Consider the following 190746-nt stretch of genomic DNA (forward strand, 5'->3'; position numbering starts at 1 on the left):
ACTCCTCGGCCGCCGTGGTCGCCTGCGGGAAGCGCGCGAAGACCTCGGTGTTGAAGCGGCGCAGGAAGTTGATCGCCTCGATGTTTTCGCGGCCGCCATACTGGTTCGGGATCCAGGCGCCGGGCGGCCGGCTGTAGTCGAGATAGAGCATGGACGCGACGGCATCGACGCGTAAGCCGTCGATCGCATAGCGCTCCATCCAGAACAGTGCGTTCGACACCAGGAAGTTCGTCACTTCGGTGCGGCCGTAATTGTAGATCAAGGTGCCCCAGTCGAGGTGGCGGCCCTGGAGCGGGTTGGCGTGCTCGTAGAGCGCGGTGCCGTCGAAACTGCCGAGCCCGTGCGGATCGTCGGGGAAGTGACCGGGCACCCAATCGAGCAGCACGCCGACACCCTCGCGGTGGCAGGCATCGACGAGGGCGGCAAAATCCTCCGGCGTGCCGAAGCGGCTGGTCGGCGCATAGAGGCCGGTCGGCTGATAGCCCCAGGAGCCATCGAAGGGATGCTCGCTCACGGGCAGGAATTCGAGATGGGTGAAGCCCATGTCGCGGGCATAGGCCGGCAACTGTTCGGCCAGCTCGCGATAGGTCAGCCATTCATCGCCGTTCTTGCGACGCCACGAGCCGAGATGCACCTCATAGATCGACATCGGCGCCGACAGCGCGTTGATGCCGTCGGGCGCCGGGCGTGGCCGTGGCAAATGCGTTTCGTCGAACACGATGGAGGCCGTCTTCGGACGGACTTCGCTGGCAAAGGCCATCGGGTCTGATTTCAGCGGAAGCAGATGGCCGTGCGGCCCGATGATCTCGAACTTGTAGTGATCGCCGGCTTTGGCATGCGGAATGAACAATTCCCAATACCCGGCGCCGCGCACCCGCATCGGATGGCGCCGTCCGTCCCAGAAATTGAAATCGCCGACCACGGAAACGCGGCGTGCGTTCGGGGCCAGTACCACGAAGCCGATGCCGTCGATGCCCTCGAGCCGCATCGGATGCGCCCCGAGCTTGTCGTAGAGGCGCTGATCGGTGCCTTCGCCGAGCAAATAGAGGTCGAAATCGGTCAGGATCGGCGGAAAGCGGTAGGCGTCCTCGAACTCGACGACGCTGCCGCCGAATTTTGCGCGCAGCTGATAGTGCTTCGAGCCATTGGGCAGGGCGCCGATGAACAGGCCGGAATCATGCACGCGGTCGAGCGGAGCGACTTCGCCATGCTCGCCAACTGCCTCGACATTTGAGGCCTCGGGGAGAAAAGCGCGCACCACGCTTTTATCGCCTTCGGGGTGCAGCCCGAGATAGTGGAAGGGGTCGGAGTGGCGGCCCTCGATGATCGCATAGGCCTCGGCTGGCAGTTTAGGCATGGGCTTCGCTCCCGGCACTGGACAGAATGCGAAGCAGTCCGGTCAGCGGCGCATGGAGCCCCTCAGGCCGGTTGGACAGCTCGTACTCTACTTCATCGAAGGCTTGATCAAGCAGGAAAAACCTTAACAGGCCTTCCGCGGATTGCCGATCCTCCGGCCACAGCCGTCGATCGGTCATGGCTTCGCGATAGGCGGACAGGAAGGTTGCGGCGGCTCGCTCGCGCCATTCGTCGAGCGCGGCGGTGATCCGGCCCTGCTCGTCGGAAGCACCCGTGAGCGCACGGCTCAGCGCCGCGTTAACCGAGAGATCGATCGAGCGGATCAGGCCGGCGACGTCGCGCGCGGCCGGCGCCTTGCGCCGCTTGTCGGCCAGCGGCAGACGCGGATCGCCGTCGAAGTCGATGATGAAGATATCGTCCTTCACGATCAGAGTTTGCCCGAGGCGGAAGTCGCCATGATGACGGATGCTCAGCCCGCCGATCCCGGAAGGCAATAGCGCATTCAGGTGGTCGGGCAGGGACGTGCGCACGGCGGCGAGCCGGTCGATCAACGGTCGGTCCGCCTCCCGCAGGCCGTCGCGGCTGTCGGCCAGCCGCTCGAAAACCCGCTCGGCCCGTGCCTTGAGGTCGGACACAAATCGTTTGGCGTGCGTAGAGCCGATCGGCTCTGGAGCAAGATCGTGCGGCTCTGCCGCCGCCAAGGCGACATGCAACTCGCCGAGCCGCCGGCCGATCTGCGCGATGAAGTGCAGATAAGGCGCTTGCTCCTGGGTCTCGCGCGGCGCTTCGCCTGCCGATAGCACGCGCTGCTCGTCGATATAGCGATCGAGATAGCCCGTGGTCACGGTCCAGCCGTCACCCTGGTTCTCGACATAAGCATGGAGCACGCCGAGCGTGCTGCGCTGATCGCCTTCGACCAGCTCGACGCTGCCGAGCAGCGCCGGCGTATTGGCAAAGCGCGCGACCTCGGTGAGGTAATGGCCGATCTCGATCTCGGGGTTGATGCCGCCTTCGAGCTGGCGATAGAGCTTGGCGACGTACTGGTTGTCGACCAGCGCGGTGCTGTTCGATTGCTCGATCGCGCGGATGCGTTCGGGCTCCTTGATGGTGTAATCGGCGAAGCGGCTGGTCGCCTTGAACTCCAGCCGCAGATTGTTTTCTTCCACCACCAAATTCTGCGACAAGTTGCGCAGGAACAGGCCGATGAAGATCTGATCGGTCGCCACGTCGAGCAGCGTGCCTTCGCGCGCGCCCTGGCGCACGGCGGCGAGCGCCTTCGGGTTGAAGCGCTCACGGTCGAAGCGCACCCACTCGATCTGCATCGGCAGCACGTAGCGCGACGCGGCGTCCTGGTCGGCCTTCTGGAAAAAAGCGATCCAGGGCCTGTTGTCGCCGATGTCGCAGAACGGCACCGCCGAGGTCAGCGTAGTCTTGATCTGCTTGGGATTGTGCTCGGGATACCACCGCGTCCGCGACAAGAATCCCGGTAGCACGTCGCGCTCGAACACGCCGCGCTCGCGGGCGAGCGACACCCAGTTCGAGTTCACCGGCACCACCAGCGTCTCGAACTCCGGCACCGCGCGCGGCGTCACCGGCTCGGACTTGTCGCGTTCCTGAAGCTGGAACCAGTAGAAGCCGTAAGGCCCCAGCGTGATCATGTAGGGCAGTTCGCCGATCGCAGGAAAGCGGGTGCGGCCGAGCATCTCCTGCGGGATGCGATCCTTCCAGGGCGACAGGTCGAGCTCGGTCGCTTGCGCTGCGCGCGACAAATTGGCGACGCAGAGGATCACCTCGTCGCGATATTGGCGGACATAGGCCAGCACGGCGCGGTTGGCCGGGCGGATGAAGGTCATGGTGCCGCGGCCGAAAGCGAGCGTCGACTTGCGCACCGAGATCAGCCGCTTGGTGGCGCTGAGCAGCGACGACAGGCTGCGCGACTGGGCTTCGACGTTCACAGATTCGTAGCCGTAGACGGGGTCCATGATCAGCGGCGCGTAGAGGCGGGCGGGGTCACAGCGCGAGAAGCCGCCGTTGCGGTCCGGGCTCCACTGCATCGGCGTGCGCACGCCGTTGCGGTCGCCGAGATAGATGTTGTCGCCCATCCCGATCTCGTCGCCGTAATAGATGATCGGCGTGCCCGGGAAGGACAGCAGCAGCGAGTTCATCAGCTCGATCTTGCGCCGGTCGTTGTCCATCAGCGGCGCAAGGCGCCTGCGGATGCCGACATTGATGCGGGCGCGCGGATCGTTGGCGTAGGTGGTCCAGAGATAGTCGCGCTCGACGTCGGTGACCATCTCCAGCGTGAGTTCGTCATGGTTGCGCAGGAACAGCGCCCATTGGCAGCTTGCCGGAATGTCCGGCGTCTGGCGCAGAATGTCGGTGATCGGGAAGCGATCCTCCTGCGCGATCGCCATGTAGATGCGCGGCATCAGCGGGAAGTGGTAGGCCATGTGGCACTCGTCGCCACGGCCGAAATATTCCTGCACGTCCTCCGGCCATTGATTGGCCTCGGCCAGCAGCAGCTTGCCCTTGGAGTAGGAATCCAGCTCGTGGCGCAGGCGCTTGATGATCGCATGCGTCTCGGGAAGGTTCTCGTTCGAGGTGCCCTCGCGCTCGCACAGATAGGGAATGGCATCGAGCCGGAAGCCGTCGACGCCGGCGTCCAGCCAGCGCTTCATCACCTGGATCAGCGCGCTGACCACGCGCGGATTGTCGAAATTGAGATCCGGCTGGTGCGAGAAGAAGCGGTGCCAGTAGAACGCACCGGCCTCGTGATCCCAGGTCCAGTTCGACTTCTCGGTGTCGGTGAAGATGATCCGCGTGCCCTGGTATTTCTGGTCGGTGTCGCTCCAGACATACCAGTTGCGGGCGCTGGAGCCGGGATGGCTGCGGCGCGCGCGCTTGAACCATTTGTGCTGGTCCGAGGTGTGGTTGACGACCAGCTCGGTGATGACGCGCAGGCCGCGCTTCTGCGCTTCCTGGATGAAGCGCTTGAAGTCCTTCATGGTCCCGAAATCGGGATTGACCGAGCCGTAGTCGGCGATGTCGTAGCCGTCGTCGCGCCCCGGCGAGGGATAGAACGGCAAAAGCCACAGCGCGGTGACGCCGAGCTCCTGCAGATAGGGCAACTTCTCGGTCAGACCGGCGAAATCGCCGATGCCGTCATTGTTGCTGTCGGCGAAGGCCTTGACGTGGAGCTGATAGATAATGGCGTCCTTGTACCAGAGCTCATCCACGATCTCGGCAGCCTCAAGCTTCTTGGTGTCGACGGAAGACAGAACATTCATGGCGTGACCCCTTACGCCAAGCAGCGGAACAAGAGCGCCGGATCGCGGTCGGGATCGATACGCAACCTGATCCCGCCCCATTCGATGCGGGACTGTTCGCCGGTGAGAAGGTTTTCGAGTGTCGTCACATGGTGCCGCTGACCGCCGGCGTCAACGGTGACGTCGCCGAGCGGCAGCCAGCACTCGCGCAAATGGCCCGAAAGCGCGATCACGCTGAGGACGGTATTGGCAGGCTCGGCCGCTTCCTTGACGAAGGCGATCGTCTCGCCGTCTTCAACGCCGAGAAACCGCAAGTTCGCCGTTTGCTGGAGCGCGGCATTATCATTGCGGATTCGGTTTAGACCCGCAATGTAGGACTTGATGTTGCCGGGCCGATCCCAGTCGCGTTGCCGGATCTGGTATTTCTCGGAATCCAGATATTCCTCGCGGCCGGGCATCGCCTCGTGTTCGAGCAGCTCGAACCCGCTGTAGACGCCGTAACTGCCCGACAATGTTGCCGCCAGCGCAACGCGCGACTTGAACACCCAGGCTTCGCCGCTCTGGAGATGATAGGGCAGCAGGTCGGGCGTGTTGACGAACAGGTTCGGGCGATAGAAGTCGCGCTCGGGATAGCGAGTCAGCTCGCCGAGATATTGCTCCAGCTCCCACCTTGTCGTGCGCCAGGGGAAATAGGTGAAGGACTGCGCAAAGCCGAGCTTGGCGAGGCCCTTCATCAGCTTCGGCCGGGCAAACGTCTTGGAGAACAGGATCACCTCGGGATGCCGGCGGCGGATGTCGCGGACCAGCCAGTCCCAGAACGCAAGCGGCGCGGTGTCGTGGTTGTCGATGGCGAAGATGGTGACGCCTTGGTCGATCCAGAACAGCATGGCGTCGCGAAACCCATTCCATAGCCCGGCCCGGTCGACGGAATTGAAATCGGGGATCACGATGTCCGAATAGGGTCCATCGGCCGTCCGCACCGAGCGGTCCGGCCGCCATTTGAACCATTCCGGATGCTGCGTCAGCCAGGGATGGTCGGGCGAGCATTGCACGGCGAAATCAAGCGCGAGCTCGAGACCATATTCCAGGCAGGTCGCGACCAGTGCGCGGAAATCCTCGATGGTGCCGAGCTCGGGATGCAGCGCATCGTGGCCGCCCTCGGCGGCTCCGATCGCGTAGGGCGAGCCGGGCTCGCCTTCGGTTGCCACCGGCGCATTGTTGCGGCCCTTGCGGCGGCGACGGCCGATCGGGTGGATCGGCGTGAAATAGAGCACGTCAAAACCCATCGCGGCGATATCAGGCACGCGGGCGATGCAGTCTCGCAGCGTGCCGTGCTGGCCGGTGACCTGGCTCTGGCTGCGCGGCATCATCTGATACCAGGCGCCGAAGCGCGCCTTGTCGCGGTCGACGGTCAGCGGGAAGGGCTGCGAGCGGGTCAGGTCCGGCCGGGACTGGCTTTCCGCCATGGCATTGCCGAGCTCGGCGGCAAGCAGCGAGGCGACATCGCCGGTCTGAAGATAATCCTCGCACTGTCTGACGATGACGGCCGCCGCGTCCCGTCGCGCGCCATGCGCCTTGGTCAGGAGCCCGGCCCCCTCGATCGCATCGAGGCTGACATCAACACCCATTCGCTGCTTGCGCGCGACCCCGTGCGACCAGGTGGCGAACTCGTCGGTCCAGGCCTCGATCGCATAGACATATTGGCCGGGCTCAACGGGTGTGAATCCGCCGGACCAGCGGTCATTGCCCCGATGGTCCATCGGCTCGTGCTTCCAGTCGCGGTCCTGCTCGCGGCGCCAGATCAGCGCGGCCCCGACCACGGCATCGCCATCGCGGTAGACATCGGCCCACACCTCCATGCGCTCACCCGCGATCCGCTTCACGGCGAAGCGGCCGGCATCGATTGCGGGATAGACGTCCTCGATCAGGAAAGCGCTGCCGGCTGCGGCACTTTCGACAGTTTGAATTGTCTTGTTCACGGTGATGCCATTGACAAGAAAGCAGGAGCCCGTTTCCCTTGTCGGGAACCTACGCTTGATACCTATATAGAAAGCCGGTTGTGTGTCATTAGTTCCCTCGGGAACGGGTAGCGCGGTCTGCGAGTTAGGGCTGACTAACGTCTTCCACCGTCTCGTTAAAATTGATGCCCCCGGCAAAAGGGTGGCCTGCAAGCTGCGTGCCGAATGGATCTTTTAGCTCAAGCCCGCATCAAGGCCGTTCAATCCGAATTCATCGACGCCCTCGGAAAGCTGCGGGTCACCGATCCCGTGGCCCTCAAATCCATCCTCGATGCCCTGCCGGAGAAGCGGGTTTACCGGTTCGTCAGCGGGCCGGTCGTGGTCCGGGCCTTAGGGCATCCGCGCACCGAATTGGCGACGATCGGCGCGCCGCCACTGAAGTGGAAATTGACCGCAAAGGCGGAGGTGATCGCCGAGGGCGAGGCCCGCGAGCCCGTGATCGCCTGGCCTGCCCGCCTGCCGCTCGGCTATCACCGGTTGACACTGACTGATGCGGAAGGTGTGACGGAAGAGGTGCCGATGATCGTGGCGCCCGAGCGCGCCTTCGGCGGCGATTTCGACCGCGGCTGGCTGCTTGCCGTGCAGCTCTACAGCGTCCGTTCGGACCGCAATTGGGGCATTGGCGATTTCACCGATCTCGCCGATCTGGTCCGGCTCGCAAAGCAGCTCGGGGCCGACGGCGTCGGGCTCAATCCGCTGCATGTCCTGTTCGACGACCACCCGGCCGATTGCAGCCCTTATTCGCCGAACAGCCGGCTGTTCCTCAATCCGCTCTATATCGACGTCGAGGCCATTCCCGAATTCTCCCCAGACCTCGTCCCCGACGCAGCCGCGACCGCGGCGCGTCTGCGCCAAGGCAACCGCGTCCCCTATGCCGATATGGCGGCTTTGAAATGGCTGGGGCTGCGCGCCGCCTTTGACAGCTTCGTGACGACGGCAAGCGCGGCGCGCCGCAAGGCGTTCGACGCCTTCCGCGCCGCCCGCGCGCCCCTATTGTCCCGCTTCGCCTGCTTCGAGGTGCTGCGCCATCGTTTCACCGCGCCATGGTGGGAATGGCCGGTTGAATGGCAGCAACCGGATGAGGCAAAATGCGCCAGCTTGCGCAATGGGCCTGACAAGCGCGAGGTCGAGTTCGTCGAATTCGTGCAATGGACCGCAGATAGCCAGCTGCATGCTGCCAAGGAGCTTGCCAGCCAGCTCGGCATGCGCGTCGGGCTCTATCTCGATGTCGCCGTCGGCGTGCAGTCCAACGGCTTCGATGCCTGGAACGAGCAGATGGCGATCTCCCGTCATCTCGCCGTCGGCGCGCCGCCCGACGTGCTCAACACCATCGGCCAGGACTGGGGCCTTGCCGGCTTCAACGCCGGCGGCCTGGAAGCGCAATCCTTCGTGCCGTTCGCCGACATGCTCGCCGCTTCAATGCGCCATGCCGGCGCGATCAGGCTCGATCACGTGCTCGGGCTGAAGCGGCTTTATCTGGTGCCGCGCGGCTTCAAGCCGGACAACGGTGCCTATGTGCAGATGCCGTTCGAGGCGCTGCTTGGCGCGGTGGCGCGCGAGAGTGCGGCCCACAAATGCATCGTGATCGGCGAGGATCTCGGCACCGTGCCGGAAGGTTTTCGCGAGATGATGCAGGATTTCGGTATCTGGTCCTATCTCGTCATGATGTTCGAGCGCGACGATGCCGGCCATTTCCGCAACGTCGACCATTACCGTCCCAACGCGCTGGTCACGCTGAACACGCATGATTTGTCGACCTATGCCGGCTGGCGCTCCTTCAGCGACCTCAAGATGAAGCGCTCGCTCGGGCTCGATCCCGGCGAGAACGACCAGGCGCGCTGGGATGCGCTCGGCAGGCTCGACGAGATCCTGCGCCAGAACGGCATTCGTGCCAACGACCTCTATTCCGTGCTGGCCTTCCTGTCGCGCACGCCGTCGCGGCTGCTCGCGGTCTCAATGGAGGATCTGCTCGGCGTGATCGACCAGCCCAACATTCCCGGCACGATCGACGAACATCCGAACTGGCGTCAGCGCTTGCCGGTCGCGCTCGACAAGATCGCCGCGAAGGTCGACCTCACGGCCTTGCGAGCCGCGACGCGGGAACGTTCGCTGAATGGCGGGAGTTGACGCGCGAGGGTTACAAGGGCTCTTTCAAGGCTCGCACGACATTGTCTCAGAGGATCGAGGACTATGCGCTGATCGGTGATTGCGAGACCGCGGCGCTGGTCGGGCGCAACGGCTCGATCGACTGGCTGTGCTGGCCCGCCTTCGATTCCGATGCCTGCTTTGCCGCCATCCTCGGCACCCACAAGAATGGCCGCTGGCTGATCGCACCGGGCGAGGACGTCACGAAGATTTCGCGCCGCTATCTCGGCAACACTCTCATCCTCGAAACGCGTTTCGAGACGAAGAGCGGCACCGTCGCGCTGATCGATTTCATGCCGCCGCGCGGCAAGGCGTCCGACATCGTGCGGCTGGTCCGCGGCGTCAGCGGCGCGGTGAAGATGCGGATGGAGCTCGTCATCCGCTTCGGCTTCGGTACCGATATCCCCTGGGTGCGGCGGATCGACCATTCGCTGATGGCAATCGCCGGCCAGGACATGACGGTGCTGCGCACGCCGGTCGAGACCCGCGGCGAGGATCTGACCACGGTGTCCGATTTCGAGGTGAAGGCCGGCGAGACGGTACCCTTCGTGCTGACCTACGGCCCCTCGCATCTGGAGCCGCCCGCGCCGATCGATCCGGAGATCGCGCTTCAGGATACCGAAAAGTTTTGGCAGGATTGGTGCGGCCATTGCACCCGCGACGGAGACTATCAAGACCTCGTCATGCGCTCGCTGATCACGCTGAAGGCGCTGACCTTCGCTCCGACCGGCGGCATCGTCGCGGCACCCACCACCTCGCTGCCGGAAAAGCTCGGGGGCAGCAGGAACTGGGATTATCGTTTCTGCTGGCTGCGCGACGCCACCTTCACGCTGCTGGCGCTGATGAACTCGGGCTATACCGAGGAAGCCCTGGCCTGGCACAATTGGCTGCTGCGCGCGGCGGCTGGCTCGCCGGCGAACATGCAGATCATGTACGGCATCTGGGGCCAGCGGCGGCTCTTGGAATGGGAGGCGGGCTGGCTCGACGGCTATGAGGGCGCGAGGCCGGTGCGCGTCGGCAACGCCGCGCATGCGCAGCTCCAGCTCGACGTCTACGGCGAGCTGATCGACGCCTTCCACCAGTCGCGCATGGCCAAGCTCAAGCTCGATGATGAAACGACATGGGCGCTGGAATGTGCCGTGCTCAATCATCTGGCCGAAGTCTGGGACCGGCCCGATCACGGCATCTGGGAGCGGCGCGGCCAGCCCAGGCACTACGTCTTCTCCAAGGTGATGACCTGGGTCGCCTTCGACCGCGGCATCAAGAGCGCCGAGACCTTCGGCTTCAAGGCGCCGCTGCTGCACTGGCGTACCTTGCGCGAGGCCATTCATCGCGACGTCTGCAACCGGGGGTTCGACGTGGAGGAAAATGCCTTCGTCGAATCCTACGGCTCGAAGCTGCTCGACGCCAGCGTGCTGCTCCTGCCGGCCGTGGGCTTCCTGCCGCCGTCGGACCCGCGCATCCGTGGCACCATCGCCGCGGTCGAGACATGCCTGATGCGCGACGGCTTCGTGCTGCGGCACGATCCGCGCGAGCTGCCTGCGGGGCAGCCGCCGCTCGAAGGCGCGTTTCTGGCCTGCAGCCTGTGGCTCGCCGATGCCCACGTGCTCGCCGGCGATCTCGACAAGGCGCAGATCTTGCTCGATCGCGTCGTGGGCATCGCGAACGATGTCGGCTTGCTGGCGGAGGAATACGATTCAGTCGCCCGGCGCCAGACCGGGAATTTCCCGCAGGCGCTGACGCACATCGCGCTGATCAACACCGCGCATAATCTGTCGGCGGCAAGACAGGAGAGCGAGAAGCCGGCGGTGCAGCGGTCGAAGTAAGGGAGAGTTGCGTCCGCGAGGGAGGTGCGCTCCCTCTCCCGCTTGCGGGGGAGGGCTGGGGTGGGGGTGCCTCCGCTGGGCGAGAGCCCCCGAGAGGAGAGAGCCCTCACCCGCCGCTACGCGGCGACCTCTCCCGCAAGCGGGAGAGGTAAGAGAGCTCGCGGCTCGATCCATCAAGTCACAGCAAACTCGGCCTCAGCCCACCCCATTCCTCTTCAAGATCATCTCCATCGCTTCGGCAAAACCATCCTGCTCATTGGTCGCGGTGACGTGCGTCGCCTGGTCCTTGACGTTGTCGGTGGCGTTGCCCATGGCGATCGAGATGCCGCTGACGGCGAACATCGCAAGGTCGTTCTGCATGTCGCCGATGGTGGCGACGGCGCCGGTCGCAATGCCCAGGCGCCTGGCCATCGCCTCGACGAAGGTGCCCTTGTTGAAGCCGGGCGGGGTGATGTCGAGATAATAGGTCTGCGAGCGCACTGCCGTTGCCTCGTTGCCTAGCGCCTCCTGCATCGCCTTCTCGCAAGCCTCGAGCCTGGCGGCGTCGGCGCTGGCGCCGACGATCTTGCAGGCGCTCGAAAGGTAAGGCGAAAAGTCCGTCACGATGGTGGGATCGGAGCGGATCGTATGCTGCTCGTGCGCGACGTATTTACCGCTGGGGTTGTCGATCAGCCACTTGTCGGTGGTGAACAGCCAGATGTCGGCGCCGAACTTGCGGAGGATCTGCAAGGACCGCTCGGCCGCGCTGGCCGGGATTAGGTGCTGCTCGACCGGCCGCATCTCCGGATCGACGATCGAGGAGCCGTTGAACGGGCCGACCGGCAGCCAGAGTGCCAGCGGCTCGATCAGGAAGCGCATGCCGATGGCGGGACGGCTGGAGGTGATGGTGAAGCCGATGCCGGCCTTGTGCAGCCGCTGCACCGCACTCCTCGCGCGTTCCGTCAGAGTCTTGTCCTTGGTCAGCAGCGTGCCGTCGACGTCGGACACTACGAGTGAGATTTGCGTCATGACAGGACCTAACGGTTTTGCCTCAGCGTTTCGCAGTACCCAGTTTCAGCTGCCGCACCACGCCGTCCACGATCGCTTCGACGGTTTCGTCGATTGAGACGGTGATGACGTGCTCGCCCGCCTCCGGCGGCTCCAGCGTGTCGAACTGGCTCGTCAGTAGCCCAGGCGGCATGAAATGCCCCTTGCGCTGCGCCAGCCGTTCGGCGATCAGCTCCTTGGTTCCCTTCAGGAACACGAAGCGGACGTCGTCGCGTCCACGCAGCAGCACGTCACGATAGGTGTGCTTCAGCGCCGAGCAGGCGATGATGATATGCCCGCCCTTGTCGCAAACCTGTGCGATTTCGTCGGCGATGGCGTTGAGCCAGGGCCAGCGGTCCTCGTCGGTGAGGGGATGGCCGGCCCGCATCTTCTCGACATTGCTGGCGGGATGAAAGCTGTCGCCGTCTTCGAAGCGCCAGCCGAGCCGCTCGCCGAGTGCTTCCGCAACCGTGCTCTTGCCCGAACCCGACACGCCCATCACGATCAATGCACAAGGTGCTTCAACGCCCGCCACGAATTCCCTCCGGAAGCGCGGCCCTGTCGACCAGCCAGACGGTCTCACCATTCGAGCGCGCGCGTAAGGCCGGCAGAGTCTCGCCATTGACGAGGCGCGTCAAGATCGGCTGCTTGTCATGCCCGGCAATCTCGAACAGCATTTCGTGGCAGGACGCCAAAGCGGGCAAAGTGAGCGAGACCCGCGGCACGAACGGCGCGACATTGGCTTTGGGCACCCCGACGACCCAGCGTTCGGTCTCCTCGATTTCGGGGAAGCCCGGGAAGAGCGAGGCGGTGTGGCCGTCAGGGCCGGCGCCCATCAGGACCAGGTCGAACAACGGCCGCGCCGGATCGAGACTTTCAGAACCGTAGAAGGCCTGCAGCTCGCGCGCATAGGCCTCAGCGCTTCGGTCCGGATTGTCAGCCGTGGTCGGGATCGGGTGGATATGGCCAGAGGGCGCATTGCGGTCGAGAAAGGCCGCGCGCGCGACCGCCATGTTGTTGAGCGGATCGCTCTCAGGCACGAAACGTTCGTCCCCGATGAACCAGTGTACGCGGTCCCACGGGATCTTGCCGCGGCAGGGGTCGCTGCCGAGCAATTGATAGAGCTTTTTCGGGCTGGAGCCGCCGGTGAGGCAGATCGCGATGCGCGAGGGGTTGGCCGTGATCCGCGCCATCACCCGTTCGGCCGCGGCTTGCGCCAGCGCCCCGGCGTCGGCCGCGACGATCAGCTCCGGCAGTCCGGCCGCCGCCATCACGAAAATTTCCGCCAGCTTCGTCCGTCGCGCCGGAGCAGCTCGTCGGCGCAGGCCGGGCCGTCGCTGCCGGCTTCATAGGTCTCGATGCCGTTGGTGCCCGCGCTTTTCCAGGCGTCCAGGAACGGCTGCACTGCCTGCCATCCGGCCTCGATGCCGTCGGCGCGCTGGAACAGGATGTTGTCGCCGATCATGCAGTCGTAGATCAGCGTCTCGTAGCCGGTCGAGGGATCGGCGCGGAAATAGTCGCCGTAGCGGAATTTCATCTCGACGCCGTCGATGGTGACGCTCGGCCCCGGGATCTTGGCGTTGAACTGCAGCTCGATGGTCTCGGTCGGCGCGATGCCGATGGTGAGAAAGTTCTGCGACAGGCGATCGACGGTCGTGCCTGAGAACATCGACAGCGGCGCCTGCTTGAACTTGATCGCGACTTCGGTGCGCTTGTGGCCCAGCGCCTTGCCGGTGCGCAAATAGAACGGCACGCCGGCCCAGCGCCAATTGTCGATCATCAGTTTCAGCGCAACAAAGGTCTCGGTGCTGCTGCCGGGCTTGACGTCCTGGGTCTTGTGGTAGTCCGGGATATCGTCGTCGCCGACGCGGCCCGCGAGATATTGCGCGCGGACCGAGTTTTTCAGCGCATCCTCCCGGCTCGGCTGCTGGATCGAAGTGAGCACCTCGGCCTTCTCGGAGCGCACGGAATGGGCGTCGAAGCGCGCCGGCGGCTCCATCGCCACCAGCGACATCAGCTGGAACAGATGGTTCGGCACCATGTCGCGCAGCGCGCCGGTGGCATCGTAGAAGCCGCCGCGATGGCCGACGCCGAGCTTCTCTTCCACGGTGATCTGGATGTGATCGATGTGGTTGCGATTCCAGATCGGCTCGAACATGCCGTTGGCAAAGCGCAGCACCAGGATGTTCTGCACGGTCTCCTTGCCGAGATAATGATCGATCCGGTAGATCTGGTGCTCGTCCATGATCTTCAGCAACTCGGCGTTCAGCGCCTTGGCCGAGGCGAGGTCGGTCCCGAACGGCTTTTCGATCACCAGCCGCCGCCAGGCGCCGTTCTCCTTCATCATGCCGGTGCGGCCGAGCTCGCGCGCCGTCGGTGCGAACGCAGTGGGCGGCGTTGCCAGATAGAACAGCCGGTTGCCGCCGGTGTCCTGCGCGCATTCCAGCGAATCCAGGTGCTCGCGCAGGCGATCGAACGACGGCGGGTCCTTCGGATCGGCCTCGACGAAGGTCACGCATTCCAGCAGCTTCTTTGCGATGTCGTCGTCCACGGGACGGGTCGCGAACTGGCGCAGTCCCTTCAACAGGCTGTTGCGCAGTTCGTCATCCGACTGCCCCCTGCGGGCCACGCCGACGACGCAGAACTTTTCCGGCAACAGATGCTCGGCCGCCAGATTGTAGAGCGACGGCATCACCAGCCGATGAGTGAGGTCGCCGGTCACGCCAAAGATGACGAAGGCGCAATTTTCCGGCTTGCGCTTTACTTGCGGGTCTTTTGTCACGAATTGTCGGCCTTCGCTTAGTTACGCTTACTGAGCTCTTATTTGGGCTTCGCGGCGCCCGGCTGCTTCGGCTCCTTGTGACCGCCAAAACCTGCGCGCATCGCGGAGAGTATTTTTTCGGCGAAGGTGTGTTCCTGGCGGGAACGGAAACGTGTGTAGAGCGCCGCGGTCAAAACTTCGGCCGGCACGGCCTCGTCGATCGCCGCATTCACGGTCCAGCGTCCTTCGCCGGAATCTTCGACGAAGCCGGAATATTCCGTCAGCTGCGGACTGTCGGCGAGCGCCGTCGAGGTGAGATCGAGCAGCCAGGACGGGATCACGCTGCCGCGCCGCCACACTTCGGCGATGTCGGCGAGATCGAAATCGTAGCGGTGATCTGCCGGGAGAGCCGCGATGTTGGCGTTCTTGAGGATGTCGAAACCTTCGGCATAGGCCTGCATCAGGCCGTATTCGATGCCGTTGTGGATCATCTTGACGAAGTGGCCGGCGCCGACCGGGCCGGCATGGATGTAACCCTGCTCGATGCGGGGATCGCGGCCCTCGCGTCCTTCCGTGCGTGGAATGTCGCCGGTGCCGGGCGCCAGCGCGGCGAAGATCGGATCGAGCCGGTCGACCACCTGCTTCTCGCCGCCGATCATCATGCAATAGCCGCGGTCGAGGCCCCAGACACCGCCCGATGTGCCGACGTCGACATAGTGGATGCCGCGTTCCTTCAGCGCCTTGCCGCGGCGGACATCGTCCTGCCAGAAGGTGTTGCCGCCATCGATGATGACGTCGCCTGGCTGCATCACGCCCGCGATCGTGTCGATCGTGGTCTGGGTGATGTGCCCCGCAGGCAGCATCACCCAGGCCGTGCGCGGCCGCTCGAGCTTCGAGATGAAGTCTTCGAGCGTCGCCGAGCCGACCGCGCCGTCCGCGGCAAGGCCCGCTACGGCCTTGGCGTCCTTGTCATAGACCACGGTCGAATGTCCCTGGCGCATCAGGCGGCGAACGATGTTGCCGCCCATTCGGCCGAGGCCGATCATGCCGAGTTGCATCTGCGATATTCCCTTAGTTCAGCGCGTCGTTGAGTGCCGCATTGAGTGCCGCGAGACCCTTCTTGAGTCCGCCCTTGAGGTGCACGCGTAGCGCGCGCCGGCCGCGTTCGGTGAGCACGTCGAAATCGCCGCGTGCCTGCGCCGCCTTGATCACGCCGAAGCTGGCCTTCTGGCCCGGCACCGCCAGGTCCTTGGCATCATCGGCGGTAATCTGGAGGAACACGCCAGTGTCGGGCCCGCCCTTGTAGGCTTGCCCCGTGGAGTGCAGGAAGCGCGGTCCGAATTCGGCACAGGTTGCAACTTGCCGCTTCTCGCGGACCTCTAGCCGCATGGCCTGAAGCGCGTCGATGGTCACCTTGTCCCGGGCGATGTAGCCGAGCAGGGCGACATAGTCGCCGTGGTTGGAGCGCTCGAGATGCGCCTTGAGCCACGAGGTGAGGTCGCCGTTGGCGCCGGCGGCGCGCAGCGCGGTGGCGTTGGCCTCGTCGGTGTAGAGATCGGCCTCATCGGTGCTGACCACCGGCTGCTCTTCCGGCAAGGCGCCGGTCTTCTCGAACGACGCCGTGAGCTCGCGGGTCTTGATCTTGGCGGCTTCCACGTCCGGCTGGTCGAACGGGTTGATGCCGAGGATCGAGCCCGCCACAGCGGTCGCCATCTCGAAGCGGAAGAACTCCTGGCCGAGATGGTCGATCGACTTCATCACGATGCGCACGACGGGGTGGCCGGCCGCTTCGATCGCGGCAAGCTTGGAGTCATGGGCGGCGTCCGCTTCGCCCTCGACGCGGATGTCGATGAAGAACCGGTCGTTGCCGTAGACGGAAGGATCGCCCAGCGGCTCGCCCTCGATCGGGATCAGGCCCTTGCCTTCCTTGCCGGTCGATTCCGCGATGAGCTGCTCGGCCCAGGCGCCGAAATCGGCGATCTTCTTCGACGACAGGATCGTCACCTTGTCGCGGCCTTCGAGGCCGGCGAGGCCGATGGCAAGGCCAAGCTGCACGCCCGGGTTTTCGCTCGGCGGCACGTCCGGTCCGCAGGAGCGCGCCATGGCCAGCGCATGCTTGACGAAGGTCTTGACGTCGATGCCGGCGGTCGCCGCCGGCACGAGGCCGAACGGCGACAGCACGGAATAGCGTCCGCCGATCGAGGGCTCGCCATGGAAGATGCGGGCGTAGTTCAGCTTCTTGGCGGCCTTCTCCAGCGATGAGCCGGGATCGGTCACCGCGATGAAGCGGAAGCCGGTCTTCGCCTTCGGGCCGAGTGCTTGCGCAACGCGCTCATGGAAATAGTCCTTCATCGCGTTCGGCTCGGTGGTGCCGCCGGACTTGCTGGAGACGATGAACACGGTGTTGGAGATGTCGATCCGGGCCTCCATCGCCCGCACCTGCGCCGGATCGGTGGAATCCAGCACATGCAGCTTCGGGAAGCCGGGCTTTTTCCCAAAAGTCTCGGCCAGCACCTCCGGCCCGAGGCTCGATCCGCCCATGCCGAGCACGACGGCGTCGGAGAACTTCTGCCCCTTCACGCGGCCGGCATAGTCTTCGTAATCGGCGACGTCGGCCTTGGCGGCGCTGTCGAGCCAGCCGAGCCATTTGTCCTCGTCCGTGCCGGTCCAGACCGACTTGTCGCGCTGCCACAGCCTGCGGATTTTTGCGGACGCCCGCCATTCCTCCGTGCTCTTGGTTACGGCCTTGTCGAGCCCGTCGCCGAGCGAGAGAGACTGGCGGTCCAGCGCGGGCCCAAGCACCGTGGCGCGCTTGTGGGCGACGGCGCCGTAGAGCTTGTCGGCGGCGTCCGCGAACAGCTTGACGCCGTCCTTGACGAGCTCCTCGGTGATGGCGTCCAGCGAGACGCCGGAGCGCTCCAGCTCTTCCAGCACGCGGTAGGCGTCCTCGACGTTCTCTTCCAGGCTGTCGCGCGGCTTGCCGTGGTCGCGGAACGCATCCAGCGTTGCCGGCGGCACGGTGTTGATGGTGTCTGGACCGATCAGCTCCTCAACATAGAGGACGTCGCTGTAATCCTTGTTCTTGGTGCCGGTCGAGGCCCACAGCATCCGCTGCGGCTTGGCGCCCTTGGCGGCGAGCTTGTCCCAGCGGGGACCCGAGAACAGGCGCTTGTAGTCCTGGTAGGCGACCTTGGCGTTGGCGATCGCGACCTTGCCCTTGAGCGCGGCGAGCCGCTCCTTCTCGGACGGATCGTTGGCGCGGGCGATCTTGTCGTCGAGCTGCTTGTCGACCACGCTGTCGATACGGCTGACGAAGAAGCTGGCCACGCTCGCGACATGCGAGGGGTCGCCGCCGCCTGCGACGTATTTTTCGAGGCCGGCGATGTAGGCTTCGGCCACCTGGAGGTAGACCGCCTTGGAGAACAGCAGCGTGATGTTGATGCTGATGCCGTCTCCGATCAGCTGCTCGATCGCCGGCAGGCCTTCCGGCGTCGCCGGCACCTTCACCATCAGGTTCTTGCGACCAACATCCTTCCAGAGCCGGCGAGCCTCAGCGACCGTGCCTGATGTGTCCATGGCGAGATAGGGCGAGACCTCCAGGCTGACATAGCCGTCGCCGCCCTCGAGGCGGTCATAGACCGGGCGCAGCACGTCGGCTGCATTCTGGATGTCCTCGATCGCGACGGCCTCGAACAGGTCGGCCACGGTCCGGTCGCCGCGCTTCAGCGCCTTGCCGATCGGGGCGTCATACTCGTCCGAGCTGCCGATCGCCTTCTCGAAGATCGAGGGGTTGGAGGTGACGCCCTTGACGCCGTCGGTCTCGATCAGCCGCTTCAGGTCGCCCTTGGCGATGAAGCCGCGGGCCAGGAAGTCCAGCCAGACGGCTTGTCCGTGCTTTTCCAGTTCTTTGACGGGATTCATGATGCTTATTTATCTCCAAGCCTGCGGGCGAGGGGTTTCCGCGCCGGTCCTGACGCGCTATCCTCTAGCTTACATGCACCCGGGAGGGAACCAATCAAGGGTACAGGCGTCATACCTCCAGTGTAACTCCGTCGCGATCATGGCGATCCGGGCGGGAGTAGCGGTTGTTGCGTAAAAAGTCGTTGGCCGAAGGTTCGGCCGGGTCTCGTTGCGTAACGCCGGCCGCTTCGTCGTCAGCCAGTGGCTGCGTGGAGTGCCATCAGCGGATTCCGGTCCGTCTGGTGCATCGTGGTTCGGCCGCGAATGGCCATGCTGGGGAAGAGCATGCACGCCCATCCTGAAGGTCTGGCGTTTGGTGTCGCCGACAGCCAGCAATCTGCCATGACCATCGACGCATCCCGCGATCTCGAAATCAGGCGATGCGCGACGCGGTTGCGGCTGCTGGTCGCGGCGGGCTTTGCGATGACCCTGCTCAGCGCCAGCCTCGCCTTCGACTTGTGGGACGGTTTGGGCGACTACGACACGACGCTCGGCTATGCCGGCGTCGCGCTGTTCGGCCTGGTGACCTGTTGGCTGATCTGGATGCTGCCCGCAGAACGGGGGGCGGTGGTGGTCGTCACCCCCTACGGCATCCGCGATCTCCGCATCGGCAATGAATTTCTGCCGTGGGATTCGATTGCAGAGATTTCGGCTGAGGAAAGCCGCGGCCACAAGATGATCGTGCTGACGCCGACGCCGGCCTTGCAGCAGCAGCTCTGCGGCATCCGCGATTTGGCCCGTTGCGTGCGAAACGATCGTATCGTCATCCTGTCGGACGGCCTGGCGACCGATTTTGATACATTGCTGCACGCTTGCCGCGACTGTCACGCTGCCAGCACTCCGCGCGCCGCATTGCAGCAGGAAGATGAACGCGGCACCCAAGGTGGAAACCAAGGCGGCGCTCAAGGCTTCGCCGTACAAGCGTCATAAGATCGCCGCTCGCAGATCGCTATGCTGCAACGCCGGATGGACTCATCCCCGGTAACGCCCGGATGTTGCGACTGAGTGACATTTTCTGGAAATGAGCCAATATAGACAGAGATTCGCACAAAATACGGGCAGGTGCCTGTTCGTAACTCAACGAGTGCCTACGTTGTGCGTTGCGTGGTGTCGGCACCCGGGTGTCCAATGATCGTCATGTGCTCACGCTGATTCGAAACGGCCTGAGGAACGGTCCGGTAACTGCTTTCGTTTCAGCTTGTAGCGGAACTCACGCGGAGAGGGATCATGTACAACGATTCTCTATTCAACGCTTTCGCTCGGTCGTTCGAGGCGAGAAGCCAGCACGACATGTCGATGGCGGAATATCTGGAATCGTGTCGAAGCGATCCCATGAAATACGCGAACGCGGCCGAACGACTACTAGCGGCGATCGGCGAGCCCCAGACGATTGACACGGCCAAGGACCCACGCCTTGGCCGTATTTTTTTGAATCGCACGATCCGCACTTATCCGGCCTTCGCCGGCTTCTACGGCATGGAAGAAACCATCGAGCGCATCGTTGGTTTCTTCCGCCATGCGGCGCAGGGCCTGGAGGAGCGCAAGCAGATCCTCTATCTGCTCGGGCCGGTCGGCGGCGGCAAATCCTCGCTCGCCGAGCGGTTGAAGTCGCTGATGGAAGTGCATCCGATCTACGTGCTCAAGGCCGGCGACGAGCTCTCGCCGGTGTTCGAGAGCCCGCTCAGCCTGTTCGATCCCGATCATCTCGGGCCGATGCTGGAAGAGAAATACGGCATTCCGCGCCGTCGTCTCACCGGCCTGATGAGCCCGTGGTGCTACAAGCGGCTGGAAGCCTTCGGCGGCGATATCTCCCAGTTTCGTGTCGCAAAAATCCAGCCGTCGCGGCTGCGCCAGATTGCGATCTCCAAGACCGAGCCCGGTGACGAGAACAACCAGGACATCTCCTCGCTGGTCGGCAAGGTCGATATCCGCAAGCTCGAGACCTACGCACAGAACGATCCCGACGCCTACAGCTATTCCGGCGGCCTCAACCGCGCCAACCAGGGCGTGCTCGAGTTCGTCGAGATGTTCAAGGCGCCGATCAAGATGCTGCACCCGCTGCTGACCGCGACGCAGGAGGGCAACTATATCGGCACCGAGAACATCGGCGCGATCCCGTTCACCGGCGTCATCCTCGCGCACTCCAACGAGGCCGAGTGGGCGAGCTTCAAGGCCAACAAGAACAACGAAGCCTTCATCGACCGCATCTGCGTGATCAAGGTGCCTTACTGCCTGCGCGTCACTGAAGAGCAGAAGATCTACGAGAAGCTGATCCAGGGCTCCGAGCTCGCGTCGGCGCCTTGCGCGCCTTCGACGCTGGAGACGCTGGCGCGGTTCTCGGTGATGTCGCGCCTGCGCAAGCACGAGAACTCCACCCTGTTCGGCAAGATGCGGGTCTACGACGGCGAGAGCCTGAAGGAATCCGATCCGAAGGCGCGCAGCGTCCAGGAATATCGCGACGCCGCCGGCGTCGACGAGGGCATGGACGGCGTCTCCACCCGCTTCGCCTTCAAGATCCTGGCTGCGACCTTCAACCACGATCCGCAGGAAGTCGCCGCCGACGCCGTGCATCTGATGTACGCACTGGAGCAGTCGATCCGCCGGGAGCAGCTGCCGGAGGAAGTCGAGAAACGCTATCTCGAATTCATCAAGGCGGATCTGGCGCCGCGCTACGCCGAGTTCATAGGCAACGAAATCCAGAAGGCCTACCTGGAATCCTACTCGGATTACGGCCAGAATCTGTTCGACCGCTACGTCGACTATGCCGACGCCTGGATCGAGGATCAGGACTTCAAGGATCCCGACACCGGCCAGCTGCTCGATCGCGAGCTTTTGAACCAGGAGCTGACCAAAATCGAGAAGCCGGCGGGCATCGCCAACCCCAAGGACTTCCGCAACGAGGTCGTCAAATTCTCGTTACGCTCGCGGGCCCAGAACGGTGGCAAAAATCCGACCTGGACCTCCTACGAGAAGATTCGCGACGTGATCGAAAAGAGGATATTCTCGCAAGTCGAGGACCTGCTTCCGGTCATCTCTTTCGGATCGAAGAAGGACGGCGAGACGGAGAAGAAGCACGGCGAGTTCGTCGCACGCATGGTGGAGCGTGGCTACACCGAGCGTCAGGTTCGCCGGCTCGTCGAATGGTACATGCGTGTGAAGCAGGCCGGTTGAGGCGGATGGTAAAGTGCCCATTCACATTATTGACAGGCGCCTGAATCCAGGCGGCAAGAGTCTTGAGAACCGCCAGCGGTTCTTGCGTCGGGCCAAATCCCTGGTGCAGGGCGCCGTCAAGAAGACCTCGCAGGAACGCGACATCAAGGACGTCCTGGAGGGTGGTGAGGTCACGATCCCGCTGGACGGCATGCACGAGCCGCGCTTCCGCCGCGAAGGCGGAACGCGCGACATGGTGCTGCCCGGGAACAAGAAGTTCATCGAGGGGGACTATCTGCAGCGCTCCGGCCAGGGCAGCGCCAAGAATTCCGGCCCGGGCGAAGGCGACAGCGAGGATGCCTTCCGCTTCGTGCTCTCCCGCGACGAGTTCGTCGACCTCTTCCTCGACGATCTCGAGCTGCCGGACCTGGCCAAGCGCAAGATCGCGCAGACCGAGAGCGAGGGCATTCAGCGCGCCGGCTACACCACGTCGGGCTCGCCCGCCAACATCTCGGTGAGCCGGACGGTGAAGCTGGCGCTCGCCCGCCGCATCGCGCTCAAGCGTCCCCGCAAGGAAGAGATCGAGGAACTGGAAGCCGCGATCGCCGCCTGCACCGACGAGGACGAGCTTGGGGTGCTTCTCGCCCAGCTCGAGAAGCTGAAGGCGAAGACGAAGCGGATTCCCTTCATCGATCCGCTCGACATCCGCTACCGCCGCTTCGAGACGGTGCCGAAGCCGGTGGCGCAGGCGGTGATGTTCTGCCTGATGGACGTGTCGGGCTCGATGTCCGAGCACATGAAGGATCTCGCCAAGCGCTTCTACATGCTGCTCTACGTGTTCCTGAAGCGCCGCTACAAGCATGTCGAGATCGTCTTCATCCGCCACACCGACCGCGCCGAGGAGGTCGACGAGCAGACCTTCTTCTATGGCCCGGCCTCGGGCGGCACGCTGGTCTCGAGCGCGCTGCAGGCGATGCACGAGATCGTGCGCGAGCGCTTCAATCCGTCGGACTGGAACATCTACGCCGCGCAGGCCTCCGACGGCGACAATTCCTATTCCGACGGCGAGCTCACGGGGCTGCTGCTGACCGACAAGATCCTGCCGGTCTGTCAGTTCTTTGCCTATCTCGAGGTCGGGGAATCCGGCGGCAGCGCCTTCGATCTCTCCGACTCCTCGCTTTGGACTCTCTACGACCGCCTGCGCAACAGCGGCGCACCGCTCTCGATGCGCAAGGTCAGCGAGCGCAGCGAGATCTTTCCGGTGTTCCACGATCTGTTCCAGCGCCGCGAAACTGCCCAGGAGAAAGCCGCTCCATGACGGAACGATTGTTCGAAGGCGCGGATTGGGATTTCCACACCTTGCAGCGCATCACCGATGCCTGCGAGGCGGTGGCGACGAAGGATCTCGGGCTCGACGTCTATCCGAACCAGATCGAGGTCATCACCGCCGAGCAGATGCTGGATGCCTACTCCTCCGTCGGCATGCCGCTGTTCTACAAGCACTGGTCGTTCGGCAAGCAATTCGCTTACCATGAGGCGTCCTATCGCAAGGGCCTGATGGGGCTCGCCTATGAGATCGTGATCAACTCCTCGCCCTGCATCTCCTATCTGATGGAGGAGAACACGGCGACGATGCAGACCCTGGTGATCGCGCACGCCGCTTTCGGTCACAACCACTTCTTCAAGAACAATTACCTGTTCAAGCAGTGGACTGACGCCGACGGCATCCTGGATTATCTCGACTTCGCCAAGACGTATGTCATGCAATGCGAGGAGCGCTACGGCCGCGTCGAGGTCGAGCGGACGCTCGATGCCGCGCATGCGCTGATGTCGCACGGCATCGACCGCTATCCCGGGAAGAAAAAGCTGGATCTGCGCGCCGAGGAGAAGCGGGCAGGGCGCCGTCGCCAGCACGAGGAGGAGGTCTTCAACGACCTCTGGCGCACCGTCCCCAAGGGCGCGGCCAAGAGCCGGTCCGCGCTCAGCATCGAGCGCCGCCGCAAGCTGCTCGGCCTGCCGCAGGAAAACCTGCTCTATTTCCTGGAGAAGAGTGCGCCGCGACTGGCGCCGTGGCAACGCGAGCTGCTGCGCATCGTCCGCCACATCGCGCAATATTTCTATCCGCAGAGCCAGACCAAGGTGATGAACGAGGGGACGGCGACTTACGTCCACTATCGCATCATGACCAAGCTGCACGAGCAGGGCCGCATCACCGACGGCAATTTCCTCGAATTCCTGGGATCGCACACCAATGTGGTGTTCCAGCCTGAATTCGACGACCCGCGCTTCTCCGGATTCAACCCCTATGCACTCGGCTTTGCCGTAATGCAGGACATCGAGCGCATCGTCACCAAACCGGAGGACGAGGACCGCGAATGGTTCCCCGACATCGCCGGCAAGGGCGACGTGATGGGCGTGCTGCGCGACGTCTGGGCCAACTACCGCGATGAAAGCTTCATCGCCCAGTTCCTGAGCCCGAAGCTGATGCGGCACTTCCGCATGTTCCATCTGCACGACGATCCCGAGGAGCGCGCCGGCATCCGGGTCGATGCCATCCACGACGAGCGCGGCTTCCGCCGCGTCCGCCGCGAGCTGGCGCGGCAGCATGATGTCGGCTTCATCGACGCCAATATCGAGGTGGTCGACGTCGATCTCTCCGGCGACCGCCGGCTGATCCTGCACCACCACGTCATCAAGGGCTCGCAACTCAACGAGACCGATGCCAAGCGGGTGTTGCAGCACCTGGCCGATCTCTGGACCTACGACGTCGCGCTGATCGAGGTCGATGCCAACGACAAGGTCATGCGCGAATACGTCGTGAGCCCGCGCCCGATACCGGCGGCGGTGGCGTGAGGCTGCCGTCTGCGCGGCAATAAGGCGAGATGCGCGTTGATGTGCCCTCGCCCCTTGTGGGAGAGGGCAGGGAGGACGGCAGACACAAGCTCACTTCGGTGAGGGGTATCTCTCCGCACCTTTACGTGTCGAAGGAGACCCCTCATCCGGCGCTTCGTGCCACCTTCTCCCACAAGGGAAGAAGGAAGAGATTCGCGGTTGGATAACGGCTGTTCTACGCCGGCCGCTTCTTCGCCGCCTTCTTCTTCGACCCATTCAGCTCAACCGCCGCGCGGATCAGCGCCTTCAATGCTTTCTCGTTGATCTTCTCGCCCTCGCGAATGTCGATGGCGCGCCGCACGTTGCCGTCGAGGCTGGAATTGAACAGGCCGGCCGGGTCGTCCAGCGCGGCGCCCTTGGCAAAGGTCATCTTCACCACTTCCTTGTAGGTCTCGCCGGTGCAGATGATGCCGTCGTGCTCCCAGACGGGAACGCCGCGCCATTTCCATTCCTCGACGACCTCAGGATCGGCCTGCTTGATCAGGCCGCGGACCCGCGCCAGCATTTCGCCGCGCCAGTCGCCGAGCTCCTTGATCCTGCCGTCGATCAGCTTGGAGGGCGACGGCCCAGTCGCGTCTTTCGTGCTGCTCTTCTTCGCCGCTACTGCCTTCTTCATCGTCTCGCCTCGCATCACGCGTTGCCGCGGCGGCCGAGATAGGGCAGCGCGAACAGATAGAGCCCGGTCGCCAGCAGCGGGATCAGCGGGACGAGCGCCAGGAAGCCGATCCAGACCGCCTGGAGCTGCATGGTCATGGCGACGATGTTGGCGATGACGGCGAGCGTGAAAGCCATCGACAACCAGCGATGGATCTGACGAATCCACATGTCTGTGCTCACTGGGGTCTCCCTCTAGAAATGATTGGAATGGATACGGCCGGCCGGAGCTATTCAACCCGCGCCAGCACCTCGTCCAGCTTGGCAAGGAACTGCTTCCAGCCGGCATGCGCGCCGCCGTAAGCCTGCTTTTGCGTCGGGCTGAAGCCCGCCTGCTCGACGCGTAAGTGAGTGCCCGCGCCGGTCGGCGTCAGCGTGAAGGTCACGACGCTCCTGAGGTCGAACGCGGCGTCCTCATGCGAGAAATTCCAGGTGTAGGCGAGCGTCTTCTGCGGCTCGATGGTGAGCACCTCGCAGTCCAGCACGCCACCCCATTCACCGCGAAGATTGAAGCGATGACCGACTGACGGCTTGAAGTCGTTCTTCATCAGCCATTCCTCGATCAGATGCGGCTGCGTCAGCGCGCGCCAGAGCCGCTCGGCCGGGAAGGCGAATTCGCGCTCGACGACGACGGAGCGTGTTTCGCTTGAGGCTTCGGTCATTGGTCCATCCTCTTCAGGAGATCGTCGAGTGCGTCGAGCCGCCTCTGCCAGAAGCCGGTCATCTGGCTGGTCCAGTCGCGCAGCGGATCGAGTGCGCCGGGCTGCGCGCTGTAGTGGGTCTGCCGCCCCTCATGGCGGTCCCGCACGAGGCCGGCCAGCTTCAACGCGCCGAGATGTTTCGAGACGGCCGGCTGGGAAACGCCGGATCTCACGGTCAGGGCCCCGACCGTCTGCTCCCCCTCGCGGCACAGCCGCTCGAAGATCGCCCGCCTTGTGGGGTCGGCGAGCGTCCGGAACAGGAGGTCGGGGGCGAGAGACATGGGAATCCATAACCAGGAAGTTATGGGTTAACTCATAACCGCGAGGTTATGGGTGAGTCAAGCGGGATGAGGATGAGTTTGGAGGGCGCTACGAGCTCCGCCTTACCTCCGGGCGATGCAAAGCATCGACCCGCGCGCCGGGTGAGGGCTTTTTCCTCTAGGGGATTGTCCCTCTGCGGAGCCACCCTCTTCCCAACCCTCGCAGGCGGGGGAGGGAGTGCACTTGTCGTGTGGGTAAGAAGCAGCCCCTACGGCCGCAGATAAAGATACCCCTGCGACTGCAGCTCAGCCAAACGAACCACGCCGCCCTTTTCCGCGCTGACGAAGCCCGGCAGCAGCTCGGTCAACGTCACGTTCTGCGCCTTCATCGTGTTGCCGCAGGCGGCGAGCTCGACGCCGTCCTTGGAGAATTCGCCGACGCGCTTGCTGATGTCGGGGTTCGCCTGCGCCGAGTGGAATGCCTTCAGCGCCGGCCCGTGGATCACCAGCGCGATCCTGACGTGATCAGGACCGCCGACACCGTCGATGTGGTTCTGGATGTTGCCGAGCACGAAGTTGACCTTCTCGGCATCGCTGAGATGGTAGACCACTTTCAGCTTGTTGCCCGCGCCCGCTCCCGTCGCGGCTTTCGCGCCGGAGGCACCGAATGCCGCGCCGAGGGCCGAGATTGCGCTCCACAAGATGTTCCGCCGGTTCATGGCGATCTCCCTCGACTGACTTTGCCGGAGACATATCATCATTTGTGGCGGAGCGCGGCGAGTTCCTTGCGGTCGGTCACCAGCGAAGCGCACTCGCTGTTGTCGGTGCGATCAAGCCGAAAGATCCTGTCGTCGGCACCGCCGACCAGCGACCGCTCGGCCTCGTCATCCGGCTTGTTGTTCTGCCAGACCCGGACCCGTTCGAGCCGCACGATCGTCGACTTGTCGTCTTTGGACAGCGCAACGCCGATGCCACCGCCTTCGCAATCGACACCGCAACCGAGGCGAACCTCGTTGCCGTCCTTGGTGAATACGGCGTGGTTGCAAGAACCGCTGGAGTCGAAATCGCCGGAGCGATGGCGGTACCTGAAACCGAGGCGGAAGGAATTGTGCAGCTCCTTGTCTTCCTTGTCCAACTCGGCCGAGATCAGCAGCTTCATCGAAGCGACCTTCTGCTTCGGATGCCGCGCCAGGTGCTCCGCATCGTAGCGGCGGACGAAGCAGGCATAGGCCTTGTTGCCGGGGGCGCCCGCATACATGCGCGTGTTGAAGGTCCCGGCTTCGGCCTTGCTGGCTTCGCGGATGTCATCAGCTTCTTCCGCGTGGGCCGTACTGATGAGTGCGGCAACGGCGAGGGCAGTCAGGAGAGAAAGCTTCATGATGGCCTCTAGCGCAGGAGCCGAGCTGTAGGCTTTAGACGCGGCCCAGGTGCGACGCGTTCAACCCGCGCAAGTCGTACATGATCATCACAGCGCGGAGCGGGATGGACAGTTCCAGGCACGGCGTTAGTCACCGGGAGGGCGAGGAAGGTTCAACCGATGCGAAGCCTTCGTCTTCCGGAACTCGATCCCTGCCAGTCCTTCGACATTGCTCCATTTCATCAATGTGATAGCCTTCACAGACGATCGCCTTTAGCGGTCGTAAGCTGGGGCTGCCTTTGTAGGTTTGTGGAGTCCCCCGCAATGGGCGAAATTCGCAACTTCAGATCCGGAAATCAGGACGGGCCACCTCCACACGGCCCCATGCCTCGTCGCCTCGCGGCGATCATTGTCGGCGATATCGCTTCCTACAGTCGTATCATGCAGGCCGACGAGGAGGGCACGCATGTCCGCGTCAAGCGGATCGAGCGGGATATCATCCAGCCCAGCATCGTCGAGCACCATGGCACGCTGGTGAAGACGACGGGCGACGGCTTCATCGCCATCTTCGACAGTCCTGTCGAGGCCGTTCGATGCAGCATCGTCATCCAGCAGAATCTCATCGGCCGCAACGCCCCGCTTCCCAAGCATTCACGGCTCGAATACCGGATTGGCGTCAATCTCGGCGACGTCATCGTGGAGCCGGACGATGTCTACGGCGACGGGGTCAACATCGCCACACGTATCGAGGGTATCGCCGAGCCCGGTCACGTCTATATCTCAGGCGCGATCTACGAGCAGATCAAGCACAAGGTGGTGTGCGGCTATGAGTCGCTCGGGGACCGCAAGGTCAAGAACATCACGGATCCGGTGCGCGTCTATCGCGTGCTACCGGACGCAGACGCGGTCGGCAGGACGCGCGGCCGGCGCGAGAGCATGCTGCTCTTTCTTCTGATCATGGCATTGCTGGTGATTGCCGGCTACGTGCTTTGGTACGTGCTGGTGCAGCACCGCAGCCAGGTGGGGCAACAGGCTGCCGCTCCTCCGATCGCGGCGCCGTCGGCTTCGCCGATGCCGCAATCCGTTCCGTCGTTACCGAGCCCGCCGGTACCGGCGCCTCAAGCTGCACCCGCGTCTTCTCCCTTGCCCACAACGACGCCGTCGCCCGCAGCATCGCCTTCACCATCTCCGGCATCCGCTCCATCGGTGACGGCGGTCCGAGAACCCGAGATGATCCCCATTCGCGGCGGCAGCTTTGCGATGGGAAGCAATGACGATCCGACCGAACGTCCTGTCCACCAGGTCACGGTCAAGCCGTTCTCGATCGGCAAATATCCGGTGACGGTGCAGGAATGGAACGAATGCGCGGCCGCAAAGGCGTGCGGCTTCACCGCCACCGGCAAAGAGGATGCGCCGATCGGCAATGTGAGCTGGACCGACGCGCAGCAATATGCCGCCTGGCTCGCGCAGGCGACGAAGAAGCCTTACCGGCTTCCGAGCGAGGCCGAATGGGAATATGCCGCGCGCGGCGGCACGCAGAGCAAATATTGGTGGGGCGACAAGCTTCAGCCAGGCATGGCCGGCTGCAAGGATTGCGGTGACCTCGCGGCCGAGCAGCCGGCGAAGGTCGGCAGCTTCAAGCCGAATCCGTTCGGCCTCCACGACATGGGTGGCGGTATCGATCAGTGGGTCGAGGACTGCTGGCACAGGACCTATCAGGGCGCACCCACTGACGGCTCGGCATGGGGTGGCGGCGACTGCAGCTCGCACGTTCTGCGCTCGGGCTCGTGGAAGAATGATGCGAGATATGTGAGGCCATCCAACCGCGATGGTTACGACACCAATGTCCGTTACCCCACGCATGGATTCCGCGTCGCGCTCAGTCCGTAAGTGCTGGAGTGGATTTGATGAAGATCATTCATTGTGTCGCACTGGCGACTGCGATCGCAGTGCACCCGGGCGCAGCCTGCTCGCAGGGAAAGACGGCGCCAAAGGACGCAAAACTCTATTTCATCACGCCGCACGATGGGCAGAAGGTTCGCGGTGGATTCTGGGTCCGGTTCGGCCTGCGCAACATGGGCGTGACGCATGCCGGCGACGATTACCAGAATGCCGGTCATCATCATCTGCTGGTCGACGTCAACGATCCCATCGATCCCAAGGAGCCGATCCCGCAGGACAAGTCGCACCTGCATTTCGGCGCAGGGCAGACCGAGACCATGCTGGACCTTGCGCCGGGGACTCACACCCTGCAACTGGTGCTCGGCGACGCCAAGCACTATCCGTTCGAACCGCCGGTCGTGTCGGAGAAGATCACGATACGCGTCAGGTCGCCGGCTTCGGCGCGGAGCAAATGATCAGCGCAGGCTGGCGTTGATCTTGTCCAGCACCGCCGAGCCCGGGCACAGGGTGTCCGCTTCCAGCGTGTTGAGCGGCGTCTCGACCGTGTTGAGATGCTCGTGCAGATCTTCCGCGTCGGGGTCGACGTAAAGGAGACCGGTGACGATCTGCCCCTTGGCGGCGTGCCGCGCAAGGAAGGTCTGGGCGCCCAGCCGGTCATGCGGATCGTAGTCGGCGTCGATCTTGCGCAGCGCGATCTTGCTGCCGTCATGCTGCTCGACCATCTGCACGGTACCCGGCGCATAGTCCACCGCGATGGGATCGCGGCCGACCAGAACGTCGAGGCGGTTCACGGCGTCGTTGTGCTCGCGGACATAGTCGAAGCTCTTGGTCGAGCCGGCGTGGTTGTTGAAAGCGATGCAGGGGCTGATGACGTCGATGAAGGACGCGCCCTTGTGGCGGATCGCAGCCGCGATCAGCGGCACCAGCTGGGTCTTGTCGCCGGAGAAGCTGCGCGCCACGAAGGTGGCGCCCAGCTGCAATGCGATCGCAACGAGGTCGATGGCGTTGTCGGTGTTGGTGACGCCCTTCTTGGACTTCGAGCCGCGGTCGGCGGTGGCCGAGAACTGGCCCTTGGTCAGGCCGTAGACGCCGTTGTTCTCGACGATATAGGTCATGTTGACGCCGCGCCGGATCGAGTGCGCGAACTGGCCGAAGCCGATCGAGGCGGAATCGCCGTCGCCGGACACGCCGAGATAGATCAGATCGCGGTTGGCGAGGTTGGCGCCGGTCAAGACCGATGGCATGCGGCCGTGCACGGAGTTGAAGCCGTGCGAATTGCCGAGGAAATAATCCGGCGTCTTCGAGGAGCAGCCGATCCCGGAGATCTTCGCCACCCGGTGCGGCTCGATCGAGAGCTCGTAGCAGGCCTCGATGATCGAAGCCGTGATCGAATCGTGACCGCAGCCGGCACACAGCGTCGAGATCTTGCCCTCGTAGTCGCGATGGGTGTAGCCGAGCTCGTTCTTCTTCAGCCCCGGATGATGGAATTTTGGCTTTGCGATGTAGGTCATGACACGGCCTTGCGGAGCGGGGTCACCTTGAGGTGATCCTGGTGGTCGCCAATGGCTTTTGCGATGAAGCGGGCGGTGATCGGCGAGCCGTCGTAATGCACGATCGGCACGAGGCGCACCGGGTCGATGCCGTTCTCGTTGACGATGAGCTGGCGCAGCTGGCTGTCGCGATTCTGCTCGACGACGTAGACGAAGTCGTGCTCGGCGAGGAAGCTCGCCACGCTCGAATGGAACGGGAAGGCGCGGATGCGCAGGCGGTCGAGCTGATGCCCGCGCGCTTCCAGAAGGCCGATCGCCTCGTCCATCGCCGGCGACGTCGAGCCGAAATAGATCACGCCGTATTTGGTCGGCCGTTCCGCATTGGCCTGCAGCGGTCGCGGCACCAGGTCCTGCGCGGTCTCGAACTTGCGCATCAGGCGCTGCATGTTGTCGGCATAGACCGAGCCTTCCTCGGAATAGCGCGCATAGCGATCACGCGAGGTGCCGCGGGTAAAATAGGAGCCCTTGGTCGGGTGCGTGCCGGGATAGGTGCGGTAGGGGATGCCGTCGCCGTCGACATCGAGATAGCGGCCGAAGTCGCGGCCTTCCTCCAGCATCTCCGCGGTCATCACCTTGCCGCGGTCGTATTGCTTGGCATCGTCCCATTTCAGCGGACGGCAGAGCCGGTGATTCATGCCGATGTCGAGGTCGAGCATCAGGAAGATCGTGGTCTGGATCCGCTCGGCGAGATCGAACGCGGCGGCCGCGAATTCGAAGGCCTCGGCGGGATCCTCGGGGAACAGCAACACATGCTTGGTGTCGCCGTGCGAAGCATAGGCGCAGGCGATGATGTCGCATTGCTGGGTGCGGGTCGGCATGCCCGTGGAGGGGCCGGCGCGCTGGATGTTCATGATCACGGCCGGAATCTCGGCGAAGTATGAGAGGCCGATGAATTCGGTCATCAGGGAGATGCCGGGGCCCGATGTCGCGGTGAAGGCGCGGGCGCCGTTCCAGGAGGCGCCGATGACGATGCCGATTGAAGCGAGCTCGTCCTCGCCCTGCACGATGGCGTATTTCGCCTTTCCGGTTTCAGGGTCGTGCCGGTACTTCTTGCAATGGGCGGTGAAGGCCTCCGCCACCGACGAGGACGGCGTGATCGGATACCAGGCGCATACCGTGGCGCCGCCATAGACGGCGCCGAGCGCGGCGGCGCTGTTGCCTTCGATGAAGATGCGGTCGCCGACCTTGTCCGACTTTTTCACCCTGAGGCCGAGCGGGCATTTCAGGTTCTGCAGCGCCCAGTCGCGCCCAAGATGCAGCGCGTGGACGTTGGAGGAGAGCAGCTTTTCCTTGCCCTTGTACTGCTCGCCGATCAGCTGCTCGATCAGCTTCGGGTCCATGTCGAGCAGCGCCGAGAGTGCGCCGAGATAGATGATGTTCTTGAACAACTGGCGCTGGCGCGGATCGGTATAGGTCGAGTTGGTGATGGCGGTGAGCGGCACGCCGATCACGGTGATGTCGTCGCGGAATTTCGTCGACGGCATCGGCTTGGTGGAATCGTAGAACAGATAGCCGCCCGGCTCGATGCCGGCGACGTCCTTGTCCCAGGTCTGCGGATTCATCGCCACCATCATGTCGACGCCGCCGCGGGCGCCGAGATGGCCGTCCTCGGTCACCCGCACCTCGTACCAGGTCGGCAGGCCCTGGATGTTGGAGGGGAAGATGTTGCGTGGGGAGACCGGAACACCGTGGCGCAGGATCGCGCGCGCGAACATCTCGTTGGCGCTGGCCGAGCCCGAGCCGTTGACGTTGGCGAAGCGGACGACGAAGTCGTTTACGCTGCTGATCGGCTTTTTGTCGGGCATGTCGAACCTGCGTGAGTCATGTCGATGAAATACTTCTGCATGTCCCAGGCGCCGGTGGGACACCGCTCGGCGCACAGCCCGCAATGCAGGCAGACGTCCTCGTCCTTCACCATCACGCGGCCGGTCTTGAGATCCGAGGAGACGTAGAGGTCCTGGTCCGGATGCGGCGAGGGCGCCTTCAGGCGCTGGCGCAGATCGCTTTCTTCTCCGTTGCCCGTGAAGGTGATGCAATCCATCGGGCAGATGTCCGCGCAGGCATCGCACTCGATGCAGAGCGAGGTCGAGAATACGGTCTGCACGTCGCAGTTCAGGCAGCGCTCGGCTTCGCCCAGCGCCAGCTTGACGTCGTAGCCGAGCTCGACCTCGGCGCGGATGTCCTTCAGCGCGATCACCTTGTCGCGATGCGGCACCTTGTAGCGCTTGTCGATCGAGATGTCGTTGTCATAGCTCCATTCGTGGATGCCCATCTTCTGCGATGAGACATGCACCTCAGGCAGTGGCCGCTCGGTGATGTCCTCGCCCGAGAGCATCTTGTGGATCGACAATGCGGCGTCATGGCCGTGCGCGACCGCCCAGATGATGTTTTTGGGGCCGAACGCGGCATCGCCGCCGAAGAACACTTTTGGATTGGTCGAGACGAAGGTCTTGGGATCGACCTTCGGCATGTGCCATTTGTCGAACTCGATGCCGCAGTCCTGCTCGATCCAGGGGAAGGCGTTTTCCTGGCCGACCGCGACCAGCACGTCGTCGCAGGGAATGGTCTGATCGGGATCGCCCGAAGGCACGAGGTTGCGGCGGCCTTTGGCGTCATATTCGGCTTTGACGTGCTGGAAGGTGACGCCGATCAGCTTGCCGGCGACGTGCTTGAATGCCACCGGCACCATGTAGTTGAGGATCGGAATATCCTCGTGGAGCGCGTCCTCCTTCTCCCACGGCGAGGCCTTCATCTCCTCGAAGCCGGAACGCACGATCACCGTGACTTTCTCGCCGCCGAGCCGGCGCGCGGTGCGGCAGCAGTCCATTGCGGTGTTGCCGCCGCCGAGCACGATCACGCGCTTGCCGATCTTGTCGATATGGCCGAACGAGACCGAGGCCAGCCATTCGATGCCGATATGGATATTGCCAGCCGCTTCCTTGCGGCCGGGAATGTCGAGCTCTCGGCCGCGCGGCGCGCCGGAGCCGACGAAGATCGCGTCATATTTCTCCGCGAGCAGCGACTTCATGCTCTCGATGCGGTGGCCACCTTTGAACTCGACGCCGAGACTCAGGATGTAGCCGGTCTCCTCGTCGATCACCGAATTGGGCAGGCGGAATTTCGGGATCTGCGTGCGCATCATGCCGCCGGCTTCCGGATCGGCATCGAATACGGTGCAGTGATAGCCGAGCGGCGCGAGATCGCGCGCCACCGTCAGCGAGGCCGGACCGCCGCCGACGAAGGCAACGCGCTTGCCGTTCTTCGGTGCAGGGCGCGGCAGGCGCTGCTTGATGTCGTCCTTGAAATCGGCGGCGACACGCTTGAGCCGGCAGATTGCGACCGGCGTCTCCTCGACGCGTCCGCGGCGGCACGCCGGCTCGCAGGGACGATCGCAGGTGCGTCCCAGAATTCCGGGAAACACGTTCGACTTCCAATTGATCATGTAGGCGTCGCTGTAGCGGCCTTGTGCGATCAGTCGGATATATTCGGGAACCGGGGTGTGCGCAGGACAGGCCCATTGGCAATCGACCACTTTGTGAAAGTAGTCGGGGGCCGCGATATCGGTCGGTTTCATTCCTACCCTGTCCGCGCAGGCTCAAAGACCCGGCGGCCTCTTCTGAGCTTGGCGAACGCTTAACGCGCTGCGATCTGGTTTCTGAATGACGTCATTGGGTTAGCTTATTAGAACCTTTCCGAAGTACAACGGCAAAGTTCGGTGCGTCCCCGCTTTCATGGGAGCTACGCGCGCACAGCATTAACGGCCGCGCGCGATGCGCGTGCGGTGCAATATGTTGCGATGCAGATGGTTGTTCAGCCGCGCGCGATGTCGCTCTTTGCGAGGTCCCACATCAGGCTGTAAGTCCCGACCGAGACGGGCAGCGGGAAGGGCGATGCCGCAGGGCCGGTGAAGCGCTCGGCGATCACGGCCGAGACCGCCCCGACATGCGTGCCGTCGATCAGCACGAACCAGTCGCGTGCGCCTTCGTTGCGCACCGCCGGAATGTCCGCGGTCGCGCCAGACAATTCCGGCTCGCTTTCGAGCAGGTGCATCGAGATGATGCCGTCGCGCCGCTCCGGCGCCAGCTTTTCTTGCAGCGCATCACGCCATGCGCCAGCATTGTCGGCTGTGGGCCGCAGCCGCACGAGGCCGAGCGCAGCGCCGCGGCCGGTGCCGTTGCTGATGGTAATGCGCGCGACGACACGGAGCATGTCCTTGAAATGCGCCATGCTTTGCCGCGACCATTCGGTCTGGTTGGCCAGGCGCGCCCGATAGGCGGGACTGTCGAGCACGTCGAGCGTCGCGGTCGAGTACAGCGAGAGATATTTGGGATTGGCGGCATGCGCGACATAGCGCCGCGCTTCCAGGAAACCGTCGATCGCGACGCGCTCTTCCAGATGCTCTCGATCGTACCAGCGATTGAAATCGGCCTCATTGGCTGCGTCGATATTCATCGACGTCAGCAGCATGCCCTTTCCGGCGAGCGGCATTTTCTTGTTGTCCTTTTTCGCGCATTAGCGCGCGGCCTTCGACGCAAGGTCGGCAATCGACTTCATGACCGCATCCCTCACGCCGGCATCATAGAGCGAATGTCCGGCTTCTTCCACGAGGCGAATCTCGGAACCCGGCCAAACTTTCGCGAGCGCGTGTGATGTCTCAGGAGGGCACAACAGGTCGTAGCGGCCCTGCACGACAATGCCGGGAATCCCGGCGAGCCGGTCCGCGTTCCGCAGCAGCTGGGCTTCGTTCATGAAGGAGTTGTTGATGAAGTAATGCGCCTCCATGAACGGCGTCGCCGGCAGCGTGCGCCAGACGTTCAGCGACGCCAGGTCCAGCCGCATCTTGGCGGCCTTGTGCTCCGACAGGGCTCGCTCGGTGTCGTGCCAGGCGCGGGCCGCAGGTCCGTGAACGGCCGGATCGGCATCGAGGATGCGGCGATAATAGGCTTCCACCGGGCGCGCACGTTCCTCAGGCGGCAGCACGCTCAGAAAATCCTCGTAGAGCGCGGGATAGAATTGCGGCAGGCGCCCCGTGAAGGCCGTCTCGACCTCGGCCCGCGTGCCCAGAAAGGTCGCGCGGAGCGCGATGCCGGAGACGCGCTCGGGATGGGCCTGCGCGTAAGCCAGCGCCAGCGTCGCGCCCCAGGAGCCGCCGACCACCATCCAGCGTTCGAAGCCGAACTTGTCGCGGATTTTCTCCATGTCCGCGATCAGATGTGCCGTGGTGTTGTGCTCGCGTGATCCCTTCGGCCGGCTGCGGCCGCAGCCGCGCTGGTCGAACAGCACGGCGCAGAAGCGGTCGGGATCGAACAGCCGGCGATGATCGGCCTGGCAGCCGCTGCCGGGCCCGCCGTGCAGGTAGACCGCGGGAATGCCGTCGCTGCGACCGACGCTCTCGACATAGAGCTCATGGCCGTCGCCGACGTCGAGCATGTCGGAGGTCAGCGGCGCAAAGGGATCGGCACGCCTCGCCGCTGTACCTGCGTCGGCGTCAGGCCCCATTCTCGGATTCCAGGGTGCCGCCGGCGAAGTTGCGATAGAGGAAGCGGCTGGTCTCGCCCTCGGCCTCACGCTCGGCCTGCTTGAAGATGGTCTCGTGCAGCGGCGACAGCGCGCAGGCCGGGTCGGTGTTGGCGGCGTCCCCTGTCAGCGCGAAGGCCTGGCAGCGGCAGCCGCCAAAATCGATCTCGCGGAATTCGCAAGACTTGCACGGCTCCTTCATCCAGCCGGTGCCGCGATAGCGGTTGAAGGCCTCGGAGTTCTGCCAGATCCAGGCGATCGAATGGTTGGAGCGGACCGATTCGAAGTCGAGCCCGGTGATGCTCTCGGCGGCGTGGCAGGGCAGCACCTTGCCGGCGGGCGAGATGTTGAAGAACTGCCGGCCCCAGCCGCCCATACACTTCTTCGGCCGCAAGGCGTAGTAGTCCGGCACGACGTAGTCGATCGCGAGCGTGCCCTTCAGCCGCTCGCGCGCTTCCTCGACGAGACGCGTACACTCATCCAGCTGCGCCACCGTCGGCATCAGCGCGGCGCGGTTCTTCAACGCCCAGCCGTAATACTGCACATTGGCGACCTCGAGCCGGTCGGCGTCGAGATCGACGGACATCTGGATGATGTCAGGCAACTGGTGCAGGTTCTGGCGGTGCATCACCGCGTTCACGGTGAGCGGCAGATCGAGCTCGCGCGTCCACTTTGCGACCTCGAGCTTCTTGCGGTGCCCGTTCTTGTAGCCGGCGACGCGATCGGCGAGGCCTTCTTCAACGCCCTGGAAACTGATCTGCACGTGGCAGAGCCCGGCATCGGCGAGATCGCTGAGCTTCTCGCGCGTCAGCAGCACGGCCGAGGTGATCAGGTTGGTGTAGAGGCCGACGTCACTGGCATGCTTGACGAGGTCGACGAGGTCCTTGCGCGCCGTCGGCTCGCCGCCGGAGAAATGCACCTGCAGCACGCCGATCTCGGCAAGCTCGCTCAAGACCTTCTTCCATTCCTCGGTGGTCAGCTCCTTGCCCGAGCGATCGAGCTCGACCGGGTTGGAGCAGTAGGGGCATTGCAGCGGGCAGCGATGGGTGATCTCGAGCAGCACCGCGAGCGGAATGCCAAAGGTCTCCGCCGTCGAGCGCTGCTTCTCCAGCACCGCGAGGCTGTCGCTGGCATCAGGGGGGATCAAGGGGTTGCCGAGCACATCGCTCATGACGCCTTCTCCCGGGCCTCCGTGAGAAAGCCCTTGTCGGCGAGATCCTGCAGCATGACGATGACGTCGGCGAGGATCGCCTCGCGTGGCGCGGCGTATTTTGCCGCCAACGCGTCCGCAATATCGCCGACATTGCGCTCGCCATTGCAGAGCTGCAAGACCTCAACGGCGATCTCGTCCGGCGCCAGCACGCGTTCCGGCGCCAGGATCACCCAGACCTTCCGCGTCTCGTCATATTTCAGCTTGGCATGCCGCGGCAGCACCGGGCGGTTTGCCTCGCTGACACTGATGTTCCGCGGCCCGGCCATTGCTCTTGTCCCTCAACTCGCCTTGGGCACGAACGCGCCCGGCGGAATGTGGCCCTCGACATAGGCGTGCTGAAGCGCGTCAAGCTGCACCCACAGCACGTTGGTCTTGAAGATCAGCGCGTTGCACACTTGCGCGCGCTGCTCCGGCGTCGTGGCATGCGCCTTGACATAGTCGAGCGCAAAGCCGGCATCGCGCGGCGCCTGCGCCAGGCGGCGCTTGAAGTAGCTCATGATGTCGGGGTTGACGAAATCATAGTGCTCCAGCATGCCGGAGATGCGTTCTTCATGCAGGTTCGGCGCGAACAGCTCGGTGAGCGAGGAGGCGATCGCCTCCAGCGGGCTTTTTTCGCGGCAGTAGTGAACGTAAGCCTCCACCGCGAAGCGCGTCGCCGGCAGGATGCCTTCGGTCGATTCCACATAGGCCGTGTCGAGGCCGAGGCCTTCGGTCAGCTTCAGCCAACGCTCGATGCCGCCTTCGCTGCCGACATCGCCGTCATGGTCCTCGATGCGGTGGCGCCATTCCAGGCGCGTGGCGCGGTCGCGGAAACGCGAGATCACCACCGCGTCCTTGATCGGGATCGTGCTCTGGTAATAGTAGCGGTTCAGCGCCCAGGCCTGCACCTGGCCCTTGTTCAGCTTGCCGCCGTGCAGCAGCTTGTGGAACGGATGCAGGCTGTGATAGCGCGTCGCCCCGATATGGCGCAGCGTCGCCTCGAGCTCCTCGGCCGAGTTGAGCCTCAGATCCTTGCCGATCGAGAGCGCAGTCATTCCAGTCATTGACGCCGCATTCACAGCACGATCTCCGTTCCATCCGCCGGTATCTGCCAGCCCGCCGCCTCGACGGCCTTGCGCTCGGATGAGGTAGGTAGCAGCGCCGGGTTCGAGTTATTGATATGCAGAAATATCTTCCTGTCGATAGCGAGGTCGGCCAGCCGTGCGATGGCGCCGTCCTCGCCGGACATGGCGACATGTCCCATGCTCTTGCCGGTCTTCTGGCCGAGCCCGCATTTGATCATCTCGTCGTCCTGCCAGACCGTGCCGTCGAAGAACACGAGCGAAGCGCCGTCGATCTCGGCCTTGAGCGCGTCGGTCACCTCGGCGCAGGCCGCGATGAAGTAGAAGCACTTGCCGGTCGCCTTGTCGGTGACCTTCAGGCCCAGCGTGTCGCCGTCGCCGCTGTCCCCGCCGGGATGCGCCTTGCCTTCCAGATACCAGGCCGATTTGCCAGAGACTGCGAAGGACAGCACCTCCAGTCCGGAGCGGGTGCCGTCGGGCAGGCGCGGCTCGAATGGCTCGCGGATTGCCATCGGCTGGCGCCGCACGTGCTTCTCGTTCAGCACGTTGAAGATGCTGTTGCTGGCAAGGATCGCCAGCACCTTCTCATGCGCATAGATCGTGAACGGCGAGCTCTCGCGCATCGAGAGCAGGCCGGCCACCGCATCCACTTCGCTGTTGGTCAGGATCACGCCCGCAATCGGCGTATGGCGCAGCGCCCCGGCCTTGGGGTGCAGCTGCGGCGTGGCATTCAATTGCTGGCGGAGGTCCGGTGAGGCGTTGATCAGGAACCAGTGCTCGCCATCGCCGCTGAAGGCGACCGAGGCCTGGGTTCTCAAGAGCTCATGGCCGTTCTCACGGGCCGCCCGGCAGCCCTCGCAGCCGCAATTCCATTGCGGCACTCCGCCGCCGGCTGCGGCGCCCAGGACGACGACGCGAAGCATGATCCGTCTCCTGGAAGCAACGTCGCGAGGTGGATCTCAGGCCGACACGATTTCCCTCATTCGGAAACCGGTCGTGACCGAAAGACCCACCTGCGCTGAACGCAGATCACCAACCGCTTACTTGCGGGTGGCGCTCACATACATGTTGATTTCCATGCCGCAGGGCACTTCGACGATCTTCGGGGCTTTCCAAGCCATTTTGGCACTCCATTTTCGCGAATTCGGACGTATCGCCCACCCGTTAAATTAATGCGCGCCGGGAAGTTCGCCAGTGAAATTTTCCCGAGAATCTCATGTTGCGCCGCGAAAAAAAAGCCTTCGGGAACGCTCACTTCTGGGGCGCTGCCTTGCGTTCGGCGCATTCGGTCGCGAACCCTGTCCTGATAAAGCAGTTGTGAGTGCAGTGCAGCTTTCAATCCGGTACAGGCGACCCAACTGGATCTCGATGATGCCCAGATACTACTTCAATACCCGTATCGGCGACGAACTGATCGTGGATCCCGAAGGCGAGGATCTGCGCAACCCCGACCGCGCCTGGGAGGTCGCCCGCCAGATGATCCTTGAAGTGGTGAAATCCGAGGGCACCCAGCGCGCCCTGCTGGACGCCGTGATCGAGGTCACCGACGCCGAAGGCGAGATCGTGCTGGAGTTTCCCTTCACCGAGGCGCTGCTGGACATCCCGGACGCGTCCGCGACGCGGCATTAGCCCCCGCTCTCTCCCCGTCATTGCGACCGCAGCGACTTGTCCGACGAAGCCTTGGCGAAGGCGGAAGCAATCCAGAAACTCTCCGCGGAGGAAGTCTGGATTGCTTCGTCGCAAGGGCTCCTCGCAAAGACGACGGAGAATGAGGCACCACCCGGCGCCCCAGCGCCTTCGCCCCTGCGAAATCCGCATGGCTTTGCCGCGTTCCCGGCGCTAAAAGACGCCGGTTACACGGAGCAAGCCATGCAAGATCTCTGGCGCCTGTCGGCTGCCGACCTCGCCTCCCTCGTCAAGTCCAAAAAGGTGTCCGCCCGGGAGGCGGCCAAGGCCGGGCTCGCCCGCTTGGACGCCGTCAATCCCCAGCTCAACGCGGTGATCGACCACCGGCCAGACGACGTGCTCAAGCAGGCCGACGCCGTCGACGCCGCCATCGCGCGCGGCGAGGACTCCGGCGTGCTCGCCGGCGTTCCCGTCACCATCAAGGCCAATGTCGATCAGGAGGGCTTTGCCACCACCAACGGCCTCAAGCTCCAGCGCGATTTGATCGCGCGCGAGGACAATCCGGTGGTCGCCAATTTCCGGAAATCGGGCGCCATTCTCCTTGGCCGCACCAATTGCCCGGCCTTCTCGTATCGCTGGTTCACCACCAACCTCGTTCATGGCGACACCAAGAACCCGCGCGATGCCTCGCTGACCCCGGGCGGCTCGTCCGGTGGCGCCGGTTCGGCGGTCGCGGCCGGCATCGGCCACATCGCCCACGGCACCGACATTGCCGGCTCGATCCGCTATCCCGCCTATGCCTGCGGTGTGCACGGCCTGCGCCCGACGCTCGGCCGCATCCCCGCCTTCAACCCGGCGCTGCCGGAGCGTCCGATCGGGCCGCAGATCATGGCGGTCTCGGGTCCCCTGGCGCGCACCGTCAACGACCTCAGGATTTCACTGGCTGCGATGTCGGCCCGCGACATCCGTGATCCCTGGTTCGTGCCGGTGCCGCTGGAAGGCCCCGCACGGGACAAGCGCGCCGCGCTCTGCCTCAATCCTGGCGGCCTTGCGACGACGCCGGAGGTGAAGGCGGCGGTGAGCGATGCCGGCAAGCGGCTGGAGCGCGCGGGCTGGACCGTCGACATCATCGAGGACACGCCGCCGATGCGCGAGGCGGTCGAGTGGCAGATCAAGCTCTGGCTCGGCGACGGCTACGAGGCCCAGCTCGAGATGGCCGAGCGCGAGGGCGATCCCGGCGCGCTGGCGTGCCTGCGCGGCAACCGCGCCAGGGTCACGCCGATGGACCAGGCCAATTACGCCAAGGCGCTGACCCGAAGAGCCACGCTGACCCGCGACTGGATGCAATTCTTCGAAAAGTACGCGGTGCTGCTGACGCCGGTGTCCGGCGAGCTGCCGTTCCCCGATCATCTTGATCGCAAGGACGACGAGTCGTTCAAGCGGGTCTGGGAAGCGCAGCTGCCGCAGATCGCCATTCCCTTCATGGGTCTGCCGGGCCTTGTGGTCTCCACCGGTCTCGTCGGCAAGGCGCCCGTCGGCGTGCACATCGTCTCCGGCCGCTATCGCGAGGATTTGTGCCTGCTCGCAGGCGAGGCGATCGAGGCGGGCGGCGTGCCGCCGTCGCCGATCGATCCCGTGGGTTAGCGATGTCCGTGATCTACGATTTCAAGGCCAACTCGCTTGCCGGCGAGGAGGTCGCCCTGAAACGTTTCGAGGGGCAGGTGCTGCTGATCGTCAACACCGCGAGCAAATGCGGCTTCACGCCGCAATATCGCGGCCTGGAAGATCTGCATCGCGATCTCTCGCCGCGCGGCTTCTCGGTGCTCGGCTTTCCCTGCAACCAGTTCGGCGCGCAGGAGCCGGGGCGGGCGGACGAGATCCAGGCGTTCTGCTCGACCCATTACGACGTCACCTTCCCGCTGTTCGAGAAGATCGACGTCAACGGCGCCAATGCGCACCCTCTGTATGAGTACCTGAAACGTCAGCAATCCGGGCTTCTCGGCGCCGCCATCAAATGGAATTTCACCAAATTCCTGGTGGACCGTGCCGGCAAGGTGGTCGCGCGCTACGCGCCGACCGCGCGGCCCGAAGGATTGCGGAATCAAATCGAAACACTGTTGTGAGCGAGACAATCATGAGCGACGAATTCCCGGACCGCCTGTCGGTCGATCCGAACAGCCCCTATTACAACGCGGACATCCTCGCGCGCGACGTCGGCATCCGCTTCAAGGGCGTCGAGAAGACCAATGTCGAGGAATACTGCATCAGCGAAGGCTGGGTCCGCGTCACCGCCGGCAACGCCAAGGATCGCCACGGCAACCCGCTGACCATCAAGGTGCACGGCCCGGTGGAGCCGTATTTCAGGGATAAGAAATAGACCGCCGTCATTCCGGGGCGATGCGAATCCGCCGCGCGTCCAAATGCAAGACCGTCACCCTGAGGTGGCCGCTCCTTCAGCGGCCCTCGAAGGGCGACAGCCCGGCTGCACCTCGGCCGTTCATCCTTCGAGGCTCCCGATGGGGCGCTGAGCGCCCCATCACTCGCACCTCAGGATGACGGGGAGACAGTCCGGCGAATTCCTCTCAACACCCAAGGCCACCCTATGTCCGTCCGCATCGTCGACGTCCGCGAAATTACAAAACCGATCTCCTCGCCGATCCGCAACGCCTATATCGACTTCACCAAGATGACGACGAGCCTCGTCGCCGTCGTCACCGATGTGGTGCGCGACGGCAAGCGCGTGATCGGCTACGGCTTCAACTCCAACGGCCGTTACGGGCAGGGCGGCCTGATCCGCGAACGTTTTGCCTCGCGCATCACCGAGGCCGATCCGAAGTCGCTGCTGAATGCGGCTGGCGACAATCTCGACCCCGACAAGGTCTGGGGCGCGATGATGACCAACGAGAAGCCGGGCGGCCATGGCGAGCGTTCGGTCGCGGTCGGCACCATCGACATGGCGGTTTGGGACGCGGTGGCGAAGATCGCGGGCAAGCCGCTGTTCCGCCTGCTCGCCGAGCGTCACGGCGTCAAAGCCAATCCGCGCGTGTTCGTCTACGCCGCCGGCGGCTATTACTATCCCGGCAAGGATCTTTCGATGCTGCGTGGTGAGATGCGCGGCTATCTCGACCGCGGCTACAACGTCGTGAAGATGAAGATCGGTGGCGCGCCCATTGACGAGGATCGCGCTCGCATCGAGGCGGTACTGAAGGAGATCGGCAAGGACGCGCAGCTCGCCGTCGACGCCAACGGCCGCTTCAACCTCGAGACCGGCATCGCCTACGCCAAGATGCTGCGCGACTATCCCTTGTTCTGGTACGAGGAAGTCGGCGATCCCCTCGACTACGCGCTGCAGGCCGCGCTCGCCGAATTCTATCCGGGCCCGATGGCCACAGGCGAGAATCTCTTCAGCCACCAGGACGCCCGCAACCTAATCCGCTACGGCGGCATGCGCCCCGACCGCGACTGGCTGCAATTCGACTGCGCGCTGTCCTATGGCCTCTGCGAATACCAGCGCACGCTGGAAGTCCTGAAGACCCACGGCTGGTCCCCCAGTCGCTGCATCCCGCACGGCGGCCACCAGATGTCGCTCAACATCGCAGCCGGCTTAGGCCTCGGCGGCAATGAGAGCTATCCCGACCTGTTCCAGCCCTACGGCGGCTTCCCGGATGGCGTGCGCGTCGAGAACGGCCACATCACCATGCCGGACCTTCCGGGCATCGGCTTCGAGGGCAAGTCGGATCTCTACAAGGAAATGAAGGCGCTGGCGGAGTAGGGGTTGCTAAGCGCGAGTGGCGCGCGACAATCGCGCCACTTACTCGGTGTCGTCCCTGCGAAAGCAGGGACCCATAACCCCAGGGAGAGGTTAGGGAGCGAGCTGACACCGAGTCTTCGCCAAACCCAATCCTGTGGTTTTGGGTCCCGGATCTGCGCTCCGCTTCGCTGCGCTTGTCCGGGACGACGACTGACTGTGTGGCCTACGACAGCCGCATATCCAGCAGCCGCCTTCCTTCGCCCTTCAGCAGCTTCTTCACCGCACTGGACGCCACCACCTCGCCGTCATTGGCGTAGGCTTCGTGGTTCTTCTCGATGTCGTCGAGACGATAGAGGTAGTTGACCATCACGCCGGCCGATTCCCGCACGCCCTTCGGCGAGAGATCGCCCAGCCAGTTGATGCGCTCCAGCCTGGCGCCGTTGCCGAGATGGAAGCGGGCGACGGAATCGATCAGCTTGCCCTTCGGCGTGCGCGCCTTGAGGAAGTAGTGTGCCGCGAGCGGCTCGATCACGGCGCGGAGCTGTGCCGTCGTCTCGGGGCTCTCGAACCATTTGGGATCGTCGAGGCGCTTCAGCACCTCGCGGTCCTCGTCCGACAGCGGCAGGTCCTTGTCCTGCTTCAGCCATGGCATGAAGCCCGGCACCGGTGACAGCGTCACGAAAGTGTCGAGCTTGGGCGTTTCACGGCGCAGCTCCTCGACCACCTGCTTGATCAGAAAGCTGCCGAAGGAGATGCCGCCGAGACCGCGCTGGGTGTTGGAGATCGAATAGAACACGGCGGTGCGCGCGCGCTCGATCGGCAGATGCTGGCGGTCGACTGCAAGCAGCGGAGCAATCGCGCCCGGGATGGTCTCGGTCAGCGCCACCTCGACGAAGATCAAGGGCTCGTCGACCATCGCGGGATGGAAGAAGGCGTAGCAGCGGCGGTCGACCGGATCGATGCGGCGGCGCAGATCGTCCCAGTCGGAGATCTCGTGCACGGCCTCGTAGCGGATGATCTTTTCGAGGATGTTGGCCGGGGACGACCAGTCAATCCTGCGCAGCACGAGAAATCCCCTGTTGAACCACGAAGAGAGAAGATGCGAGACGTCGCGATCGAGCGCGGCGAGGTCGGTGTGGCCGTTCATCATGCCGAGCAGATCGGCGCGCATGTTGACGAGATCGCCGGTGCCGCCGGGCGCACGGTTGAGGCGGCGGATCAGCTCCTGCCGCCGCGGCTCCGAGGCGAAATGCAGCGAGCTCGCGTCCTCGTCGCTCGGCGCGGCGCGCCATTTCTCGATCGCCTTGGCCAGGCGCTCCCGGTCCGGACCGAAATCGCGCACCAGCCCGTGGAAGAAGGCGCGGCGTCCCGCCGCATCCAGCTCACGGTAGATGTCGAGCACCTCACGCGCGATGGCGATGCCCGATGCCTCGCCCCGGCCCGACAGCAGCGCATCGCAGAGATCGATCAGCCCGTCGGCATCCCGTCTGGTGTCGGCGGACTCGCCGCGACGAAGCAGCGTGCGGCCGCGCTCGGAGATCGTGGCGAGCAGGTCGGAGAAGAAGGCGTTGGCCATCGGGGCTTTCGTATCAGGTTTGTGCGTTGCCGAAGCTTACACGGGATTTGGGCGGAAACCGATCACAATCAAGCGGAGGAATGCGGCAACTTTAGTTGGGCCGTGCGTTTGGGGAATGACGGCATAGCGTGGGCGTTGAGGGAGCGGGTGTGCTCACCCCAAACGAGCTGCCGTAGGATGGGCAAAGGCGCCCTTGCGCCGTGCCCACGATCCTTTGACTGCAGCGAAGAAACCGTGGGCACGCTTCCGCCTTCGCTCCTCGAGCTACGGCGGCGCTTTGCCCACCCTACGAGTTCTGTGCTCGCAAGCCGAGGCTGCCTCAAGCTTTGCCGGCAAACTCCGTCGGCGTCCGCCCCGTCACCTGACGGAACGCCGCGGAAAAGGCGGGCACGCTGGCATAGCCGAGCTGGGTTGCGAGCTGCTTCACCGACACATTCGCATCCGTCGACAGGCGCTGGATCGCCGCAGCAATCCGCGCGCGCTGGCACCAGCTCTTGAAGCTCAGCTGCGTTTCCGTTGAGAACAGCCGCGACAGCGTCCGCGCGGAAGTTCCGACCTCGCGCGCGAGCGTGTCGATGTCGTGCAGGCCGGTCGGATCGTCGAGCACGATCAGGGCGGCGCGGCGGCAGCGCGACTCGCGCGGCAGCGGCACGAAGGTCGCGGAATCCTCAGCCTGGTGCAATTCCAGCATGACGAGGCGAACCAGCAGTTCGGTGCGCTCCTCCGTGTTGCGCGCGTCGAACAGCGCCAGGATCGCCTGATTGAGCAGCGGTGACACCCGCACCACGAATTCCCGGGTCAGGCCGTCATAGCGCTGCTCGCGCTTGAGCCAGGACAGGTCGAAATACAGCGTGCGCATCTCGATGTCGGCGAGCAGATCGATGGCATGCTGGAGCCCGGCCGGGACCCAGACCGCGCGGTCCGGCGGCACCAGCCAGCGTCCCCCCGGCGTCGTCACCTGCATGGTGCCCTTGGCCGCATAGATCAGCTGCGCCTCGCGGTGCAAATGCGGATCGATCCGCAAACCCTTGGGGTAGTCGCGCGCCACCAGGTGCACGCCCGCGGGCGAGCGGTGGTTGCTCCGGACCTCCCGCAGGATTGGCGTTTCCAAGATTGGCGTTTCCAAGACAGTCATTGGCAGCATCCCGTCATGGGGAGGACATATAACTCATTTCGGAGCAGGAGAGGATTCGTATGAACAGCCCCAGCCGGGTCATCAGTTTCGTCAACGCAGGCCATTTCATCGACCATTATTCGATGCTGATCTTCGCCGCCGCCGTCATCATCATGGGGCCGGCGCTCGGCATGGCCTATTCGGAACTTCTGCCCTACGCGACACCTGGCTTTGTGGCTTTCGGCGCCGGCTCGCTGCTCACCGGCTGGCTCGGCGACCGCTGGAGCCGCCGCCACATGATGCTGATCTTCTTCGTCGGCATCGGCCTCTCCATGATCGCGGTCGGCTTCGTGCAGACCCCGGCGCAGCTCGGCGCGGCGCTGCTGGCGATCGGCATCTTTGCCTCGATCTACCATCCCGTCGGCACCGCCATGATCGTGTCCTATGCCGACCGGCTCGGCCGCGAGATGGGCATCAACGGCGTCTGGGGCAATCTCGGCGTGGCCTCATCGGCGCTGGTGACAGGCGTGATCGGCCAATATCTCGGCTGGCGTTTCGCCTTCATCGTTCCCGGCGTGGTCACGATCCTGATCGGCGTCGCCTTTGCGATGATGGTCGTGCACGAGGACCGCAAGGGCACCAAGCAGGCCGCGGCGCAGGCGCGGGTGGCCAAGCAGGACATGTGGCGCGTGGTGCTGTCGCTGCTGATCGTGGTGATCGCGATCTCCACGACTTTCAACGCGGTGACCGTGGCGCTGCCAAAGCTGTTCGCGGAGCGTCTCGCGGATTTGACGAAGAGCCCGGCGCTGCTCGGAATCATCGCGGCCTGCGTCTACGTGTTCGGCGCGATGACGCAGTACACGATCGGCCGGCTGCTCGACCGTTACTCGCTGAAGACGGTGGCATTGCCGCTGTCCTTCATGCTGGCGCCGTTCCTCTATCTCGCCGCCAGCCTGAACAATCTGCCGCTGATCCTGGTCTCGATCGGCATCGTCATGGGCGCATTCGGGCAGGTCACGGTCAACGATGCCATGGTCGGCAAGTACACCAGCGAGGAATGGCGCTCGCGCGCCTACGCCGTGCGCTACTTCATCGGCTTCACCGCGGCCGGCGCCTCGGTCGGCCTGGTCGCCTGGCTCTACGAGCAGGGCGGGTTCGTCACCATGCTGCACGCCTTCGCCGCGCTCTGCCTGCTGGCAATCGCAGCCGCCATCATCCTGCCGCGCGAGATCCGGACGCCACAGCCGGTGTGAGGCGCCTCGTGTCCCGGACAAGCCGCAACGCGTGATTGCAGCGCAGAGCCGGGACCCAGAGTTGCGAGTCCCCTTCGCCAAGGCCTCGGCGAACAGGTCGCTGCGCTCGCAATGACGGTGAATATCCCGCCCCGTGAACCGGGAACCCGCTCCACGTCCCGCGGGTTCTATCCTCGTGGCCCCAACCTCGGGGCAGGCAAAGGGGGAAAGACACCTGCATGCCATGGCGCCTGCTCCGTCCGGTCGGCCTCGTCCCCGCGGCGCTTGTCCTCACCACCATTGCGGCCGGTGCCGAGGGCGGCAAATCGGCCGGCCCGTCCGAATTCCTGCTGGTGGCGCAGATCGTGCTGTTGATCGCTGTGGGGCGCGGTCTTGGCGAGATCATGCAGCGGATCGGCCAGCCCTCGGTGATCGGCGAGTTGCTCGCGGGCATCATCCTCGGACCGTCGCTGTTCGGCTGGATCTGGCCCGAAGCGCAGCACGCGATCTTCCCCAAGACCCCCGAGCAGAAGGCGATGATCGACGGCATTGCCCAGTTCGGCATCCTGCTCCTGCTGCTGCTCACCGGCATGGAGACCGACCTCAAGCTGGTCCGGAAAGTCGGCAGGGCCGCGATCGCGATCTCGATCGCCGGCATCCTCGTGCCCTTTGCCTGCGGCTTCGCGCTCGGAGAGTTTCTGCCCGATGCGCTACTGCCCGATCCGCAACAGCGCCTGGTCGCTTCGCTGTTCATGGGCACGGCGCTCTCGATCTCCTCGGTCAAGATCGTCGCGGTGGTGGTGCGCGAGATGAATTTCATGCGCCGCAATGTCGGGCAGATCATCGTGGCGACCGCCGTCATCGACGACACCATCGGCTGGATCATCATCGCCGTCATCTTCAGCCTGGCCTCGCACGGTACGCTGGATATCGCCTCGGTGGCGAAAGCCGTGCTGGGCACGCTCGCCTTCCTCGCCGTCAGCTTCACCATCGGCCGCCGTCTGGTGTTCCAGCTGATCCGCTGGGCCAACGACAATCTCGTCAGCGCGGCGGCGGTGATCACTGTGATCCTGCTGTTGATGAGCGTGATGGCGCTGATCACGCATCTTATCGGCGTGCACACCGTGCTCGGGGCCTTCGTCGCCGGCATCCTGGTCGGGGAATCTCCGATCCTGACGCGGCAGATCGACGAGCGCCTGCGCGGGCTGATCTCCGCCTTCTTCATGCCGGTGTTCTTCGGCCTTGCCGGCCTCAGCGCTGATCTGTCGGTGCTGCGTGATCCCAATCTCTTGATGCTCACCGGCCTGCTGGTCGTGATCGCCAGCGTCGGCAAGTTCGGCGGCGCCTTCGTCGGCGGCACATTGGGCGGCCTGAACCATCGGGAATCGCTGGCGCTGGCGAGCGGCATGAATGCCCGCGGCTCGACCGAGGTGATCATCGCGACCATTGGCCTGTCCATCGGCGTGCTGAGCCAGAACCTGTTCACGATGATCGTGACCATGGCGATCGTGACCACGATGGCGATGCCGCCGATGCTGCGCGCGGCGCTGGCAAGGCTGCCGATGAACAAGGACGAGAAGGAGCGGCTGGAGCGGGAGGAATTCGAGAAGCGCGGCTTCCTCGCCAATCTCGAGCGCCCTCTGCTGGCGGTGGACGAAAGCGCCAACGCCATCTTTGCCGCGCACATCGCCGGCCTGATCGCCGGCATGCGCGGCCTGCCGATCACCGTCCTGCATATCGGCAAAAGCGCGAAGGAGCGGGAGAAGGGCCGCGACCAGGAGGAGAGCCACGAAGCGGTGGTGAAGAAAGCCGCCGAAGTCGTGTCCGCCCATGGCGACGGCGAGGCCGGCAACGTCGATGTCGTCACCCGCGCGCGGCAGGCGGAGCTCGGCGAGACCATCGCCGATGAAGCGCGCAAGGGTTTTGATCTTCTGGTGGTTGGCATCGACAAGGTCATCGCGACCAAGGACCGTTTCGACCGGAGGATCGACGACATCGCCGCAAAGTTCGAAGGGCCGCTCGCGATCGTCGCGGCCAAGGGCAAGCACCTGAAGCAGCCGGCGCCCGAGGCGCTCAACATCCTCGTTCCGGTCTCCGGCAGTGGCATCTCCAAGCGCGGCGCCGAGGTCGCGGTCGCGTTGGCGCAAGGAGGATCAGGCTCGCTGCGAGTGATCTATGTCGCGACCACGCGCGACAAGGGCGCGCAGCGTGGCGCCTCCCGTGGCCTCGGCCAGGAGGCGGGCATTCTCAAGGACGCCAGCGATCTCGCCGCCCGCTATGACGTTGACATCACCACCACGCTGCGGGTGAACCGGGCGCCCGAAGCCGCGATCCTGCGCGAGATCGACACCACCGACGTCGATCTCGTCGTCATGGGCGTCGACCGCATCCAGGCCGACCACCTGTCCTTCGGCGGCGTCGCCGACGCCGTGCTCCGGCAGTCGAAAGTCTCGGTGCTGCTGGTGTCGAGCGGCGAGGCAAGGCAGGCTCCGGCGGAGAAGGCTTAAGGTCGGCTGCATCCGCGCAGCTGGTGCGCTCCCTCTCCCGCTTGCGGGAGAGGGTTGGGGAGAGGGCTGTCTCCGCATTGGGACATTCACCCAGAGGTGAGAGCCCTCACCCGGCGCTACGCGCCGACCTCTCCCGCAAGCGGGAGAGGTTACTCCGAACTCACGGCGCCGCTGATCCAAACCAACCCTTACTACTTCACCTCCGCCACAGCCTCCACCTTCACCGCTTTCTTGCTCGCCCGCCAGTTCTCGAAACGCTGCACCACCACGAAGAAGGCAGGCACGAACAGCACGGCGAGGCAGGTCGAGGCCAGCATGCCGGAGAAGACGGTGATGCCGATCGACTTGCGCGCGCTGGCGCCGGCGCCGGTGGCGAGCACCAGCGGCACCACACCGAGGATGAAGGCGAAGGAGGTCATCAGGATCGGGCGGAAGCGCGCACGCGCCGCCTCGATCGCGGCCTCCACCACCGGCTTGCCGTCGCGGCCGTGCAGCTCCAGCCCGACCTCGACGATCAGGATCGCGTTCTTGGCCGACAGCGCGATCAGGAGGATCAGCCCGATCTGGCAATACAGGTTGTTGTCGATCTTGAGCCCGGAGAGGATCAGCATCGGCCCCAGCAGCGACAGCGGCACCGCGAGGATCACCGAGATCGGCGCGTACCAGCTCTCATACTGCCCGGCGAGCACGAGATAGACCAGCAGCATGGCAAGGCCGAACACCCAGTAGATCTGGTTGCTGACCGCCTTCTCCTGATAGGACATCGCCGTCCACTCATAGCCGGTGCCCGGCGGCAGCGTCTTGTCGGCGATCTCCTCCATCAGCTTCAGCGACTGGCCGGAGGAGTATCCCTGCGCCGGCAGGCCGATCACGGTCGAGGACGGATAGAGATTGTAGAGGCTGATCAGTGACGGTCCGGTGGCCGGCGTGATCTTGGCGACGGTGCCGATCGGGATCATGTCGCCGTTCGAGTTGCGCACCTGCATGTTGGCGATGTCGCGCTCGGTGACGCGGAAGGCGGGATCGGCCTGGGTGTAGACCTGGAACACACGGCCGAACTTGTTGAACTGGTTGACATAGGACGAGCCGAGATAGGTCGACAGCGCCGAGAACACCTGGTCCGTCGTGACGTGCAGCGTCTGGGTTTTGACCCGGTCGATCTCGACGTTGAACTGCGGCACCGAGGAGCGGAACGAGGACTGCACGCGCTGCAGCGCGCTCTGGCTCTGGCCGTTGCTGACCATCGCGCCGGTGATCGCCTGCAGCTTGGCGAAATCGCTGTTGCCGTCGCGCAGCTCGACCTGCATCGAGAAGCCGGCGGCGTTGCCGATGCCCTGGATCGGCGGCGGCGGCAGCACCAGCGTGCGCGCCTCCATGATGGTGGCGAGCTTGTCGTTGAGCCCGTACACCAGCGAGCGCAGATCCTCGCCGGGGCCTTTGCGCGCATCCCAATCCTTCAGGATGATGTAGGCGACGCCGGCATTGGCAAGGCTGGCGCTGTTGTCGAGTGCGGAGATGCCGGCGATGGTGATGACCTGCGCCACGCCGGGCGTCTCCTTGATCAGACCGCTCGCTCTGTCGAGCACGGCTTGCGTCCGCTCCAGCGCGGCGCCGTCGGGCAGCTGCACGGCGGCGATCAGATAGCCCTGGTCCTCGATCGGCAGGAAGCCGGTCGGCACCCGCGACAGGCCGTAGCCGCTGGCGCCGATCACCAGCAGCGCGAACGCGACCGAGATGGTGGCGTGCTTCACGAGGAAGGTGATCAGTCGTGTGTAGCCGCGCTCGACGCGGTTATAGACCGCGTTGAAACCTCTGTAGAAGAAATTGCGCTGCTCGGGCGGCACAGTCGGCCGCAGCCACAGCGCGCATTGCGTCGGCTTCAGTGTCGCCGCGTTGATGGCGGAGAGCAGCGCAGTCGCCGCGATCACCAGCGCGAATTGCGAATAGATGCGCCCGGTGAGCCCCGCGAGGAACGAGGCCGGCAGAAACACCGAGATCAGCACCAGCGTGATGCCGACGATCGGCGCGAACAGCTGGTCCATCGCCTTGATCGCGGCGTCGTGGCCGTTCATGCCCTGCTCGATGTTGTGGGCGGCGCCTTCCACCACGACGATGGCGTCATCGACCACGATGCCGATCGCGAGCACGATCGCGAACAGCGTCGACATGTTGATGGTGAAGCCGAGCGCCGCCATCGCGGCGAAGGCGCCGATGATGGTGACAGGCACGGTCGTCGCCGGCACCAGCATCGCGCGCCAGTCCTGCAGGAACACCAGGATCACGACCAGCACCAAGAGGCCGGCCTCGATCAGCGTCATGTAGACCTCGTGCACCGAGGCCTCGACGAATTTGGTGGTGTCGAACGGCGTGTCGTATTTGATGCCTTCCGGGAACCGCTTGGCGAGGTCCGCCATCTTCTTCTCGACGGCCTGCTCGACCTGGAGCGCGTTGGCGCCGGGCGACTGGAATACGCCGATGCCGACGGCCGGTTGCTTGTTGAGCGAAAAGATCTGGCTGTAGGTCTGCGCCCCCAGCTCGACCCAGCCGACGTCGCGGACGCGCGTGACGTCGCCGCTGCTGCCCGACTTGACGATGATGTCCTCGAACTGGCTGGTGTCGTCGAGCCGTCCGTTGACGTTGAGCGTGTACTGGAACGCCTGTCCCGGCGGTGTCGGCGGCGCGCCGACCTGGCCGGCGGAGACCTGCTGGCTCTGCTGCTGGATTGCGTTGATGACGTCCTGCGGCACGAGGCCACGGACCTGCAGCTTGTTCGGATCGAGCCAGACCCGCATCGAATACTGGCCGGCGCCGAACACGGTGACGTTGCCGACACCGGGCAGGCGGGAGAGCTCGTCGCGGATGTTGATGGTGGCGTAATTGCTCAGGTAAAGGCTGTCGTATCTCGAATCCGGCGAGGTCAGCGTCACGAACAGCAGGATCGAGGTCGACCGCTTCTGCACGGTGACGCCCTGGTTCTGCACGGCCTGCGGCAACTGCGACAATGCGCTGGAGACGCGGTTCTGCACCAGCACCTGCGCGAAGTTGAGGTCGGTGCCGATCTTGAAGGTCACGGTCAGCGTATAGGTACCGTCGGAGCCGCTGTAGGACTGCATGTAGAGCATGTCCTCGACGCCGTTGACCTGCTGCTCGATCGGCAGCGCCACGGTGTCGATCACGGTCTTGGCGCTGGCGCCGGGATAGCGCGTGGTGACCTGCACGGTCGGCGGCACCACGTCGGGGTATTGCGCGATAGCGAGATTGAACAGCGCGACGCCACCGATCAGGATCATCAACAGCGCGATGACGTTCGACAGGACCGGCCGCTCGATGAAGAATTTTGAGATCATGGCTGGCGCTCCTACTTGGCAGACGCCTGCGGCTGCTCGATCTTCGTTGTTTGCGGATCGATCTTCTGGCCAGGGATCACCCGCAGCAGTCCCGCGATGACGACGCGGTCGTCCGGCTTCAAGCCGCTTTCGATGACGCGCAGGCCGTTGTCGACGGGGCCGATCTGCACCTTGCGCTGCTCGACGACGTTGTCGCCGTTGACCACCAGCAGATAGCGGCCGCCCTGGTCGCTGCCGAGCGCGGTGTCGGGGACGAGCAGGGCGCTCTTCTCCTGGTCGAACGGCACGCGCACCCGGACGAAATAACCGGGCAGCAGCACCCGCTTGTCGTTGGGCACGACGCCGCGCACCGCGAGCGTGCCGGTTGATGTATTGAGGGTCGGCGAGACGTAGTCGAGCTTGCCCTCATGCGGATAGCCGGTCTCGGTCTGCAGTCCCACCTGAATCGGGAATTGCTTCATGTCGGCGGGGGTCAGTCCGCGGCGGGCCGCTTCGGCGCGGATGCGTAGCACGTCCTGCTCGTTGACCGTGAAGTTCACCCAGATCGGGTCCATGGCGACGATGGTCGCGAGCTGGGTTGGCGAGGAGACGCCGACGAGCTCGCCGACCGAGACCAGGTGGGCGCTGACGATGCCGTCGAACGGCGCTGTCACCCTGGTGTAGCCGTAATTGACCTCGGCCAGCCTCGTATTGACCTGGGCCTGCTGGAGGTTGGCCTGAGCGTTGTCGCGGGTCGATGTCGAGGTGTCCAGGGTGGATTGCGAGACCGCCTGGCGCTGCACGAGCTCGACCTGCCGCTTGAAATCGGCTTCGGCCTGCTTGACCGTGGCCTGCGCGCCGACCTCGGCCGCCTTCGCCTGCTCGACCTTGAGCTTGTAGGTCTCGGGCTCGATCGTGAACAGCTGGGTGCCCTGCTTGACGAAGGCGCCGTCCTGATAGTCGATTGATTGCAGGAAGCCCTGCACCCGCGCCACGAGATCGACGCTCTTGATCGGCGCGGTGTTGCCGGTGGCTTCGATGTAGTGCGTCACCGGACGCTGCACGGGCGTTGCCACGTCCACCTTGGGCGGCGGCGGTGCCACGAACGTGTTCTTGTCCTCGCAACCGGCCAGCGCGACCACGGCCGCAGCGGCGGCCAGTGTCCGCCCGGCCTGTCTCCACGCTTCATTGCGCCGTGCAGGAGATGCGGGATTCGATGAGGTCATTCGCTAGCCCCCGAGTATCGTCTGTCGGTGCGGCAGGCTATCAACAAATGTCCGGCCGTGGAACACCATAGCCATGGCAGTCGCCGGCCTTGCGCTGCACAGGGCGGTGTGGCCTTTGACAGATTTGTCATGACAGACCGCTTTTCACCGAGCGCACGATCGACCAGAATTGTGTCAAAGACCGTGCGAGCCAGCCGGGAAGAAGCCAAGAAGAAGAGGTGAGGAGAACATGACATGCCCACGTCCCTCCACTCGGGCCTTGCCGGCCTCGTTCTCGCAGCGATGGTCGCCATGCCGGCGCTAGCAGACGGTCTGAAGGACGAGATCGCACCGACCGGCAAGCTGCGGGTCGCGATCGCCATCAGCCCCGCAGGCGGCGCATTCTGGTCGACCAAGACCGAAGCCGGCTATGCCGGCGTTCCCGTCGACCTCGGCAAGGCGATGGCCGCCCAGCTCGGCGTGCCCGTCGAATATGTCGTCCACCAGAACTCCGGACAGATCACCGACGCGGCTGGCAAAGGCACTTGGGATGTCACCTGGCTTCCTAAAGATCCCGAGCGCGAGACCAAGATGATGTTCGGCCCAATCTACGAGGTCGCGGACGCCACCTACATCGTCAAGCCCGGCTCGAACGTCAGCAATTTTGCGACGCTCGACCAGCCCGGATTCAAGGTCGCGGCCGTCAACGCCACCACCACCATGCGCGGTGCGATCGCGCATCTGAAGCATGCAAAGGTCACGGGCTATCAGGCCTATGACGAGATCTTCGGCCTGCTCAGGAGCGGCGAGATCGACGCCTTCGCGCTGTCGCGCGACCAGCTCAACAAGATGGCCCAGAAGATTCCGGGGACAAAGGTGCTGGACGAGACGTTCAAGAAGACAGTGACCGCCGTCGCCGTGCCGCTCGGCCATGAGCAGCCGTTGGCCTTCGTCACCAAATTCATGACCGAGGCCACAACGAACGGCACGCTGCGGAAGGCCTATGACAATAATGGTTTGAAGGATTCGCCGATCCGGACGGAGTAATGCGCGCGGCTCCATGACAAGAGAGATTCAGATTCGCGCCTTCTCACCGCCCGATGCAGTTCCTGTGCGGGAGCTGTTCATCCGGGTAAATCGTCTGTTGGCGCCAGCGCGCTTGGAGGAGGCGTTTGAAAGATACATTAGTCGCTCGCTCGCAGAGGAGATAGATCGGCTCTCCGATTATTATTCGAGCCGGAACGGCGGTTTTTGGGTCGCTGTCGATGGCGACGAAATCGTTGGTATGTTTGGACTAGAGGCCCTTGGCGAGCATGCGATGGAGTTACGGCGCATGTACGTCGCTCCCGCGGCGCGGCGCCGCGGCATTGCGCGAAAGATGCTGGCGTTTGCCGAGCAGGAGTGCCGCCATCGCGATCGTCTGCAGTTGCAGCTGAGTACGTCCGAGCTTCAGGAGGATGCGCTGGCGCTGTATCGTAACGCGGGATATGAGAACGTGCGCGAAGAGATCGCCGATGCCTCCAGCAACAAGACGCTGGGCGGCGGCATTCGCCGCTACCATTTCACCAAGCGACTTTGAGGCGGATTTCGTCGCCTTCCTCAAGACGCTGACAGACAGCTACAGGCCGGAGACTTGGGTCACTCTCTCCGCGTGCCACGCGGCGAGCACGTCCTTCTCTTCATCGCCAGTGAGCCCGACGACTGGGCCGCCGCTGATGTGAAGCCAATGCAGCGTATCGCGCGCGGTGTCTCCCGGCGGTCGCGAGATCAATCCGGCCGCGCGCGCGGGCGAGGTGTCGCGAGTCAGGAAACCGGCGAAGTCGGGCAGCGGCAGCCACAGCGGTAATGACCGCGGACCCGCCCAGCGCCGCACGTCGTGTGCCTCGAGAAACGCCCGATCGACCCAGGTGAATGTGCAGGATGCGTTCAGCGCCGATGCGCATTCGGCCATGAACTCGCCGCGTGAGCGCACTGGTCCAATCCCGTCATAGATGCCGGTGAGCCGAACTTCCGCCGCATGCACGATCCATTGCGCAAGATCCCGGACATCGATGAACTGGACGGCGTCGTCAGGCGATCCCGGCGCAAGCACCTCGCCGCCGCGCGCGAGCCGCGTCGGCCAATAAGCGAAGCGCCCGGTCGGGTCCTCCGGCCCTGCGATCAGGCCGGCACGGCAGATGAAGGCATCGCCGCCGACCGCCTGTTCGCAGGCGACCTTGGCCGCGCCGTAAATGGCATCGGTGCTGTGCTCCAGATCCTCGGCCGCAGGCTCGCGCAATGGCGCCGTGTCGGCGCGCTGTCCCGGTATCCGGTTGTCCGCATACACGCTGATCGTGGAGACGAAGGTCCAGTGCACGCCCGGCCGCTTCAGCGCCGCGACCGCGCGGCGGACCTGGCCGGGATGACGCGAGACGTCGACGACAGCGTCGAACGTTTCGCCGGGCAGTGGCGCAAGACCGTCAGCTACGTCGCGATCGATCCGCACAAAGCGTGCGCCCGGGGCGATCGGCCCCGCGAGCCCGCGGGCTGCGCAAGTCACGTCGTGGCCTGTGGCGCAAGCGTGAGTGGCGATCGCACGCCCGAGAAACTGGCTGCCGCCGAGAATGAGCATGCGCATGACATTGTCCGTGCCGTCGATAAGATCGCGAGGCTACAATTTATGGTCGCATTTGCAACCGATCGTCAGCGCGGCTTGATCTCCGCATATTTCGCCATCGCCTTCTCGAACTTCCGGTTGAACAGCCACATCGCGGCGAGGATCTCGCGGAAGCTTGCCGAGCTGCGCGCCCGGTCGGCCTGTCCGAAAGCAAAGATGCTGTTGTTGCGCAGATGCTTCATGATCGTCGGGCTCGACACCCTGTAGTTCAGGAGGTCGCCCGACTTCAGCGCCGATCTCGTCGGGGTGGGCACGATCTGGATCAATTCGAACAGCTTCATCTGGTCGATCGGGTCGGGTAGCGTCTTCACGATTCCAGGGATCTCACGGAATACATCCGCATGTGCGTTCATCAGCCCGTCGCGCACATTGGTCCAGTGATTGAAGCGGCGATCGGTGCCGCGCGCCCGCGCCTCCTCCTTGTCGTCGCGCGCGCTTAAGGCCGAATCGATCGCGGCGATCTCGCCCTTGATGGCCTCCCATTTCCTGCGGCCGTTGCGGTCTTCGGAGGGGCCGGTCTGGAAGCTGCCCATATAGGTGTTCGAGCGTCCGTTGCGGACGTTCTGCTTGCCGTTGGTCTCGGCAAAGAACAGCCCGAGACTGATGCGCCCCGCAGCAGCTGCGTGTTCAGGCGCAAGCCCCTTGGCGCGCGCGATCACTGTCGCGAGATCGACGACGTCCTTGAACGGCGTCGGCGAGTTCTGGGCATTCGCCGGCGGCGCCTCCATGACGTCGAACAGTTTTGAATATTCGTCGATCAGCGGCTCGATGTCGGCGTCGAAATAGGCCGGAGGAATCTCGAACTTGTTGGGCCTGCCGATCCGTGACGGCATGGCGTCGGTGAGATCCTTGTAAGAACTGATCACGGCGACGCGGGCGAGATAGAGCGCCTGTCCAGGGAGATTCGGCAGCGGCTGCTTCGCCTCGATCTGGCGCCGACGCTCGGCGAGGATCGACTTGAAATCGCCGAGCGCCCGCTCATAGGTGGCGAGCGCCTCGGATTGCTTCGGCGTGAGCGCTCGCTGTTGTGCGACGGCCGGCGCCGCGACGAAGAAGGCAACAGCCGCAAAGACCGTGGCGGCAAGACGTCTGGATCCCATGGCCGTTTCCTGTCGATTCGATGCCAGGGAGATCGTAAGCATTGGAGGCGAGGGCTGGCGAGATGCAAATCCCGCTCGGCCGCAATTCTTCTGCTCAGGCCGCGCGATAGTCCGGCGCCGTCGCCAGGAATTTCGCATAGGCATCCGCATCCGGCGGCTGGAAGCGCCCTTTGAGCCCGCCGGTCTTCTGGTTCTTGGTGCCGATGTCGGCCATCAGTTCGTCGAAATGGCGGTAGTGATAGGGCGCGACGCAGAGGCCGCCATAGACGCCCGCGGCCGGCCGCTCGACACGCTTGAAGTGCAGCATCATCTCGATGTTGTCGTGCATCTGCCGCGCCGTCGGCTGGTTCGCGAGCTGGCCGTCGGCATAGCGCACCAGCCAGTTGGCGGCGAGGTCGGCGCAGAGCACGGTGCAGAATGACGAGTTGAAGCCGACGAAGCCGAGCTCGGGCAGGTCAGGGTTGGCGATCAGGCGGTAGAGCCGGTACTGCCCGTCGGCATCGACCAGCTTCTGCTTGTAGGCCGCGGGCAGGAACGGCACGCCGAGCTTGTAGCCGATCGCGAGCACCGCGACGTCGGCGCTCACGCGCTCGCCGCCGCTCATCACGATACTGTCGCCTTCGTAATGATCGAAGGTGCCGAACACCGCCTTGATGCGGCCGTCGGCGACCATCGGGTAGAAGCCCGGCGTTGCGATCGGCACCGAGCAGTTGACGCCATCCTCGATCCGCTCCTTCGGCACCATGTTGCAGCGGCCGAGCTTGAGCTGCGCCTTGAGCAGGCTTTCCAGCCCGCGCCAATTGGCCCAGATCAGCGGCGCGGCGAGGCGGTGCGCCAGCCGCGCCATGGCGCTGGCGCCCCAGCCCGGAAACATCTCCTCCTGCGCGCGGATGTAGAGGATGCGCTTGAAGTTCACGACCCCGCCGATGAAATAGGGGATGCGCCAGACCGGCTCGCGCATCACGATGGTGACCTCGCGTGCGCCCGATTTCACCGCGTTGACGGCGATGTCGGTCGCGGACTTCGAGCCGCCGAGTACGACCACGCGGCGTCCCTTCGCCAGCGTGGGATCGCCGTATTTCGACGAATGCAGGATCTGCCCGCCCTGGGCCAGAAAGGCGTCCTCGCCGGGGCAATGCAGCTCGCGCGGCTCGTTGAACTGCCCGGTGCAGACCGCGACGAAATCGAAATCCTCGTTCGTGGTCGCGCCGTCCCTGTTTTTCAATGCGAGGGTCCAGCCCGGCTTGCCGTCGGCGCGGCGCGCCATGCCGGCGACCTCGGTGCCAAGGCGCAGCATGCGGTCGAGACCGAAGCTCCTGGCATAGTCGGCGAGATAGGCGTGAACCTGGGGCCCGGTCGGCCATTCCGGATAGGCCTCCGGCATGGCGCGGTCGGTGTAGCGGTAGAGCTCCTTCGGGCTCTGGGTCTGCACGTCAGGGTAGGAGCGCGCCGGCTCCCAGACGCCGCCGAGATCGGCGCTGCGCTCGACGATGGTGACGCGGTGGCCGCGGCTGGAGAATGCCTTGGCGGCAGCAAGGCCGGAGACGCCGGCGCCGATCACGCAGACATGCTTGGGGCTGACCATGGGATTGGCTCGCAATCAATGTGTTTTCCGCGGGCAAGCGGCCACGTTCGGCCGCAAGGCGCGGCCGGCCGAGCTGCAAGCAGATGAAAGTGGACGAGGAGGCGGGCTGCCTAGTCGTTGGCCTCGGGCGGCAGGAAGTCGACCTCATGCAGCGCCGAGATGCGCACGACTTCGGCAGGGTCGGTCAGATTGTGCAGCCGGTTGAACAGCGCCTCCAGCTTCTGCATCGGCGAGACCCAGAACAGCGCGCGGCACGGCTTGTCGGACTTGTTGAAATAGCCGTGCGGGATGCCGCGCGGCATGCGCACGAGGTCGCCGGCATGGGCCTGGACCCATTTGCCATCGAGCTTGAGGTCGAGCGTGCCCTCGTGCACCAGGATGAACTCGTCCTGGGTCGGATGGATGTGCACCGGGACGAACTGGCCGGGATCGCTGTTGGTTTCGAATGCAAAGGTGGAGTCGGTGACGGCCTTGGGGAAGTAGACCTGGCCCAGGATGTTCCAGCTCTTGCCGCCGTAGCCTGTGCCAGCGGCGGTAATGCCCTTTTCGAGTGCAGTCTTTTCAGGTGCAGACTTTTCAGGTGCAGTCATGGCGCTCTCCCATGGATTCCGGCGAGGAGGGAGCTTCAGTCAACAATGGGTCGCCTGTCTATCCGCTAAACGAATCCGCGAGCGCCTGTTGCCCTGCAGCATGACGATTTTGCCGAAGCCGCCCTTTCCGCGTCCGGGGAACTATTATAGGCTTAAAGCAATTCCGTGACGCGAAGCGTGGTCGACCATGTCCGCAGCCGTGCTGGAAATGAACGCAAGGGCGCCTGCGGCCGAACGGCTCGCGGATTTCGCCCGCGTCACCACCGACGATGTCGACGAAGCGGCCGAACAGATCGGGCGCATCTTCTGCCCGCACGATCTCAAGCCGGCACAGGCGCGCGCGGCCGGCTTCTCCGCCCGGCACAATTGCGCCGGCTTCGACGGCTTTTCCATCAATTACGTGGCCTATGGCGGATCGGTCGGCATCGATCCGGGCTGCCTCGAGCGCTTCTTCCTGGTGCAGGTCCCGCTCACCGGCACGGCCTATATTCGCGCCGGCACGACCGAGCTCGACGCCGCGCCGGAGCGGACGGCGTCGCTGCTGTCGCCGACGATCCCGACCCGGATGATGTGGCGCGACTGCGCGCAGGCGATCCTGCTGTTTGATCGCCGCATGGTCGAGCAGCGCGCCGCGGCGCTGTCGGGCAGGGCATCAGGCACGGTCGAGTTCGATCCCGTGATCGATTTGGAGGCGCCGGCCGGGCGCGCCTTGCGCGGTAGTCTCGCCGAGCTGACGATGCTTGCCGAGCGTCTCGGTCCCTCCGGCCGGCTGTCGGCGGTCGCGATGGCCGATTGGCGCGAGCTGCTGCTCGATCACCTGCTCAACGGTCAGCGCCATGGCCTGTCGGATGCGATTCAAACGTTTTCGGGGCAGGCCGAGCGGCTGCCGCGCGCGCTCCGCGCGGCGCGGGACCATCTTGCGGACAATGCCGGCGAGCCGCTCGACCTTGCGCGGCTCGCCTGTGCCGCCGGCATCGGCATCCGCGCGCTCCAGCTCGGCTTCCGCCGTCACTTCGGCCTGTCGATCTCGCAGATGCTGCTCGACATGCGCCTCGCCGGTCTGCACGCCCGCCTGGCGCAGGCCGCGCCCGATGCCTCCATCACCGACATCGCCTTCGATCTCGGCTTCACCCATCTCAGCCGCATGGCCGGCGCCTACCGCGAAAAATTTGGCGAGACGCCATCGGCGACGCTGCGGCGACGATTGAGCTAGCGCGAGAGAGCTATTTCCGCGGCCGCGTCGTGCCGTTGTCTTCCGCCGCCTGTCTGCGCAGGAACGCCTCGACATCAGCCTGCACCGAATAGGGCGTCGGGATCGCGTCGCCGGCGGAATCGACGGCGGTGTCGAGGCAGCGGCGCAGCATGCGGGCGAGCTCGGCCTTGCGGTAAGGCTTTCTCAAGAGCGGCGCGCCCATCGTCGCACGTCCCTGCGCGTGCAGCGAATCGTAGGCGTAGCCCGACGTGAACAGCACCCGCAGAGAGGGGCGCGCCGCCACCATCTGCTCGGCGAGCTCGCGTCCATTCATGCCGCCGGCCATCACGATGTCGGTGAAGAGCAGGTCGAACGGCGTGCCTTCGGCCGCAATCGCGAGCGCCTCGGTCGCATTGGCGGCCGGGATGACCTTGTAGCCGAGGCCTTCGAGCTGCACCGTGACGTATTGGCGGACGTCGCGGTCGTCTTCGACGCAGAGCACGGTTTCCTTGCCCCCGATGATCTTGCGGTCGTCATAGCCGGTCGGGCGCAGCGCGCTCGCCTCCGCCTTCGGCAAATAGAGCGTGAAGATCGTGCCGCGTCCTTCTTCGGAGGCGACCTTGATGCCGCCGCCGGACTGCTTGACGAAACCGAACACCATGCTGAGCCCGAGTCCCGTGCCCTTGCCGACGTCCTTGGTGGAGAAGAACGGATCGAAGATCCGCTCCAGGATGGCCTGCGGAATGCCGGTGCCGGTGTCGGCAATCTCGATCTCGACATAGTCGCCGGCATAGCCGGCGCCGACCGCGACGGCCTCGCGCACGCCGAACACGACGTTGCGCGTCGTCAGCGTCAGCCTGCCGCCGTCCAGCATGGCGTCGCGCGCGTTGATCGCGAGGTTGAGCAGCGCCGAGCTCAGCTGGCCGCGGTCGGCATAGGCAAGCCAGACGTTGCGGTCGAGCCTGGTCACGATCTCGATCTTCTTGTCGAAGGTCGCCAGCAGCAGCTTTGCCAGCTCTTCCAGCAGCGCGTTGACATCGATCTCGGCCGGCTGCAGCGCCTGCTTGCGGGCAAAGGACAGCAGGCTCGAGGTCAGCGCGGCGCCGCGATCGGCGGCCTCGCTGATCAGCTTGGTGATGGTCGCAAGCGGCGGGTTGTCCCTGACGGCGTCGGCCAAGATCTCGATCGTGCCTGTGATCACCGTGAGCATGTTGTTGAATTCGTGCGCGATGCCGCCGGTGAGCTGCCCGACCGCCTCCATCTTCTGGGACTGCACCAACTGCTCCTCGGCAGCGCGTTTCTGGGTGATGTCCCTGACGAAGGTGTTGATGACGGCGCGCTCGCCCAGCCGCAACACCGTGCTGGACGCCTCGGCCAGGATCTGGTCGCCGTTCCTGTGGATCAGGGCGAGCTCGAAGCGCAGGCCGGACGGCGTGTCCGACAATTCCGGCACCAGCCGCGCCATGCGCTGCCTGAAGGCGGCCCGCAGCGGCTCGGCGACGATGAGGTCGACGACGTCGGCACCGAGCGCTTCCTCGCGCGTCCATCCGGTCAGGGCCTCGGCCTGAAAGCTCCACTCCAGCACGGCGCCGCTGTCGTCGATCTGAATGAAGGCATCGAGCGCGGTCTTGATGACGGCTTGCATCATCTGCGCGCTGTCGCTGCGTGCCCGCGCGTCTTCCGCCGATCGTCCGGCGGCGCGCTTGTCCTCCGATCCCTCGATCGCGCGATTGCAGAGGTGCACGAGCAGCGCGGCAACGGCGGCGCTTGCGATTAGGGCTGCGAACTGGGCCATGCCGAACCCGGGTCCGGCCACGGCATAAGAGGCGAGGAGGGCCGCCGCGGTCACCACGACCTGTGCGGCCATCGCGAGTGTCAGAAGCCCCCTGAGTTTCATGGTCTCCCACCAAAGAAGACTACCGCACTGGCCGCCCGGTCCCGGGTGCCGCTTTGATGTGAGCTACAGACTCCGCGCGGCGGCGTCGAGGGGCAATTTGCGGTGGTGTCGGCCGCCAGCCTTTCTTTGGCCTCAACCTGCGGGCGAATCGCATGGCAAGGAGGCGCGCGCATACAAGCAATGCGATTGACAGCTGTACTGAGGCGTGTTCGTTCGAACTGAACTCCAGGAGTGCCCATGTCTCCGCCGCTCAACCGTATCAACAGCGACGAACGCCTGCCGGCGCAGGTCGATGTCGTCGTCATCGGCGGCGGCGTCATCGGTGTCTCCGCGGCCTATCATCTGGCGAAGAAGGGCCTCTCGGTCGCGCTGGTCGAGAAGGGCCACGTCGGCGGCGAGCAGTCGAGCCGCAATTGGGGCTGGTGCCGCCAGCAGGGCCGCGCGCGCGAGGAGATCCCGCTGGCTCGCGAGGCGCTGCGGCTGTGGGAGGACATGCAGAACGACGCCGGCGTCGATGCCGGCTTCCGCCGCACCGGCGTGCTGTTCCTGACCAAGAGCAAGGACGAGCTTGCGAGCTGGGAGCGCTGGGCCGCGCTCGCGCGCGAGATGCAGGTTCACTCGACCGTGCTGACGCCGGCCGAGGTTGCCGAGCGCATGCCGGGCAATACCGACCAGTGGGTCGGCGGGCTGCATACGCCGAGCGACGGGCGTGCCGAGCCGTCGATGGCCGTGCCCGCGCTGGCCACCGCCGCGCGAAAGCACGGCGTCACCATCCATCAGGGCTGCGCCGCGCGGGGACTGGAGACGACTGGTGGGCAGGTCAGCGCCGTCGTCACCGAGAAGGGCACCATCCGCACCCGGTCCGTGCTGTTGTCGGGCGGCGCATGGTCGTCGCTGTTCTGCCGCCGTCACGGCATCGAGCTGCCGATCGGTCTCGTCAATGCGACGGCCTGCCGGACCACGCCGGGGCCGGAGATCACCTCGGGCGCGCTGGGCACCGATCTCTACTGCGTCCGCCGCCGCCTCGACGGCGGCTTCACGCTGGCGCTGCGCAACCGGGGCACGGTCGAGCTGTCGCCCGATCTGTTCCGCTATGCGCGCACCTTCTGGCCGACCTATCTTCATCGCAAGAACGGGCTGAAACTTTCGTTCGGCAAGTCTTTCTTCGACCAGATCGTGCGCGGCACCAGCTGGAGCTTTGACAAGCCGTCGCCGTTCGAGACCGAGCGCGTGCGCGACCCCGAGCCCGACATGTCGCTGGTGAATGCGGCGCTGGCCTCATTGATCAAGGCCAACCCGGAATTGAAGGACATCGAGATCGCGGAAGCCTGGGGCGGCACCATCGACTGCACGCCCGACACGATCCCGGTGATCTCGCCGGTAGACGCCTTGCCGGGCTTTTTCCTCGCGACCGGATTCTCCGGCCACGGCTTTGGCATCGGCCCCGCCGCAGGCAAGCTCGCCGCCGACATCGTGACCGGCACCACGCCGCTGGTCGATCCCGCCGCCTACAGCCACAAGCGCATGATCGACGGCCGCCGGCTCGCGCCGGTCAGCCCGTTCTGAGGGCTCGCATGACGGTTCTCTACAAGGCCAATATGGTTCGCGGCGCCGAATGGGCGCGCTTCTTCGCGGAGCGTGCGCCCGACGTCCCATTCCGGCTCTGGCCTGACATCGGCGATCCCGCCAACGTCCGCTATCTCGTTGCGTGGGTGCCGCCTGACGATATCGCGACGACGTTTCCCAATCTCGAGCTGGTCTTCTCGGTCGGCGCTGGCGTCGATCAGTTCGATGCCACGAAAGTGCCCGCGCACATTCCGCTTGTCCGCATGCTGGAGTCCGGCATCGCCGAGACCATGGCGGAGTACGTCACCATGGCCGTGCTCGGTCTGCATCGCGACCTCCTGCACTTCATCGATCAGCAGAAGCAGCAGGTCTGGCGCGAGATCCGGATCACGCCGGCGAAACGGCGGCGTGTCGGCGTGATGGGGCTTGGCCAGCTCGGCCAGGCCGTGCTCGAACGCCTCAAGGTGTTCGGCTTCCCGCTCTCGGGATGGAATCGCTCGGCGCGTGAGATCGAGGGCGTGACCTGCCACGTGGGTGCAGACGCGCTGCCAGATTTCCTCGCGCAGAGCGACATTCTCGTCTGCCTGCTGCCGTTGACCGACGAGACCCGCGGCATCCTCAACGCGGATTTGTTCGCGCGCCTGCCGCACGGTGCGTCCCTCGTTAATGTCGGACGTGGACCGCATCTCATTGAGGCCGATTTCCTCGCGGCCCTCGACAGCGGTGCGCTATCAGGCGCGGTGCTCGATGTCACCGAACCCGAGCCGTTGCCTGAGGGACATCCGTTCTGGAGCCATCCGCGCATCCTGCTGACGCCGCACAATGCCAGCATGACGACGCCGGACACGGCCGTCGATTTCGTGCTCGATGTCATCGACCGTCACCGTCGCGGCGAGGAGTTGCCGGGGCGTGTCGATCGCACTCGCGGTTACTGAGGGCGTGATGGTGATGGGAACACCGGTCTAGCCAAGAGCTCCTTTTACCTCTCCCGCTTGCGGGTGAGGTCGGCGCGCAGCGCCGGGTGAGGGTTCTCTCCTCTTGGGGGGAGGGGTGGCGCGACGATGAGGATTTGTCCTCCTGAAATTGTGACTGGATGGAGCGAGAGGGAACTGCGGCATGTGAACCGCCTCATATTCCATCACTCTCTTTTCGAGCTATCACTCCCGCAAGAAATTGTCGCACCTGGAGCCAACTGGCAGACACGGGTGAGATGCAAATGCCTGCGAAGCCGCGTGCTCGCAGCTTTGGATTGGCTCTCGTCCTGGTCACGAGCAAGCCAACCCCATCACTCAACACAGATCTTTCAGAAATTGGAATCAAGGGCATCGAGAAACGCGTCCTGGCAGCTTCTAGTCGGGGTCGGCCGGTAGGCTGCTACTTACTCAGAGGAGCCCCCAATGAAGATTAGCAGCGCAATTTCCAGCGCCTTTTCCCTAAGAAGGCAGGTCGGCAGTCTTCGGATCGCCCGTTCCAGCCTGATCAAGTCGGCCCACCTTCTTGAAAGAATTGGGCTGGCAGCCGTTGGGGCCTCTTGTGGCCTCTACGTGGGTGCGACCCTGTTGCGTCAGAAAGGCGGAATGTTTGAAAGCGGCTGGATCGTGCTGATAACAATGCTCTATGGAGCTCTCAGCTATTATGTCGGGATTGATTTGTCCGGCAATGTCGCACGAAGGGCGACATCGAACATCTCGGAAGAATGGAATGGTTCTGAGCCGGCTGAGCTCATGAGTGCGGCTGGAACGTTCAGCGCGGCGATTGCCGCTACGCTGTCCGTCAGCATCCTTGTCCTTGATCAAAACCTGCCTAACGGCCTGATAGGCTTTGTTGCCGGCTGTTGGGTGGTTGGTTCTTCGCTTCAAGTTGCGGCGGGTGCAATGACTCGCAGCTCCGATGCGCCCACGAACGAGCAACGATAAAAGTGCGCCTCACGGAAAACGTGCACTTGGCATCGTATGTGCGCACAAGCCGCAGTGTTGGTTCGGCTTCAGGTCTGCAGTGAGCAGCGACGACTCATCGCAACCTCTGCCATCTAACGCTGCGCGCGGGCGATGTTTGGTAGCGCAGCCGTTCGCATCGAGCAGTGTCCCGGTCGAAAAACGTGTCGGTATCGAGTAACCTAAATTTTCGCGCGACAAACAAGACGTGCCATCATGGTGGGGTTGGGATATTGTCCCTGCGCGCCGTGGTCCAAAATTCTGCTAACCGCCAACCACACGATCGGTGGAGCCAATGCAGATTGCGGAGTGGCTCGAGAAGCTGGGGCTTGGGCAATACGCAGAGCGTTTTGTCCAAAATGGGATCGACATGGGCGTCCTTCCCGAGCTGATGGTCGAGGACTTCGACAAGCTCGGAGTCCTGCTCGGGCATCGCCGCAAAATGCTGCGTGCGATTGCCGACCTTGATCCAGCCGCGTTGATCGCATCGCCGACTCCGCCTCACGACGCCGAGCGTCGCCACCTCACTGTCATGTTTTGCGATCTGGTCGGCTCGACGGCGCTCTCGGCGCGTCTCGATCCCGAGGATCTGTGGGAAGTGATCCGGGCGTACCGCGCCGCCTGCGGGAGCGTCATTGCCGCTTATGACGGCAGGATAGCCAGGTTCGTTGGTGACGGAATACTCGTCTATTTCGGGTATCCGCGCGCCCACGAAGATGATGCGGAGCGGGCAGTGCGAGCGGGCCTCGATATTATCGCTGCGATTCGCCAGCTCAAGACAGGCGCCGGCGAACGGGTTGAACTGCGGATCGCAATTGCGACCGGGCTTGTGGTGGTCGGCGATCTCATCAGCGGAGATGCATCGGAGGAGCACGCAACCATCGGCGATGCACCAAACCTCGCTGCTCGGCTTCAAAGCCTGGCCGAGCCGGGGGCGGTCGTCGTTGCCTCGTCGACGCGCCGGCTGCTTGGCGATCTCTTCACCTTTCGCAATCTCGGTCGCCGCGAGGTCAAGGGGATAGGCGAACCCATCGCGGTCTGGGCGGTGGAAGGAGCGACCTCATCGGAGAGTCGCTTCGAGGCGGTCCGCGCCGCGCGCTCGATCGGCTTTGTCGGCCGCAAGGACGAGATCGAGTTCATTCTCTCGCGCCAGCGGGAGGCATGGCAGGGCCAGGGCCAGATCGTATTGATTTCCGGCGAAGCGGGCATCGGCAAGTCGCGCATCGTGGCAATGCTGTCCGAGAGCCCCTCGTTGGGGACGCACCGTCGCGTGCGATATCAGTGTTCGCCTTACCACACCAACAGCGCACTTCATCCCTTTGTCGCGCAGCTCGAGCGCGCCGCCGGAATCCGCTCCCACGACACGCCAGAACAAAAGCTCGACAAGCTCGAGGCGATGCTGGCAATAGGAACCCGGCAAGTCGCCCGGGCCACGCCACTCATTGCGGCCCTGCTCTCGATTCCGACCGGCGACCATTGCCCGCCACTCGGCTTGAGCCCGGCGCAGCAGAGGCGACAGACATTTGCCGCCCTTCTCGATCAGCTCGAGGGATTGGCGCGAGACCAGCCTCTGCTGATCATCTGCGAGGATATGCACTGGGCCGATGCGACGACACTTGAACTGTTCGATCTCGCGGTCGATCGGATCAGGGGCCTGCAGATACTCGTGCTCTTGACGTCCCGGCCGGAGTTCGAGCCCTCCTGGTCGGGCCTTGCCAATGTCAGTCTGTTGCGGCTCGACCGGCTCGATCGGCAGGACACGCGCGCGCTGGTCGAGCAGGTGGTCGTCGGTCGCCAGCTGCCACGCGAGATGATGAAGCAGATCATCGACAAGACCGATGGCATACCGCTATTCGTCGAAGAGTTGACCAAGATGGTGCTGGAGTCCGGGCTGCTCGTCGAAGATGCCGGGCGCTACCGCCTGAATAGTCCGCTCCCGCCGCTTGCTATCCCCGCGACGCTGCAGGATTCGCTGATGGCGCGGCTCGACCGGCTCGCTCCGGTCAAGGAGGTCGCGCAGATAGGCGCCGCCATTGGCCGTGACTTCTCGTACGCACTGCTGAAAACCGTGGCGGGACGCGACGATCTGACGCTGAACGCTGCGTTGGGACAACTTGAAGAGGCCGAACTGCTGTTGCGTCGTGGCACGCCGCCCGAAGCAAATTACAGTTTCAAGCACGCCCTTGTTCAGGAGGCGGCCTACGAGAGTCTGCTCAAGAGCAAACGGCAGCTGCTTCATACCCGCATTGGCGAAGTTCTGCGCGAGAAGTTTCCAGCAATCGCCGAGACCGAACCGGAAGTTCTGGCGCACCACTTCACTGAGGCGGGGCTGAGCGAGACGGCCCTCGAATGGTGGCGCAAGGCGGGCCAGCAGGCGTTGAAACGCTCGGCCTATTCCGAGGCGATCGCGCATCTCGGCAAGGCCATTGCGACCGCCGATCAGTTGCCTGATGATTCCCGCCGGATCATGAGCAGGCTGCATCTTCAGATCGCATATGGCCGTGCCTTGCGGGGCAGCCTCGGCCACAGCGCTCCAGAGACGGTCGCGGCATGGACGCGTGCGCGCCAGTTCGCAGCCGACATCGATGATCCCGTTGAACTTGCGCCGGTGCAGTCGGGGCTCTTCAATGCCTGCCTGACCCACGGCGAACTCGCTCCGATGCGGGAGCTGGCGGACGCCATCAGGAGCGCCGCTGACCGACGACCGGACTCGCCGGTGGCCGCCGTCGTCGCCCATTGGACGGGCGGCGTCACCTGCTGGTTCGAGGGCGATTACTTGAATGCGAGAACGCATCTTGAGCGGGCGCTGGGGATTTATGGTGCCGAACCGGATCCCGCGACCTTCAGGGCGTCTGCGCTGGATCTGCCTTTCGTGATCATGAGATTTCTTGCCCTGGTGCTCTGGCCGCTCGGTAGCACCGCTCGTGCGCGCAAGCTCGCCGCGGAAGCGGTGGGTGCTCCGGGCGAAAAACGGGCGCTGTCCCAGGCCAACGCGCTGGTTCATCGCGCTGTGTTCGACGGGGTATGCGGGGGCATGTTGCAGCAAACAGAGACGATCCTGGCGCTCGGCCTCGCGCGCGACCACACGATGCCGCTGTACGTGGCCGCGGGCACCTACCTGAATGGCCTCGCCAAGTGGCGTGCCGGCGACCGAATGGCCGGACTGGCGGACATGCGTCACGGCTGGGCCTTCCTGCACGAGAACGACTGCTACCTCTGCGAACCGTTCTGGGGAATGCATGTCGCCCTGGCGAATGCAGAGGTGGGCGAAGTCGGGACCGGGCTGGAAATCCTGGACGAATCGATCGCCGGGACGGAACAATCCGGCCAGCATTGGCTCGATGCCGAGTTGCATCGTGTCCGCGGTAAACTTGTATCGCGCCAGGATCCTTCGGACGAATCCAGTGCCGAAGAAGCCTTCAAGCGCGCGCTGGACATCGCGCGACACCAGCAGACCAGGACTTTCGAGCTGCGCGGGGCTCTTGAACTTGCACGCCTGTACAAGACAAATGGCCGAGCTGGTGCGGTCTCTGAAGTGCTCGCTCCTGTGCTCGCCGAATTCGATGCGGAGCGAAATCTTCCCGAAGTCCTGGAAGCGAAAGAGCTGCTTGGGAATGGGCGTTAGCCGCGCCATTCGATCGCCGCAAGCGCCGCGCCGACTTCAAGCCGGAATGGGACGATATCCTGATCCTCGACTCGGCAGCCGTAGTTATCCGGTTTTGACACAGCTTAACCTGATGTGGTGAATCCTAGGTATGCTTCTCGTGGTTGCGAAGGCGAGTCTGCCGCGGTGGCGAATCCTGATTTCGGCTGGCGGCAATGTTGTCGGATTGCTCCTTGCCTCAAGGCGCAAACTTCATCCCAACGCCCGACGATTGGTTTGCCTTCGCTGCGGCAGGCGCAGCGACCAAAGCCCATTGGAGATCCAGTCGTGGTCCGTTTGCACGTCGAACGTTTCATTCGCAGCCGGGTTGTTCGCAGAGCTCTGGCGCTCGGGATCATCGCGCTGAGCGGATGGGCCCTGTTGCCGTATGTGACCTACCGAATCGCTCCCTCCGCCTTTGTCAATGCCGAGCTCATGCGGGTGACTGCACCGTTCGCGGGTCAGCTCTCGCCTGATCTTCCACGCAAGGGCGAATATTTCCAGCAGAGCCGGGTGGTGCCGATGGTCGGGGCGCGTTCGCCGGATCGCCGACACCTCATGGACCTCGATCAGCAGCTTGCCGTGTCCACCAAACGCGCCGAGCTCGCACGTCGGCAACTCGAGGAGATCGCCGGGCTCGATCGCAAGCTCGGCGAGCGCAGCGAGGACTATCGTTTGGGGATGGTCGCGCGCCTGAGCCACGAAATCGGCGAAACGGAAGTTGAAAAAGGCGGCTGTCTCGCCGAGGCACGGCAGCGGAACGATGTCGCGGGCCGGATGGAGAGGCTCGTGAAGCTCGGCATCAGTTCGCAGATCCGCTCCGGCGAGGCCCAGGCCTCGCAGGAGGCAACCGCAACGCGGTGCCGGATGGCCGATGAACGCCTGCAGCGCCTCAAGACCGAGTTGGGGGCGGCGGAGAAAGGTCTCTATCTTCGTGGCGATGCCAATGACGTGCCCTACTCCCAGCAGCAACGCGAGCGGCTTGTTCTCCGCCGCCAGGAGCTCGAGACGGACGAGTTGCAAAACAGCTCACGTTCTGCGCAACTGGCCGCGGAAATCGCCGAGGAGCGCGCTCGGCTTGATCGTCTCGATCACTACGATCTGTCGTTGCCTGCCGCCCATGTCGTCTGGTCGGTCGCGGCCAGCCCCGGCTCGATGGTCACGGAAGGGCAATCGGTCCTCGATTTTGCAGACTGCCAACGCCGATTCATTGTCGTTGAACTGCCCGAGCGCGATTTCGAGAAGATCAAGGCCGGAGATGCGGCTACCGTCCGCCTGATTGGGAGCGGCGAATGGAAGACCGGCCTGGTCCGGCAAGTCCGCGGATCGGCTGCTTACGCCGACGATCGACTGCTTGCGGCTCGGGTGCCGCGGCCTGATCCGGGCAACATTACCGTTGAGATATCGCTTCCCCCCAACGAAGCGTGGGCCGACCGCAATGGCTCCTGCGACATCGGACGGCTGGCCGAAGTGCGCTTCGAGCGCAGAGCCGACGGCTTGCTACGATTGGTCAGCTCGAAGTTGAAATGGCTGACCGCGCGCCTGGAGCTCGACCAGTCGTCGCTGTGAGCGAGGTGTTCCATGCAGGCCATGACTCTGTCTCTCTCTCAGCTGTTCGCGCCGATGGTGGGGATCTTTGCGGCGATGTACCTGTTGGCGCCGACCTTTCCGGTCGCGCGCCTCTGGGCACGTGTCGCGGTCTTTGCCGCGGTTTGGCTTGTCGTGGCTCGCTATCTCGAATGGCGTATTTTCACCACGGTGCTGCCGGCAACCGGCACTTGGTATCAGGTCTACTGGATCTGGTTCTGTCTCTTCGTTGAGCTACTGACCTTCACGGATCAGTTTATTCTTTATCTGATTTTCCTTCGCAGGACCGATCGCCGCAGTGAGGCGGATCAGCACGAGCGTCGGCTTCGCAGCCTGCCGCATGATGAGCTGCCATCGGTCGACGTCCTTATTCCAACCTATGACGAGCCGTTCGAGGTGTTGGAAAAGACGATCACCGGCGCGTTGTGTCTGGACTATCCAAACTTCCAGGTCTGGGTTCTGGATGATGGTCGCCGGCCTTGGCTCAAGAAACTCTGCGAGGAAAAGGGTGCCGGGTATCTCACGCGCGCCGACAACCTGAATGCCAAGGCCGGCAATATCAATCATGCGCTGATGCAGACGAGCGGCGAGTTCTTTGCGATCTTTGACGCGGACTTCGTGCCGCAGTGCAAATTCCTGATGCGCACGATCGGCTTCTTCGCGGATCCAAAGATCGGAATCGTTCAGATCCCGCACACCTTTTACAACGAGGATCCGATGCAGGCGAATCTCGGCCTGCACAGGGGATTACCGGACGAGCAACGGTTCTTCTTCGATTCCATCATGCCCGCGCGCGACGGCTGGGATGGTGCCTTTTGTTGTGGTTCCAACTCCGTCACGCGTCGTGCAGCACTTCGCGTGGTCGGGGATGCCTTGCCGACCCAGTCCATTACCGAAGACATTCTGCTGACGCTGGTCCTGCTGCGCAAAGGGTACATCACCCGTTATCTCAACGAGCCATTGGCGATTGGATTGGCGCCGGAAAGCCTTGACGCGTTTTTCGTGCAACGGCAACGCTGGGCGCGTGGTGCGATCCAGACTCTGTATCTCGCCGCCGGCCCGCTCGGCCCCGGACTGGGCTTGATGCATCGGCTTCTGTTCTTTCCGACTCATTGGCTCTCATTGGGCTTGCGAGCGCTCATGGTCGTGGTGGTTCCGATCGTGTTCATGTGGACCGGTCTAGCGCCTGTCGCCGACGTCACCCCCGAGGCGGTCTTCTTTTACCTGTTCCCCGCGATCCTGGCGCTCAACGGCGGCATCTCCTGGTTTGCGCCGCACGTGCACTTTCCGCTCGCCGCTCAGGTGTCGGCGACGATCCAGAGCTTCAAGATTCTGCCGACGGTGCTCGGGACTCTCGTCAAGCCGATGGGACATGCGTTCAAGGTGACGCCCAAGGGAGCTGCCGCGCGGTGCGCAAGCTACGCCGCGGAGATATTCTGGCCGTCGGCGGCGCTGATGGCGTTGACGGTTGTCGGCCTGGTTCTGAACACCATCCCGGAATGGCGGATGATCGATCATCCGGCCGCTTTACCGATGGTCGCCTTCTGGTCGGTGGTGAACGTCGTCGTGCTCTTCTTCGTCTGCATGACCTCGCTGCAAGCCCGGATGGGACGCGCCGAGGAGCGTTTCGACGTCGATGAATCGGTCTTGATCGAGACTGGGGCCGGCGAACGGCTTTCTGGGCGCGTGAGCAACATCTCCCTCTCTGGCGCTGGCGTTCTTCTCGGCTCCGGCATTGACTGTTCCGGCGCTGGAGAACCGCTGCGCGTGCACATCATGCAGGTGGGCTGGATCGACGCGATGATTGTACAGCAACGAGGCCGGCTGGTCGGGATGCAGTTCCATTTGCCGCAATCGCTTGAACGAGACCTGCTGATTCGCAAGCTCTTTACCGTCGCCCGTCTGAAAGAGAACGGTGTCGTCGCATGCTCCGTGAACAGGGCGATGCTCAAGAACATCTGGTCAATGGCCGTGCCGTTGCCTCAAATTGTTACAACTGGCGCGAAGCCCACACCGCTTTCGCCGCCGCCGATCCGGTTGCCGGCAGAGAGCCTGGTCATTCGGCCTCAACCGCGGATCGACGATCTGGCACATCTTGCCGGAGTCCGAGGCCTGCATCCCGCCAGTTTCACTGAGCCTCACTTGGCCGAGTGGCCGGCACGTTGAGCGAGGCCGTCAAGTCGGGCTGATTGCTGTGGTGTCCTTCTCGCCCGACCGGTCGATGGGTTATCGATCGACGGTCAAGCCGCTCATCGATGCCGTCAGTCTTCCGAAGCCCTGCCAGAAACTCAACCGGAACGAGCAACTATCCCTTAGCCCAAGGCGTTTACGGGGCTGGGGTGGAGGGAACATCTCTTGATCTATCACCGTAGTGATGTTCGCCAGGGGCGTCTCACGTTCTGGGTCTCGGCATTCGTGGCGGTCGCCTGTATGGCGATTGTCGCGCTCAGCGGCTGGCGGGAATGGTCCTCGCGACTGGCGGTGCTGAAGGGTTCCGAAACGGACGTGGCTAATCTGGCCCGGTCGCTGACGCAACACGCGGACGACACGTTCGAACTCGCGGACACCGTTCTGAATGTGCTGGTTGGTCAACTCGAACTGGAGGGAGCCGGGCCAGCGGCAATCGCCAAGATTCAGACCTTTTTGACCCGACGCAAAGCCGCGAACCGGATCCGCGCCGTATTTATCTACGACGAGACCGGCCGCTGGCTCGCAACCAGCGAGCCAGTGGATTTCGCCCGTCTCAACAACAGCGACCGAGATTATTTCCAGCATCATCGTGCCGTGGCGGACCGGGGGACCTTCATTGGGAATCCGGTGAAGAGTAGATCGGGCGGTCAATGGATCATCACCGCGTCACGGCGCTTCAACCATCCTGACGGCAGTTTTGCCGGAGTTGCCCTTACGACGATCGATGTCGACTATTTTCTGCAATTCTATCGCGGGTTCGACGTTGGCCGGAACGGTTCAATCGCTCTGGCGACCGCGGGAGGCATTGTCCTCGCGCGTACCCCGGACAACGGATACACGGGCCGCGATCTGTCGAGTGCTCCGCTTTTCAAGACTATTCGCGAGCGGCCGGCTGCGGGCGTCTACTACTTCACGTCGCCTCTCGACGGCGTTCGGCGTCTGAGCTTCTATCAACTCAGCAGCCGCTACCCCGTTCTCCTCGTTGCTACGGAATCAGAAGATGACGTCTTGGCCCCCTGGCGCAGAGCGGCGCTGACGCGCATTGCCGCAGTCCTGGCGCTGACAGGTGGGCTCGGTGTTGCCGGGCTCTTTCTGGTGCGCCAGTTGCACCTGCGGCAGAAGATGGCCGCTGCCCTGGTTGCCAAGGAGGCGGATTTTCGCCTCCTTGCAGAGCAGTCGGGAGACATGGTCATGCGCGTCGCAGTCGATGGACGGATCCTCTATGCGTCGCCGTCCACCGCTCGAATCCTTGGCTGGGCTCCGAACGAACTGGTGAATACATCAGCCCTCGCCGGCATCAATCCCGCGGATCTGGCCCGGGTTGAGCAAACGCTCTCCGCATTGATGAACGGCGAAGCCGAGGAGGCGAGAATCACGTATCGCACCCGTCATCGTGAGAAGGAAGAGATCTGGGTCGAAACTGCACTGCGCGTCACGAGGAGTGCGCAGAGTGGGCACATCAACGGCGTGGTGGCGATCTCGCGCGACATGACCGAACGCAAGGATCTGGAGGACAGGCTGGCGGCTCTCGCCAGTTCGGACGGCCTGACGGCCTTGGCAAATCGCAGACACTTCGACGAGCGGCTGGAGGCGGAATGGGACCGGGCCAGGCGGGAAGGAACGCCTCTGTCACTGCTGCTGATGGACGTCGATCATTTCAAGAGCTTCAACGACCGGTACGGGCATCAAGCGGGCGATTCATGTCTCCGCTCAATCGCGGGGGTCCTGGCGCAGCAGGCCAGACGGCCGGCAGACGTGGCGGCCCGGTACGGTGGTGAGGAATTCGCCTTGCTGCTGCCGAATACCGACGCAGGAGGTTGCGAGCAGGTCGGTGAGCGAATCCGGCAGGCGATCGAGGACCTCGGCATCCTGCATGCGCTCAACCCGTCATCCAGGCAGGTCACCCTCAGTATTGGTGGCGCCACACATCATTCGTTCGGCGACAAGGCGGATTGCTCGTCGCTGATAGCGGCTGCGGATAAGGCGCTTTACGCCGCCAAGGAGGGCGGACGCAACCGCATGGTGATGTCAGGGCAAGTCGTCGCGTGGCCCGGCTCGATACGGGCTTGAAGAGCAATTCCAGCGCGCCGCGGCGTGGTGTCACGAATTCACGTGCACGAAATCCCGCAGCAGCGGATAGATCTCGTTATTCCAGCGCCGGCCTGAGAACACGCCGTAATGGCCAACGCCGGCCTGCATGTGGTGTACGCGCCGATAAGCGCGCACGCCGGTGCAGAGGTCCTGCGCGGCGAGCGTTTGGCCGATCGAGCAGATGTCGTCCTTCTCGCCCTCGACTGTCATCAGCCCCATGCGGCTGACGGCCTTGGTGTTCACCGGGCGGCCGCGATGCATCAGTCTGCCTTGCGGCAACAGGTGCTCCTGGAACACGTCGCGCACGGTCTCGATGTAGAACTCGGCCGGCAGGTCCATCACGGCGAAATATTCGTCGTAGAAAGTCTTGATGGTCGCGGCCTTGTCGTTCTCGCCCTTGGCGATGTGGTTGGCGAGATCCATGTGCTGCTTGATGTGGCGCTCGAGGTTCATCGAGACGAAGGCGGTGAGCTGCACGAAGCCGGGATAGACTTTCCGCAGCGCGCCGCGGCACTGCATCGGCACGTAGTTGATCAGGTTCCGCTCGAACCATTCGATCGGCTTGCTCTTGGCGAAGTCGTTGACCCTGGTCGGCTGGATGCGGGTGTCGATCGGCCCCGCCATCAGCGTCAGCGTCGCCGGGCGCGAGGGATGGTTGTCCTCGCACATAATCGCGGCGGCCGCGAGCGCCGACACCGACGGCTGGCAGATCGCCACCATGTGCGGGCGCGGGCCGAGCTGTCCGAGAAAATCGATCAGATGCTCGGTGTAGTCGTCGAGCCCGAAGCGGCCCTCGCTCCGCGGAATGTCGCGCGGATTGTGCCAGTCGGTGATGTAGACGTCGTGGTCCTGCAGCAGCGTCTGCACGGTGCCGCGCAGCAGCGTTGCGAAATGGCCGGACATCGGCGCCACCAGCAGCATGCGCGGCTGCTCCGTCACGCCGTCCTTCCTGAAGTGCAGCAGCGAGCCGAACGGTGTCGCGTAGGCGACCTCCTCGGTGACGGCGACTTCGCGATTGCCGACCATGACGCTGTCGATGCCGTAGGCCGGGCGATGATAGGTGAGGGTGGAGCGCGAGATCAGCTCCAGCGCCGCCGAGAGACGGCCGACGACCTGGTCCGACATGCCCTGCGGCACCAGATTGAGGAATTTGAGCGCGGACGAGGCCCCCGCCCGCCACGGCGCTGTCAGGTCCATCTGGTTCTGAAAGGCCTGATAATACATCGACATCATACTGAAGTGCCCACCTGTCCCCCCTTCGTGATGCAATATCGAAGCCAGATGGGAGCCGGACCGCCGGGAAAATTGGCACGTCGCTTGCTGCTCTTTGGGCGGGAAGGACGGGGCACGCACGCGCGGCAGTGCGCGCCCAGGCGTGAGGGAATGGCCATATGGCGAAGGCGACTCTGACCATCAGCAGCAAGAACTACTCGTCCTGGTCGCTGCGCGGCTGGCTGCTGACGAAATTCTCCGGGCTCGATTTCGAGGAAATCGTCACCGCGCCGGACGATCCGTCGGCGCGCGCCGAAATCCTCTTGCTGTCGTCGTCGATCCTGGTGCCGTGTCTGCGGCACGACGGTGCCGTGGTGTGGGATACGCTGGCGATCGCCGAATACCTCAACGAGGCGATGCCGTCAGCCGGCCTGCTACCTGATGACCGCGTGCAGCGCGCCCATTGCCGCTCGATCTCGGGCGAAATCCACTCCGGCTTCACCACGCTGCGCGCCTCGCTGCCGGTGAATCTGAAAGGACGTTTCCCCGGCTTCAAGATCTGGTCGCGCGCGCAGGCCGACATCGACCGGGTCTGGTCGATCTGGCGCGACTGCCTGGACAGGTCGGGCGGCCCGTTCCTGTTCGGCGAGCGGCGAACCATGGCGGATGCGATGTACGCGCCCGTGGTGACGCGCTTCGTCACCTATGACGTCAAGCTCGAGCCGCAGCTGAAGGCCTACGCCGACAGCATCATGGCGATGGATGAGATGAAGGAATGGATCGCGGCGGCGAGGGAAGAGCCGGCCGAGATCGAGGAGCTCGAGGTCGAATATTAGGCAGGCCTTGCCTGGCCCTGCCTGTTTCGGGGGCGGGGACCGACCACAGCGACTTGAGCGCTATGTCCTTGTCGCGATTAACCTTTGGCGCCCGTGCGAGGCGTGGGCCATCCACCGCGCTGCGCAGATATTGTACGCGCCGGCCAAGCCACGTCGACATCTAGCCGTGAACAGCTGCGTACGCGTCCATTCGGCTGATTCGGACGTGATTCGTTCGGGCCGCGTTCCGAAGGTTAAGACGGAGCGCGGCCCCGTTGCATTTTGGAACAAATATGGGCGTCAGGCGGCCCCGCGCTGCCTCACGCGCGGCAGGCGCCAGCCGATGACGGTCGCTTCGACCGCGATGCCGGCCTCGTGGTTCTGCCAGCGTCCCTCGACATAGCGGCAGGCGAACGGCAGTTGGTACGTTCCGCTGTGGTCCTCGCACAGCACTTCGAGCGCCAGGCCCGGCGGTGGTTCTCCGGCGCCGTCGAATTCCGCCAGTCGTCTATCGCGCGTTGCCATTCCAAAAATCTCCCCTAAACAAAGCCGCGGAACGAGCGCCCACTTCTTCCGCGTGCGGATCATCGTTCCCCGTCCAAGGGAACGATGCAAGCTCAACGCGAGAATGCGGTGCGAGTGTGGTAGCCTAGAGTGGCTGTGCGCAAACAGCGCACATTGCCGTGATCGATCGGCCGAGGAACTTTTCATGCTGCTTCGAAACGCCGGCATTTGTTTCGCGATATTGCTGCTCGCAACGCTGGCGAATGCGCAGGTGCACGCGCAGGACGTGCCCGGTATCGAGATCTGCACGGTCGAGAAGACCATGGAGCGGCGCACCAGCTGCCTGCAGAGCAATGTCGACTTCCTGCAGAAAACGATCACCAAGCTCGCGCTCGACAATCAGCAGAAGCTGGATGCAGCAAACCGCCAGATCGATGCGCTGAAGACGAACCTCGCCGGCCTGCAGAAGACGCTCGGCGATCTCCAGGCCGCCCAGGCGAAGACGGCCGATGATCTAAAGAAGAAGCAGGACGCGCCGGCAGCGAAGGACGCGAAATAAGCGCGCCGATCACGCCACGCGATATCGCTCCATCACGCCCCGATCGGGCTCATAGCCGAGCCCCACGCCGGCGGGCACCGCGACATGGCCGGTGGCATCGCTGTCCGCGCGGCCGCCCCAGAGGCAGGCTTCGCGCTTGAGATAGAACATTTCGACCAGCCCGTCGTCGCGTGTCGCCAGAAGGTGCAGCGTCGCGAGCAGGCCCGGACCGAAATACGGCGAGTGCGGAACGATCTTGACGCCGAGCTGATCTGCGAGCGCCGCGACCTTCAGAAATTCCGTGATGCCGCCAACCTTGGTCACCGACGGCTGGGCGTGGCTCACCGCGCCGGCCTGCATCATCTGGCGGAATTGATATTCCGTGCAGGCGTTCTCGCCGGCGGCAATCCCGAGCCCGCCTTTGCTGCGCACCTCGGCGAGCGCGGCGAAATCCTCCGGCGGCCAGACCGGCTCCTCCAGAAACATCGGCCGTGCGTCGCGGCATGTCGTGGCGAACGCGATCGCCTGCTCGGCCGTCAGCGGGCAGTTCATGTCGACCATCAGCGGAACGGTCGGCCCGATCGCCTCCCGGGCGGCGAACACCGCCGGCGCCGTGGTCTCGTGCAGCTTGATCGCGCCATAGCCGAGCGCGAGCGCCTTCCTGCATTCGGCCGCAATGTTGTCGGGCGAGCCGATCCGCAGCAGGCTCGCATAGGCGGGAATGGCCGTGCGCCTGGTCTCGCCGAGCAGGCGATGCAGGGGCACACCCTGCACCTTCGCCGCCAAATCCCACAGCGCGATGTCGAGCGCTGAGATCGCGAACATGGTGATGCCGTAGCGGCCGAACAGATGCAGATTGCGCTGGATCTGCTCCATGGCAGCGGGAATGCCGGCCGCATCGGGCACCTTCAGCCCGCGGGCCTGCGGTGCGATCATCTCCTCGACTGCGCTGCGCGCGGTGCGCGGGCAGACATAGGCAAAGGCGTCGCCCCAGCCGGTCAGCCCGGCATCGGTGATGACCTCGACCAGCACCATGTCGAGCGCGGTAATCGCGGACGCGCCCTGGCGAAAGCTCGCGACACCGGCGTCATAGGGGATGCGGATATGGTGTGCCCGCACATCGGTGATGTCCATGACGTGGGGTTCCTCTTTCTCGTGAGCGGTTCGAAACAGTCTAGCCGCGAACGCCGGGACGTTGCCAGTGGCTAATCCCGGACTATCCTCACGCGAGGACAGCAATGCCGATCAAGCGAAGCCGGCGCTGAGGGCGCATCATCGTCACGCTTCGAACGAGGGTTGAGCCGCTATGAACCCTGCCCAACGCGCGCTCTGGTATATCGAGAGCCATCTGGCCGAGCCGATGACGCTCGACGAGATCGCTGCGATCGCGGGCGTGTCGCGGTTCCACATCGTGCGCGCGTTTGCCGCAGCCACCGGCCTTCCGGTGATGCGCTACGTCCGCGCGCGGCGGCTGACCGAGGCGGCGCGTCTTCTCGCGAACGGCGCGCCGAACATCCTCAGTGTCGCGCTGGAGGCCGATTACGGCTCGCACGAAGCCTTCACCCGCGCGTTCCGCGACCAATTCGGCACCACGCCCGAAGCGGTCAGGGCGGCGATGTGCGTCAATGACCTCAAGCTTCAGGAGCCGATCCTCATGGACTCCACCATGCTCGACCATCTCGCCCCGCCGCGTTTCGAGACCGAGCGGGCGTTGCTCGTCGCCGGTCCCGGCGAGCGCATCTCCTGCGACAACGGCGCCGTCATCCCCGGCCTGTGGCACCGCTTTCATCAGGAGGTCGCCGATATTCCATCGAGGGTCGGACAGGTCGCCTACGGCGTCTGCTGCAACGGCGACGATTCCGGCAATTTCGACTACATCGCGGGCGTCGAGGTCGCCGAGTTCTCGGACCTGCCGCGACGCTTCGCCCGCATCCGCATTCCCGAGCAGCGCTATGCGGTGTTCACGCATACCGAGCACGTCGCCTCGATCCGCCGCACCGTCAACACGATCTGGAATCGATGGCTGCCCGCCTCGGGATTGACCGCCGCGGACGCGCCGAGCTTCGAGCGCTACGACGAGGCCTTCGATCCCGCAACCGGGAATGGTGGCTTCGAGATCTGGCTGCCGGTGAAGCATTAGGGCTTCCGCAACGCTGGCATACCATCCCGCTTGCTTGGCAAGCCGAGGCGACTTTGTCATAACCGCAGGCAAATCTTGCGTGTGGGGCCCGTGCCGGACATCCCGTGCAAGCCATAACAAGCAGCCGGGAGGGTCCCCAATGTCTGACGTCCGCGTTCTCGCCACCGACCTCGAATTTCCCGAAGGGCCGGTCGTGATGCCGGACGGCTCGGTGGTGCTGGTGGAGATCCGCGGCCAGCGCCTGACGCGCGTTTATCCCGACGGCCGCAAGGAGATCGTCGCGAAGATTCCGGGCGGCCCGAACGGTGCCGCGCTCGGGCCCGACGGCAAGATCTACATCTGCAACAACGGCGGCTTCTCCTGGATCCCGACCCGCAACATGATCATGCCGGGCCCGCAGCCCGACGATTACCTCGGCGGCTCGATCCAGCGCGTCGATCTGCAATCCGGCAAGGTCGAGACCGTCGTCACCAGATGCGGCGAGCACGATCTGCGCGGGCCGAACGATCTGGTGTTCGACAAGCAGGGCGGCCTGTGGTTCTCCGATCTCGGCAAGCGCCGCGCGCGCGAGATGGACGTCGGCGGCATGTACTACCTCAAGCCCGGGATGACCGAGCTCGTCGAGATCGTGCACGGCATATTGCCGGCCAACGGCATCGGGCTGTCGCCGGATGAGAATACCGTCTACATCGCGGAGACGCCGACCGGCCGGCTGTGGGCCTACGAGCTCTCCGCGCCCGGCACGCTGAAGCCGCGCGACGTGATCTATCGCGGCGAGCGCGGCAAGCCGATCTGCGGCCTCGGCGGCTACCAGATGTTCGACTCTCTCGCGGTGGAAGCCGGCGGCAACGTCTGCGTCGCCACCCTCGTCTCCGGCTGCATCTCGGTGATCGCACCCGATGGCACGCTGGTCGAGCAGGTCCCGACCGGCGACCGCGTCACCACCAACATCGCCTTCGGCGGCCCCGAGCTGAAGACGGCCTACATCACGCTGTCAGGCAAGGGCGAGCTGGTCGCCATGGACTGGCCGCGCAGCGGATTGCCGTTGAATTTTTTGAACAAGTGAGCCAAGCCGTCATTGTGCGGGAGGCGAGGTAACTCTCAGACCCTCACCCTGAGGAGCGCGCCCTTCGCGCGCGTCTCGAAGGGCGAGGCCACCAGCCGGGCCTTCATCCTTCGAGACGCGCGTTCCGCGCTCCTCAGGATGAGGATCTGGCACCCGGAATGCCTCGGCGCACAGTGACGTAAGGAGAGACCTCAAATGCCCTGGCCCGATCCCATCACCCTGCGTGGACAGCACGCCCGTCTCGAGCCGCTGTCGCATCAGCATCTCGACGGGCTGGTGACGGCCGTCAAGGACGGCGAGCTGTCAAAGCTCTGGTACACCGCGATCCCGCTGCCGGAGAACATGGCCAAGGAGATCGACCGGCGCCTCGGGCTGCAGGCCGCGGGCTCGATGTTGCCGTTCACCGTGTTCGACGCCGGCGGCAACGTCGTCGGCATGACCACCTACATGAACATCGATGCCGCCAACCGCCGCGTCGAGATCGGCTCGACCTGGTACGGCAAGAGCGCGCAGCGCGGCCCGCTCAACACGCAGTGCAAATTGCTGCTGCTGCGCCATGCTTTCGAGACGCTGAACTGCATCGCGGTCGAATTCCGCACGCATTTCTTCAACCACCAGAGCCGCCGCGCCATCGAGCGCCTCGGCGCCAAGCAGGACGGCATCCTGCGCAGCCACCAGGTCGCGCCGAACGGCACGCTGCGCGACACCGTGGTCTACAGCATCACCGCCGCCGAATGGCCGACGGTGCAGACGCATCTGGAATTTCAACTCAACGACAAGCCGCGCTAGCGATGAGCACGAGACTGAGTTCGATGTATCCGCGATCGAGCTGCGCTCCCTCTCCCGCTTGCGGGGGAGGGTTGGGGAGGGGGTGTCTCCGCGGTGGGACTCCCCGCGTGGAGAGAGCCCCAACCCGGCGCTTCGCGCCGACCTCCCCCGCAAGCGGGAGAGGTGGAGCGTGCTTGTGGCCAGCACCATTCGATCAATACTGATTGCGCGCTAAGGACGCGATTCATCATGGACAGATTTGATTATGTGATCGTCGGCGCGGGCTCTGCCGGTTGCGTGCTCACCAGCCGGCTGAGCGAAGACCCCAACACCAGCGTCTGCGTGCTGGAAGCCGGCCCGTCCGACTGGCATCCCTACATCCATCTGCCGGCGGGCTTCATCAAGACCTTCCACATGAAGAGCATCAACTGGGCCTACCAGCAAGAGCCGGGGCCCTGGACCGGTGGGCGCAGCATCTATGCGCCGCGCGGCAAGACGCTCGGCGGCTCGTCCTCGATCAACGGCCACATCTACAACCGCGGCCAGCGGATGGATTTCGACACCTGGGCGCAGATGGGCAATCGCGGCTGGGGCTATGCCGACGTGCTGCCCTACTTCCGCCGGCTGGAGAAACGCGTGGGCGAGGGCGAGGACACCTATCGCGGCCGCGAAGGCAGTCTCACCGTCACCACCATGGAGTGGCGCGACCCGCTGTGCGAAGCCTTCATGGAAGGCGCGGTCTCGCTCGGTATTCCCCGCAATCCCGACTACAATGGCAAGACCCAGGAAGGCGTCTCCTACTGCCAGCGCACCATCAACAACGGCCTGCGCGTCTCCGGCGCGACCGCGTTCCTCAAACCGGCGATGAAGCGGCCCAACGTGCATGTGCACACCCATGCGCACGCGACCGAGATCATCTTCGAGGGCAAGCGCGCCGTCGGCGTGCGCTACACCAAGGGCGGCCGCGGCGGCACGCCGGTGGAGGTGCGCGCCAACAAGGAAGTCATCCTCTCCGGCGGCACCTATAATTCGCCGCAGCTCTTGCAGCTCTCCGGGGTCGGCTCGCCCGATCTGCTGCAGCAGCACGGCATCGCGGTGCGTCACGCGCTGCCGGTCGGTGAGGGCCTGCAGGACCACTATGCCCCGCGCACGGTGGCGCGCGTCAAAGACATCAAGACCATCAACGAGCTTCGCCGCGGCTTCTCGCTGTGGATCGAGGCGCTGAAATGGGCGACCGCGCGCCGCGGCCTGCTCTCGCTGTCGCCGACCATGGTCTATTGCTTCTGGCATTCCGGCGAGAGCGCCGAGAGCTCTGACCTCCAGCTCACCTTCACGCCGGCGTCCTACAAGGAAGGCGTGCAGGGCCAGCTCGAGGACGAGCCCGGCATGACCGTGGCGTCCTGGCAGCAGCGCCCGGAGAGCCGCGGCTATGTCCGCATCCGCTCGTCCGATCCGTTCGCACCGCCGATCATCCAGACCAACTATCTCGATGCCGAGCTCGACCGCCGCGTCATCGTCGGCGGCATGAAGCTCGCGCGGCGCCTTTTGAAGTCCGCGCCGTTGTCGCCCTATTACGCCTACGAGGATTTCCCCGGCCCTAACGTCAACACCGACGACGAATTCTTGCAAGCCGCCACCGAGCGCGGCACCACCACCTTCCACCCCGGCTGCACCTGCCGCATGGGCCCGGCGGATTCGACCTGGGCCGTCGTCGACGACCAGCTCCGCGTCCACGGCCTCGAAGGCCTCCGCGTCATCGACGCCTCGGTCATGCCGCGCATGATCTCGGCGAATTTGAACGCGTCGACGATGATGATCGCCGACCGCGCCTCCGATTTGATCCGCGGCAAGGCGCCGATGGAAGCCGCGCGCATCCCGGATGCCGCGGTGGCGTGAGATTTTCGTGGGTTAGCGGGCAGCTGCGCGAAGCGCAGTCCGCTGGCGTAACCCACCGCTTCTGCCGACGCGGAGAGGAAAGAGGTGGGATACGGTGATGCTGACCCACCCTACGAGACGTGACCATTGTCCCGGCTGCAATTCATGGAAGATCATCCGCTTCTTGATATCGTGACAAAATGGCCCGGCCGCCAGCCGACGCAAGCTGCGTTCGAGGCGCTCGGGTTCTCGCTCCACAAAGCGGGGCAGGACGAGCTCATTCAATTCTGCGGAGCGGAGTGCTCGGACCTGCTCCACCGATATTGGGACGAGGTCGCTCTCGAAACGATGCAAACGCTTGGACAGGGCAATCCCGACGGACGAACCTTCGTCATCATGCCGAAATATCGCTCCGCCTTCCTGGACGAGCTCTTTGCCGCCAGAGATTTTGTTGAGCCGCCATTCGTCAATCCGCCACTCGTGAGATGCGTGTTCGAGCACCTTCGGAAAGTTTATGAGAACCAGGAGTTCCGCGAGAACCGGATGGCCGTTCTAAGCAGGTTGCAGAGGACGGAAGCCGAGCGTCTGCGCATTGACGCCGCCGGTGGAATTCGAACGAAGAAGGACGTCATTCCCTTCCTCGAACAATTCTGCGGTGACCTGGGATTTGAAGGCCGCTCCCGGAATCGATGGCAGAAGAAGGTCGGCGGCTGCCTCGTCTTCGAAATTGGCGTGTGGCTCGGCGGAAACGTCTTTCGCATGTGGTCTCCGCTCAAGTTTCGCATCGTCCACGTGCGCGAGCCAAAATACGCATTCGAGACCGAGGGGGCCGCAGTGTTGGGCCGGCTCGTCCCCGGGGCGGATTTGTACGCACGATGGGGCAGCGATCTCGAATATGTTCTCGGCATCAGAGCTCTCGTCGAGCTATTCAACGTCATCGCAGGCACATTCGAGAATGCGCTGGCGAGCGGTTCGTGAAGCGGTTGCTCCTGAGACCCGTCGGGCAAAACACCTCCTTACCTCGTCAACCCCTTCCCGCAAAAATATTCCACTTTACCGAAATTCGGAATTGCGGCATACATCGAAACAGCCCGGCCCGACGAAGAGGGGCGGTTCGCGAGTCGTTCGAAACGCGGGCCGGGTTGCGGTGGACGCGGCAGCGTCGTGCGCGAGAGGCGCGGGCAGGGCGGGGTGTCCCTGTGAGCCCGAGGCTTCGTGCGGACGAGCGGCGCTGAAGTCCGGCGAAGCCTATTGGCGAAGCCGGATGTGCTGCGTACGGCAAAACCGTGTGGTCCTGACCGTCGTTGCCACGGTCAAGCCTTTGCGGAGATGTGCGCGAGTCCAACCGGGCAGACGGCATCATCCAATTGGAACGGCGAGGGAGGCCAAAGGAAAGTTCGGCTCCCGGGAGAGCACGGCATAAGCCGTCCGACCATCGCGCAGGGAAGGCCGAGCGTTCGGCGACACCTGTATGCTGCTGTGCGGTCTTTTTCGCGTGTGCTTTTCGCGCGGCAGACCGCGGGTGCCAGTCGGCGCCCGGCCTTCCCTGCGCCCTCTTTCCTTGAGGGCGAGGATTCAAAGCAAAGCTCGGGCGCAATGCGCCGCGAGACTGCGATGGTGTGTCTGCAGTTCAAAATGCCGACGGGAACAGAGCGGAAGGCGCCTCATGCTCCGTCATTGCGAGCGCAGCGAAGCAATCCAGATCTCTCCGCGGAGGGATCCTGGATTGCTTCGTCGCAAGAGCTCCTCGCAATGACGTGGAGAGAGTTGCGCACCAACCCCGCGCTTGTGCCCCGGACGCAGCGCAACGCCTCCGGCGATGCGAAGCATCGTCCGGTGCGGTGCAGTGCAGAGCCGGGGCCCATATAGCCGCAGTATATCGTGTCGCCTTCTGGGTCCCGGCTCTGCGCAGCAGCGTTTCCAGGACGATGCTCCGCATCGCCGAGGCTGCAGCGCGTCCGGGACACGAAGCCTACACTTCCCGTCGGCTCAAGAACGCCAGCCGTTCGAACAAATGCACGTCCTGCTCGTTCTTGAGCAGCGCGCCGTGCAGCGGCGGGATCAGTTTTCGCGGGTCGCGCTCCCTGAGTTGCTCGACACTCATGTCCTCGTTGAGCAGCAGCTTGAGCCAGTCCAGGAGCTCCGAGGTCGACGGCTTCTTCTTCAACCCGGGGACCTCGCGCACCTCGAAGAAGATGCGCAGCGCTTCTTCCACCAGGCGCTTCTTGATGCCGGGGAAATGGACGTCGACGATCTGGCCCATCGTGTCGGCGTCGGGGAACTTGATGTAGTGGAAGAAGCAGCGGCGGAGGAAGGCGTCCGGCAGCTCCTTCTCGTTGTTGGAGGTGATCATCATGATCGGGCGCTGCTTGGCCTTGATCGTCTCGCCGGTCTCGTAGACATGGAATTCCATGCGATCGAGCTCGAGCAGCAAATCGTTCGGGAATTCGATGTCGGCCTTGTCGATCTCGTCGATCAGGAGCACCGGGCGCTGCTCGGCGGTGAAAGCCTCCCACAGCTTGCCGCGCTTGATGTAGTTCTTGATGTCGGAGACGCGCGCGTCGCCGAGCTGGCTGTCGCGCAGGCGCGACACCGCGTCGTATTCGTAGAGGCCCTGCTGCGCCTTGGTGGTGGATTTGATGTGCCAGGTCAGAAGCGGCGCGTTCAGCGCCTTGGCCACTTCCTCCGCCAGCACCGTCTTGCCGGTGCCGGGCTCGCCCTTGATGAGCAGCGGGCGCTCGAGCACGATCGAGGCATTGACGGCGACCTTGAGATCGTCGGTCGCAACATAGTCCTTGGTGCCGGTAAATTTCATTGCGTGTCCTTGGGTCATCGTCGGCGAGAGGCTGTGGCCCCGTCGCGACAAGCGAACGGCCGCTCGCGGCGGCCGTTCCTGGTTCGGTCAGGCTTTCAGACCCGTTTTATCAGCGAAAGGATCACCAGCACAATCACCGCGCCGATGGTGGCATCGACGATGGCGCCGAACGTGCCGGTGGCGAGCCCGATATGGAGCTGCGGCAGAACCCAGCTCGCAACCAGCGCGCCGATGATGCCGACGACGATGTTGCCGATCAGTCCAAATCCCGCCCCGTGGACAATCTTGCCCGCAAGCCAGCCCGCGATCGCGCCAATGATGAGTGCTGCGAGAATTCCCATTGCAAACGTCCCCCAAACAACCCCGTGAGGCCGTCAATTCTAGAGCAAAAAGCACCGGGGTCCACGGTGAATCGGCGCGTCGCACTTCACCTCTCCCCAGCGGGGAGAGGTCGATTTGCGGAGCAAATCGGGTGAGGGGGCGCCAGTCCCACGAGAGAGCGAAACCCCTCACCCGGCGCTACGCGCCGACCTCTCCCGATGGGAGAGGTGAAGTGCCGCCCCTTGACGTTCGCCCCCCGACGGGCAATCTGTCACCCATGTTCCTGCAATTCTTCACCTCTCTGCGCGATGCGCAGGTCCCCGTGACGCTGCGCGAATACCTCACGCTGATGGAGGCGCTCGACGCCGACCTCGCGGATTACACGGTCGAGAACTTCTACTATCTGTCGCGTGCCTCGCTGGTGAAGGACGAGCGCAACCTCGACAAGTTCGACCGCGTGTTTGGCACGGTGTTCAAGGGGCTGGAAAACCTGCTCGACGCCATGGAGAAGGCGGAGATCCCCGAGGAGTGGCTGAAGAAGCTCGCCGAGAAATACCTGACGGAAGAAGAGAAGAAGCAGATCGAGGCCATGGGCTGGGACAAGCTCATGGAGACGCTGAAGAAGCGCCTCGAGGAGCAGAAGGGCCGGCACCAGGGCGGCAGCAAATGGATCGGCACCGCCGGCACCTCGCCGTTCGGCGCCCATGGCTACAATCCCGAGGGCGTGCGCATCGGCCAGGAGAAGAACCGCAACAACCGCGCCGTGAAGGTGTGGGACAAGCGCGAGTTCAAGGACCTCGATGGCAATGTCGAGCTCGGCATCCGCAACATCAAGGTGGCGCTGCGTCGCTTGCGCAAATTCGCTCGCACCGGCGCGCCGGACGAGCTCGATCTCGACACCACCATCCGCGAGACCGCCAATCACGGCTATCTCGACGTGCACATGCGCCCCGAGCGGCGCAATGCGGTGAAGCTGCTGGTGTTCTTCGACATCGGCGGCTCCATGGACGCGCATATCGAGCAGGTCGAGGAGCTGTTCTCGGCCGCGAAGAGCGAGTTCAAGCACATGGAGTATTTCTACTTCCACAACTGCCTCTATGAAGGCGTGTGGAAGCAGAACAAGCGCCGCTTCACCGACCGCACCCCGACCTGGGATGTGCTGCACAAATACCCGCACGACTACAAGGTCGTGTTCGTCGGCGACGCCTCGATGAGCCCTTACGAGATCATGGTGCCCGGCGGCTCGGTCGAGCACGTCAACGAGGAGCCCGGCTCGGTCTGGCTGGACCGCATCATCCGCACCTATCCGCATGCAGTGTGGCTGAACCCGGTCGCTCAGAAGCATTGGGATTATTCGGAATCGACCACCATCATCAAACGCATCTTCGCCAACCGCATGTACCCGATCACGATCGAGGGGCTGGAAGGCGCGATGAAGGAATTGACGCATTGATGCATGACGAGGCCGGGCTCTATCGGCAACGGCAGTGTGCTCCCTCTCCCGCTTGCGGGGGAGGGTTGGGGAGGGGGTATCGCCACGGGCGACGCTCCCCAAGAGGAGAGAGCCCCCACCCGCGTCGCTTCGCGCCGCGACCTCCCCCGCAAGCGGGAGAGGTTGCACCGAGTGTGCGGCCCGCAGACGCCGTAACAACGGCTACGAATGAATTGAGGGAGAACCACATGCCCCAAAACATCACCCGAGGCATCAAGGCGCTGATCGACGAGGCCAATGCCGAGATCGAGACGCTCAACGCCAAGGACGCCATCGAGATCTCCAAGAACGGCGATGTCGTCATCGTCGACATCCGCGACCCCCGCGAGATCGAGCGCGACGGCCGCATCCCCGGCGCGTTCGCCTGCACCCGCGGCATGCTCGAATTCTGGATCGATCCGCAGAGCCCCTACGCAAAGCCGGTCTTCCAGGAGGACAAGAAGTTCGTCTTCCACTGCGCCGGGGGACTGCGCTCCGCGCTCGCGGCCAAGACCGCGCAGGACATGGGCCTCAAGCCCGTCGCCCACATCGCCGGCGGCTACGCCGCCTGGCGCGATGCCGGCGGGCCGACCGAGCAGTGGGAGCCGAAGAAGAAGGGGTGAGGGGTGCTCCGCTATCTCTCCGGGCTCTGCTGTCATTCCCCGCGAAGGCGGGGAATCCAGTACGCCGCGGCCTCTCGGTTCCATCACAACCGCCTCTGGAATACTGGATCGCCCGTTCCTAGCGCGCACTTGCGCACTGGCCGGGCGATGACAGCGGAGTGCGACGCGCGCTGCTTCAGTCTCGCTCGCGCGGCGCATGCTCCGGAATGACAAGGAAGAAATCGCATGACCAGCGCCACCGACCCCCTCGTCTCCACCGAATGGCTCGCCGCCCACATCAACGATGCCAACGTCAAGGTGCTCGACGCCAGCTTCAAGCTGCCGGGCGTGCTGCCGCTGCCGAAGGATGATTATCTCGCCGCACACCTGCCGGGCGCTGCGTTCTTCGACGTCGATGCGGTGTCGGATCATTCCAACCCGCTGCCGCACATGTATCCGAGCGCCGAGCAGTTCGGCCGTGACATCGGCAATCTCGGCATCTCCAACGCCGACACCGTCGTGCTCTACGATGCCGGCGGCTGGGTCGCAGCGCCCCGCGCCTGGTGGATGCTCCTGGCCTTCGGCCACAACAATGTGCGCATCCTCAATGGCGGCTTGAAGAAGTGGCGCGCCGAGGGGCGAGCGGTCGAGAGCGGCGAGGTGAAGCCGAAGCCGGCGACGTTCAAGGCGACTTACGATCCGAAGCGCGTGCGCAGCATGCAGCAGCTGATCGCCAATGTCGAAAGCCGTGCCGAGCAGGTGATCGACGCGCGCGCCGCCGACCGCTTCGAGGGCCGTGCGCCCGAGCCCCGGGCGGGCATCCGCTCCGGCCACATCCCCGGCGCGCGCAACGTGCCCTACAATCTCCTGTTCGATGCCGCGACCGGCGAGATGAAGCCGCTCGAAGAACTGCGCGCCGCCTTTGCGAAGGCCGGCGTCAAGCTCGATGCGCCGATCGTGACGAGCTGCGGCTCGGGCGTGTCGGCCGGCGTGCTGACGCTCGCGCTCTATCGCCTGGGGATCACCGACACCGCGCTCTATGACGGCTCCTGGTCGGAATGGGGCCAGGAAAAAGGCCCGCCGATCGCGACCGGGCCGGCGTGAGCGCCACGATGACGGAGGGTTGGGGTGAGGGGCCTCTCTCCACACGATGAGACGATCGAGTGACCTGTACCCCCTCACCCGGAATCCGCGCTACGCGCGCATTCCGACCTCTCCCCGCAAGCAGGGAGAGGTGAAGTAAGATCAGCGCGTGCGCCCGGTCGTCGCGAAGGTCTGCGGCTGGCCGAACGGGTCGAGCTGCTGCTGCAGCTGCTGAGGCGGCGGACGTCGCACCACGCGGTGTCGCTTCTTCGCCTTCGCCTTGCGCTTGGTCGCCTTGTCGTCAGGCTTGCTATCAGCCTTGCTCTCGGTCTTGGCCTTCGCCGGCGCATCCTTCACGGCCGTCGTCGCCGGCTCGTTCAGAGCGGCCAGCTTGGCCGAGGCGGCATCGAGTGCGGAGGAGGCCAGGGCCGCGCTGGGATCGACCGGCGCCGGCTCGCTGGCGGTCGCGGCAGGCTCGGCCGCGGGGATCGACGCCGTGGCGTCGGCAGCGGTGAGCGTATCGGCGGGCGCCGGCGCTGCGGCCTCCGTCGTCGTCTCCGCCTTGGCCGGTTCGGCGACGGGGACATCAGCCGGAGGTGCCGCGACCTGGGGCTGAGCCTCGGTCTCGGTCGTCAGGGCGGCGACCTGCTCGGGCTCGCTTTCGGGCAGTCCAATGGTCGGCACCCGGTCGCGTAGCGACGGCTCGGGCTCGGCGGTCAGCTCCGGCTCGGCGCGGAGGACCGCGAGCACCGGCTGGGCCGGCTCGGGAGCCTGCGCGAACACCTGCTCCTGCGGGCCGTTCCGCCAGGAGGGGTTGCTGACATACTGCTCATGGCTCGCCCGCAGCAGTGCGGCGGCGCCCAGGCCGAACACCAGGATGGAGACTGACAGCAGGATCGCGGCAAACAGGAAGCGAAAGCCGGGAAGCATCGAGCGGTTGCGAATTTCCGCCCCGGCGGCGAAGAGGCCAGGGCCCAAGAGCCATCTGAACGCGGTGACGGTACTGTTTGCCGCGTTCGCCACGCGGGGATCGGGAGCTCAAATGGGCGGCGAATCAGGCTGATTCGAACATACCGCAACGATTCCGACCCGTTCCGCAAAAAACGGGGCCGAAGACTCCGGCAATTGGCGTCATGAGTTGATTTCCGCCCCGTGATGCAACGGGGCAACGGTAGTCTTGCGGATCACAAATCGGCAGGTCCGGCGCAAATAAGCCTGATATGTCTTGAATGTGCCGCTATCTTCGGCCATCTGGCCGTTAACGGTCCGATCGGGCTTGGGGACTATACAAGAGCGATGATGATCAAACATTTTCTGACGATATGCGCTGCCGCGACAGTCGCTGCGGCGGGAACCTCGCTCGCGCAGGCTCAGAGCTATCCGGTTCAGCAGGCACCGAGCTACGGCGCCCCGGCCGAATATCGGCCCGGCGACCGCACGCCGAATTTCGACGCGCTGGAAGACGACGACGACGCGATGCCGCAGGCATCGCTGCCGCCGCCCGGCCCGGCCGACGATCCGCGCTATGGCCGTCCGGTCGGCGCTCCCCCGGTCTACTCGGCCGCGCCGCCGCAGGGTCCGGTGATGTCGCCGGATGATCCGCGTTATGGCCGCCCGGCTGGCGCTCCGCCGGTCTATTCGGCCGCCCCGCAGGGCCCCGTGATGTCGCCCGACGATCCCCGCTACGGCCGCCCCGCCGGTCCGCCGCCGGTGATCTACGCAAATCGCCCGGGTCAAGGTCAGGCCCCCGCCAATGACGGCATGCGTCCGCCGGAAGCCGTTGGTGGTCCCGCCGCGACCGGTACGGTCCAGGCCGGCCAGCCGCCCGTCGGCACCGATGGAAGACCGATGACGATGGCCGCGCTGCCGCCCGAGGAGCAGCCCGATGCTGCGCCGGTGCAGCTGCCGCAGAACCTGCGCCGCCAGGAGGTCGCGTTCCAGACCAAGGAGCCCGCAGGCACCCTCGTGGTCGATACCCCCAACACCTATCTCTATTACGTGCTCGGCAATGGCCGCGCGATCCGCTACGGCGTCCGCGTCGGCCGCGACGGCTTCACCTGGACCGGCGTGCAGAAGATCACCCGCAAGGCCGAGTGGCCGGATTGGCATCCGCCGACCGAGATGATCGAGCGCCAGCCTTATCTGCCGCGCTTCATGGCCGGCGGCCCCGGCAATCCGCTCGGCGCCCGCGCGATGTATCTCGGCTCGACCGTCTACCGCATCCACGGCACCAACCAGCCCTCGACCATCGGCAAGTTCGTCTCGTCCGGCTGCATCGGCATGCTGAACGAGGACGTCTCCGACCTGTTCGATCGCGTCAAGGTCGGCACCCGCGTGGTGGTGATGCCCGGTGGCCCACCGCCGGGAACGGCGACGGCATCCGCCGCGCCGCCACCCGGTCCTGCCGCCGGTCCGGCTCCGATGGCCGCCCAGGCTGGTCCGGTCCCCGGCACCCAGCCGACGGTCGTGCCGCCGCTGCCCGCACCGGTCACCGTGCGCTAAGCGCGCCGCGAATATTCAGATTGCAAAAGGGCGTGCCATCGGCACGCCCTTTGTCATTCAGGCGAGCTTGGTCATTCAGGCGAGCTTGCGCGGCAGCTCGCTGCCTTTGGTGAAGGCATCGATCGCCTCGACCATCTGGCCGTAATGGATGCGCAGGCCGTCCTCGGTGGCGTAGCCGAGATGCGGCGTCAGCACGAGGTTGTCGAGCTTGCGGAAGGGATGGTCGACCGGCAACGGCTCGACCGAAAACACGTCGATGCCGGCGCCCGCGATCTTGCGCTGCTGCAAGGCCTCGAGCAGCGCCTGCTCGTCCACGATCGGCCCGCGCGCGGTGTTGACGAGAAAGGCCGTCGGCTTCATCCGCGCCAGATCGGCCGCTCCGACCAGCCCGCGCGAGCGCTCGCTGAGCACCACGTGGATGGTGACGATATCGGCCTTGGCGAACAGCTCCTCCTTGGTAGCGTAGCCGACGCCGGCGGCCGCGCATTTCTCCGGCGTGAGGTTCGGGCTCCAGGCGATCACGTTCATGCCGAACGCCTTGGCGATCCCGGCCATCCTGCTGCCGAGCTTGCCGAGCCCGACAATGCCGAGCGTCATGCCCTCGATCTCGACGCCGGCAAAGGTCTGCCAGGGCTCGCCGGCATGCATGCGCGCGTTCTCGCGGCCGATGCCGCGGGTCAGCTCCAGGATCAGGCCCATGGTCAGCGGTGCCGTGGGATCGCGCGAATATTGCGTGCCGCCGACGGTGACGCCGCGCGCCTTCGCGGCTTCCATGTCGATCGCGGCGTTGCGCATGCCTGACGTGAGCAGCAGCTTCAGCTTCGGCAAGCTCTCGAACAGGCTCTTCGGGAAGGCCGTCCGCTCGCGCATCGCGCAGATGATCTCGAAATCAGCGAGTGCGCTGGCTGCTGCCTTCTCGGAGGCGAAGGGATGGCTGAACACGGTGACGTCGAGGCGGTCGGACAGTTTCTGCCAGTCGGCGACGTCGAGCGCGAGGTTGAAATAGTCGTCGAGAATTGCACAGCGCAGCCGGCTCATCAGCGTTCATCCAGGGCCAGAGTTGATGGCGAGAGGTGAGGGCGCTGGGCGAGCGCCGCCGTCGGAATCAGGCCATGGTTGCGCGCAATCAGGACGGCGCGCAAGCCGCTTGCGTCTTCAAAAGTCCGATAGGAAGGAGGCGCTCAGAGATCCCGGGGCTTGAGCCGGAACGGCGCATCCATGCCGTGCTTGGCGCGCCAGGCGGGACCGGGTCCACGCATGTAGTGCAGTTCGGGCCGGTAGGGATTGAAGGCGGTGGCGAAGAAGCGCTTCCAGAACCCCGCGACCTCCGAGACGAGCCCGGAGACGTGGCCGGCTTCTGCCGGAACAGGAAGTGAGTTGGTCTCGATCAGAGCCATGATGCGGCCTCGCTGTGCTCCCGTTCGTTCTGAGCGGGTGGCGCTGTTTCCGCGCGAAACCGAGCTTTCGGCCTGATTTATTAAAAGATGGTTTCAATTGTCCGGATCGGTGGCCGGATGGTGTCCGTCCCGTATTCATCCGTGGTGAACGGACGGAAAACATTGCCCTTTGGGGGCGGGATCGTTACATCGGCGGCGAAGCAAATTTCCTCAAATCGAAGGTTTTCGGGACCTATGGCGCGCCAGTTCATCTATTTCATGCAGGGCCTGACCAAGAGCTACCCGACCCGGAAGGTGCTCGATAACATCCATCTGTCGTTCTACCCGGACGCCAAGATCGGCGTGCTCGGCGTCAACGGCTCGGGCAAGTCGACGCTGCTCAAGATCATGGCTGGCCTCGACAAGGAGTATAACGGCGAGGCTTGGGTCGCGCAGGGCGCCCGTGTCGGCTATCTCGAGCAGGAGCCGCATCTCGATCCGGCACTGAGCGTGCGTGAGAACGTCATGCTGGGCGTCGCCAAGCAGAAGGCCATCCTCGATCGCTACAACGAGCTGGCGATGAACTACTCCGAGGAAACCGCCGACGAGATGACCAAGCTGCAGGACGAGATCGAGGCCCAGGGCCTCTGGGATCTCGACAGCAAGGTCGACCAGGCCATGGACGCGCTGCGCTGCCCGCCCGACGACGCCGACGTGACCAAGCTCTCCGGCGGCGAGCGCCGCCGCGTCGCGCTGTGCAAGCTGCTGCTCGACCAGCCCGATCTGCTGCTGCTGGACGAGCCGACCAACCATCTCGACGCGGAGTCGGTGTCGTGGCTGGAAGGGCATTTGCGCAACTATCCCGGCGCGATCCTGATCGTCACCCACGATCGCTACTTCCTCGACAACGTCACGAGCTGGATTCTCGAGCTCGATCGCGGCAAGGGAATTCCTTACGAGGGCAATTACTCGTCCTGGCTGGTGCAGAAGCAGAAGCGGCTGGAGCAGGAAGGACGCGAAGACGCCGCGCACCAGAAGACGATTGCCCGCGAGCAGGAATGGGTCGCGTCCTCGCCGAAGGCGCGCCAGGCCAAGTCCAAGGCGCGCTATCAGCGCTACGAGGAGCTACTCAAGCAGGCGAGCGAGAAGCAGACCCAGACCGCGCAGATCATCATTCCCGTCGCCGAGCGGCTCGGTGCCAATGTGGTCGATTTCGAAGGCCTCAGCAAAGGCTATGGCGATCGCCTGCTGATCGACGATCTCACCTTCAAGCTGCCGCCGGGCGGCATTGTCGGCGTGATCGGTGCCAACGGCGCCGGCAAGACCACGCTGTTCAAGATGATCACCAAGCAGGAGACCCCGGACAAGGGCACGATCACGGTCGGCGAGACCGTGCATCTCGGCTATGTCGACCAGTCGCGCGACGCGCTCGACGGTAGCAAGAACGTGTGGGAGGAGATCTCCGGCGGCAACGAGCTGATCTTGCTCGGCAAGAAGGAAGTGAACTCGCGCGGCTATTGCTCGTCCTTCAACTTCAAGGGCGCGGACCAGCAGAAGAAGGTCGGCGCGCTCTCCGGCGGCGAACGCAACCGTGTGCATCTCGCCAAGATGCTGAAGTCCGGCGCCAACGTGCTGCTGCTCGACGAGCCGACCAACGACCTCGACGTCGACACGCTGCGCGCGCTCGAAGAGGCGCTGGAGGATTTTGCCGGCTGCGCTGTGATCATCAGCCATGATCGCTGGTTCCTCGACCGTATCGCGACCCACATCCTGGCCTTCGAAGGCGACAGCCACGTCGAATGGTTCGAAGGCAACTTCCAGGATTACGAGAAGGACAAGATGCGCCGGCTCGGCCAGGACAGCATCATTCCGCACCGCGTGAAGTACAAGAAGCTGACGCGGTGATTTCGGCATGATGCGGCGGGCGCTCATCGCTGCGGTGATCGTGGTCACCTGCGGCTGGACGTCCGCGCGCGCCGCCGATGCCGCCTTCACCCAGTTCATCGCCTCGCTGTGGCCGGAGGCGCAGGCAGAAGGCGTCTCGCGCAAGACGTTCGACGAGCAGACGCGCGGGCTCGAACCCGACTACAAGCTGCCCGATCTGATCCTGCCCGGACGGCCCGCGCTGGGTGCGCCGTCGCAGGCCGAGTTCGTGCAGGTGCCGGCCGATTACGTCAAGGAAGCCTCGATCGTGCGGCTTGCGGGCGAGGGGCAGCGGCTGCTGCAAAAATATCGCGCCTCGCTGAGCGAGATCGAAAAGAAGTCAGGCGTGCCGGCAACCGTGATGCTCGCGATCTGGGGCCGCGAGACCGATTACGGCCGCTACACGCTGCCGTATGATCTCGTCCGCGTGCTGGCGACGCAGGCCTATGTCGGGCGACGCAAAGATCAGTACCGCACCGAGTTCATCCTCGCGCTGAAGATCCTCGGCGAAGGCGTGGTGACGCGCAAGGACATGCGCTCGTCCTGGGCGGGTGCCACCGGGCTGACGCAGTTTCTGCCGTCCGAATTTTACAAGCACGGCGTCGATTTCGACGGCGACGGCCGCATCGACATCTGGCATTCGGTACCGGACGCGCTGGCCTCGGCCGCGCAGCAACTCGTCAACAAGGGCTGGCAGGGCGGTGTGCGCTGGGCCTACGAGGTGCAAGCACCCGCGAAGGTCGATTGTACCACCGGCGTGCCCGAGGTGACGAAGCCGCTCGGCCAGTGGTTGCGCGAAGGTTTTGTGCCGGTGCGCGGGCAGAAGCTGAGTGCCGCAGAGCAGGCGCAGCCGGCCTCGCTGCTGCAGCCGGAAGGCATCTATGGCCCATCGTTCCTGACGACGAAGAACTACTTCGTCATCAAGGAATACAATTTCTCCGATCTCTACGTGCTGTTCGTCGGCCACCTTGCCGACCGCATGACGAGCCCGGTGCCGTTCGCAACGCCATGGGCGGCCTCGAAGCAATTGCGCACCAGGGATGTCGAGACCATGCAGCGTGGGCTCACGCGCGTCGGGCTCTACAAGGACAAGATCGACGGCAAGGCCGGCATGCAGACGCGCGCCGCGCTCGGTGCCTATCAGAAGTCGGTGGGTCTCAAGGTCGATTGCTGGCCGAGCGAAGAGGTGCTGCGCTCGATCCAGGCGGCGCGATAGCGCGCGACCAAAGAAAAAGCCCGGCCGAGGTCTCGGCCGGGCTTCGATCGCGGCGCTCACGAGCGCCGGTGCGATCAGATCAGTAGCAGACGCGAACCGGGCGAACGACCCAGCCGTAACCGTCCCAATAACGCTGACGCTGCCAGTAGCAGGGCGGGGGCGGCGGGCCGGGCTCGGCGACGTAAACGGGGCCGCCATAGGCCGGACGGCTCGACGCGATGGCGCCGCCGACGATCGCGCCACCAATCAGGCCGGCCGCAATGCCGGCGCCGATGCTGCCGTCATGCGCCTTGGCGGACGGAGCGGCAGTCACCAGCGAACCGGCGATCGTCGCAACCGTGAGGGCGGCAACAAGAGTCTTCTTCATGCTCAGGGCTCTCCTGGGAGATGGGTTCCTCTTGTTAGAGGCGCCCGGGTTTCAAAGGTTCACGCACACGCTGATGGAATTGGCCGTGCAGCTAGGAAGCGCGCAATTGGTCAACCCACGGTAAACGCACACGGAGCTGTGACGAGAAAAAGCGGTCTTTTTCAGGCCCGGAGATGAACGGCGCATCCGTAGTGAACCGGCCAGCGAAGCAGTCGCGATGGACCGGTTCGAGTCGCTTCAGCCGCAGACTCTGACGCGGCGGGCGCGCCAGGCATAGCCGTCCCAGAAGCGCTGCTTCTGCCAGACGCAGCCGCCGCCGTAATAGTCGTCGGAGACATAGCCCGGACCCGGCGCATAGTAACGGGGCGGGTAATAGCCGGGTTCGTAATAGCCGGGGCCAGGTCCGTAGTAATACGGAGAGGCCAGCGCGCCGCCGACAATGGCGCCGCCGATGATGCCGGCCGCCACGCCTGCCGCGACGCCGCGCTGGGCATGGGCCGGGGATCCGGCCGCAACGGCCAGGGAGGCGACGGCGGCGACCGTCAGGAGCAGCTTCTTCATTGGCTTGACCTTTCGTACGAACACGCGGGAACCCTTTGGGGGCAGAGTTCCATACTTCGCTTGAATGATCAATGAACGGCACCTTGGGGGCGGGCGACCAATTGATATGGACCGTAGGCCCGGCCAGGGAGGCGATGATGGGCAACGCGATGATCAATGCATTGATTGCGGCCGGGGTCGTGTCCGCGATCGGTTACGGCTGGATCACCCATCTTCAGAACCGCGGCCAGCGGCGCTCCCGCGCCGGGGCGGGCGGCGACGGCAGCAGCAGCGGCGACACCTATTCGGGCAGCAATAACGGCTTCTCGCTGGGAAGCTGGTTTTCCAGCGACAGTTCGGGCAGCCCGGCCGACGGCGGCAGCTGTTCCAGCAGCGATAGCGGCAGCAGTGGCGGCGATTGCGGTGGCGGCGGTGACGGTGGGGGAGGCGGTGGCGGCGATTAGGATCCGCTCCAATCTTGATCCAGCGCAACCCTGAAATTTAGGGCCGTTCTAGGCTGCTTTTGGGCCAGTTTGGAATAGCTTCAAATACCGCTTTTTCCTTTTGCATCCGGCGGGCCCGTTAAATATCGATGATGCTGCATCACCGAAGGGCCTGCCGCTTCCATGATCGTTTGTTCCTGTAACGTGCTGAGCGATGACGACATCCGCGCCGCCGTCGCCGAGTCCGACGACGCCGTGCGCCATGCCAAGCAGGTCTATGGATGCCTCGGCTGTAGCGCCGAATGCGGCCGCTGCGCCCGGACGATCAAGACCATCATCGACGAAGCTCTCGGCCCCTGCGCCCAGTCCTGCTGTGCCGGCTGCCCGCACAACCACACCGTGGCTGCCAATGACGAGGCGGCCGAGCCCGCCGAGTTTGCCCTCGCGGCCTGCTGAAAGCCTTCGCCAGCTCAGCTGAGCTTTTCCCCGGCTGCGCCGCCGTAGCCAGTTGCCCTCATTCGTAAACTGACTTAGAAGCATTCTAAATTCGGTTTTGGGCCGATTTGGACTGCAAGAGCTGGAGTGAACCATGCAGGGCGACGCAAAAGTCATCGACTATCTCAACAAGGCACTGCGTCACGAACTGACTGCGATCAACCAGTACTGGCTGCACTACCGCTTCCTCGACAATTGGGGCCTCCTCGACATGGCCAAGGTCTGGCGCAAGGAGTCCATCGAGGAGATGGAGCACGCCGACAAGCTCACCGCGCGCATCCTGTTCTTTGACGGCTTTCCGAACATGCAGGTGCTCGATCCCCTGCGCATCGGCCAGAACGTCAAGGAGATCATCGAGTGCGACCTCGCTGCCGAGATGAGCGCGCGTGCGCTCTACCAGGAAGCGGCGACCTACTGCCACGGCGCCAAGGATTACGTCACGCGTGACCTGTTCGAGAAGCTGATGAGCGACGAGGAGCATCACATCGACTTCCTCGAAACTCAGCTCGACCTGATCGGCCGCATCGGCCTTGAGCTCTACACCCAGAAGCACGTCGGCGGGCTCGAGGGCGAGGGGCATTAAGCTCGGGCGTCGCTGCGTACTCGGTGTCGTCCCGGCGAAGGCCGGGACCCATACCGCGTGATCTATCTGGATGCGCCGGTATGAGTACCGGGGCACGAGTTCTTCACTGTTAGTCTTCGCAAAACCACTCCCTGTGGTTATCGCGACGAGCGCAAGCGCTCGCGCGGAGGTCCCGGATCTGCGCTGCGCTTGTCCGGGACGACACCGTGATTGTCGTCCCAACTACAACTGCGTCTTGTAAATCTCTTCCACAGTTTCCTGGCTCGCCGGTTCGCCGAGGCCAGTCTGGTCGTGAATGACCGTGACGATGCTGGGCATCACCGAGCGCTGCACTTTCTCTGGCGACCACAGCTTCGAGCGCATCAGCGCCTTGCCGCAATGGAAATAGACTTCGCTCACAGCGACGTTCAGCACCGCCCGCGGCGGCTTGCCGAATTCGACCATCGCGGCGAGCAGATCCGGATCGGCCGACAGCGTGCCGCGTCCGCCGACGCGTAGCGTTTCGTCAATCCCGGGCACGAAGAACAACAGGTGCACGAAGCCCGAGCCTTCGACGACGTTGCGAAAACTGTCGATCCGGTTGTTGCCGGAGCGGTCAGGCATCAGCAATTGGTTGGGACCGGCGACGTGGACAAAGCCGGTGCCGCCGCCGCGTGGCGAGGCATCGACGCTGCCGTCCGCGCCCGACGTCGCGAGTACGCAGAACGGCGACATCTCGATGAACTTCTTCGCATGCGCATCGATCGCGGGTCGCGCTTTCGCGATCACGCGCGGGCTCGGCTTGGCATAGATGGTGGCGAGGTCTTCGGCGCAAAGATCGGTCAACGGCATGCCTCCGCTTCAGCTTGGCGGCAAGCTAGCCGATCGGGCCGCCTCCAGCCAATGGAATCGATAAAGACGCATTACACGGCGTCCGCCGGCACGAAGCAGCTGATGATGATGGCGCCGCGGTGGCGAACGTACCACACCACGGCCTGGCCGACCGGATTGCCCCGGTCGCGGATGATGGCGCGCTCCGGCACCTCCATCCACTGCCCTTCGATCGGCACCCAATAAGCGCCGCTGCGCACATCGTAGTCGGTGCGATGGCCGTCCGAGACGTCGCAGCAGGGCACACCGTTCGGCGCGATCACGCTCTTGAACCAGGCGCGGATATCGGGCGGGATGTGGTCGTATTGCCCGTTGTCGAATGCGAGTCCGGCGCTGGTCAGCGCCGTCATAGCGACCAGCCAAACGCACAGTGCGAGCCTGTGCATGCGATCCCTCCTCGTCGCGTCCCGCTATTCGCGCGCGAGTCTTGCTCGCGTCGATTCCATCGGTGACGCGATTAAGCCCGAGCTGTCAGCGCATTGCATGCCCAAATAATATGCGGCTCCGAAGTGCCGCACATGATGCGCTGCAAAATCAGCGGCGCGCCGATTCGATCGTTTGCTGCGGTGTGCTCTCCAGCAATTGCCGCACCTGCTCGCTGTAGAATTTCGCATTGCCGGTGGTGCCGTGGCCGCGCGTCTCGGCGCTCGCCGGGATCAAATAGAGACGGCCGTTCTTGACCCGCTTCATGGCCGCGTCCGTGATGCCGGTCTCGGGCGGATTGCGCTCGTCGTCGGCGGAATTGATCAGCAGCAGCGATGCTTCGATGGCCTCCAGCTTCTCGCCGGCATTATAGTCGTGCGAGGACTCCCACTGGTAGACGAAGTCGTTGGCATCCGCCGTGATCGGCGCCGCCAGCCGGTCGTCGACGATCTTGTCCGCCTTGGCTGCGGTCGGCGCCTGCGATTGATAGGCGAGCGTGCCGCCGATGCTGGCGATGCCGTAGGCGGTGATGGCATATTTCATCATGCGCGGCTGGCTGGTGTAATTGCCGCCATTGTAGTCCGGGTCGTTGCGGATGGTGTCGAGCATGATCCGCCGCAGCATCCAGTTGCGCGACGCCATCTCGGTCGGCTGCGAGGCCATCGGGATCAGTGCGTCCATCGCGTTCGGATATTTCGCGCCCCACAGCCAGCTGTGCATGCCGCCCATCGAATTGCCGATGACGAGCCGCAGATGCTTGACGCCGAGGCCCTCCGTCACCAGGCGATGCTGCGCCTCGACCACGTCGTCGTAATCGTATTTCGGGAAGCTCGTCTTCATCCCGTCGGAGGGCTTCGACGATTTGCCATGACCGATGCCGTCGGGAAGGATGATGTAATATTTGGAGGCGTCGAGCGGTTGCCCCGCGCCGAACAGCTCGCCGGCGAAGGCGGGTGACAGCATGCTTGCGCCCGAGCCGCCCGTGCCGTGCAGCACCAGCACCGGTTGGCCCGAGGGCTCGCCGATTGTGGTGTAGTGCAGCTTCAGCTCCGGCATGGTCTCGCCGGTGTGGAACTTGAAATCCCTGGCGATCCAGTCGCCCTGCTTCGGTGCCGGATAATCGGCGGCCAGGACCGGGATTGAAAAGGACAGCAGGGTAGCCGACAGCGCGGCGCAGGGAGCCTTCATGCTTTTCTCCCCATTGCGGCTCATGGTCGGCGGCCGCGTTACGGCGGGACTTAGCAGAAATGCACAGAACGATGTAGGATTTCGGCTCCGCCGATCGTCTTCAAGGAAACATCCGGAAGAGGCCCCTGCATGTGCCGCAACATCAAGACACTGTTCAACTTCGAGCCGCCGGCGACGGAGGATGAGATCCATGCCAGCGCGCTCCAGTTCGTGCGAAAACTGTCCGGCTTCAACAAGCCGTCGCAGGCCAACGAGGCGGCGTTCGACCGCGCAGTGGCGGAGGTCTCGCAGGCCGCGCGAAATCTCCTGACCTCGCTGCACACCCATGCGCCGGCGCGGGACCGTGAGGTCGAGGCGGAAAGGGCCAGGGAGCGCTCGCGGCTGCGCTTCGGTTAGTGGGCTCGGGTAATTCGTTCCGTGATCTGGCTCACGGTACGGGGGCGTCTCCTCCTGCAATGATGTGTGCCGGGGTTTTGACAGCCGGAGCACGACCCATGAGCCGCCCCCTTCTTCCTCTGAAAGCAGGTGCCATCGTCCTCACGCTGTTATGGACCGCGTGGATGATGTGGTGGAGCGGCTCGTTCTCGAGCGCCAACGTGATCATCCTGGCCCTGTGCGGCGCGGCGGTGGGCTATCTCTGGTATCGCGCCATGCGCTGGCAGTTCGAGCGCATGGGCATGCTCCCGCGCAAGGATGATTCATCGGCTTCCTAAACCGAGGCTCGTGTCCCGGACGCGGCGAAGTGCGTCAGCGCTGCGACGCAGAGCCGGACCCAGAAAATCGCGAGAAAAGCTCTTGGTTAGATGGGCGCCGGCTCAGCAGCGCATCACTGCGTGCTGCGCTGCGTCGGGGCACGGGCGCGCCACTAATCCTAGTGACCGTGCTTTTTCCTTTTCTTCTTTTTCTTGTGCGCGTCGCCTTCGCTGTCGTCGCTCGCGTCGTCGACGATGGCCTCATCGGGCTCCTGCACGGCGGCCTCCAGCGCCTCGCGTTCGGCGGCGTCGCGCTCGCGCTGGCGGCGGCGCTCGTCCCAGGCGTCGAACAGTTGCTCGAGCCACGGCAGCAGCTGTTCGATCGAGGGCAATTGACCGGCAGGCCCAGCCTCGCCGCGCGGGCCTTGCGGTCCCGCCGGCCCTTGTGGTCCGGCAGGCCCCTGCGCGCCGGCGGCCCCACGCGGGCCGGCCTCACCCTGCTTGCCTTGCGGACCGGGCTTGCCCTGAGGTCCCGGCTTTCCGAGCGGCCCCGGCTTGCCCTGCGGTCCCGGCTTGCCGCGCGCGCCGTCGGGACCGCGCCGGCCGGGATGACCCTGCGGTCCCGGCCGTCCCGGTTCACCCTGCCGTCCGCGCGGCCCTTGAGATCCCTGCCGTCGTCCCTGATCGTCTGCCACGCCACTGCTCCCCATGATCGGAAGCAAGCTGCTTAGCGGCGTTTGACGACAGCAGCAATTCCGCCGGGACAGCTCAGAACGCTTGATCAACATCAATCGGCGGCACGCGCCGCTGTGTCATCGATCGTGCGGCTAGAACTGTTGCGAGGAGCGACCGATGCGCGCAGCGTGGAAAATCCTCTGCCTGTTCGCTGTCGTCCTTGCGGCGGCGCTTGGCCTCGCTCACCAGCTGGTACCCGACGTCGTGCCGGTCGCATTCGCCGAGGAGCCGCAGCCGTCATGGGCTGTCATGACGGCCTTCTTCCTCCGCGCGATCGAGATGATCACAGCCTCGGTCGTGATGATCGCGCTCGCGGTCATCATCGGCGGACTGATCCAGCGGTGCGTCCTCGGACGCTAATCCTGATAGGCGGGCACCTCGATGCCGGACGCGGCATAGAGCTTGATCTTGTTGCGCAGCGTACGCACCGACAGGCCGAGCACGCGCGATGCGCGTGTGCGGTTGCCGTCGCAGCGCGCAAGCGTCTGAAGCACGAGCTCGCGCTCGACCTCGTCGACGGTGGCGCCGATCAGAAGCGGAACGATCTGGTTAGGAGCAAGGAATTGCGCGCCCGACTCGGACGCGGCGACATGAACAGTGGTCATCAACACACCTCCCGATCAACGCCCGCTGCCATCTTTGGAAGCGGATCGAGAACCAACGACCCCCAAGCCGTAGATCCACGGTGGGCGGGTTTGGTTAATGAAAGGTTAATCGCGGACGATCGCACCAATTGACCTCAGGAATGCCGCTAAGCCGCCGCGATTTGCGCCAGATGCATCGTGATGCGGGACTATCTCTTCCACACACGCGGTGTCATCGTCCGGTCCAGTGGCGCAATTGCCTACAAGGCGGACGATGATCTCGTGCTTCGGGATAGTGAGTCGCGCCTCACACCGTCCGATAGCCGCCGTCCACCATCACGATCGTTCCGGTGACATAGGCCGACAGATCCGAGGCGAGGAAGATCGCGGGCCCGACGATATCCTCGGGCTTGCCGGTGCGCGCCAGCGGGGTGTGGTCGACGAAGGCCTGCACCAGCGCCGGATTGGTCGCGCGAACATTGGCGTTGATGTTGGTCTCGATGAAGCCAGGCCCGATCGCGTTGACGCGCACGCCCTCCTTGCCGAGCTCGACCGCGAGCGCCTTGGTGAAGCCGAGCACGCCGTGCTTCGAGGTCGTGTAAGCCGCCGAGCTTGGCGTGCGCAGATGCACGAAGGACTGGATCGAGCCGATATTGACGATGCGGCCTTTGCTCGCGCGCAGGGGTGCAAGGAAGGCCTGCGTCATATTGAAGACGCCGTTGAGGTTGAGCGAGATGATGTCGTTCCAGTCCTTCGCGACCGTCTCGGTCTCCGCGGTGAAGGCGTTGCGGCGGGTGATGCCGGCATTGTTGACGAGGATCGAGACCTGCCCGACCTCGCCCGCGACCTGCTTGGCCAGCGCAAAACAGTCCTCGCGGCTGACAACGTCGAGCGCAAAACTCTCGGCCTTGCCGCCCGCTTTGCGGATCTCCTGGGCGGCCTCCGCGACCGTGTCGGCATTGACGTCGAGCAGCACCACTTGCGCGCCCTCGCGGGCGTAGCCGGCCGCGATGGCGTGGCCGATGCCGGAACCGGCGCCCGTGACGACGGCGATGTGGTTTGCGAGCAATGCCATTACATTTTCCTCCCGATTTCGTTTCGAAGTTTCACGAAACGCTAACTCGAAATTAAGGGGTCGGAAACGGCAGCCTTGGCATACTGATCTTCATTGCTAAACGTTGCGCGCATGATGGAACGGCTCGACTCCCGGCTCGACTCCTGGAAACCCGCCCTCGAACGCCTGCGGTCGGCGCAATCGGCCGATTGGGCCGAGGCGGGCCGGCTCGTGGCCGAGATCGCGCGGATGAGCGTCGATGCCACGCTGCGACAGGCCGCCGAGCAGGCGCTTCCGGTGCTGCGCCAGGCGGTCGACAATGACGATCACGGCGTCACGCTGGCGGCCCAGCGCCGCATCGGCGTCGTTCTCGAAGTCGTTCATGATCTGACCGCGCCGCGCTTCGGCCGCCGCAACGCCATGCCGAAACAGCTGTCCAGCGAGGATCGCGCCCGCAAGATGCTTGGTCTGCCGCTCGCGGTGCAGCTCACCTGCGAGGACATCAACCAGGCCTATCGGCGCGCCGCCAAGGGCATGCATCCCGACCACGGCGGCAGCGCGCAAGCCTTCATCGACCTCGCCGCCGCGCGCGACGTCCTGATCCATCCCGGCGCGCATAAGGATGCGTGAGCGGGCTTGACGATATCTCGTAGGGTGGGCAAAGGCGCGAAGCGCCGTGCCCACCATTTGCCCGTTGTTGAAAGGCGTGGGCACGGCGCGCGAAGTGCGCGCCTTTTGCCCACCCTACGACATCTCGGAAAAACAAGCGGGCAAGGACGCATGGTCCTTGCCCGCTCTTCGTCCGCCGATCGAAAATCTTACCAGGTGCACTGACCGTTCTTCAGCGCGGCATCCTTCACCGCGAGGGCGTCGATGAAGGTCGGCACGGATGCGCTGGCGCGATGATAGCCGGCCGGCCACGGTGTGGTCGGGATGCTCTCGTCCCAGATCTGGCACAGGCCCGTGTCCTGCCAGCGGATCAGGTGATAGCTGGCTTCCGCAGGGCTCGCCGCGACGAAGGCGGTGACGGCAAGACCGGCGGCAGCGCACAGCACGGAAATACGACGCATGATCAGCTCCTCAAATGAATGATGTGATGTGCCTCCCGGCAATGACGGGGAGGGCTGGTGCGGGGACGTCTTGGGGAATGCGCCCCGAACAAGATGTGAGTAGTTCCGCAGGCCGGTCAGGTTCAAAGCGCGCGGGCAGGACATGGCTGAATTCGGCCGGAAAACGCGCGGGTCCCGCAAAAAGAAGAAGGCGGACCGCTCGCGCGACCCGCCCTCGAAATCCGGTCCGTTGCAAAAAGATCAGAGCGTGCAGCGGCGCTCGGCGCGCATCTTGATCTGGACGTCGGAAGCGGCCTGGAAGGTCGGGAGCGGCTTGCTGACGACCTTGTAGGTCGACACCCCAATTTGAAGCGGCTTGTACTGCAGGTCCTCGTTCCAGACCTGGCAGATGCCGGTGTTGTCCCAGCGGATCACGTAATAGCCGACCTTGGCGGATGCGGGCACGGCGAACACGGAACTTGCGATGCCGGCAACGGCACAGAGGGCGAGAACGCGACGCATGAAATATCTCCTTGTGGGGAAGTGGGACGCAAAATTTCGTGCGGTAAAAGCAGGTCCTTTGCAAGCCGGGGAGCTGCCGTTCACGGACATGTCAGCTGTTTCCCAAGCATTTGGTTCGGCCGCGTGCCCGGCAAGCCACACGCTCCGTGGCTCACTTCGCCAGCGAGGCCACCGCCTCGATCTCGATCAGCATCTTCGGATCGGGCAGGGCCTGCACCACGCAGGTGGTGCGGGCCGGATAGGGCGGCGGGCCGAAGGCGCCGGCATAGAGCGCGTTCATGGCGGCGACGTCGGAGGCGCGGGTCAAGAGCACGTTGACCTTGACGAGGTCGCGGACACCGGCGCCGGCCTCGTCCAGCACGCGCTTGATGTTGACGACGACATTGGCGAACTGCGCCTCGAAACCGTCGGGCAGCGCACCATTGGCATCGAAGCCCGGAATGCCCGAGACGAACAGGAGATCACCGACGCGCGTCGCAAAGGACAGCGGCGGCGCCTTAACATGCAGCGGGGGCGCGAAATGCTGGATCGGCATGGCATCACCTCGAATTAGGAACGGGCGCGTAGCCCGCATGAGCGTAGCGACATGCGGGAGACTTGCAATCGGGTTGCGGAGACGGGCAAGAACAAAAACGCGAAAACAACCCCATGCACAGTAGAGATCATGCGGAGATCATTGAGTTTTTATAATTCGGTAAAGGCTAAACACTCAAGTTGCTCCGTCGGACAAAACAAGGGCAGAATGGGATGATGGCGATGCGCGACCTTGTGCCCGAGCCTCCGCCGTCATGCCCCGGCTTTGACCGGGGCATCCAGTACGCCGCGGCCTCTCGGCTCAATCACCGCCGCCTCTGGAATACTGGATCGCCCGGTTGAACCGGGCGATGACGGTTGCGTGCGACGCTGCACCTTGCGTGTCAGGGCAGCCCCCATCATTTTGCCGCCCCGATCGATCGGATAGATTCGGCTCGTCTGATTCGCTTTCCCCCCTTGAAAAATAGCCCCCGGAGACGCCCATGAAGATTGCATCCACCTTCCGCGCCGCGCTGGTCGCCATTGCCGCCCTGGCCGGGCTCTCGACCTCGGCGATGGCCGACAGCGGTTTCGTGACGCTGACGATCTACAAGGCCGGCTGGATCATCGGCGGCTCAGGCGGGAGCGGCGTGCTCAACTTCCGCGGCCGCACCTATGGGCTCTCCACCGGCGGCCTCGACTACGGCCTCGTCTTCGGCGGTTCAAAGACGGTGCTGCGCGGCCGCGTCTCCAACATCAACCGTCCCTCCGATGTCGCCGGGGTCTACGGCGCCGCCGGCGCGGGCCTCGCCGTTGGCGCCGGCGCCCGTGCCATCGTGCTCACCAACCAGAAGGGCGCCGTGCTGGAGCTGACGGGCACGCAGGTCGGGTTGATGGCGAATGCGGATCTCAGCGGCCTCGCGATCACGATGCGGTAGGCCAGGGGCCGTAGGGTGGGTTAGCCGCTTGGCGTAACCCACCACTTCTGTCACCGCGGAAAGAGAAGAGGTGGGTTACGCGCATCGGCCCGCGCTTCGCGCAGCCGCTGCGCTAACCCACCCTACGATTTTCCGACCGCCGCATGAATCCGCTCGCAATGCGCGACGAGATTCTTCTGCGCATCCACGAACGCCTTCAGCGGTGTCGGGATCGGAAAATAATAGATGTTCGCGACAAAGCCGTAGATGCCGGCATCGACGCTCGTTGGCGCCGCGCCGTGCACGAAGCCCGCGGCGGGTGCGATCTCGGCCAGCACCTGCAAATCGGCGAGCCCGCGCGCGTAAGCCTGCTCCGGCGTGTAGCGGCCGATGCCCTGGTAATGATAGCGCTGCGCATTATACGCCTTGGCCTTCTCGAATCCTTCCGCACTCACTTGCGGATGCTGCGCAATGAAGCCGTCGCGGAACGCCGGATAATAGCGCTCGTCCTTCCAGCGCGAATACGACATCACCCAATAGAGATCGTCGAGCATGCGCGTGACGAGGAGATTGGTGCGACTCTGCGCCGGTGAAAGTCCGGCATCGATGGTGAGGCGATATTTCGCGATCACATGCGCGACGATGGTCTCGCTGTCGCCGATGCTCTCGCCGTCGTCGACGACGTAAGGCAGCTGCCCGCGCGGGGCGGCCGAGGCATCGAAGATATGCTCGTGCACGAACTCCAGGCCTGCGAGCTTGAGGAAGGCGTAGACCTTGAGGCCGTAGCCGTTGTTGTCGGCGACGCCGAACAGTTGCGGGTAGGAATAGAGGGTCAGCATGGGCGGGCTCCCTGGGGTGGCGGAGGCCAGCATGAAGGGGCGCTGGGGTGCATGCAATGGGGAGAAGACGGAGCAGGTGCGTCGTTCGAAGCTCTCGTAGGGTGGGTTAGCCGTTCACAAACTCGATCTCCCAACACGATTCCGGCGCAAGGCGTAACCCACCAAGTCTGCATCCGCGGCGACAGAAGCGGTGGGTTACGCCACGCGGCCTGCGCTTTGCGCAGCCGCGCGGCTAACCCACCCTACGAACGCGATGCAGCCTTGAACACCGCCAATTGCGCATCGAAGGCGCGCCTGAACGCCGGCCGCGCTTCACCGCGCGCGACATAGGCGGCGATGTCAGGATATTCGTCGAGCAGGCCAGATGTGTTCAGCCGCCGCAGCACCGTCACCATCATGAGATCGCCGGCGCTGAAGGCGCCGTCGAGCCAGTCGGCATCGCCAAGGCGGCGGGACAGTTCGCCGAGCCTGATCCGGACGCGATCCTGCAAGAGGGGCAGCCGCTCCGCGTACCAGCTCTTGTCGCGCTCGAACAGCATGGCCATGGTGAGCTCGACGATCGGCGGCTCCACCGTGCTCAGCGCGGCGAACATCCAGGCGATCGCGCGGGCGCGCGCATGGGCGTCCTTCGGCAGCAAGCCATCGTGGCGTTCGGCGATCTGCAGCACGATCGCGCCCGACTCGAACAGAGTGAGATCGCCATCCTCATAGGTCGGGATCTGCCCGAACGGATGCCGCGCGCGATGCGCCGGCTCTTTCATCTCTTTGAACGAGACGAGTCGAACGTCGTAGGGTTGCCCGACCTCCTCGAACGCCCAGCGAACCCGCATGTCGCGCGCCTGTCCCCGGCCGCGGTCGGGGGAGCTTTCGAAGGCAGTGATGGTGGGGGGCATCTAGGGCTCCGGGTGGGGCGTGCTTGTGGCCAGAGGACGATTGGGCCGCGCGAATTCCGACAACGTTCGATCCTTATCCCGCGTTTAGCCAATCCAACGGTGTCGTCCCGGCGAACGCCGGGACGACGGCGGAGTGTGACGCACCGTTGTCAGCTCACCTTACGACCAATCTACGCCGCCGGCTCGGGTCACGGCTCCAGCGTCCAATGCCCCGACGCAGCACCCGACGGCGGCGGCAGTGCCGTAGGGTGGGCAAAGGCGCGCTCTTCGCGCGCCGTGCCCACGTTCTGCCGGACCCACGGAAAGATCGTGGGCACGGCGCAAGAGCGCCTTTGCCCACCCTACGCAGCGATCCACGCCGCCAGCTCCCGCCACGGCTCAATCGTCCAATGCCCGGACGCCGCACCTGACGGCGACGGCAGCACGAAGATCTCCGGCCAACTTTCCTCGCGCTTCTGCCGCCTCAGCGAAATCCCACTCGACGGCCTGCCATAAAACAGGCTCGCCGCCTTCTTGCTCGTGAACGCAATCGTCCGCGGCCGATATTTTTCGATCTTCGCCCTGAACCCCGGCACGTCGATCATCTCCGCCGCGATCTGGTGATCCATCCCGGCGCCCGTCTTGCAGAGATCGGTGAAGCCGATCCCGAGCTCGATCAGCGCTGCGAACTCGCCCGGCCGATAACGCCGCGGCGTGATCCCGGCCTCATGGATCGCGCGCCAGAAGCGGTTGCCGGGATGGGCGTAATAGTGCCCGAGCTCCGCCGAGCGCGTCGAGGCGGCGGTGCCGACGAAGACGAGGCGGAGATTGGGACGGAGCTGGTCCGGGAGGCGGTGGGTTTCAACCAAGTCAATCGTCACTGGCTACGCTCACTCGTCCGTCTTGCGGGCCTCGCGGCCGTGCGCGTAATCAGGATGTCCCGCGCTTCCGCCAATACGGCATACCGCACGATATAGCCAGACGCGCCAAAGCGAACCACGATCTGGCGAAGCTCGGCATCTTCGGTCTGCATTCCCAGATCGGGAAACTCTTCCAACCGTTCGATCGCCCGCCAGATCGATGCGAGCGCGCGTTGCGCGGCGACCGGGCTGTGTTGATCGAGAAACAGGCGCAATCGCTCGACGTCCTCGACGGCGTCGGGCGAAAGCAGGATCATCCGATCCTGCGCACTGCTGGCCGCGGCAGCTCCTTCGCCGACCCCCAGCTCGCGACCCAGTCCTTCACCTCATTGAGCGGAACGGCGGCGCGGGTCTTTCGGAAGTCATCCAGCCGCCGGCGATCCTCGGCTATCTCGGGCCCGGCGATGTCGACTACGGAATCGAGCAGCGCCACGGCTTCGGCGAGCACGGCGGCGACATCCTGCCCGCGCTCGTCGGCCATCTCGCGCAAGCGCGCGTCGGTGTCGGCGTCGATATCCAGCGTGCGGCGAATGATGTTCATGCCATCAGGATAGGCGCGGAGGTGGTTTTTGTCGAGGCGCGGAGCGAGCGGTGAAGTCGATTTCGAACCCGAGCAGGAGGTCTCGTAGGGTGGGCTAGCGAAGCGTAACCCACTTGGTTCATCTTCGCGGCAGCGGAAGTGGTGGGTTACGCCCTGCGGACAGCGCTTCGCGAATCCACAAGGCTAACCCACCCTACGAGCTGTCAATCCCGGATGTAGCTGCGCTCATGTGGGCTACGATTGATCCGCCCTTGGCGTAGCGCGCAACGCCCGAGCCATGTCCGTTTCATAGATTGCGCCGGTGCAGCGGCCGGTCAGAAGATCGAGGGCGAACGGCACCCAAGTATCTCCGATCGGAGTCCATGCTTCGCCGGTAAGTTCGGTTTCAAGAAGATTGATATTGCGGAAGCTGTCCCACGAAATCCGCGGACTTTTCCATCGTGAATTATCTGACCGAACAGCGTTGAAGCCGACGAGACCCTGGAAAAGGATGAGCCCAAGAGCTGGTGCAGGGATTGCTCGCTGGGTATCACTTGCAACGTGCTCTCGAATGGCGCGGTGTTCCGGATCAATAACAAAGGTCTCGCCCCAAGCGACAACGATCACGTCGGTACCGTTAGGGTGGTCAAGCACGTTGGTGTAATCGGACATGCCGCCGAGGAAATTTCCGACCCACGGGTCGGACCTCTTCGGACAGAAGCGAACAACCAAACCTTCACGGAATTCGCTATCGCCACGTTCTGTGAACGATACGGCCGGCGGGCCGTAAGGGGGCAGGCCTGGCAATACTTCAAACCGCATGACTGTTCGCATTGTTGCGACTTTGGGACGACAATTGTCGTCCCAAAAGCCTGTACCAGACGCCCCTCACAACACCCGATTACTCTCCTTCACCTTCTCCGCATCCAGATACACGCTGCTGCCCATCTCCTTGAACTTCGCGCTCATCTTGGCCATGCCGTCTTCGGCGGTGCCGGCCAGCGACATGCCCACACTGTTCGGATCGTTCAGCGTCGCCGCGTAGTCGCGCACGTCCTGCGTGATCTTCATCGAGCAGAACTTTGGTCCGCACATCGAGCAGAAATGGGCGACCTTGTGGGCTTCCTTCGGCAGGGTCTCGTCGTGGAAGTTCTTGGCGGTGTCCGGATCGAGGCCGAGGTTGAATTGGTCGCTCCAGCGGAAGTCGAACCTCGCGCGGGAGAGGGCGTCGTCGCGCAGTTGGGCTGCGGGGTGGCCCTTGGCCAAGTCAGACGCGTGGGCGGCGATCTTGTAGGTGATGACGCCGACCTTGACGTCGTTGCGGTCGGGCAGGCCGAGATGCTCCTTCGGCGTGACGTAGCAGAGCATGGCGCAGCCGAACCAGCCGATCATGGCGGCGCCGATCCCTGAGGTGATGTGGTCATAGCCCGGCGCGATGTCGGTGGTCAGCGGTCCAAGCGTGTAGAACGGGGCTTCGCCGCACTCCTTGAGCTGCTTGTCCATGTTGATCTTGATCTTGTGCATCGGCACGTGGCCGGGGCCTTCGATCATGACCTGGCAGCCCTTGTCCCACGCGATTTTTGTCAATTCGCCGAGCGTTTCGAGTTCGGCAAATTGTGCGCGATCATTCGCGTCGGCGATCGAGCCGGGGCGCAATCCATCACCCAGCGAGAACGAGACGTCATACTTGCGCATGAGGTCGCAGATCTCGTCGAAATGCGTGTAGAGGAAGCTCTCCTTGTGATGCGCCAGGCACCACTTCGCCATGATCGAGCCGCCGCGAGAGACGATGCCGGTGACGCGGCTGGCGGTGAGGTGGATGTATTGCAGGCGCACGCCGGCGTGGATGGTGAAATAGTCGACGCCCTGCTCGCACTGCTCGATCAGCGTGTCCTTGTAGAGCTCCCAGGTCAGCTTGACGGGATCGCCGTTGCACTTCTCCAGCGCCTGATAGATCGGCACGGTGCCGATCGGCACCGGCGAGTTGCGCAAGATCCATTCGCGCGTGGTGTGGATGTTGCGGCCGGTCGACAGGTCCATCACGGTGTCGGCGCCCCAGCGGATCGCCCACACCATCTTCTCGACCTCTTCCTCGACCGACGACGTCACCGCCGAGTTGCCGATATTGGCGTTGATCTTGGTCAGGAAGTTGCGGCCGATGATCATCGGCTCGAGTTCGGAATGGTTGATGTTGGAGGGGATGATGGCGCGGCCGCGCGCGATCTCGTCGCGCACGAACTCCGGGGTGATGAAGGCGGGCACCGAAGCGCCGAAGCTCTCGCCGTCGGCGAGGGCTGCTTCCGCGCGCTCGAGCTGCTGCTTGCGGCCGAGGTTTTCGCGGGCGGCGACGTAGATCATCTCCTTGGTGATGATGCCGGCGCGGGCGAATTCGAGCTGGGTGATCTTGTGGCCGTCGAGGCCGCGCAGCGGCTGGTGATAGGCGCTGAACGCGCGCGCGGCGTTGTCGGTGGAGACGCTGCCGTTGTCCTCCGGCTTGATCTGCCGGCCCTGATATTCCTCGACGCCGCCGCGCTCCAGCACCCATTGCTTGCGATTGCGGGCAAGGCCGGCGTTGACGTCGATCGTCACGCTCGGATCGGTGTAGGGGCCCGAGGTGTCGTACACCGGCAGGTTCGGCTCGCCCGCGCCTTCGGACAGGATGATCTCGCGCAAGGGCACGCGCAGATCGGGCGCAGCGTCCGGCGAGGCGAAGATTTTTCGCGAGGAGGGCAGGGGGCCGGTGGTGACGGCGGGGACGGTTTTCTCGGGATTGGAGCGGATGTTCATGGGATCCTCCGGTTTAATTCGTTAGTTTCGCTGCGCGAGAGGTCATCCCCGCGAAAGCGGGGATCCAGTATTCCGCGGCAGTGCGGCTAGAGCCGAGAAGCCGCGGCGTACTGGATCGCCCGGTCAAGCCGGGCGATGACAGTGGGGTGTGGGGAGAGAGTGGGGGCATCACGCAGCCTCCGTGGACAGGCCGAGCCATTGCCGCACGCGGGCATCGGGGTCGGCGTTTTGCGTCACGTCGGACACCACCGCGATGGAATCCGCGCCCGCCGCAAAGATCTCCGCGGCTTGCTCGAACTTGATGCCGCCGATCGCGACCAGCGGAATGGCGCCGATGCGCTTCTTCCATTCGGTGATCTTCGGAATGCCCTGCGGCTCGAAGCGCATCGATTTAAGCGTGGTGAAGAAGATCGGGCCGAGCGCGACATAGTCGGGCTTGGCCTCGAGTGCGGTTTCAAGCTCGGCATCGTCATGAGTGGAGATGCCGAGCGAAAGGCCGGCCTCGCGGATGGCCTTGAGGTCGGCTTCCGCCAGATCCTCCTGGCCGAGATGCAGATATTTCGCGCCGGCGACGACGGCGGCGCGCCAATAGTCGTTCACGACCAGCCTGGCTTGCGTGTCCTTGGTGATCGCCAGCGCGTCGGTGACGATCTGCAGCGCGTCGGCGTCGTTGAGCTCCTTGGCGCGCAGCTGGATGGTGCCGACGCCGAGCTTTGTCAGTCGCTCGACCCATTTGAGGCTGTCGACGACGGGATAAAATCGATCAGGATACGGCATGCCAGAACGGAGTCCCAACGACAGGGGTGGAGGGGGAGGCGAAGTCGCGGGCGTTCATCAGCCCGGCTTCATAAGCGGTGCGGCCGGCATCACAGCCGAGGCGGAAGGCGTTCGCCATCGCGACGGGATCGGCGGCTTTTGCGATCGCGGTGTTGAGCAGCACGGCGTCATAGCCGAGCTCCAGCGCCTCGGCCGCGTGGCTGGGCGCACCGATGCCGGCGTCGACCACCAGCGTGATGTCGGGCAGCCGCTCGCGCAGCAGCTTGAGCGCGTCACGGTTGGTGATGCCCTTGGCGCTGCCGATCGGAGCTGCCCACGGCATCACCACCTTGCAGCCGGCATCGATCAGGCGGTTGGCGACCGAGAGATCCTCGGTGCAATAGGGGAACACTTCAAAGCCGTCCTTGATCAGGATGGTGGCGGCTTCGACGAGGCCGACGACATCGGGCTGCAGCGTGTCGTTGTCGGCGATCACCTCGAGCTTGATCCAGCTCGTCCCGAACAATTCGCGCGCGAGCTTTGCCGTGGTCACGGCCTCGCGCACGCTGCGGCATCCCGCGGTGTTCGGCAGCACGGTGACGTCGAGCTCGCGGATCAGCTTCCAGAACGCGTCCCCGGTCTTGCCGCCGGCGGATTCGCGCCGCAGCGACACCGTGACGATGTTCGAGCCGGAGGCGCGGATCGCTTCCTGCATGATCGCAGGCGAGGGATAGAGCGCGCTGCCGATCAGCAGGCGGGAGGCGAAGGATTTGCCGTAGAAGGTCACCATGGCTTCAATTTCCTTGCGGGCGACTTGCACAGACCGTCATCCTGAGGTGCGCGCACTTGCGCGCCTCGAAGGATGACAGCGCCGCTTGCGGCCATCCTTCGAGGCGAGCCGAAGACGGCTCGCACCTCAGGATGACGGCGTCGTTTGTGGCGACAGGCATCACCTCACCCTCCCTGCCGCGGCGTGATGATCTCGATCTCGTCGCCGGCTTTCAGCGCCGTCTCGGCCCAGCGGCTCTTCGGCACGACGTCGTAGTTCAGCGCGATCGCAAAATGCGTGCCCTCGTAGTCGAGCTCCGAGAGCAGCGCATCGACGCTTCCCGAAGTCACCTCGCGCTGCTCGCCGTTGACGATCACAAGCATCGCATCACCTCGTTGTCGATCTGGCCGCGCTCGACATAGGCGAGCGTCAGCTCGGCGAGCGCCGGCGCGATCAGGAAGCCGTGGCGGTAGAGTCCGTTGACGGAGATCGTCTTGCCGCGAATGCCGATGCGCGGCAGATTGTCGGGGTAGGCGGGACGCAGCCCCGAGCCGAATTCGACGATGCGGGCCTCGCCGAAGGCGGGGTGCACGGCGTAGGCCGCGCCCAAAAGCTCCAACGCGGAGCGGACACTGACGCCGGTGTCCTCGGCCTCGATCGAGGTCGCGCCCAGCATGAACAGATTGTCCTCGCGCGGGATCACGTAAAGCGGCCAGCGCGGATGCATCAGCCGCACCGGGCGCGCAAGCTGCACTTCGCTGGTCTCGATCAGGATCATCTCGCCCTTGACGCCGCGAAGCTCGCTCTGCTCGTCGCGGGCGCCAAGGCCGCGGCAGTCGATCACGATGCCGTCGAGATCCCCGGCTGCGACGTCGCTGGAGAACTTGATGGTGCCGCCGGCGGCGCGGATGCGATCGTGCAACTGCGGCAGCACGCGGCGCGGCTCGACATGGCCCTCGGCCGGGAAGAACAGCGCGTCGCGGAAGCGGCCCTCCAGCGAGGGTTCGAGCGCGGCGAGGCCTGAGGCATCGAGCCGGCGGTGGTCCTCGGTCATGCGCGCAAAACGCTCGAAATCGTTGCGTTCGCGCGGATGGGCGACGACCAGCGAGCCGTTGAAGGGCGTGTCGGGCAGCTCACGCCGCCAGAGGTCGAGCGAGCGCAGCCCCAGGCGGCTGATGATGGGTTCGGCGACCTCGGCCTCGCAATAGGGCGCGAGCATGCCGCCGGCCCAATGGCTGGTGGCGTCCGTCATCGCCTCGTCACCGCGCTCGTGCAAGGTCACGGCATGGCCGGCCTGCGCGAACAGCAGGGCTTGCCAGGCTCCGGCGATGCCTGCGCCGATGATGGATACCGGTGAGTCCGGTCGCTTGGTCGTTTGCAACATCCCTGTCCCTTCGCCGGCATGACCCGGATCAGGTTCAAAGGGTCACCGCGGTCCTGGGCGTTATTGCCCATTTAGCGGTATCTCAGCTCCTCCTCGGAGCACCCCTCGGAACGGCTCTAATGTATGCCACGGAGGCGGGGTGGTCAACGCGTGTTGCGGGAACCCTCGTGCCCCGGACGCAGCGCATCACGCAGTGCGCGCTGCTGAGCCGGGGCCCATGCTGATGCAGGGATGCTGGGTCCCGGCTCTGCGCAGCAACGCTACGCGCTGCAGCGCGTCCGGGACACGAGCGGCTATTGCGAGGCCTGCGCCCGCGCATTGCGGACGCGCTGGGCCAGCTTCCTGTGCGGAGTGGCGCCGAACATCGGCTGCGGGTTGCCGTTGGGCTCGAGCCAGGGTTGGCCCATATTGCCCATATTGGTATCGCCCATATTGGCGATTTGCACGGCCTGCTGCCGCTGGCGCTTGGCGGCGTAGTAATAGCCGCCGGCGAAATAACGCACGGCCCGGGCATGGTCGCCATTGGCGGCGCGATAGGCGCCCGCGAGGTATTTCACGGCATAGGTGAGGTTGGTGTTGGGATCGCGCAGGCCGGCGGCATCGCCGGTGTAGCCGACCCCGCGGGCGGTCGCGAGCTTGATCTGCATCAGCCCGATGGTGCCGCCGCGGCCGACGAGGTGCGGCTGGTAGCGGCTCTCGCGCATGATCACGCGATGCACCAGCGCTTCCGGCACGCCGTTGGCGCGGGCATGCGCCGCGATCATCTCGGCATATTCGGCTTCGCCCGCGACTGCGGCCTGCGGCAATGTCAATCCGGCCGCGAGCAGCGCGGCAATGCATAAAATTTTCATCAGATATCCCTGAGGTCCCCTAGAGTGACCTGCGCCAAGCCGCCGTTAGGCCTTCCGAACGCGGCGATGATGTGACCAAACGCCGCCATCGCCCGATTTTGCGGTGCCGAGCCGCGGTTACGACTCAAAGCTGGCGCAAGAGAGCTTCGGGGACGGACGATCCCCGCTCGCGGCAGCACGCCTGTCTATTCGCGCGTGCCAGCGAAAGCGAGTAAGAAGACGCTGCAAATCGGGAGAGGTGCCATGACAAAAGCAAACCTCGGCGACATCCCCAGACAGAACCCCTGTGCCCAATGCGGCACGCCGATTCCGAAGCCTGACTGGATCGAGCCGGGCGAGGGGCGCGTCTCCTATCTCTGGAATTGCCACGCCTGCAATTATCGCTTCGAGGCCGTGGCTATCTTCGACGAGACCGCGATCGAGCACCCGCCGCTCGCGGCTTGAGTCAGGCGGCGAGCCGCGGCTGCTGCCAGAGCGGTAATTGCATCCGTACGATCAGTCCATGTGGGTTGCGGTCGTGCAGCGACAGCTCGCCGCCATGGGCGAGCGCGATGGCGCGCGCGATCGACAGGCCGAGCCCGAAGCCGGTGGATTCGTCCATGGTGCGCGCATCGTCGCCGCGCACGAACGGCTCCAGCATCTCCTGCTTTCGGGCATCCGAAATGCCAGGGCCGTCGTCCTCGACGTCGATGACGAGCGTGGTACCCGAGATGTCGAGGCGGATCGTCACCTCGGCGCCGAAGCGCACCGCGTTCTCGACCAGGTTGGTGACGCCACGATGCAGATCGTCGGGCCGCGCGGCGGCGGTCGCGGACGCCGGCCCGTCATAATGCACGACATGGCCCATGTCGCCGAACTGGTCGGCGACGAGCTGCAGCGTGCTGGCGATGTCGACCAGCGTGACCGCCTCGACCTTGCGGTCGTTGCGTAGCAGCGACAGCACCGATTCCAGCATCGCGCGCATCTGGTCGAGGTCCATCAGCATGCGCTTGCGGTTGCCCTCGTCCTCGATGAATTCGGCGCGCAGGCGCAGCCGCGTGATCGGCGTGCGCAGATCGTGGCTGATCGCGGCCAGCATCCGGGTGCGATCCGACATCAGCCGGGCGATCCGCTCATGCATGCGGTTGAGCGCGCGCGCCACCGAGCGGATCTCTTCCGGGCCGCGCTCCGGCAGCGGCTCCGCCTCGCCGTCGACGCTGAAATTCTCGGCGGCCTTGGCGAATGACGATAGCGGTGCTGCCAGCGCGCGCGCCGCCCACAGGCCGAGCACGCTGACGCAGATGAAGGCGGTCATCAGCGCCGTCAGCCAGGGGCCGCCCCAGAACCACGGGCGCGGGCCGCCCTCGACATGTCCGGCGATCACGGTGCCGTCGGGCAACTCGACGCCGACGCGGGATGCTGTGCCGCCCGAGGTCAGCTGGACCGCCCTGTAGCCGCGTCCGAGATGACGGCGCATCCCGCGCAGATGCTGATTGTCGCTCTCTGCGACGCTTGCGGTGCCAGGCGCGAGCATTTCGATGCCGAGCTTGGGGAAGGCGCGCGCGAGATCGGCGACGAGGCGCGGACGCTCGCCGGCCTCGGCCGAGCCGAGCAGCAGCGCGGCATCGGTCAGCTGATGCGCTCCGTCCGGCGGCGTGTCGGGGCGGTCGGGCCGGCTGATCAGGAAGGCGGTGGTGACGACGAGATGGAGCGCGACGGTCGAAGCCAGCACCAGCGCGGCGATCTGCCCGCCGATCCCCTTGAGGTGGAAGAATCCGAACGGCTTCATCGTTGGCGTCCCCTTCAACTGCTCAGGGGCGCCGCAACCGCTTCAATGCTCGCTGCTTGAGTGCCTTGAGGACTCGCCACCTGCGTTCGCGGCGTGAACAGATAGCCGCCGGATCGCACCGTCTTGATGAGCGTGGGATCGGTTGGATTGGGCTCGATCTTGCGGCGGATGCGGCTGACCAGTACGTCGATGGAGCGTTCGAACGAACCGGTGCTGCGCCCTTGCGTGAGGTCGAGCAGGCTGTCGCGCGACAGCACGCGGCCGGGCCGTTCGCAGAACGTGCGCAAGAGATCGAATTCGGCGCTGGTCACCGCGACGCGCGCGCCTTCGGGATTGCGCAGCTCGCGCAGGCGCAGGTCGATGTGCCAGCCCTCGAAGGTGAGCGTGGAGGCGCCTTCGATCGAGCTCGCCGCCTGGGCCGCGGCCTGGCGGCGCAGCACCGCGTTGATGCGGGCGAGCAGCTCGCGCGGGTTGAACGGTTTCGGCAGATAGTCGTCCGCGCCCATCTCCAGGCCGACGATGCGGTCGACGTCCTCGCCGCGCGCGGTCAGCATGATGATCGGCGTCTGCGCCTCGGCACGCACCTTGCGGCACAGGCTGAGGCCGTCCTCGCCCGGCAGCATGACATCGAGGATGATGAGGTCGACGCGGTGATCGGCCATGGCGCGCGACATCTCGCGGCCGTCGCTCACGGCGGTGACGTTGCAGGCGTTGTTGCGCAGGTACTTCGCAATCAACGTCCGGGTTTCGCGGTCGTCTTCGACGACCAGGATGTTGGGATTGGGAACGGCCATGCGCTTTGTTTGTCCAGGATTCGGGCCAAATGGCGAAGATTTTTGTTTCGGATTGTTTCTGCCGGGCTTCCCGCAACAGGCGGCAATCGCGCCGTCGCGAAGCGGCAAGGTCTCGTTAAGGCCGTTAACCATAGCGTGGCGTGGTCCGCGACGAAACCCCGCAAAATCCACGGAGCCATCATGACCTCGATTTCGGCGGCCTCCGCCAACAACCACCCCTCGCCGCTGCAGCGGCTGCAGCAGGAATTGCAATCGGAAGTGTCCGCCGGCACGATCTCGTCGTCGGACCAGTCAGCGCTCTCGACGGCGCTGACCGACATCGACACGGCACTCCAGCAGAGCCGCTCGAGCGACCAGTCGAGCGGCACGCGTCCCTCCAAGGAGGACATGAAGTCGAAGATCGACGACCTCATTTCGAACGAGGTGTCGAACGGCACGCTGACGTCGGATCAGGCCGAAGCGCTCAAGGGCGTGTTTCAGTCCGCCTTCGCGGGCGGTCCGGGCGGGCCGGGTGGCGCCGGCGGTGCAGGCGGACCTCCGCCCGGTCCGCCGCCGGACGACAGCGCTTCGGATTCGGCGTCGTCTGCGGACTCGACCAGCAGCACGTCGACCGATGCCTCCACGGCCGAGATTCTCCAGCAGTTCCTGCAGGCGCTGCAGCAGTCGCAATCATCGAGCTCGTCCTACGGCGCCAACGGCAGCTCGTCCGGCAATTCCGACCTCTCCGCGCTTCTGATCGACTACAAGAGCTGACCCTGAGCGACGCGGGTCGGCGCGAGTCCTCGCCACGATCGTGCTTCACCCAGGGCGCATGATCGTCGGCGGGGAACCGTGCGCCGCAAAATGTTCCTGGGTGACGCAGGAACAGTCCCTGCGAGGTTTCCGCACTCGCGCATCGCGCGACGAAATTGCGGCGCGCACGGAACTGCGTGTGATCAGCGCTGTTTTCTCCACACGAGTTTTTTCTGTGAAGGAGAGGACAACATGCTGACGAAATCCATCGCCGCCGGCCTCGCCGGCACCGCACTGCTTGCGACCGTTGCGTTCGCGCAATCGCCGACCGCCACCACCGACAAGGCGCCGACCGCGGCAACCGCGACGACGGCCACCACGACCGCTTCCGGCGAGTGGCGTACGTCGAAGATGTCGGGCCTGAAGGTCTATAACGAGGCCAACGAGAACATCGGCTCGATCAACGAGCTGCTGATGGACAAGAGCGGCAACGTCAAGATTGCCGTGATCGGCGTCGGCGGCTTCCTCGGCATGGGCGAGCATCTGGTCGCCGTGCCCTATGAGAAATTGAAGTTCGTCAACGAGGCCGTCGCCTATACCGGCACCGGCACGAACCCGGGCGCCAAGCCCGCCGCATCGACCACGACAGGCGCTGCGACCGGCACCGACAGGCCGGCTGCGACCACGACGTCGTCCACCTCGAAGTGGTATCCGGACCACGCCGTGTTCAATGCCAGCAAGGACGAGCTGAAGAACATGCCGGAGTTCAAGTACGCGGAGTAATGCAGTCCGCGTAACTTCCTAAACGAAGCGCGCCTGGTTTTCGCCGGGCGCGCTGTCGTGTCTATTTCTTACCTCATCCCGCTAGCGGGGCGAGGGAGACGGCTCTCAGTGCGTCACCAGCGGGCAGCCGCCCTTGTCGAGCGGGCGGAAGGCCTCGTCGCCGGGCACGGTGGCGATCAGCTTCTAGAGGTCCCACTCTCCCTTGGATTCCTCGGGCTTCTTGACCTCGAACAGATACATGTCGTGCACCATGCGGCCGTCGATGCGGATCTTGCCGCCTCTGGCGAAGAAGTCGTTGACCGGCGTCTTGCGCATCTGCTCCATCACCTTCGGCGCCTCGTCGCTCTTGATGGCGTCGATCGCCTTCAGATAGTGCATGGTCGCCGAGTAGAGCCCGGCCTGGATCATGGTCGGCATGTGGCCGACCTTCTCGTTGAAGCGCTTGGAGAAGGCGCGGGTCTCCTCGTTCATGTCCCAGTAGAAGGCGTCGGTGACGATCAGGCCTTGGGTTGCCTTGATGCCGAGCGAATGCGTGTCGGTGATCTCCTGCAGGAGCGCGATCATCTTCTGGCCGCCCTGGGTCAGGCCGAACTCGGACGCCTGCTTCAACGCGTTGGTGGTGTCGCCGCCGGCATTGGCCAGCGCGACCACCTTGGCCTTGGAGGCCTGGGCCTGGAGCAGGAACGAGGAGAAATCCGACGAATTGAGCGGATGGCGGACTTCGCCGAGCACCTTGCCGCCGCTCTCCTTGACGACGTTGGCGGCGTCGCGCTGCAGCGCCATGCCGAAGGCGTAGTCGGCGGTGACGAAGAACCAGCTATCCTCGCCGCGCTTGACCATCGCCTTGCCGGCGACGTTCGACAGCGCATAGGTGTCGTAGGTCCAATGCACGGTGTTGGGCGAGCAGGCGGTGCCGGTGATGTCGGACGAGCCGCCGCCGGAATTGATGTTGATCCTGTTCTTCTCGCGCGTCAGCGCCGAGACCGGCAGCGCCACCGATGACGTCGGCACGTCGAAGATCGCGTCGACCTTGTCGTTGTCGTACCAGTTGCGGGCGATGTTGACGCCGACGTCGGGCTTGTTCTGGTGGTCGGCGGCGACCACCTGCACGGGCTTGCCCGCGACCTTCGCGCCGTAATCGGCGACCGCCATCTCGACGGCGGCGAGCGAGCCCTTGCCGGTCGCGTCCGCATAGAGGCTGGACATGTCCGTGAGCACGCCGATCTTGACGACATCGTCGGAAATCTGCGCCTGCGCCGCGCCGGACGTAGCGGCGAGGGCGAAACCGGCCGCGACGGCGGCGATGAGTTTTTGCATGGTTGTTCTTCTCCCTGTGTTGTTGTTCGGGCTTTGTTGCGGGGACTGTTCTAGCGACAATCGACCGCGGCAGCTAAGCGATGCGCGCCATAGCGGAATGCAAAAAGAGAAGGGGCGGGCAGTGTTCCCTTCGCCTCTCCCCGCAGCTGATGAGGCTCAGCAGGATCAGCGAGCTCAGGATCGTAGGGTGGGCAAAGGCGCACTTGCGCCTTGCCCACCATCTCAGCATGATCGAGGGACATGGTGGGCACGCTTCCGCCTTCGCTCTTCGAGCTACGGCGGACAAGTCGCTTTGCCCACCCTACGATACTGCCGTCGTCCTTGCGAAGACTTCCCCTCACCCTGCAATCGTGGAGAAGGAAGAGCGCTCAGTCGCCACCCTTGAGCCGTTCATTGCGGCGGCGCAGGCCTTCGAGGGTGGCGAGGAGGATCACCGAGACCGCCGTCAGGATCACCGCCGCTGCCGTAATCGTCGGGCTGATGTTCTCGCGGATGCCGCTGAACATTTCGCGCGGCAGGGTGCGCTGCTCGGGACCTGCCATGAACAGAACGATCACCACCTCGTCGAAGCTGGTCGCGAAGGCGAACAATGCGCCCGAAGCGAGGCCGGGCAGGATCAGCGGCAGGATCACACGGCGAAACGCCTCCAGCGGCGAGGCGCCGAGCGAGGCGGCGGCGCGCGAAAGATTGGTGTCGAAGCTCTGCAGCGTCGCGCCGACCGTGATCACCACGAAGGGCGTCGCCAGCGCGGTGTGGGCCAGGATCAAGCCGAGATAGCTGCCGGTCAGCCCGATCGGCGCGAAGAAGAAATACAGGCCGACCGCGGTGATGACGCCGGGCACGACGACCGGTGACAGCACGAAGGCCAGCACGAGCGGCTTGAACCTACTCTTCCACTGCGCCAGGCCGAGCGCCGCGAGCGTGCCGAGCACCATGGACAGCAGCGTCGAGGCGACGCCAATGATCATGCTGTTCTTCAGCGAATTCATCCAGCGCGGCGAGCTGATGAAGTCGTGGTACCAGCGCAACGACAGGCCCGGAAGCGGATAGGTCAGGTACGAGCCCGAACTGAAGGACAACGGCATGATCGCCAGGATCGGCGCGATCAGGAAGATGAACACCAGCGCGGAGACAATGATGGTTGCGGTCCACGCAATGCGCTGGCTCGGCGTGCGGAGGGAAGCATTGTCGCTCAATTCTTCATGCCTCCCGTGACCTGCTGGCCCTGCACCAGCTTGCCGTAGACCAATGCCAGCAGAATGGTGGCGAGCAGCAGCACCGCACCGAGCGCCGAAGCAAGACCCCAATTGGCCGTTTCGGTGGTGTAGAGCGCGATGAAGTAGCTGATCATCTGATCGGCGGCGCCGCCGATGAGGGCCGGTGTGATGTAGTAGCCGAGCGCGAGGATGAAGACGAGCAGGCTTCCTGCGCCGATGCCGGGCAGCGTCTGCGGCAGGTAGATCCTCAAGAAAGCGGTGAACGGCGGCGCGCCGAGCGAGGCGGCGGCACGCATGTAAGCAGGCGAGATCGCCTTCATGCTGCTGTAGAGCGGCAGGATCATGAAGGGCAGGAGAACGTGGGTCATCGCCACGCAGACGCCGAAGCGGTTGTAGATCAGGCGCAACGGCTCGTCGATGATGCCGAGCCAGTGCAGGCTGTCGTTCACGACGCCCTTGCTTTGCAACAGCACGATCCAGGCGCAGGTGCGAACCAGGAGCGACGTCCAGAACGGCAGCAGCACGAAGATCATCAGCAGGTTCGATCGTCCCGGCGGCAGTGTCGCCAGGAGGTAGGCGACCGGGAAGCCGAGGATCAGGCAGAGCGCGGTGACGCTGAGGCTGATGATAAAGGTGCGGGTGAACAGGCTGCGATAGATGGCCTGGTCCGGCGGGGCCGCGACGATCGCGCCGTCGACGTTCCTGACCAAGTCGAGCGCCGCCAGCAGGTAGAAGCCCGTGATGGGGCCGCTGGCGTCCCTGATGGTCGTCCAGGTGGCGCGTTCGCGCCAGGCCGCATTGATCTTGCCGAGCGTCTCCTTGGCCGAGCCTGGCTCCGGCATCGTCTTCAGATTGCGTGCCGTGCTGGTCAGGATCGTGCGAAAACCGTTGAGTGCGTAATTCAGCCGCTTCGCCGCAATCGCGATGGTGCCAGAGGCGCGCGCCGCCACGATGTCGCTTGCCAGCGCAGCGTACGCCTTTTCGTCCGGCAGGTCCTTGCCGTCCCAATCGGCGAGAGCCGCGACGGTCTGCGGCAGAACCTGACGCACCTCCCTGTCATCGACCGCGCGCCACAGCATGCCGGCGATCGGGCCTGCGAAGGTGAAGAGCAGAAAGACGAGAAGCGGCAGGACCAGCGCCAATGCCTTGACCTGGCGTGTCCGCTCCGCGCGCCTCAATCGGCGCTTGAGCGGCACCTCGGTCGACGCATTGCCGCCGGTCAAGAGCGCATCCGTCATGGGGCGAGCCTTGCGGCGCGCGCTATTTCGCGGCCCATTTGTTGAAGCGCTCGGTCAGGCGGTCGATGTTCTCGAGCCAGAAGCCGACGTTGATCTCGACCGCGTTCTTGATGTTGTCAGGCGCCGTCGGCAGGTCCTTCAGAACCGCGGGCTGCAGCTTGCCGGCGGCGTCCTTGTTCGAGGTGCCGTAGGCAATGTTCTCGGAAAGCTTGGACTGGTTCTCCGCCTTGCCGACGAAATCCAGGAATTTGTAGGCCGCGTCCTTGTTCGGGCTGCCCTTCAGGATCACCCAGCTGTCGAGGGTGAACAGCGCGCCGTCCCAGACCATGCCGAAGTTCTTCTTCTCGTTCTTGTTCGCGGTATCGATGCGGCCATTGTAGACCGAGGTCATCGCGACTTCGCCGGAGGCGAGCAGCTGCGGCGGCTGGGCGCCGGCCTTCCACCAGACGAGGTCGCTCTTGATGGTGTCGAGCTTCTTGAACGCGCGGTCGACGCCCTCGTCGGTCGCCAGCACCTTGTATACGTCCTTCGGCGCGACGCCGTCGGCCATCAGCGCGATCTCCAGCGTGGTCTTCGGGCCCTGACGCAGGGCGCGCTTGCCCGGAATCTTCTTGGTGTCGAAGAAGTCGGCCCAGCCGCTCGGAGCCTGCTTCAGCTTGTCCTTATCGTAACCGAGCACGAAATCGTAGAGGATGGCGCCGACGCCGCAAGCGTTGACCGACGGCGGGATGTAAGCGGCCTCGCCGCCGATCTTGGAATAGTCCATCTTCTCGAACAGACCTTCCTCGCAGCCGACCGCCAGTTCGTCGCTCTCGACCTGTACGACATCCCAGGTGGCGGCGCCGCCCTGCACCTTGGCGCGCAGCACGCCGACGCCGCCGTCCCAGGACTCGTCATTCATGGCAATTCCGGCCGCCTTCTTGAACGGCTCGAAATAGACCTTCTTCTGGGCATCCTGATACGCGCCGCCCCACGACACGACGGTGAGATCACGCGCCTGCCCGACCGTGGCCAGCGCGGCGCTGGCGGTGAAGGCCGCGGCGAAACCCAGAGCAATCTTGCCAATCTTCAGCATGGTCATTGTTCCTTCTTCATATGCGTTGCATTGAGTTCGATCGCTGGATCAGACGGGATCGAGGGCGAGGCAGTCCTCGGGGCGAAAGGTGACGAACACGTTTGCACCATGTGTCAGGCTGTCATGTGCGCCGGGCTGAAGCTTGACCATGAATTCGGCATTCCCCGAGACATCCAGCACGGCCAGCGCGTGGTCGCCGAGATAGATGGTGTTCTGCACCTTGGCCGGCAGCCGGTTCGGTCCGTCACTGGAGCTGCCGTCCGGAATAATAGTGATCCGCTCCGGCCGCACCGACAGCGAGGTCGATGCGCCCGCGCCTGATATGTTGATCGCCCGCGCGGTGACAGTGCCGCCGCCAGCCAGCGCGACGCGGCAATAATCCTTGTCGACCGTCTCGACGGTGCCGGCCAGGACATTGTTCTCGCCGATGAAATGGGCGACGAAGCTGTTCACCGGGTGCTCGTACAGCGCGTCGGGCTTGTCGATCTGCTGCACGATGCCGTCATTGAACACGGCGATGCGGTCCGACATGGTGAGCGCTTCACTCTGATCATGGGTGACGTAAACGACGGTGATGCCCATCGTCTCGTGCAGTTGCTTGATCTCAAGCTGCATCTGCTCCCGCAGGCGCTTGTCCAGCGCCCCTAGCGGCTCGTCCATCAGCACGAGTTGCGGATTGAAGACCAACGCGCGGGCCAATGCCACGCGCTGCTGCTGGCCGCCGGACAGCTGTCCGGGCCGCCGGTGCGCCAGGTTTTCCATCTTGATCATGCGTAACGCCGACCCGACGCGCTCCTCCACGTCCGCCTTGTTCGTCTTGCGAACGGAGAGCGGGAAGGCGATATTCTCCGCGATCGTCAGGTGTGGAAACAAGGCATAGTTCTGGAACACCATGCCGATGTCGCGTTTGTGCGGCGGCATGTTCTTGATGGGCCGGCCTGAGAGGTAGATCTCGCCATGGGTCGGAACCTCGAAGCCGGCCAGCATCATCAGCGTGGTCGTCTTGCCCGAGCCCGACGGGCCAAGCAACGTGATGAACTCGCCCTTCCTGATGTCGAGGTCGAGGTTCTTCACCACGAGATGCTCGCCATCATAGGTCTTCTGAATGCCGGAGAAGCGCACCAGTGCCGGCGCAGGCGTGACCATGCCGGCTTCCATCTTGTCCCTCGCGTTACCCAATACAGTGCTGTCAGCACCTCATTCGAGGTTGCGAGGAACAGCTTAGCACCCTCCGATCAGAATGCCAGCGGCGCAACCGATCAAGAGGCGCCCAGATACGGCGAGCGAAGGCGAGCTACATCCCCGACAGCTTCGTCACCGACACATTCAGCGTGCCGCCGGCTTCCGCGACCACGCGCAGCGTCTTGGAATCGAAGGCGATGTCGGCCAGCGTCAGGCTGTCGATCTTGGCGTCGACCTTGACACCATCCTCGCTTTTCTGGAAGTCGGCGATGACGCCAGCGATCTTCTCACGCGCGTTCGCCGCAATCGGCTTCAGGTCGAGCGTCGCCCTCTGCAGCAACGCCTGCTGCATCTGCGGCACCACCGCGCGCGCCGCGGCACCCAAGAGGCCAAAAGCGGCTTCCGACTCCACCGCGAGCTGGATGTCGGTGAGCCGCAGCGTCTGCTGGGCCTGATCGAGCACCGGCCGGCCCCAGATGTGCACGGTCGCCTCGGCGCCGAGACCGAGCCAGCTCTTCTTTTCCTTGGCGCGGACCAAAAGCGAGATCAGCAGGCGCTCGCCCGACGGGACCACGTTGACGCTCTTGACGGTGACGTCGACCGGGCCGGAGCCGTCCTCGGGATAGGTGTGGCCGACCATCTGCGCGGCGATCAGCTTGTTGATCTCGGTGAAGGGCACGTCGATGGGCACGCCGATGTTCACGCCGGTGCCGGTCGGCGGCACGATCGAGATCTTGTCGGGGAACGGGCAGTCCGGCTTGGTCTGCGTCGACGTCACGCGCGTCTCCGCTTCCAGGCCCATTAGCAAGGTCACGGCCTGCGCGTCCACGCGCGGCTGCGCGGCAATGGCGCGGATCGGCTTCATCTCCAGCCAGAGCGGCGGAAGCGCGGTCGAGCCCGAGCCCTGCAGCGGGATCGAGCGGCAGGCCTTGGCCCATTGCAGCTTCGCATTCTCGCGCAGCGAGGGATCGTTGCGGATGCGTTCGGAGACGATGTTGATCTGCTCGCCGACATTCTTGTCGATCAGCGGCTTGACCTGCGCCGGCACGTTGACCTTGGCGCCGGCGACGTTGAGATTGGTATCGCCGAGATTGACCTGGGCGCCGAGATTGGGCTCGAGATGCCAGTTGGCCGCAAGCTTCGGGCGCGAGGTGACGACCACGTTGCCCTTGATCTCCGCGCTGGCGTTCAAATTCTTGATGTTGACTGCGCCGATCCGTTTCGCTGCGTCACCACCAAGCACGCTGCCGAGCGCGTCGCCGAGCGCGCCTGTGGCCTTCGAGGACAGCGAGCCCGTCACGTTCAGCTTGCCGCTCAGCGGTGTCGAGATCGTCAGCACGTCCTTGTCGCCGGCAGTCGCCATCGGCCCGCGCACGGCGGTCCAGCCGATATCGGCGTTCTCCAGGATCTGCGAGATCGGGTTGTCGGCCTTCCCTGCGAAATTGCGCGGGGCGGCCTTCTCGGCCTGGTCGCGGATCGCCGACAGCGCGATGGCGACCGGCGCCACCACGATCGAGCTCTTCGCGACCGGCGGCAACGGCGGCAGTTGCGCCACCGGCGGCGCGGAGTTCGTCGCGCGCGGCGACAGCCAGTCCATCGCCTTCAAGCTGATGAAGAACGACGCCGCGAGCACTACGACGGCGATCGTGATGGTCTTCAAGTTTAACGTCAGTCGCATCAATCCCCCAGGCCGCCCCGGGGCAGAAGTCTACAGGGCAGGCGAGGAGGGCGCTAGAGCGCACCGATGGGGTGGAATTGGGGCGAACGGGTTAACGGCAGCGACCGCATCGCTGCCGTGCATTCAGGTCATCGTCGGGGGCTAGCCGCGCCGGGGACGGCGGACCGCTCTCACATTGCCGTTAGGGCCACCGCCGCAGAAGAAGCGGTCGCCGCCGTCGGACTCCAACCCTGACACCATCGTTCCGGCAGGCAGGTCGAGCTGCTCGAGCACCTTGCCTGTGGCGGGATCGATCCGCCTGATATCGCTATCCTCGCCCTCCCAGGTGCCGTGCCAGAGCTCGCCGTCGACCCAGGTCACCCCGGTGACGAAGCGCTTGCTTTCGATGGTGCGAAGGACCTTGCCCGTGTCCGGATCGACCTGATGGATCTTGCGCTCGCGATATTGTCCGACCCACAGCGAGCCCTCGGCCCAGGCCAGGCCGGAATCGCCACCGCCGCCGGGCGCCGGAATGCTGGTGAGCACCTTGCCCGAGGCCGCATCGATCTTCTGGATGCGATCCTCGGCGATCTGGAACAGGTGCCTTCCGTCGAACGCCGTTCCCGCATGCGCGGCGACATCGAGGGAGCGCGCGACCTTGCCGCTATCAGGATCGACTGCATTCAGCTTGTCGCCGGATGCGAACCAGACATGGCTGCCATCATAGGTGACGCCGTGCACGGCCTCGACGCCCTCAAACGGCCCGTACTCCCTGACGATCTCGGCGGCTGAACGCTTCATGTCTCGCTCCCTGTGATGTGCTCCTACCTTACGTCTTCAGCAGCGGCGTGGGGAGTAACAAGCCTGTCGGGAAACCCGGGACGGGCGGCGTCATCCAGCGCCGCGCCCGCCCATGTCCGAACGACTGCACCTTGTTCGATCGCGCAAGTTCGTCGAGCGCGCGCTGCACCGTGCGCGCACTGGTTCCCAGCGCCAGCGCGAGCGCCGAGCTCGACCACGGCTCGCCATCGGAGAGGAAGGCGAGGACAGCGGCGTGCTTCTCCTCGACGGGCCGCGCCAGCACCATGACCTGCCGCGTCTTGCGAGGCGTCAGTGCAAAACCCTGCTTCGTCGCAGTCACGTCGGCCACAGGCTTGAGCTTGGCGCGGAGGCGGCCGATCTCCACGCGCAAGCGCGCGCGATGCGATTCATCGACATGCCTGGCGCCGAACGCCCCGGTGATGAGCTTTTCTCGCGAGACGTCCACAGGCCACGCCTGCGCCAGGAGGCGGGCGAGCGCGAACAGCACCGGGCGAGTCCCGAGCGATAGGATCGTGCCTCGCCTGCGCACCGAATGATGGAACGTGTCCACGACCAGCGCGTCCGAGGTCGCGAGCTCCTCGACCTGCTCCAGCAGCAACGGACGTTCGTTGCCATCCGTGATCAGGCGTGCTGCGGGCGTATCGAGCACGCGGTTCGTGCTCTCGACCTCGGCTGTCAGCCCAGGGATGCCCGCCAGGCTCGCTGCGTGGGCCGCCCGGGCAAGCGCCGCGCGCGCGTCTTTGGTTCTGAGCCGCCGTATTGCGATGCCGGCGACCACGAGCTCGCGGACGACCTGCGGGGCAGGCGGAAGCGGAGAGGTACCGAGCTCGGCGAGGATACGCTCGGCGTCGTCGAGCCGTCCGACGAGAAGAAGACGGCGTGCCTCGATGTGGCCCGCATGCGTGGCATTGGCGACATCGCCGTGCTTTTCGAGCGTCGTCCGTGCCGCCGCGAGTGTCTTCGCCGGCCAGCTCAGGTCGCGTGAGACCAGCGCAATCTCGGCTTCGGCCACCACGCATCTGGCGCGCGCCACCGCCTCGCGCGGACCGAACGCGCGCGCCGCGCTTCGCAGCAGCGTCTTCGCCTTCGCGAGATCGCCGAGCTGCGCCATCGCGATGCCGCGCAGCGCCAGCGACGGCGCATCGTTGCGCAGCGCGACGCGGTTCAGCGCGCCGAGCGGATCGCCGGCCTCGAGCGCCCGCGCGGCGGCCGTGATCAGCGACTCCATGTCAATCCCGCCACACTTGTTACTCCCACCGCGCAACCGCGAGGTGCCAGAATTCGTTGACGGCCGACAAGGTGCGGTGAAGGGCGAGCGGTTCCGCGAGAGGTGGATTGATCGCCCAGGCAAGACGTCAAGCAAGAGATTCGGAGAGTCATGATGACATTAGCCCAAAACGAACGGAACAACGGACAGGCAGGCATGCAAACACCGCCGGTGGTGTCGCCGCAGGACTGGGAGGCCGCCCGTCAGCAACTGCTCGTGAAGGAAAAGGCCCATACCCGTGCCCGCGACGCCCTGGCCGCCGAGCGCCGGCGCATGCCGTGGATGGAAGTGAGCAAAACCTATGCGTTCGAGGGGCCCGGCGGCAAGGTCAGCCTGCTCGACCTGTTCCAGGGCCGGCGGCAGCTGATCGTCTACCGTGCCTTCTTCGAGCCCGGCGTGTTCGGCTGGCCCGATCACGCCTGCCGCGGCTGCTCCATGGTGGCGGACCAGGTCGCCCACGTCGCGCACCTCAACGCCCGCGATACCACGCTGGTGTTCGCCTCGCGCGCGCCGCAGGCCGACATTGCGCGGCTGAAGCAGCGGATGGGCTGGACCATGCCGTGGGTCACCGTCACCGACAGCTTTGACGCCGATTTCGGCGTCGACGAATGGCATGGCACGAACGTGTTCTACCGCGACGGCAACCGCATCTTCCGCACCTATTTCGTCAAGAGCCGCGGCGACGAGCAGATGGGCGGCACCTGGAATTATCTCGACATCACGCCGCTCGGCCGCCAGGAGGTCTGGGAGGATTCGCCGAAGGGCTATCCGCAGACGCCGACCTACAAATGGTGGAACTGGCACGACAGCTACACCGAAGGCGCGGCGCCCGACAAAAAATGGGTCGAGATCTCCGACGCCGGCGAGAAGGCCTTTCGCGACGAGGCCGCGGAAGGACGTGACTAGTCCGCTCAACGCAACGGCCGGCGCCGGTCGCGATGGCGTGGTGGCTGCGCGCCATCTCGCCAAGTGGCTGGCCTTGGCGGCGACGCCAGCCTTCGCGATCATGGCCGTGCTGACGGCCATGATCGGGGGTGGGCCAGACATGCTGTGCGGCGCCGGGCAGGGATCTGTGCTCGGCGGCATGGTGCCGATGTATCTCTTGATGAGCGCGTTTCACTCGGCGGCGTGGCTGAGGCTAATCGCGGAGTGGCGGATTCGCTAGGGCGTCCCGCCTGCCTGCAAATAAGCAACGATCTTCCCCGCTTCCTCCGCCGAGATGCCGCCATAGGGCTGCATCTTGTTGCCGGAAACGACCTCGTCCGGCTTGACCATGAAGCGCGCGAGCTTGTCCTGGTCCCAGACGAAACCGGCATCCTTCATCGCAGAGGAATAATTATAGTCCGGGAGCGCGCCGGCCTTGCGTCCCAGAATCTTGTTGAGGTTGGGGCCGAGACGGTTGTCGCCTTCCTTCACGGAATGGCAGGTGCGGCAGGAATTGTTGAAGGCTTGGTGGGCTGCCTCGTTGCCCGCAGGCTGCTGCGCGAGCGAGGGGGTCGAGAGAAGCAGTGTCACTGCTCCGGCGGCCGCAATCGTGCGCAGCGATGAACTTGGTGACGTCTGCAGGCGTGATTGCATTTGCGCCTCCATCGGGGACCCGCGCCGCAGCAAGCGCGCGCCGGAATGTCGAGGGCAAACGAAAGCGGCCCCGGGGATGTTCCGGGGCCGTTTGCGTCACAATGTCCTGTCGGTTCAGCGCGTCGCGGTTCCGAGCTCCGCTCTCCGTTCCGTCATCGGCAGCACAATCACCTTGGTGCCGACGTTGACGCGGGAATAGAGGTCGGAAACGTCATCATTGGTCAGGCGAATGCAGCCGGAGGAGACGCGCTTGCCGATGGTGTCGGGGGCGTTGGTGCCGTGGATGCGATAGATGGTGCCGCCGAGATACATGGCGCGGGCGCCAAGCGGGTTGCCGGGGCCACCGGCCATGTGGCGCGGCAGATAGGGCTGGCGGGCGATCATTTCCGGCGGCGGAGTCCAGGCCGGCCACTCTGCCTTTCTGGTGACGGACTGCGTGCCCGACCAGGTGAAGCCGTCGCGGCCGACGCCGATGCCGTAGCGCAGCGCCTGGCCGTTGCCGAGCACGTAATAGAGATAGGTGTTGGGCGTATCGATGATGATGGTGCCCGGCGCCTCACGCGTCGCGTAGGACACGGTCTGGCGACGGAAGCGTGCCGGCATCTCCACGGCGTCCTGATCTTCGGACGGCTCGGTCTGATAGGTCGGTGCCTGGTAGGGCTGATAGGGCTGGATCGGCTGCGGCGCGGCGAACGGCGGCAGCGGCTGGAAGAAGGGGAAGAGCTGCACCGGCGCGGCCTTGGCTGCGCCTGCGAATGCGATCGCGGAGACCGCGACTGCGCCAAAAGCAACGGCGCGCGAAAACGTCTTGAACGTGTCCAGATTGAACATGTGATCGCCCCTGTTTGCTCGGTGGTCTCGGCCACCGCGGCACCGTTGCGGTGCTCCGTTGCGCAAGATCACTAACGGCAAAACGTTTCGGGACATTTGCGCGGAAAACCGAAAACGGTTTCACGGCGGCAAGGATTGTTTCATGACAGTTTCGTGGCCGCAGGCGCCCGTTAACGAACAAAACGGTGGGCCGACACTTCTGTGACGTCACACGCCTGAAATATCCTTCGTTGATGGTCGGAAACCGAGAATCATCAAACTCTCGGGATTTCCCCATGCGGGTATTAATCGCGACTGACGCCTGGCATCCCCAGGTTAACGGTGTGGTCCGCACCCTGACCTCGCTGGCGAACGCCGCCAAGGCCCTCGATGTCGAGATCGACTTCCTGACGCCGGACGGCTTTCCGTCCTGGCCACTGCCGACCTATCCGGGCCTGCGCATCGCGCTGCCGAGCGGAAAGGAGATCGCGCGGCGGATCGAGAAGGCAGCACCGGACGCGCTCCACATCGCGACCGAAGGTCCGATCGGCTGGGCCGCGCGGGCCTATTGCCGTCGCAACCGGCTTGCCTTCACCACGTCCTACACGACGCGCTTTCCCGAATATGTTGCGGTGCGGACCGGCATTCCCGCCGCCGTCGGTTATGCCGTGCTGCGCCACTTCCATGATGCCGCCGCGATGACGATGGTGGCGACGCCCTCGCTGCGCCAGGAGCTCTCCGAACGCGGCTTCAAGCGGCTCGGCTTCTGGACCCGCGGCGTCAACACCGAGCTGTTTCATCCCGATCATCCGGCTCGGCTCGATCTGCCGGGGCCGATCTTCATGACCATGGGCCGGGTCGCGGTGGAGAAGAATCTCGAAGCGTTTCTTTCGCTCGATCTGCCCGGCACCAAGGTCGTCGTCGGCGACGGCCCGCAGAAGGCGGCGCTCGAGAAGAAATATCCGGACGTGGTGTTCCTCGGCGAGAAGAAGGGCGCGGATCTCACCGCGCATCTCGCCGCCGCCGACGTGTTCGTATTCCCGAGCCTGACCGATACGTTTGGCGTGGTGCAGCTGGAGGCGCTGGCCTGCGGCACGCCGGTTGCGGCGTTTCCGGTGACGGGCCCCAAGGACGTCATCGCCGATCACCCGATCGGCGCGATCGACCACGATCTGCGTACCGCGTGCCTGCGCGCGCTCACCATGTCGCGCGAGACCTGCCGCAACTTCGCGCTGGAGCGTTCCTGGGAAAACAGCGCGCGCCAGTTCGTCGGCAATCTCACCTCACTTCAGCCCAGCCGCGTCCTGCGCGCCTCGCCTCGCATGGCGCGGCGGCCGGTGCGCGGTTGATCTTTCATTTGACCACAGCGAGAACCTCATCGATGGCTAAGATCATGAACCTTGACGGAACCCAGCAGCTCGACCTCACGCGTGGCACGGTCGAGCAGGCCTATGACCGCTGGGCGCCCGTCTACGATCTCGTGTTCGGCGGTGTGTTCGCCAAGGGCCGGCAGGCTGCGATCGCGGCCACCAACAAGATCGGCGGCCGCGTGCTCGAGGTTGGCGTCGGCACCGGCATCTCGCTGCCGCTCTATGCTCCGAACCTGCGCATCTTCGGCACCGACATCTCGGAAGCAATGCTGGACAAGGCGCGCCAGCGCGTCACCGAGGGCAAGCTGAAGAACGTCGAGGGGCTCGCGGTGATGGATGCGGAGAAGCTCGAATTCCCCGACAATTCCTTCGACGTCGTGATGGCGCAATATGTCGTCACCGCCGTGCCGAACCCGGAGAAGGCGCTCGACGAATTCGCCCGCGTGCTGCGTCCCGGCGGCGAGCTGATCATCCTCACCCGCGTCAGCGCGGACGCCGGCATGCGCCGTTTCATCGAGCAGAAGCTGCAGCCGGTGGTGCGTCCGCTCGGCTTCCGCACCGCCGAGTTCGCCTGGTCGCGCTATGCCAAATGGCTGGCCGGCGCCCACGGCATCGAGCTCGCCGAGCGCCGCCTGATTCCGCCGCTCGGCCATTTCTCGCTGGTGCGCTTCCGCAAGGTCGACGTCGCCAAAGCGGCGTGAGCTGAAGCTCACGCGTTAAGTGCGTCATCGCGCCGCTGCACATCGTCACATGACAAAATGATGATGTCACACGGCCTACATCGAATCCCTGTAATCCCGTACCCGAAAGCATTTTGGGGGAGAGCATGATCAAGAATTATCTCGAGCAGCTGCGGATCCAGCGCTGGGACGACCATCGCTACTATCACCACAGCCGCATCAACCAGAGCCTGCACTTCGTCAGCGCGCTGAGCTTTCTCTTCGCCTATGTCTGGCTGTTCATCGATCCCGTCGTCTCCGCGCTGGTCGGCTGGCTGGTCTCGATGACCTCGCGCCAGGCCGGTCACTTCTTCTTCGAACCGCACGGCTACGACCACATCAACCAGGCCACCCACGAGCACAAGGAAGAGATCAAGGTCGGCTACAACCTGCAGCGCAAGGTGGTGCTGATGGCGATCTGGGCGGCTTCGCCGCTGGTGCTGTTCGCCGATCCGACGCTGTTCGGTCTGTTCACACCCTGGGCGAGCGCGACCGACTTCATGCGGCAGGTTGCCAAGATCTGGCTCGTGGTCGGCGGCGGCGGTCTCTTGTTCCGCACCGTGCACCTGTTCTTCATCCGTGACGTCGAAACCGGCCTCGTCTGGATGACCAAGATCCTGACCGATCCCTTCCACGATCTGATGCTCTATCGCAGCGCGCCGCTCGCCCTGATGCGCGGCGAGCTGATGGACCCCGGCCTGCACCTCAATCCCGAGCACACGCTGGGCCTCATCGGCGAGCCCACGCTCGAAGAGCAGCACGCCTGAGCGCGCTGCGTACACGACACACTCCGATGTCTAATGGTTGCGTCATGCCCGGGCTTGTCCCGGGCATCCACGTCTTGGGGGCTTCTTCTTCGCCTCTCCCCGCTTGCGGTCGGACAATCGCATATGGTGCACACAGTGCAGCGGCAAAGGCAGCGGGCTCCCTCTCCCGCTTGCGGGGGAGGGCTGGGGTGGGGGTGTCTCCGCGTCGGGATTGTTGGGGATTACCGAGGATGCCCCAGTGCGGTGAGAACCCTCACCCGCCGCGCGCGGGACGATGCTTTCGCATCGCCCGGGGCGCGTCGGCCTCTCCCGCAAGCGGGAGAGGCGGAGCAAGCCCGCGCAGTGTGGCCTCAGCGCCCGAAGCGCTTGGCCAGCATCTCCTTCAGGATCTGCCGCTTGATCTGCTTGTTGGTGAGCACGCCGTCGTGCCACCAGAAGCCGTCCGCCTTCATCTTCCCGGCGGCGCGGACGAAGCGTTCGGCAACCTCGGTGAAGTCGGCGTCGGTGTAGTTCAGGCTGAAGATCAGCCGTCCGGTGCCGACCCAGCTCAAGGACAGGCCTTCGGCGCGCAGGTAATATTGCAGCATCCAGTTGAATCGGGACGGCGTGGTGTATTTCACCGTCCAGATCGACGAGAAGTTGGCGAACCGCACCGGCAGGCCGGCGTCGGTCATCATCTGGTTGAGCTTCTGCGCGCGGCTATTCCAGGTCGCGTCCAGCCCGTCATAGATGGCGCGGAAGTTCGGGCTGGCGAGCCGGCTCAGGAACTCGTCCATGGCCGTCATGACGTAGGGATGCGAGTTGAAGGTGCCGCGGGCAAAGCAGATGTCGGCGGGCCGGTCGTCGCGGAAGCGGCGCATCAGCTCGCGCTTGCCGCAGACCACGCCGACCGGCAGGCCGCCGGCGAGGCTCTTGCCGTAGGTCACCATGTCGGCGCGCACGCCGAAATATTCCTGGGCGCCGCCAGCGGCGAGGCGGAAGCCGACGAAGACCTCGTCGAAGATCAGCACGATGCCGCGCTCGGTGCAGACTTCACGCAGCCTCGCGAGCCACTCGGTGTAGGCCGCGCGATCGAAATTGCCGCCGCGAGAGGAATCCACCAGCGAGGAATCGCCGGGCGCGTTGGCGTTGGGATGCAGGCCCTGCAGCGGATTGACCAGCACGCACGCGATGTCCTTTCGGGTGCGCAGGACGTGCAGCGTCTTCTCGGACATTTCGGCGAGGGTGTAGGTCTCGTGCGCGGGAATCGGGTTGCCGACGCCGGGCTGCACGTCGCCCCACCAGCCGTGATAGGCGCCGGCGAAACGAACCAGATGCGTGCGCTTGGTGTGATAGCGCGCGAGCCGTACCGCCTGCATCACGGCTTCGGTGCCGGACATGTGGAACGAGACTTCGTCGAGGCCGGAGATCTGGCACAGACGCTGCACGTTATCGAGGATGACGGGATGATAGGGGCCGAGCACGGGACCGAGCGCATGCGCGCGCTTCTCGGCGCCCTCGATGCACTCCTTGTAGAAGTCGTTGCCGAAGATATTGACGCCGTAGGATCCCGTGAGGTCGTAGGACGTGTTGCCGTCGACATCCGTGACGGTGACGCCGCTGGACGATTCCATGAAGGTCGAGGTGCCCAGGTGCTCGCGGACGAGGCGCGAGAACTGGAATGGCACGCGGTAGGTCTCGGTGAAGTGCAGGTCGGAGATCTTTTCCGCCGCTTCCTTCGTCATCGCGCGTCCCTTGGGATAGCGCTCGGCGTAGAGTTTGGCGAGACGGAAGAAGGCGTCCTTGCGCTGCGTCACGACGTGATCAGGCGCGCCATCGCAGCCGAAATACTGATCCCCGCTGAACTCGTAGAACGGGAGCAGCTTTGCCACCCGGCGCGACATCTTGGAGTGCCCTGCGAGCGAGCGGTGCTTGGCGCGGGACAGTTCGACCCGCGCCTTGATCTTCGGGAAGACGGCGGCAGCAGACGCTGCGGCGGCCACGGACATCGAGAGAATCGGGAGTGTCGTTTCCATGACAACAAGCGCTAATACTGTGAGCTGACAGATTCATGACAGTCAAAGCCCTCATCGCCTCTTTCACCCAGCAGGAAGACCTCAACTTCCTGTTGACCAACCGCATTCCGCGCGCGGCCCTGACCCGCTTCATGGGCTGGTTCTCCAAGATCGAGAATCCGCTCGTGCGAGACTTCTCGATTGCGCTGTGGAAGCTGTTCTCCGATCTCGATCTGTCCGAGGCACGCAAGACGCATTTTAGGAGTCTACACGACTGCTTCACCCGGGAGCTCAAGCCGGGCCTGCGGCCGTTCAATCAGGACCCGGCGGTCGTTGCCAGCCCGTCCGACGGCATCGTCGGTGCCCACGGGAAGATCGCCGACACCGAGCTGTTTCAGGTCAAGGGCGCGCCCTATTCGCTGCTCGACCTGCTCGGCGATTCCGCGCTGGTCGACCAGCACCGCAACGGCTCCTTCGTCACGCTGCGGCTGACCTCGAGCATGTATCACCGCTTCCACGCGCCCTATGACGCGCATATCGAGCGGGTCACGCTGATCCATGGCGATGTCTGGAACGTCAACCCGATCGCCTTGAAGCGGGTCGAGCGTCTCTTCTGCAAGAACGAGCGCGCGGTGATCCGGACGCATCTTTCGACCGGCGAGGCGGTGACGCTGGTGCCGGTCGCCGCGATCCTGGTCGCGAGCATCCGCCTGCACTTCCTCGACATGGTGCTGAACGCGCAGACCCGCGGGCCGATCAATTTCCCCTGCGACGTCAACGTGGCCAAGGGCGAGGAGCTCGGCTGGTTCGAGCACGGCTCGACCATCATCATCCTCGCGCCCGGCGATTTTACCTTTTGCGAGGGCATCGCCGAGGGCACGCGCATTCGTGCAGGAGAGGCGCTGTTGAGGAGAGGATAGCCTTCAATCCGCCGCGTCCGCCGCCTATATCGTCCTTCGGGGATGCATAGATCGACACGGATGTGAGTGATGGCGCGAGCGCCGGTGATGGCGGCGGGTGGTATTGTGCTGCGGCGGGGAGCGGTGCCGCTGGTTGCAGTCGTGCGTCAGCGCAAGCGCAATGAATGGGTCTTGCCCAAGGGCAAGCTCGACGACGGCGAAACGCCGAAGGAAGCGGCGCACCGCGAGGTGCTCGAGGAGACCGGCCACGACGTCGCGATCCACGAATTTTTGGGCACGCTCGTCTACCAGTCCGGCGGCCGCTCAAAAGTCGTGCATTTCTGGCGCATGGAAGCCGACGGCGGTCCGGTTCGCAAGCTGATGAACGACATCAAGGCGGTCGACTGGCTGCCGCTGGACGACGCGCTTGCGCGCCTGTCGCGGGAATATGAGCGCGCCTTCCTGACCCAGATCGGCCCGATCGCGCTTGCGGCCGCGGGGTTGGCGTCCGCGCCGGTGGCCGAGCCGGTACCGTCGAGCGACGACATCGATGCCGCCTTGCAGACATTGACACCCGCCGAAGCCGCATCTGTCGAGGAGCTGCGGCATGGTCTGCTGCAGAAGGTGAAGGCCTGGCTGCGCGGCGAGGCGTGAGTTCAAGCGCGCTGCTTTCGCGAGTTAATGCGGTTGGGCGAGCGCCAACTCCCTCCACATCGTGATTGCGAGCGCAGCGAAGCAATCCAGGATCCTTCCGCGGAAAGATCCTGGATTGCTTCGTCGCAAGGGCTTCTCGCAATGACGAAGGAGAAAGCGGCGCGGCGAGGGCGGCACTATCACCGCCGCTCCTTCTCCTTCGGCACCGGTCTGCGCGGTGCGGCGGGGCGTTGCGCGGCAGGGAGGCGCTGCTGGAAGCCGCCGGGGCGCTGCATGCCCGGCTGTTGAACTGCGGGCGGATGGCCCGGCTGCATGCCGGTGCGCGGCAGTTGCGGCTGCGGATGAGTCCCGGCCGGCTGTGACGGCATGACTCCTCCGGGCTGAATTTGCCCACCACGCTGCGGCTGTGTTTGCGGCGTGCCGTTTGGCTTTGCGCCCTGTCCTTCGCGCGGTGCACGTGGACGTCCGGCGCCTTGCTGCCCGCCGCGCTGCGGCTGGCCTTGCTGCTGGCCTCGCGGCTGCTGCCCCTGGCCCGCACGCTGGCCACCCGGCTGCACCGCCCCACCTTGTCCCTGCCGTTGCGGCGGCTGGGTGCCTTGCCGGCTTGGTGTGCCCGGCTGCTGCTGACCCGGACGGTTGTTCTGGCCGGGCTGGCCGTTCGGTCGCTGCGGCTGCTGTCCCGGCGCGGTCGTCGGCCGCAATTGTTGTTGCTGCGGCGGCTGGACCGGCCGCGGAATGCGGCTGAGCGCGGTCGGATTGGCGCGGCGGAAGTCGCGTTGCTCGGTAACGATCTGGCGGCCCATGGTTTGCGCCAGGTGCACCTGGCCGACGAAGCCGCGGTCGCGCGCGATCTGCTGCGCGGGAATCGTGATCGGCACCGCGGCGAAGCGCATCGCGCCGGCAATGCCCGCGCCGGGGCGGATCGCAAAGCCGCTCGCGGCTTGCGTCAGTGCGCCGAGCCGCGCGCCGCTGCTGCGGTCGTCGACGTCGATGTGGCCGACGCGGCCGTCGGCGTCGGGATAGAGCTTGATGTTGACGTTGCGCGCGTTGCTCGCTGCCGCGCCCTCGGGCACGTCGACGACGCCGGTGGTGCCGCGGATGCCGAGCGTCGCGGTCGGCGTCGTGATCTTCATGTTGCCGGTCTTCGCCACCGCAGCCGCGACGAAGGCGACCGTGCCCCTGCCGATGTCGAAGATCGCGGAGTTCTGCTTGCCGCCGTCCTCATAGACGTAATTGTCGATGGTGATCTTCGAGCTGGCTGAAAGATTGAACGTGGTGGCGTCGTCGAAAGTGATGCCAACCGTGGAGTTCGACGAGGTCTGCACGACGTCGTTGAGATAGATGTCGTCGCGCACGCGCAGCGGATAGGAATTCTTGTCACGGATCACGGTCGCGATGCCTGTCACCGTCGCGACGTTGCCGATCGGCTCGACGGCGGCGGGTTGTGCGTCCGCGGCCGGGGTCGGTGAAGCCGACGGCGCCGGGGAGGGCGCTGGCGCCGGCTGCGCTTGTGGCTGGGCCTGGGCGACTTCGATCGCATCGGATGCGATCGCAACGCTCGCGCCGGCCAGCGGCAGGGCCAGCAGGGCGAGCGCGAACACGAAGCGGCGCCAAGCCAGCATTGATGTCACGAGGAAGTCCCGGTGAGAACGCGAGGCGAGATCGGTTGATATCAGCCGGGAGGACCTGAATGGCGGATGAACGTGTGTGGCAGGAGGAGGGCCGAACATTCAAACGGCGCTCTCTCTCCTTATGGTGGAGGAGCGCGCGCCCCTTTGCGCGCGTGGCGGACGACGCTGCGCGTCGCCGCGAGAACCATGCAGGCCCGCTGTCGATCCGGGCCTCGCCCTTCGAGACGCCTGCTATGCAGGCTCCTCAGGGTGAGGGGATAGAGTGAGGCTGTCGCGCGAGATCCCGGGTCGATGCTTCGCATCGCCCGGGATGACGAGGATAATGTCAGCTCACGCGCTTCCAGGTCTGGCGGCCGCAGAACATGCCGCCGAAGGCGCAGCCCTGCACGCGCATCGCATTCGGGCCCTTCATCGCGATGGTCGAGTCGTAATTGCGGCCGGAGTCGGGATCGTGGATGCGGCCGCTCCACTTCGAGCCCTCTGGCTTCATGTTGATCAGGATGCGCGCATTGGTCTTCACGGCATAGCCGCAGAGATTGGCGCCGCACTGCTCGACGCGGACATTGCCCTTGTTCTCTTCGGTCGCCCAAACGCCGATCGGCGTGTTGGCGGCTTGCACGGGCGCGGCGGCCGCCGGAGCCGGAGCAGGCACATAAGCAGGAGCCGGCGCAGCGGCGACCGGAGCAGGAGCCGCAACGGGCGCGGGCTGCGTCGTCGCATCGATGGACGGCGCGGCGGCGACGGTCGTCGCAGGGGCCGCGGGAGCAACAACGGGGGCGGCCGGCGCGATCGCTTGCACGGGCGCCTGTTGCACGGGCTGCGGCGCCGGGGCGGGCTGCGCGGTGGTGGCGGGAGCCGGCGTGGTGTCGACGTCATCGTCCTTGGAGCCGCCGAGGCCCTTCAGGTTGATGTTGTTCAGCTTGATCGGCTTGTCCGACAGGCCCGGCGCAACGATGGTCACGCAGTTGAGCGAGGCGCAGTTGCGCGGCGTCTCGATGCGGATGTGCTGGCCCTCGATCTGGAACGAGATCGTGTTGCCGCCGGCATGGGCGGCGGTCGACGCCAGAAAGAGCGCGGCGGCGGCGATGGTGAGCTTGTTCATGACAACCTCCGAAAATGGCGTGATCCCGATGGACTGAAGTCGCTGGTGGATGAAGCGTGGTTCGACCCTACGCCGGACCGGCCGGCCGTTCTGTGATGGGGGTCACAACGATGCGCGCCGTCTGGGTGAGGCAGCGCACATTCAGCGGCAACGCCTTTGCGTAAGCTCGTGGCGACACTCAAGGAGGTGTGGATGAAACGGCTTGCGACTTCGCTTGGCACCTTGATCGCACTGATGGCGATCACGCCCGCGGCCGTGGCCGGCTCCTATTCTTTCTCGATCGGCGGTCACCGCTTCCGCGTTGAGTCGCCGCGCAATTGCCGGTCTGCTTCTTGTGTTTCGGTGTCCAGCCGCAGCCTTCGACCGACAGAGGACGTCAACACGACGTCAGCCGCGCCGCCTGCGGTCGCGGCGCTGCAGCCGGCCTATCCCCCGGCGCCGGTCAAACCGGCGCAAGCGAGCGTCGTCGCGGCATCGCCAGCGCCGACCGGCCCTGTTGTCGCCGCCACGACGTCGCAGCCCGTTGTCGTGCCGCCGACCGGGGTCGAGACGCCGACACTCGCGGCGTCGAACCTCAATCCACCGCGGGTCGACCTGCCGCCGCGCCTGGAGCCGCCGCCCTTCCCGAGTCCCGAGATCAAGCACACCGCAACGGTCGCACAGCCCAGCGACGACGAGCCGGCCTATATGCCGCTCGGCGAATGGGAGAGCCCCGGCGCCAAGGGCACGGTCCGCATCGAGCGCTGTGGTCCTGCATTGTGCGGTTACGCGCTGACGGAGACGTCGAGCCGCGGCGAGAGCGTGCTCGTCAACATGAAGCCGAAGTCGCACGACGTCTGGACCGGCAACATCTACAGCCGCTCCAGCGGCAACACCTATTACGCGACCATGACGCTGAAGAGCTCCGGCAGGCTCCATGTCGAAGCCTGTGCGCTCGGCCGTTTCTGGTGCTCCGGCAATGACTGGACGCGGATCGAGGCGCCGCGAGAGCAACTGATCACGACATCGCGGCAATGGAGTGCGCGGTCGTAGCGTTTCTCTTACCCTCCCCTGGAGGGGGAGGGTCGATCGCGCAAAGGAGAGACTGTCACCCCACCCCGTCTCACATTCCGCTGCGCTTCATGTGAGCCGACCCTCCCCCTCCAGGGAGGGTAAGCGGCCGCGATGTGGTTGATCGATGCTAGATCATGCCGAGCACGATGGCGCCAACGAACGCCATGGCGAGGTACGCGGTGACTACGCTCAGTCTCCCGGCGAACGTCATGAGGTCGCTCCCTCCATGCGCGCCGCTTTGCGCGCGGGCATTATGGTTAACAGAGAGTCTCCTCGCGAAAAAGTCAGGCTTGCTGTCGCTCGGTCCTGCCGGCTCCGGGCGCGCACCGGCCCGTATGGTTAAAGAACTCTGAAATCAACGTGTTGAAGAGTCTTTAAGTAAATTCACCGAACGTGCGTGCATGACGCGCGGAGTTCGTTTGTATCTCGTCGGCTCCATCGTCCTTGTTTCGCTAGCGGGTTGCGGACGCGGCTTCTTCCAGGCCGAACGCGAACCGTGGCGGGCCGAGGCCGAAGCCGCATGCCTGAAATCGGGCGCGGTGAAAGAGGGGCCGGATCTCGTCCGCATCGACCCGATCTCCGGGCCCGGCATGTGCGGCGCCGAGTTTCCGCTCAAGGTCGCCGCCATCGGCGAAGCCTCGAGCAGTTACGGCTTTGCCGACGAGGAGCTGCGCCCGCCGGGCAGCATCGGCGGCCAGCCGCGCTGGCCGGTGACGCAGCCGCGGTCGAATTACCCCCAGAGCCAGAATTATCCGGCATCGTCCAATCCGCAACGATCGAACTATCCCGAAAGCGCGGTGCGCCAACCCTCCGGCTATGGCAGCTCGACCGGGCCGGTGTCACTGAACGCGCCCGGCGTGGCGGCGCAGGAGGACGAGATCGACCTGCCGCCCGATGGCACCGACGCCGCGGGCGCGGCACGCTACATGAATGCGCCGAGCTATCCGGCGCGGCCTGCACCTTACTCCCAGGCGCCTGCGCAGCAGCTGCCGCCGCGCCTTGGCCCGGCGCAGGGCAATCCCGTCACGGCCGTCGGTCCGGTCGCGATCAAGCCGACCGCGACGCTCGCCTGTCCGATCGTGTCCGAGCTCGACCGCTGGCTCGCCGACACCGTGCAGCCCTCCGCGATGCGCTGGTTCGGCGTCCGCGTCGCCGAGATCAAGCAGATCTCCGCCTATTCCTGCCGCGGCATGAACGGCAATCCGCATTCTCACATCTCCGAACACGCCTTCGGCAACGCGCTCGACATTTCCGCCTTCGTGCTCGCCGACGGCCGCCGCGTTACCGTGAAGGATGGCTGGCGCGGCATGCCGGAGGAGCAGGGATTTTTGCGCGACGTGCAGTCGGGTGCCTGCGCGCATTTCACCACGGTGCTCGCGCCGGGGTCGAACGTCTATCACTACGATCACATCCACGTCGATCTGATGCGCCGTGCCAGCCGCCGTCTGATCTGTCAGCCCGCCGCCGTCTCCGGTGAAGAGGTCGCCTCGCGTGCGCAGTCGCGCAGGCCGTACGCGAATGCGCGCGAGCCTTCCGTGACCGGCTCGCTCGGTGCGCGCAAGAGCACGGGGCACAAGCGCGAGGAAGACGACTACGCCGACGATTAGACGGAGCAGTTGCTCTTGTAGCTGCGCTCACGGAGGCTACGATCTACTTCGGCTTCGCCGGTGCGGGGACCAGCCCCATGCAGAGCTGCACCTCGCCCGGCACGTTGTAGGTTCGCATGATATGGCGGCTGTCGCGCAGACCGGACGCCTCACGCTGCACCACGAACATCCAGAGCGCCTGGCCGGCTTCCGCCACCAGCTTGCGCCTGGCCGGCTGCAGCGAGGCCGGCGCCTCCGAGGAGGGGTGCGCGGCGTCGAACTCGCGCAAGCGCGTCAGCGCCTGTTCGAGTGAGCGGCCCATTCGTCCAAGCGCGGAGGCCTGTTCCTGGACGATCTCGTAATGGAGGATATCGACGGGCGGGCGAAGATCACGGGACATGGCCGCAAATATAGGGCCGCCTGACTGGTCTGCGCAACGCGCCGCTACTTCGCCTTATACGCGGCCAGGAACATCCGCGTCGCGCTGTCGACCACCTCGGTCATGCGCTCTTCCGACGGCGCGGGCGCGGCCTGGAACACGAAGGGCAGGAACAGCGAGGCCTTGCACAGCTCCATGAACTGCGACGCTGCGAGGTCGCAATCGTCGATCCTGAGATCGCCGGAGGCGACATGGATCTTGAGATAATCGGAGAGGCGGTTGATGGTCTTGTCCAGCACTCGCGCATAATAGCGGCGGCCGACATCGGGCATGCGCTCGGCGATCGCCATCACGGTGCGGATCGCCGATCCGCCGCCGGGCCGGCAGAGCAAGTGGATGTAGGCCCGGCCGAACTCCTTCAGCGTGGTCTCGGCATCGCGCGCGGGATCGAAATTGAACACGACCTGGCCGAACTGGAGCGCCTCCTGCTCGAGGATGGCTTCGAACAGCGCGCTTTTGTCGGCGAAGTAGACGTAGAGCGTGCCCTTGGAGACCTGCGCGGCGCGCGCGATCTCGCCCATGCTGGCGCCGTCGAAGCCGAGATCCATGAACACTTTGCGGGCGCCATCCAGGATCTGGCGACGTTTGGAGCCGTCCTCCTCCTGGATGACGTGCAGATGATCGCGGCCGGCTACAACCATTGGTTCAGGGTCTCGGCAGGTTTTTGAGTCGGGTTTGCGGCCATGAAACCCGAATAAAGGATTCTCGTCAGTAGGGTCCGGCCGGGATTATTATGTATATTGACCGAACCGTTCGGTCAATGATATTTGGATTAGCGAGAGGGAACAGGCCGCACGCCGGCTGTCCCTTTGATCGCGCTTTTTTGGGGAGGCCTTTATGGCCGTATCGAGAGACCAGGCCGCGCGCGTCCTTCGCCAGGAAACGGTGGAGGAGCACGCGGACGGTGATGCCGCGATCGAGAACGCTGCCCCCCTTGCCGAGCAATTGCGCGCTCAATTGGCCGAGGAAGCCAAGCGCCGCACTGCCGAGGCGCCGGAGAAGCCCGCGACCGACAAGCCGGCCGCATCTGCGCCGGAGGCACCCGCTGCCGGCGCTCCCAAATCCGGCAAGCGCAAGTTCGTCCTGATGGGCGTCGGCCTCCTGCTGGCGCTCGCGGCCGCGAGCTATGCCGGCTACTACACGCTGGTTGGCCGCTTCTACATTTCCACCGATGACGCCTATGTCCGCGCCAACAACACCATGCTGGGCGCGCGCGTCTCCGGCCACATCGCCTCGATCCTTGCCGGCGACAACACGACCGTGAAAGCGGGCGACATTATCTTCCGCATCGACGAGGGTGACTACAAGATCGCGGTCGATGCCGCCGCGACCAGGATCGCGACCCAGCAGGCCACCATCGATCGCATCGGCCGCCAGGTCGCCGCGCTCGACAGCCAGGTGGCGCAGGCCAAGGCACAGCTCGTCTCGGCTGAGGCCGGCCTCAAGCGCGCCGATCTCGACTATGAGCGCCAGCAGGCCCTGAGCAACAAGGGGTTTGCCTCGCGCGCCACCTTCGAGAGCTCGGAAGCCGGACGCGACCAGGGCGCCGCTGCGGTCAAGGCCGCGCAGGCCGCCTACGACGTTGCAATCAGCAATGTCGATGTCGCCAAAGCGCAGCAGGCCGAAGCGCAGGCCCAGCTCGCCGAGCTCAAGACCACGCTCGCCAAGGCCGAGCGCGACCTCGCCTTCACCGCGGTGCGCGCGCCGGTCGACGGCACGTTCTCCAATCGCCTCGTCAACACCGGCGACTTCGTCGCGGTCGGTCAGCGCCTCGGCAACATCGTGCCGCTGGACGCCGTCTATATCGACGCCAATTTCAAGGAAACGCAGCTCAAGCGCATCCGTCCCGGCCAATCGGTGACGATCAAGGTCGATGCCTACGGCATGCGCAAGTTCTCCGGTGTCGTCGACAGCATTGCGGCGGGTGCGGGCTCGGTGTTCACTCTGCTGCCGCCCGACAACGCCACCGGCAATTTCACCAAGATCGTGCAGCGCGTGCCGGTCCGCATCCGCGTGCCGAAGTCGGTGGCGAAGCAGAACCTGCTTCGTGCCGGCATGTCGGTCTATGCAACCGTCGACACCAACAAGGGCGCGGCCGACGCCGACAGCGAGGTCGACCTCGACGATCCCACCGCGATCCACCCGCAGTAGCCACAACCTGAGCGCTGCGAGGTCAGACCATGGCCAACGCCACCACCGCTTCGCCTGCCATGATGGCCGATCCCGCTTCGGAGCGCATCGCGCCGAAGCGGCTGTTCGCGTTCATTATCATGGTGTTCGGGATGTTCATGTCGATCCTGGACATCCAGATCGTCTCGGCCTCGCTGAGCGAAATCCAGGCCGGATTGTCAGCGAGCTCCAGCGAGGTCTCCTGGGTTCAGACCGCCTATCTGATCGCCGAGGTCATTGCGATCCCGCTGTCCGGATTCCTGTCGCGCGCCTTCGGCACGCGGTTGTTGTTCGCAATCTCGGCGGCCGGATTCACTGCGTCGAGCCTGCTCTGCGGCTTCGCCACCACCATCGAGGAGATGATCCTCTGGCGCGCGCTGCAGGGTTTCCTCGGCGCCGGAATGATCCCGACGGTGTTCGCCTCGGCCTACACCGTGTTCCCGCGCACGAAATTTCACATCGTCGGTCCCATCATCGGGCTGGTCGCGACGCTGGCCCCAACCATCGGGCCGACGGTCGGCGGTTACATCACCGACCTGATGTCGTGGAACTGGCTGTTCTTCATCAACGTCGTACCCGGCATCGGCATCACCCTGGGCGTGCTGGCGCTGGTCGATTTCGACGAGCCGCATTTCGAGCTGCTCGACCGCTTCGACTGGTGGGGTCTCTTGTTCATGGCCGGCTTCCTCGGCACGCTGGAATATGTGCTGGAGGAGGGGCCGCAATATGAATGGATGCAGGATACCTCGGTCGCAATCTGCGCCTGGATCTGCGCGATCTCGGCCATCGCCTTCTTCTGGCGCGTCTTCACGGCGGCCGAGCCGATCGTCAACCTGCGCACCTTCTCCAACCGCAATTTCGCGATCGGCTGCGTGCTGCAGTTCTGCATCGGCATCGGCCTCTACGGCCTGACCTACATTTATCCGCGCTATCTCGCCGAAGTGCGCGGCTACAGCGCGCTGATGATCGGCGAGACCATGTTCGTCTCCGGGATCACGATGTTCCTGGTCGCGCCGCTGGTCGGCCGCCTCATGGTGAAGCTCGACATGCGCTACATGATCGCATTCGGCCTCGTCGTGTTCGCGATCGGCTCCTACCAGATGACCTGGATCACGCGCGACTACGATTTCTACGAGCTGCTGGTGCCGCAGATCCTGCGCGGCGTCGGCATGATGTTCGCGATGGTGCCCACCAACAACATCGCGCTCGGCACGCTGGCGCCTGATAGGGTGAAGAACGCCTCCGGCCTGTTCAACCTGATGCGCAATCTCGGCGGCGCGGTCGGACTCGCGGTCATCAACACCGTGCTCAACGACCGCACCGATTTGCACATCACCCGCCTGCAGGAGCGCGTGACCTGGGGCAATGCGTCGGCGACTGAAACTCTGACCATGTTCATGCAGAAGTTCCAGGGCCTCGGCGATTCCACGCTGATGGCGATGAAGCAGCTCTCCCAGCTCGTGCACCGCCAGGCCGTCGTAATGAGCTTCGGCGATGCCTTCTTCGTGCTGACGCTGTTCTATCTCGGCCTCAGCCTGCTGGTGACACTGCTGAGCAAGCCGGCCCCACTGACCGGCGGCGGCGGCGACGCGCATTGATCTTGCCACACACGCGGTGTCATCGTCTGGCTTGACCGGACGATCCAGTTTTCCAGAGGCCGGCGTTGGTGAACTCGCTCTCACCACATCCGCCGCGGCGTACTGGATGCCCCGCTTTCGCGGAGCATCACGGCGGAGGGCGGGGCGGCTGTGGAGCGCACCAAGGCCGCGCGCACCAAATTGCAACACTCATCCGTGATCTCGCGCGAGCCCCGTTGCAAGTCGCAAACGACACATCTATAAAGCGCACCTCATTCACTCGAACCGGGGAGAGATTTGCATGATTTCGTCGCTTTCGCAGATCGTACGCCCGCGCTCGATGATGTTCTGGTTCGGTATGTACGCGGCCTGTTAGAGGCCTCCTCCGCCAGTTTCGATTGGGCCAAGTTTTCGACCAAGCGTCCCGATCGCTTTCTTTCCCAAGCCAAAGCCAACCTTAAGTGACGCCGTCTCGGCCCTCGCGGCCGGCCTGCGTCCATCGATGGAGCCGGCCCGCGCCAAAGGCGGCCGGATGATGTCATGACCGCTCTGTCAAAAAAGCCCGCGGCGATCCGCCTGGTGCTGCCCTTCGTATTCCGGCACTGGCTGAAGCAGCCGGGACGGGGGCTCATCGTGGCCGGCGGCCTGCTGGGTGCGACCATTGCCGACCTGTTCATGCCGGTCTTCTCGGGCCGGCTGGTCGATGCGCTGACGCGTGGCCCGTCCGATCCCGATGCGCGGCATGCCGCCCTGGTTGCCTTCGGCGCCATCGTGGCGCTGGGCGCAGCCTCCGTGGCGCTGCGGCTGGCCGGCCTGCAGGCGATCGTGCCGTTCACGCTCAAGACCATGTCGGACGTCGCACAGGAGGCCTTCATCCGTGTGCAGCGTTTCTCCACCGACTGGCACGCAAACTCCTTCGCGGGCTCCACCGTGCGCAAGATCACGCGCGGCATGTGGGCGCTCGACCTGCTCAACGACACCATCCTGATGGCGTTGGCGCCCTCGCTGCTGGTGTTGATCGGCTCGATGGTCCTGATCGGGATGCACTGGGCTTCGCTCGGCGTGGTGATCGCGGTCGGCGCGTTCTTCTACGTCACCATCACCGTCGTGTTCTCGACGCGCTACATCGCTCCGGCCGCCCGAGTCTCCAATGCCTGGGACACCAAGGTCGGCGGCACGCTTGCGGATGCCCTGACCTGCAACGCGGTGGTGAAGTCGTTCGGCGCGGAAGCGCGCGAGGATACGCGGCTCGCCCGCGTCATCAACCGATGGCGCGTGCGGGTGCGGCGGACCTGGCTGCGCTACAACTACACGTCCATGGCGCAGCTGTCGCTGCTGCTCTGCCTCCGCACGTCCGTGATCGGCGGCGCGGTGCTGTTGTGGATGTCTGGACGCGCCTCGCCTGGCGACGTGACTTATGTGCTGACCAGCTACTACATCATCCACGCCTATTTGCGTGACGTCGGCATGCACATCAACAACCTCCAGCGCTCGGTCAACGACATGGACGAGCTGGTGGCGATCCATGCCGAGCCCATCGGCATCGCCGATGCAACCGATGCGCGGCCGATCGCGATCGAGGGCGGCGAGATCGTGTTCGACGACGTGACGTTCCACTATGGCGGCCATCGCGCGCCGCTCTATGACGGGCTGTCGGTGACGATCCGGGCCGGTGAACGTGTCGGCCTCGTCGGACGCTCCGGCTCCGGCAAGACGACCTTCGTCAAACTGGTGCAGCGGCTCTACGACGTCACCGGCGGCCATGTGCTGATCGACGGGCAGGACATCGCTATGGCGACGCAGCAATCGCTGCGCAGCCAGATCGCGATCGTGCAGCAGGATCCGATCCTGTTTCACCGCTCGCTCGCCGAGAACATCGCCTATGGCCGGCCCGGCGCCAGCCTCGAGGCGATCGAGCAGGCGGCGCGGCTTGCGAACGCGCACGACTTCATCCTGCGCCTGCCCAAGGGCTACGGCACGCTGGTCGGCGAGCGCGGCGTGAAGCTGTCGGGCGGCGAGCGGCAGCGCGTGGCGCTGGCGCGCGCGTTCCTGGCGGATGCGCCGGTGCTGATCCTGGACGAGGCGACCTCGAGCCTCGATTCGGAATCGGAGGCGCTGATCCAGGAGGCGATGGAGCGGCTGATGAAGGGCCGCACCTCGATCGTGATCGCGCACCGGCTGTCGACGGTGCGCAGCCTCGATCGCATCCTGGTGTTCGACCGCGGCGAGGTCGTCGAGCAGGGCACCCACGCCGTGCTCGCGAGCAAGCCTGCAGGCATCTATCGCGGCCTGTTCGAGCGCCAGGTGGTGGAGCTCGGGCGCGTCGCAGCGGCGGAGTGAGGGGGCGGCAGCGGGGCGAACGTCCCGCTGTCACGCCGCCAAGGAATTCGTCAAGGAATGCGTCAAGGATGGAATGAGATGAAAGACCTGACGAACGGCTCCATCGTAAGACACATCCTGGCCATGGCACCTCCGATCATGGCCGGCATGATCTCGATCATGATCTGCCAACTGGTCGATCTGTACTTCGTGTCGGGCCTGGGCGATGCCGCCGTGGCGGGCGTCGCCGCGGCCGGCAATGCTGGCTTTCTCGTCAACGGGCTGATGCAGGTGCTCGGTGTCGGCGCGGGGGCACTGATCGCGCATGCCGTGGGACGCAAGGACCGGCCGGATGCGAATCTGATCTTCAACCAGGCGATCGTGCTGTCGGTGCTGTTCGGACTGTCGACCCTGCTCGCAGGTGCCGCGCTGTCGCGCGCCTACATGCGTTCGATCGCAGCGGACCAGGCCACGATCGAGGCCGGGACCACTTATCTGCTGTGGTTCATGCCGGCGCTCGCGCTGCAGTTCGCGACCCAAGTCATGGGGGCTGCGTTGCGCGCGACCGGTATCGTGCGTCCCACCATGCTGGTGCAGGCGTTTGCTGTGGCCATCAATATCGCGCTGGCGCCGGTCCTGATCACGGGCTGGGGCACCGGTCATTCGCTCGGGGTTGCCGGTGCGGGGCTGGCGAGCTCGATCGCGGTCGCCATCGGCGTGCTGGTGCTGCTGGCGTATTTCCGCAAGGTCGAGCGCTATGTCGCTTTCAATCCGGCGCAATGGCGCCCGCAGCCGCACCATTTGAAGCGCATTCTCAATGTCGGCCTGCCGGCCGGCGGCGAGTTCGCGATGATGTTCATCTTCATGGCGGTGGTCTATTACGTGCTGCGCGATTTCGGCGCGGCGGCGCAGGCCGGCTTCGGCATCGGGCAGCGCGTGCTCGGCCTGATCAACATGCCGGCGCTCGCGGTCGGGCTGGCGGCCGGGCCGATCGCCGGCCAGAATGTCGGCGCAGCCAACGCTGCGCGCGTGCGGGAAACTTTCGTCAAGGCCGCCTTGATCGTCACGATCGTGATGACCGGCTTCATGATCCTTGCGCAAGTGAAGCCGGAGCTGCTGCTCGCCGGATTTTCGAACGACCGCGAGACCATGGACATCGCCTACCTGTTCCTGCGGATCATCTCGCTCAACATGGTCGCACAGGGGCTGATCTTCACCTGCTCGAGCATGTTCCAGGCCCTTGGCAACACCAGGCCGGTGCTCTTGAGCTCGGCGACGCGCGTCTTCACCTACTCGCTTCCGGCGATCTGGCTGTCGACGCGGCCGGGCTTTCGCATGGAGTACGTCTGGTATTTGTCGGTCGCGGCGACAATGTTGCAGGCGGGCTTGAGCCTGTGGTTGCTGCGCCGCGAGTTCAGGAAGCGCCTGACTCCGGCGCCGAAGGAGAAGGCCCCAGAGCAGGAGAGCGCCGAACCCATTGTGCCTCTCGCCCGCGGGCCTGCGTAACGGTGGCTTGTTCCATCCCGGCTGCTCCGGCTAACTTGCCGGGCGGTTGAGGATGGTGGGCTGCAGAAGGGCCAATGACCGGAGTGACGAACGAGCCGCGGGCGGCGTCATGGCTCTCCGCGATCTGGGCGGCGCGCTATCGCACGCCAGCCCGCTTCGTTGCGCTGATCGCGCTGCTGCTGCCGTGGACCACGACCGGGCTGATCTTCGCGCTCATACCCTGGCTGATCGCGTTCGCATTCGTCGATCTTCGCGCGTTTCCACGTTCGCTGCTTCGCCCGATCTGCCTGCTGCCGATCGCGCTGGTCGCGCTCGCCGCCGTCGGAACGCTCTGGTCGGATGCGCCATGGCCGGAGCGAATCCACGCGATCGGGCCGGCGGCGAAACTGCTGGTCATTCCGCTCCTGATCTACCAGTTCGAGCGCTGGCCCTACGGCCATTGGGTGTTTTCCGCCTTCCTGGCGTCCTGCGCGGCCTTGATGCTCTATTCCTTCGCCGTCGCCGTCGACCCCGCACTCTCGCTGAAGCTCTATCTGTCGCGTGGGCCTTTCAGGGTCGAAAGCGGGATCGCAGTGCGCAACTATATCGACCAGAGCCAGGAATTCGCGCTCTGTGCGCTCGCGCTGGTCTATCCGATCGTGTCGCTGCTGCGACAACGCCACGCCGCCACCGCGGCGCTGTTCGCGGTGCTCGCGATCGGATTTCTCGCCAACATGTTCTTCGTCGTGGTCTCGCGCACGGCGCTGGTGACGCTGCCGATCCTGGTGGTGCTGTTCGCGCTGCTGTATCTGCGCCTGCGTGCGGCGCTGCTTGCCGCGGGCGCGATGGGACTGCTGGCCGTGCTGCTCCTTGGCGTGTCGCCGCATCTGCGCATGACGGTTGCGAAGTTTCAGGCCGATTATGAGACGAGCGTGCAGGATCGTCAGGTCAGCGGCATGGGTTCACGTCTGGAATACTGGAGGAAGTCCCTTCGCTTCATCGCCGATGCGCCGCTGGTCGGCCATGGCACCGGCTCGATCCGCGGCCTGTTCGCAAGCGTGGCCGCCGATGCGAAGATCGATCCGCTGCGCGGCGAGGTCGTCAGCAACCCGCACAATCAGACCCTCAGCGTAGCCGTGCAGTGGGGCGTCGTCGGTGTCCTGATCCTCTACGCGCTCTGGTTTGCGCATCTCTCGCTGTTTCGCGGCGCGGGGCTGGCCTGCTGGATCGGCCTACTGGTCGTGGTGCAGAACATGCTGACCTCGCTGCTCAACACGCATTTGTTCGACTTCACGCCGGGCTGGATCTACGTCCTCGGCGTCGGTGTTGCCGGCGGCATGGCGCTTGGCAGGAAGACGCAGAATTAGAGTGCGCCGAGACTGTTCCAGACGAGGGTCAGGCCCGACAGGAACAGCAGGCCGAGCACGACGTCGCCAAAATGCTTGTCGTTGAGGGCGTGATAAACGCGCGCGCCGGCCCAGGCGCCGATCAAAGTGCCGGGAAACGCGACCAGCGCCAGCCAGATCACCTTGAGCTCGACGAGGCCCGATGCGGTCTGCAGCACCAGGGCTGTCGCGAGGACCGTGAAATTGAAGAGCTGAAAGATGCCGCGCCGCTCATGCTTGTTCCAGCCGCGGATGTTGGCCCAGAGGATCGGCAGTGGTCCGGACAACCCGGCGAGGCCGCCAAGAATACCGCCGGCAAAGCCGATCGCGCCGTCGGCGAGTCGGCCGCCGAATTTGATCGCGAGCGGCCTTTTGTTCAGATAGAGCGCGCTCGAAAAGACCAGAATCAAAATGCCGACGCTCAGCTTGAACACTTTTGGATCGGCGGAGGCGATCAGCATGGTGCCGAGCGGCACGCCGATCAGACCGCCGATCAGGAACGGCCAGACCAGCGAGAGATCGAAGCTCTTCCACATCGAGGGCAGCGTCGAGGTTTGCGCGATCACCGAGCAGATCAGCACCAGGGGCACCGCGAGCGAGGGCGGCAGCACGTAGAGCCAGATGCCGAGCGCCATCAGTGCCGTGCCGAACCCGGCCAGGCCCGAGACGAAGCCGCCGGCCAATGCGCCGAGCAACAGCAGCGCGTAGGTGAGCGTTTCCAACAGAATGTCCTCGTCGCCGGGCGATCCCGAACTGTTGATCGCCGTCGCCCGCATAGCATGCTTGCTGCCGTGCAAGTCAATCCGCCCTGCACGCAAGCGTGATCTGCGGCGCCGGGCGTTCGCGAAAGACACGCCTACATGACGGTCGTACTTCAAATCGGGGCCGCCGCTATCTGCGCTCGGATCGGACGGCCCCCGAAAGCGACGATGGAGAATGACCATGACCCGCGCTGAAATCGCCGCTGCAGCCGCGCTGTTGGCGGCCGCCTTGATGCCGACAATGGCCAAGGCGCAGCTTTCAGAGCCTGCGGCCTATCAGGCCGCCCATCCCGACCGCGACGTGCTGAATGGCGGCCAGCTCACGCCTGCGGCGCGTGCGGCTCTCGGTCAGCGGGGCGCGCCCAGCGATGCATATGCTTTGCAGGCCTATCCGTCGCCTGGGGCACCGGTCGTGCGCTCGACCCATCGCCGTCATCGTCGATGATCTAGACGATCTGTCTGGTGTCGGCGGGCTTCTGCAGCGCGCCGACCAGGATGCGCAGCGCTTCCGTCAATTCAGACCTGTTCCGTGCCGCGCCCAGCGAGACGCGCGCCGCATGCGGCGGTGTCCCATCGATCGTGAAGGCATCGCCGGCGACGACCGCAAGTCCGTTCCGCAACAGATGCGCCGCGACATCGGGCCGGTCCTCAGGCAGCCGCAGCCACAGATGATGCGCCGCCGGCTTGGCCAGGAACTGGAAGCCTTTCAGTGTGCGCTGCGCGAGCTGTTGACGGCCGACCGCCTCGCTGCGGATGGCCGTGATGATGCGATCGGCAATGCCACTTTCGATCCAATGCGTCACCAGCGCGACCATCAGCGGCGCCGGCATCTGCACGGTCGCCTGCAAATACGTCCGCATCTCCCGCTGCGCCTCGCTGTCGGGCGTCACCAGATAGGCAACGCGGAGCGCCGGCGCGATGCATTTTGACAGCGTGGTCGCAAGATAAGTCCGCTCCGGAATGAGATTGGCGATCGGCGATGCCGAGCGGTCGAGCAGGCCGTAGGCGTCGTCCTCGATCAGGATCGTGCCGGTATCGCGGATGATCTTTGCGATCGCGCCGCGCCGCTCGGGGACAAGCGTCGCGGTGGTCGGATTGTGCAGCGTCGGGATGAGATAGACGGCCTTCGGCTTGTGCACGCGGCAGGCCTTTGCCAGCGCATCGGGCTGGATGCCGCCATCATCCATGGCGACGCCGACGAGCTTGATGCCGAGCCGCGCTGCTGCGGCCTTGATGCCGGGGAATGTCAGCGCCTCCGTCAGCACGATGTCGCCGGGCCGCGCCAGATGGGCGAGCAGGTTGAACAGGATCGTCTGCGTGCCCGGAAAGACTACGAGCCTGTCGGCATGCGCGTGCGACACCCGTGCGCGCATCCAGCGCGCGGCGACCTCGCGCTCATGCGCGCTGCCGCCAGGCGGCTGATAGTTGAGATACGCCGTCAGGCCCGATTGCGCGCGGATCGCTTCCATCCCGGCGATGATGCGCTCGTCGAGCTGCGCCTCCAGCGGATGCGGCGGCACGTTCATCGAAAGATCGATCGCGACGGGATGCGGCAGATCGACCGCGCGGCGCGCGCTGGTCTCCGACACGAACGAGCCCTGTCCGACCCGCGCCTCCATGATTCCGCGACGCCGCGCCTCGGTGTAGGCGCGCGTCACCGTGGTGAGGTCGACGTCGAGCGCCTTTGCAAGCGCGCGCTGCGTCGGCAGTTGTTGGCCACGCACGAGCCGGCCGGCGGCGATGTCGGCCTCCATGGCCTCGACGATGCGCTGGTAGCGCGGTCCTGATAGCTCCGAGATTGTCGGGGTCCAATCCATGCAATTTAGGTCCATATTCTTTGAATGTATGGATACAAAAGATTATTGTATGGATCGTCGAAAAGGAAGAGGTGTGGTCATGGCGGCCGATTCAGTCTCTCTGGCGAAGGCGATGTGGCGCGGCTTTCGCGGCAAGTGCCCGAACTGCGGCGAAGGACATCTGTTCGGCCGTTTCCTGAAGGTCGCAAACAGCTGCGATCATTGCGGCGAGGAGCTGTTCCACCAGCGCGCCGATGACTTTCCCGCCTATCTCGTGATCGTCCTGGTCGGCCATCTCGTGGTCCCCGCGATCCTGGCGGTCGAGACCGCGTATGCGCCGGCGGTCTGGCTGCAACTCGTGGTGTGGTTGCCGGTGACGCTGTTCGCCTCGCTCGCGTTGCTGCAGCCGACCAAGGGTGCCATCGTCGGGCTGCAATGGCAGATCGGCATGCACGGATTTGAAGTGAGCAAGCAGCGGCGTGAAGCCGATGCGCTCGCGCCGGTACTGGTAAAAGCGGACACGCGCGCGGCCTGAGGCGCGGCGACGTTAAGGCGTTCCTGAAAATGGTGAGGGGTTCGATGCGGTCAGCATCGAACCCCTCGTTGCTTCCTTAGCGCTCGAAAACGCTTTAGAATATCAGCCGGCCTGTAAGCCGGGTTCTGTAAGGTATCGTCCGCTTGCGCGAACGATACGTGACGGCCATTCCTCTGGGACCATGTTTGCACATGGCCTCGAGCAACCTACCCGGACGGCGGGCCTGACATCGCCCCGCGGCGTTATCGCTTGCGCGAACAGCCCGCTACGCCGTCCCTATTCGGTTTTGCTCCCGGTGGGGTTTGCCATGCCGGCTCCGTTGCCGGACCCGCGGTGCGCTCTTACCGCACCTTTTCACCCTTACCCATCTACGCAGCGTTCGCTGCTACGACGCGGCAGGCCCGAGGGCTTGCCGCGCCAAAGCCCGTAGGGGCGAAGGCGGGCGGTTCGTTCTCTGTGGCACTTTCCCTGGGGTCGCCCCCGCCGGACGTTATCCGGCACCGTATGTCAAGGGAGCCCGGACTTTCCTCCCCGGCGGCCTTTCGGCACCTGCCGGAGCGGCCGTCCGGCCGACTGACTGACAACGCATGGGCATTTGTGACGGTTTCGTCAAGCCGATATCGCGGCCCACGATCCGCCCGAAATAATTTATCCTGAAGATGTCGTTTGCTGCGTGCCCCGTTCGACTGGATGTCGGCGACACAGCCGAACAACAGGAGTGAAGCGATGCAATATCTGCTGATGATCTACCAGAACGAGGCCGAGTACGCGAAGATTGACACCGGAACCAGCCAGAAGATGTCGGCGGAGTATGAAGCCTTCACGCAATCCATCATCCGGAACGGCAATTTCAAGGCCGGCGATCGGCTGCGACCGACCACGACCGCGACGACGGTGCGTGTGCGCGACGGCAAGATGCTGACGACCGATGGACCGTTTGCGGAGACCCGCGAGCAGCTCGGTGGCTACTATCTGATCGAGGCCAAGGATCTCGACGCCGCGATCGAGATCGCGGCGCGGATTCCGAGCGCGCGCGTCGGTTCGATCGAGGTGCGGCCGATCTGGGTCTACGACAAGTGACGGCCTGGCCACGCGTCGCCGCATGACCCCAGGCGAGATCGACAAAATCTTCCGCGACGAGGCGGGGCGGGCGCTGGCCACGCTGATCCGCCTCGTCGGCGATTTCGATCTCGCCGAGGACGCGCTTCAGGATGCTTTTGCCGTCGCGCTGGAACGCTGGGTGGCGTGCGAGGTCCCCGACAATCCGCGCGCCTGGCTGGTCAATGTCGCCAGGCACAAGGCGATCGATCGTGTCAGGCGCCAGGCTGTCTTCCGCGGCAAGCAGCAGGCGCTCCTGCACGAGATCGAGCTCAACGCACAAACGGTCGACGAGCCGGCGACAACGCTTGACGACGACATGCTGCGGCTGATCTTCACCTGTTGCCATCCGGCGTTCGCGCCAGAGGTCCAAGTCGCGTTGACGCTGCGCACCGTCTGCGGGCTGTCGACCACTCAGGTCGCGCGCGCCTTTCTCGTGGGCGAGGAGGCGATGGCGCAGCGGCTGGTCCGCGCCAAGCAGAAGATCAGGCTCGCCGGTATCCCCTACGAGGTACCCGAGCGCGAGGCGCTGGCGCCGCGGCTCGATGGCGTGCTCGCTGTGATCTATCTGGTCTTCACCGAGGGCTATGTCGCGACCGCTGGCGCGGATCTGATGCGGCCTGATCTTGCGGCCGAAGCCATCCGGCTCGGCCGCTTGCTCGATCGGCTGATGCCGGATCGCGGCGGCATCAAGGGCCTGCTGGCCCTGATGTTGCTGCACGATGCGCGCCGCGCCGGACGCGAGACCGCGGCCGGCGATATCGTGCTGCTCGAGGAGCAGGACCGCATGCTGTGGGATCGCGGGCAGATCGAGGAGGGCCTGGGCCTGGTCGAGGATGCGCTGCACGTGCCCGGACGGCCGCAGCCTTATGCTGTGCAGGCCGCGATCGCCGCGCTGCATGCCCGCGCGCCGAGCTTCGAGCAGACCGACTGGCGGCAGATCGCCGGGCTCTACGAGGTGTTGCTGCGCATCTCTCCCTCTCCGGTGATCGAGCTCAACCACGCTGCCGCCGTGTCGATGGTCGATGGGCCGGCACGTGCGCTCGACCTCGTCGATGCGATCAGCGCCCGAGGCGGGCTCCGCGGCTATGAGCTGTTGCCCGCAGTGCGCGCGGATCTGTTGCGGCGAATGGGGCGCAAGGATGAAGCATGCGAGGCGTATCGGGCAGCGACGGAGGCGACACAGCTCGAGCCGTTGCGGCGGCTCTATGCGCGGCGGGTGAGCGAGATGAATAACTAGCGCCGTTACTTTGACGCGACGGTCGTCCCCTCTGCCGGCAGGCTCGCAAGCAGGGCCTGCAATGTCGACAGCGTCGAATGATCCGCGACACCATCCAGCCGCGCCGGGCGGAAGTGGCGCTGGAAGGCGGTGACGACCTCCATGGTCGCGGCGTCGTATTTGCCTGTCAGCGGCACGCCGTAGCCGTATCTGGCGAGCGCCTGCTGCAGGCTCAGCACCTCGTCGCTGATGGTGCCGAGCATCAGGGTCTCGCCGCGTACGACCGGGGCCGGCGTCACCCAGTGACCGACGCCGGAATTGGCCAGCGAGTGCCACGGAAATTTTTCACCGGGGTCTTTCTTGCGCGCGGGCGCGACGTCGGAATGGCCGAGCACCCGGTGGGCCGGCACCTTGCGGCGGAGCATGATGCCGCGGCACAGCGCGATCACGGCGGCGATCTGGCGCAGCGGATATTCCGGATAGCCCCAGTCATGGCCGCGATTGATGATCTCGATGCCGATCGAGCACGAGTTGATGTCGTCCTCGCCGGCCCAGGACGAGACGCCGGCGTGCCACGCGCGCCTGGTTTCGGGCACGCATTGCACGATGCGGCCGTCCTCCAGCACGACGTAATGCGCCGAGACGTCGGTCCCGGCCGTGCACAGCCGCGCCAGCGCGCCCTCGACATCGGGCATGCCGGTATAGTGCAGCACGATCATATCGGGCTGCCGTGCCTTGCTGCGCTCGCCATAGTTCGGCGAGGGGATGATGTCGGACACGATCGAGGAATCCGGCTCGAACGCCCTCATGCTCGCCGCGGCCTTGGGAACCGGGAGAACGCGTTGACGCTTCGAATCAGATCCAGACGGTGTGGACGAACCGGACGGCGGCATAGGCAAACCAAGGTGGGACGGAGAGTGGGCCAAGCCCTTCTCTTTACTATTCCTTTACCCTCCACCCCGCGCAATCGCGCAGCGCGGTTAACGGATGCATTTTGGCGCAAGTGTGTGGATGAAGCATCACCGCCGCATCAGCTTTTCGACTTGTCACGAGCCGAGCAACGCTTTCTTAACGCTAAGGGCCGTTACTGAGGGATGAAGAGCCGACCCGCGTCCGGAGGCGGCCAAAGCGTATTTTGGCTCGAAATCCCATGGCTGCCCGACAAATTCCGCTGGGAACATTGGGTTTGCCGCCCGGGACGACCGGGCTCGGTAACCATGCTGGACGGTGCGGTCGTGGAACCGCCGCGATACGGAGTCATTCGAGGCGTCATGGGCTTGTTCGTCCCCAATCTCGCTTGGACGTCAGGCTGGGCCTCCAGCAGGCCTGGCGCATGAGCCCGGCTCCGCACATTCCCGTTCTTGGCCGTGAGGCCATCGCCCATCTCGCCCCGCGCGATGGCGGTATCTATGTCGATGCCACCTTCGGCGCCGGCGGCTATAGCCGCGCCATCCTCGACGTGCCGGGAACCCGGCTCATCGCCATTGACCGCGACAGCACCGCCATCGCAGGCGGCGCCGAGCTGGTCGAACGCTCCGCGGGCCGGTTGACGCTGGTCGAGGACCGATTCTCCAATCTTGCCGAGGTCTGCGCGGCGCAGGGCGTCGAGGCCGTGGACGGCGTCGTGATGGACGTCGGCGTGTCCTCGATGCAGCTCGATCAGGCCGGTCGCGGTTTCTCGTTCCGGCTCGACGGTCCGCTCGACATGCGGATGGGGCAGGCGGGGCCGACCGCGGCCGACGTCGTCGCCCGCGCCTCGGAAGCCGATCTCGCCGACATCATCTATCTCCTCGGCGAGGAGCGGCATTCGCGCCGCGTCGCCCGCGCCATCGTCGCGGACCGTCAGGAGACGCCGTTCACGACCACGCGCGCGCTCGCCGACCTCATCGGCAGGGTGGTGCGCTCGAAGCCCGGCGACATTCATCCGGCGACGCGGACGTTCCAGGCCCTGCGCATCTTCGTCAACGAAGAGCTCGAGGAACTCCAGACCGCGCTCGCTGCGGCCGAGCGCGTGCTCAAGCCGGGCGGACGCCTCGTCGTGGTCTCCTTCCATTCGCTGGAAGATCGCATCGTCAAGAATTTTCTCTCCGAGCGTTCCAAGACCGGCGGCGGCTCGCGGCATTTACCGGAGGTGGCGCAGGTTCCGCCGAGCTTCCAGCTCCTGACGCGGCGGCCCGTAATCGCCGGTGAGGACGAAGTCGCGCATAACCCGCGCGCGCGCTCCGCAAAGCTCCGCGCCGCCGAGCGCACCTCGGCGCCCGCGCATCAGGATGGCGAACCATCGTCCTGGCCAAAACTCTCCGACGTGATGAGGGGCGGCTAGCGCATGCGCATCATCCACCTCTTCGTCATCGGCGCGCTGATCTTCGCGGCGGCCTATGTCTATCGGATCAAGATGGACTCCACGGCGCGCACCGAGAAAGTGCTGCGGCTGCATGCGGAGATCCGCGAGCAGCGCGACGCGATCGCTTCGCTGCGATCCGAATGGGCCAAGCTCGATGCGCCCCATCGGCTGCAGGGCCTGTCCGACCGGCATCTGCAGCTCAAACCGGTCAACGGCACGCAATATGACCAGCTGAAGAACCTGCCGGAGCGTCCGCCGCGGATGTTCAGGCCGGGCGAGCCCGATCCGATCGGAGCCATGCTCAACACCATCGAAGCCGCGAGCGATCCTGACAATGTGACGGGCTCCGTGCCTCAGCCCGAGGACAAGCAATGAGCGGTGCGATTCCGGCCAAGCCGACGGAACCCTGGCGCCAGCGGCTGATCCGCAGCCTGCTCTACGGGCGCAATGTCGACCGCGCCGCGAAGGCACGCGCGCGCGTTGGTCTTGCCATGCTCGCCTTCGCCTCGGTCTACGCCCTGATCGGCGGGCGGCTCGTGATGTTCGCGATCGGCGCCGATGCCCATGGCGCACGCCGCGCCGCGGCGCAGGAGGTGGTGGCGACCGCACGTCCCGACATCGTCGACCGCAACGGCGCCATCCTTGCGACCGACGTCAAGGCGGCGAGCCTGTTCGGCGAGCCGCGCCGCATCATCGACAAGGACGAGGCGATCGAGCTTCTCACGGCGACCGTGCCCGACCTCGACGAGGCCGAGGTGCGCGAGCGCCTGAGGACGCGCAAGGGCTTCGTCTGGCTCAAGCGCGAGGTCACGGCGAAGCAGCAGCAGGCCATCCACAAGCTCGGCATTCCCGGCATCGGCTTCCTGCGCGAGAACAAGCGCGTCTACCCGACCGGCAACGAGGTCGCCCACCTCATCGGTCTCGTCAACATCGACAACCAGGGCATCGCCGGCATGGAGAAGTGGCTCGACAACCAGGGCCTCGCCGATCTCCATCGCGCGGGCTTTGCCACCGACCGGCTGCAAAAGCCGATCGAGCTCTCGATCGATCTGCGCGTCGAGCACGCGCTGCGGGACGAGCTCTTGAAGGCCAAGGAGAAGTTCCACACCAAGGCGGCCTCCGGCATCGTCTCGAACGTCAAGACCGGCGAGATCGTGGCGATGGTCTCGCTTCCGGACTTCGATCCGAACAATCCGAAGGAAGCGCACGACCCGGACCGCATCAACCGCCTGACCACCGGCGTCTACGAGATGGGCTCGACCTTCAAGGCGTTCACGCTGGCGATGGCGCTCGATTCCGGAAAGATCAATTTGAACACGTCGTGGGATGCCCGCGGAAACCTGCACTACGGCAAGTTCACCATCCACGACAGTCACCCGCTCGGACGCTTCATCAACACCAAGGAAGTGTTCACCTACTCGTCCAACATCGGCGCCGCACGGATCGCGCTCGGCCAGGGCGTGGAAGCGCACAAGGCGTTCCTTGCCAAGATGGGCCAGCTGACGCGGCTCCGCACGGAACTTCCGGAGAGCGCGGCTCCGCTGATCCCGCGCCGCTGGGGTGAGCTGAACACGGTCACCATCGCGTTCGGCCAGGGCATGTCGGTGGCGCCGCTGCAGGCGGTGATGGGCATCAACGCGTTGGTGAACGGCGGCTATCTGATTCCGCCGACCTTCATGAAGCGCAGCGAATCCGAAGCGGCGGCGATGGCCAAGCGCGTCATTAAGACGGAGACCAGCGACAAGATGCGGTTCCTGATGCGGCTTAACGCCGAAATCGGCACCGCCAAGACCGCCGACGTCAAGGGCTATTATGTCGGCGGCAAGACCGGCACGTCCGAGAAGGTCATCAACGGCCGCTATGCCAAGAAGCGCGTGCTCAACTCGTTCACCGCCATCATGCCATGCGACGATCCGAAGTATCAGATCCTGATCATGCTGGACGAGCCGCAGGCGATTCCCGAAACCAAGGGCTTCATCACCTCCGGCTGGAACGCGGTGCCGACCGGCGGCAAGGTGATCGAGCGGATCGCGCCGCTTCTGGGCGTCGAGCCGCGGTTCGACCTGCCGCCGTCCGAGCGCCTTATTCTTGCAGCATCCAGGACAACCCAGTAATCAATCGGGTGGGCCGTAGCCGCTGCTGAGTCGGGGATTTCCCTCAAGATTCGGCTTTCCGGTACGGCGACTGGAAGACCATGAAGCTGCGCGACCTCTTAGGCAATGATGCCGCGATCGAGCCCGCAATCGCGGCGCTCGAGGCGACGGGCCTTGCGCTCGACAGCCGCGTGGTCAAGCCCGGCGATCTCTTCTTCGCACTCGCGGGCAGCAAGACCGACGGTGCGCGCTTCATCGATGCCGCGGTGGCCGCAGGCGCCGTGGCTGTCGTCGGCGACCACGCGCCGGCTGCCTGCAAGGTGCCGTTCATCACTGTCGCCAATCCGCGCCGCGCGCTGGCGCTGGCAGCTGCAAAATTCTTCCCGTCGCAGCCCGCGACCATCGCCGCGGTGACCGGCACCAGCGGCAAGACCTCGGTCGCAGCGTTTACGCGCCAGATCTGGGAGCGGCTGGGGCACGCCTCTGCCAGCATTGGTACCATCGGCCTCGTCTCGCCCAAGCGCACCGTCTATGGCTCGCTGACCACGCCGGATCCGATTGCGCTGCACCGGCAGCTCGACGAGATCGCGCGCGAGGGCGTGACGCACCTCGCCTTCGAAGCGTCCTCGCACGGGCTCGATCAGTACCGGCTCGACGGCGTGCGCGTCTCGGCCGGCGGCTTCACCAATCTTTCGCGCGACCACATGGATTATCATCCGACCGTCGCGCATTATCTTGCGGCTAAACTCCGCCTGTTCCGGGAACTCGTTTCTCCGGGCGGCGCAGCGGTGATCTCGGCCGATCATGATTGCTCGGCGGAAGCGATCGAGGCGGCGAGATCGCGCGGCCTGCGCGTGATGGCAGTCGGCCGCAACGGCGACGGGGCAGGCGATGGCATTCGTCTCACCGACGCCAAGGTCGAAGGATTTTCGCAGAAGCTGATTGTCGAGCATCGCGGCAAGCGCCATGCCGTCCGGCTGCCGCTGGTTGGCGAATTCCAGATCGAGAACGCGCTGGTATCGGCGGGCCTTGCGATCGGTACCGGCAGCGATGCCGCCAATGTGTTCGCAAGCCTCGAACATCTCGAAGGCGCCAAGGGCCGGCTCGAGCGCGTCGGCGAGCGCAATGGCGCGCCGATCTTCGTCGACTACGCGCACAAGCCCGATGCGCTCGCCAAGGCGCTGCAGGCGCTGCGGCCCTATGCGAAACGAAAGCTGGTCGTCGTGTTCGGCGCCGGCGGTGACCGCGATGCCGGCAAGCGTCCGATCATGGGCGAGATCGCGGCCGAGAATGCCGACGGCGTCATCATCACCGACGACAATCCGCGCAGCGAGAAACCGGAAGCCATCCGCGCCGCGATCCTCGCCGCGGCGAAGGGCGCCCGCGAGATCGGCGACCGTGCCGCGGCAATCCGAACCGCGATCGAGGAACTACAGGAAGGCGATGCACTGCTCGTCGCCGGCAAGGGACACGAGACCGGGCAGATCGTCGGCGGCCAGGTGCTGCCCTTCAGTGATCACGAGGCGGTCGCCGCCGCATTAGCGTCGAGGGTTGCATGAGCGCGCCGATATGGACGGTTGCCGAAGTCGCGCGCGCGCTGGGCGCTGCCGGATCATTTCCGGATACGCCGATTGATTTCGTCACCCAGGACAGCCGGCTGGTGAAGCCGGGCAGCCTGTTCGTTGCGCTGAGCGGCACGCCGAGCGGCGGCTTCGTCTCGGCCTTCGCCAGCGCGCGCGACGGCTGGGAGTTCGCGGACAAGGCCGAGGCTTCCGGCGCGGTCGCGATGATCGTGCCGCACGAGATCGCGGGCATTCGCATCCCCCAGATCGTCGTCAAGGACACGCTGATCGACGGCCTCTGGGGCCTCGCGCGCGCCGCCCGCGCCCGCTTCCGCGGGCCTGTGATCGGGCTCACCGGCAGCGCGGGCAAGACCAGCACCAAGGAATTTCTGGCGGCCTATCCGAACGCCTATGCCAGCCCGTCCAGCTTCAACAATTTCTGGGGCGTGCCGCTGACGCTGTGCAATGCCAGGCTAGATGCCAGCCTCTGGGTCGTCGAGATGGGCATGAACCAGCAAGGCGAGATCGCGCGGCTCAGCGAACTGACGCGGCCCACCGTCGCACTCGTCGTCAACGTCCAGCCCGTGCATCTGGAAAAGCTCGGCTCGCTCGAAGCCATCCGCCGCGAGAAGGTGTCGATCGCGCTCGGCCTGCCCGAGGACGGGGTGCTCGTGCTGCCGGCCGGGCTGAAGGCATCCGAATGGAAGGGCAAGGTGGTGCGCTTCGGCGAGCATGCCGAGGTGCACGAGGTCACGCACGCGCCGCATGGCGAGAGCTGGCAGGTCGTGGCCATGATCGGCAAGAAGCAGATCGCCTTCAGCCTGACGCCGGGCGCGCCGCACCGCGTGCAGAATGCGCTGGCCGCGCTCGCCGCCATCCGCGCCGCGAGCCTCGATGCGGCGACGCTGGCGATCAAGCTCGATCGGGTCGGCATCATGACCGGCCGCGGCGTCGAGCAGGCGGTCGGCGGTATCACCGTGATCGACGACAGTTTCAACGGCAATCCGGCCAGCGTCGCCGCGGCGCTGCAAAGCCTCCAGGCGCGCAATGTGACCGGCGGCCGTCGCGTTGCCGTGCTCGGTGACATGCTGGAGCTGGGCGATGATGCACCAGGCTATCACACCGGCCTTGCCAAGCATCTCGACGGGATCGACGGGATCTACTGCGTCGGCCCTCTGATGCGCCATCTCTACGATGTGCTCCCGGCCGGCAAGGGCCTCGGCTGGCACGACGATCCCGCCACCTTGAAGCCGAGTGAGGTCGCGAACCTGCTGAAGGCAGGCGACGTCGTGGTTGTCAAGGGCAGCAAGAAGATGTTCTGGGTCAACAAGTTTGTGCCGGGCCTGGTGGCCGCCTTGCAGGCAAAGGCGTAAACTGCTTGGAAGGCGCTGTTCCCGAATCCCACCCTTTGCGCCGCGAAGCGTCCGGTTTCCCGGAGGTCGCGCGACCCATGATGAAGACCAGCGAATGCGCGTGAGGCACGTTGAGGCCAAGCTCAAGAAGATCAAGGCCAAGACCGCGTGCGCAAAGGCGCCATAGGACCGTCTGAATGTTTTACTGGCTGATCGAGCTCTCCAACACATTTCCGGGCTTCGGTGCCGTTCGCACCTTCCTGAACGTCTTCCGCTACATCACCTTCCGCACTGGCGGCGCCGTCGTCACCGGCGCGCTGTTCGTGTTCCTGTTCGGGCCCTGGATCATCGATCATTTGCGCATCCGCCAGGGCAAGGGCCAGCCGATCCGGACCGACGGTCCGCAATCGCATCTCGCCAAGAAGGGCACGCCTACGATGGGCGGGCTGATGATCCTGTCCGGCCTCACGGTCGGCACGGTGCTGTGGGCCAATCCGCTCAACCCCTATGTCTGGATCGTGCTGGCGGTGACGCTCGGCTTCGGCTTCGTCGGCTTCTATGACGACTACCTCAAGGTGACCAAGCAGACCACGACCGGGTTCGGCAGCAAGCTTCGCCTGCTGATCGAGGCGGCGATTGCGCTGGTGGCCTGCTACGCGCTGGTGCGGCTGAACCGCGATCCCGCATCGACCGCGCTGACGATTCCGTTCCTCAAGGACACCGTGCTGCATTTCGGCTGGTTCTTCGTCATCTTCGGCGCCTTCGTCATCGTCGGCTCCGGCAACGCGGTGAACCTCACCGACGGGCTCGACGGCCTCGCCATCGTTCCCGTGATGATCGCGACCGCGAGCTTTGCGATGATCGCCTATCTCGCCGGCAACGCGGTGTTCGCCGAATATCTGCAGATCAAATATGTCGCCGGCACCGGCGAGCTCGCGGTGCTCTGTGGTGCGTTATTGGGCGCCGGCCTCGGCTTCCTCTGGTTCAACGCGCCGCCGGCCTCGATCTTCATGGGCGACACCGGCTCGCTCGCGCTCGGCGGCATGCTCGGCGCCATCGCGGTCGCGGTGAAGCACGAGATCGTGCTGGCGGTGATCGGCGGCCTGTTCGTGCTGGAGGCGGTCTCCGTCATCGTGCAGGTGGTGTCGTTCAAGCTCACCGGCAAGCGCATCTTCCGGATGGCGCCGATCCATCACCATTTCGAGCAGCTTGGCTGGACCGAGCCGCAGATCGTGATCCGCTTCTGGATCATCTCGGTGATGCTGGCGCTGGCCGGTCTCTCCACGCTGAAGCTGCGGTGATCGGTCGATGATCCCCGTCACGTCCTTCGCCGGCAAGACGGTCGCGGTGTTCGGCCTCGGCGGCTCGGGGCTCGCCTCCTGCCACGCGCTGAAGGCCGGCGGTGCCGAGGTAATCGCCGCCGACGACAATGCCGAGAATGTCGCCAAGGCCGCGCAGGCCGGCTTCATCACTGCCGATCTGCGCAACGTGTCCTGGGCGAATTTTACCGCGCTGGTGCTCGCGCCCGGCGTGCCGCTGACCCATCCAGTGCCGCACTGGAGCGTGCTGAAGGCGCGCGAGGCGGGCTGTGAGGTGATCGGCGACATCGAGCTGTTCTGCCGCGAGCGGCGCCGCCACGCGCCGGATGCGCCGTTCGTCGCCATCACCGGCACCAACGGCAAGTCGACCACGACGGCGCTGATCGCGCATCTGACCAAAGTCGCCGGTTACGACACCCAAATGGGCGGCAATATCGGCACAGCGATCCTGTCGCTGGAGCCGCCGCGCATGGGCCGCGTCCACGTCATCGAGATGTCGTCCTACCAGATCGACCTCACGCCCTCGCTCGATCCTTCCGTCGGCATCCTGCTCAATGTCAGCGAGGACCATATCGATCGCCACGGCACCATCGCGCACTACGCTGCGGTGAAGGAGCGCCTCGTTGCCGGCGTGCAAGCTGGCGGCACGGCGATCGTCGGCGTCGATGACGGCTTTTGCCGCGACATCGCCGACCGGCTCGACCGCGCCGGCAAGACCGTGGTGCGGATCTCCGTCAAGAATCCGCTGGCCTCAGGCATCCATGTCGAGCACGGCAATATCGTGCGCACCGCGGGCGGCGCCCGCAGCGAAATCGCCGCGCTCGGCGGCATCGGCTCGCTGCGCGGCCAGCACAATGCGCAGAACGCAGCCTGCGCCGCCGCTGCTGCGCTGGCGATGGGCGTCAGCCAGGACGTGCTGCAGAACGGCCTACGCAGCTTTCCAGGCCTTGCGCACCGCATGGAGCAGGTCGGCCGCCGCGGCAACGTGCTGTTCGTCAACGATTCCAAGGGCACCAATGCGGATGCCACGGCGCACGCGCTGTCATCTTTCGCTGACATCTTCTGGATCGCCGGCGGCAAGCCCAAGGCCGGTGGCATCACTGGCCTGACCGGCTATTTCCCGCGCATCCGCAAGGCCTATCTGATCGGCGAGGCCGCGCAGGAGTTTTCCGGCACGCTCGGCACAGTCGCGCACGAGATCAGCCAGACCCTCGACGTCGCGGTCGAGCATGCCGCGCGCGATGCGGAAGCGTCGGGCCTCGCGGATGCCGTCGTGCTGCTGTCGCCGGCCTGCGCCTCGTTCGACCAGTACCGCAACTTCGAAATCCGCGGCGCCGCTTTCCGCGATCTGGTGCAGGCGCTTCCCGGTGTGAAGCCGGTGGTGTGAGGATGAATCGATACCGGGCGCAGGTCTCTCTTTGGCTGAAGCACCCGACGCGCGATCTTTTGCCTGTGTGCAAGACACTCGGGCTTGAGCCGGAAACCATTTGGAAGCGGGGGGATGAACGACGGACGCCGAAAGGCAGGCTGCTTGGGGGCAAGCGCGACAGCTCCTATTGTTCGATTGATCTTGGGCCGACGTCACGAAAAACTGTGGCAAGGCAAATCGAGGCTGCCTTGGAGCGGCTTCAACCTCATCGGGCGGTACTGCGGCGGCTGTCGTCCACGGGTGGGAAGGTCATTTTTTGTGTTGGCTGGTTCTTCGATGAAGATTCAGGCGAGACCTTCAGCAGCGATTTGCTACAGGCGATGGCGCTTCTGCATATCGCATTAGACCTGCACATCTATCTGCCTGATGCGGTCGAGCCCGTTGGATCGGCAGAGATATCGAAAAGTTAACAGTTTCCTTAACCCTCCGGTAACCAACCTCGGCGACCAATGGACGGACCTCTGTCCGAAAGCGGCCGCCCATGCTCTCCCGTGAAGAACGCACCCCCTTTTCCGAGTGGTGGTGGACCGTCGACAAGCCGCTGATGGGCGCCATTTTGGCGCTGATGCTGACCGGGGTGATCCTGTCGCTGGCGGCAAGTCCGCCGGTTGCGACCCGCATCGGGCTCGATCCCTTCCACTTCTTCAGCCGTCACGTGCTGTTCCTGCTCCCGTCCTGCCTGGTGCTGCTCGGGGTGTCCTTCCTGTCGCCGCGCGCAATCCGCCGCTCGGCGCTGATCATCTTCGCGGCGAGCATCATCCTGATCGTGCTCACGCTCGCGATCGGCCCGGAGGTGAAGGGCTCGCGGCGCTGGATCACGCTGCTCGGCGTCAACATCCAGGCCTCCGAAATCGCAAAGCCGTCCTTTGTCGTGATCGCCGCCTGGCTGTTCGCGGAATCGACCAAGCGGCCGGAGATGCCGGCGACCTCGATGGCGCTGGTGCTGCTTATGATGCTGGTCGCGCTGCTGGTGATGGAGCCGGATTTCGGCCAGACCATGCTGATCCTGATGGTGTGGGGCTCGCTGTTCTTCATCGCGGGCATGCGCATGATCTGGGTGTTCGGCCTGGCGGGCCTCGGGGCGGCCGGCCTGTTCAGCGCTTATCTGTTCGTCCCGCACGTCGCAGGCCGCATCAAGCGCTTCATGAACCCGGCCTCGGGCGACACCTTTCAGGTCGATACCGCCATGGAGGCCTTCTACAACGGCGGCTGGTTCGGGCTCGGGCCGGGCGAGGGCATCGCCAAGCGCAGCCTGCCGGACAGTCACACCGACTTCGTGTTCGCGGTCGCGGCCGAAGAGTTCGGCATCATCCTGTGCCTGGCGATGCTGACGCTGTTCGCCTTCGTCGTCATCCGCACGCTGTCGCGCGCCTATGCCAATGAGGACATGTTCTCGCGCTTCGCGGCTTCCGGCCTTGCCATCCTGTTCGGCGTGCAGGCGGCGATCAACATGTCGGTGAACCTCCAGCTCATCCCCGCCAAGGGCATGACGCTGCCGTTCATCTCCTATGGCGGCTCCTCGATCGTGTCGCTCGCCTATGGTGTCGGCATGATGCTGGCCCTGACGCGGCTGCGCCCACGCACAGAGGTCGAGGCCCGCGGCCATGCCGACGCGATGCGGAGTTACGCGTAGCTGCTCTCGTGTCCCGGACAAGCGCAGCGCAGAGCCGGGACCCAGAATGCCGCACCCATATCGCAGGATTGGGCCCCGGTCAGCAGCGCACCACGCCGCGAAGGGCGGCGTGCTGCGCTGCGCCCGGGGCACGAGCATCGTGTCGCCGGCTCGCAATGACTGAAAACTCCCTGTAAAACTCCCCGACCATGGACAATTCCCCCCTGATTCTTCTCGCCGCGGGCGGCACCGGCGGTCATCTGTTTCCGGCCGAGGCACTCGGCGTCGAATTGATCCGGCGCGGCTTTCGCGTCCGCCTCGTCACGGATGAGCGCGCGCTACGTTACAGCGGGCTGTTCAGCAAGGACATGATCGACGTCGTTTCGAGCGAGACCGCACGGGGCCGCAATCCGCTCCAGCTCGCCTATGCCGGGCTCACGCTCGCGGCCGGCACGCTCTCTGCGTATAGTCTGATCAAGCGGTTGAAGCCCGTTGCCGTCGTCGGCTTCGGCGGCTATCCGACGCTGCCGCCGCTGGTCGCTGCCAAATTCGCCGGCGTACCCGGCATCATCCACGACGCCAACGCGGTGCTCGGCCGCGCCAACCGGTTCCTCTCGGGTCGCGTACGCGCGATCGCGACGTCGCTGCCCGGCGTGCTCGACCGCGATCCGGCGCTATCAGGCAAGACCACGACGGTCGGCACTCCGATGCGCCCGGCGGTGCTCGCCGCGGCTGCCGTGCCTTACGCTGCGCCCGAGGTGAACGGCCCGCTGCGGCTGCTCGTCGTCGGCGGCAGCCAGGGCGCGCGCATCATGGCCGACATCGTGCCCGGTGCGATCGAGCGGCTCGAGCCTGCGCTGTGGAGCCGGCTCATGCTGACCCAGCAGGTGCGGGACGAGGACATGGCACGCGTGCGCGCGGTCTATGACAAGCTCAAGATCAAGGTGGAGCTGGCGCCGTTCTTCACCGATTTGCCGGCACGGCTCGCTTCAAACCATCTCGTGGTATCGCGCTCCGGCGCCGGCACGGTGGCCGAGCTCGCAGCGATCGGCCGGCCCTCGATCCTGGTGCCGCTGCCGGGTTCGATCGACCAGGACCAGTTCGCCAATGCCGGCGTGCTGGTCAAGGTCGATGGCGCGATCCGCATCCCGCAGACCGAGTTCACCTCCGACCGGTTGGCGTCCGAAATCTCCGCCTTCGCCGCCGAGCCTGCGCGCCTTGCCGCCATGGCGCAGGCCGCCCGCGGCGCCGGTCGGCTCGACGCCGCCGAGCGACTGGCTGATCTGGTGGTCAAGGTCGCGGGAATCTGACGCGAAAAAGCCCTTGTCTTCGCCTTCTAAAGCGGGGCATCCAGTAGGAAAGGCGCGCGGCTGATTTGGCCGTGACCTTCGCCAGATGCCGCCTGCGCAAGGCGGCGAGGTCAGGGAACACAGCATGAGACTGCCGCGCGAGATCGGACCCATCCACTTCGTCGGGATCGGCGGGATCGGCATGAGCGGCATCGCCGAGGTGCTGGTCAATCTCGGCTATGCCGTGCAGGGCTCGGACGCTTCCGACAATTACAATCTCGACCGCCTCCGCAAGAAGGGCGCAAAAGTCTCGGTCGGCCACAAGGCCGAGAATGTCGACGGCGCCGAGGTCGTGGTCGTGTCCACCGCGATCAAGCGCGACAATCCGGAACTGATGGCGGCGCGCGAACGTCGCATTCCCGTGGTGCGCCGCGCCGAGATGCTGGCCGAGCTGATGCGGCTGAAGAGCTGCGTCGCCATCGCCGGCACTCATGGCAAGACCACCACGACGACGATGGTCGCAACGCTGCTCGATGCCGGCGGGCTCGATCCCACCGTGATCAACGGCGGCATCATCAACGCCTATGGCTCCAACGCGCGCCTTGGCGCGGGCGACTGGATGGTGGTGGAAGCCGACGAGAGCGACGGCACCTTCCTGAAGCTGCCGACCGATGTCGCCATCGTCACCAATGTCGACCCTGAGCATCTCGATCACTTCAAGACCTTCGAGGCCGTGCAGGACGCCTTCCGTCATTTCGTCGAGAACCTGCCGTTCTACGGCTTTGCGGTGATGTGCATCGATCATCCCATTGTGCAGAGCCTCGTCGGCAAGATCGAGGACCGCCGCATCATCACCTATGGCGAGAATCCGCAGGCCGATGCGCGGCTCGTCGATCTGACCCCGATGGGCGGCGGATCGAAATTCAAGGTCGCGTTCCGCGATCGCAAGACCGGCGCCGTGCACGAGATTCCGGATTTGATGCTCCCGATGCCGGGACGTCACAACGCCTCCAACGCGACGGCGGCGATTGCTGTCGCGCGCGAGCTCGGCGTGTCCGACGAAGCAATCCGCAAGGCGATCGCCGGCTTCGGCGGCGTCAAGCGCCGCTTCACCAAGACCGGCGAATGGAACGGCGTCACCGTGATCGATGATTACGGCCACCATCCGGTCGAGATCGCGGCGGTGCTGAAGGCGGCGCGGGAATCCACCAACGGCAAGATCATCGCGGTGGTGCAGCCGCACCGTTACAGCCGCCTGCAATCGCTGTTCGAGGAATTCTGCACCTGCTTCAACGATGCCGATGCGGTCGTTGTCGCCGACGTCTATGCCGCCGGCGAAGCGCCGATCGACGGCATCGACCGCGATCATTTCGTCACGGGCCTGCGCGCCCACGGCCATCGCGAGGTGGTGCCGCTGCCGAATGCCGGCGAGCTGGCCAATATCGTCCACGGCATCGCCAAGAGCGGCGATCTCGTCGTGTGTCTGGGAGCGGGCAACATCACGCAATGGGCATATGCCTTGCCGGATCAGTTGAAGGCGCTGGGGTGAGCATGCCGATGGGAGGCTTGCAGGCAGCCGCACTGCAAACTGCGCTCCCTCCCCCCTTGTGGGGGAGGGCGGGGGAGAGGGGTAGCCACAAACTCCGATCTCTCTTGGGGCTACCCCCCTCCCTGGCCCTCCCCCACAAGGGGGGAGGGAATGGAGAAAGCTTGCGTCCCTCACACGAGGTGAGTGTTCACGCATGACCTTCCCCGACATCACTCCCGCTCTCAAAGCCGCGATGCCGGAGCTGCGCGGGCGGCTGCTGGCCAACCAGTCGCTGGCCGAGCTGACCTGGTTTCGCGTCGGCGGCCCTGCCCAGGTGCTGTTCACGCCGGCGGATGAGGACGATCTCGCTTACTTCCTCGCGCATCTTTCTCCCGACGTTCCGGTCTATGTCGTCGGTGTCGGCTCCAATCTGATCGTGCGCGACGGCGGCATTGCGGGCGTCGTGATCCGCCTGGCGCCGCGCAGCTTTGGCGAGGCCAGCGCCAGCGGCGATATCGTCACTGCCGGTGCAGCCACGCTCGACAAGCGCGTGGCGGAAGTGGCTGCATCCGCCAATATCGGCGGGCTCGAATTCTATTTCGGTATCCCCGGCACCATCGGCGGCGCGTTGCGCATGAATGCCGGCGCCAACGGCGGCGAGACCAAGGACGTATTGATCGAGGCGCGCGGCGTCGGGCGAGACGGCAGCAAGCACGTGTTCTCCAACGCCGACATGAAGTTCGTCTACCGCAACAGCGGCGTCGATCCCTCCATCATCTTCACCTCCGCGCGCTTTCGCGGCGAGATCAGGGATAGTGAGGCGATCCGCGCGCGCATGGCGGAAGTGCAGTCCCATCGCGAGACCGCGCAGCCGATCCGCGAGAAGACCGGCGGCTCGACCTTCAAGAATCCGCCCGGCCATTCCGCCTGGAAGCTGGTGGATGCCGCCGGCTGCCGCGGCTTGCGCGTCGGCGGCGCGCAGGTCTCCGAGATGCACTGCAATTTTCTGATCAACACGGGCGATGCCACCGCGCACGACATCGAGACGCTGGGCGAGACCGTGCGCGAACGCGTGAAGGCAAATTCCGGAATTGAGCTACACTGGGAAATCAAGCGGATCGGGGTTTCCCCCTAACAGTCATTCCGGGGGCGCGCAGCGCAACCCGGAATCTCGAGATTCCGGGTCTGGTGCTTGCGCACCATCCCGGAATGACAAAGCACGAGGCTGCGAATGCGCATCACCATCCTCTTCGGCGGCTCCAACCGCGAGCGCCTGGTTTCGGTCGCCTCGGCCCAGGCCCTGCATCAGGCATTGCCCGAGGCCGATCTGTGGTGGTGGGACGTCGAAGACAAGGTACACACCGTCCAGTCGAAGCAGCTGCTCGAACATGCCCGCCCCTTCGAGGACGAGTTCGCCCCCGGCACGCGCGGCATCCCGCTGGCGCAGGCGCTCGACCAGGCCAAGGCCGAGGATCGGGTGCTGGTGCTCGGCCTGCATGGCGGACGTGCCGAGAACGGCGAATTGCAGGTGATGTGCGAAGCGCGCGGCGTGCCCTTCACCGGCTCAGGCTCGGCCTCCTCGCATCTGGCCTTCGACAAGTTCGCGGCCAAGCGGTTTGCGGCGCTCGGCGGTGTGACGCCGCCGGAAAACGTTGCGCTCGAGAACATCGACGAGGCTTTTGCCCAATACGGAAGGCTGATCGCAAAGCCCGCGCGCGACGGATCGAGCTATGGCCTGATCTTCGTCAACGCCAAGCAGGATCTCGTCGCCGTCCGCAATGCGGCCAAGCACGAAGAGTACGTCATCGAGCCCTACATCGCCGGCGTCGAGGCGACCTGCGGCGTGCTGGAGCGCGCCGATGGTTCGATCATCTCACTGCCGCCGATCGAGATCATCCCGGGCGAGGGCAGTTTCGATTACGCCGCAAAATATCTCCTGAAGTCGACCCAGGAGATTTGCCCCGGCCGTTTCGCACCCGAGATCACCGCGGCGCTGCAGGCGCAGGCGATGCTGGCGCACCGCGCGATGTCCTGCGCCGGCTATTCCCGGTCGGACTTCATCGTCTCGGACAAGGGCCTCGTCTATCTCGAGACCAACACGCTGCCCGGGCTGACCAAGTCCTCGCTCTACCCCAAGGCGCTGAAAGCCGAGGGCATCGAATTCGTCGACTTCCTGCGCGGCCTGGTGGAGCTCGCCGGGCAGCGCGTGCGGAAATAATTAGGACTGGTTAACGGCCGAATCGGCCAAACGGGCCAGTTTGGGGTCCAAAACCGGTAAAATGCCGGACATCGCGGCATAAATGCCTCACGTCGCGGGGCAAAATGCGCCGGACGTTAACGAACTTTACCTTTTGTTTACCAGGACGTCCGAAGGTTAACGCTGGCGGCGCATATGGCGCTTTGGCTGCCGGCGCGTGAGCTGTCGGGGGTGATGTCACCTCCAGCGAACGCTTTAAAGGGGAGAGGCTTCTTCTGCTGAAGACCAGCACCCGGCCCGGCACGTCGAAGACGTCATGTTCGCCAGGATCCGCGCGATGTCGCGGGCAAACTGTTGACGAGCTCGTGCAATGGATGGAGCAGGAAGCCTCACCCGGTCGTTTTTCAGATCGCTGAGGCCCCAAGCTGACCTGAAGGCGGCCGCTGTCGGAGCGGTCGTGCTTCTGCGCGAGTGGCTGCAGGACAAGCGCCAGCAAAGACTTCACGCCGCGCGTGCTGCCGCCAAGATCAAGGCCAAGGCCATCATCGAGCGTGAGCCGCCGCCGCGCGTGGTCGCATTGGTGGAGCGCTATCTGCCCCGCCGGGTCGGGATCAGCATGACCGTGCTGCTTTTGATCGGCAGCACCGGCTTCGGCATCGTCAAGGGCGGCCATCTCCAGGATTTCATCACCGCGGTCAGCGATGCCCGCAACGCGCTGGCCAATTCCGCCGGGTTCCGCATCACTTCCGTCGTGATCAACGGCCGCAAGCATCTGACCCAGGACGAGATCCTGGCCATCGGCGGCGTCAGCGGCCGTTCCTCGCTGCTGTTCCTCGATGCTGACGCGGTGCGCGACAAGCTCAAGGCCAATCCGTGGATCGCGGATGCGACCGTGCTGAAGCTCTATCCGGGCCAACTGATGATCGAGCTCACCGAGCGCAAGGCATTCGCGCTGTGGCAGGAGGCCGGCCGGCTCTCGGTCATCGCCGATGACGGCGCCGTGCTCGAACCCTATGTCTCGCGCCGCTTCCTGTCGCTGCCGCTCGTGGTCGGCAAGGGCGCCGAGACCCAGGCCCGCGATTTCCTCGCGCTGCTGGCGCGCTATCCGCAGGTCAACTCGATCACCAAGGCCGCGATCTTCGTCGGTGAGCGGCGCTGGAACCTGAGGCTCAAGGACGGTCTCGACATCCGTCTGCCCGAGCAGGACGTCGGCAACGCGCTGGCGATGCTGTCCAAGCTCGACAAGGAGGACAGGCTGTTCTCGCGCGACATCGTCGCCGTCGACATGCGCCTGCCTGATCGCCTGGTGGTGCAGCTGTCCGAGGACGCCGCCAAGGCGCGCGAGGAGCTGTTCAAGGACAAGAAGAAAAAGAAGGCCGGGGATTCCGCATGACCGGTCTTGATCGCACCCAGACCCCGAAGACGCGCCCGATGCCGCACAAGCGCCGCGGCCTCGTCGCCTGCCTCGACATCGGCACCAGCAAGATCGCCTGCATGATCGCGCGGCTTAAGCCGTCGCCGCCGAGCGAGGCGCTGCGCGGCCGCACCCATGCGGTGGAACTGATCGGTTACAGCCAGATCCAGTCGCGCGGCATGAAGGCCGGCGCGGTGATCGACCTTACCGAATGCGAGCAGGCCGTGCGCCAGGCGGTCGCGCTCGCGGAGAAAATGGCCAAGGTGCGGGTCGAGTCCGTGCTGCTCTCGGTCTCCGGCGGTCGGCTTTCCGGCCAACTGGTCGAAGCCGCCGCAGATATCCGTGGTGGCGCCGTGACGCAGGCCGATGTCAGCCGCGTCACCTCCACCGGCATGCGTCACGCCACCGGCGAAGGCCGCACCGTGCTGCACGCGCTGCCGGTCGGCTACACGCTCGACGGCGTCAAGGGCATCCGCGATCCCCGCGGCATGGTTGCGCATCAGTTCGGCGTCGACATGAACGTCGTCACCTGCGACGCCACCGTGGCGCGGAACCTGATGCTGGCGGTGGAGCGCTGTCACATCAATGTCGAAGCCATGGCGGCCAGCCCTTACGTCGCCGGATTGTCGGTGCTGACCGACGACGAGGCCGATCTCGGCGCCGCCGTTGTCGAGATGGGCGCCGGCACCACTACGATTGCCGTTTATTCAGGCGGCCGTTTCGTGCATGCGGCGGGTTTTGCGGTCGGCGGGCAACACATCACGATGGATCTTGCGCGCGGACTCTCCGCGACCATTGCCGATGCCGAGCGAATCAAGACGTTATACGGGACCGTCATCACCGGCGGATCGGACTCGCGTGAGCTGATGTCTGTGCCGACAGCCGGTGACGAGCAGGATCTGCCGCAGATCGTCTCCCGCGCCACCATCGCCAACATCGTCAAGCACCGTGCCGAGGAAGTCTTCGAAATGGTTCGGGACAAGCTGAAGGATTCGCCCTTCGCCTCAGAGCCCAACGGCCGGGTCGTGCTCTCGGGCGGCGCCTCGCAGCTGACCGGCCTCGTCGAACTCGGCACCCAGATTCTCGGCCGGCCCGTGCGGGTCGGACGTCCGCTCGGCTTCGGCCGGCTGCCCAACGAGGCGAAGAACGCCGCGTTCGCGGTGCCGGCCGGACTCCTCGTCTACCCGCAATATGTTCACCACGAACATGTCGAACCGCGGCATACGCGGCAGCAGGTCAAGACAGGGACCGGCGGTTATTTCGGAAAGGTCGGACGATGGCTACGCGAGGGCTTCTGATGATTCATTTCCGCAATTCCCGACTTTCACCAACTCCCGCGGCCGCCGGCCGGGGCGAACCCACGCGCGCGTGATCGAGAGGCAAACATGACCATCAGCATCAATGTTCCTGATATTCACGAACTGAAGCCCCGGATCACCGTGTTCGGCGTCGGTGGCGCCGGTGGCAACGCCGTCAACAACATGATCACGGCGGGCCTTCAGGGCGTCGATTTCGTGGTCGCCAACACCGACGCGCAGGCGCTGACGATGTCGAAGGCGCAGCGCATCGTGCAGATGGGCACGGCGGTCACGCAAGGCCTCGGCGCCGGCTCGCAGCCGAACGTCGGCGCGGCGGCGGCGGAAGAGGTGATTGACGAGCTGCGCGACCATCTCTCGGGTGCCAACATGGTGTTCGTCACCGCGGGCATGGGCGGCGGCACCGGTACCGGTGCAGCTCCCGTGATCGCCAAGACCGCGCGCGACATGGGCATCCTCACCGTCGGCGTCGTGACCAAGCCCTTCCACTTCGAGGGCGGCCGCCGCATGCGCACGGCCGAAGCCGGCATCAACGAGCTTCACAAGGTCGTGGATACGCTGCTGATCATCCCGAACCAGAACCTGTTCCGGGTCGCCAATGAGAAGACCACCTTCGCCGACGCCTTCGCGATGGCCGACCAGGTGCTGTACTCGGGCGTGGCCTGCATCACCGATCTGATGGTCAAGGAAGGCCTGATCAACCTCGACTTCGCCGACGTCCGCGCCGTCATGCGCGAGATGGGCAAGGCGATGATGGGCACCGGCGAAGCCTCCGGCGACAAGCGCGCGCTGACCGCCGCGGAAGCCGCGATCGCCAACCCGCTGATCGACGACAGCTCGATGAAGGGCGCCAAGGGCCTCCTCATCTCCATCACCGGCGGCAAGGACCTCACGCTGTTCGAGGTCGACGAAGCCGCGACCCGTATCCGCGAGGAAGTCGACCAGGACGCCAACATCATCGTCGGCGCGACCTTCGACGAAGCGCTTGACGGCCTGATCCGCGTCTCGGTCGTTGCCACCGGCATCGAGCAGGCCGCGATCGCCCGCAACAGCCAGGCGACCTCCGCCCCGGTTGCGAACGCGGCGCCGCAGGCGCAGCAGGCCCCCGCAGCTCCCGCCGTCGCCGCCGAGAGCCGTCTGGCCGACCTGACCGCGCGGCTCCGCGCCGACAATCAGCGTATGGCTGAGCGCGCCCAGAAGCTGGAAGGCCAGATTCCGGCCGCAGCCCCGGTCGCTGCCGCGCCGATGGCGCCCCGTCCGAATGTCGAGCGTGCCGCGCTCGCCGCCATCGCCGCCGCCGTTGCGGAGGTCCCGCAGGCGCCGGCGCCGATGCAGACCTATGGCGACGTCACCGTGCGCCCGATCGCGCAGAAGCCGACGCTGTTCCCGGAACCCGACATGGCCCCGATCGCGATGCAGGAGCCGATGACGCCGGAGAACTTCATTCCGCCGCAGGCCGAGCGTGCGCCGGCCCGTGCGCCGCGGATGCCGCGCCTCGATGAGCTGCCGATGCCGGCCCAGGCCGAGATTCGCCAGGCCCGCGGCGAGGTCGAGGAGGAGACCCCGCAGAAGACCCGCCTGTCGCTGCTGCAGCGCCTCGCCAATGTCGGCCTCGGCCGTCGCGACGAGGAAAGCGAGCCGCCGGTCGCGGCCCGCACCGCCGGTCCCGCGATGCCGCCGCTGCCCGAGCGCCGCCAGCAGAAGACCGTGGCGCAGCAGATCGCATCGAGCGAGCCGGTATCTGAGTATGCCCGCCGCCCCGCGCCGCAGGGTCTGGACATGCACGGCCGTCCGGCGCCTGTTGCGCCGGCGCCACAGGGCGACGACCATCTTGATATCCCGGCCTTCCTGCGGCGGCAGGCGACCTGAGGATTGTTACAATAAGGCAGACGAAAAAAGGTCCCGGCAACAAGCTTGCCGGGACCTTTCCTTTTGTCCCGTGCATGTCCGGATTGCGCAGACAAGCAACTGATTTTAAATCATTAATTACGTGTTTGGGTGTTCAGTCAAACTGCCGGAAGCGACCCAAAACCTCGGCGCAATTTGGTTAAGCCTTGGCGCGAATACGGCAGGTTTGGGGTAACAATCGGTAAAAAAGCGTGAGTTGGCGCTGTTTGAGGCAGTGACTATGGTTTGGCGTGACTTGGGGATACGGATTCGCAGGGGCCCGGCACTGGCCGGCCAAGTGAGTCCAGTATAAGTCGCAGTGGGTCGTAGTGGGGCGGGTTCCTGATGAAATTTAGCCGGCAAACAACGCTTCGTGCGCAAGCCTCCGTGGCAGGCGTAGGCGTTCACTCCGGTCTTCCCGTCACGCTCACCCTTGGGCCTGCGCCTGTCGACGCGGGTTTTATTTTTGTCCGCACCGGCCTCGAGGGAAGTGACCGCGAAGTTCAGGCGACCGCCGAGCAGGTGATCGCGACCGACTTCGCCACCGTCCTCGGCGATCGCAACGGTCCGCTGGTGTCCACCGCCGAGCACGTGCTTGCTGCACTGCGGGGTATGGGTGTCGACAACGCCACCATCGAGATCGACGGCCCCGAAGTGCCGATCATGGACGGCAGCGCCGCCGCCTTCATTGCGGCGATCGACCAGGCCGGCATCGTTACCCAGCCGGCGCAGCGCCGCTTCATCCAGGTTTTGAAGCCGATCTCGGTCAAGATCGGCGACTCCTTCGGCGAGATCAGGCCCTACGCCAATGGGTTCTGCGTCGAGGTCGAGATCGATTTCACCAATCCCGTCATCGGCCAGCAGAGCTACGCCTTCGAGCTCAACCCGGAGCGTTTCCGCCGCGAAGTCGGCCGGGCCCGGACCTTCGGTCTGATGAGCGACGTCGCGCGGCTCTGGAGCGCGGGCTATGCCCTCGGCGCCTCCTTCGACAACACCGTCGTGTTCGACGACGAGCGGCTGCTCAACACCGAGGGCCTGCGCTACGCCGATGAATGCGCCCGCCACAAGGTGCTGGACGTGATCGGCGACCTGTCGCTGGCCGGACTGCCGCTGCTTGGCGCCTACCGTTCGGTGCGTGGCGGCCACAAGCTCAACCACGCTGTGCTGACCGCGCTGCTCGCCGACCGTACCGCCTGGCGGGTGGTCGAGGGCGAGGCAGCCCGCCGCACCACGCGCCCCGTGGGTGAGGTCGGTCGCGGTATCGTCGGCGGCCGGATCGCTGCGGCCTATGGGCCGGACGTGTCCTGAACAGAGCTGTTGCCGCCTGCCTCAGGCAGCGGCTTACCCCGGGAAACTCCTGGTAACCACGATCGGCTAGGATTGCGGCACGTTCGCCTTAATCCGGGCGAAATGCCTGCCTATCCGGTTGGTTAAAGATCGCTTTTCGGATACATTGGCGTGGTCGCATGGCAAGGCACCACGGTTACATTTCGCGCCCATGACGGGGTTCATGGGCTGGCGGCACCGCATCACAGGGCGTCAGGGCTTAAACTCATGTCGGCACAGCGTACGACGCGCGGATATTTCTCGGTCTCGTCGCGAGCCCGCGGGCTGCTTCAGGCCGTCACCTTCATGATGCTCGCGGTGCCGCTGGCCGGCTGCGGCACCGGCTCGCTCTGGGACAAGTTCACCGCCAAGGACGACACCTTCGTCGAGGAGCCCGCCGACAAGATCTACAATGAGGGCCTGTACCTCATGAACGAGAAGAAGGACATGAAGGCGGCGAACAAGAAGTTCGAAGAGGTCGACCGCCAGCATCCTTATTCCGACTGGGCCCGCAAATCGCTGCTGATGTCGGCCTATGCGTCCTACCAGGGCGGCGACTTCGACGGCTGCATCGGCGCTGCCACCCGCTACGTCACGCTGCATCCCGGCAGCCCGGATGCGGCCTATGCGCAATATCTGATCGCCGCCTCCCATTACGACCAGATCCCGGACACCAGCCGCGATCAGGCCCGCACCGAGAAGGCGATCGCCGCCCTTGAAGAGGTGGTGCGCAAATATCCGAACTCGGAATACGCGACATCCGCCAAGGCCAAGATCGAGGGGGCGCGCGACCAGCTTGCCGGCAAGGAAATGAATGTCGGCCGATATTACGCGCAGAAGCGCGACTACACGGCGGCGATCAACCGCTACAAGACCGTCGTCACGCAGTACCAGACCACCCGCCATGTCGAGGAAGCGCTGTTCCGGCTGACCGAGGCCTATATGGCGATCGGCATTGTCGGCGAGGCGCAGACCGCGGCGGCCGTGCTTGGGCACAATTTTCCTGACAGCCGCTGGTACAAGGACGCCTATAATCTTGTAAAATCCGGCGGTCTCGAACCGAGCGAGAATCAGGGGTCCTGGATCAGCCGGACTTTCAAGAAGATGGGTCTCGGCTAGGAAATTTGGTTCCATGCTGGCGCGTCTGTCGATCCGTGACATCGTCCTGATCGAACGGCTCGATATCGAATTCGCCACCGGCCTTGCGGTTTTGACCGGCGAGACTGGTGCGGGCAAATCCATCCTGCTCGATGCCTTTGCGCTGGCACTCGGCGGCCGCGGCGACGCGGGCCTCGTGCGCCACGGCGTGGAGCAGGGGCAGGTGACCGCCGTGTTCGATGTCCCCAAGAATCACCCCGCGACGAAAATCCTCGCCGAGAACGGCCTCGAGGACACCGGCGAGATGATTCTCCGCCGCGTGCAGCTCGCCGACGGCCGCACCCGGGCCTTCATCAACGACCAGTCGATCAGCGTGCAGACGCTGAAGGCGGTCGGCGCCGCCCTGGTGGAGATCCACGGCCAGCATGACGAGCGTGCGCTGGTCGATGCCGCGACCCACCGCCGCCTGCTCGACGCGTTCGCCGGCCTGGAGAAGGACGTCGCCGCGGTCGAAACGCTCTGGGACGCACGCCGCACCGCCAAAACCGCGCTGGAGGAGCATCGCTCCGCCATGGAGCGCGCCGCGCGGGAGGCCGACTATCTGCGCCACGCCTCCGCCGAGCTGAAGCAGCTCGCGCCCAAGGACGGCGAGGAAACCTCGCTCGCCAACCGCCGCACCACCATGATGCAGGGTGAGAAGATCGCCTCCGATTTGCGCGAGGCGCAGGAGGCTGTCGGTGGGCACCATTCGCCGGTTTCGACGCTCTCGGCGGCGGTACGCCGGCTGGAACGCCGCGGCGTCAATTCGCCCGCACTGGTCGAGCCGGCCGTGAAGGCGATCGACATGGCGATCAACGCGCTGGAAGAGGCCGACCAGCATCTGCAGGCGGCACTCGCCGCGACCGATTTCGATCCGGCCGAGCTCGAACGCATCGAGGAGCGCCTGTTCGCGCTGAGGGCCGCCTCGCGCAAATACTCGACGCCGGTCGACGGGCTCGCCGCGCTGGCCGCCAAATACGCCGCCGACGTCGTGCTGATCGATGCCGGCGCCTCGCGGCTGAAAAAGCTGGAGCAGGCCGCGATCGAGGCAGATAGCCGCTATGCCGCCGCCGCCAAGAAGCTGTCGCTGGTGCGGCAGAAATCGGCTGAGAAGCTCAACAAGGCGGTCAACGCCGAGCTGGCGCCGCTCAAGCTCGACCGCGCCAGGTTCATGACGCAGGTCGCGACCGATGAGGCAGCTCCAGGCCCGCAAGGCTTCGACCGCGTCGAGTTCTGGGTGCAGACCAATCCGGGCACCAAGGCAGGACCGATGATGAAGGTCGCCTCCGGCGGCGAGCTGTCGCGCTTCCTGCTCGCGCTCAAGGTCGTGCTGTCCGACCGCGGTTCGGCGCCGACGCTGGTGTTCGACGAGATCGACACCGGCGTGGGCGGTGCGGTCGCCGACGCTATCGGCGGGCGCCTGGCGCGGCTTGCCGGCAAGGTGCAGGTGATGGCCGTGACCCACGCCCCACAGGTCGCCGCCCGCGCCGACCAGCACCTCCTGATCTCCAAGGATGCCCTCGACAAGGGCAAGCGCGTCGCCACCCGCGTCAATGCGCTGGCCGCCGACCACCGCCGCGAGGAGATCGCGCGCATGCTGGCGGGGGCAGAGATTACGGCCGAGGCGAGGGCGGCGGCGGAGAGACTGCTGAAGGCGGCGACGGCTTGATTGTGTGTCCCGGACGCGGCGCAGCGCGTAGCGCTGCTCCGCAGAGCCGGGACCCAGATTTCTGCCACGTGGGCCCCGGCTCTGCAGCGCACCGCACCGGATGATGCTCCGCATCGCCGGGAGCGCTGCGCTGCGTCCGGGGCACGAGATTTCCACACGCCTTTACCGTGCTACCCGCTCCGTCGTATCCAAGCACCATGGTCAGAGCAGCAAAATCCAAAACAACACCGCTTCGCGACGTCGCCGACCTCACCAAGGCCCAGGCCAAGGTCGAGCACATGCGGCTGGCGCTGGAGATCGAGGGGCACAACGAGCGCTACTATCAGGAGGACGTGCCCACCGTCACCGACGCCGAGTACGACGCGCTGCGCCAACGCTTCAATGCGATCGAGAAGCGCTTTCCTGAATTCGTCACCGCGGACTCGCCCTCGCAGAAGGTCGGCGCGGCGCCGTCAGGCCGCTTCAAGAAGGTCCGGCATTCCGTTCCCATGCTGTCGCTCGACAACGCCTTTGCGGAGGAGGACGTGCGCGACTTCGTCGGCCGCATCGTGCGCTTCCTGAAGCTCGACGACGACAAGGTCAATTTCTCCGCCGAGCCGAAGATCGACGGCCTCTCGATGTCGTTGCGCTACGAGGGTGGCGAGCTGGTCACTGCGGCGACGCGCGGGGACGGTGCGGTCGGCGAGGATGTCACTGCCAACATCCGCACGCTCGAAGACGTACCGCAAAAGCTGAAGGGCCGGAACATCCCCGATATCTGCGAGGTCCGCGGCGAGGTCTACATGACCAAGAGGGCGTTCCTCGCGCTCAACGAGCGGCAGAAGGCGGCGGGCGATACCATCTTCGCCAATCCGCGCAATTCGGCTGCCGGCTCGCTCCGGCAGAAAGACCCGACCATCACCGCCTCGCGCCCCCTCGGCTTCTTCGCCTATGCGTGGGGGCAGATGAGCGCGATGCCGGAAGCGACGCAGAGCGGCATGATCGACTGGTTCGAGCGCTGCGGCTTCAAGACCAATCCGCTGACCAAGCTGTGTCACTCCGTCGAGGAACTGATCGCGTTCCACCAGAGCATCGAGGAAGAGCGCGCCGAGCTCGACTACGACATCGACGGCGTTGTCTACAAGGTCGACCGCATCGACTGGCAGGAGCGGCTCGGCTTCGTCTCGCGCACGCCGCGCTGGGGCATCGCGCACAAATTCCCGGCCGAGCGGGCCATGACCGTGCTGCGCGACATCGAGATCCAGGTCGGTCGCACCGGCTCGTTCACGCCGGTCGGCAAGCTCGAGCCGGTCGGCGTCGGCGGCGTGATCGTGCAAAACGTCACGCTGCACAACGAGGATTACATCAAGGGCATCGGCAACAAGGGCGAGGTGCTGCGCGAGGGGCGCGATATCAGGATCGGCGACACCGTCGTGGTCCAGCGCGCCGGCGACGTGATTCCGCAGATCGTCGATGTCGTCCTCGACAAGAGGCCGAAGAGCGCCAGGGAATTCTCTTTCCCGAAGAAGTGCCCGTGCCCGCTGCACACCGACGTCGTCCGCGGCGCAACCGCAGCCGGCGAGGAGGAATCCCGCGCCCGTTGTAGCGGCGAGTTCGCCTGCCCCTATCAGAAGGTCGAACACCTCAAGCTGTTCGTCTCGCGCCGTGCGTTCGACATCGACGGTTTAGGGGAGAAGCAGCTGCAGTATTTCTTCGACGAGGGATGGGTCAAGGAGCCCGCCGACATCTTCACGCTGGAGAAGCGCAACGCGAAGCTGAAACTCGAGGAGATCGAGGGCTACGGTGCCACCTCGGTGCGCAATCTGTTCGGCGCCATCGAGAGCCGGCGCACAATCGCGCTCGAACGCTTCATTTATGCGCTCGGCATGCGTCATGTCGGCGAGACCACGGCGCTGGCGCTGGCACGCGGCTATGGCTCTTGGGACGCCTTCCACGACGCCTGCCTCAAGATCGCTCACGGCGACGAGGAGGCGATGGCCGACATGGACGCGCTCGACCAGATCGGCGACACCGTGATCAAGAGCATCGCCGACTATTTCGGCGAGAGCCACAACCGCGGCATCGTCGAGCGGCTGACCAAGGAAGTCGAGATCGTCGACGCCGAGAAGCCAAAGAGCAACTCGGCCGTCGCCGGCAAGACGGTGGTGTTCACGGGCTCGCTGGAGAAGATGACGCGCGACGAGGCCAAGGCGACTGCAGAGCGCTTAGGGGCAAAGGTGTCGGGCTCGGTGTCGAAGAAGACCGATCTCGTCGTCGCCGGCCCCGGCGCGGGCTCGAAGCTGGCAGAGGCCAACAAGCACGGCGTCAAGGTGCTGACCGAGGACGAGTGGCTGACGCTGATCGGGGAGTGAGGTTTCTTCCTTCTCCCCTTGTGGGAGAAGGTGGCGCGAAGCGCCGGATGAGGGGTCGTATCCACAAACTCGACTGAGAGTGATCTGCGTGGAGAGAGACCCCTCACCGTCTCGCCGCTCCGCGGCGAGCCACCCTCTCCCCCTGGGGGCCTGTTGCGCTACGGCCTTTTGAGGCAGGAGACGTAAGGAGAGAGGGCTGTGTTGACGCCGATCGTCAGGCCGAGATCTGTAGTTGGCGCC

171 protein-coding genes, 1 other RNA gene, 1 pseudogene and 1 riboswitch (1 of these 174 running past the window's edge) are annotated in these 190746 nt (G+C 64.9%); of the genes and pseudogenes, 87 read left to right on the forward strand and 86 right to left on the reverse strand.

Going from position 1 to position 190746, the window contains the following annotated elements; all coding sequences use genetic code 11:
* The 3 genes in view from glgB to GGD62_RS21485 are tightly spaced (at most 11 nt apart) and all read right to left on the reverse strand, a layout consistent with a single transcriptional unit that may run on beyond the window.
* Window positions 1-1357, reverse strand: the 5' portion of a protein-coding gene (gene glgB, locus GGD62_RS21475) for a 1,4-alpha-glucan branching protein GlgB (protein WP_183710066.1). Its footprint begins 791 nt before the window's first position; the window shows 1357 of its 2148 coding nt (coding positions 1-1357); the start codon lies at window positions 1355-1357; its stop codon lies off the left edge, out of view.
* On the reverse strand, window positions 1350-4643 hold the full coding sequence (treS, locus tag GGD62_RS21480; RefSeq protein ID WP_183710068.1) for a maltose alpha-D-glucosyltransferase: 3294 nt from the start codon (window positions 4641-4643) through the stop codon (window positions 1350-1352). Before treS ends, glgB begins: the two co-directional genes overlap by 8 nt.
* Before the next feature lie 11 nt (window positions 4644-4654).
* Entirely contained in the window at window positions 4655-6601 is a 1947-nt protein-coding gene (locus GGD62_RS21485; protein ID WP_183710070.1) for a maltotransferase domain-containing protein, read from the reverse strand.
* A 204-nt stretch (window positions 6602-6805) separates the two neighbouring features.
* Here GGD62_RS21485 and malQ point away from each other — a divergent pair, with 204 nt between their 5' ends.
* Together malQ and GGD62_RS21495 are read left to right on the forward strand one after the other, a co-directional pair.
* Window positions 6806-8767: a 4-alpha-glucanotransferase gene (gene malQ, locus GGD62_RS21490; RefSeq protein WP_183710072.1), complete on the forward strand. Its 1962-nt coding sequence runs from the start codon at window positions 6806-6808 to the stop codon at window positions 8765-8767.
* Window positions 8768-8808: 41 nt separating this feature from the next.
* Entirely contained in the window at window positions 8809-10611 is a 1803-nt protein-coding gene (locus tag GGD62_RS21495; protein WP_183710074.1) for a glycoside hydrolase family 15 protein, read from the forward strand.
* A 195-nt stretch (window positions 10612-10806) separates the two neighbouring features.
* Here GGD62_RS21495 and GGD62_RS21500 read toward each other — a convergent pair whose 3' ends face one another.
* The 6 genes from GGD62_RS21500 to GGD62_RS21525 are packed head-to-tail and all read right to left on the reverse strand — an operon-like array spanning window position 10807 to window position 18319.
* Window positions 10807-11619, reverse strand: coding sequence for an HAD family hydrolase (locus GGD62_RS21500; RefSeq protein ID WP_183710076.1), 813 nt, complete (start codon window positions 11617-11619; stop codon window positions 10807-10809).
* A gap of 22 nt (window positions 11620-11641) precedes the next feature.
* The gene (locus GGD62_RS21505) at window positions 11642-12172 is read right to left on the reverse strand and encodes a gluconokinase (protein WP_026202033.1); all 531 of its coding nucleotides are present in this window, start codon (window positions 12170-12172) and stop codon (window positions 11642-11644) included.
* Window positions 12159-12908, reverse strand: a complete 750-nt coding sequence (gene pgl / locus GGD62_RS21510) for a 6-phosphogluconolactonase (RefSeq protein WP_026202034.1) — start codon at window positions 12906-12908, stop codon at window positions 12159-12161. The genes GGD62_RS21505 and pgl overlap by 14 nt, the downstream gene beginning before the upstream one ends.
* Entirely contained in the window at window positions 12908-14419 is a 1512-nt protein-coding gene (gene zwf / locus GGD62_RS21515) for a glucose-6-phosphate dehydrogenase (protein ID WP_018318526.1), read from the reverse strand. The genes pgl and zwf overlap by 1 nt, the downstream gene beginning before the upstream one ends.
* 38 nt (window positions 14420-14457) lie before the next feature.
* Window positions 14458-15456: a phosphogluconate dehydrogenase (NAD(+)-dependent, decarboxylating) gene (gene gnd / locus GGD62_RS21520; protein WP_183710078.1), complete on the reverse strand. Its 999-nt coding sequence runs from the start codon at window positions 15454-15456 to the stop codon at window positions 14458-14460.
* Window positions 15457-15469: 13 nt separating this feature from the next.
* On the reverse strand, window positions 15470-18319 hold the full coding sequence (locus GGD62_RS21525; protein ID WP_183710080.1) for a bifunctional transaldolase/phosoglucose isomerase: 2850 nt from the start codon (window positions 18317-18319) through the stop codon (window positions 15470-15472).
* 303 nt (window positions 18320-18622) lie between these two features.
* On the opposite strand from GGD62_RS21525, the gene GGD62_RS21530 reads away from it, so the two are divergent.
* The 4 genes from GGD62_RS21530 to GGD62_RS21545 all read left to right on the forward strand — a co-directional run bounded on the left by GGD62_RS21530 (window position 18623) and on the right by GGD62_RS21545 (window position 24361).
* On the forward strand, window positions 18623-19288 hold the full coding sequence (locus tag GGD62_RS21530) for an STM3941 family protein (RefSeq protein ID WP_183710082.1): 666 nt from the start codon (window positions 18623-18625) through the stop codon (window positions 19286-19288).
* A gap of 297 nt (window positions 19289-19585) precedes the next feature.
* On the forward strand, window positions 19586-21529 hold the full coding sequence (locus tag GGD62_RS21535; protein ID WP_179736362.1) for a PrkA family serine protein kinase: 1944 nt from the start codon (window positions 19586-19588) through the stop codon (window positions 21527-21529).
* Window positions 21530-21548: 19 nt separating this feature from the next.
* Window positions 21549-22826 (forward strand): YeaH/YhbH family protein, encoded by a 1278-nt coding sequence (locus tag GGD62_RS21540; RefSeq protein ID WP_026202035.1) that lies wholly within the window; start codon window positions 21549-21551, stop codon window positions 22824-22826.
* Window positions 22823-24361, forward strand: a complete 1539-nt coding sequence (locus GGD62_RS21545; protein ID WP_092253648.1) for a SpoVR family protein — start codon at window positions 22823-22825, stop codon at window positions 24359-24361. Before GGD62_RS21540 ends, GGD62_RS21545 begins: the two co-directional genes overlap by 4 nt.
* A gap of 214 nt (window positions 24362-24575) precedes the next feature.
* On the opposite strand, the gene GGD62_RS21550 is transcribed toward GGD62_RS21545, so the two are convergent.
* From GGD62_RS21550 to GGD62_RS21575, 6 genes are all read right to left on the reverse strand, one after another.
* On the reverse strand, window positions 24576-25016 hold the full coding sequence (locus tag GGD62_RS21550) for a DUF1801 domain-containing protein (protein WP_092253998.1): 441 nt from the start codon (window positions 25014-25016) through the stop codon (window positions 24576-24578).
* Between the two features lie 14 nt (window positions 25017-25030).
* Window positions 25031-25225 carry a hypothetical protein gene (locus tag GGD62_RS21555; RefSeq protein WP_018318534.1) on the reverse strand — a complete coding sequence of 65 codons (195 nt, stop codon included), beginning with the start codon at window positions 25223-25225 and terminating at the stop codon, window positions 25031-25033.
* 59 nt (window positions 25226-25284) lie between these two features.
* The gene (locus tag GGD62_RS21560) at window positions 25285-25716 is read right to left on the reverse strand and encodes an SRPBCC domain-containing protein (protein WP_183710084.1); all 432 of its coding nucleotides are present in this window, start codon (window positions 25714-25716) and stop codon (window positions 25285-25287) included.
* Complete coding sequence (locus tag GGD62_RS21565; protein WP_018318536.1) at window positions 25713-26036, reverse strand: helix-turn-helix transcriptional regulator; 324 nt, start codon at window positions 26034-26036, stop codon at window positions 25713-25715. The genes GGD62_RS21560 and GGD62_RS21565 overlap by 4 nt, the downstream gene beginning before the upstream one ends.
* Window positions 26037-26284: 248 nt before the next feature.
* On the reverse strand, window positions 26285-26734 hold the full coding sequence (locus GGD62_RS21570; RefSeq protein ID WP_183710086.1) for a DsrE family protein: 450 nt from the start codon (window positions 26732-26734) through the stop codon (window positions 26285-26287).
* 38 nt (window positions 26735-26772) lie between these two features.
* Window positions 26773-27393 carry a hypothetical protein gene (locus GGD62_RS21575; RefSeq protein ID WP_183710088.1) on the reverse strand — a complete coding sequence of 207 codons (621 nt, stop codon included), beginning with the start codon at window positions 27391-27393 and terminating at the stop codon, window positions 26773-26775.
* 303 nt (window positions 27394-27696) lie between these two features.
* Here GGD62_RS21575 and GGD62_RS21580 point away from each other — a divergent pair, with 303 nt between their 5' ends.
* Complete coding sequence (locus tag GGD62_RS21580) at window positions 27697-29262, forward strand: SUMF1/EgtB/PvdO family nonheme iron enzyme (protein WP_183710097.1); 1566 nt, start codon at window positions 27697-27699, stop codon at window positions 29260-29262.
* A 17-nt stretch (window positions 29263-29279) separates the two neighbouring features.
* Window positions 29280-29729: a DUF4399 domain-containing protein gene (locus GGD62_RS21585; protein WP_020508690.1), complete on the forward strand. Its 450-nt coding sequence runs from the start codon at window positions 29280-29282 to the stop codon at window positions 29727-29729.
* Here GGD62_RS21585 and GGD62_RS21590 read toward each other — a convergent pair whose 3' ends face one another.
* The 10 genes from GGD62_RS21590 to pqqA all read right to left on the reverse strand — a co-directional run bounded on the left by GGD62_RS21590 (window position 29730) and on the right by pqqA (window position 39736).
* On the reverse strand, window positions 29730-30785 hold the full coding sequence (locus GGD62_RS21590; RefSeq protein ID WP_018318541.1) for a 2-oxoacid:ferredoxin oxidoreductase subunit beta: 1056 nt from the start codon (window positions 30783-30785) through the stop codon (window positions 29730-29732). It lies immediately after the preceding gene.
* Window positions 30782-32629 (reverse strand): 2-oxoacid:acceptor oxidoreductase subunit alpha, encoded by a 1848-nt coding sequence (locus GGD62_RS21595; protein ID WP_018318542.1) that lies wholly within the window; start codon window positions 32627-32629, stop codon window positions 30782-30784. Before GGD62_RS21595 ends, GGD62_RS21590 begins: the two co-directional genes overlap by 4 nt.
* Window positions 32599-34398, reverse strand: a complete 1800-nt coding sequence (locus GGD62_RS21600) for an FAD-dependent oxidoreductase (protein WP_183710099.1) — start codon at window positions 34396-34398, stop codon at window positions 32599-32601. Before GGD62_RS21600 ends, GGD62_RS21595 begins: the two co-directional genes overlap by 31 nt.
* Before the next feature lie 236 nt (window positions 34399-34634).
* Complete coding sequence (locus GGD62_RS21605) at window positions 34635-35312, reverse strand: DUF4286 family protein (protein WP_179736350.1); 678 nt, start codon at window positions 35310-35312, stop codon at window positions 34635-34637.
* A gap of 24 nt (window positions 35313-35336) precedes the next feature.
* Window positions 35337-36323 carry a prolyl aminopeptidase gene (gene pip, locus GGD62_RS21610; protein ID WP_183710100.1) on the reverse strand — a complete coding sequence of 329 codons (987 nt, stop codon included), beginning with the start codon at window positions 36321-36323 and terminating at the stop codon, window positions 35337-35339.
* Complete coding sequence (gene pqqE / locus GGD62_RS21615) at window positions 36313-37512, reverse strand: pyrroloquinoline quinone biosynthesis protein PqqE (protein WP_183710102.1); 1200 nt, start codon at window positions 37510-37512, stop codon at window positions 36313-36315. The genes pip and pqqE overlap by 11 nt, the downstream gene beginning before the upstream one ends.
* Complete coding sequence (gene pqqD, locus GGD62_RS21620) at window positions 37509-37820, reverse strand: pyrroloquinoline quinone biosynthesis peptide chaperone PqqD (protein WP_183710104.1); 312 nt, start codon at window positions 37818-37820, stop codon at window positions 37509-37511. Before pqqD ends, pqqE begins: the two co-directional genes overlap by 4 nt.
* Before the next feature lie 12 nt (window positions 37821-37832).
* On the reverse strand, window positions 37833-38588 hold the full coding sequence (pqqC, locus tag GGD62_RS21625; RefSeq protein WP_210317904.1) for a pyrroloquinoline-quinone synthase PqqC: 756 nt from the start codon (window positions 38586-38588) through the stop codon (window positions 37833-37835).
* A gap of 20 nt (window positions 38589-38608) precedes the next feature.
* A complete protein-coding gene (gene pqqB, locus GGD62_RS21630; RefSeq protein WP_183710106.1) occupies window positions 38609-39538 on the reverse strand; it encodes a pyrroloquinoline quinone biosynthesis protein PqqB in 930 nt (309 codons plus the stop codon).
* Between the two features lie 117 nt (window positions 39539-39655).
* Window positions 39656-39736 (reverse strand): pyrroloquinoline quinone precursor peptide PqqA, encoded by an 81-nt coding sequence (gene pqqA / locus GGD62_RS21635; RefSeq protein ID WP_007595659.1) that lies wholly within the window; start codon window positions 39734-39736, stop codon window positions 39656-39658.
* A 250-nt stretch (window positions 39737-39986) separates the two neighbouring features.
* On the opposite strand from pqqA, the gene GGD62_RS21640 reads away from it, so the two are divergent.
* From GGD62_RS21640 to tarD, 5 genes are all read left to right on the forward strand, one after another.
* On the forward strand, window positions 39987-40244 hold the full coding sequence (locus GGD62_RS21640; RefSeq protein ID WP_026202038.1) for a DUF6894 family protein: 258 nt from the start codon (window positions 39987-39989) through the stop codon (window positions 40242-40244).
* Between the two features lie 240 nt (window positions 40245-40484).
* Window positions 40485-41885 carry an amidase family protein gene (locus GGD62_RS21645; protein WP_183235046.1) on the forward strand — a complete coding sequence of 467 codons (1401 nt, stop codon included), beginning with the start codon at window positions 40485-40487 and terminating at the stop codon, window positions 41883-41885.
* A 2-nt stretch (window positions 41886-41887) separates the two neighbouring features.
* Window positions 41888-42364 (forward strand): glutathione peroxidase, encoded by a 477-nt coding sequence (locus tag GGD62_RS21650; RefSeq protein ID WP_183235047.1) that lies wholly within the window; start codon window positions 41888-41890, stop codon window positions 42362-42364.
* A gap of 11 nt (window positions 42365-42375) precedes the next feature.
* Window positions 42376-42618 (forward strand): DUF3297 family protein, encoded by a 243-nt coding sequence (locus tag GGD62_RS21655; protein WP_038950952.1) that lies wholly within the window; start codon window positions 42376-42378, stop codon window positions 42616-42618.
* Between the two features lie 225 nt (window positions 42619-42843).
* Entirely contained in the window at window positions 42844-44013 is a 1170-nt protein-coding gene (gene tarD, locus GGD62_RS21660; RefSeq protein WP_183710108.1) for a D(-)-tartrate dehydratase, read from the forward strand.
* Window positions 44014-44215: 202 nt separating this feature from the next.
* On the opposite strand, the gene GGD62_RS21665 is transcribed toward tarD, so the two are convergent.
* Together GGD62_RS21665 and GGD62_RS21670 are read right to left on the reverse strand one after the other, a co-directional pair.
* Complete coding sequence (locus tag GGD62_RS21665; protein WP_183710109.1) at window positions 44216-45568, reverse strand: malonyl-CoA decarboxylase; 1353 nt, start codon at window positions 45566-45568, stop codon at window positions 44216-44218.
* Window positions 45569-45887: 319 nt separating this feature from the next.
* Window positions 45888-46712 carry a helix-turn-helix transcriptional regulator gene (locus GGD62_RS21670; protein ID WP_183710112.1) on the reverse strand — a complete coding sequence of 275 codons (825 nt, stop codon included), beginning with the start codon at window positions 46710-46712 and terminating at the stop codon, window positions 45888-45890.
* A gap of 50 nt (window positions 46713-46762) precedes the next feature.
* Between GGD62_RS21670 and GGD62_RS21675 the strand changes: the two genes are divergently transcribed.
* Together GGD62_RS21675 and GGD62_RS21680 are read left to right on the forward strand one after the other, a co-directional pair.
* Window positions 46763-47935: an MFS transporter gene (locus GGD62_RS21675; protein WP_179736328.1), complete on the forward strand. Its 1173-nt coding sequence runs from the start codon at window positions 46763-46765 to the stop codon at window positions 47933-47935.
* 218 nt (window positions 47936-48153) lie between these two features.
* A complete protein-coding gene (locus GGD62_RS21680) occupies window positions 48154-50421 on the forward strand; it encodes a cation:proton antiporter (RefSeq protein ID WP_092253618.1) in 2268 nt (755 codons plus the stop codon).
* A gap of 191 nt (window positions 50422-50612) precedes the next feature.
* Here the strand turns inward: GGD62_RS21680 and GGD62_RS21685 are convergent, their stop codons facing one another.
* Window positions 50613-53768, reverse strand: coding sequence for an efflux RND transporter permease subunit (locus GGD62_RS21685; RefSeq protein ID WP_183710114.1), 3156 nt, complete (start codon window positions 53766-53768; stop codon window positions 50613-50615).
* Between the two features lie 11 nt (window positions 53769-53779).
* Entirely contained in the window at window positions 53780-54973 is a 1194-nt protein-coding gene (locus tag GGD62_RS21690) for an efflux RND transporter periplasmic adaptor subunit (protein ID WP_183710115.1), read from the reverse strand.
* Between the two features lie 234 nt (window positions 54974-55207).
* Here GGD62_RS21690 and GGD62_RS21695 point away from each other — a divergent pair, with 234 nt between their 5' ends.
* Window positions 55208-55999 carry an ABC transporter substrate-binding protein gene (locus GGD62_RS21695; protein WP_183710116.1) on the forward strand — a complete coding sequence of 264 codons (792 nt, stop codon included), beginning with the start codon at window positions 55208-55210 and terminating at the stop codon, window positions 55997-55999.
* Window positions 56000-56012: 13 nt separating this feature from the next.
* On the forward strand, window positions 56013-56531 hold the full coding sequence (locus GGD62_RS21700; RefSeq protein ID WP_018318562.1) for a GNAT family N-acetyltransferase: 519 nt from the start codon (window positions 56013-56015) through the stop codon (window positions 56529-56531).
* Between the two features lie 39 nt (window positions 56532-56570).
* Here the strand turns inward: GGD62_RS21700 and GGD62_RS21705 are convergent, their stop codons facing one another.
* The 4 genes from GGD62_RS21705 to GGD62_RS21720 all read right to left on the reverse strand — a co-directional run bounded on the left by GGD62_RS21705 (window position 56571) and on the right by GGD62_RS21720 (window position 60883).
* Window positions 56571-57569 carry an NAD-dependent epimerase/dehydratase family protein gene (locus tag GGD62_RS21705; protein WP_183710118.1) on the reverse strand — a complete coding sequence of 333 codons (999 nt, stop codon included), beginning with the start codon at window positions 57567-57569 and terminating at the stop codon, window positions 56571-56573.
* Window positions 57570-57634: 65 nt separating this feature from the next.
* The gene (locus tag GGD62_RS21710) at window positions 57635-58708 is read right to left on the reverse strand and encodes a hypothetical protein (protein ID WP_183710120.1); all 1074 of its coding nucleotides are present in this window, start codon (window positions 58706-58708) and stop codon (window positions 57635-57637) included.
* A gap of 94 nt (window positions 58709-58802) precedes the next feature.
* Entirely contained in the window at window positions 58803-60293 is a 1491-nt protein-coding gene (locus tag GGD62_RS21715) for an NAD(P)/FAD-dependent oxidoreductase (protein ID WP_183710122.1), read from the reverse strand.
* 110 nt (window positions 60294-60403) lie between these two features.
* The gene (locus GGD62_RS21720; protein ID WP_183710124.1) at window positions 60404-60883 is read right to left on the reverse strand and encodes a cupin domain-containing protein; all 480 of its coding nucleotides are present in this window, start codon (window positions 60881-60883) and stop codon (window positions 60404-60406) included.
* A 187-nt stretch (window positions 60884-61070) separates the two neighbouring features.
* On the opposite strand from GGD62_RS21720, the gene GGD62_RS21725 reads away from it, so the two are divergent.
* Complete coding sequence (locus tag GGD62_RS21725) at window positions 61071-62096, forward strand: AraC family transcriptional regulator (RefSeq protein WP_183710126.1); 1026 nt, start codon at window positions 61071-61073, stop codon at window positions 62094-62096.
* A 10-nt stretch (window positions 62097-62106) separates the two neighbouring features.
* Here the strand turns inward: GGD62_RS21725 and GGD62_RS21730 are convergent, their stop codons facing one another.
* A complete protein-coding gene (locus tag GGD62_RS21730; RefSeq protein WP_183710128.1) occupies window positions 62107-63972 on the reverse strand; it encodes an ATP-binding protein in 1866 nt (621 codons plus the stop codon).
* A gap of 237 nt (window positions 63973-64209) precedes the next feature.
* On the opposite strand from GGD62_RS21730, the gene GGD62_RS21735 reads away from it, so the two are divergent.
* From GGD62_RS21735 to GGD62_RS21765, 7 genes are all read left to right on the forward strand, one after another.
* Entirely contained in the window at window positions 64210-65538 is a 1329-nt protein-coding gene (locus tag GGD62_RS21735; RefSeq protein ID WP_183710129.1) for an FAD-binding oxidoreductase, read from the forward strand.
* 8 nt (window positions 65539-65546) lie between these two features.
* Window positions 65547-66473 carry a glyoxylate/hydroxypyruvate reductase A gene (locus GGD62_RS21740; protein ID WP_183710130.1) on the forward strand — a complete coding sequence of 309 codons (927 nt, stop codon included), beginning with the start codon at window positions 65547-65549 and terminating at the stop codon, window positions 66471-66473.
* Window positions 66474-66935: 462 nt separating this feature from the next.
* Window positions 66936-67454: a hypothetical protein gene (locus tag GGD62_RS21745; protein ID WP_018318571.1), complete on the forward strand. Its 519-nt coding sequence runs from the start codon at window positions 66936-66938 to the stop codon at window positions 67452-67454.
* Window positions 67455-67767: 313 nt separating this feature from the next.
* Window positions 67768-71097 (forward strand): adenylate/guanylate cyclase domain-containing protein, encoded by a 3330-nt coding sequence (locus GGD62_RS21750; protein WP_183710131.1) that lies wholly within the window; start codon window positions 67768-67770, stop codon window positions 71095-71097.
* Between the two features lie 306 nt (window positions 71098-71403).
* Window positions 71404-72684 carry an HlyD family efflux transporter periplasmic adaptor subunit gene (locus GGD62_RS21755; RefSeq protein ID WP_312014273.1) on the forward strand — a complete coding sequence of 427 codons (1281 nt, stop codon included), beginning with the start codon at window positions 71404-71406 and terminating at the stop codon, window positions 72682-72684.
* A gap of 12 nt (window positions 72685-72696) precedes the next feature.
* Window positions 72697-74868 carry a glycosyltransferase gene (locus tag GGD62_RS21760; RefSeq protein ID WP_183710133.1) on the forward strand — a complete coding sequence of 724 codons (2172 nt, stop codon included), beginning with the start codon at window positions 72697-72699 and terminating at the stop codon, window positions 74866-74868.
* A gap of 264 nt (window positions 74869-75132) precedes the next feature.
* Complete coding sequence (locus tag GGD62_RS21765; RefSeq protein WP_246800211.1) at window positions 75133-76962, forward strand: sensor domain-containing diguanylate cyclase; 1830 nt, start codon at window positions 75133-75135, stop codon at window positions 76960-76962.
* Window positions 76963-76992: 30 nt separating this feature from the next.
* Here GGD62_RS21765 and GGD62_RS21770 read toward each other — a convergent pair whose 3' ends face one another.
* A complete protein-coding gene (locus GGD62_RS21770; RefSeq protein ID WP_092253594.1) occupies window positions 76993-78216 on the reverse strand; it encodes a polyhydroxyalkanoate depolymerase in 1224 nt (407 codons plus the stop codon).
* Between the two features lie 158 nt (window positions 78217-78374).
* Here GGD62_RS21770 and GGD62_RS21775 point away from each other — a divergent pair, with 158 nt between their 5' ends.
* Window positions 78375-79031 carry a glutathione S-transferase family protein gene (locus tag GGD62_RS21775; RefSeq protein ID WP_183235069.1) on the forward strand — a complete coding sequence of 219 codons (657 nt, stop codon included), beginning with the start codon at window positions 78375-78377 and terminating at the stop codon, window positions 79029-79031.
* Window positions 79032-79310: 279 nt separating this feature from the next.
* Here the strand turns inward: GGD62_RS21775 and GGD62_RS21780 are convergent, their stop codons facing one another.
* Window positions 79311-79535: a hypothetical protein gene (locus GGD62_RS21780; RefSeq protein ID WP_018318578.1), complete on the reverse strand. Its 225-nt coding sequence runs from the start codon at window positions 79533-79535 to the stop codon at window positions 79311-79313.
* A 184-nt stretch (window positions 79536-79719) separates the two neighbouring features.
* On the opposite strand from GGD62_RS21780, the gene GGD62_RS21785 reads away from it, so the two are divergent.
* Window positions 79720-80073, forward strand: a complete 354-nt coding sequence (locus GGD62_RS21785; RefSeq protein ID WP_183235070.1) for a hypothetical protein — start codon at window positions 79720-79722, stop codon at window positions 80071-80073.
* A 9-nt stretch (window positions 80074-80082) separates the two neighbouring features.
* On the opposite strand, the gene GGD62_RS21790 is transcribed toward GGD62_RS21785, so the two are convergent.
* Entirely contained in the window at window positions 80083-81186 is a 1104-nt protein-coding gene (locus GGD62_RS21790; protein WP_183235071.1) for a mandelate racemase/muconate lactonizing enzyme family protein, read from the reverse strand.
* A 172-nt stretch (window positions 81187-81358) separates the two neighbouring features.
* Between GGD62_RS21790 and GGD62_RS21795 the strand changes: the two genes are divergently transcribed.
* The 5 genes from GGD62_RS21795 to GGD62_RS21815 all read left to right on the forward strand — a co-directional run bounded on the left by GGD62_RS21795 (window position 81359) and on the right by GGD62_RS21815 (window position 86879).
* On the forward strand, window positions 81359-82192 hold the full coding sequence (locus GGD62_RS21795) for an AraC family transcriptional regulator (RefSeq protein WP_183710137.1): 834 nt from the start codon (window positions 81359-81361) through the stop codon (window positions 82190-82192).
* Window positions 82193-82331: 139 nt separating this feature from the next.
* Window positions 82332-83258 (forward strand): SMP-30/gluconolactonase/LRE family protein, encoded by a 927-nt coding sequence (locus GGD62_RS21800; protein WP_018318582.1) that lies wholly within the window; start codon window positions 82332-82334, stop codon window positions 83256-83258.
* A gap of 195 nt (window positions 83259-83453) precedes the next feature.
* Complete coding sequence (locus GGD62_RS21805; RefSeq protein WP_183710139.1) at window positions 83454-84047, forward strand: GNAT family N-acetyltransferase; 594 nt, start codon at window positions 83454-83456, stop codon at window positions 84045-84047.
* Window positions 84048-84275: 228 nt separating this feature from the next.
* On the forward strand, window positions 84276-85922 hold the full coding sequence (locus GGD62_RS21810; protein WP_183710142.1) for a GMC family oxidoreductase: 1647 nt from the start codon (window positions 84276-84278) through the stop codon (window positions 85920-85922).
* Window positions 85923-86048: 126 nt separating this feature from the next.
* Window positions 86049-86879, forward strand: a complete 831-nt coding sequence (locus GGD62_RS21815; protein ID WP_246800192.1) for a hypothetical protein — start codon at window positions 86049-86051, stop codon at window positions 86877-86879.
* 994 nt (window positions 86880-87873) lie between these two features.
* Here the strand turns inward: GGD62_RS21815 and GGD62_RS21820 are convergent.
* Together GGD62_RS21820 and GGD62_RS21825 are read right to left on the reverse strand one after the other, a co-directional pair.
* The gene (locus GGD62_RS21820) at window positions 87874-88716 is read right to left on the reverse strand and encodes a MoxR family ATPase (protein ID WP_183710144.1); all 843 of its coding nucleotides are present in this window, start codon (window positions 88714-88716) and stop codon (window positions 87874-87876) included.
* Window positions 88717-88811: 95 nt separating this feature from the next.
* A complete protein-coding gene (locus tag GGD62_RS21825; protein ID WP_130365107.1) occupies window positions 88812-89057 on the reverse strand; it encodes a GlsB/YeaQ/YmgE family stress response membrane protein in 246 nt (81 codons plus the stop codon).
* Between the two features lie 257 nt (window positions 89058-89314).
* On the opposite strand from GGD62_RS21825, the gene GGD62_RS21830 reads away from it, so the two are divergent.
* The 3 genes from GGD62_RS21830 to sseA all read left to right on the forward strand — a co-directional run bounded on the left by GGD62_RS21830 (window position 89315) and on the right by sseA (window position 92214).
* Window positions 89315-90490: a VWA domain-containing protein gene (locus GGD62_RS21830; RefSeq protein ID WP_183710245.1), complete on the forward strand. Its 1176-nt coding sequence runs from the start codon at window positions 89315-89317 to the stop codon at window positions 90488-90490.
* 227 nt (window positions 90491-90717) lie between these two features.
* Entirely contained in the window at window positions 90718-91131 is a 414-nt protein-coding gene (locus GGD62_RS21835) for a rhodanese-like domain-containing protein (RefSeq protein WP_018318589.1), read from the forward strand.
* Window positions 91132-91356: 225 nt separating this feature from the next.
* Window positions 91357-92214 carry a 3-mercaptopyruvate sulfurtransferase gene (sseA, locus tag GGD62_RS21840; protein ID WP_183710146.1) on the forward strand — a complete coding sequence of 286 codons (858 nt, stop codon included), beginning with the start codon at window positions 91357-91359 and terminating at the stop codon, window positions 92212-92214.
* Between the two features lie 141 nt (window positions 92215-92355).
* Here sseA and GGD62_RS21845 read toward each other — a convergent pair whose 3' ends face one another.
* Window positions 92356-93123: a hypothetical protein gene (locus GGD62_RS21845; RefSeq protein ID WP_183710247.1), complete on the reverse strand. Its 768-nt coding sequence runs from the start codon at window positions 93121-93123 to the stop codon at window positions 92356-92358.
* Between the two features lie 369 nt (window positions 93124-93492).
* On the opposite strand from GGD62_RS21845, the gene GGD62_RS21850 reads away from it, so the two are divergent.
* Window positions 93493-94695 (forward strand): L,D-transpeptidase, encoded by a 1203-nt coding sequence (locus GGD62_RS21850; protein WP_183710148.1) that lies wholly within the window; start codon window positions 93493-93495, stop codon window positions 94693-94695.
* Between the two features lie 75 nt (window positions 94696-94770).
* Here GGD62_RS21850 and GGD62_RS21855 read toward each other — a convergent pair whose 3' ends face one another.
* Both GGD62_RS21855 and GGD62_RS21860 read right to left on the reverse strand, forming a co-directional pair.
* Window positions 94771-95733 (reverse strand): D-2-hydroxyacid dehydrogenase family protein, encoded by a 963-nt coding sequence (locus GGD62_RS21855; RefSeq protein ID WP_183710150.1) that lies wholly within the window; start codon window positions 95731-95733, stop codon window positions 94771-94773.
* A 143-nt stretch (window positions 95734-95876) separates the two neighbouring features.
* Entirely contained in the window at window positions 95877-96092 is a 216-nt protein-coding gene (locus tag GGD62_RS21860) for a hypothetical protein (RefSeq protein ID WP_018318594.1), read from the reverse strand.
* A gap of 234 nt (window positions 96093-96326) precedes the next feature.
* Here GGD62_RS21860 and ettA point away from each other — a divergent pair, with 234 nt between their 5' ends.
* Both ettA and GGD62_RS21870 read left to right on the forward strand, forming a co-directional pair.
* Entirely contained in the window at window positions 96327-97976 is a 1650-nt protein-coding gene (gene ettA / locus GGD62_RS21865) for an energy-dependent translational throttle protein EttA (protein ID WP_018318595.1), read from the forward strand.
* 7 nt (window positions 97977-97983) lie between these two features.
* The gene (locus tag GGD62_RS21870; protein ID WP_183710152.1) at window positions 97984-99210 is read left to right on the forward strand and encodes a lytic murein transglycosylase; all 1227 of its coding nucleotides are present in this window, start codon (window positions 97984-97986) and stop codon (window positions 99208-99210) included.
* Window positions 99211-99289: 79 nt separating this feature from the next.
* Here the strand turns inward: GGD62_RS21870 and GGD62_RS21875 are convergent, their stop codons facing one another.
* The gene (locus GGD62_RS21875) at window positions 99290-99577 is read right to left on the reverse strand and encodes a hypothetical protein (protein WP_018318597.1); all 288 of its coding nucleotides are present in this window, start codon (window positions 99575-99577) and stop codon (window positions 99290-99292) included.
* Between the two features lie 237 nt (window positions 99578-99814).
* On the reverse strand, window positions 99815-100138 hold the full coding sequence (locus GGD62_RS21880; RefSeq protein WP_018318599.1) for a hypothetical protein: 324 nt from the start codon (window positions 100136-100138) through the stop codon (window positions 99815-99817).
* A gap of 134 nt (window positions 100139-100272) precedes the next feature.
* Here GGD62_RS21880 and GGD62_RS21885 point away from each other — a divergent pair, with 134 nt between their 5' ends.
* The 3 genes from GGD62_RS21885 (at window position 100273) to bfr (ending at window position 101638) form a co-directional block, all read left to right on the forward strand.
* The gene (locus GGD62_RS21885) at window positions 100273-100581 is read left to right on the forward strand and encodes a hypothetical protein (protein ID WP_092253565.1); all 309 of its coding nucleotides are present in this window, start codon (window positions 100273-100275) and stop codon (window positions 100579-100581) included.
* A 162-nt stretch (window positions 100582-100743) separates the two neighbouring features.
* Complete coding sequence (locus GGD62_RS21890) at window positions 100744-101016, forward strand: bacterioferritin-associated ferredoxin (RefSeq protein WP_183710153.1); 273 nt, start codon at window positions 100744-100746, stop codon at window positions 101014-101016.
* Window positions 101017-101149: 133 nt separating this feature from the next.
* On the forward strand, window positions 101150-101638 hold the full coding sequence (gene bfr, locus GGD62_RS21895) for a bacterioferritin (protein WP_008556076.1): 489 nt from the start codon (window positions 101150-101152) through the stop codon (window positions 101636-101638).
* Between the two features lie 222 nt (window positions 101639-101860).
* Here bfr and GGD62_RS21900 read toward each other — a convergent pair whose 3' ends face one another.
* The 3 genes from GGD62_RS21900 to GGD62_RS21910 form a co-directional block, all read right to left on the reverse strand.
* Complete coding sequence (locus tag GGD62_RS21900) at window positions 101861-102463, reverse strand: MSMEG_1061 family FMN-dependent PPOX-type flavoprotein (RefSeq protein WP_179736275.1); 603 nt, start codon at window positions 102461-102463, stop codon at window positions 101861-101863.
* A gap of 77 nt (window positions 102464-102540) precedes the next feature.
* Complete coding sequence (locus tag GGD62_RS21905) at window positions 102541-102894, reverse strand: hypothetical protein (protein WP_183710154.1); 354 nt, start codon at window positions 102892-102894, stop codon at window positions 102541-102543.
* 148 nt (window positions 102895-103042) lie between these two features.
* A complete protein-coding gene (locus tag GGD62_RS21910) occupies window positions 103043-104119 on the reverse strand; it encodes an alpha/beta fold hydrolase (RefSeq protein ID WP_183710155.1) in 1077 nt (358 codons plus the stop codon).
* Window positions 104120-104248: 129 nt separating this feature from the next.
* On the opposite strand from GGD62_RS21910, the gene GGD62_RS21915 reads away from it, so the two are divergent.
* Both GGD62_RS21915 and GGD62_RS21920 read left to right on the forward strand, forming a co-directional pair.
* Window positions 104249-104515: a DUF2277 domain-containing protein gene (locus tag GGD62_RS21915; protein ID WP_018318604.1), complete on the forward strand. Its 267-nt coding sequence runs from the start codon at window positions 104249-104251 to the stop codon at window positions 104513-104515.
* A 98-nt stretch (window positions 104516-104613) separates the two neighbouring features.
* Window positions 104614-104832: a hypothetical protein gene (locus GGD62_RS21920; RefSeq protein ID WP_026202044.1), complete on the forward strand. Its 219-nt coding sequence runs from the start codon at window positions 104614-104616 to the stop codon at window positions 104830-104832.
* A gap of 158 nt (window positions 104833-104990) precedes the next feature.
* Here GGD62_RS21920 and GGD62_RS21925 read toward each other — a convergent pair whose 3' ends face one another.
* Window positions 104991-105506, reverse strand: a complete 516-nt coding sequence (locus GGD62_RS21925; RefSeq protein ID WP_183710156.1) for a collagen-like protein — start codon at window positions 105504-105506, stop codon at window positions 104991-104993.
* Window positions 105507-105663: 157 nt separating this feature from the next.
* Between GGD62_RS21925 and GGD62_RS21930 the strand changes: the two genes are divergently transcribed.
* Window positions 105664-105906 carry a hypothetical protein gene (locus GGD62_RS21930; protein WP_183710157.1) on the forward strand — a complete coding sequence of 81 codons (243 nt, stop codon included), beginning with the start codon at window positions 105664-105666 and terminating at the stop codon, window positions 105904-105906.
* Here GGD62_RS21930 and GGD62_RS21935 read toward each other — a convergent pair.
* Entirely contained in the window at window positions 105903-106151 is a 249-nt protein-coding gene (locus tag GGD62_RS21935) for a helix-turn-helix domain-containing protein (protein ID WP_018318607.1), read from the reverse strand. The genes GGD62_RS21930 and GGD62_RS21935 overlap by 4 nt on opposite strands.
* A 286-nt stretch (window positions 106152-106437) precedes the next feature.
* The gene (locus GGD62_RS21940) at window positions 106438-107205 is read right to left on the reverse strand and encodes an SDR family NAD(P)-dependent oxidoreductase (RefSeq protein WP_092253562.1); all 768 of its coding nucleotides are present in this window, start codon (window positions 107203-107205) and stop codon (window positions 106438-106440) included.
* A gap of 111 nt (window positions 107206-107316) precedes the next feature.
* On the opposite strand from GGD62_RS21940, the gene GGD62_RS21945 reads away from it, so the two are divergent.
* Window positions 107317-107814 (forward strand): molecular chaperone DnaJ, encoded by a 498-nt coding sequence (locus GGD62_RS21945; RefSeq protein ID WP_092253560.1) that lies wholly within the window; start codon window positions 107317-107319, stop codon window positions 107812-107814.
* Window positions 107815-108002: 188 nt separating this feature from the next.
* Here GGD62_RS21945 and GGD62_RS21950 read toward each other — a convergent pair whose 3' ends face one another.
* The 3 genes from GGD62_RS21950 to GGD62_RS21960 form a co-directional block, all read right to left on the reverse strand.
* Complete coding sequence (locus GGD62_RS21950) at window positions 108003-108254, reverse strand: hypothetical protein (RefSeq protein ID WP_018318610.1); 252 nt, start codon at window positions 108252-108254, stop codon at window positions 108003-108005.
* 240 nt (window positions 108255-108494) lie between these two features.
* Window positions 108495-108755, reverse strand: a complete 261-nt coding sequence (locus GGD62_RS21955; RefSeq protein WP_018318611.1) for a hypothetical protein — start codon at window positions 108753-108755, stop codon at window positions 108495-108497.
* Window positions 108756-108906: 151 nt separating this feature from the next.
* A complete protein-coding gene (locus GGD62_RS21960) occupies window positions 108907-109290 on the reverse strand; it encodes a RidA family protein (protein WP_183710158.1) in 384 nt (127 codons plus the stop codon).
* A 481-nt stretch (window positions 109291-109771) separates the two neighbouring features.
* Here GGD62_RS21960 and GGD62_RS21965 point away from each other — a divergent pair, with 481 nt between their 5' ends.
* Entirely contained in the window at window positions 109772-110206 is a 435-nt protein-coding gene (locus GGD62_RS21965) for a hypothetical protein (RefSeq protein WP_018318613.1), read from the forward strand.
* 122 nt (window positions 110207-110328) lie between these two features.
* Here the strand turns inward: GGD62_RS21965 and GGD62_RS21970 are convergent, their stop codons facing one another.
* From GGD62_RS21970 to GGD62_RS22025, 12 genes are all read right to left on the reverse strand, one after another.
* Window positions 110329-111024, reverse strand: coding sequence for a glutathione S-transferase family protein (locus GGD62_RS21970; RefSeq protein ID WP_183710159.1), 696 nt, complete (start codon window positions 111022-111024; stop codon window positions 110329-110331).
* A 242-nt stretch (window positions 111025-111266) separates the two neighbouring features.
* Window positions 111267-111917 (reverse strand): glutathione S-transferase family protein, encoded by a 651-nt coding sequence (locus GGD62_RS21975; RefSeq protein ID WP_183710161.1) that lies wholly within the window; start codon window positions 111915-111917, stop codon window positions 111267-111269.
* Window positions 111918-112258: 341 nt separating this feature from the next.
* Window positions 112259-112771, reverse strand: a complete 513-nt coding sequence (locus tag GGD62_RS21980) for a mismatch-specific DNA-glycosylase (protein ID WP_312014274.1) — start codon at window positions 112769-112771, stop codon at window positions 112259-112261.
* A gap of 2 nt (window positions 112772-112773) precedes the next feature.
* Window positions 112774-113073, reverse strand: coding sequence for a type II toxin-antitoxin system RelE/ParE family toxin (locus GGD62_RS21985; protein ID WP_183710163.1), 300 nt, complete (start codon window positions 113071-113073; stop codon window positions 112774-112776).
* A complete protein-coding gene (locus GGD62_RS21990; protein WP_183710165.1) occupies window positions 113070-113357 on the reverse strand; it encodes a hypothetical protein in 288 nt (95 codons plus the stop codon). Before GGD62_RS21990 ends, GGD62_RS21985 begins: the two co-directional genes overlap by 4 nt.
* Before the next feature lie 234 nt (window positions 113358-113591).
* The gene (locus GGD62_RS21995) at window positions 113592-114158 is read right to left on the reverse strand and encodes a hypothetical protein (RefSeq protein WP_183710167.1); all 567 of its coding nucleotides are present in this window, start codon (window positions 114156-114158) and stop codon (window positions 113592-113594) included.
* 66 nt (window positions 114159-114224) lie between these two features.
* Entirely contained in the window at window positions 114225-116123 is a 1899-nt protein-coding gene (gene thiC, locus GGD62_RS22000; protein WP_183710168.1) for a phosphomethylpyrimidine synthase ThiC, read from the reverse strand.
* A 168-nt stretch (window positions 116124-116291) separates the two neighbouring features.
* Window positions 116292-116900 carry a thiamine phosphate synthase gene (locus tag GGD62_RS22005; protein WP_183235086.1) on the reverse strand — a complete coding sequence of 203 codons (609 nt, stop codon included), beginning with the start codon at window positions 116898-116900 and terminating at the stop codon, window positions 116292-116294.
* Window positions 116887-117669, reverse strand: coding sequence for a thiazole synthase (locus GGD62_RS22010; RefSeq protein WP_183235487.1), 783 nt, complete (start codon window positions 117667-117669; stop codon window positions 116887-116889). Before GGD62_RS22010 ends, GGD62_RS22005 begins: the two co-directional genes overlap by 14 nt.
* A gap of 164 nt (window positions 117670-117833) precedes the next feature.
* Window positions 117834-118031: a sulfur carrier protein ThiS gene (gene thiS, locus GGD62_RS22015; protein ID WP_018318622.1), complete on the reverse strand. Its 198-nt coding sequence runs from the start codon at window positions 118029-118031 to the stop codon at window positions 117834-117836.
* Window positions 118022-119032 carry an FAD-dependent oxidoreductase gene (locus tag GGD62_RS22020; protein ID WP_183710169.1) on the reverse strand — a complete coding sequence of 337 codons (1011 nt, stop codon included), beginning with the start codon at window positions 119030-119032 and terminating at the stop codon, window positions 118022-118024. The genes thiS and GGD62_RS22020 overlap by 10 nt, the downstream gene beginning before the upstream one ends.
* Window positions 119020-119148, reverse strand: a riboswitch (TPP riboswitch). Its footprint overlaps the gene before it by 13 nt.
* 177 nt (window positions 119149-119325) lie before the next feature.
* The gene (locus GGD62_RS22025) at window positions 119326-119883 is read right to left on the reverse strand and encodes a lytic transglycosylase domain-containing protein (protein WP_183710171.1); all 558 of its coding nucleotides are present in this window, start codon (window positions 119881-119883) and stop codon (window positions 119326-119328) included.
* A 243-nt stretch (window positions 119884-120126) separates the two neighbouring features.
* On the opposite strand from GGD62_RS22025, the gene GGD62_RS22030 reads away from it, so the two are divergent.
* Window positions 120127-120327 (forward strand): hypothetical protein, encoded by a 201-nt coding sequence (locus GGD62_RS22030; RefSeq protein WP_018318626.1) that lies wholly within the window; start codon window positions 120127-120129, stop codon window positions 120325-120327.
* 1 nt (window position 120328) lies between these two features.
* On the opposite strand, the gene GGD62_RS22035 is transcribed toward GGD62_RS22030, so the two are convergent.
* Window positions 120329-121651 (reverse strand): ATP-binding protein, encoded by a 1323-nt coding sequence (locus tag GGD62_RS22035; protein ID WP_183710173.1) that lies wholly within the window; start codon window positions 121649-121651, stop codon window positions 120329-120331.
* A gap of 14 nt (window positions 121652-121665) precedes the next feature.
* A complete protein-coding gene (locus tag GGD62_RS22040; protein WP_092253529.1) occupies window positions 121666-122445 on the reverse strand; it encodes a response regulator in 780 nt (259 codons plus the stop codon).
* Between the two features lie 180 nt (window positions 122446-122625).
* Here GGD62_RS22040 and GGD62_RS22045 point away from each other — a divergent pair, with 180 nt between their 5' ends.
* Both GGD62_RS22045 and GGD62_RS22050 read left to right on the forward strand, forming a co-directional pair.
* The gene (locus GGD62_RS22045; protein ID WP_177236970.1) at window positions 122626-123198 is read left to right on the forward strand and encodes a hypothetical protein; all 573 of its coding nucleotides are present in this window, start codon (window positions 122626-122628) and stop codon (window positions 123196-123198) included.
* A gap of 231 nt (window positions 123199-123429) precedes the next feature.
* On the forward strand, window positions 123430-123960 hold the full coding sequence (locus GGD62_RS22050) for a PRC-barrel domain-containing protein (RefSeq protein WP_018318630.1): 531 nt from the start codon (window positions 123430-123432) through the stop codon (window positions 123958-123960).
* Between the two features lie 105 nt (window positions 123961-124065).
* Here the strand turns inward: GGD62_RS22050 and GGD62_RS22055 are convergent.
* The 8 genes and pseudogenes from GGD62_RS22055 to GGD62_RS22090 form a co-directional block, all read right to left on the reverse strand.
* A pseudogene (locus GGD62_RS22055) lies at window positions 124066-125277 on the reverse strand (ABC transporter substrate-binding protein).
* Window positions 125278-125645: 368 nt separating this feature from the next.
* Complete coding sequence (locus tag GGD62_RS22060) at window positions 125646-126473, reverse strand: ABC transporter permease (protein WP_183235089.1); 828 nt, start codon at window positions 126471-126473, stop codon at window positions 125646-125648.
* Window positions 126470-127732: an ABC transporter permease gene (locus tag GGD62_RS22065; protein ID WP_183710175.1), complete on the reverse strand. Its 1263-nt coding sequence runs from the start codon at window positions 127730-127732 to the stop codon at window positions 126470-126472. Before GGD62_RS22065 ends, GGD62_RS22060 begins: the two co-directional genes overlap by 4 nt.
* Window positions 127733-127754: 22 nt before the next feature.
* Entirely contained in the window at window positions 127755-128813 is a 1059-nt protein-coding gene (locus tag GGD62_RS22070) for an ABC transporter substrate-binding protein (protein WP_183235091.1), read from the reverse strand.
* Window positions 128814-128855: 42 nt separating this feature from the next.
* Window positions 128856-129965: an ABC transporter ATP-binding protein gene (locus tag GGD62_RS22075; RefSeq protein ID WP_183710177.1), complete on the reverse strand. Its 1110-nt coding sequence runs from the start codon at window positions 129963-129965 to the stop codon at window positions 128856-128858.
* A 136-nt stretch (window positions 129966-130101) separates the two neighbouring features.
* Entirely contained in the window at window positions 130102-131667 is a 1566-nt protein-coding gene (locus GGD62_RS22080) for a DUF4403 family protein (protein ID WP_179736240.1), read from the reverse strand.
* A gap of 141 nt (window positions 131668-131808) precedes the next feature.
* On the reverse strand, window positions 131809-132447 hold the full coding sequence (locus tag GGD62_RS22085) for a PQQ-binding-like beta-propeller repeat protein (RefSeq protein ID WP_018318637.1): 639 nt from the start codon (window positions 132445-132447) through the stop codon (window positions 131809-131811).
* A gap of 28 nt (window positions 132448-132475) precedes the next feature.
* Complete coding sequence (locus tag GGD62_RS22090; protein ID WP_183235094.1) at window positions 132476-133696, reverse strand: helix-turn-helix domain-containing protein; 1221 nt, start codon at window positions 133694-133696, stop codon at window positions 132476-132478.
* 153 nt (window positions 133697-133849) lie between these two features.
* Between GGD62_RS22090 and GGD62_RS22095 the strand changes: the two genes are divergently transcribed.
* Window positions 133850-134641 (forward strand): DUF899 domain-containing protein, encoded by a 792-nt coding sequence (locus GGD62_RS22095; protein WP_409333958.1) that lies wholly within the window; start codon window positions 133850-133852, stop codon window positions 134639-134641.
* A complete protein-coding gene (locus tag GGD62_RS22100) occupies window positions 134634-134900 on the forward strand; it encodes a hypothetical protein (protein WP_183710179.1) in 267 nt (88 codons plus the stop codon). The genes GGD62_RS22095 and GGD62_RS22100 overlap by 8 nt, the downstream gene beginning before the upstream one ends.
* On the opposite strand, the gene GGD62_RS22105 is transcribed toward GGD62_RS22100, so the two are convergent.
* Both GGD62_RS22105 and GGD62_RS22110 read right to left on the reverse strand, forming a co-directional pair.
* Window positions 134897-135313 (reverse strand): cytochrome c family protein, encoded by a 417-nt coding sequence (locus tag GGD62_RS22105; protein ID WP_246800195.1) that lies wholly within the window; start codon window positions 135311-135313, stop codon window positions 134897-134899. The two genes, GGD62_RS22100 and GGD62_RS22105, sit on opposite strands and share 4 nt — an antisense overlap.
* A gap of 114 nt (window positions 135314-135427) precedes the next feature.
* Window positions 135428-136144: a L,D-transpeptidase gene (locus tag GGD62_RS22110; protein WP_018318642.1), complete on the reverse strand. Its 717-nt coding sequence runs from the start codon at window positions 136142-136144 to the stop codon at window positions 135428-135430.
* Between the two features lie 275 nt (window positions 136145-136419).
* Here GGD62_RS22110 and GGD62_RS22115 point away from each other — a divergent pair, with 275 nt between their 5' ends.
* The 3 genes from GGD62_RS22115 to GGD62_RS22125 all read left to right on the forward strand — a co-directional run bounded on the left by GGD62_RS22115 (window position 136420) and on the right by GGD62_RS22125 (window position 138979).
* Entirely contained in the window at window positions 136420-137472 is a 1053-nt protein-coding gene (locus GGD62_RS22115) for a glycosyltransferase family 1 protein (RefSeq protein WP_179736225.1), read from the forward strand.
* Between the two features lie 32 nt (window positions 137473-137504).
* The gene (locus tag GGD62_RS22120) at window positions 137505-138194 is read left to right on the forward strand and encodes a methyltransferase domain-containing protein (protein ID WP_095426049.1); all 690 of its coding nucleotides are present in this window, start codon (window positions 137505-137507) and stop codon (window positions 138192-138194) included.
* Window positions 138195-138319: 125 nt separating this feature from the next.
* Window positions 138320-138979 (forward strand): hypothetical protein, encoded by a 660-nt coding sequence (locus GGD62_RS22125; protein ID WP_018318645.1) that lies wholly within the window; start codon window positions 138320-138322, stop codon window positions 138977-138979.
* 350 nt (window positions 138980-139329) lie between these two features.
* Here the strand turns inward: GGD62_RS22125 and GGD62_RS22130 are convergent, their stop codons facing one another.
* Complete coding sequence (locus GGD62_RS22130) at window positions 139330-140994, reverse strand: aminotransferase class III-fold pyridoxal phosphate-dependent enzyme (protein WP_183710183.1); 1665 nt, start codon at window positions 140992-140994, stop codon at window positions 139330-139332.
* Between the two features lie 35 nt (window positions 140995-141029).
* On the opposite strand from GGD62_RS22130, the gene asd reads away from it, so the two are divergent.
* The gene (asd, locus tag GGD62_RS22135) at window positions 141030-141893 is read left to right on the forward strand and encodes an archaetidylserine decarboxylase (protein ID WP_183710185.1); all 864 of its coding nucleotides are present in this window, start codon (window positions 141030-141032) and stop codon (window positions 141891-141893) included.
* A gap of 69 nt (window positions 141894-141962) precedes the next feature.
* Window positions 141963-142526 carry an NUDIX hydrolase gene (locus tag GGD62_RS22140; protein ID WP_018318648.1) on the forward strand — a complete coding sequence of 188 codons (564 nt, stop codon included), beginning with the start codon at window positions 141963-141965 and terminating at the stop codon, window positions 142524-142526.
* A gap of 179 nt (window positions 142527-142705) precedes the next feature.
* Here GGD62_RS22140 and GGD62_RS22145 read toward each other — a convergent pair whose 3' ends face one another.
* The gene (locus GGD62_RS22145) at window positions 142706-144148 is read right to left on the reverse strand and encodes a FecR domain-containing protein (RefSeq protein ID WP_183710251.1); all 1443 of its coding nucleotides are present in this window, start codon (window positions 144146-144148) and stop codon (window positions 142706-142708) included.
* Between the two features lie 334 nt (window positions 144149-144482).
* Complete coding sequence (locus tag GGD62_RS22150; protein ID WP_183710187.1) at window positions 144483-145259, reverse strand: DUF2147 domain-containing protein; 777 nt, start codon at window positions 145257-145259, stop codon at window positions 144483-144485.
* 192 nt (window positions 145260-145451) lie between these two features.
* Here GGD62_RS22150 and GGD62_RS22155 point away from each other — a divergent pair, with 192 nt between their 5' ends.
* Window positions 145452-146291, forward strand: coding sequence for a DUF2147 domain-containing protein (locus tag GGD62_RS22155; RefSeq protein WP_183710189.1), 840 nt, complete (start codon window positions 145452-145454; stop codon window positions 146289-146291).
* A 422-nt stretch (window positions 146292-146713) separates the two neighbouring features.
* A complete protein-coding gene (locus GGD62_RS22160; protein WP_183710190.1) occupies window positions 146714-147919 on the forward strand; it encodes an extensin family protein in 1206 nt (401 codons plus the stop codon).
* A gap of 43 nt (window positions 147920-147962) precedes the next feature.
* Here GGD62_RS22160 and GGD62_RS22165 read toward each other — a convergent pair whose 3' ends face one another.
* Together GGD62_RS22165 and GGD62_RS22170 are read right to left on the reverse strand one after the other, a co-directional pair.
* Window positions 147963-148298 carry a DUF6665 family protein gene (locus GGD62_RS22165; RefSeq protein WP_018318654.1) on the reverse strand — a complete coding sequence of 112 codons (336 nt, stop codon included), beginning with the start codon at window positions 148296-148298 and terminating at the stop codon, window positions 147963-147965.
* A 44-nt stretch (window positions 148299-148342) separates the two neighbouring features.
* Window positions 148343-148978: a TetR/AcrR family transcriptional regulator gene (locus GGD62_RS22170; RefSeq protein WP_183257579.1), complete on the reverse strand. Its 636-nt coding sequence runs from the start codon at window positions 148976-148978 to the stop codon at window positions 148343-148345.
* 196 nt (window positions 148979-149174) lie between these two features.
* Here GGD62_RS22170 and GGD62_RS22175 point away from each other — a divergent pair, with 196 nt between their 5' ends.
* The 5 genes from GGD62_RS22175 (at window position 149175) to GGD62_RS22195 (ending at window position 157254) form a co-directional block, all read left to right on the forward strand.
* Window positions 149175-150488: an HlyD family secretion protein gene (locus GGD62_RS22175; RefSeq protein ID WP_183710191.1), complete on the forward strand. Its 1314-nt coding sequence runs from the start codon at window positions 149175-149177 to the stop codon at window positions 150486-150488.
* A 29-nt stretch (window positions 150489-150517) separates the two neighbouring features.
* Complete coding sequence (locus GGD62_RS22180; RefSeq protein WP_183710192.1) at window positions 150518-152104, forward strand: DHA2 family efflux MFS transporter permease subunit; 1587 nt, start codon at window positions 150518-150520, stop codon at window positions 152102-152104.
* Window positions 152105-152623: 519 nt separating this feature from the next.
* Entirely contained in the window at window positions 152624-154423 is a 1800-nt protein-coding gene (locus GGD62_RS22185; protein ID WP_183710193.1) for an ABC transporter ATP-binding protein, read from the forward strand.
* A gap of 78 nt (window positions 154424-154501) precedes the next feature.
* Entirely contained in the window at window positions 154502-155908 is a 1407-nt protein-coding gene (locus GGD62_RS22190) for an MATE family efflux transporter (RefSeq protein ID WP_183710194.1), read from the forward strand.
* A 74-nt stretch (window positions 155909-155982) separates the two neighbouring features.
* Window positions 155983-157254 carry an O-antigen ligase gene (locus tag GGD62_RS22195; protein WP_183710195.1) on the forward strand — a complete coding sequence of 424 codons (1272 nt, stop codon included), beginning with the start codon at window positions 155983-155985 and terminating at the stop codon, window positions 157252-157254.
* Here GGD62_RS22195 and GGD62_RS22200 read toward each other — a convergent pair.
* The gene (locus GGD62_RS22200) at window positions 157251-157994 is read right to left on the reverse strand and encodes a sulfite exporter TauE/SafE family protein (protein ID WP_179736387.1); all 744 of its coding nucleotides are present in this window, start codon (window positions 157992-157994) and stop codon (window positions 157251-157253) included. The genes GGD62_RS22195 and GGD62_RS22200 overlap by 4 nt on opposite strands.
* Before the next feature lie 220 nt (window positions 157995-158214).
* Between GGD62_RS22200 and GGD62_RS22205 the strand changes: the two genes are divergently transcribed.
* Window positions 158215-158478 (forward strand): hypothetical protein, encoded by a 264-nt coding sequence (locus GGD62_RS22205; protein ID WP_183710197.1) that lies wholly within the window; start codon window positions 158215-158217, stop codon window positions 158476-158478.
* A gap of 1 nt (window position 158479) precedes the next feature.
* Here the strand turns inward: GGD62_RS22205 and GGD62_RS22210 are convergent, their stop codons facing one another.
* A complete protein-coding gene (locus GGD62_RS22210; protein WP_183710199.1) occupies window positions 158480-159850 on the reverse strand; it encodes a PLP-dependent aminotransferase family protein in 1371 nt (456 codons plus the stop codon).
* Window positions 159851-159899: 49 nt separating this feature from the next.
* On the opposite strand from GGD62_RS22210, the gene GGD62_RS22215 reads away from it, so the two are divergent.
* Window positions 159900-160364 carry a DUF983 domain-containing protein gene (locus tag GGD62_RS22215; RefSeq protein WP_183710201.1) on the forward strand — a complete coding sequence of 155 codons (465 nt, stop codon included), beginning with the start codon at window positions 159900-159902 and terminating at the stop codon, window positions 160362-160364.
* A gap of 98 nt (window positions 160365-160462) precedes the next feature.
* On the opposite strand, the gene rnpB is transcribed toward GGD62_RS22215, so the two are convergent.
* Window positions 160463-160941: RNase P RNA component class A (rnpB, locus tag GGD62_RS22220), an RNA gene on the reverse strand.
* A 149-nt stretch (window positions 160942-161090) separates the two neighbouring features.
* Between rnpB and GGD62_RS22225 the strand changes: the two genes are divergently transcribed.
* Window positions 161091-161444: a YciI family protein gene (locus GGD62_RS22225; protein WP_026202052.1), complete on the forward strand. Its 354-nt coding sequence runs from the start codon at window positions 161091-161093 to the stop codon at window positions 161442-161444.
* A gap of 22 nt (window positions 161445-161466) precedes the next feature.
* A complete protein-coding gene (locus GGD62_RS22230) occupies window positions 161467-162702 on the forward strand; it encodes an RNA polymerase sigma factor (RefSeq protein WP_183710203.1) in 1236 nt (411 codons plus the stop codon).
* A gap of 5 nt (window positions 162703-162707) precedes the next feature.
* On the opposite strand, the gene GGD62_RS22235 is transcribed toward GGD62_RS22230, so the two are convergent.
* Window positions 162708-163490: an N-acetylmuramoyl-L-alanine amidase gene (locus GGD62_RS22235; RefSeq protein ID WP_092253477.1), complete on the reverse strand. Its 783-nt coding sequence runs from the start codon at window positions 163488-163490 to the stop codon at window positions 162708-162710.
* Between the two features lie 524 nt (window positions 163491-164014).
* Between GGD62_RS22235 and rsmH the strand changes: the two genes are divergently transcribed.
* From rsmH to ligA, 20 genes are all read left to right on the forward strand, one after another.
* A complete protein-coding gene (gene rsmH / locus GGD62_RS22240; RefSeq protein ID WP_183710205.1) occupies window positions 164015-165004 on the forward strand; it encodes a 16S rRNA (cytosine(1402)-N(4))-methyltransferase RsmH in 990 nt (329 codons plus the stop codon).
* 3 nt (window positions 165005-165007) lie between these two features.
* Complete coding sequence (locus GGD62_RS22245) at window positions 165008-165400, forward strand: hypothetical protein (protein WP_183257570.1); 393 nt, start codon at window positions 165008-165010, stop codon at window positions 165398-165400.
* Window positions 165397-167139, forward strand: coding sequence for a penicillin-binding protein 2 (locus GGD62_RS22250; protein ID WP_092253471.1), 1743 nt, complete (start codon window positions 165397-165399; stop codon window positions 167137-167139). The genes GGD62_RS22245 and GGD62_RS22250 overlap by 4 nt, the downstream gene beginning before the upstream one ends.
* Window positions 167140-167219: 80 nt before the next feature.
* On the forward strand, window positions 167220-168677 hold the full coding sequence (locus tag GGD62_RS22255) for a UDP-N-acetylmuramoyl-L-alanyl-D-glutamate--2,6-diaminopimelate ligase (RefSeq protein ID WP_183710207.1): 1458 nt from the start codon (window positions 167220-167222) through the stop codon (window positions 168675-168677).
* Window positions 168674-170053, forward strand: a complete 1380-nt coding sequence (gene murF, locus GGD62_RS22260) for a UDP-N-acetylmuramoyl-tripeptide--D-alanyl-D-alanine ligase (RefSeq protein WP_179736189.1) — start codon at window positions 168674-168676, stop codon at window positions 170051-170053. The genes GGD62_RS22255 and murF overlap by 4 nt, the downstream gene beginning before the upstream one ends.
* A 176-nt stretch (window positions 170054-170229) precedes the next feature.
* On the forward strand, window positions 170230-171333 hold the full coding sequence (gene mraY, locus GGD62_RS22265; RefSeq protein WP_018318673.1) for a phospho-N-acetylmuramoyl-pentapeptide-transferase: 1104 nt from the start codon (window positions 170230-170232) through the stop codon (window positions 171331-171333).
* Between the two features lie 7 nt (window positions 171334-171340).
* Window positions 171341-172738 (forward strand): UDP-N-acetylmuramoyl-L-alanine--D-glutamate ligase, encoded by a 1398-nt coding sequence (gene murD, locus GGD62_RS22270; protein WP_183710209.1) that lies wholly within the window; start codon window positions 171341-171343, stop codon window positions 172736-172738.
* Between the two features lie 2 nt (window positions 172739-172740).
* Window positions 172741-173190 (forward strand): DUF4279 domain-containing protein, encoded by a 450-nt coding sequence (locus GGD62_RS22275; RefSeq protein WP_183710211.1) that lies wholly within the window; start codon window positions 172741-172743, stop codon window positions 173188-173190.
* 71 nt (window positions 173191-173261) lie between these two features.
* Entirely contained in the window at window positions 173262-174413 is a 1152-nt protein-coding gene (gene ftsW / locus GGD62_RS22280) for a putative lipid II flippase FtsW (protein ID WP_183710213.1), read from the forward strand.
* Between the two features lie 188 nt (window positions 174414-174601).
* Window positions 174602-175702: an undecaprenyldiphospho-muramoylpentapeptide beta-N-acetylglucosaminyltransferase gene (murG, locus tag GGD62_RS22285; protein WP_092253460.1), complete on the forward strand. Its 1101-nt coding sequence runs from the start codon at window positions 174602-174604 to the stop codon at window positions 175700-175702.
* Window positions 175703-175826: 124 nt separating this feature from the next.
* A complete protein-coding gene (gene murC / locus GGD62_RS22290) occupies window positions 175827-177230 on the forward strand; it encodes a UDP-N-acetylmuramate--L-alanine ligase (protein ID WP_183710215.1) in 1404 nt (467 codons plus the stop codon).
* Between the two features lie 193 nt (window positions 177231-177423).
* The gene (murB, locus tag GGD62_RS22295; RefSeq protein ID WP_183710217.1) at window positions 177424-178344 is read left to right on the forward strand and encodes a UDP-N-acetylmuramate dehydrogenase; all 921 of its coding nucleotides are present in this window, start codon (window positions 177424-177426) and stop codon (window positions 178342-178344) included.
* 96 nt (window positions 178345-178440) lie between these two features.
* Window positions 178441-179427 (forward strand): D-alanine--D-alanine ligase, encoded by a 987-nt coding sequence (locus tag GGD62_RS22300; protein WP_183710218.1) that lies wholly within the window; start codon window positions 178441-178443, stop codon window positions 179425-179427.
* 349 nt (window positions 179428-179776) lie between these two features.
* A complete protein-coding gene (locus tag GGD62_RS22305) occupies window positions 179777-180799 on the forward strand; it encodes a cell division protein FtsQ/DivIB (protein ID WP_018318681.1) in 1023 nt (340 codons plus the stop codon).
* Window positions 180796-182118, forward strand: coding sequence for a cell division protein FtsA (gene ftsA / locus GGD62_RS22310; RefSeq protein ID WP_183710219.1), 1323 nt, complete (start codon window positions 180796-180798; stop codon window positions 182116-182118). The genes GGD62_RS22305 and ftsA overlap by 4 nt, the downstream gene beginning before the upstream one ends.
* Window positions 182119-182205: 87 nt before the next feature.
* On the forward strand, window positions 182206-184005 hold the full coding sequence (gene ftsZ / locus GGD62_RS22315; RefSeq protein ID WP_183257562.1) for a cell division protein FtsZ: 1800 nt from the start codon (window positions 182206-182208) through the stop codon (window positions 184003-184005).
* 363 nt (window positions 184006-184368) lie between these two features.
* On the forward strand, window positions 184369-185331 hold the full coding sequence (gene lpxC, locus GGD62_RS22320) for a UDP-3-O-acyl-N-acetylglucosamine deacetylase (RefSeq protein WP_018318684.1): 963 nt from the start codon (window positions 184369-184371) through the stop codon (window positions 185329-185331).
* A gap of 246 nt (window positions 185332-185577) precedes the next feature.
* On the forward strand, window positions 185578-186468 hold the full coding sequence (locus GGD62_RS22325) for an outer membrane protein assembly factor BamD (RefSeq protein WP_026202056.1): 891 nt from the start codon (window positions 185578-185580) through the stop codon (window positions 186466-186468).
* Between the two features lie 13 nt (window positions 186469-186481).
* Complete coding sequence (recN, locus tag GGD62_RS22330; RefSeq protein ID WP_183710220.1) at window positions 186482-188155, forward strand: DNA repair protein RecN; 1674 nt, start codon at window positions 186482-186484, stop codon at window positions 188153-188155.
* Window positions 188156-188352: 197 nt separating this feature from the next.
* The gene (ligA, locus tag GGD62_RS22335) at window positions 188353-190506 is read left to right on the forward strand and encodes an NAD-dependent DNA ligase LigA (RefSeq protein ID WP_183710222.1); all 2154 of its coding nucleotides are present in this window, start codon (window positions 188353-188355) and stop codon (window positions 190504-190506) included.
* The last annotated feature ends 240 nt before the right edge of the window (window positions 190507-190746 follow it).

The organism is Bradyrhizobium sp. ERR14 (genome assembly GCF_014198235.1).
In the GTDB taxonomy this organism is placed as follows: domain Bacteria; phylum Pseudomonadota; class Alphaproteobacteria; order Rhizobiales; family Xanthobacteraceae; genus Bradyrhizobium.

Coding starts and splice junctions, on each gene's coding strand:
- treS (WP_183710068.1), bottom strand. CDS start 4,643: ATGAATGTTCTGTCTTCCGTCGACACCAAGAAGCTTGAGGCTGCCGAG.
- malQ (WP_183710072.1), top strand. CDS start 6,806: ATGGATCTTTTAGCTCAAGCCCGCATCAAGGCCGTTCAATCCGAATTC.
- GGD62_RS21500 (WP_183710076.1), bottom strand. CDS start 11,619: ATGACGCAAATCTCACTCGTAGTGTCCGACGTCGACGGCACGCTGCTG.
- pgl (WP_026202034.1), bottom strand. CDS start 12,908: ATGGCGGCGGCCGGACTGCCGGAGCTGATCGTCGCGGCCGACGCCGGG.
- gnd (WP_183710078.1), bottom strand. CDS start 15,456: ATGCAACTCGGCATGATCGGCCTCGGCCGAATGGGCGGCAACATCGTT.
- GGD62_RS21525 (WP_183710080.1), bottom strand. CDS start 18,319: ATGAATCCCGTCAAAGAACTGGAAAAGCACGGACAAGCCGTCTGGCTG.
- GGD62_RS21530 (WP_183710082.1), top strand. CDS start 18,623: ATGGCCATGCTGGGGAAGAGCATGCACGCCCATCCTGAAGGTCTGGCG.
- GGD62_RS21535 (WP_179736362.1), top strand. CDS start 19,586: ATGTACAACGATTCTCTATTCAACGCTTTCGCTCGGTCGTTCGAGGCG.
- GGD62_RS21545 (WP_092253648.1), top strand. CDS start 22,823: ATGACGGAACGATTGTTCGAAGGCGCGGATTGGGATTTCCACACCTTG.
- GGD62_RS21550 (WP_092253998.1), bottom strand. CDS start 25,016: ATGAAGAAGGCAGTAGCGGCGAAGAAGAGCAGCACGAAAGACGCGACT.
- GGD62_RS21555 (WP_018318534.1), bottom strand. CDS start 25,225: ATGTGGATTCGTCAGATCCATCGCTGGTTGTCGATGGCTTTCACGCTC.
- GGD62_RS21560 (WP_183710084.1), bottom strand. CDS start 25,716: ATGACCGAAGCCTCAAGCGAAACACGCTCCGTCGTCGTCGAGCGCGAA.
- GGD62_RS21565 (WP_018318536.1), bottom strand. CDS start 26,036: ATGTCTCTCGCCCCCGACCTCCTGTTCCGGACGCTCGCCGACCCCACA.
- GGD62_RS21570 (WP_183710086.1), bottom strand. CDS start 26,734: ATGAACCGGCGGAACATCTTGTGGAGCGCAATCTCGGCCCTCGGCGCG.
- GGD62_RS21575 (WP_183710088.1), bottom strand. CDS start 27,393: ATGAAGCTTTCTCTCCTGACTGCCCTCGCCGTTGCCGCACTCATCAGT.
- GGD62_RS21580 (WP_183710097.1), top strand. CDS start 27,697: ATGGGCGAAATTCGCAACTTCAGATCCGGAAATCAGGACGGGCCACCT.
- GGD62_RS21585 (WP_020508690.1), top strand. CDS start 29,280: ATGAAGATCATTCATTGTGTCGCACTGGCGACTGCGATCGCAGTGCAC.
- GGD62_RS21590 (WP_018318541.1), bottom strand. CDS start 30,785: ATGACCTACATCGCAAAGCCAAAATTCCATCATCCGGGGCTGAAGAAG.
- GGD62_RS21595 (WP_018318542.1), bottom strand. CDS start 32,629: ATGCCCGACAAAAAGCCGATCAGCAGCGTAAACGACTTCGTCGTCCGC.
- GGD62_RS21600 (WP_183710099.1), bottom strand. CDS start 34,398: ATGAAACCGACCGATATCGCGGCCCCCGACTACTTTCACAAAGTGGTC.
- GGD62_RS21605 (WP_179736350.1), bottom strand. CDS start 35,312: ATGCCGCTCGCCGGAAAGGGCATGCTGCTGACGTCGATGAATATCGAC.
- pip (WP_183710100.1), bottom strand. CDS start 36,323: ATGGGGCCTGACGCCGACGCAGGTACAGCGGCGAGGCGTGCCGATCCC.
- pqqE (WP_183710102.1), bottom strand. CDS start 37,512: ATGAGCGATGTGCTCGGCAACCCCTTGATCCCCCCTGATGCCAGCGAC.
- pqqD (WP_183710104.1), bottom strand. CDS start 37,820: ATGGCCGGGCCGCGGAACATCAGTGTCAGCGAGGCAAACCGCCCGGTG.
- pqqC (WP_210317904.1), bottom strand. CDS start 38,588: ATGACTGCGCTCTCGATCGGCAAGGATCTGAGGCTCAACTCGGCCGAG.
- pqqB (WP_183710106.1), bottom strand. CDS start 39,538: ATGCTTCGCGTCGTCGTCCTGGGCGCCGCAGCCGGCGGCGGAGTGCCG.
- pqqA (WP_007595659.1), bottom strand. CDS start 39,736: ATGGCTTGGAAAGCCCCGAAGATCGTCGAAGTGCCCTGCGGCATGGAA.
- GGD62_RS21640 (WP_026202038.1), top strand. CDS start 39,987: ATGCCCAGATACTACTTCAATACCCGTATCGGCGACGAACTGATCGTG.
- GGD62_RS21645 (WP_183235046.1), top strand. CDS start 40,485: ATGCAAGATCTCTGGCGCCTGTCGGCTGCCGACCTCGCCTCCCTCGTC.
- GGD62_RS21650 (WP_183235047.1), top strand. CDS start 41,888: ATGTCCGTGATCTACGATTTCAAGGCCAACTCGCTTGCCGGCGAGGAG.
- GGD62_RS21655 (WP_038950952.1), top strand. CDS start 42,376: ATGAGCGACGAATTCCCGGACCGCCTGTCGGTCGATCCGAACAGCCCC.
- tarD (WP_183710108.1), top strand. CDS start 42,844: ATGTCCGTCCGCATCGTCGACGTCCGCGAAATTACAAAACCGATCTCC.
- GGD62_RS21665 (WP_183710109.1), bottom strand. CDS start 45,568: ATGGCCAACGCCTTCTTCTCCGACCTGCTCGCCACGATCTCCGAGCGC.
- GGD62_RS21670 (WP_183710112.1), bottom strand. CDS start 46,712: ATGCTGCCAATGACTGTCTTGGAAACGCCAATCTTGGAAACGCCAATC.
- GGD62_RS21675 (WP_179736328.1), top strand. CDS start 46,763: ATGAACAGCCCCAGCCGGGTCATCAGTTTCGTCAACGCAGGCCATTTC.
- GGD62_RS21680 (WP_092253618.1), top strand. CDS start 48,154: ATGCCATGGCGCCTGCTCCGTCCGGTCGGCCTCGTCCCCGCGGCGCTT.
- GGD62_RS21685 (WP_183710114.1), bottom strand. CDS start 53,768: ATGATCTCAAAATTCTTCATCGAGCGGCCGGTCCTGTCGAACGTCATC.
- GGD62_RS21690 (WP_183710115.1), bottom strand. CDS start 54,973: ATGACCTCATCGAATCCCGCATCTCCTGCACGGCGCAATGAAGCGTGG.
- GGD62_RS21695 (WP_183710116.1), top strand. CDS start 55,208: ATGCCCACGTCCCTCCACTCGGGCCTTGCCGGCCTCGTTCTCGCAGCG.
- GGD62_RS21700 (WP_018318562.1), top strand. CDS start 56,013: ATGACAAGAGAGATTCAGATTCGCGCCTTCTCACCGCCCGATGCAGTT.
- GGD62_RS21705 (WP_183710118.1), bottom strand. CDS start 57,569: ATGCGCATGCTCATTCTCGGCGGCAGCCAGTTTCTCGGGCGTGCGATC.
- GGD62_RS21710 (WP_183710120.1), bottom strand. CDS start 58,708: ATGGGATCCAGACGTCTTGCCGCCACGGTCTTTGCGGCTGTTGCCTTC.
- GGD62_RS21715 (WP_183710122.1), bottom strand. CDS start 60,293: ATGGTCAGCCCCAAGCATGTCTGCGTGATCGGCGCCGGCGTCTCCGGC.
- GGD62_RS21720 (WP_183710124.1), bottom strand. CDS start 60,883: ATGACTGCACCTGAAAAGTCTGCACCTGAAAAGACTGCACTCGAAAAG.
- GGD62_RS21725 (WP_183710126.1), top strand. CDS start 61,071: ATGTCCGCAGCCGTGCTGGAAATGAACGCAAGGGCGCCTGCGGCCGAA.
- GGD62_RS21730 (WP_183710128.1), bottom strand. CDS start 63,972: ATGAAACTCAGGGGGCTTCTGACACTCGCGATGGCCGCACAGGTCGTG.
- GGD62_RS21735 (WP_183710129.1), top strand. CDS start 64,210: ATGTCTCCGCCGCTCAACCGTATCAACAGCGACGAACGCCTGCCGGCG.
- GGD62_RS21740 (WP_183710130.1), top strand. CDS start 65,547: ATGACGGTTCTCTACAAGGCCAATATGGTTCGCGGCGCCGAATGGGCG.
- GGD62_RS21745 (WP_018318571.1), top strand. CDS start 66,936: ATGAAGATTAGCAGCGCAATTTCCAGCGCCTTTTCCCTAAGAAGGCAG.
- GGD62_RS21750 (WP_183710131.1), top strand. CDS start 67,768: ATGCAGATTGCGGAGTGGCTCGAGAAGCTGGGGCTTGGGCAATACGCA.
- GGD62_RS21760 (WP_183710133.1), top strand. CDS start 72,697: ATGCAGGCCATGACTCTGTCTCTCTCTCAGCTGTTCGCGCCGATGGTG.
- GGD62_RS21765 (WP_246800211.1), top strand. CDS start 75,133: ATGGCGATTGTCGCGCTCAGCGGCTGGCGGGAATGGTCCTCGCGACTG.
- GGD62_RS21770 (WP_092253594.1), bottom strand. CDS start 78,216: ATGATGTCGATGTATTATCAGGCCTTTCAGAACCAGATGGACCTGACA.
- GGD62_RS21775 (WP_183235069.1), top strand. CDS start 78,375: ATGGCGAAGGCGACTCTGACCATCAGCAGCAAGAACTACTCGTCCTGG.
- GGD62_RS21780 (WP_018318578.1), bottom strand. CDS start 79,535: ATGGCAACGCGCGATAGACGACTGGCGGAATTCGACGGCGCCGGAGAA.
- GGD62_RS21785 (WP_183235070.1), top strand. CDS start 79,720: ATGCTGCTTCGAAACGCCGGCATTTGTTTCGCGATATTGCTGCTCGCA.
- GGD62_RS21790 (WP_183235071.1), bottom strand. CDS start 81,186: ATGGACATCACCGATGTGCGGGCACACCATATCCGCATCCCCTATGAC.
- GGD62_RS21795 (WP_183710137.1), top strand. CDS start 81,359: ATGAACCCTGCCCAACGCGCGCTCTGGTATATCGAGAGCCATCTGGCC.
- GGD62_RS21800 (WP_018318582.1), top strand. CDS start 82,332: ATGTCTGACGTCCGCGTTCTCGCCACCGACCTCGAATTTCCCGAAGGG.
- GGD62_RS21805 (WP_183710139.1), top strand. CDS start 83,454: ATGCCCTGGCCCGATCCCATCACCCTGCGTGGACAGCACGCCCGTCTC.
- GGD62_RS21810 (WP_183710142.1), top strand. CDS start 84,276: ATGGACAGATTTGATTATGTGATCGTCGGCGCGGGCTCTGCCGGTTGC.
- GGD62_RS21820 (WP_183710144.1), bottom strand. CDS start 88,716: ATGAAATTTACCGGCACCAAGGACTATGTTGCGACCGACGATCTCAAG.
- GGD62_RS21825 (WP_130365107.1), bottom strand. CDS start 89,057: ATGGGAATTCTCGCAGCACTCATCATTGGCGCGATCGCGGGCTGGCTT.
- GGD62_RS21830 (WP_183710245.1), top strand. CDS start 89,315: ATGTTCCTGCAATTCTTCACCTCTCTGCGCGATGCGCAGGTCCCCGTG.
- GGD62_RS21835 (WP_018318589.1), top strand. CDS start 90,718: ATGCCCCAAAACATCACCCGAGGCATCAAGGCGCTGATCGACGAGGCC.
- sseA (WP_183710146.1), top strand. CDS start 91,357: ATGACCAGCGCCACCGACCCCCTCGTCTCCACCGAATGGCTCGCCGCC.
- GGD62_RS21845 (WP_183710247.1), bottom strand. CDS start 93,123: ATGCTTCCCGGCTTTCGCTTCCTGTTTGCCGCGATCCTGCTGTCAGTC.
- GGD62_RS21850 (WP_183710148.1), top strand. CDS start 93,493: ATGATCAAACATTTTCTGACGATATGCGCTGCCGCGACAGTCGCTGCG.
- GGD62_RS21855 (WP_183710150.1), bottom strand. CDS start 95,733: ATGAGCCGGCTGCGCTGTGCAATTCTCGACGACTATTTCAACCTCGCG.
- GGD62_RS21860 (WP_018318594.1), bottom strand. CDS start 96,092: ATGGCTCTGATCGAGACCAACTCACTTCCTGTTCCGGCAGAAGCCGGC.
- ettA (WP_018318595.1), top strand. CDS start 96,327: ATGGCGCGCCAGTTCATCTATTTCATGCAGGGCCTGACCAAGAGCTAC.
- GGD62_RS21870 (WP_183710152.1), top strand. CDS start 97,984: ATGATGCGGCGGGCGCTCATCGCTGCGGTGATCGTGGTCACCTGCGGC.
- GGD62_RS21875 (WP_018318597.1), bottom strand. CDS start 99,577: ATGAAGAAGACTCTTGTTGCCGCCCTCACGGTTGCGACGATCGCCGGT.
- GGD62_RS21880 (WP_018318599.1), bottom strand. CDS start 100,138: ATGAAGAAGCTGCTCCTGACGGTCGCCGCCGTCGCCTCCCTGGCCGTT.
- GGD62_RS21885 (WP_092253565.1), top strand. CDS start 100,273: ATGATGGGCAACGCGATGATCAATGCATTGATTGCGGCCGGGGTCGTG.
- GGD62_RS21890 (WP_183710153.1), top strand. CDS start 100,744: ATGATCGTTTGTTCCTGTAACGTGCTGAGCGATGACGACATCCGCGCC.
- bfr (WP_008556076.1), top strand. CDS start 101,150: ATGCAGGGCGACGCAAAAGTCATCGACTATCTCAACAAGGCACTGCGT.
- GGD62_RS21905 (WP_183710154.1), bottom strand. CDS start 102,894: ATGCACAGGCTCGCACTGTGCGTTTGGCTGGTCGCTATGACGGCGCTG.
- GGD62_RS21910 (WP_183710155.1), bottom strand. CDS start 104,119: ATGAAGGCTCCCTGCGCCGCGCTGTCGGCTACCCTGCTGTCCTTTTCA.
- GGD62_RS21915 (WP_018318604.1), top strand. CDS start 104,249: ATGTGCCGCAACATCAAGACACTGTTCAACTTCGAGCCGCCGGCGACG.
- GGD62_RS21920 (WP_026202044.1), top strand. CDS start 104,614: ATGAGCCGCCCCCTTCTTCCTCTGAAAGCAGGTGCCATCGTCCTCACG.
- GGD62_RS21930 (WP_183710157.1), top strand. CDS start 105,664: ATGCGCGCAGCGTGGAAAATCCTCTGCCTGTTCGCTGTCGTCCTTGCG.
- GGD62_RS21935 (WP_018318607.1), bottom strand. CDS start 106,151: ATGACCACTGTTCATGTCGCCGCGTCCGAGTCGGGCGCGCAATTCCTT.
- GGD62_RS21940 (WP_092253562.1), bottom strand. CDS start 107,205: ATGGCATTGCTCGCAAACCACATCGCCGTCGTCACGGGCGCCGGTTCC.
- GGD62_RS21945 (WP_092253560.1), top strand. CDS start 107,317: ATGATGGAACGGCTCGACTCCCGGCTCGACTCCTGGAAACCCGCCCTC.
- GGD62_RS21950 (WP_018318610.1), bottom strand. CDS start 108,254: ATGCGTCGTATTTCCGTGCTGTGCGCTGCCGCCGGTCTTGCCGTCACC.
- GGD62_RS21955 (WP_018318611.1), bottom strand. CDS start 108,755: ATGCGTCGCGTTCTCGCCCTCTGTGCCGTTGCCGGCATCGCAAGTTCC.
- GGD62_RS21960 (WP_183710158.1), bottom strand. CDS start 109,290: ATGCCGATCCAGCATTTCGCGCCCCCGCTGCATGTTAAGGCGCCGCCG.
- GGD62_RS21965 (WP_018318613.1), top strand. CDS start 109,772: ATGAAGATTGCATCCACCTTCCGCGCCGCGCTGGTCGCCATTGCCGCC.
- GGD62_RS21970 (WP_183710159.1), bottom strand. CDS start 111,024: ATGCTGACCCTCTATTCCTACCCGCAACTGTTCGGCGTCGCCGACAAC.
- GGD62_RS21975 (WP_183710161.1), bottom strand. CDS start 111,917: ATGCCCCCCACCATCACTGCCTTCGAAAGCTCCCCCGACCGCGGCCGG.
- GGD62_RS21985 (WP_183710163.1), bottom strand. CDS start 113,073: ATGATCCTGCTTTCGCCCGACGCCGTCGAGGACGTCGAGCGATTGCGC.
- GGD62_RS21990 (WP_183710165.1), bottom strand. CDS start 113,357: ATGAACATCATTCGCCGCACGCTGGATATCGACGCCGACACCGACGCG.
- GGD62_RS21995 (WP_183710167.1), bottom strand. CDS start 114,158: ATGCGGTTTGAAGTATTGCCAGGCCTGCCCCCTTACGGCCCGCCGGCC.
- thiC (WP_183710168.1), bottom strand. CDS start 116,123: ATGAACATCCGCTCCAATCCCGAGAAAACCGTCCCCGCCGTCACCACC.
- GGD62_RS22005 (WP_183235086.1), bottom strand. CDS start 116,900: ATGCCGTATCCTGATCGATTTTATCCCGTCGTCGACAGCCTCAAATGG.
- GGD62_RS22010 (WP_183235487.1), bottom strand. CDS start 117,669: ATGGTGACCTTCTACGGCAAATCCTTCGCCTCCCGCCTGCTGATCGGC.
- thiS (WP_018318622.1), bottom strand. CDS start 118,031: ATGCTTGTGATCGTCAACGGCGAGCAGCGCGAGGTGACTTCGGGAAGC.
- GGD62_RS22020 (WP_183710169.1), bottom strand. CDS start 119,032: ATGTTGCAAACGACCAAGCGACCGGACTCACCGGTATCCATCATCGGC.
- GGD62_RS22025 (WP_183710171.1), bottom strand. CDS start 119,883: ATGAAAATTTTATGCATTGCCGCGCTGCTCGCGGCCGGATTGACATTG.
- GGD62_RS22030 (WP_018318626.1), top strand. CDS start 120,127: ATGACAAAAGCAAACCTCGGCGACATCCCCAGACAGAACCCCTGTGCC.
- GGD62_RS22035 (WP_183710173.1), bottom strand. CDS start 121,651: ATGAAGCCGTTCGGATTCTTCCACCTCAAGGGGATCGGCGGGCAGATC.
- GGD62_RS22040 (WP_092253529.1), bottom strand. CDS start 122,445: ATGGCCGTTCCCAATCCCAACATCCTGGTCGTCGAAGACGACCGCGAA.
- GGD62_RS22045 (WP_177236970.1), top strand. CDS start 122,626: ATGACCTCGATTTCGGCGGCCTCCGCCAACAACCACCCCTCGCCGCTG.
- GGD62_RS22050 (WP_018318630.1), top strand. CDS start 123,430: ATGCTGACGAAATCCATCGCCGCCGGCCTCGCCGGCACCGCACTGCTT.
- GGD62_RS22065 (WP_183710175.1), bottom strand. CDS start 127,732: ATGACGGATGCGCTCTTGACCGGCGGCAATGCGTCGACCGAGGTGCCG.
- GGD62_RS22070 (WP_183235091.1), bottom strand. CDS start 128,813: ATGACCATGCTGAAGATTGGCAAGATTGCTCTGGGTTTCGCCGCGGCC.
- GGD62_RS22075 (WP_183710177.1), bottom strand. CDS start 129,965: ATGGAAGCCGGCATGGTCACGCCTGCGCCGGCACTGGTGCGCTTCTCC.
- GGD62_RS22080 (WP_179736240.1), bottom strand. CDS start 131,667: ATGCGACTGACGTTAAACTTGAAGACCATCACGATCGCCGTCGTAGTG.
- GGD62_RS22085 (WP_018318637.1), bottom strand. CDS start 132,447: ATGAAGCGTTCAGCCGCCGAGATCGTCAGGGAGTACGGGCCGTTTGAG.
- GGD62_RS22090 (WP_183235094.1), bottom strand. CDS start 133,696: ATGGAGTCGCTGATCACGGCCGCCGCGCGGGCGCTCGAGGCCGGCGAT.
- GGD62_RS22095 (WP_409333958.1), top strand. CDS start 133,850: ATGACATTAGCCCAAAACGAACGGAACAACGGACAGGCAGGCATGCAA.
- GGD62_RS22105 (WP_246800195.1), bottom strand. CDS start 135,313: ATGCAATCACGCCTGCAGACGTCACCAAGTTCATCGCTGCGCACGATT.
- GGD62_RS22110 (WP_018318642.1), bottom strand. CDS start 136,144: ATGTTCAATCTGGACACGTTCAAGACGTTTTCGCGCGCCGTTGCTTTT.
- GGD62_RS22115 (WP_179736225.1), top strand. CDS start 136,420: ATGCGGGTATTAATCGCGACTGACGCCTGGCATCCCCAGGTTAACGGT.
- GGD62_RS22120 (WP_095426049.1), top strand. CDS start 137,505: ATGGCTAAGATCATGAACCTTGACGGAACCCAGCAGCTCGACCTCACG.
- GGD62_RS22125 (WP_018318645.1), top strand. CDS start 138,320: ATGATCAAGAATTATCTCGAGCAGCTGCGGATCCAGCGCTGGGACGAC.
- GGD62_RS22130 (WP_183710183.1), bottom strand. CDS start 140,994: ATGGAAACGACACTCCCGATTCTCTCGATGTCCGTGGCCGCCGCAGCG.
- asd (WP_183710185.1), top strand. CDS start 141,030: ATGACAGTCAAAGCCCTCATCGCCTCTTTCACCCAGCAGGAAGACCTC.
- GGD62_RS22140 (WP_018318648.1), top strand. CDS start 141,963: ATGGCGCGAGCGCCGGTGATGGCGGCGGGTGGTATTGTGCTGCGGCGG.
- GGD62_RS22145 (WP_183710251.1), bottom strand. CDS start 144,148: ATGCTGGCTTGGCGCCGCTTCGTGTTCGCGCTCGCCCTGCTGGCCCTG.
- GGD62_RS22150 (WP_183710187.1), bottom strand. CDS start 145,259: ATGAACAAGCTCACCATCGCCGCCGCCGCGCTCTTTCTGGCGTCGACC.
- GGD62_RS22155 (WP_183710189.1), top strand. CDS start 145,452: ATGAAACGGCTTGCGACTTCGCTTGGCACCTTGATCGCACTGATGGCG.
- GGD62_RS22160 (WP_183710190.1), top strand. CDS start 146,714: ATGACGCGCGGAGTTCGTTTGTATCTCGTCGGCTCCATCGTCCTTGTT.
- GGD62_RS22165 (WP_018318654.1), bottom strand. CDS start 148,298: ATGTCCCGTGATCTTCGCCCGCCCGTCGATATCCTCCATTACGAGATC.
- GGD62_RS22170 (WP_183257579.1), bottom strand. CDS start 148,978: ATGGTTGTAGCCGGCCGCGATCATCTGCACGTCATCCAGGAGGAGGAC.
- GGD62_RS22175 (WP_183710191.1), top strand. CDS start 149,175: ATGGCCGTATCGAGAGACCAGGCCGCGCGCGTCCTTCGCCAGGAAACG.
- GGD62_RS22180 (WP_183710192.1), top strand. CDS start 150,518: ATGGCCAACGCCACCACCGCTTCGCCTGCCATGATGGCCGATCCCGCT.
- GGD62_RS22185 (WP_183710193.1), top strand. CDS start 152,624: ATGACCGCTCTGTCAAAAAAGCCCGCGGCGATCCGCCTGGTGCTGCCC.
- GGD62_RS22190 (WP_183710194.1), top strand. CDS start 154,502: ATGAAAGACCTGACGAACGGCTCCATCGTAAGACACATCCTGGCCATG.
- GGD62_RS22195 (WP_183710195.1), top strand. CDS start 155,983: ATGACCGGAGTGACGAACGAGCCGCGGGCGGCGTCATGGCTCTCCGCG.
- GGD62_RS22205 (WP_183710197.1), top strand. CDS start 158,215: ATGACCCGCGCTGAAATCGCCGCTGCAGCCGCGCTGTTGGCGGCCGCC.
- GGD62_RS22210 (WP_183710199.1), bottom strand. CDS start 159,850: ATGGATTGGACCCCGACAATCTCGGAGCTATCAGGACCGCGCTACCAG.
- GGD62_RS22215 (WP_183710201.1), top strand. CDS start 159,900: ATGGATCGTCGAAAAGGAAGAGGTGTGGTCATGGCGGCCGATTCAGTC.
- GGD62_RS22225 (WP_026202052.1), top strand. CDS start 161,091: ATGCAATATCTGCTGATGATCTACCAGAACGAGGCCGAGTACGCGAAG.
- GGD62_RS22230 (WP_183710203.1), top strand. CDS start 161,467: ATGACCCCAGGCGAGATCGACAAAATCTTCCGCGACGAGGCGGGGCGG.
- GGD62_RS22235 (WP_092253477.1), bottom strand. CDS start 163,490: ATGAGGGCGTTCGAGCCGGATTCCTCGATCGTGTCCGACATCATCCCC.
- rsmH (WP_183710205.1), top strand. CDS start 164,015: ATGAGCCCGGCTCCGCACATTCCCGTTCTTGGCCGTGAGGCCATCGCC.
- GGD62_RS22245 (WP_183257570.1), top strand. CDS start 165,008: ATGCGCATCATCCACCTCTTCGTCATCGGCGCGCTGATCTTCGCGGCG.
- GGD62_RS22250 (WP_092253471.1), top strand. CDS start 165,397: ATGAGCGGTGCGATTCCGGCCAAGCCGACGGAACCCTGGCGCCAGCGG.
- GGD62_RS22255 (WP_183710207.1), top strand. CDS start 167,220: ATGAAGCTGCGCGACCTCTTAGGCAATGATGCCGCGATCGAGCCCGCA.
- murF (WP_179736189.1), top strand. CDS start 168,674: ATGAGCGCGCCGATATGGACGGTTGCCGAAGTCGCGCGCGCGCTGGGC.
- mraY (WP_018318673.1), top strand. CDS start 170,230: ATGTTTTACTGGCTGATCGAGCTCTCCAACACATTTCCGGGCTTCGGT.
- murD (WP_183710209.1), top strand. CDS start 171,341: ATGATCCCCGTCACGTCCTTCGCCGGCAAGACGGTCGCGGTGTTCGGC.
- GGD62_RS22275 (WP_183710211.1), top strand. CDS start 172,741: ATGAATCGATACCGGGCGCAGGTCTCTCTTTGGCTGAAGCACCCGACG.
- ftsW (WP_183710213.1), top strand. CDS start 173,262: ATGCTCTCCCGTGAAGAACGCACCCCCTTTTCCGAGTGGTGGTGGACC.
- murG (WP_092253460.1), top strand. CDS start 174,602: ATGGACAATTCCCCCCTGATTCTTCTCGCCGCGGGCGGCACCGGCGGT.
- murC (WP_183710215.1), top strand. CDS start 175,827: ATGAGACTGCCGCGCGAGATCGGACCCATCCACTTCGTCGGGATCGGC.
- murB (WP_183710217.1), top strand. CDS start 177,424: ATGACCTTCCCCGACATCACTCCCGCTCTCAAAGCCGCGATGCCGGAG.
- GGD62_RS22300 (WP_183710218.1), top strand. CDS start 178,441: ATGCGCATCACCATCCTCTTCGGCGGCTCCAACCGCGAGCGCCTGGTT.
- GGD62_RS22305 (WP_018318681.1), top strand. CDS start 179,777: ATGGATGGAGCAGGAAGCCTCACCCGGTCGTTTTTCAGATCGCTGAGG.
- ftsA (WP_183710219.1), top strand. CDS start 180,796: ATGACCGGTCTTGATCGCACCCAGACCCCGAAGACGCGCCCGATGCCG.
- ftsZ (WP_183257562.1), top strand. CDS start 182,206: ATGACCATCAGCATCAATGTTCCTGATATTCACGAACTGAAGCCCCGG.
- lpxC (WP_018318684.1), top strand. CDS start 184,369: ATGAAATTTAGCCGGCAAACAACGCTTCGTGCGCAAGCCTCCGTGGCA.
- GGD62_RS22325 (WP_026202056.1), top strand. CDS start 185,578: ATGTCGGCACAGCGTACGACGCGCGGATATTTCTCGGTCTCGTCGCGA.
- recN (WP_183710220.1), top strand. CDS start 186,482: ATGCTGGCGCGTCTGTCGATCCGTGACATCGTCCTGATCGAACGGCTC.
- ligA (WP_183710222.1), top strand. CDS start 188,353: ATGGTCAGAGCAGCAAAATCCAAAACAACACCGCTTCGCGACGTCGCC.